Below are 209,183 nucleotides of genomic sequence, written 5' to 3'. Positions count from 1 at the left end.
TAGTCGTTATTCAGCTGCACGACTTTTCTTGTGATCAACGGGGTCTCACCCGACACATCCAGGGTGTAGAAGCAGGTGCCAAAGAAGCTGTCAGTTTTCTTGTAACGATGGCTAAGCGTATGCCAGTTAAACCGCAGCTCCATCGTGTCGCCGTTTTGCGACAAGATCTCCAGATTGGTCACCTGGTGGGTGGTGCGCGGTTCCGGCGTACTCGCCCCGCTGCGCTCGGTCTTGATCCGATAGACCCGATCTTCCAGCCCTTCCCGGTTGGGGTAGTAGATCAGTGAGATCTCGCTGTGCGGGTCCTGGGTGAGCTGGTCGTCGTCGTCCCAGGCAGGCATCCAGAACTCGGCGTCTTTGCGATACAGCGCGAGCCACTCATCCCACTGGCGGTCGTCCAATAAGCGGCCTTCGCGGTACAGGAAGGCTTGGATATCGTGATAGCTAATGCTCATGTCACTTCTCTCCTCTCTTCAGGCGCTTAGGCGGACGCAGTGGCGATAAACTGACTGCGCTCTTTGTCGATGGCGCGCAGCATTTCGTTGACCCAGTGCTTGTGGTGCAGCACGTAAAGGCCTTCGTCTTCCGGGGAGGCGCCACTGAGCAGGGGCTTCATGTCGATGGCTTGGGCCGTTTCATCGGCGCCTTCGATCCACTGTTGGGCCCCGCGAGAGAGGTCGTTCCATTCGGCCAGGGCGCCGTTGTAGCCTTCTTGGCAAGCGCGGAACTCTTCCAGGTCGTCGGGCGTGCCCATGCCGGAGACGTTGAAGAAGTCTTCGTACTGGCGGATACGGACACGTCGGTCCTCGGCGGACTCGCCTTTGGGCGCGAAGCAGTAAATCGTCACTTCGGTTTTGTCCACGGCGATCGGACGGATCACGCGGATTTGCGTGGAGAACTGATCCATCAGGTAGACGTTGGGATAAAGGCAGAGGTTACGCGTCTGGTTGACGATGGAATCGGCGCGGGCCTCACCCAGCTGTTCCTGGATCCAGTCCTTGTGCTGGTAGACCGGGCGAACATCGGGGTTAAGCAGCCGGGTCCATAGCATCATGTGGCCGTTTTCGTAGGAGTAGAAGCCACCTTTGCTCTTCGACCAGCCGTCGGCGTCCACCGCTTTGGTGCCGCCAGCATCGTAGTTACGGCGTTCCATCGTGGAGGCGTAGTTCCAGTGCACGGAGCTGACGTGGTAGCCGTCCGCGCCATTTTCGGCCTGTAACTTCCAGTTGCCGGTATAGGTGTACGACGAGGTACCGCGCAGAATTTCCAGGCCTTCGGGGGCTTGGTCGACGATGTTGTCGATGACCTTGGTGGTTTCGCCGAGGTGTTGTTCGAGCGGTTGAACGTCGTCACTCAAGCTGCCGAACAGGAAGCCTTTGTAGTTTTCAAAGCGCGGTAGGCGCTTGAGGTTGTGGGAGCCATCCTGTTTGAAGTTATCCGGATAGGCGCCGACCTTCTCGTTTTTGGCCTTGAGCAGTTGGCCGTCGTTTTTGAACGTCCAGCCGTGGAACGGGCAGGTAAAGGTACCCTTGTTGCCGCGCTTACGGCGGCATAGGGTGGCACCGCGGTGCGCACAGGCGTTGATCAGGCCGTGCAGCTCGCCTTGCTTGTCGCGGGTAATGAGTACGGGCTGACGACCCATAGTGACGGTCATGTAATCACCTGGTTCAGCGACTTGGCTCTCGTGGGCCAGGAACAGCCAGTTGCCTTCGAAGATGTGCTTCATCTCCAGTTCGAAGAAGGCAGGGTCGGTGAACATGCTGCGGTGGCAACGGAAGATGCCCTGGTCAGGGTCGTCTTGAACGGCATTGCGAACGCGGGCTTCGAGCTGATCAAGCTGCGTGGTCATGATCTCTCTCCTCGTAATTATTGGTCTCGCTAAGGCGGGCCAAGGGGAAGGCCCGCCTTGTTCAAGGTATGAGGGTTAAACCTTGGCGGTACCGGCAAGCTGGCTGGCCAGGTCTTGTTCGTCTTCTTTGGCCCGAGGACGGGCGTGACGAACCTGTAGCTCGGCAGCGTCGGTTTTAGCCAGTTCCACATCGAACACAACGTGAGAGAACGGGCCGTCCAAATCGCGCTTGGCGATCTCGGCCGGGTCTTCGATCCGCTCGGCGGGGACAACCAGCTCTTCGCGGGTGGCAAAGGCAAAGTCATCAAAGGTGTAGGGGTCGCCCGCGAGGTTAATCTGAGTGGTTAGGTGTTGGTGGCCCGGAGCGGAGACGAAGTAGTGGATATGTGCTGGACGTTCACCATGGCGACCCAGCGACTTAAGCACCACATCCGTCGGTGCACCTTCGGGCACGCCATAGCCGGAGGGGATAATACTGCGCGCGGTATAACGGCCGTCGCTATCCGCATAGATCGTGCGGCGCATGTTGTACTCGTCCTGGGAGGGATCAAAGAACGAGTAGCCGCCCTTGGAGTTGCAGTGCCAAATCTCAACCTTGGCCCCGGCGATCGGGTTGCCGTTCACATCGCGCACCTGACCGGTTAGCCACATCACCTCAGCATCAGGATCACTGCCATCGTCCATGCGTGCAAAGCCTTCGGCTTCCGGGGCACCGGCTACGTACAGCGGGCCTTCGATGGTGCGCGGGGTGCCGCCAACGCGCTTGGCTTCGGCATCGATGGCGTCTTGGCGCATGTCGAGGAAGTGGTCAAAACCCAGCCCCGGTGAGAGCAGGCCGAACTGGGTCTGACTGCCCAGGGCATTGAGCAGGTTCACCCCTGCCCAGTACTCTTCCTCGGTGACGTCGAAGTCGTCGATCAGCTTGAACAGATCGCCGACCAGGCGATGGACAATTTGCTTGGCGCGGTCATTGCCACCGGCCTGATCAAAGCCAGCCACGGTTTTGACAAACTCTTGGACTTCGGGAGTATCGAATATCTTCACAGTCATGGTAAAACCTATATTTTTTTATAGACTATTATTTTGTAAAAAGAACTAGCGTGTTCTGCAGGTTTAAGTATCGTCTTCACGAACAGAAGAGGGATGACGACACAGCGGTTTGACGTTGATTTCCATATAGGGAAATAGCGGCAGATTGCTGACTAGCTCTTGCAACTCGGCATTGTCCTCAACATCAAAAATACTGACATTTGAGTAGCTGCCTGCCACCCGCCACAAGTGGCGCCATTTGCCTTGATGTTGCAGATCTTGTGAATAAGCCTTTTCAGTCGCTTTGATTTTGGCCGCTTGCTCGGCTGGCATATCGGTCGGTAATTTAACGGTCATCTCTACTTGAAACAGCATACATCTCTCCTCTTTGATGGCGGGCAACGCAAATGTTAGCTTTATTTATGTAGCTTTTACTTACGTGAGTAGTGCGCCAATTTATCTTCATCTAAGGTAATGCCCAGCCCTGCCCCTTGCGGCACTTCAACACCAAACTCGGTGTAGTTAAGGGGGTCGATGACAATGTCGTCTTTCAGTAGCAATGGCCCGAACATCTCAGTGCCCCATGTCATTTCCGGCAGCGTCGCCCAAGCGTGCAGTGAGGCGGCCGTACCGATGGTGCCCTCTAGTAGCGTGCCTCCATATAAGCCAATGCCTGCTGCCTGAGCTACATGAGCAAGTTCCAGTACGCCATGAATACCACCGGATTTTGCAATCTTTAGCGCAAAGGCACCACTAAAACCACTGGACACCAGATCTAGCCCATCACGGGCATCCTGCACCGCCTCGTCAGCGAGCATTGGTACGTTAAAGCGATTAGCTAAACGTACTAAGCCTGCATGTTCACGGGCGGGAATGGGTTGCTCAATTAACTCAATACCGGCATCTTGCAGCACTTGAATACCGCGAACCGCTGTGGATTCATCCCACGCCTGGTTAACGTCAACGCGCACGCTAGCACGATCGCCCAGCGCCTCTTTTATCGCTGCCACATGGCGGACGTCTTGCTCGACCGGATTAGCGCCAATTTTCAGCTTAAAGTCGCAATGCCGGCGCTGATCTAAACGTAGCAGCGCCTCGTCGATATCTTTGGCAGTATCGCCACTAGCAAGGGTCCAAAGCACAGGTAAATGCGCTTGCCGCGCGCCACCCAGCAGCTCGGTAACGCTCAATCCCAAGCGCTTGCCCTGCGCATCTAACAATGCTGTTTCTAATGCTGACTTGGCGATCATGTTGCCGCGAGCGTGCCGGTTAAGTCGGGCGCGTAGTTGATGGACGTTATTAGAGGGCTGACCGATCAGCAGTGGTGCTAGGTAGGTATCAATATTGCGCTTAATGCTCTCCGGGCTTTCCGGGCCGTAGGCCAAACCACCAATGGTGGTGCCCTCGCCGAGCCCTTCGATACCGTCGGAGTGGCGCATGCGCACAATGACCATGGTTTGGCAGGCCATGGTAGCCATTGAAAGTTTGTGAGGACGAATGGTCGGTAAGTCGACCAGTAGCGTCTCAATATGTTGTATGGTGGTTGACATGGTGGCTCCGGCGTATGGCAATCATTTAACTTACTATCAGTTTGATTGGCGTTAGAGGTCGGAACCAATATTGTTTAGGTGCTTGGCTATACCGAGTAGGTATTACTACAGAGTGATGACTGCTTGATTTTTAGCGGGTAACTATCACTATTTAGCCGCCTCTTCTTCTATCCAGCTCTATCAGGCCTCGCAGCTTCCGTTTATTTCCTTTATTTATCAAAAAGTTGAACAAAATAGCCTTGCTTGAACGATGAGCTACTCACAAAAGAATTATAAATAACGGCAAACTATAGTGATGTATTCATCATACAAGCTCTACTACTAACTATTAAGGGAGCGGCACACCTTCCCCTTTTACCACAGCGCCCCTAGTGGGGCCTCTTTTGCGACAAAAAAGTGAGGCACTGTGGCAAAGTGATGTATTGCGGGGCTAAATTCGAAGTTAATGCTCAGTGGCTACCGCTACTATCTTCCGCGCCGCCATTACATCATCGTGCGGATCGTGGCTCCAGAGCCAATCGAAGCGGTTTTCCAGATTGTCGATCAGCTTGGTTTCATTGGCACCAATGTTTTCACCTGCATACTCGTAGACATCGCCCGCCTCATGGGACGTTCGCTGCACTTTGCAAGTACGACTATGGCGCACTTGTTCAAAGGCGGACAACACAGTGCTCACATTATGGCGATGGCAACTGGCATCCGCCAGCAGAGTGGCCAGCACATAGGCGTCTTCCAGTGCCTGACCGGCACCTGCCCCCTGGTGAGGCACTAACGCATGGGCGGCGTCGCCAACAATCAGTACGCGGTCGCGCTGGTAGCGGGCAAGCTCAGGTAACTCATGCAGCGCCCAGCGCGTTGGCTCAGGAATGCATTCGAGAATGGCTTGGCAAGCCGGGCTCCAGCCTTTAAATACTTCTAACATTCCCTCTTGGCTGACGGCTTGAACCCACTCTTCGTCTTCGGGCAGCTTAGGGTTCGGTGTCGACCGATCAGTAATGAAGGCCACAACATTAACCAGCTGTGACTGCTTAACCGGAAATGTTAGAATATGGCGGTCTTTGCCAAGATACATCTGAGGCACCAATGCCAGGCGCTTCTCGCTGCCTTTAGCCTCTAGAGCTGCCTCTAGCTCATCAGTGGGAATCATGCCGCGATAGGCGTAAGTGCCACTCCAGAACGGGGCAATCTCGCCGTACTGCTCCGGGGGGAGCACATGGCGCCGCACTGCCGACTTAATACCATCAAAGCCGATGATCACATCGCCAGTAAAGTGGGTGCCATCGTCGAAGCTGGCGGTGGCGCTGTCATCATCTTGATTAACATCTATACAGCGTTTGCCAAAGTGGGCGATGCCTTCAGGCAGATTGGCAACAATCGCATCGAGAAAATCGGCACGATGTACCGAGGATTGACCAACGCCTGGCGCCATGCTGGCGGTGAGGTAGGTATCATCACTGCCACGCCGCCACTCGAACCAGACATCCTCAAAGGGCGCTGGTGATGAATCGGCAATCTGTTGATATGATGCTTCCAGACCCAACAGCTGAATGGCCTTCACCGCATTGGGACCAAAGGAGACGCCCGCACCAATCTCGGAGAACTGGGGAGCCGCTTCGAACAGTTGCACGTCCAGATGCCGATGGCGTGATAGCGCAACGCCCAAGGCGACGCCGCCAATGCCACCGCCCACGATGCCAATCGAAAGTCGTTTCTGCTGAGTCTGTTTGGAAGGCATGTTTTTTCTCCACTCAGAAATTTATCGTTATCATGTTGATTTTATGCTCTGCCCTTAACGCTATTAGGATGCAGCAGCGGTCACCACACAGCCCTCTTTATAAAGGCTATAAACGGCGCTAATAACAATATGAATGAACGAGTTGAAAACATTAACCATGATTGTAATCGACTATTGTCGAACGCCTGGCATGGCGCATCCTGATGGTTAAACTTGCCAATATTGACCTGAACTTGCTGGTGGTATTTGACCTGCTATATCAAGAGCGAAATACTCAGCGGGTCGCGCTACGTCTAGGTATTACGCAGCCAGCGGTGAGTCATGCACTAAAGCGCTTGCGCCACTTACTGAATGACGAACTCTTCGAGCGCACCTCGCAAGGGCTCCAGCCAACGCCACGCGCTAGCCAGCTACACCCCGGCATTGCGGATGCGTTGGCACGCATGAGTAACACCTTAAACCTAGGCGACGTTTTTAACCCGGCGTTGAGTGAGCGCACCTTTAATCTCACCATGACAGATATTGGCGAAATTGTCTTTCTACCGCGCTTACTGCAACACCTATCACACGTAGCGCCGGGCGTCTCGCTTAGCACTGTGCGCAGCCACAGTCATGGTTTGAAGTATGAGATGGAAGAGGGGCAGATTGATCTAGCCGTGGGATTGATCCCCCAGCTGGGAGCCGGTTTCTATCAGCAGCGGCTGTTTGCACAACGCTATGTCTGCCTGATGCGCCATGACCATCCCCTCGCCACTGGCGACTTTAGCTTAGAGACGTTTCGCTCAGCCCACCACGCCGTGGTTGTTGCTCAGGGAACCGGCCACGGGGTGGTAGAAGAGCAGCTTGTTCGCGCGGGCGTCAATCGCCCCGTCAGGCTAACTCTGCCAAATTTCGCTGCTGTTCCCTATATTGTCAGCAGCAGCGATCTAGTAGTAACGGTGACCGACAAATTAGCCGAGGCGACGTGTGAACGCTTTGAACTCACCGTTCGCGAACACCCTTTCGCGTTTCCAGAGATTCCGATTAATCTTTTCTGGCACCGCCGTTTTCATCAAGATCCCGGCAACCGCTGGTTAAGAGGGCTCATGTTTTCTATGTTCTCTGAATAGGTGCCTTTACGCCTAGGAATGGGGCTTTGCCCACGCCGCGCGAGTGCTATGAGCAGCCGTTTTGTTGGTAATCTTCCAAGCGCCGTCGACTTTCACCAAAGCAATCACATCAACCCAAGAATCCTCAAGGTTGTCGCTATTATCAAAGCCTAGTATCACGTTGGCGACTTCCCCAGCCTGCGTCACTGCAATAAAGCGGCTCTTCACTGCACGTTGACTATCAGCCCAACGCTCGAAGCGATCGCTAATCAGGTCAGTCGCTAACGCACCATCAGCGTCTAAAGCAAAAATCAACGCATCCTTATGAAACGCCTCCTCCAGCTTCTCTCTTCTGCCTTGAAAACCATCAACATATAGCTGAACAACACGCTTAATCTCATCAATCTCAGGTGCATCACCCACGATAGTAATATCCGTCATAACTTAACTCCTATGGTTTAATTGTCGGTTTTACTTTTTTATAACCCAAGTATCTCACGTGCCTGTTGCCAGGTAGCCACCGGCCGCTGGTACTTTTCGCATAGGGCTACGGTGCGCTCAACCAACGCCGCGTTGGAAGGCGCCAGCGTTTCGCTGTCTAGGCGCACGTTATCTTCAAGCCCTGTACGGGTATGGCCGCCTGCAGCAATCGACCACTCATTGAGCAGATATTGATTGGCACCAATGCCCGCGCCGCACCACTGTGCATCCGGTGCCAGACGCTTGAGCGTTTCAATATAAAAATCAAACGTAGGTTTGTCCGCTGGCATAGAATTTTTAACGCCCATTACGAACTGCACGTAGAGCGGCGTCTTTAGCTTGCCTTGCTTTGAAAGATTCACCGCTTGGTGGATATGTGACAGATCAAACGCCTCGATCTCGGGTTTGATGCCGTACGTGAGCATCCCATCGGCAAGCCACTCCACCAGCTGCGGCGGGTTCTCGTAAACACGGTTGGGGAAGTTGTTGGAACCCACCGAGAGGCTGGCCATATCAGGCTTCAGCGGCAGCATCCCACCGCGTGCTTCACCAGCGCCAGATCGCCCGCCGGTAGAAAGCTGAATAATCATACCGGGGCAGTGTTTCTTGAGCCCTTCCATCAGGTGGCCAAACTTCTCCGGGTCGGATGAAGGCGTTTGATCATCGTTACGCACATGACAGTGAGCAATGGTGGCGCCCGCTTCAAACGCCGCCTGGGTGCTTTCAATCTGCTCTTCCACCGTAATCGGTACGGCGGGGTTATTCTCTTTGCGCGGCAGGCTGCCGGTAATGGCGACGCAAATTATGCAAGGCTGAGACATAAAAACTCCTTTGTTCTTATTGAGAACACTAATTTGTAATGCGAACAAATAGAACGGTTATTAACTACCATCAAACCTGAATCGCTGCCAATGATGTTGACAGCCACGTTTTAGAAAGAGACATCGAATACGAGGGGGACAATGGTGTAGAGCGCGATCATAATCACCAGCAAGCCGATAACGTTGAGCCAGATGCCTGCCCGGATCATGCTCTTGATTGGAAGATCCCCTGTAGCGAAAGCCACCGCATTGGAAGGCGTTGCCACCGGCAACATGAAGGCGCAGCTCACGGCAAAGGTAACCACGATAGTCATTAGGAAAGGCTCAATGCCCAACCCAACGGCAATAGAACCCATAATGGGGAAGAAGGCAGCCGCCGTTGCCGTGTTGCTGGTAAGTTCGGTCAATAGGATGATCACGATAGCGGTGATGGCCAAAATCAAAATTGGCGGCAGTCCCGACAATCCCGAGACGCTCTCACCAACCCAGGCACTCAAGCCAGTAGCGGTAAACTGAGCTGAGAGTGTTAAGCCACCGCCAAACAAAATCAGTACCCCCCAAGGCACATCACGCGTGGCCGACCACTCTAGCAATGCCCCTTTGCCATTAGAGGCAGGGATCACAAACATCAGAATCGCCGAGAGAATCGCTACACTGGTGTCGTTGATGTTACCCAACCAAGGCAGCGCACTCTGCACTACAGGAATTCTCGCGATTAACGGTACGAAGACCCAGCAGAAGACCGCCCCAGCAAAAACCATTAGGACTCGAGCCTCTTCAGGCGATAGTCGGCCCATGGTCTTAAGTTCTGACTCGATCATCGCTCGGCCCCCCTTGATACTCTCGGCTTCCGAGCGGAACACTAGCTTGCTGAGGATGAACCAGGCCAGTATTAGCATGGTGAACGAGAATGGCACACCCACTAGCATCCAATGACCAAAGCCGATACTCAGCCCGTGGGCATCTTCCATGTAGGCGCGCATTAGCGCCATCGGCGGCTGGCCAATTAGCGTGGCCATGGAGCCAATGGTGATGGCATAAGCAATGCCCAGCAGCACGGCGGCGGAAAACTTAGGCGTGTCATCACCATTACCCAGCGACTTCACTAACGCAATGATTGAGCCCCCGATCGGCACCATAATGACAGCGGTGGCAGTGTTGCTGACCCACATGGTGATAAACCAGCTAGCGAACATTAAACCGAAGACGATTTGAGCTGGCTTGGTACCCACGGTGAGCACCGTCAGTAACGCGAAGCGCCTATGTAAGTTCCAGCGCTGCGTTGCCAAGCCTAGCAGAACACCTCCTAACACCAAAAAGACAATGCTATGAGCATAGGGTGAAGCCGTTGCACCCACTGAAGCAATATCGAAGAAAGGAAAGAGTACCAACGGTAACAGCGATGTGGCCGGAATAGGAATCGCCTCAGTCATCCACCACGTGGCCATCAGCATCGCAATGCCCGCCACAAGACGAGCATTGAAGGCTAGCGTTTCGGGCAACAGGAAGAGTACACCCAGGCCAATAATGACACCCAGCACAAGAGAGATCGGCTTGAAAGCAGAGGTTTCCGCGTAGGATGTCTGTTCGACGGCCCTGGTGGATTGCGTCATGGTCGTTCCCCGCATAGAAATAACAATGCAGGTAAGTGTTACGACTTACGTGCCGAGCCGCCAATACCTCTAAGGTTGATGCACATACCTAATTGAGACAATCATCTTAATAACAAAGAACGCTTTACAGCTAAATAAATCAGCTGGACACGAGCTATATTAATATTTTTTCGTGATTCATATATTCATGGCTAAGGTATAGGGTCTAGGGTATTCCCCAAAGTTACGACCTATAGCTTACGACTAATGGATGCTCTCCATTATTAATCAGTAAAAAACAAAAAAAAGTATAACTATTCGCTATTCGAACATTATATTAATTTACTGGCAGACTATTCGTAGATTTGATGAGAAGATAAGAGTGAAAGACTTCCACCAGAAAAAGACGCTTAAGCCTGATGACCGTGACTTCGTAACAGCCTTGGCTAGTGGCTTGGAGGTCATCATTGCCTTTGATAATTCCCATCCACGAATGACGTTGGGCGAGGTCACTGAACGCACGGGAATGAATCGAGCGAAAACACGGCGACTCTTGCTAACGCTGCAGGCATTAGGCTATGTGCGTAAGCAACAGCTTTACTTTGAACTCGCTCCTAAAGTACTGCAGCTTGGGTATTCGCATCTTTCGGCAAATAATTATCACAGCGTTATACAACAGTGTTTGGAAGATATTACAACGGAAAGCGGCGAGTCATCCTCACTTGGAGTGCTGGATGGAGACGATGTTATTAATGTGGCGCGCTCATCGGCACCGCATCGTTTGATGGCGATTGCTCTATCAGCGGGCACGCGGTTACCGGCAGCGTATACATCGATTGGTCGTATATTATTAGCACAGTTGCCTGAAACAGCGCTAAACGCTTACCTAGAGCGCATCTCATTGAAACGATATACCGATAAAACTATCACTGATAAAGAGAGCCTTAAGGAGTGTATCGATAAGGTGCGTCAACAAGGTTATGCTATCTCAGATCAGGAGTTAGATCCGGGGTTGCGAGCAATTGCTGTCCCCGTATTTGACAATCACGATAAATTAATAGGTGCCATGAATATTAGCACCAACGCCGCCCGTGTAGATATGCAAACTCTACTGCACAATTACCACATGCTATTGGTGGAAAAAGCTCAGCTCATTCATCAATCAGTAAGCATTTAGATTCTCTAACCAGAAAAAGCATACGTAAGTCGCTCTTTGGTCATAAAGCATTCCTAAAGATGACACTTTAACCTTTTCTCAGAACTAATACTATGAACTTAATTAAAGTTATAACTAACCTTATTTAACGATAATCTCATTATGAACAGACATGCTATGCCGAAGATGGTCATTGGCGCTACTAAAGGGCACGAGCCAACTGTCAGTGCATATTGATTGATAGTTGATAGTTAACGTTGCACTACTGCTTGCCACGCCAACGTCTTCTCTGGATGGAATTTTTATCAGCGCATTACTACAACGCTAACGATAGAGAGCGAATCAATAGCTTGCGGAATGGATGGGTGTGCGCTGACAAGCCTGTGCCGCATCTTGTACCAGGTAAAAGCTAAAAGTCATTAGATTGATAACGGTATTAGCTCTAATGTTGGCGAGCTTGGCACACGCAAAATAAAAGGGCTTACGAGTTAACGTAAGCCCTTGAAATAATGGCGCGCCCGGTAGGAATTGAACCTACGACCTTCGGCTTCGGAGGCCGACACTCTATCCAACTGAGCTACGGGCGCATTGGGTGCGTATCGTACCTGTGTGGGCGCGCTGTGTCCAGCCATGCGGCGGCTTTACTGCGCGTTGGATTGACCGTTTTCCCCCGTGTGGTGCATGCTTTGCAGGCACTTTCTCTTTTTACGTATAGGGAACACATAAAAATGAAAACATTTACACTGAACACGCTGGCTCTAGGCATCTCTCTGGCGCTGGCAGGTACTGCCAACGCGGCTGATTTTGACGATATGGACCCGGTTACCCTGCGCCTGGCGCACGTGGTCAACGAACAGGACGGCTTTCATCTGGCAGCCACCAAGTTCGAAGAGCTGGTGGAGGAGCGCACCGATGGCAAGGTAAACATCGAGATTTACCCCAACGCTAGTTTGGGCGACGAGCGCACCTTGCTTGAAGGGATGCAGATCGGCACCGTAGATATGGGCGTGATCACCAACGGCCCGGTGGCCAACTTTGTGGAAGAGATGGCGGTGTTTGAACTGCCCTTCCTGTTCCCCTCGCCCGAGGCCGCCTACGGCGTGCTGGATGGCGAGATCGGCCAGGAGCTTCTGGACAAGCTTTCCGAGGTTAACCTGAAAGGCCTGGCTTACGCCGAGCGTGGTTTCCGTAACCTGACCAACAGCGAGCGCGCCGTTAACACGCCGGACGATATGGATGGCCTACGCATCCGCGTAATGGAAAACCCGGTTTACACCGATACCTTCCGCGCGCTGGGCGCCAACGCCATTCCCATGGCATGGAACGAAGCGCTGACCGCGATGCAGCAGGGCACCATTGATGGCCAGGAAAACCCGGTGAACGTGGTGCACTCGTTTAAACTGGATGAAACCCAGACCTACATGACACTCTCGCGCCATACCTACGCGCCGGCCATTTTTGTGATGGGCATGCCCGCCTGGAACAAGCTGCCTGAAAACGCCCAGGCCGTGATTGAAGAAGCCGCTCAGGAAGCCGCCGAGTACGAGCGCCAGATGAATGCTGAGATGGAAGCCGAGCAGCTGGCCTCACTGAAAGAAGCCGGCATGGAGATCAACGAAACGCCGGATATTGCAGCCTTCCAAGAGGCGGTAGCTCCCATCTATGAGCAGTACGGTCAGCAGTTTGGTGATTACCTGCCGCGTATCCGTGAAGCGCTGGCTGAGTAACGCTGGCATAGGAACGGAGACATAGTAATGGAGACATAGTAACGGTGACACAGTAACGCTGCGCTTCACCGCTTACGGGTAACAAAAAGGCCACCGCAAGGTGGCCTTTTGCTTTATCGGGCTGATGAGACCGCTTAACCCAGAATCTTGCCGGGGTTTAATAGCCCCTTGGGGTCCAGCGCCTGCTTCATACGCTTCATCAGGTCGATCTCTTCCGGTGAGCGGGAGAGCTTCAGGTACTCTTTTTTCTCTAACCCTACGCCGTGCTCGGCGGAAATCGAGCCGTTGTATTTCACCAGTGAGCCGTACACCAGCTCCTCCACCTGGCGGCGGCTTTGCAGGCTGTCGTCGCGTACCGTAATCATGATGTGCAGGTTGCCATCGCCCAGGTGGCCGAACACAAGGATCTCGGCGCTTTCTGCGAACTGCTCGTTAAGCGCCTTCTCCAGGTTATTAACGTACTCGTCCATATGCGGAATCGGCAGGCTGATATCGAAGGAGAACAGCGGCTTGAGCGATCTTACCAGCCATTCGATGTCTTCGCGCACCGCCCAGATGCCTTCACGCTGGGCGCTGGAATTCGCCAGCACCGCATCGGTGATCAGTTCTTTTTCCATGGCGGTTTCCAGCACCTGAGCGAAGGCTTCGGCGTCCTGCTCTTCATCCAGTCCCAGGGTTTCAATAATGGCGTAGAAGGGAGAGTCGGTGGAAAGCAAAGGTGCGTGCTTGCTGCCTTCCATGGTCATCAGCTTGTAGTGGCTGTTCCATAGTGCTTCAAAGGCACTCAAGCTGTTGGCAAGCTCCTTGGAAACCAGGTTAAGCAGCGCGGTCAAGGCGTCAAAGGAAGGTACCGCCACCAGGGCTGTTTGTTCGCTGGGCATATAGGGCTGCAGGCGCAGCACTGCGCGGGTCACAACGCCCAGGGTGCCTTCGCTGCCGATAAACAGCTGCTTCACGTCGTAACCGGCATTGTTTTTTAGCATCTTGTTAAGCGAGCTGACCACGGTGCCATCGCTTAGTACCGCTTCAAGACCCAGTACCTGCTGGCGCATCATGCCATAGCGAATAACCCGGATGCCGCCTGCATTGGTGGCAATATTGCCGCCAATGGTGCAAGAACCCCGAGCCCCTAGGTCGAGCGGGAACTGCATATCGATCTCTTGTGCCGCTTCCTGAACGCGCTGAAGCGTGACGCCTGCCTGCACCTGCATGGTGGAGCCTACCGCGTCGATCTCTTCGATCTGATTCATCAGCTCCAGCGAAACCACCAGCTCATCAGGGCTTGCGATGCCGCCATGCACCACACCGGTCAGGCCGCCGTGGGTCACGACCGGCTGGTCTGCCTGATAGCAAAGCGCCATGACCTTGCTGAGCTGCTCGGTGGTTTGCGGGCGTACGATCGCCTTGGCCTGGCATGGCGCGCCGGTAAACCAGTCAACGCTGCGCTGGGCCACGTCTTCACCCAGCAGTACACCGCTTTCGCCCACTATCGCTATCAGATCGCTAATCAAAGAGTTCATAAGGTTCCTGTATTCATTAATACGGCGGTTGCAGCAGGTTGGTGGGCCGTTTTTAACTACGTGTCTGCTCATTCTTTCGCAGGCATTGCCAACCCACTGTTAGCCTATGCTCGATTCAAACCTGGGTTTTATAAAGTATTTTTATTTTTCAGCTAAATAATTGGGTAAAATGAAGGCATTTGTGCGCCAAGGCCGATGTGGTATAGATGAAGCCTGACTGTCCCCCTCACCCCCATAATAACAACCGAACCCACCCAGGAGATATTGTGAATAGCCTCGCCAGCTTTTGCCTTTTTACCCCTGCATTATTGAGACGTCCTACCGGCTCTGCTGCCTGCTTGGGTCTGCTTAGTGCCTCACTCACCAGTCAGGCCGCTGAGATTACGCCCACCACGCTGCGCCTTGCCCACGTGGTGAATACCGAAGACACCTATCATATCGCCGCAGCGCGCTTTCAAGAGCTGGTGAGCGAGAAAACCGATGGCGTAGTCACGGTGGATATTTACCCCAATGCCAGCCTGGGCGATGAGCGCACACTTTTGGAAGGCATACAGATCGGCACCGTGGATATGGGCGTGATTACCAACGGCCCGGTGGCCAACTTTGTCGATGAGTTCTCTGTTTTTAAGCTGCCCTCAGACCTTGAAGCCTTCCAGGCCACCGTCGCTCCTGTGTATGAGAAGTACGGCCAGCAGTTTGGCGATCATCTACCGCGTATCCAAGAGGCGTTGCAGTAAGTGGCCACTTTTTCTCAAACGTTGTTAACACCGCTACGGTGGGTTGAGCGCGGGCTGGATGCCATCATCCAGCCTGTCGTGTTTATCGGCATGGCGGCTCTGATCGGGGTGATCACGCTCCAGATCGTCTCGCGGGTGCTGTTCACGGCGGTGGGCTGGACCGAAGAGGTCGCCCGTTTTCTGCTGATCTGGATTACCTTTCTGGCCGGCACGCTGGCCTTTCAGCGCGGTCACCATATCGCCGTCACCTTTGCCGTCGACGCGCTCCCCGCCCGGCTACGCCAGGTAGCGCGGATGCTGGCGGTGCTGGCGGTTATCGCCTTCATGATTACGCTGGTGGTGATTGGTTATCGCTATATGCAGGTGCAGAGTTTCCAGAAATCCGCCTCGCTGCGCCTTCCCATGTCCTATGTGTATGCCGTGATGCCGATCAGTGCGGCCATCATGGCCTGGTATGCCGTGGTCGACCTGCTTGAACTGCTATTTGAAGGTAAACCTAAACAGCCGATGGGAGAACAGACGCCATGACCATGCTGCTATTTGGCCTGTTCTTCCTGTTCATGCTGCTGGGCGTTCCGATTGCCTTTGCGATTGGCGCAAGCACGCTGTATGCCCTGTATCAGTCGGGCGTGCCGCTGATGGTGGTTACCCAGCAGATGTTTCAGGGCATCAACTCGTTTGCGCTGGTCGCGATTCCCATGTTCATCCTCGCGGGCGACTTAATGGCCCAAGGCAAGGTGAGCGAGCGACTGGTGAGTTTTGCTGACTCCCTGGTGGGCTTTATGCGCGGGGGGCTTTCGATCGTGTCCGTCATGGCGGGCATGTTCTTTGCGGCCATTTCAGGTTCCGGGGCGGCCACTACGGCGGCGGTCGGTTCAAGCTTGGTGCCGGAGCTTAAGCGCAAGGGGTATGACCCGGCCTCAGCGGCCAGTCTGATTGCCGCCAGCGGTACGATCGGCGTGGTGATTCCGCCCTCCGTGCCCATGATCATCTATGCGGTGATTGCCCAGCAATCGGTATCCAAGCTGTTCTTGAGTGGCTTTCTTCCCGGCTTGGCGATGGGCTTGGGCTTAATGGCAATTGCTATTACCCAAGCCTACAAACGTCAGTACCCCAAGGGCACGCCGCTTTCCTTGACGACCATCTGGCGTACGCTGAAAGCTGCCAGCTGGGGGTTGATGACGCCGGTGATTATCTTGGGCGGTATCTTCTCAGGTATTTTCACGCCGTCTGAGGCGGCGGTGGTCGCCGTCAACTATGCGCTGCTGGTGTCGTTGCTTGTCTACCGTGACTTAACTCTGTCCCAGGTGTACCGGCTACTGATTCGTTCGGCCATGACCACGGCTGTCATCATGCTGGTCATTGCCATGTCGGCGGTGCTGAGCTGGACGCTGTCTAGCTGGCAGGTGCCCGGCGCTATCGCCCAATCGGTGCTGTCGCTCTCCACCAACCCGCTGATTATCATGCTGCTGGTGGTCGCCGTCATTCTGCTGACCGGTGTGTTTATCGAAACGGCCAGCGCATTGATTATCCTCACGCCGGTACTGCTGCCGCTCGTTCTACAGCTGGGAATCGACCCGATCCACTTCGGCCTGATCATTGTGGTGGGGCTCTCCATTGGCATGATCACGCCGCCGGTGGCAATTAACCTGTATGTGGCATCGTCGGTGACCCAACTGCCGCTTGAGCGGATCACGCGCGCCATCGTGCCTTACCTGCTGGGGCTGGTTGGCGTACTGCTTCTGGTAGTGTACGTGCCGATATTAATGGGCTGGTCGGGTAATTAACGACGTATAAAGCGCTTTGCAGGGATTAACGCTATGGGGCGTGCCATTTGGCATGCCCCATAGCGTTTTAAGCCCCTTACTTCTATAGAAGGCTTGCCACTTCAATAATATTGCCACACTGGCTTGGGCTATAGCCCGGCAGGCGCTCGACTGCTTCCTGAAAGGGCTCACCTTGCAATATCTCCAGAAAGGCGCGAAACCGAGGCTCTTTTAGAGAGCGATGGTGGCAAGCCAGCAAGTAATCTTCGATAGCCAGCGGTATAAAGTCGAGCCCGAACTTCTGCGCAGCGGCCTCCACGCCAAAGCCGGTATCCGCCATGCCGGCGGCCACATAGGCCGCCACGGCGGAGTGGGTAAACTCCTCGATTTCAAATCCGCGAATCTTCTTGCTTGAAACCGCCGCCTCTTTTAACAGGCAGTCCAGTAGCGAGCGCGTACCCGAGGAGAGTTGGCGGTTAACGAAGCGCACGGAATTATCGACAAGCGATTCAACGCCCGTGATGCCTAGCGGGTTCCCCGGCGCCACCATCAGCCCTTGGGTTCTAGCGATAAAACCGATCACCCGATGCTGTCGGGGTTTTAGCAGGCCTTGGTAGGCGATGCGAACACGCTCACCAACCTTGCCACGCGGCAGGTGAAAACCCGCCAGATCGCAGCTTCCCCGGTTGAGCGCTGCCAGCGACTCCTGGGGGCTACAATACTGTAAATCCAGCGGTATTTCGTGTAGGTGCTTGGGGAGTAATTCCACGGCAAATCCATGGCTTGCGTGCAGGCGTAAAACCGATAGCGCCCCTTGCTGTTGTTGCTGAATGGCGAGATTAAGCTCGGAGCCCAGGCTTTCCAACTGCGGTCCTAAACGGGCGATGGCACGCTGCTCAGCCCATAGTAGTTTTTCGCCCAGCAGCGAAAGCCGTGCACCGCGCCCGCGTTGCAGCTCCACCAGCGGCACACCAAAAAACTCCCCACCCTGACGCAAAAGATTCCAGGCATGGCGATATGAAATGCCAACATCGCCAGCAGCAAGGGTTAGTTTTCCCCGCCGATAGACCGCCTCAAGCAGGCGAAGCAGATGTAAATCAAGCTGGTTGCCTGCCTCATCGCGAAAGCACCAAGAGGGGATGACACTGATTTTTTGCGTGGTTTTATTCATAGGCATTATTTTTCATATTTTGTCCTTATTGGGTTGATGCTAGCGTTGCAATAACCGTGGTGCACGCTCTTTTTAATAAGCAATTTTAAACAGGCAGAGTTGTGCATATTTATTAGATAATAATCAGCACCAGGAGAGACCTGATGAATGAGTCTCGAGAATGGTCGTCGCAGTCGATTCAGGCCGAGATCAACGCTCTTAAACACAAGCCAGGCGCGTTGTTGCCGATTCTTCATGCCCTCCAGGACCGCTTTGGCTTTATTCCCTCGGATGCCATCCCCCTTATCGCCGAGTCGCTGCAGCAGACCCGTGCCGAAGTGCATGGGGTTATCAGCTTCTATCACCACTTTCGAACCGCACCGCCAGGTCGCCACGTGGTGCAGATTTGCCGTGCAGAGGCCTGTCAGGCGGTAGGCGCCCGCCAACTAGAAGCCCACGCCAAGGCGCATCTTGGGATTGATTACCATCAGACGACCAGCGACCGTGAAATCACCCTTGAAGCGGTTTACTGCCTGGGAAACTGCGCCTGCGGGCCGTCCATCCGCGTGGACGACAGCGTGCGCGGGCGGGTTACCCCCGAGGCCTTCGATGCGCTGATGGATGAGCTGCAAACCCGGCCGTTGGAGGTAATGGGATGAGTATTCGCGTTTTTGTACCCCGTGATACCACGGCACTGTCACTGGGCGCCGATGCCGTCGCTAACCGTCTGGCAAGGGAAGCCGCCACTCGTGGCCATTCGATCACTCTAGTGCGCAACGGCTCCCGCGGGCTTGCCTGGCTTGAGCCACTGGTCGAGGTGGAAACTCCCATCGGCCGGTTCGCCTACGGTCCGGTTTCGCCTAACGACGTCACCGCTCTGCTCGATAGCGGCCTACTGGAAGGCAACATCAGCCACCCACTGGCACTAGGGCCAACAGAAGAGATCGCTTATCTCGCTCGCCAGCAGCGCCTGACCTTTGCCCGCATCGGCATCACCGACCCGTTATCAATTGAGGATTACCGCGCCCATACCGGTTTCTACGGCCTTGAGGCAGCGTTGCAACGCGAGCCGCAGGATATCGTTGAGGAGGTGAAAGCCTCCGGGCTACGCGGTCGCGGGGGAGCGGCATTCCCCACCGGCATCAAGTGGCAGACAGTGCTCGACACGCCCGCCGATCAGAAATATATCGTCTGCAACGCCGACGAGGGCGACTCTGGCACCTTCGCCGACCGTCTGGTGATGGAGTGCGACCCCTACATGCTGATCGAGGGCATGACCATTGCCGGACTCGCGGTGAAGGCGACTCAGGGCTACATCTACCTGCGCTCGGAATACCCGCTGGCCAAAGAAATTCTTGACGAGGCGATTGCCCGCGCCGAACAGGCCGGCTACCTAGGCGATAACCTATGCGGTAGCGGCCGCGCCTTTCACCTTGAAGTGCGCCTGGGTGCTGGGGCGTATATTTGTGGTGAGGAGACCTCTTTGCTTGAAAGCCTGGAAGGCAAACGTGGCCTGGTGCGTTTCAAGCCGCCACTACCCGCCATCGAGGGGCTGTTTGGCCGCCCTACAGTGGTTAACAACGTGCTCTCGCTGGCCGCTGTGCCGTTTATTCTTGCCGAAGGCGCCGAGGCCTACGCCACCCACGGTATGGGTCGTTCCCGGGGCACACTGGCGCTGCAACTGGCGGGCAACGTCAAGCGCGGTGGCCTAGTGGAGCTAGCCTTTGGTGCCACACTGCGCACCTTGATGGAGGAGTTCGGCGGCGGCACACTAAGTGGCAAACCGCTGCGCGCCGTACAGGTGGGCGGCCCGCTGGGCGCTTACCTGCCGGAATCCCAGTGGGACCTGCCGCTGGACTACGAAGCTTTTGCCGCGGAAAGCGCGGTGCTGGGCCACGGTGGCGTAGTGATGTTTGATGAGAGCGTGGACATGGCCGAACAGGCGCGCTTCTCAATGGAATTTTGCAAGGTGGAGTCCTGCGGTAAGTGTACGCCCTGTCGTATCGGCTCGACCCGTGGCGTGGAGGTGATTGATCGTATCCGCGCCAACCAAAACCGCGAGGCCAACCTCGCCCTGCTCCATGACCTCTGCGAAACGATGGTGGATGGCTCGCTCTGCGCCATGGGTGGCATGGCCCCCTTCCCGGTGCAAAGCGCCCTCGCCCACTTCCCCGATGATTTCCAGCGGGCAGCGAACGGAGACAGATCATGATCGGACACTTTGATCCCAAAAAGTACGCCAAGAACGCAGCGCACGGCAAAGACCTCGGCACCCCCCTCCCGTCTCAGACGCTCGGCACGGCCTTGGTGAATCTGGAAATTGACGGCGTCACCATCAGCGTGCCGGAAGGAACTTCAGTGCTACGTGCAGCGGCGCTGGCCGATATCAACATTCCAAAGCTGTGCGCCACCGATAGCCTGGAGCCTTTTGGCTCCTGTCGGCTGTGCGCCGTGCAGGTAGAGGGGCGGCGCGGTATGCCCGCCGCCTGCACCACGCCAGTAGTTGAAGGCATGAAGGTCACCACCCAGAATGAGCGGCTGGCCAAGCTACGCCGTAACGTGATGGAGCTGTACATCTCCGACCACCCGCTGGACTGTTTGACCTGCCCGGCCAACGGCGACTGCGAGCTGCAGGATATGGCGGGCAGCGTGGGCCTTCGCGAAGTACGCTACGGGTTCGAAGGCGAGAACCATCTTGCAGCCGTCAAAGACGAATCCAACCCCTACTTCAGCTTTGACCCCAGCAAGTGCATCGTCTGCTCGCGCTGTGTGCGCGCCTGCGAGGAAGTGCAGGGCACCTTTGCCCTGACCATCGATGGCCGCGGATTTGAGTCCAAGGTATCGGCGGGGCAGGACGAGGCGTTCATGGATTCGGACTGCGTCTCATGTGGTGCTTGCGTGCAGGCCTGCCCGACAGCCACGCTGATGGAAAACAGCGTGATCGATCAGGGCGTGCCCGACCGCAGCGTAGTGACCACCTGCGCCTACTGCGGCGTGGGCTGCTCGTTCGAGGCCCAGATGAAGGGCGATAAGCTAGTGCGCATGGTGCCTTACAAGGGCGGCGACGCCAACCACGGCCACTCTTGCGTGAAGGGGCGCTTCGCTTTTGGCTACGCTTCTCATCCAGACCGCCTGACAACACCAATGATTCGCGAGAGCATCGACCAGCCATGGCGCGAGGCTAGCTGGGAAGAGGCCATCGGTTTTGCCGCCAGCCGCCTGAAAGCGATTCAGGCTGAACATGGTCGCGAGAGCATCGGCGGTATCACTTCGTCTCGCTGCACTAACGAAGAGACTTATCTGGTCCAGAAGCTGATCCGCGCGGCATTTGGCAACAATAACACCGACACCTGCGCTCGGGTCTGCCACTCGCCCACCGGCTATGGCCTGAAGACCACGTTGGGCGAGTCAGCGGGCACCCAGACCTTTGACTCGGTGATGAAGGCCGACGCGATTATCGTGATTGGCGCCAATCCCACCGACGCTCACCCGGTATTCGGCTCGCTGATGCGTAAGCGTCTACGCCAAGGAGCGAAGCTGATTGTCGCCGACCCGCGCTATATCGACTTGCTCAAGACGCCTCACTTGAGCGAAGCCCAGCACCTGCCGCTGCGCCCCGGCACCAACGTGGCCCTCATCAACGCGCTTGGGCATGTGGTGGTTACCGAAGGCTTAGAAGACAAGGCATTCGTGACCAAGCGCTGTGATACTGAAGCGTATCAGAGCTGGCGCGGCTTTATCGCTGACCCGCGCCATTCCCCCGAGGCTAGCGAAATGATTACCGGTGTGCCCGCCGAGGCTGTGCGCCAAGCGGCACGCACCTATGCCACGGCTGGCAATGGCGCGATCTACTACGGCTTGGGCGTGACCGAGCACAGCCAAGGTTCGACCATGGTGATGGGGATCGCCAACCTGGCCATGGCCACCGGCAATATTGGCCGCGAAGGCGTGGGCGTCAACCCGCTACGCGGCCAGAACAATGTGCAGGGTTCCTGTGACATGGGTTCTTTCCCTCACGAGCTTCCGGGCTATCAGCACGTCGCAGACCCAATAGCCCGTGGCCGTTTTGAGGCCGCTTGGGGCGTGACCCTGGACAACGAGCCGGGGCTGCGCATTCCCAACATGTTCGATGCCGCGATCGAAGGCAGCTTCAAGGCGCTCTACGTGCAGGGCGAGGATATCGCGCAATCCGATCCTAACACCCAGCACGTTGAGGCGGCGTTGCGCTCGCTGGACTGCCTGATCGTTCAGGATATCTTCCTCAACGAGACGGCCAAGTTCGCCCATGTACTGCTGCCGGGTTCCAGCTTTCTGGAGAAGGACGGCACCTTCACCAACGCCGAGCGGCGCATCAACCGGGTGCGCAAGGTCATGCCACCGGTGGCCGGCAAGCAGGATTGGGAAATCACGCAGGACCTGGCCAATGCGCTGGGCTACCCGATGCACTACACGCATCCTTCTGAAATTATGGATGAGATCGCTCAGCTAACGCCAAGCTTTACCGGGGTGAGCTACGCGAAGCTGGAAGAGTATGGCAGTCTGCAATGGCCGTGTAACGACGATAATCCCCAAGGCATGCCGACCATGCACGAGATTAGCTTCCCAATCGGACTGGGCCGTTTTGCGATTACCGAGTACGTGGCCACCGAAGAGCGCACCAACCGGCGCTTCCCGCTGCTGCTCACCACTGGTCGGATTCTCAGCCAGTACAATGTGGGCGCCCAGACCCGGCGTACCGATAACCAGCAGTGGCACAACGAAGATGTACTGGAGCTGCACCCCAGTGATGCGGAGCTGCGCGGCGTTCGTGACGGCGACTGGCTAGGTATTACCAGCCGATCGGGCCAGACGGTACTGCGCGCCCGGCTAAGTGATCGCATGCAGCCGGGGGTGGTCTACACTACTTTCCACCATCCTGGCAGTGGCGCTAACGTTATCACTACCGATAACTCGGATTGGGCCACTAACTGCCCTGAATACAAGGTTACCGCCGTGCAGGTAGAAAAAGTCAGCCAGCCCTCCGCTTGGCAGCAGCGCTTCACCTCCTTTGACCAGGCCCAGCGCGGCTATCTGGCCAGAGCGCAACAGGAGGCGCCGTGAGCGCAGCGTGCGACAATGTCTCCACCCAATCGGCGGCCGCCCTGGCGCGCCAGCCGGTTGAGGTGCGCAAGAGCGCGACCGGCTGGGTTGCCGATAGACAAGAGGACGCACTGGCGCTGGAAGTGCCGGTAGCGCTGGTTTACAACGGCATTTCCCACGCGGTGATGATGGCAAGTCCCTCTGATCTTGAAGATCTGGCGCTGGGTTTCAGCCTAACAGAGGGTATTCTGGCCCATCCCCACGAATGCTACGACCTGGAGCTTCATGAAGAAGCCCAAGGCTTGGCCGTTCATCTGAGTATCGCCAGCCAGCGGCTGGCCGAACTCAAGCAGCGCCGCCGTAGCATGACCGGGCGCACCGGCTGCGGGCTGTGCGGCACCGAGGCGCTTGAACAGGCGATTCGGCCGATCCCTGCGGTAATCGCGCCCTCTCTTGATGACGCAGCCATTCAGCACGCGCTCGGTGAATTAAATGCCCATCAGCCACTAAAGGCAGCAACGGGAGCCGTACACGGCGCTGCCTGGTGCGATTTGCAGGGTCACATTCAGCGGCTGCGCGAGGATGTCGGCCGCCATAATGCGCTAGACAAGCTGATTGGCACACTGGCCCGCGATAGCGTACCGCTTGAAAAGGGCTTTGTGCTGGTTTCCAGTCGGGCCAGCTACGAAATGGTGCATAAGTGCGCCAGCGCTGGCATTGGCGCGCTGGCGGCCGTCTCGGCGGCAACAGCCTTGGCCGTCGAGCAGGCCCAAACGGCAGGCCTGCTGCTGGCGGGTTTTGTGCGTCCTGGCCGCCACTTGATCTACCACCGCCCCGCTACTGCTCAAGGTTGAGGAGAGATACCATGTTAACCAACAACGATGCCAACCTGATTCGCATGACCAATCAGATTGCCACCAACCTAGGTGGCGGCCGCGATGAGGAAACCGCCGCCGCAGCCGTCTGTCGCCATCTGGAAACCTTCTGGGCAAGGCCAATGAAGCAGCGCCTCGTTGCCAACCTAGCGCTTGAGGGTGTTGAGTTTTCACCATTGGCGCGGCGCGCTACCACGCTACTGGCGGCCAAGCTCTCAGAGCAACAAAGCATTACTCGTTAGAACGTAAAAAGGCTTGCCAGTCGGCAAGCCTTTTTATATCCACGTTTTGTTATATCCACATTAGCACTTTCCTCTTACCTTGTGTAAGGCACGTTAAGGGTGGCTTTATTGAGCAGCCAAATTGCCTATTTCGCCATTGCTTTCTGTCGCTAACTGGTAGCCCAGATCACTTTTATTAAGTTGATTTTTATTAATATTCTCCTTATTAACGCTGATTTTTCGGCTAATAATACGTGTAGAAAAATTATAAATTCATTTTTATAACCTAGGTTAAGGCTATAGATGACTACAACGTTCACTGTAAAGATGTGGTGGCCAGGGATGGCCCGTTTTTGGCTAGATGCCAATCACCCTTTTTGGCTGCCATGACCTTTTTCCGCCTGGTCATGGCAGCCTTTTTATTTGCGATCAATCCTCTGTACACACCGCCCGTTCATCTTTCCCTGTACCAAGAATCAAGCGATAACTTCCCGCCCTTCTCCATCGCCGTACAAATTGATGAGTGAAAAGGTTGTTTAATCGTGCATATTCTTCAAGCCACGGCAGGTCAACATCCGCTTCTTCTCACGTCATACGCTAACAAACCCACACAGTATCTAGTGGTTGCCGTACACAAAGTGGGTGTGGATAAGTTAAACCGTCAGATGCTGCTTGATCAGTTCGTTGGAGAGCTCTCCAATATCTCCCTTGGCCACCGGGCGGCCGCGATCCATGATCACAAAGCGGTCGGCGTATTTGCGCGCGAAAGGCAACTTCTGCTCGACCAGTAGGACCGTCAGGCCGTCTTCAGCAATCAGCTGGCGAATCACCTGGCCAATTTGCGCAACAATATTAGGCTGAATGCCCTCGCCCGGTTCATCCAAAATCAAGAGCTTGGGTTCAATCACCAAAGCCCGCCCAATGGCCAGCTGCTGCTGCTGTCCACCAGACAAATCACCGCCACGACGATGTTTCATTTCCTTGAGCACCGGGAAGAGTTCATAGATACGCTCAGGGATTTGTTTCAGCCCGTCGCTGCGCGCGGCCAGACCGGTGCGTAGGTTCTCTTCTACGGTAAGTAACGGGAATATCTGCCGCCCTTGGGGTACAAAGCCAATGCCCAGCCGCGAGCGCGCTTCCACCGCTTTTTGGGTTAGCTCAACCGCCTCATTGCTCGCCTGGTAGAATAACTGGCCACTTTTCACTGCCACTTCACCCATGATGGCTTTCATCAAGGTAGTTTTACCCACACCATTGCGGCCCATCACGCAGGTGCACTGACCGGCGGGTACGTCCAGGTCCAGATCCCACAGCGTGTGGCTTTCCCCGTAAAACTGGTTCAGCTTTTCAATTGCGAGCATCAGGCTGCCTCCTCGTCATCAGCACCCAGGTAGACTTCGACCACCTTGGGGTCACATGAGACCTGATCCATGCTGCCCTCCGCCAGCACGCTGCCTTGGTGCAATACGGTTACCTTGCGGGCAATCGAGCGCACAAAGCCCATATCGTGTTCCACGACGACCACTGACTGTTTACCGGCAAGGCCAGTTAGCAGTTCAGCAGTACGCTCCATTTCCTGCTCGGTCATACCCGCGACCGGCTCATCCACCAGCAGTAACCGTGGACGCTGCATTAACAGCATGCCAATTTCCAGCCACTGTTTCTGACCATGAGAGAGAATGCCGGCGGGCTGAAAGCGCAGCTGAGTCAAACCAATGGTTTCCAGCACTTCGTCGATGCGGTCTTTGATCTCACCGGTCATACGCGCAGTCAGCGTGGGAAAAATCCGTTTGTCGGCGGCCATGGCCAGCTCCAGGTTTTCGAACACGCTCAGTGCTTCAAACACCGTGGGTTTTTGAAACTTGCGCCCGATCCCGAGACTGGCAATTTCCGGCTCGTTCATATTGAGCAGGTTATGACGGCTGCCGAACCATACGCTGCCCTCAGTGGGCCGCGTCTTGCCGGTGATAATATCCATCATGGTAGTCTTTCCCGCCCCGTTGGGGCCGATAATGCAGCGCAGTTCGCCGTCGTCGATGGTCAAATTCAGCTTGTTGATCGCTTTAAAGCCATCAAAGCTCACCGTGACGTCTTCCATATACAGAATCGGGCCATGGCGTACATCCACCGGGGAGGCGGCTGGCGCCATAAACTCAAATACCCGGTCGCGGGTTTTGAATGACTGCAGCAAGCTCATGCAATAGCCTCCTTGGTACCTGCGTTATCGGATTCAACAGCGCGACGGCGCTTGCGCAACAGCCCCGCCACGCCCTTGGGCAGCAGTACCGTGACAAGTACAAACATCGCACCCAGCGCAAACAGCCACGCATCAGGCATGACACCGGTGAAAATGGTTTTGGCGTAGTTAACCAGTATCGCGCCAATCACCGCGCCATACAGCGTGGCCCGACCACCCAGCGCCACCCATAGCACGATCTCAATCGAGAACAGCGGCGAGAATTCGCTGGGGTTGATGATGCCCACCTGAGGCACGTAGAGTGCGCCTGCCAAGCCCGCGAGCATCGCGGACACCACAAACACGAAGAGTTGAAAGCGCTCTACCCGGTAGCCGATAAAGCGCGTGCGCGCCTCGGCGTCGCGAGTGGCCACGCACACCCGGCCCAGCTTGCTGGTCACGATCGCCCGGCAGAGGATATAACCCATCGCCAGCGCCACGCCGGTGGCCAGAAAAAGTCCCAGACGAGTATCGTTGCTGCGCAGGTTGAAGCCCAAAAGTTCGCGGAAGTCGGTCAGCCCGTTATTGCCGCCAAAGCCCATCTCATTGCGGAAAAATGCCAGCATCAGCGCAAAGGTCAACGCCTGGGTAATGATCGAGAGATACACCCCCGTCACCCGCGAGCGAAACGCCAAAAAGCCGAACACCAACGCCAGCATACCCGGCGCCAGAAGCACCATGGCAAAGGCGAACCAGGCCATATCAAAGCCCTGCCAGTACCAGGGCAGGCTTTCCCAGTTGAGGAACACCATGAAGTCCGGCAGCACCGGATGGCCGTAAGTGCCCCGGTCACCAATCTGGCGCATCAGGTACATGCCCATGGCGTAACCACCAATCGCAAAAAACGCCCCGTGGCCCAGGCTCAGAATGCCGAGATATCCCCACACCAGATCCACCGCCACGGCCAGCAGCGCGTAGCTTAGGTACTTGCCGAACAGGTTCACGGTGTAAGCGTTCACATGCAGCGGGCTGCCTTGAGGCACTGCCACGTGAAGTACCGTCACAACCAGCAGCGCGGTAAACAGTACGCCGAGAAAAACTTGCGTGGTGCGCTCGCCAAACGGGCGGGTTAGCCAGAATCGGCTTGAAGGTAATTGTGGCATCATGGGTTAGCCCTCCGCAGCCCGGCCCTTCTGCGGGAAGAGTCCACGCGGGCGTTTTTGAATGAACAGGATGATAAACACCAGCACGATAATCTTGGCGAGTACCGCGCCCGCCCAGGGTTCGAGTATTTGATTGATCACCCCAAGCGAAAGGCCGGCCACCAAGGTGCCCCAGAGATTGCCCACACCGCCGAATACCACCACCATGAACGAGTCGATGATGTAGTTCTGGCCAAGGTTCGGGCCGACATTGGTAAGCTGGGAAAGCGCCACGCCAGCAAGGCCGGCTACACCGGAGCCGAGTGCAAAGGTCAGGATATCCACACGGGTCGCTCGAATTCCCATGGAGCGTGCCATGGCGCGGTTCTGGGTCACGGCGCGTACTTCAAGACCCAGACGGGTGCGGCGCATGATCAGCACCAAACCGGCAAACACCACCAGCGCAAAACCCAGTACCACCATACGGTTTATGGTCAGCGACAGCGCGTCGTTGATCACGAGCGACCCGCTCATCCACTCCGGGGTAATTACTGTGCGGTTGAGCGGTGAGATCACTGTACGCACCAGCTGCTGCAGGATCAGACTGATACCGAAGGTGGCGAGTAGCGTCTCCAGCGGGCGGCCTTTCAAAAACTGAATCACGCTGCGCTCAATGGCAACCCCCACCAATGCGGCGACCAGAAAACCTGCCGGAATAGAGAGAATCAGCGCCAGCCCCGGCTGGCCGGGCAGCAGTTGCTGCATCATCCAAGTGGTATACGCCCCCAGCATCATCAGCTCGCCGTGGGCCATGTTGATCACGCCCATCACGCCAAAGGTAATCGCCAAACCAATTGCGGCCAGTACCAGAACCGAACCCAGGCTCAGGCCAAAGTAGAGCGTCTCGATCCCCCGGTTGATCTTGAGGTTCTGCTCGACGCTCGCGAGCGCGTTGCGGGCTGCGTCGGCCACCACCGGGTCGTCGCCATGGGCCGCGCGGCCCAAGGCCACCCGGGCGCGCGGGTGCAGGCTACCGGTCAGCGCCTCGACACCCTCCATTTCGCCCTGCTCGGCACGGTAAATCGCCACCGCCTGGGTTAGCCGGGTACGCACTTGGCTATCATCTTCTTCGGCAATCAGCTCGTTGATCGGCTCGACCAGCTCGCCATCCACCTCGCCCAGCAGGCGCTCGGCGGAAATGCGGCGGCGCTCAACGCTTGGCGAGTAGAGATCCACCACGGCGATCGCGCTGCGTAGTTGATTACGCAGGGCGTTATTGATGCCGATGCGGTCAAGCTCCCGGCGCGACATCTCGCCCAGCGGCTCATGGGTCAGGGCATCTTCTACCGGCCAGTTGCGGCCCGCGTTATCCAGCACCACCACAAAACGGCCACTTCCCGTGCGCTGCAAACGGCCATCCAACAGCGCCTGTAGCCAGTCGCGGGCGCGCTCGTCATCGCTTTGCAATATGGCGGTAATCGCCTCGCCTTTGTCGCGGTAGGAATCGACATCCAGCGCCTCAAGAAGCTCAAGCGCGGCGTCATTATCAGAAGTACCGGGGCCTGTCTGTGCCTGTACGTTGAGTGTTATGCCCAACAGCACGGCGCACAAAAACCCCCAGGAAAGGAAACGCCTCATGGGGTTGTTCCTTTGGTGGTCAAGGTGAAGAGGTAGCGTGCTCCCTTGCCGCCCGGTCAGGCGGGCGGCAAGGGGTGGTCGGTATTACTCGGCGAGCGCCGCTTCGGCTTCTTCAGCAGCGGTGCTGCCACCGCATGAGCCGTTCACGACGTTGAAGTTGCCGCACTCCATGGGCTTGCGCCAATCGGCAATCAAATCGCGCGAGCCGGGCAAGTAGTCGGACCAGGCATCGCCGGCAACGGTTGAGGGCGTTTGCCAGACAATGTCGAACTGGCCATTGTCCTGGACTTCGCCAATCAGTACCGGCTTGGTGATGTGGTGGTTGGGCATCATCGCCGCATAGCCACCCGAAAGATTGGGCACGGTCACGCCGATAATCGCATCTTTCACTGCGTCTACCTCGGTGGTACCCGCTTTACGCACTGCCTCGGCCCACATGTTGAAACCGATGTAATGCGCTTCCATTGGGTCGTTGGTGACCGCTTCCTCATCACCGGTATGCTCAATCCAGGCGTCGATGAAATCAAAATTCTCGTCGGTATCCACGCTCATGAAGTAGTTCCAGGCGGCCAGGTGGCCAACGAGCGGCGCAGTGTCGATACCGGAAAGCTCTTGCTCACCTACAGAGAAGGCAATCACTGGAATATCGGCAGCATCAATGCCCTGATTGGCGAGTTCGCGGTAGAAAGGCACGTTGGCGTCGCCGTTGATGGTCGAGATCACCGCGGTAGGCTTGCCCTCTTCACCGAAGCGACGAATCTCGGAGACGATGTTCTGCCAGTCGGAGTGGCCGAAGGGCGTGTAGTTGACCATGATGTCATCGTCTGCCACGCCGTGCTCATCTTTCAGAAACGCTTCCAGGATGCGGTTGGTGGTGCGCGGATAGACATAGTCGGTACCCACCAGAGCAAAGCGCTCAATGCCGACTTCGTTAATCAAATACTCGACAGCGGGAATCGCCTGCTGGTTGGGCGCGGCACCGGTGTAGAAGACGTTTGCAGACGACTCTTCTCCCTCGTACTGCACCGGGTAGAACAGCAGACCATTGAGTTCTTCAAACACCGGCAGTACCGCTTTACGTGATACCGATGTCCAGTTGCCGAACACTACGTCTACCTCATGCTGGGCCAGCAGCTCGCGGGCGCGTTCGGCAAACAGCGGCCAGTTGGAGGCCGGGTCCACTACCACGGCTTCTAGCTGACGACCCAGCAGACCACCGGCTTCGTTCTGCTGCTGGATCAGCATTTCAACGGTGTCTTTTAACGTCGACTCACTGATAGCCATGGTGCCGGAAAGGGAGTGAAGGATACCTACCTTGATAGGGTCATCATTGCCTGACGCATGAAACGATACCGAAAGGGCCAGTGCAGAAAGACCCAGCAGTGCCTGTTTTTTCAAGTTCATGTTTCGCATCCCCAAGCTGCAAGCGGGCAGCTAGATATTTGTCATTAATCAGGTGTACTTAATTGCCTGAAAGCGCCTGTAACTCCTCCTGCACATTGCACGATGCGTTCCATACTTTAAAAAAACATAAAAAATTCAATTAGATAAAAAGTATACAAGTTGTTTTACAGAAGTTTTCCATCTTTAATCCAAGGTTTTAAAGCGCTTCATTGGTGCTAAAGCGGTCTGATTCGCACGATAAAAGTGCATAAAAACTGTCCATTTTTATCCTTTTATCGCCAAGCTTCTGTTTTTAAAACATTTAGCGTTTTCTTGGCCTGTGGTTTGCAAAATGACTTGTATACAAGACCATGGATAACCAAGGGCCAAACATGATGACCACACGCGGCTGGACACTCGAACAATGGCGGCAGGCATATAACGAGGGCGCAACGCCGGGAGCCTTACTCAGTGAGTTGATCACGCAACTGGCCAAACCTGACAGTGCCGACAATGCCTGGATTTCACTTCTCGACCGAGAGGGGCTGGCTCATGCCCTGGCAGCACTTCAAACACGTCTGGACGAGGCGGACGGCAAGATAGACAAGTTGCCGCTTTACGGCATTCCGTTTGCGGCGAAAGACAACATTGATGCCACCGGGTTTGCCACCACGGCGGGCTGCCCGGCCTACGCCTATCAACCCACCCGTGACGCTGCTCTGATTGACAAGCTGCGCGCCGCGGGCGCAGTACTCATCGGCAAGACCAATCTGGATCAGTTTGCCACCGGCCTGGTGGGTACCCGCTCACCGTTTGGTGCCGTGGCCAATAGCTTCAATCCTGGGGTAGTGAGCGGCGGCTCGAGTTCTGGGTCGGCGTCCGTGGTGGCACGCGGGCTAGTGCCGTTCTCACTGGGTACCGATACGGCAGGCTCCGGTCGCGTGCCCGCTGGCTTGAATAACCTGGTTGGGCTTAAACCCACCAAAGGCCTGTTCAGCATTGATGGTGTAGTACCGGCGTGCCGCTCGCTGGACTGCGTCTCCATCTTCTCGTTGACTGTCAATGATGCCGGGCAGATCGCCGAGCTGATGGCCGGCTTCGAGCCTGCCGACGCTTTCTCACGCAAGGCCCCAAGCGCCCTTCTCTTGGATGCCCCGGCCATACGCCGTCCTGGCCCGCTAGCCAGGCTTGCCATTCCCCAGTCGCCCCAGTTCTTCGGCGACGTGGCGGCCGAAACCGCTTGGCAAACGGCAGTGGAGAAATGGCAAAAGCTTGAAGGGGTAACGCTCGTAGAACTTGATTTCGCCCCCATGCTTGAACTGGCAGCCCTGCTTTACGAAGGGCCGTGGGTGGCAGAGCGCCACGCCGCCGTGGAAACCTTCATGGCCGAACATGCCCAGGACATGAATGACGTGGTGCGCGGCATTATCAGCAATGCGGGTAAATTCAGCGCCACCGATACGTTCAAGGCGCAATACCGCAAGGAAGAGCTGGTTCGGGTGATCGATAGCCTTTTGAATGATATTGACGGCCTATTAGTCCCCACCGCCCCTACCGCGCCCACTATCGCAGCAGTTAATGCCGACCCGGTAACGCTCAATAGCCAGCTCGGCACCTATACCAATTTCGTTAACCTGGCCGATTTTTGCGCATTGGCGGTGCCCGCCGGGTTCCGAGACGATGGGCTGCCCTTTGGCGTCACCCTGGTGAGCGGCGCCTGGAAGGATCGGGAACTGCAGGCCCTGGCCAGCCGCTGGCTAAACGCCCACCCGACGCCGCTGGGTGCCACTGACCAGGCACGCCCACCGGAAACCGTTCATACCACTCTTGCCGTTCCCACCGTTCAGGTCGCTGTGGTAGGCGCTCATCTTTCCGGCATGCCGCTGAATACCCAACTGACCGAGCGCTATGCCTGGCGCGTGGCGTCCACGACAACGTCCGCCAATTACCGCCTGTTTGCCCTGCCCAACACCGTACCGCCCAAGCCCGGCCTGCAGCGCGTTCACGAAAATGGTGCCGCCATCATTGTTGAAGTATGGGAAATGGCCGCGTCGGAATTTGGCTCGTTTGTTGATCTGATTCCCGCCCCGCTGGGTATCGGGAGTGTCGAGCTTGCCGACGGCCGCTGGGTCAACGGCTTTATCTGCGAAGGGCATGGAATCACGGATGCCCAGGATGTCACCGAGTTTGGTGGCTGGCGTGCCTACATCAAGGCGCAAACCTCCCACGCATAACGAGGCTACGACCCATGTTCAATAAAGTATTAGTTGCTAACCGCGGTGAAATCGCCGTACGTACCAACCGCACCTTAAAGGCGCTCGGTGTCGGCAGTGTTGCCGTTTATTCTCATGAAGACCGTCACAGCCTGCATGTGGAAAGCGCCAGCGAATCCGTGGCCCTTATAGGCAACGGCGCCAGTGAAACCTACCTGGACAAGCGCCAAATTCTTGATGCCGCCCGAAAGACCGGCGCGCAGGCTATTATTCCCGGGTACGGCTTTCTGTCTGAAAACGCTGACTTTGCCGAAACCTGTGAGCGTGAAGGTATCGTTTTTATCGGCCCCACGCCTACGCAGATGCGCGAGTTCGGACTAAAGCACCGCGCCCGTGAGTTGGCCGAAGCGGCAGGCGTACCGCTAGCACCAGGCAGCGGCCTGCTCGACAGCGTAGAAGAGGCGCTAACTACCGCTGAACGCCTGGGCTACCCGGTAATGCTCAAAAGCACCGCGGGTGGCGGCGGGATTGGCCTGACGCGCTGCAATAGCGCCAAAGAGCTACAAGATGCTTTTGAAACCGTTCAACGCCAGGGCAAAAACTTCTTTAACGACAGCGGCGTCTTTCTTGAGCGCTTCATCGCCCGTGCCCGCCATGTGGAAGTCCAGATTATCGGCGATGGCCACGGCAACGTGGTAGCACTGGGCGAGCGTGACTGCTCACTGCAACGCCGCAACCAGAAAGTCGTGGAAGAGACGCCGGCCCCCAACCTGCCCGCGGCCACCCGCCAAAAGATGCTGGATGCGGCCGTGGCGCTGGGTGAATCGGTCAACTACCGTTCCGCGGGTACCGTTGAGTACATCTACGACGCCGAGCGTGATGAGTTCTATTTTCTGGAGGTCAACACCCGGCTGCAGGTAGAACACCCGATTTCTGAGGCCGTGACCGGCCTTGATCTGATCGAATGGATGCTCAAGATCGCCGCGGGCGACCACTTGGACCTGGCTAATTTTACGCTCAGCTTGAGCGGTGCGGCCATGGAAGTGCGCATCTATGCCGAAAACCCGCTAAAGGATTTTCAGCCCTCGCCCGGTGAATTAACCGACGTACACTGGCCCGGTGATGGCGTGCGTATCGACACCTGGGTCGAAAATGGCAGCCAAGTATCCGCTCACTACGACCCCATGATCGCCAAGCTGATCGTGCATGGTAACGACCGCGCGGATGCTCTGGCCAAGCTGCGTAAAGCGCTAGATGAAACCCGCCTGATGGGTATTGCCACCAACCTTGACTACCTGCGTCAGGTGATTGCCCAGGCGAGCTTTGCCGAAGGCAAGGTCTCGACTCGCGCGTTGGAAAGCTTTCACTTTCAGCCCTGCGTTGCCGAAGTGGTCTACCCAGGTACTTACACCACAGTGCAGGACTTCCCGGGACGGGTCGGCTACTGGAACATCGGTGTGCCGCCCAGCGGCCCGATGGATGACTTCGCCTTTCGCCTCGCCAACCGGATTGTCGGTAACCACCCGGAGGCTGCCGGGCTGGAAGCTACGCTGATAGGCCCAAGCCTTACGTTTCATCAGGCAACCGTCGTGGCGCTGACCGGCGCCGTTACCGACGCGACGCTCGACAATACCCCGGTGGATTTCTGGACGCCTATCCACGTCAACGCCGGCCAAACGCTCGTGGTGGGCAAAGCCAGCCAGGGATGCCGCACTTACCTTGCCGTGCGTGGCGGATTCGATGTACCAGTGTATCTTGGCAGCCGGGCAACCTTTGCCCTCGGCCAGTTTGGCGGCCACGGCGGGCGACCACTGCGCCCGGGCGATCTGCTCGGCATCAGCCAGCCGGGGTTACCTGCCTGCACCACGCCAGCGCCCACCCACGACCCCGCCCCCGTTGACCCGGCGCTCATCCCGAATTACCCGAGCCACTGGGAAATAGGCGTGCTCTACGGCCCGCACGGCGCGCCCGACTTCTTTACCGAAGACTCCGTCGAGCACTTCTTTCAACAGGACTGGGAAGTCCATTACAACTCCAACCGGCTAGGCATTCGCCTGAACGGCCCCAAACCTGAATTCAGCCGGGCAGATGGCGGTGAAGCGGGGCTACACCCTTCAAATATTCATGACTGCGAATATGCGATCGGCTCAATTAACTTCACGGGTGATATGCCGGTTATTCTGACCCGAGATGGTCCCAGCTTGGGTGGGTTTGTCTGCCCGGTTACCATCGCCAAGGCCGAGCTGTGGAAAGTGGGTCAGGTCAAACCCGGCGATACCATCCGCTTTGTCGCCATCGACAACGACACCGCCGTAAAGCTTGCCCAGCATCAGGAACTGGCTGTCAAATACCTGTCTGCGCCGCCCGCCGTCACCCTTAACAGCGCCGAGCTGGCACCGCTTAACGGGCTATCCGCCACTGTGCTGGCCCACCTTGAGGCGACGCAGGAACGCCCGGAAGTCACCTACCGTCAGGCAGGTGATCAGTACATTTTGCTGGAATACGGCCCTAATGTGCTGGATTTAGGCGCGCGTATGCGTATCCACGCACTGATGGAGGCGATTGCCGATATACAGCCACGCGGCCTGTTGGAGCTTTCCCCCGGTGTGCGTTCTCTTCAACTGCGCTACGACCCGCTGACGCTGACCCAGCAGGCGTTGATGACTTACCTGCTCGACCTGGAAGCCGCCCTGCCACCTACCGACGAGTTGAAGGTGCGCAGCCGGGTGATTCATCTTCCCATGGCGTTTGAAGATAGCGCGACGCTGGAAGCGGTGGAAAAGTATCGCCAGTCGGTGCGCGATACCGCTCCCTGGCTGCCCAATAACGTGGATTTCATGCAGCGCATCAACGGTCTGGCCAGCCGTGACGAGGTCAAGGATGTGCTCTATTCGGCGCGTTATTTAGTGCTGGGGCTAGGCGATGTGTATTTGGGAGCGCCCTGCGCCGTGCCCCTGGACCCTCGGCATCGGCTGCTGACCTCCAAATACAACCCGGCACGCACCTATACTGCCGAAGGCACGGTCGGCATCGGCGGCATTTATATGTGCATTTACGGCATGGACTCGCCCGGCGGCTATCAACTGGTGGGGCGCACTCTACCCATCTGGAACAAGCATCTAAAAAACAAACAGTTTTCAGAAGGCGCTCCTTGGCTACTGCGCTTTTTCGATCAGGTGTGCTACTACCCCGTCAGCGAGGATGAACTGGATAACCTGCGCGATCAGTTTAGGGCGGGTAAGCTAACCATCGAGATCGAGGAAGATACGTTTGACCTGGAATCACACCAGACATTTTTAGATGCCAACCAGCAGGCCATCGCCGAATTTCGCGCCCTTCAACAGGACGCCTACGCAAAAGAGGTTGCGCTATGGCGTGAAAGCGAAGAAAAGGCCCTGGACCGTTTGGCCAAAGCGCCGCCGCCCACGGAGGCGGATGACCTGGCTGGCTATGGCGAGCTGATCAGTGCCGAGATTGCGGGCAATATCTGGAAGTGTCTTGTGCAACCCGGCGATAGCGTCAACAAAGGCGATCCGTTGGTGATTGTTGAAGCCATGAAGATGGAATTTGAAGTCATGGCAACACACTCTGGCAAAATAAGCGCTCTGCACGTCACCCCGGGCCGAGCGGTAACACCAGGGGAGCCGCTGCTGAGTATTGAAGTTTAAGGCATTCACATTGCTGCTGGCGTGCCGCCGCATCATGCGGCGGCCTCTTTCAATAAGGCCTACTGCCATGGCGTTGCGTAAATCATCCATCGCTGACCGTGTCTACGATGCGTTGAAAGACGATATTTTCGAGTTTCGCCTTCTTCCCGGCGATAAATTTAGCGAAGGCGATATCGGTGACCGGCTGGAGGCAAGCCGAACCCCGGTTCGCCAAGCGCTGTTTCAGCTCCAGCGAGAGGGGTATGTCGATGTGCTCTTTCGCAGCGGCTGGCAGGTGAAGCCGCTGGACTTCCAGAAAATCGCTGAACTCTACGACCTACGCATTACTCTGGAACAGGCAGCCGTTCACAAGCTTTGTGCCCTGCCTGAAAAGCCGCTGGTGCTGCGCACTTTACGCGATATCTGGAATCCCGCCAGCCACGCTGAGCGGGCGGTGGGCAGTACGGTTCGTGCACTGGATGAAAGTTTCCATGGCGATTTAGTGGTGGCCGCGGGCAATCAGGAGATGAGCCGTATTCATCGTGAAATTACCGAGCGCCTGCGCGTCATTCGACGCCTGGACTTCACCCGCGATGATCGGGTTGATGCCACCTATCGCGAACACGCCGCCATTCTGGCAGCCCTTGACGAAAACGATGCCCAGCTCGCCGCCAAACGCTTGGGATCGCATATCCGAAGCAGCCATGGCGCCGTTCAGGAAATCACCATGGAGCGCCTTCGTGAAGCTGCCGAAGAGCAGCGTCAACGCAGCGCTAGCGCTTAAAAAAAGCGCCCTGGGTTAACCCAGGGCGCTTTTCGGTCACTCGTCCAATGTTGAGACGATACCGTCTACTCGGCAATAGCGCGCTTGCGACGCTTCTTCAGCAGCGGCAGACCCAGCGACAGCAGGGCAATCAGCAGCAGAGAGAGCGAGATCGGCTTATCAATGAACGTCATCCAGTCGCCACCTGAGATCTGCAGCGCACGACGCATGGACTCTTCCATGATATTGCCCAGAATCAACGCCAGAATCAGGGGTGCTGCGGGGAAGCCGAACAGACGCATACCCAGACCCAGCAGGCCGAAGCCCAGCAGAAGCAGCAGGTCAAATACGCTGAAGCTCATGCCGTACACGCCGATCATGCAGAAGATCAAAATCAGCGAGAGCAACAGTGGCTTGGGCAGATCCAGAATCTTGGCGATCAGCGGAATCAGCGGAAGGTTAAGTACCAGCAGGAAAATATTGCCGATATACATACTGGCTACCACGCCCCAGAACACATCCGGGCGCTGTTCCAGCATCATCGGGCCAGGCGTGACGCCCATTACCAGTAGCGCACCCAGCAGTACCGCCGTGGTGCCCGACCCCGGTACCCCCAGGGTTAAAAGAGGTACAAAGGAACCGGTACAGGCTGCATTGTTGGCGGCTTCCGGGGCAGCAACCCCTTTAATGTTGCCCTGGCCGAAGGTGTTGCCATCTTTGGCGATACGCTTCTCCATGCTGTAGCCCAAAAACGAGCCGATGGTGGCGCCAGCACCCGGCAAAACGCCGGTGAAGAAGCCCAGCACTGAGCTACGGCTAACGGGTCCGGCGATCTCTTTCACTTCAGAACGGGTTAGTTTCAACGAGCCAATGGCATTGCGTGGTGTCTCTTTACCGCCACCGCCACGCAGCAGCATGTAGAACACCTCGGCGAGCGCAAAAATACCCAGCGCGACCACCAGGAAGTCGATGCCATCAAGCAGCTGCGCCGAACCAAAGGTGAAGCGCTCGGTACCGGTTTGCATGTCGATGCCCACTATCGAGATCATTACTCCGACAACCGCGGCGATTAATCCTTTCACCAGCGATTTGTCAGACAGCGACACGACAGCGGTCAGGCCCAGTACCATCAGTGCAAAATATTCAGCCGGGCCAAAGCTGACCGCCACCTTGGAGAGCAGCGGGGCCACCAGCATCAGGAAAATGACCGACACTGTACCGCCCACGAATGACGAATAGGCGGCAATGGCCAGCGCTTTACCCGCCAGGCCTTTCTTGGCCATGGGATAGCCGTCAAACGAGGTAGCTACCGTACCCGCCACACCTGGCGCATTGAGCAGGATGGATGACGTAGAACCACCAAAAATAGCGCCGTAGTAAACCCCTGCCATGAGAATCAAGCCAGAAGACGGCTCCATGGCAAAGGTAATCGGAATCATCAAGGCAAGTGCACTGATGGGGCCTAACCCCGGCAGCATGCCGATAATCGTGCCGGCAAACACACCGGCAAAAACGTAAGCAATATTGATCGGCTCAAGCGCGATGCCAAAGCCGTACATGAGATTATTCAAGGCATCCATGGGAGTTACCCTCTTAAAGACCTGCTAAAACGGCTTGTTTAGAAAGGCAAAACGCCAGTCGGTAGATATACATCCATCACCCGCGTCATGGTGAGATAGAGGGCTAAAACCACCCCCAGCGACGTGGCAATGTTGACCGTTAGGCGGCGATAGCCGTAATAGGCTGTCAAACCAACGCATAACAGCGTGGAGGCCAGGACAAACCCTAACGGCACTAGCAGCAGCGCATACGCAGCAATCGCCAGTGACGTGACAACAACACGCGCCCAAGGGGTGAGCAGCAGTGGGCCTTGAGTGGCTTCTTTGTCAATCTCATCCGCGCCAGCTATCGCGCCAGGCTTTTCAAAGAACAGCAAGACCGCCAGCAGCAGAAGAGCGACGCCCAGCACCTTGGGGAAAAGGTCAGAGTCGACCGGGCGTGGCAACGGAAACGTAGGCACTTGCCACGCCATGGCCAAATAGGCAGCAGCGAAGAGCGCCAGTACCACCGCCAGCCACTGGTTGGTATTCAATTTAGTCATTGGAATTCTCCGGGAGCACACGCTTAGTCGTCACGGACAGAAGTCACGAACAGACGTACCCAGCGGCACATGGGCCGCTGGGATAGCACAGTATTGCTCTATAGGGTGTTTATTGACGCAGCAGGCCGAGGTCGCTCAGCACGCTGCTGAACTGCTCTTGCTGCTCATCAAGGAAGGCACCAAACTCTTCACTGTTCTGATAAGCATCGATCCAGCCCAACTGGTCGCTTGCCTGACGCCAGGCGTCGGTTTCCAGCATCTCAGCGAACAGGTCTTCGTAGTAGGTGACCGCTTCCTCAGGCATATCCGGGGCGCCCATCACGCCACGCCAGATATCGAAGGTGTAATCGATACCCTGTTCCTGGTAGGTAGGCACGTCAGCTAACGCACCACCCAGACGCTCTTCGGCAGATACGCCCAAGGCGCGCAACTGGCTGCCTTCACCGAGCTGGCCTACGGACTCACCAGCACCGGTGATGACCGCTTCAATATGCCCGCCCATCAGGTTGGTCATGGCGTCGCCACCGCCCGAGAACGGGATGTAGTTAACGCTTGAAGCATCAAGGCCCGCCGCCGAAGCAAGTCCAGCCACGGAAATGTGATCCATCGATCCCGGCGCGCTGCCACCACCCACGCTCAGGCGGGGGTTCTCTTTGAGTGCGGCAAACAGATCGTTAAGGTCCTGATACTCAGAGTCCGCAGCTACCAGAATGATCGAGTAGTCGGTATTGATGCGTGCCACCGGCGTGAAGTCGGTGTGATCGTAGCGCGATGCACCGGCAAGCGGCACCAGGATCATTGGCGGGCTGGTGGCAAACAGTTTGTGCGGGTTACCGCTATCACGGGCGATCTGCGCCCAGGCCACCGCACCACCGCCGCCGGGCACGTTAATGGCGGCAAAGTTCTTGTCAGCCAGTCCTTCTTGCTGAATAACACGCGACATGGTGCGTACCAGCGTATCCCAGCCGCCACCCGGATTGGCGGGTGCAACAAACTCGATCGATTTGCTCGGCGTCCACTCTTGTGCCTGGGCAGATGTCATCATGCCTGCCAGAGCAGCCATCGGTAGGGCGATCACGGCTAAGCGCTTAAGCGAAAGCGAAGTCATTGGCGTTCTCCACATTTAAATGTTGTTGTGTGGTCCACTGTTATTATGTCGTGGTTACGCCGCGAACGTTAGAAGACGCCTGCCCTCTACGACAAGCTTGTGAACATAAAAAACAAAATGTTCTTTGTGGGCATTTTGTTCATTTTGTTCACGGCACATCAATGAATACGAACTAATGTGCGAGCTAAAGCGATTCAAGCCAATCGTGAGCTGTCTCAAGCAGCCGATAGCGTCGCTCTGGGCGGCCTACATCGCCATAGCCAAGCTCTGCACTAACCCCACGCTCTGCAACAAGAAACTCCAGATACCGTCGAGCGGTAGAGCGGCTAGCCCCCATGACCCGGGCAACCTGCATGGCGGTTAGCGGCATCGCCTCGGCAGCCAGAGCTTCCACCACCCGGCGTAAGGTCAGCCGATCAATGCCCTTGGGCAGGGCATTTGAGGTCTGGCGCGGCGCGTCCCCCGGCTGCAGCCGGGTAAACACATGATCCAGCTCGTCCTGATTCATCTCGTTGCGCCCAGCAAGCGCTTCGCGCTCGCGGCGAAAACGGGTCAGCATCTGCTCCATACGGGCCGCTTCAATGGGCTTGATCAAGTAGTCAAACACGCCACCACGCAGCGCCTCACTGATGGTTTCCACCTCGCGGGCGGCGGTAACCATGACGATATCCACATGGATATAGTCGCGCCTGATCGCCCATAAAAGCTCCAGGCCTTCGACGTCAGGCAGGTAGGCATCCAAGAGTACCAGATGTATTTTGTTGGCATGCTCCGCCATCAGCGCTTTGGCTTCGCCGCCGTTGCGGGCAACGCCTGCAATATAAAAACCTTCGCTTTGTTCGATAAACGCTTTATGAATATCAGCAATGCGAAAATCGTCTTCAACGACCAAAATGCCGTATTGCGTTGCAGACATCACGTTTCCTCTTGCCGTCGTGGTCGTTTAAACGATCAGGGTGCGGCACATAGCGAGCGGTCCAGTACGGCGATAAAGCACGCGCCCCCCAGCTCACTCTCCTCAAGCGCCACCGCCCCCCCATGCTGGCGGCACAGGCGTGCCACCAGTGACAGTCCAATTCCGCAATGCTTGCCGGCCTTGGTGGAAAAACCTTCCTGAAATATTGATTCAGCATGGACCTCGGGCACCCCGGGGCCATTGTCTTCAACCTCCACCAGCAGCTGTTCGCCAAGGTCGGTAAGAAACAGCCGCACCTTGGGCACTTTTCCGTTAGGCCCATTCAGCGCCGCGTGGCAGGCGTTATCCAACAGGTTGCCCACCACACTCATCATAACTTCCTGACCGGTGGGCGTAAGCGGGCAGGAGAGCGAGCTTTGCTCATCAATCTCCATGGCCACGCCCAGCTCACGCGCTCGGGTCAGTTTACCCAGTAACGTACCGCTGAGCACGGTATCGGCCACGTGGCGCATCAAGAAACTCATCTGGGCCTGGGCGCGTTCAGTCTCCTGATGGATCAGCGCCAGCGCTTCATCTACACGTTTAAGCTGCAGCAACCCGGAAATGGTGTACAGCTTATTGGAAAACTCGTGCGCCTGAGCGCGCAGCATATCCACATCGCGGCTGGCCTGAGTAAGCGCCTGGGAGAGATCGATGATTTCCCGGCGGCTTCGAAACGTGGCCACTGCGCCTTCGATTTCCCCGTCATGCAGGATGGGCACCCGGTTGACTACCGCGGGGTGGTCCCCTAGCCACATCTGTTGATCAAACTCCTGCTCGCCGTGTTTGAGCACTTCCAATAAGCGGGTATTGGGGACCACCTCCTGGATCGGCTGGCCCAGCATGACATGCTCATCGGGCAGATTGAGAAAGCGCCTGGCCTGCTGGTTGACCAAGGTAATATGGCCATCGCGGTTGACCGCCAGAATTCCCTCATGGATGGATTGCAAAATGGCCTCTTTCTCCATGGCCAGCCGGGCGATTTCATAGGGCTCAAGGCCCAGAATCACCTTCTTAAGATGCTGGGATAGCCAGTACGCACCAGCAAAGCCCAAAGCAATCATCAGCGCGACGAGCACCCAGCCAAAGTTTGTGTATCGGGCAGCGTCCATCTCGACCCGATCCATCATAAAGCCGACAGACACCACGCCGATAATATTGCCCTCTTCATCCCAAATAGGGGTTTTACCGCGCATAGCGGTACCCAACGTACCGGTCGCCTTAGACACGTAGGATTGGCCGTAAATCAGCGCCTGGTCGTTATCGCCGCCGACCATGGGTTCACCAAGCCGCTCAGGCACAGGATGTGAATAGCGAATCGACTGCGCATTGCCGACCACTACGTAGCGGGCGCCGGTTTCCTGACGTACCCGTTCGGCGAGCGGCTGAATGATCATTGCCGGGTCAGGCGTGGCAAAAGCGTTGATGATTTGCGGCATTCCCGCCACCGTCTTGGCCACGGCCAGCGCCCGCTCGCCCATCTGATGGTTGATGATATCCGCCTTGCGATGATTGAGATATGTGCCCTGAGCCAGTAGCATGCCGGCCAGCAGCAGGCCCACCAGCAGCATTACCTGTAACCGAAAGCTACGTTTATACCAGCGCCGTTTAGCGCGGGTACGGCGCCAGCGCTGTAATTCAGCTAAGGTACGGGGGCGGGAATCAGTCATGGTGGAACTCAAGGTGCGCGACAACGTCATTATGACATGCGCAGTTAGGCGGCGTTAATCGCCATCTTTTATGTCATTAAGGGAGGCGTTGGGTGCCCAGCATATTTAAGCGTGTTGTTTCGTCGGTCTGTTTACTGTTCGTAGGTACCATCTTTTCCAGTACGTTATTGGTCAACTCGGCGGCCGCGACCCCATTTTACGCCCCGCCCCCACCCACTGAAGATGCGCCGATTTTTAGCGGCGATGCTGAACTGGGTTTTACTCACCTTTCAGGCAATACCAACAGCCAGACGCTGATCGGTAAAACCCGCCTAACCTGGCTGACCGGTGACCTTACCCACTCGCTGCGCGGTGAGGTGCGCAATGTAAGCAAGAATGGTGAAACCAGCGCCGAGCAGTACCTGCTCGCAGGCCGCGAACGCTACGACTTTAGCGGCCCGCACTATCTGTTTGGTTTTGCCCGCTGGGAAAAGGACCGCTTTGCCGGCTACGACCAGCAGCTTTCGGTGATTGGCGGTTACGGGCGCCAGTTGCTTGAAGGTTCACGGCACTCGTTATCGCTCGAGGCAGGGCCCGGCTATCGTAATGACCGCTTGCGCGATGATGATAATGAGCGCCTCGCCGTGGCCTACTCGGCGCTCGCCTATCGCTGGGGATTTTCAGATTACGCCGATATCGAGCAGGAAATGTCGGTAGAGTACACCCAACAAAACACCACGGCCAGGTCGCTTACCGCGCTAACCGCACGGCTTAACTCACGAATGTCGCTGCGCTTGTCCCATGAGATCAAACACAACTCTCAGCCGCCGGACGACACCAGCGTGCGTACCGACACCACCACCAGCGCCTCGTTGCTCTATCGCTGGTAAGTGCTCAGATAGCGCTTAGCGCTGTGAAGGTGAGCCAACACGCAGTCAGGCTTGCTTACCTTTAATTTTCCAACGGTTTGATTAAATAAAGCATTGCCTATCATATAGAGCGCCAATGTGGTGCAACGGCTCTTTTCAAGCACCAAAAACGATCACATTCGACTTTGGTCTATAGCCACGATATACTAGCCGCAGTTTCCTGTCCTCGCGCCATTCAATGAATGGCGCTTTTTTTTAGCTGTATGCCGCACACGCTGGCTGCATCACGTCTCTTAATGCCCGCTTGGGCACCGCTCTTCTTGCCACCCAAAAGGTATATTAATGACTCAATCGGCCTCTGATGCCGACCGCCAAACGCAATCTTCGCTTGGCGATCCTATCGTACTCACGCTAAGCATTGGATTCATCGTGCTTTTTCTAGCGCTTTCCTTTTACGATCTGGACCTTGTCGCCAACTCGATCAGCCAGGGTTTTGCCTGGAGCGCGTTGACCTTCGGTACCTACTTCCAGTTTCTGATGCTGTTGACGTTCTTTATCGCCATCGGGCTTGCACTGACCCCGGCCGGCAACGCCAAGATCGGCAACCTGGATGCACCGGAGTTGAGTACCTTCAAGTGGCTTTCGATCATCCTGTGTACGCTGCTGGGCGGCGGTGGCGTCTTTTTCGCCGCCGGTGAGCCAATCTATCACTTCGTGAACGTGCCGCCCGCCTTTGATACCGACCCGGGCGTGGCCGCCGCAGTGCCCGGGGCACTGGCGCAGTCGTTCACCCATTGGGGGTTCGTCGGCTGGGCAATTCTTGGGTCGCTCACCGCGATCGTGCTGGCCCACGCTCACTACGAAAAAGGCCAGCCGCTGCAACCGCGCACTCTGCTCTACCCGTTATTCGGCGAGCGCTTGATGCGTGGCCCGCTGGGTGGTGTCGTGGATACCTGCTGCGTACTGGCGGTGGTGGCGGGTACCGTCGGGCCGGTCGGTTTTCTGGCTACCCAGGTCAGCCATGGCCTCGAGGTGCTGTTTGGGCTGCCCAACACCTTCGTTACACGGCTTTTGGTTCTGGCGACCCTGGGCATGGTGTACGTACTTTCCGCGGTCAGTGGTGTGCACAAGGGCATGCAGCTTCTGAGCCGCTTCAACGTCATGCTGGCGCTGGGCATCGGCGCGGTCATCTTTTTGTTCGGACCGACGCTGTTTCTGTTCAATAGCTACTTTGCTGGCATGGGTACGTACCTGGACGACTTCTTCAAGATGGTCACCATGACAGCGGAAACCGCGCCGGCGGATTGGATGCAGTGGTGGATCGTGTTCTTCTACGCCTGGTTCATCGCCTTTGCGCCCTTGATGGCGATCTTCATGGCGCGCATCTCCCGCGGGCGCACCATTCGCGAGATGATTCTGGCCGTGGCGGTCATCGCCCCCATCGCCACCACGGTCTGGTTCACGCTGCTGGGCGGCTCGGGCATTTACTACCAGTTGACCGGCGTGATCGACCTGACCGATGCGCTGACGAACTTTCAGTTCGACATCGCCACGCTCGCCTTGGCCCAGGCGTTACCCGGCGGCACCTGGATGGCGCTGGCAATCCTGCTGCTGACGACCATCTTCGTGGCCACCACCGGCGACTCCATGAGCTACTCCATTGCCATGGTCGGTGCTGGCCACGACGAGCCCAGCCCATTTCTACGCGCCTTCTGGGGCGTGATCATGACGATCATGGCTGCGGTGCTGCTGGCCATGCGTGAAGGTCAGATCGCCGCGCTGCAGCAATTCATCGTGATCACCGCCGTGCCGGTATCGCTGATACTGCTGCCCTCACTCTGGGATGGCCCCAAGGCCGCGTTCGCCATGGCGCGTGAGCAGGGCCTGATTGATTGATAGCTAGCAAACACACACCTTCAAGTTCATTCAAAGATTTGCATGGCCTCAATGGAGGCTATGCATTCCCTCATCGAATACAATCATCCTTTCACAAGTCACTTTCCTTATAGGGCAATGCACGCCTAGCCCCCCTCTCACTATAGAGCGGTTAAAAAATTTAATTTTGCCAAGATGCGTATTTTTAATCCGCTGATGATCCGTTTTCACTCGAATCATGAGAAAATGGAATGCGTACGCAACTTAATTTCTTTTGTCTGTCGCGCTTTGTATGTGAACAATAGCCAGTCCATTTTCCGCTTGTGTTTAGCCGCTTATCCCCTTGAAGCTCAGGCTTTACACCGCAATGAGCAGCACTGAATCATTATAATTAATTTTATTAGCAGGAGTTAATATGAAGCCTTCCCTGTCCAAGACCTTCTGTGGCCTAAGCGCCGGTCTTCTACTCGCTGGATGCAGTAGCGAAAGCAAGCCCAATATTGCTATTGGGCCTCCGGCCAGTACGACGCAAAGCGTCTCCCAACTGCTGTTTGATGCTTACGGCATCAAGAGCGACAAGTACAATACGTACCAGGAAGGTTTTGGTGCCGCACTTGATGGGGTACAGGATGGCAATATCGATATTTCAATCGGCATCCTTGGGTTGCCCTCAGGCAGTATCGAAAACCTGCAAGCCTCTAGTGGCGATGTCCGCTTAATAGGCCTAAGCGATGACGCAATTGATTATATTGAAGCCAATAGTGCCTATAAGCGCTTTACGATTCCGGCCAATAGTTACGATTTCCAGGAAGAGGATGTCGAAACAATCACTGCCTATGCCATTTTGGTGGGTAACACGCAAACCATTGATGACGAGCTGGGTTATGAACTGGCGCGCCTGATGCACGAACATGCCGAAGAGAATACCCACGCTCAATCGGCATTCATGACGCTGGAAAATGCTTTGAATGGCTCAGAAGGCTTGCCTATCCACCCAGGCGCCAAGCGCTATTACGAAGAGCAGGGTCTGACCGTCAACAACCCGGTGGCCGAGCTTGGTAATGTCGAACCCAAGAGTGAGTTTATCCTGGGTACCGGTAGCCAGGGCGGTACGTACTACCCGCTGGGTGGCGAGATGGCCACCATTTGGAACCGTTATCTGGATGGTCAGAACTTTACCAACATCGAAACCGGCGCCTCTATCGAGAACCTGGTAAGTATCCGTGACAATAGTATGGACCTGGGTATGACTGTTCACGCGCCCGCTCAAGATGCAGTTGAAGGCCGTGGCGAGTTCGACGGTGGTGCTATCGGTAATGTCGCCTTTATCGGCCACATCTATCCCGAAGTCATCCAGGTGGTCACCCGCGAGCGTTCCAACATTGAAAGCTTAGGCGACCTTGCTGACTAATTTCCCTTACCGCCGCCAGCTTAAGCTGGCGGCGCCATCCGCATGAGGTTTAATCGTGGATAAAAAAAAACGCCTGACGAAGCATCTCTCTTAGAGAAATACGACCGTGAGTCCCAGATACGCTCGCCGTTACAGTTAGGTAAGTGGGCGTGGCTGGTTACGTTGATGGGCGTCTCGCTTACCTGCTTCCATCTTTATACAGCTTACTTCGGCACGCTTCCCTCACAGCAGCAAGGTGCAGTGCATCTCGGCATGGCGCTAGGAATGATCTTTATCCTCTTTCCTGCCACACGGGGTACTGGCCCTCGCCAAGGCGTTCCCTGGTACGACATCGTGCTAGCTTTTACTGCAACGTTCACCGCCTACTACAAGATTCTCTTTTATGAAGAGGTCCTGCGTGCACGCATCACGGGTTACTCGACAATTGATCTGGCCATTGCCGTGCTTGGGGTATTGTTTGTTCTCGAAGCCACCCGCCGTACAGTCGGCATGCCTATTGTCGTGATGGCCGCGCTGGCAATTTTGTATGCTCTGTTTGGCAACCTTATCCCCAGCCCCCTGCTCTCCCATCCGGGGTTCTCACTTGAGCAGGTTTCGCCCTACCTATGGTTCAGGGAAAGCGGCGTGTTTGGTACGCCTCTGCAAATATCCGCGCGCTTTATTTTCCTGTTCTTATTCTTCGGTGTTGTTTTAATGCACACCGGCGTTGGCCGCTTCTTTAATGATTTAGCTTTCGCAGTAACCGGACGCTTTACCGGTGGTGCCGGTAAAGCAGCGGTCATGGCAAGCTCGCTGCAGGGAATGATTTCGGGCAGCTCTATTGGTAATACCGTGGCCTCGGGCTCGTTCACTATCCCCATGATGAAAAATGCGCGTTTCAAGCCCGAAGTGGCCGGCGCAGTTGAAGCCTCAGCCTCAACTGGCGGACAGATCATGCCGCCGTTAATGGGCGCGGCTGCGTTTATCATGGTGGAATATGTGGGTGTCTCTTATCGGGAGATCATGTTCGCAGCGCTGATTCCTGCGATTCTCTATTTCACGGGCATTTTTATTGGCGTTCACTTTGAAGCCAAGCGCCACCGCATTTTGGGTCTTCCTAAAGACCAGCTACCCAGCAAACGTAAGCTGTTGCTGGAAAAAGGCTACATGCTGTTGCCACTGCTGGTCATCGTGACCACGATCAGCGTTGGGTTTACGGCACAACGCGCCGCTTTGCTGGGTATTGCCTGCGCTTTTGCCGTGAGCTTGGTGCGTAAAGAAACGCGCCCATCGTTAAGGGGCATACTGGAAATCTTTGAACAAGGCGCGCGAGTGGCCCTGCCCGTCATTGCCGCCGTGGCCTGTGCAGGCATAATTGCAGGTGTGGTGGGTATGACCGGTATGGGGGCAAAATTCGCCGCCGGTATCATCAGTCTGGCAGACGGTGTGTTGATACTCGCGCTTATCTTCACCATGGTGGCATGTATTGTACTGGGTATGGGACTGCCTACTACGGCCAACTATGTAGTCACTGCAACCATTGCAGCGCCAGCCCTGATCAATGAATTTGGCCTGCCGCCCATGGCGGTGCACCTGTTTGTGTTCTATTTCGGCATCATCGCGGATATCACGCCCCCCGTTTGCTTGGCCGCCTTTGCAGGCGCGGGCATTGCCCAGGCTAACCCAATGAAAACCGGCTTTACGGCCGTTAAGCTAGCCATTGGGGCCTTTATTATTCCCTATGCGTTTATCTATAACCCGATGCTGGTGATGGTCGACCCCACGCCGCTTGGCTTGATTAGCGCACTGGCCTTCTCACTGTTAGGGATCATGGGTGTAAGCAGTGCACTGCTGGGTTACTTTGTACGTGATTCCCGCTTCTGGGAGCGCCTGGTACTCTTGGCAGCGGGGCTTGCCATGGTTGTGCCCGAACTCCTTACCAGCGGGCTGGGCTTATTAGCCATGATAGCAGTGGGTTGGTGGCAGTCGCGCCGTGCGGATACTTTCCAAGACGCGAAGCCACTCGCTTCATGAGCTATGATCAACCCCTTACATCGTCCCGGTGCCTAGCCACCGGGACGGTTCACAGGTTATCAGGAGCTCACCGTTTGGCATCACGCAACCTTCCTTCAACCGCCGCCATGCAGTGTTTTGAAGCAGCAGCTCGCCATATGAGTTTTACCCGGGCTGCCGATGAGCTGAGCCTGACCCAGAGTGCGGTAAGCAAGCAAGTCGCCCATCTGGAGTCGATCCTCCACCACAAGCTATTTCGCCGAGTACGGCGCAGTTTATTATTAACACCTGAGGGCGCCATCTTTCTTAGCGACGTTCGTAAAGTGCTCGCTCAGATTGAGATGTCGACTCAGACCATAATGACCTATAGCGGCAATAGCGAAGTGCTTAAAGTGGCGACACTACCAAGCTTTGGTAGTCGCTGGCTGGCAGACAAGTTGCCGGCTTTTTTGGCGGCGAACCCAGGTATTAGCCTGGAGTTTCATGATCGAGTGGAAGATTTTGATCTTGAACAGCAGGATATCGACATCGCGCTGTTTTACGGTCACGGCAGTTGGCCCAACCTTGCCTGCCATAAGCTGGTGGACGAAGAGATGGTCGCGGTGACAGCTCCCTCACTACTAGACAATCACCCAGTTGAGACAGCAAGTGACTTGGCCCAGTTGCCGCTACTACATCTCTCAACACGCCCAGATGCTTGGCACCACTGGTTTGCAGGCCAAGGAATCACTACCGACCGTAGCTATCACGGCACCCGGTTTGAAACCTTCCCTATGCTGGTACGCACTGCCATGGCAGGAGGGGGCGTGGCGCTGGTGCCTCATTTCACGGTAGACGAAGAACTGGCTGCCGAACGACTTACGCTAGCTTGGCCCCATCGGCTACACAGCGAGAGTGCGTACTATCTTGTCTACCCTGAACACTTGGGTGAGCTTGGCAAAGTGCGCCGGTTTGTGGAGCATATAATAGCAAGTGCTACTGCTGCCTCAGGTACTGTAGGCCATCTATAAACAATTCAGGCTGCCCTGGCGGGCAGCCTGAATATGCAACTAACCGTGTTGAAAAAAGATCGGTTAACCTGCCAGCGCTGCCAACACACGCTGTTTAGAAGCCTGTTCGCGCTCGGCATACAAGGCAAGCTCGTCGGTTACCGGAGCACCTAACGCCTCTTCAAATGCTTCACGGTTGGCGTTGCCGGCATAGGCTTCGTTCTCGCCCCCACCCAGGTTTGACTGGAAGATACCCGCCGCACTGACCGGTAAAAAGTCTTCGTAGGTAATCGGCTGCGCTTCAACCAGCCCTTTTTCAATCAGGGCGTCCATATCGGCACTGCTACTGCTCGCCGCATTTTTCCCAGCATCCGTGAGGTGATAGTGGAAGTAGGCTAGCCCCTCGCGACGCATAGCGTCATCACTATCGGGCAGTGCGGCAAATACCTTATCCATAACCGTCTGGTGAGCGTCGTTATCCAGGCCTGCCGTTTGTTTACGGCCTTCATTTAGCAACTGATCGTAAAGTGCTCGCCCCTTCGGCGTGAGCGCCATGCCCCGCTGCTCAATTTCACCAAAACGGGCGGTATGCGTACCTTGAGCGTCCCCAGCAAAGCGAATCGATTCTTCCAGAGCCTTGAAACTGGTTTGGCGCAGCAAAATGGGACATTTACGGCGTGGCGGGCCTTCTATGACCGCTTTGGGATTCATGCCTACGCTTGGCATACGGCGCTGAACTTCGTCGATATCCAGCGTACGCGGCGTTAAGTGGTTGATATGAGGGCCACGGAAGCACACAACATCTGCGATCAGACGGTGTTCATCATGGAGCGCCTGATAAGTCTCCAGATCGACGGTAGCATCCTGGTGCCAGCGGAAAGTTTCCAAGGCCTCTTTAACAAACTGGTCGGCCTCTTCTGGGGTTAACCCGCCTTGAATTTCAAAGCGCTCAATAAGCTTTCGCGCCTTGGGCGTGAAAATATCCCGCTTCGCCAGAATTTCTTCGGCACGCTGACGCAGCGTCTCACTTTCAATCAGCTCCAGGCGCAGCAAAGAAGTAAATACGCGGAAAGGGTTGCACGCCAGTGCATCATCTTCGATAGGGCGAAACGCCGTGGAGTGTACCGGAACGCCCGCTTCTGAAAGATCGTAATAGCCCACAGGATACATTCCCATGACAGCAAATAGCCGCCTCAACATGGATAGTTCACCCGCCGACCCAACCCGGATTGCCCCATGGCGCTCTACGCTTAAACGTGCCAGCTCGCCCTGGGCTTCCAGACGGCGGTGCAGTTCAGGCTGCTGATTGAGTGTTTCCTGATTAACCTGTTCGACCAGTTCCAGCAGCGTGCCGTACTGGGGCACTTCTGCCTGGTACATGGCCGACATGGCCTTGGAAAAACGATCACGTACATCATTGGTGGCTAGAAACGTGGTATGGGTCATTTCAAGGCTCTCTATGTGTATTGTTAAGATGAAAAGGAGAGGTTGACTTCAGTTGTACCAATAGCGCCTGAAGGGGGTGCTGCAAAATCTGATTTGAAAACCGCTTCACCTGGCTGCGGCACGAATATCCGGTAGCCAGCAGCGTGCTCGCGTTCTTCTCGGCCTCAACCTGGGCCTGCCAGGATTGAGCGTAAATGACACGCGATGTCTCGACATTACGGGTTTCGTGACCATACGTGCCAGACATCCCGCAACAACCAGCATTCACCAGTTCAAGCGTTAGACCAAAGGCCTCAAACACCTGCTGCCACGCCTTGGCGCTACTTGGTACGTTGGTTTTTTCCGTGCAGTGAGAAAGCAGTTTGAAGATTGGGTCGGCTAGTCTGAGCGAGCCAAGCGGCAGAGTGGTGAGGCGCGTGGCCAGCCACTCCTGCAGCATTAGCACCTCGGGCACTTGGCCTGCGCCCAGCGTTTTAACGTACTCCTGGCGATAGGTCAGCGTCATGGCTGGGTCGATCCCTACCATAGGCACGTCAAACTCCTGAAGCGCCCGCAGCCGCCGAGCTTGTTTAACTGCCGTGCGCGCAAATGCTCCCAAAAAGCCCTGCACGTGAAGCGGTTTGCCGTTGGCGCTATAGGGCATCACGAAGACGTGCAGATTGAGCCGTGTGAGCAACTCCACCACGTCCATGACCAGTTTGGCTTCAAAGTGGGTGGTGAAGGCATCCTGTACAAGAATCACGCTATGGGCGCGCTGTTGTTCGGTCAGCAGGGCAAGTGAGGTCGGCGTGGCCTCGGCCACGCCCCAGGCGCGCAGCTGCTTTTTCACGCTGGCACGCGAGAGTTTGGGGGAGTCGCTCATGCCCAGGCCATTGCGCATCAGCGTTTCCACCCAGCGCTGGCCGATCAGTGCGTTATACAATGGGGCGATTCGAGCAAGCGTGGGTAGCACCCGTTCGGTATTGCCAATCAGGTAGTCGCGCAGCGGGCGCAGGTAACGGCCGTGGTAGACCTCCAGAAACTGGGAACGAAACTGCGGCACATTGACCTTGATGGGGCACTGCCCGGCGCAGGATTTGCACGCCAAACAGCCCGCCATAGCATCATATACCTCGTGGGAGTAGTCATGGTGGCGCTGGCGGCTGAGTGTGTTGGCCAGGCGCTTGGGAAAGTGCAGTAGTGCCGCGCCGCTACCCTCGTGCTTTCTCTGGCGTGACTCTTCCACTACGTCGATCCCTGCTTGGGACTGCAGGCGCAGCCACTCACGGATCAGGCTGGCGCGCCCCTTGGGCGAGTGGCGCCGGTCTCGGGTGGCTTTCCAAGACGGACACATGGGGTCATCAAGATCATAGTTGTAGCAGGCGCCGTTGCCGTTACAGTAGACCGCCGCGTCGTAGGCCTGCCAAGCGCGCTCGTCGATGGTGCGGTCCAGCTGGCCGCGGGTGGTGACGCTGTCCACGGTGAGCAGGGCGGGGTCGCTGGTCCGGGCGATGAGCGCCGGGTCCTCAGAAGGCGAGGCGATCTTGCCAGGGTTGAGCTGGTTATACGGGTCGAAAGCGGCCTTGACCCGTTGCAGGCTGGGGTAGAGTTCACCAAAGAACCGGGGCGCGTACTCAGAGCGTACGCCCTTGCCGTGTTCGCCCCACAACAGGCCGCCGTATTTCTGGGTAAGCGCGGCTACCTCATCGGATATTTCCCGAACCTGCGCCTCCTGGGCGGGGTCTTTCATGTCCAGCGCCGGGCGTACGTGAAGCACGCCGGCATCCACATGACCGAACATGCCGTAGGCGAGCCCGCGGGCATCCAGCGCGGCGCGAAATTCGGCGATATAGTCGGCCAGATGTTCCGGCGGTACGGCAGTATCTTCCACGAACGGCAACGGTCGCTTTTCGCCCTGTACGTTACCGAGCAACCCCACTGAGCGTTTGCGCATGGCGTAGACGGCATTGATCTGCTCACGGCCTTCAGCCAGGGTGTAACCCAGGCGTTCGACGGTAGCGTCCTGGCGCAGGTGCGTGGTAAACGCGTCGACCTGCGCGGCCAGCGTTTCGGGGTCGTCGCCGTTGAATTCAATCAGGTTGATACCGCGAATAGGGGTATCGCTTTCCGGGAAAAACTCAGCCACGCCGTCCCAGACTAAATCCGCCATGGCAAGCGCCAGTACCGTATCGTCGATGGTCTCGATTGACGTAGGGCGGGCGCTGCCCATGAGCGCCTTGGCATCGTGCAGCGCGTCCATAAAGCTTGTGTAGCGCACGTTCACCAGCGTGGCGTGCTTGGGGATCGGCAACACGTTGAGCACGGCTTCGCTTAAAAAGCCCAGCGAGCCTTCCGAGCCGCACAATAGGCTATTGAGGTTAAGCTGGCCCGCCTCGTCACGCAGGTGAGCCAGATCAAAGCCGGTCAAGCAGCGGTTTAACGGTGGGAACGTCGCCTCGATCAAGTCCCTCTGCTGATCAATGATCGCCGCCGCGGTGCGATGCACCTTGCCAAGCGCGCCCTTTTGCTGCTGCGCCTGCTGCTCATCCTCTACGCTCAGCGCCCGGCTATGCAAATGCTGCCCCCCCAGCAGCACGGTATCAAGCTCAAGAACGTGATCGCGGGTTTTGCCATACGTGCAACTGCCCTGACCACTGGCATCGGTGGAGATCATGCCGCCGATGGTAGCCCGATTGGAGGTCGAGAGCTCCGGAGCAAAGAACAGCCCATAAGGCTTCAGCGCGGCGTTTAACTGATCCTTGACCACGCCCGCTTGAACACGCACCCGGCGGTTTTCCACATCGATGTCCAGGATCTGGTTCATGTGGCGTGAAACATCCACCACGATGCCGTCGGTCAGCGACTGGCCGTTAGTACCAGTACCGCCGCCGCGGGGTGTCAGCACCACTTCGCGGTAGGGCATTTCAGCAGCCAGCTTGGTCAGGCGTTCCAAGTCTTCAGCGTGGCGGGGAAACACAGCTGCCTGGGGCAGTCGCTGGTAAATCGAGTTATCGGTAGCCAGCACCGTGCGCTGTGCGTAACCGGAGGCAATTTCGCCATCGAAGCCGCATGTTTTAAGGGCTGTTAGAAACCGCGTATATAAAGCGCTAACTTGCTCTCCGGCCTCTCTTGCGATCATGCGCTTAACGTCTCCAGCGCTTGCTCAATAAGGCTTAAACCTTCTTTCAATATCTCTGGTTCAGCGGTCAACGGTGGCAGTAGACGCAGAATATTGCGCTTACGTCCGCTGGGCATTAGTAGAATACCGGCCTTACGTCCGGCATTTAAAAGCGCTGTCAAATGCTCAGCCCCTGTAGCGTTTTGCGTATCGTTAAAGACGATACCCCGCATAGAGCCAACACCGGTTATCGCCCCCAGCATAGGAAAGCGACCGCTCGATTGCCATGCCTCATAAGCTTCAACAATCAGCGATTCCTGACGTGAGCCCCAGTTTTCAAGGGTGTCTTTCTGCATCACATTCATTACGGCAAGTGCCGCCGCGCAGGCCACTGCATTACCGGAGTATGTTCCTCCAAGCGCACCTTTAGGTAACGCGTCCATCAGTTCTGCCCGCCCCGCTAACGCAGCAAGTGGTAGTCCCGAAGCAATACTTTTACCCATCAATAAAAGGTCGGGCTCCACGCCCAAATGCGTAAAGCCAAATCGCTTGCCGCTACGTCCAAACCCAGACTGGATTTCGTCGTAAATCAATACAATGTTGTGTTGGTTACAAATATCGCGCATTGCCTTGGCAAACTGTGGGCACAATAAACGAAAGCCACCCTCGCCCTGAATGGGCTCAACAATCATGCACGCTACTTCATCGGCAGGTATTTCAACTTCAAACAAACGCTCCAGAGCGGCCAGCGACTGCTCGGCTGTTACACCGCTGTCGCGGCTTGGGAAAGGCAGGTGGTAAACCGGGCCAGGTAAGGCGCCAAGACCCGATTTATACGGTTTGACCTTGCCGTTTAAGTTCAAGGCCGCCAGCGTACGACCATGAAAAGCATCATCAAACGCAATCACCGCCTGACGTCCTGTAACACCGCGGGCAACTTTCAGTGCATTTTCGGTAGCTTCTGCGCCGCTATTGGTCAGCATGCAAGAAAGCGGATAAGAAACCGGTACAAACTGATTTAACGCTTCCACTACCGCTAAATAGCCGCGATGAGGCACTGCGTTAAACGCAGAGTGCATTAAGGTTTCTACCTGAGTTTTAACGGCTTCAACTACTACCGGATGGCTATGTCCAAGGTTAAGTACACCAATACCACCAATAAAATCGATATAGCGCTGGCCTGTTTCATCCCAAACCTCGGCATTACGCCCGCGGGCAACACAAATCGGGTGTATAACGCCCAATGCAGCACTTACATGGGGAAGATCCATCGCCGTTGCTTCTCCTGTCATTCAGGGTTGAATGGCATTATCAAAGCAAACTCTCAGCATAGATCACAAACGAAAAAAAACGCCTAATACATGCCATATTGGAATGAATAGCGTATCAGGTACTTAATGATCGAACAGGAGTGGATAAAATCGGCAAAAAAGGAATAGATGCACTTACTGCGGGACTACAGACCTTCGAGCAGACGCAAGATCATCTGCGGCTGCTGGTTGGCCTGGGCAAGTATTGACATACCCGCCTGCTGGAGAATTTGCGCTCGGATCAGATTGGAGACCTCTTTTGCGTAATCGGTATCCTGAATGCGCGACTGGGCAGCGGAAAGGTTGACGATACTGTTATTGAGCCCGTCGATCACACTTTCGAAACGGTTTTGTACCGCGCCGAAATAGCTGCGCTGCTGATCTAGCTGCCTGATGGAATTATCCAGCCTCTCCATAGGGTTTTCCGTAGCGCTGTCTTTCAGCACGTTAAAGCCGTCAAGGCCCAGCGCCACACGGTCCATGGCGACCATGCGGACACTGATGGTATCGCCTGCATCGGCGCCTACTTGAATATTGAGGCTACGTGCCTCGCCGAGTAGATTAATGCCATTGAAGTTGCTCTGCCCGGCGATGCGGTCAATCTCGTCCAGCCGCTCGTCGACCTCATTTTGGATCGACTCTAGATCTTTTGCCGAATAAGTCCCGTTGGATGCCTGAACGCTCAGTTCACGAATTCGCTGCAGGTTGTCGTTAATCTGGTTTAGCGAGCCTTCGGCGGTCTGCACCAGCGAAATCCCGTCATTGGTATTTCGGATAGCCTGATTCATCCCTCGAATCTGGGCGCCCATGCGATTGGCGATCGCCTGCCCGGCCGGGTCGTCCTTGGCGCTATTGATACGCAAGCCAGACGATAGGCGCTGCATGGAGGTCTGTATGGCCTGCTGGCTGGTACGCAGATTGTTCTGCACCAGTAGCGAGGTAACATTGGTGTTTAGGCTAAACAATCCATACCCTCATGTCGGGCAACCTGCTGGCAGGGTTAAGTGAAATGACCGTACGGGTATTATCGGCCCAGCAGGAAAAAACTTAATTCTTTCGCTCAACCAAAGAGCGTCCGGTCACGGCCAACACTTCATCGACGGGAAGACGAACATAGTCGTGCTCAAAGTAGCTTTGATCCATCAGTTCGCCATTCCATGCCACGATATCCAGATCCATGGTGCGGGGACCTGACTTGTTCGGTCCACGTACCCGGCCCAGGCGATTTTCCACTGCTTTCAGGTAGGCACGAAACGCGTCATGGGCAAGCGGTGTTCGTACCAGAAGTGCCGCATTTAAAAAATCAGGCTGATTTAGAAACCCCACAGGCGGCGTATAGATCGCTTTGGAGTAAGCCACCAACTCACATTCATAGCCTAGAAGGGAGAACGCCTGAGCAAAGTGAAGCTCTGGCTCAATATTCGAGCCTATCGAGATCAGACATTCATGTAGCGCCGTATTCTGTCCTGCCCTTAACGCCGTTGTTGGCATAGTGATAACCCCATCCGAGATGGCCGAAACATTCTTAAGGTCTACTAGTGACCAACTCTCAGACTAGCGCTACGCTCTTAGTGTGCAAGCAATAAATCGGCTAATAATAAACGCAAGATGTACGAAGCCGCTGCATAACTTTAAATACAGGGACATCTAATGAGTAACAAAGCAGCCTTAGTGACAGGGGGCGCCACCCGCTTGGGACGCCACTTTTCTGAAGCGTTAGCGGATGCAGGGTATGACATTGCCTTACACGTTAATAGCTCGCGAGAAGAAGCCGAAGAAGTGGCAGATGGTATTCGCGAAAAAGGACGCGAGTGTGAAATATTACCTTGTAACTTCATACGTGACCCCCTTGATACGCTGATTCATACTGCAAAAGAACGATTTCCTAACTTAAACGTATTGCTTAACAGCGCCTCAACTTATCAGGCAGCGCCTATCGCAGACACTAATCTAGCCATGCTGGAAACGCAGTTTAGGGTCAACCTGTTCACCCCACTGCTATTAACCCAGCATTTTGCGAAGATAGTCGATAAAGGCTGCGTCATTAATATCATCGACAATAAAGTGGCCTATCATCAGTACCCTTATGCAGCCTATTTGCTGTCTAAAAAAGGGCTGGCGGACATGACGCGAATGGCGGCACTCGAGTTTGCCCCACATATCCGGGTCAACGGCATCGCGCCTGGCGTGATACTACCTGCATCTATACGCTCCCATGAGTATCTCACCTGGCGCTTGGAGGGCATTCCACTTAACCGGCAAGGAGCGCCCGACCATTTGGTCCACGCATTGCATTACCTGCTAGGTAACGACTTTGTTACTGGTCAGGTATTATTTGTGGATGGCGGTGAATCCACCTATTTGGAAGGCCGACACTCGGAGAATTACTCTCCTCAAAGTATCGAATAGAAACAACACGGGCCGCCCGAAGGCGGCCCGTGTTGGCTTATAGCACGATAGCATTGCCCTGCTGACTAGACCTCCTCATCATCAGGTTTATGGTGCTCTGGGTTTTCAAGCGTAGAATTGCTTTTGTGCGGATCATGGTAGTCATCAGACACCAGCTCACCCGATTTAGGCTGCCCTGCCGGGCTACCGTCAATGGTGAAGGCCTGCTGCATGACACGAAGGTTAGCAGGCGGCGCAGAACCTGACTTATCCTGACCAAAGTAAAGCGTGGTATGCGGGAATGGAATCTCGATACCGGCTTCATCAAAGCGCATTTTCACCAAGCGGTTGTAGGCACGCCCAACGCCCCACTGGTCGCCAGGGGTCGTCTTGATCACGACACGGATATTCACCGAGCTGTCCGCCAGGGCCGTCACACCAGCAACGGTCAAGTCAGCAAGGATTTTGAAGCCATGCTCTTCGCTGGACCGTAGATCTTCAAAGGCCAGCTTGAGCTGCTCAATCGCGTCATCGATGCTTTCACGGTAGGCAATACCGTATTCGCCCACATGGTTGCCATATTCACGCATATAGTTGGATACGGTATCCACGCTTGAGAACGGCACGATATGGTAGGTGCCCGAGAGATCGCGAATCCCTACAGAGCGAATGCTCAATCGCTCAGCTGTACCGGTAACACCACCAACGGTAACTACATCGCCGGTATTCATGGCATTTTCGACCTGAATGAATACCCCAGTGATTACGTCCTGCACTAGCTTCTGGGCACCAAAACCAATCGCCAGACCCAGCACACCGGCACCGGCAATCAGCGGCCCGATGTTGATGCCGATCTCCGAGAGAACGATCATACCCGTAATGGTCACCATGGCAATTGCCAGGGCATTACGGAACAGGCTAAGCAGCGTCTTGGCGCGCGCAGATGGCTCGCCAGTACCCGTTTCCGGGTTGAGCTTATGCTCAATCAAGCTTGCCAGCGCCAGCCATATACCCAGCGAGACAATTAGAATGACCGCCACGCTAATCAGGTTGCCGACTAGGTGCGCGCCACGCTCAGAGGCATACCAGCCCGCTAGGTTAAAGGCTCCCCAGGCATCCAGAATCACCATGACCACGGCTACCAGAATCACTGTTCTCAGCACGCGTAGCGCATTAGGCACATAGCTATTCAGGCGATGTTCAAGCATTGGCAGCTTGCGGCGTAAATCATCGGATAACTGAATGCGCCGGCCAATAGTCTGGGTTAAGAACGTTGAAGCCAAAAGGCCGACCACCACAGCAGCGAGCGTTTTAAGGGTCGCAAACAACACAAAGGGTAGCGCATCGCCTGGGCGAATTAGCGTAAGTACAAAGACCATCAGGAAGTACAAAAGCGCAAACAGATGCCATGTACGTGCAAACAGCTGCAGCGATACACGGCTTGCGGTCATGGTGGCATTAGCCGCGATAGCATTTATGTTGCCACGCAAGCGCACGCGGTTTTTAAGCACTACGCTAACCGCATAGACAAAGGCGATTATCATGATCAGCGTACCGAGCGCTTGCCCAAGCGACGCCCCCAGATAGAAATTGACCAGCGGTACGGCTACCATCAGCCCATACCCCACCATACCGATCAGCCGGGCCAGCCAGCGATTCCAATACGAGGCTTCATGGGCAGAAATAGGCAGCAGGCGCAGCCCCTCGTAATGAGAGGAAAAGAGCATCCGCATAACCGCCTTGAACAGTTCGATAATCAGGAAAGCATTAAGAAACAGCGATGCGCGTGTGGAAAGCTCGCCCGTTTGGCCCACGGCAAAGGTGGCGATCAGATTGCCACCTACGTACGCCAGGCCCACGATCAGAAAGTCGATGACCGCCGCAATGGCAACACTCAGAATAAGGCGTAGTACCGGCGTTAAACCGGAGCCGTTTAACGACCAGCTACTTACCTTGGCAAAGGCGGGTTTACCCAATCGCCGTAGGACAAAGAAGAGTGCAAACGTGGCACCAATCACGATGCCCAGATTAATCGCTGCCTGGATAAATGCCGCCGAGTCGAACGTGCTTGAGCTTTCGCCACTACCGGTAAACAGGTCGCCAACCACAGTGGCCGCCTGCTCAATCTGGCCGCCAATATCGGTAACCACACGGCTGGTAAGCTCGGCAAGCTGGCGAGGTAGGGACACATCCTCAGGCGATACATTGCCGCCAGCAGCAGCGGCTTCAGGCGATAATTCCGTTTCCAGACCAGCCGGCAGTGATGACGCCTGATTGCGTAGCAGGTCAATCAACGCTTGTCGTGATTGCTCGTCTTCCAGCAGCTCAGCAAGCGCCTCGTAAGAAGGCGCTCCCTCTTCTGCTGGAGGAGGAGCGCCTTCGTTGTCAGCGCTTAACGTTGTCTGGGCCAATGCTGGTGTTGCAAGCAATGCAAACAGTGCCATTAACCAGACGCCTAACCAAGGTAGTAATCGTAGTGGCGTCACACCTCAACCTCCATTTGGGTAAATGCTCTCTTAAATCTAACGGTTGGCCTACTTTATGCAAACAGAAATGCAAGAGTAGGCCTGCTGGCAGCCTATAAAGCGCACAGGGTAACATGAGGGTATGAACAAGGCCTGGCAGATGACTTTATGCAGAAAGCATACAACGTGTGCCGCTCAGACCTGGCAAAGCGGTAGCAAAAACTGGTGGGCCAAGCCAAGTACCACGGCATAACGTGCGCCCTTAGCCACCACGATCCATAGCAACGCACGCCACCAAGGCAGGCGAAACAGGCCAGCAAGCACCGTTAACGGGTCGCCGATGATCGGCACCCAGGAGAGCAGCAGACTCGCCTCACCCAGCTTGTGGTACCAGCGCTCTGCCCGGGCAAGGCTTTTAGCTGATGCCGGAAACCAGCGCCGATTCTGGAACTGACGCGCGTAGCGGCCCATGGCGACATTGATGAGGCTACCCAGCGTATTGCCGATAGTAGCCACACACCATAAAACCAGCGCGGGCTCGCCCAGACACCAGAGCCTGGCAAGCCATACCTCAGAACCGCCGGGCAGTAGCGTGGCACTTGCTAATGCCACCAGGAAAAGACTCAGCATGGAACTCAGCGCCCGTAATTAACGCGGCACCTGGCCACCCAGTTGAGCGGTAATTTCATCGGCCACCTGACGTACCAGTGTTCCCAGCGCGAGCAAACGCGACTCGGGAATTCGCGCCATGGGGCCCGAAACGGAAATCGCGGCCAGCGGTGAGACGTGTTCATCGTAGACGCAGGCGGCCACACAGTGCAGGCCAATGGCATGTTCTTCACGATCACAGGCAAACCCTTGCCGACCAATTTGTTGTATTTCCGACAACAGCGCATCGGGACTACACAATGTATTTTCGGTAACGCGGGCAAGCTCTCGGTTATCCAGAAAGCGGGCGCGCTCGTCGGCAGGCATCCAGGCCAGTAGCGCCTTCCCCACGCCAGAAGCGTGCAGCGGCGCCCGCGAACCCAGGCGGGTAATCATGCGCATCATTTGGGGCGATTCGTGCTGGGCCAGAAAGACCGCCGTATCACCATCGCGAATTCCCAGGTTGGCGGTTTCGCCTGTTTCAGCGGTCAGGCGACGCAAAAAGGGGCGGCTGGTCGCCACCACGTCGCGGGCCTCCAGGAAGCTGTTGCCAATACGGAAGGTTTTGACATCGATACGCCATAACCCTTGCTCGTCATCCTGGGTAACAAACCCCTGACTTTGCAGGGCCTGGAGCAGACGGTGGGTGGTGGAAGGGGCCAGTTCGGCTTTTTCAGCCACATCTGACAGGGCGAGCCCCAAAGGGCTTGCCGCCAAATACTCCAGTAGCGTTAGGCCACGTACCAGCGATTGGCTATGCCCGCCGCCCGCTTTGGCGGCGTTTGCCGGACGCCCAACCGTTCTACGCTTGGCTTCACTCACCCTGCTCTCTCCTGAAGGCGCAAAACCCACAGGATAACGCGCCGTCATGACGCTGTCGCGTTTACGGAAACGAATTCCACTAATAGCGGGTATGCGCTAGCGGTGTTGCCAACGCGGCGGGCGCTTGCCGATAAACGCATCAATACCTTCTGCGGCGTCAAGTGTTTGCATATTGCAGGCCATGGTTTCCCCGGCAAATGCGTAGGCCTCATCCAGCGGCATGGCCAGCTGGCGTGCAAACATGGCCTTTCCCGTTCTCACCGCCACGGCACTTTTGGCGCAGATACTATCCGTCAGCGCCTGAACGGCGTCGTCGAGTGCCGCATCTTCGACAACCCGATTGATTAAGCCCCATTCAGCCGCTTGGGTGGCACTTATGAACTCGCCGGTCAGGAGCATTTCCATCGCCCGCTTGCGGGGCACATTACGCGACAGCGCCACGGCCGGTGTCGAGCAGAAAAGGCCTACATTAATGCCCGACACCGCAAACCGGGCACTCTGCGCGGCAACGGCTAAATCACAGCTGGCAACCAACTGGCAGCCAGCGGCGGTGGCAATACCCTGCACCTTGGCAATCACCGGGACCGGGAAATGAACGATAGCTTGCATCACCTCGCTACAGCGGGCAAAAAGCGCCTGGTGGTAAGCTTTATCAGGGTTGGCGCGCATCTGCTTTAAATCGTGCCCGGCACAGAAGGCTTTACCATTGGCTGCCAGCACCACACAGCGCACCTGCTCATCGTTTGCAAGATCCGCCAACGCCGTTTGAAGCGCCCCAAGCATCTGCTCGGAAAGTGTGTTAAACCGCTCTGGGGTATTGAGAGTGAGCGTGGTCACGCCCTGCTGATCATCGCGGAGCAGTAGCTCGGCTGCCAATGAAGTATCAGAAGAAACAGGCATAAAAGGCCCCTAGCGAAGCTGAATAATCTTCAGTCTAGTGCCTCACACGACCAAAACGGGATGCTTACGACCAAAGGCGACCACGGGCGTGGCCGCCTACTTAACATTAAGCCTTACGTTAGGCGTCAGGCTTTTTCGCGATGGTTGTAACCTAGCGGATGGGGCTGGCCGCGTGCCTTGGCAAGTTCGATCTGGCGCTGGCGCTCTCGGGCGGCAGCACGGGTTTTCTCAGGCAAAGAGTCGATGCAGTGCGGGCAGCTGATTCCGGGCTCATAGGCTGACGACTGCATGTCGTCGGCGGAAATCGGCATGCGGCAGGCGTGGCACTGGTCATAGGCACCTTTGCTCAGGTCGTGCCGCACCGCTACCCGGTTATCAAACACAAAGCACTCGCCGCGCCACAAAGACTTCTCTTCAGGGACTTTTTCCAGGTAGTTCAGCACGCCGCCCTTGAGGTGGTAAACCTCTTCAAAACCCTCTTTCAGCATAAAGCTGGAGGCTTTTTCACAGCGAATGCCGCCGGTGCAGAACATGGCGACTTTCTTGTGCTTCTCCGGATCATAGTGCTCGCGCACATACTCAGGAAACTCGCGGAACGTAGTGGTTTTAGGGTCAACCGCGCCTTCGAAGCTGCCAATCGCCACTTCGTAATCATTGCGGGTATCGATCACCAGCACTTCCGGGTCAGCAATCACGTCGTTCCAGTTTTCCGGCTCAACGTAAGTGCCCACGGTATCGTTGGGGTCGATGCCCGGTACGCCGAGCGTCACGATCTCTTTTTTAAGCTTGACCTTGGTGCGATAAAACGGCGTTTCGTCACAAAACGATTCTTTATGATCGATATCGGTCAGGCGCGGGTCGGCAGTCAGCCAGGCAAGCAGGGCATCAATGCCTTCGCGGGTGCCCGCCACAGTGCCGTTAATGCCTTCTTTGGCCAGCAGCAAGGTGCCTTTGACATCATTATCCAACATGGTCTGGCGCAGCGGCTCACGCAGCGCCTCAAAGTCATTCAAGGTGACAAACTTATACAGCGCCGCGACGACAATACGCGGCGTATCGGTAGGTGCAGACATGACAAGCTCCAGGTAGTCGCCCTCGCAAAGGGCGGACCGGGTTAATAAACGCGCATAGTCTAGCGCAAACCGCGTAATGCTTGAATCCTGCCAGATTGACGCAGGTCATTGGTGGCTTACAAATTCGTTAATTTTATCGATGTCATCATGCAGAAACCTTCACCCCACGCGATGTTATTCCAGGCGTATATTAAGCTCATTCTTTCAACAGCTATTCCTTCAACACACCTGGGAGCACAACATGAAAATTCGTCGCGCGGGTGAGCGGGGCTATGCAGACCACGGCTGGCTGCGTTCTTACCATACGTTCTCGTTTGCCAACTACCATGATCCTAAGCATATGGGCTTTCGCGCCCTGCGGGTGATCAACGAAGACCGTGTGGCCGGCGGTCATGGGTTTGGTGCCCACCCGCACCGGAATATGGAAATTATCTCCTATGTGCTGGAAGGCGAAATGGAACATAAGGACAACATGGGCAACGGCGAGGTCATGCGCCCAGGTGACGTACAGCGCATGTCGGCGGGCACTGGCGTGCTGCACAGCGAGTTCAACCACTCCAAAGAGAACGAGCTACACTTTTTGCAGATCTGGATTGAGCCCAAAGAGCTTGGCATTGCGCCCAGCTACGAGCAGAAGGCGTTTCCAGCAATTGACAGGCAGGGCCAGTGGCGCCTGGTGGCCTCGGCAGAGGGCCGGGAAGGTTCGATCAGCCTCAACCAGGACGTTAACCTTTACGCCGGCTTGTTTGATGCAGACGAAAGTGTCGTGACCCCAGCCACACGCTATGCCTGGCTGCACGTAGTAAAAGGCGCGGTGGAGGTTAATGGCGAACAGCTCAGCACCGGTGATGCCGCTGCGTTCCAGCCTGGCGATGCCATTAGCATGACCGGCAAGGATGCAAGTGAAGTGCTGCTGTTCGATCTGGCCTAACCTTCAGCCTTGCTAACCAAAACGGCTCCCTTTGAGGAGCCGTTTTTTTAGCCATTAGCCAAGCATTTTGCTTTAGCTATTGTGCGCTGAGTAAAGCGCGCGGATTTTCAGCGTATGCTCTACCTGCTTTAACGCTTCCAGCGCCTGCGGGCCGTAAGCCTTGTCGACATCAATGACCACATAGCCGACCTTGTCGTTGGTCTGCAGGTACTGACCAGAGATGTTGATGTCGTTTTCGGACAGCACGCGGTTAATTTCCGACAGCACGCCCGGCACGTTGTCATGAATATGCAGCAAGCGGTGCTTGTCGGGGTGCGCAGGCAGCGCCACTTCGGGGAAATTGACCGAGGTGATCGTGGTGCCGTTATCCGAGTAGGTAATCAACTTCTCGGCAACTTCGATGCCGATGTTTTCCTGGGCTTCAAGCGTAGAGCCACCGATATGCGGCGTCAGAATCACGTTTTCCAGGCCGCGAAGCGGGCTTTCAAACTCTTCGTTGTTGCCTTTCGGCTCAACCGGGAACACGTCAATAGCGGCGCCGTTCAGATGGCCTGACTTGATGGCATCGGCCAGCGGTTCGATTTCCACCACGCTACCGCGCGAGGCATTGATGAGGATGGCGCCCGGCTTCATGGCGGCGATCTCCTTGCCACCAATCATCCAGCGGGTAGAGGGCAAATCCGGCACATGCAGGCTGACCACATCCGAGCGGCTTAACAGCTCATCAAGGGTGGCTACCTGGCTTGCGTTACCCATGCCAAGCTTGGTGATAATGTCGAAATAGATAACGTTGAAGCCCAGGGATTCGGCGAGCACGGAAAGCTGTGCGCCGATGCTGCCGTAACCCACGATACCCAGGGTCTTGCCCCGCGCTTCATGAGAGTTATTGGCAGATTTCAGCCATCCGCCCTGGTGGGCACGCGCATTCTTCTCGGGAATACCGCGCAGCAGCATGATGGCTTCGGCCAACACCAGCTCCGCTACCGAACGCGTGTTGGAGTAAGGCGCGTTGAACACGGCAATCCCGCGTTTTAGTGCCGCATCCAGATCCACCTGATTGGTTCCGATACAGAAACAGCCAACGCCAACCAGCTTCTCCGCTGCGGCAAACACCCGCTCATTGAGCTGGGTACGTGAACGAATACCGATGAAATGCACATCACGGATCTTTTCGATCAGCGACGCTTCATCTAGCGATGTCGGCAAATGCTCGATATTTTCATATCCGGCATTGTGAAAATTGTCCACCGCGCTTTGGTGGACGCCCTCGAGTAGCAGGATCTTGATCTTGCTCTTTTCCAGGGACGTTTTAGCCATGGCTGAATCAACCTCTATGGTCGGCGGCGTGCGCCGTGTATCGGTTCACGGAAAGGCCGTATAGTAGCACAACGCACATGCATCAGGCCTTTGCGGCCGGATGAAATGTCTGCGTTTGCAAGATGAAAACAGTGCAAGTACCTGCAAAAATAGGCGGGGGCAGACGCCACCCCCTAGCCTCGGTGTATACTGTGCGTTTACGTTGCAGATACGCGCGCTGCCTTTTGATTGGGGCGCCAGACAACAGTAGGCATTGACCAATGAGCGATACCGCACCTTCACCGCAGGATTTTGCGGCCACGGTTGAACAACTGGAAACCATCGTAGAACGCTTGGAATCAGGCGAGCTCTCATTGGAAGATGCGCTCGGCGCCTTCGAGCAGGGCGTGCGGTTAACCCGCGATGCGCAGCAGCGTCTGGACACTGCGGAGCTGAAAGTACGCGCACTGAGCGAAGACAGCGAAGGTCGTTTAAATGTTACCCCCTTCGCCAGTGACGAGACGCCCAGGGATGACGCCAATGAGGGTAAGGAGACACCGCCATGGTAGCCACTCAAACGGCTTCGCTTACGGCCCTGCGCAAGGCCAGCACCACTCGGGTAGACGCCACACTTAACGCCCTGTTTGATGAGCGTACCGTGGTTCCCCGGCTTGATGATGCCATGCGCCACGGGCTTCTGGTGGGCGGCAAGCGCCTACGTCCATTGCTTGTCTATCTTGCCGGGCAGGCACTCGGCGCACGCGATGAAGACCTTGACGCCCCGGCAGCGGCCATTGAGCTGATTCATGCCTACTCGCTTGTTCATGACGACCTACCCGCCATGGATGACGACGAGCTGCGCCGAGGCCAGCCTACTGTGCATATCGCCTATGATGAAGCCACCGCGATTCTGGCCGGTGATGCGCTGCAAACTCTGGCCTTTGAAGTACTAGCACGCACCGCGCACCCGCGACTGGGCAACCTGGTCATGACCCTGGCTACAGCCTCGGGCCGCACCGGCATGGTGGCTGGCCAGGCGCTGGACCTGGCCGCCGTGGGCGGCCACCCAGACGTTGACGCGCTTGCGCACATGCACATCCACAAGACCGGCGCGCTGATTGTTGCGGCAGTTCGGCTGGGCGGGCTGATCGCCGTGGATGAAGCTGATCCGCGTTTAGAAGCCCTGACTCGCTACGCGCGCGCCATTGGTCTAGCCTTCCAGATTCATGACGATGTGCTTGACGTGACCGGTGATACTGCCACGCTCGGCAAGACATCCGGCGCCGATTCCGCCCGCGCCAAGCCGACGTACCCCAGCCTGTTGGGGCTTGACGGCGCGCAGCAAAAAGCGCGCATCCTGATTGACGAGGCCATTGCCGCCCTCGCCCCGTTAGGCGAGCAAGCCGCACCCCTGGCCGAATTAGCCCACTATATGATCGAGCGCGACCACTAGATGCCCATGAAGCTGTTCGACGAGATTCCCCGCGAGCGCCCGGCAACGCCGCTGCTCGACTCCTTTGATCATCCCGCTGCGCTGCGGGCCATGAATACCCAGCAGCTTGCCCAACTGGCTGACGAGCTGCGTGCCTACCTGCTTTACAGCGTGGGCGTTTCCGGCGGCCACTTTGGCGCAGGCCTTGGCGTGGTAGAGCTAAGCGTGGCCCTGCACCACGCGTTTCATACGCCCAAGGACCGCTTGGTATGGGATGTCGGCCATCAGGCCTACCCGCACAAAATCCTCACCGGCCGCCGCGAAGCGATGCTGAGTATTCGCCAGCACGGCGGCTTGGCTGCGTTTCCTCGCCGTGCTGAATCCGAGTACGACACCTTTGGCGTGGGCCACTCCAGCACCTCAATTTCTGCCGCACTCGGCATGGCGCTGGCAGCCCAGGCCAAAGGCGACAACCGCCGCGTCTGTGCGATCATTGGCGATGGCGCGCTCACGGCAGGCATGGCCTTTGAAGCGCTGGCTCACGCGGGCCACGTCAATGCCAATATGCTGGTCGTGCTCAACGACAACGAGATGTCGATTTCAGAAAACGTTGGCGGCTTGGCTACTTACCTTGCCCGGATGATGGCAAGCAAGCCCTACCTGAAGATGCGCGAAGAGGGTAAAAGAGTACTCTCTCATCTGCCTGGCGCACTCGAATTGGCCAAACGCACCGAAGAGCACATGAAGGGCATGGTCAGCCCCGCCACGCTGTTCGAGGAGATGGGCTTTCATTACATTGGCCCGATTGATGGGCATGACCTTGAAGCGCTCACCGAGGCGCTTACCAACCTGCGCGAACTGGATGGTCCGCAGTTTCTGCATATCAAGACCTGCAAGGGCAAAGGCTTTTTACCCGCCGAGGCGGACCAGATTGGCTACCACGCCATCACCAAGCTGGAAAAGACCAGCGTGGCGCCCGCAGCTCCTCCCAAGACGCCAGCGGCTCCCAAAAAAAAGTACTGCAATGTGTTTGGCGATTGGCTGTGCGACATGGCCGCAAGCGATTCACGCCTGATGGGGATCACCCCCGCCATGCGCGAAGGCTCCGACCTGATTCGTTTCTCCAAGGAGTATCCGGCGCGCTACTTTGACGTGGCCATTGCCGAACAGCACGCCGTCACGCTGGCGGCTGGCATGGCCTGTGAAGGCATGAAGCCGGTGGTGGCGATCTATTCCACGTTTTTGCAGCGCGGCTATGACCAGCTGATTCACGACGTGGCGGTACAGGACTTGGACGTTACCTTTGCCATTGACCGGGCGGGTCTGGTGGGCGAAGACGGCCCCACCCACCACGGCAACATGGATCTCTCTTTCCTGCGCTGTGTGCCGGGCATGGTGATCATGGCTCCTGCCGATGAAGCCGAGTGCCGCGCCATGTTGAGTGCGGCCTACCACCACCCAGGCCCCGCGGCGGTTCGTTACCCGCGTGGCACCGGCCCTGGTGTGGAGATTCCCGAACATCTGGACTCGCTCCCCATTGGCAAGGCAGAAGTGCGTCGCCAGTCCAAAAGCGACGGCGTGCGCATTGCGTTGCTCGCCTTTGGCAGTTTAAACACCGCAGCTGCCGAGGTTGCTGAAAAGCTCAATGCCACGCATATCAATATGCGTTCCATCAAGCCGCTGGATCGCGACGCGGTACTCCACGCCGCCGATGAACATGAGCTTTTGATTACGCTTGAAGAGAACGTGGTAGCCGGCGGCGCGGGCAGCGCCATCAACGAGTTGCTTCACGCCGAAGGCGTACAGATCGAAGTACTCAATCTTGGTTTGCCCGACGCCTTTGTCGAGCACGGCACCCCGGAAGAATTGCTCCGCGATTGCGGCCTGGATGCCGAAGGCATCGAAGCCGCCATTCGTCAACGGCTGCCTTAACGCTCAACCGAGCGGCGGTTTTATCAACGCCACCCGCAGCGCCGGGCTGGCGCCGCCTGCGGGCTGGGCACTAACCCAGCCCGCCTATCCAAGCTCCACGCAGGCGCGCCGAATCAGGTCGCACTTAATGTCTAGGTGTCTGACCAGCAGCGCGCTTGAAACGCCTTTTTCAGAGGGCGGTGATGTATCAAGCGCCAGCAGCGCCGGGGCGGCTAGCCCGCCGCGTTGCCGTCAACGTCCGTGCACCCCAGGCAGGGCAAAATAAGCACACCTTTGCCGGTGACGAGATGGCTGCAGTAGAGTTTCGCATTGGAGAAGTGCCGCACCAAATTTCCCCAGATTACCGCACAGCAGCAGGTTAACGATTTCACGCACCGCTGGCACTGAGTGCATGTACTGAGAGGTGCCCATGGCCCAACAGGTAATCGTGGCCTTGGAGCAGCTATGTAGCAAATGCTCTTGCTTACTGCCTTGAGCGCACCCCACGCCTGCCGGGTTGTGATACTCAAAAACCTTGGGATCGTGTACCGTAGAGCTTTTTGGGGCGCCCGGGCTGGGTGAGGACATTGTGCTTCTCCAAGCAAAAGGGCAGAAAGCTTAGCGATAAATTTTAGCAAGCTTTCTTTTATTGCTTTACGTTCGGTGAAAGCGCCGCTTGGTCAAACGGTAAAGCCTAAATGCGATCGCCGTCCGGCTGCCCTCCCCTGACTTCTAACGCTAGAGAGAGCCATGCTACTTCTGATTGTGTTTTTTGCCCTCATTGGTCTTGCCACGGGCGGCCCCGTTGGTTTGCTCATTGGCGGCGCCTTGGGCTGGTGGCTGGGGCGGCGCCTTGGCAAGCGCTTGAGGGAGGCGCGCATGCGCCTTCAGGAAGGTTTTCTGGAGTCGATTTTCTCGGTGATGGGCTGCCTATGCCAGGCCGACGGTAAAGTCACTGACGGCGAGCTGAGCATTGCCGAAAAGCTATTTGACCAGATGCACCTGCAGGGCGAGCAGCGAGCCAAGGCGCGCGCTGCTTTTGAGCGGGGCCGAGCGGATGACTTTGATCTTGATGCCGAGCTTGCAAGCGTTGGCCGCCTGACCCAGCACCAGCCGGTCATGCGTCAGGTATTTTTACAGGTCCAGCTCTCAGCCATCGCAGCTGACGGTGTACTGCATCCTGAAGAGCATAAAATGATCCTGCGGGTAGCGCGTGGCATCGGCTGTAGCGAGGCGGAAGTCCAGCAAATCGAGGCTATGCTGCATGGCGCGGCCGCCAATTCCCAAGGGGCGAGCGAAGAGGCCCTTAAAGACGCCTACCGCGTGCTGGGCGTTTCTGAGGATGCCAGCGACGCCGATATCAAAAAAGCCTATCGCAAGCTGATGAGCCAAAACCACCCGGACAAGTTGGCGGGCAAAGGCCTTCCCGAAAGCATGCGTGAGGTGGCCCAGGCGCGCACCAGTGAAATCGGAAACGCCTACGAGCGCATTCGCAAGGCGCGTGGCAACTAGCAAGACGCGCTCTTCTGTGGCGAACTTATCAAACGTTGAAGCTCGTCAAGATAGCTTTCCAACACCCGGTTGGGCGGCGCTCCCTTGCGGGTGATCGCGCTGTATTGGGTATCGTAATGCCAGCGTTTGGGGTCTATGGCGCGCATCTTGCCATCGCGCACCCAGCGCTCGGCATAGTGCGTGGGTAGATAGCCGATATACCGACCTGACAGAATCAGAAAGGCCGTTCCTTCCCGGTCCGTGGCGGACGCTGTGGCGTTTAACGGTTCATGCAGCGCCTTGATGGCGGGCGTTTGAGCGTATGCGGGGATAACCGCATCGCAGTCAGCCAGCTGGCTTGCCGTGAGTGGCCCGGCATCGAATAATGGATGATTGGCCGCGCAATAAAGCTGTGAGGCTTCGGCATAAAGCGGCAGATACGTGAGTCCGGGAAGCGACTTTAGCGCCGGGATCACCCCAGTGTGCAAACGCCCATCCAATACCCCCGTTTCAATATCGTTGGGCGAAATCATGCGTATGTTGATATGTACATCTGGCCCACGCGTTTTAAGCGCGCTCAAGGCGTTGGTGATGTGCATGTCGGGCATCGTTACCAGATTATCGGTAATACCAATATTCAGCTCACCCTTTAACCAGGCATGCAGGCTGTTTACCCGCGTTCGAAACCCTTCCGTTGCGGCCAGAAGCTGAAGCGTCGCTTCATAGACCTCGGCCCCTTCTTCGGTAACGGCAAAGCCGCCTCGCCCGCGCTGACACAGGCGTAACCCCAAGCGCGTTTCAAGATCGCTCATCGCCATGCTGATGGCCGCCCGGCTGATTTGCAGTTCAATTTCTGCCGCGGAAAAGCCGCCGCACTCCACAACCTTGCGATAGATTCTCAGCAGACGCAGCTCAGCGTCACTTAGCTTGCCGCTCAACGCTTCCCGGCGACGCGACATTGGCGTTTCCTCATGCTTGGTTATCCAGCAACCACGCTAGCACCGCCCCCAGCAAAAGTTAACTAACGGCTTATAGGTAATTAACCATTTATGGATTTAACTTATCCTTCTGGGCCGCTAGCCTCATTCAATAACACCCATAAGACACTATAACGAGGTGCGGCCATGCAAGACTTGCAGGCTTCTCAAACCGCCGGTTTAAGCCCCGAACAGCTGGATGCCTACTGGATGCCGTATACCGGCAACCGCCAGTTCAAGCGCGATCCGCGTATTATCGTGAGCGCCCAGGGAAGCTACCTGAAAGATGCTCAGGGTCGGCGCATTTTTGACGGCCTTTCCGGCTTATGGACCTGCGGCGCGGGCCACTGTCGTCCTGAAATCACCCAGGCCGTCAGCCAGCAGTTAAACCAGCTGGACTACTCCCCCGCTTTCCAGTTTGGCCACCCCAAAGCTTTTGAACTCGCCCACCGCCTTCGCGAACTCACGCCCAAGGGGCTTAATTACGTCTTTTTCACCGGTTCCGGTTCAGAAAGCGCCGACACCTCGCTCAAAATTGCCCGCGCTTACTGGCGCAAGAAAGGCAAACCGACCAAAACCAAGCTGTTGGGCCGCTCGAAGGGCTACCACGGTGTCAACTTTGGCGGGATAAGCGTCGGTGGTATTGGTGCCAACCGGGCACTGTTTGGCCAGGGCATTGATGCCGACCACCTGCCGCATACGCTGATAACAGAGAACGCGTTCAGCAAAGGCATGCCTGAGCACGGCGCCGAGCGCGCCGAGGATCTGCTTGAGCTGATTGCCCTGCACGATGCCTCCAATATCGCTGCGGTGATTGTTGAACCCATGGCAGGCTCGGCCGGGGTGATTCCACCGCCCAAGGGTTATTTGAAGCGGCTGCGTGAAATCTGCAATCAACACGATATTTTGCTGATTTTCGATGAGGTCATCACCGGCTTTGGGCGTACGGGGTCGATGACTGGCGCTGAGGAGTTTGGCGTCGTGCCGGATATCATGAACGTTGCCAAACAGCTCACCAATGGCGCCGTTCCCATGGGTGCGGTGATTGTTCAAAACGATATCTATCAAACTTTTATGGAGCAGGGCGGGCCGGATTATATGCTGGAGCTACCCCACGGTTATACCTACTCCGGCCATCCGGTCGCCTGCGCGGCGGGCCTGGCCGCGCTCGACGTGCTGGAAAACGACCGCCTGATCGAGCGAGTGCGTCACATGAGCCCGGTTTTTGAAGAGGCGCTGCATAGCCTCAAGGGCAGCCGTTACGTCAGCGATATCCGTAATTACGGCCTGGCGGGCGCCCTGCAAATTGAACCCTACCCAGGAGAACCCGCGCGCAGACCCTATGAAATCGCCATGAAGTGCTGGGAAAAGGGCTTTTACGTGCGCTATGGCGGCGACACCATTCAGCTTGGCCTGCCGTTTATCGTTGAGCCTGATGAGATCGACCGGCTGATCAACGTGCTTGGCGATACGCTCAACGAACTCGACTAATGATTTCAATACTTCACGATGATATGAGGCAGCACCATGACCATGCTTAATCACTTAATCAATGGCGCACGCGTCAATAGCCAAGGCCGTACCCAGGATATCTATAACCCTTCTACCGGGGAGGTATCCGGGCAAGTGAGCCTGGCCAGCAAGGCTACGGTTGAAGAGGCCATTGCCGCCGCTCATAAAGCGTACCCTGAGTGGCGCAATACGCCCCCTGCCAAACGAGCACGGGTTATGTTCCGCTTCAAGCAGCTGCTGGAGCAGAACGCTGATGAAATCGCCCACCTGATTGGCCAGGAGCACGGCAAGATCAGCCATGATGCGGCCGGTGAGTTACAGCGCGGCATCGAGAACGTCGAGTATGCCTGTGGCGTTCCTGAGCTTTTAAAAGGCGAGTACAGCAAGAATACCGGACCGGGCATCGACTCGTGGAGCGAGTTCCAGCCATTGGGCGTAGTGGCAGGCATTACCCCATTCAACTTCCCGGCCATGGTGCCGCTCTGGATGTACCCCATGGCGATTGCCTGCGGTAACACCTTCGTGCTGAAACCTTCCGAGCGCGATCCTACTTCAGCGCTGTATATCGCCGAACTGGCCCTGGAGGCGGGTCTACCTGCGGGCGTCTTGAACGTGGTTAACGGCGACAAGGAAGCGGTGGACACGCTGCTTGATGACCCACGCGTACAGGCAGTCAGCTTTGTGGGCTCAACGCCGATTGCCGAGTACATCTACAGCCGCGCCAGCGCCAACGGCAAGCGCTGCCAGGCGCTCGGTGGGGCTAAGAATCATGCGATTGTAATGCCTGATGCGGATATGGATTATGTGGTCAGCTCACTCACCGGCGCAGCCTTTGGCTCTTCCGGCGAGCGCTGCATGGCGCTGTCAGTTGCCGTAGCAGTGGGAGATAAAGCCGCCGATACCTTGATTGAAAAAATGAAAAGCCGGATGGAGTCACTCAAGGTGGGCGCCTTTTCGGATGCCAATAACGACTTTGGCCCGGTGATCACCCAGGCGCATCGGGAAAAAGTGCTTGGCTATATCAACAGCGCCGAGCAGCAGGGTGCCAGCGTCGTAGTGGATGGCCGCAACATCATGGTGCCAGGTTACGAGAACGGCTTTTTCGTGGGCGGCACGCTGATTGACCGCGTAACGCCTGAGATGACCTGTTATCAGGAAGAAATCTTTGGTCCGGTACTGCTGGTAGTACGCGCGGGCTCCATGGAGCAGGCCATGCAATTAATCGATGATCATGAGTACGGCAACGGTACGTGCATTTACACCCGCGATGGCGAGGCCGCCCGCTACTTCAGCGATAATATTCAGGTTGGCATGGTGGGGATTAATGTACCGCTCCCAGTGCCGGTTTCCTACCACAGCTTCGGGGGCTGGAAGCGCTCGCTGTTCGGCGATTTATCCGCCTACGGCCCTGATGCGGTGCGCTTTTATACCAAGCGTAAGACCATTACCCAGCGTTGGCCTTCTGCGGGTATTCGAGAAGGTGCCCAGTTCGCGTTCCCTGCCTAATGGCGGCTCGCCCCCGATGAACGCGGCCTCCGAAGGGGCCGCTTTGTGGCCATGCCAGTATCGACAGCCTGATACGTAGCCGTTAAATTAAAGTTGTCTTCTTTTCGCCAGTTACGGTTGGCACCCTGTTAGGAGCACGCCATGATTACGTTGTACAGCTTTCCCCACTCTCGCTCGCTGCGCGCCGCCTGGACGCTTGAAGAGCTAGGCCTGGACTATGATTGCCGCCATGTCGCGCTAGATAAAGGTGAAGGCCAAACTCCGGAACACTTGGCGCGCCATCCAGATGGTAAAGTGCCGGTGCTTGAAGACGGCGAGCTCACACTATTTGAGTCTTCCGCCATTTGCCGTTACTTGGCCGAGCAGTATGGTGAGGGCAAGCTACTACCTACTAACGCCGCTGAGCGTGTCCAGGTCGACCAGTGGCTTAGCTTTATCGTCACCGAAATCGAACAACCACTCTGGACCCACGCCAAGCACAAATTTGCGCTGCCTGAAGACAAGCGCGTGCCCGCTATCGTACAGACGGCTATGTGGGAATTTCAGCGTGCGCTGTGCGCACTGGAGCGGCGCTTTCAAGGCCAGGAAACTCTGGTGGGCAGAACTTTCACGCTGGCCGACTTGTTTCTTACCCATACACTTTCCTGGGCCATCAGTATGAAACACCGCCTGCCTGAGCCGCTAGTGGCTTATCAAAAACGCCATGCCCAGCGCCCGGCCTTGGCAAAAGCGGTGGCGCGTGAGAAGCAAGCGGCTGAGTCAGGTATTTAGCGCTTTAAGTCGAATACGGCAGTACGGCTGCCACTACCGCAAAGTAGTGGCATACGCTGCCCGCCACCACAAACAGATGCCAAATAGCGTGGTTGTAGGGGATCGCCCGTACGGCGTAGAAAATCACGCCCAATGTGTAGAAAATACCTCCCGCCGCTAACAGGGTAATCCCGGTTACTGAGAGGCTGGAGGTCATTTCTTCGGTCGCCAACACAATCATCCAGCCCATTAGCAGATAAATCACTACTCTTAAGACCGCGAAGCGCTGCGGCCACAGCAGTTTGCAGATAATCCCTATCAGCGCAAGTGACCACACGGCGGCAAACAGTGTCCAGCCGGTAGGGCCTCGCATATTCACAAGCAAAAACGGCGTGTAAGTACCCGCAATAAGAAGATAGATCGCGCAGTGATCCAGCAGCTGAAAGCGCTGCTTCCAGAGTCGATGCGGGATACCGTGATAAAGGGTAGAGGCGGTATACAGCAACACCAGCGTTATGCCGTACAAGCCAAGGCTCACGAGTTTCCACGGGTCGACCTGAGCGGTAATACTCGCCATCACCAGTAGCACCACGACCCCAACGATGCTCAGTAACGCGCCCACCCCATGGCTAATACTGTGCAGGCGTTCTTCTAAAGCGCTGAATTCTTCGGGTTCAACATCGTATGCGTTGCTCATACTCCTGATCCATTTTTAATAGCTACCGTTATCGAGCGATTAGTGCCAATCACCAGATCTCACTCTACCTTTCGAATATGACAAAACCCAGGCGTCGTTGGTTTGGCGTCTGGGTTTTGTGAGGCTATAAAACAGTAGCCGTTGTGATTAAAACACTGGACATAAAACACTGTGTTTAAAACAACGAAGAACCTGCTATATCAAATCGGCGGGTTGGGCAGCGCGTCCTGCATATCACGTGGCACTTCAAAACCACGCGCCGCGCCGCGGGCACTTTCAAGCCCTTGAGGGAAACCGCTGCGGTGGCTGTAATCTGGCGTGACGCCGGATTGGTAAGCATGGCGCTTAGCCAACTTCTGGGCACAGCAAATGTCTACCGCCGTGATAACGCCTACCGCCGTCAACGCGAGATATAGGTTCTTGCGTTTTGGGTTGTGCCTGTCCTGTAACGCGTAAGTCAACGCGGCAAGATCAATGACGTCGCCGCCCACCCGACTCCAGATTGCTGGAGTGGGGTTATCGGTAAGCGCGCCAATACCGCTGATCATTTCCCGGGCGCCGCAGGCGCGCATCTTATTCTCATGGCCTGGCATCCCCAACTGTTCGCCTAACTTGCGGGGCGCTAAAAGCTTATAAAGACCCAGGCCCAGACTTAACCATCCGAGCCCACGAGCCACTCTATCGGCGGTGCTGAGTGAGCGGGTCATGTTTGTTGATGGGGTGTTGTGGTGGTGATGCATACCTACCTCCATGTGTGAGTCGTTCAAGGTTTGAGAATGACCTTGACGCAACCATCCTGCTTCTCGCGGAAGGTCTTATACATTTCAGGCCCTTGATCCAGGCCTACGGAGTGGGTAATGACAAAGGAGGGGTCAATCTGACCTTCATCGATACGTCGCAGCAGGTCATCGGTCCAACGGTTAACATGGGTTTGGCCGGTGCGCACGGTCAGACCCTTATTCATCAGGGCACCCATGGGGATCTTGTCGACTAAGCCTCCGTAGACGCCGGGAATAGACAGGACACCGGCAGGACGACATACGTAAATCATCTCACGCAAAACATGGGCGCGATCGCTTTCAAGCATCATCGCCTGTTTGACCCGGTCATAGGCAGAGTCCAGTGAGCGCGTAGCATGGGCTTCAAGGCCCACAGCATCAATACACTTTTCTGGGCCTTTGCCGTTGGTCAGCTCCTGAAGCCGACCAAGCACGCTCTCATGATCGAAATTGATCGTTATTGCCCCGCCTGCCTGGGCCATGGAAAGGCGTTCAGGGACGTTGTCAATCACGATCACCTGCTGGGCACCTAGCATCACCGCGCTGCGGATACAGAACTGGCCCACAGGCCCTGCCCCCCAGATCGCCACCGTATCGGTGGGCTGGATATCGCATTGCACGGCGGCCTGCCAGCCGGTGGGGAAGATATCCCCCAGAAACAGCACCTGCTCGTCGGTGAGTGTGTCGGGGACTTTGATATGCGTGGTATCGGCAAAGGGGACGCGAACAAATTCTGCTTGGCCGCCTGCATAGCCGCCGGTCAGATGGGAATAGCCAAACAGCCCCGCCCCACCGTGACCAAAGGCTTTATCCGCCAGAGATTTGTTGCGGTTGGAGCGTTCACAAACCGAGTAATTGCCACGCTGACACTGCTCACATTCACCGCAGAAAATGGTGAATGGTACGACCACCCGATCGCCAACTTTAAGCTTCTTGTTAGCGCTACCCACCTCCATGACTTCGCCCATGAACTCGTGGCCAAGCACATCACCACACTCCATACCGGGTATAAAGTGATCGTAAAGGTGCATATCGGAGCCGCAGATAGCGCAGCTGCTTACATTAATGATTGCATCGCGGGGGTGTTCGATTTCGGGGTCGGGAACTGTGTCGTAGCGAACGTCATTTTTTCCGTGCCAGCAAAGTGCCTTCATCGTCGCTTCTCCTTACCTTTTGCCCATGATTAGCGTCCTGCCATGTATCACCATAGCTCAGACGCTGGGTAAAAAAGTTTAAGAAAAAGCAATTTTTGGCAGCTTTAGCCGCATTAAGGCGTTATGTTCAGCCTTTTCGCTCAATATCCACATCGCTTGCTTGGGTAAAGTCACCCAGCGCCATCATATGGCCAAGCTTGCCCGCCTTGGTCGCAAGGTACTGTTCGTTATGTGGATTAAGGCCGGTAGTAATAGGCAGCCGTTCAACCACATTGACGCCATCCCGGGTAAGCGCATCCACTTTACGCGGATTATTGGTCATCAGTTTGAGCGCAGTGATATTCAGGTGATTGAGCATGGGCACGCACAGGTCATAGCGGCGCATATCGGCACCAAACCCAAGCTGCTCGTTGGCTTCAACGGTGTCCGCGCCCTGGTCTTGCAGGTGGTAGGCCCGGATCTTGTTTAAAAGGCCGATACCCCGTCCTTCCTGACGCAGATAAAGCAGTACGCCACGCCCCTCTTCGGCAATACGCTTAAGCGCTTCCTGCAGTTGATAGCCACAGTCGCAGCGCATGGAAAACAGCGCATCGCCGGTCAAGCACTCTGAATGAACGCGCCCCAGCACCGGCTCTCCGCCGCTGACATCACCCAGGGTCAAGGCGATATGGTCCTTGCCCGTGGCTTCATCTTCGAAACCATGCATGGTAAAAGTGGCCCAAGGAGTGGGCAGCCGGGAAGCAGCAATGAAGCGAATGGTCACAGGTTACCTCGCTGATTAACCAAACCAGTTAACCACAACAGTATTGGCAAATGGACAGACAGTTTATCAGGAAGTGGCCATTAGCTCACGGCGGCCATGCATCTTGATCAATGAGAAAAATAGTGAGGTTGGATCGATTTATACAATGATGACGATTTCCTGACGCGCTATTTTCATGTATCGGTTTCGAGTGCTTCCATAAGGGGCATACCCACGCACAATTTCAAGTACAATTGCCCGCATACGACTCCCCCATTTCGATGCGGGCAAATTTCTTAAGAGCACGTGTTTATGACCTCCACACCTTTGCAAAACGATCGTTTTCTCCGCGCGCTGGCGCGTCAGCCCGTAGATCGCACGCCGGTATGGATGATGCGCCAGGCAGGCCGCTATCTGCCTGAGTATCGCGCCAGCCGCGCCGATGCGGGCAGTTTCATGGACCTGTGCCGAAACCACGACTTGGCTTGTGAAGTGACTCTGCAGCCGCTTGAGCGCTATCCGCTAGATGCCGCCATTCTATTTTCGGATATCCTGACGATCCCTGACGCCATGGGACTTGGTCTCTATTTCGAAACCGGCGAAGGGCCCAAATTTCGCAAGACCGTGCGCACTGCCGAGGAAGTGGCAGCACTGAGCGTGCCGAACGCCGAGCGCGACCTGGATTACGTGATGCGCGCGGTATCCACCATTCGTCGTGAGCTGAACGGCCGCATGCCGCTGATCGGCTTCTCGGGCAGCCCTTGGACGCTTGCGACCTATATGGTGGAAGGCGGTTCGAGCAAGGACTTCCGCCATTTAAAAACCATGCTTTACGACACGCCAGATACCATGCACCAATTGCTGGATACCCTGGCCCAGTCGGTGACCGATTACCTGAACGCCCAGATTCGCGCGGGCGCTCAGGCGGTGCAGATTTTCGATACCTGGGGCGGTGCGCTCTCCACTCCCGCGTACCTGGAATTCTCGCTGCGCTACATGGAGCAGATCGTCTCCGGCTTGATTCGCGAGCACGACGGGCGTCGTGTACCGGTGATTCTGTTCACCAAAAATGGCGGCCAGTGGCTTGAGCACATTGCCTGCGCCGGTGCTGATGCGCTAGGTATCGACTGGTCGACCGAGCTCTCCAGTGCCCGCGCTCGTGTGGGCCACAAGGTCGCGCTGCAGGGCAATCTTGACCCTAACGTGCTGTTTGCCCGTCCCTCAGCCATTCGCGCTGAAGTGGCCCGCGTGCTGGAAAGCTACGGTCACGGCCCGGGACACGTTTTCAACCTCGGCCACGGCATTAGCCAGTTCACCAACCCGGATAACGTCACCGCCTTCATGGAGGCGCTGCACGAGCTAAGCCCCCAATATCACCGGGATATTCCAACCCAACCCAACCCATCACACCCAGGAGCCAATTGATGAGCGAATTACGCGACGACCAGTGGTTTACCGAAGTCTTTGATAGCCATGGCAGCGCCTTCTCGCTGAAGATCTCTGAAAAGCTGCTGGATGTGCAGAGTGAGTACCAGCACCTGGAAGTTTACGCCACCGAAACCTACGGCAACCTGATGGTGCTGGACGGCTGCGTGATGCTCACCGACCGCGACAACTTTCTCTACCATGAAATGATTGCCCACCCGGCGCTGTTTACTCACCCGGCTCCCAAGCGCGTAGTGATTATTGGCGGTGGTGACTGCGGCACGCTAAAAGAAGTCCTGCGTCACCCAGGCGTTGAGAAAGTCACCCAGATCGATATCGATGAGGAAGTCACCAAGGCCGCGGAGCGTTTCTTCCCTGCGTTGGTGGAAGCCAACGACGACCCTCGCGCCGAGCTTTTGTTCGCCGATGGCGTCAAATGGGTCGATGACGCCGCCGATGAAAGCATTGATGTGTTGATTATCGATTCCACCGACCCGGTAGGCCCGGCTGAAGGGCTGTTTAAAACCGATTTCTTGAAGCGCTGCCATCGCATCTTGAAAGCCGACGGCGTAATGGTCCAGCAGAGCGAATCCCCTCTTTATCACAGCGGCTCGATCATTCGCGAGCTGCGCCATGACATGCGTGAAGCCGGTTTTGACAGCGTCGCCACACTGCCCTTCCCGCAGCCGGTTTATCCCTCTGGCTGGTGGAGCGTGACGCTTGCCGGTAAAGGCACCAATGTGGAAACCTTCCGCGAAGAGGCTGCCGCCAGCCACGAAATGCCGCTACAGTACTACACAGTGGATGCCCACCGGGGCGCCCTGGCACTCCCGCCGTTCATGCGTAAAGCGTTTGCCTGAATAGCGCGCCAGTAAGCGATAAAGGCCGGGCACTGCTCGGCCTTTTTTGTGTCACCACGTTAAGGAACCAACAATGAAAACCCTTAAATGGATAAGCGTTGGCGCATGCGCCCTGGCCCCGGCCTTTGCCATGGGCACCACACTGGAAACCGTTCAATCCCGCGACAGCGTGCGCTGTGGGGTAAATGCCGCGCAGCCGGGCTTCTCCTCATTGGATGATAGCGACCAGTATCGCGGCCTGGATACCGACATCTGCCGCGCCGTGGCCGCAGCGGCCCTGGGGGATGCCAGCAAGGTCGATTTTGTGCCGCTTGATTCGGTGGAGCGCTTTACCGCGCTGCAATCCGGCGAAGTGGATTTACTCTCACGTACCACCACCTGGACCTCCAGCCGCGATACTACTCTGGGTATGCACTTTACCGGGGTAAGCTATTTTGATGGCCAGGCGTTTATGGTGGCAAGCGACCTTGGCGTGCAAAGTGCCGAGGAGCTGGATGGAGCGGCGGTATGCACCCAGTCGGGCACTACCAGTGAGCTGAATCTCTCCGACTATTTTCGTATGAATGATATGAGTTACGACGCGGTAGTGTTTGACTCGCCCGAGCAATCCATTGCTGGCTTCGAGGCAGGCAGATGCGATGTTTTAAGCTCAGATGCTTCCCAGCTTTATGCTCAGCGCATGCAGCTGGCCGACCCTGACATGGCGGTGGTGCTGCCGGAGATCATCTCCAAAGAGCCGCTAGGGCCTGCCGTTCGCCAGGGCGATGATCAGTGGTTTAACATCGTCAAGTGGTCACTGTTTGCCATGCTCAATGCTGAAGAGCTGGACGTTTCGAGCAGCAATATTGATGAGCACGCGGATTCCGCCAACCCGGACATTGCCCGCCTGCTCGGCCAGGACGGTAACTTCGGCGAAGGCATGGGTTTAAACGCCGACTGGGCGTATCAGATCATCAAGCAGGTGGGTAACTACGCAGAGATATACGATCGAAACGTGGGCGCTGGCTCGAACTTTAACATTGCCCGTGGATTGAATGCCCTGTGGCGCGATGGCGGCATTCAGTACGCCCCGCCAATCCGCTAGGCCCATTGGAGAACCAATCTGCCATCACCCTGCGGTTGCTGCACCAAAACAAGGCGTTCGGTAACCGCTTCTATTTTTTTGCACCTGAACTTTCGTAGAAACCGGACTATTTTGCGTTGAAAAGCGCTGAATTTGGCGTTGTCCCATGTTGGCACCTTCCTTGCTAGCTTTATATGTCATGCCTTTGCATGCATAACAATATTAATCGAGGAAGGGAATTACCATGTCGAATAAGAAACATTGGGTACTACTGGCCTCAGCAGGCATCATCACATTGACCGGCGCAACTACCGCTAACGCCGCCACCCTTGAAGACACCATTGAACGTGGCGCCGTGCAATGCGGCGTCAGCGACGGACTGCCGGGATTTTCGGCCCCTGATGGTGATGGCAACTGGCAAGGGTTGGATGTCGATATTTGCCGTGCGGTCGCTGCCGCCGTGCTGGGTGATGCCGACGCGGTCAATTACATTTCTCTCAATGCCGTCGAGCGCTTCACTGCCTTACAGTCTGGCGAAGTAGACCTGCTTTCTCGTAACACCACCTGGACCACGACCCGGGACACCACGCTGGGCCTGAACTTTGCAGGTGTCACCTTCTACGACGGTATCGGCTTCATGGTCAGCCGCGACCTGGGTATCAGCGGTGCTGATGAGCTGGATGGCGCAGCGATCTGTATCCAGACAGGTACCACTACCGAGCTCAACGTGGCCGATTACTTCCGCGCCAACGACATGGAATTCGACCCTATCGTGTTTGATACTTCAGAACAAACGGTGGGTGGTTTCCAGGCCGGCCGCTGTGATGTTCTGACCTCGGACACCTCTCAGCTCGCGGCGCTGCGCATCCAGCTGGATGACCCTGACGGCGCCGTCATTCTACCCGATATCATTTCCAAGGAGCCGCTGGGGCCGGTGGTCCGTCAGGGGGATGACACTTGGTTTAATATCGTGAAATGGTCACTGTTCGCCATGCTTAACGCTGAAGAGTATGGCATTACCAGTGAAAACGTGGACGAAATGGTGAACTCTGAAAACCCTGATATCGCCCGTCTGCTTGGCCAGGACGGCAACTACGGCGAAGGCATGGGTTTGGAGGCTGACTGGGCATACAACATCATTAGCCAAGTGGGTAACTACGGCGAAAGCTTTGAGCGCAACGTCGGCATGGGCTCACCACTTGAAATTGAACGCGGTGCCAACGCACTGTGGAACCAGGGCGGTTTCCAGTACGCGCCGCCGATTCGCTAAGCGTCTCGCTTGACCCGGCCCGTCGTGCTTATCAGGTAAATGCAGGCGGGCCATCTGATTGACCTTCCGTATAGCGGAGACGCCACCCATGTCAGTAAGACCCAACACTCGCCCCGCTGGCCATAAGCCACTGTTCTGGCGAGATCGCGCTAAACGCGCGATTGTTTTTCAGCTTCTTTTAACGGCGGCTGTCGCCGTCTTCCTGTTCTATATCATTGGCAACGTTCAGGACAACCTGTCTGCCCGGGGGATAACCACCGGCTTCGGCTTTTTAAATAACACCGCAGGCTTTGGTATCGTACAAAGTCTGATCGATTACTCCTCTCAAGACACCTACGGGCGCACCTTTCTGGTGGGCTTGCTCAATACTCTCTTGGTAGGTGGCTTAGGCGTCATTGCGGCTACGCTGATTGGCTTTATTGTCGGCATTGCCCGCCTGTCGCCCAATTGGCTATTGGCACGTCTGGCAACGGCCTATATCGAAACCTTCCGCAACATCCCGTTACTGCTGCAGATCTTCTTCTGGTACTTTGCCGTGTTGCGCACCCTGCCCAGCGCACGAGACAGCTTGGCTTTTGGCGAAGTGATTTTTCTTAACGTGCGCGGTTTGTACCTGCCCGAGCCACTCTTTGAATCCGGTTTCGGGCTGATTCCTGCCACGTTTATCGTCGCAATCATCGCAAGCATTGCGCTACTGTTGTGGAACAAGCGCCGCCAGGAGGCAACCGGTAAGCGTATCCCCGCCGTCTGGATATCGCTGGTGCTCATTTTTGGATTGCCGTTACTGATTACGGTAGCCACCGGCGTGCCGATCACTTGGGATATTCCCGAGCTTCGCGGGTTCAACTTCCGCGGCGGCTTTACCGTGATTCCGGAGTTTCTGGCCCTGTGGATGGCGCTTTCCATCTATACCGCCGCGTTTATTGCCGAAATTGTCCGCTCCGGCATCCAGGCCATTTCCCACGGGCAAACCGAAGCCGCCCAGGCGTTGAGCCTGCCGCGTAATCTTGTGCTGCGCCTGGTGGTGATTCCTCAAGCGCTACGGGTGATTATTCCACCGCTGACCAGCCAGTACCTCAACCTGATCAAGAACTCATCACTTGCCACGGCCATCGGCTACCCCGATCTGGTATCCGTGTTTGCGGGCACCACGCTGAATCAAACGGGGCAGGCCATCGAAGTCATTGCCATGACCATGGCGGTGTACCTGACCATCAGCCTGCTGGTTTCCATGTTCATGAACTGGTTCAACGCCCGCGTGGCACTGGTCGAGCGCTAGGCGCCGGTGAGGATAGCTTTATGATTCATAACCAAACGATGATCGACCAGCGCCCGGCGCCTAGCAATACCCTAGGCCCAGTGGCCTGGCTACGCGCCAACCTGTTCAGCGGCCCGATCAATACCCTGCTTACCTTAGTGGGACTATACATTCTTTATCTGCTGCTGGTACCTACCATTCAGTGGGCGTTTATCAACGCCGACTGGGTAGGCACCACTCGGGCCGACTGCTCACGAGAAGGCGCCTGCTGGGTATTCGTCAACGCGCGCTTTACCCAGTTCATTTACGGACTCTACCCGCGCTCGGAAATCTGGCGAGCCAATATCGTGTTTGGCGGCTTTTTCACGCTGATCGCCTGGCTTGCCATCCCGCGTCTGCCGTTCAAGCGCTGGGTGGCCGTGTTTGCCCTGGTGGGCTTTCCCATCGCGGCCTATGTGCTGCTTCACGGCGGCTACTTTGATCTACCGCGCGTACCCACCCACCGCTGGGGCGGCCTGATGCTGACCCTGCTGCTCGCCTCGGTAGGTATGATCGGGGCGCTACCCATTGGTATCGTGCTAGCCCTGGGGCGGCGATCCAACATGCCTATCGTAAAGAGCTTCTGTGTGATTTTCATCGAGTTCTGGCGCGGCGTACCGCTGATTACCGTGCTGTTCATGGCTTCGGTGATGCTGCCGCTGTTTTTACCCTCGGGTATCAGCGTGGACCGCCTGGTGCGCGCGCTTATTGGCCTGACGCTGTTCCAGAGCGCGTATATGGCCGAGGTGATTCGTGGTGGCCTGCAGGCTATTCCCAGGGGGCAGGAAGAGGCCGCCGCCGCATTGGGCATGACCTACTGGAAGCGCATGGGCCTGATCGTTTTGCCCCAGGCGCTGAAGATGATGATTCCAGGTATCGTCAATACGTTTATCTCGCTGTTTAAAGACACCACTCTGGTCATGATCATCGGGCTGTTCGATCTACTGGGGATTGTGCAGGCGGCGCTTTCCGACTCGAACTGGTTGGGATTTTCGCTGGAAGGCTATGTGTTTGCCGCGTTTGTGTTCTGGATTTTCTGTTTCAGCATGTCGCGCTATAGCCAGTATCTGGAGCGCAAGCTGAACACCGGCCACAAGCGCTAACGCCGCTTTTTCAAGAATTTGAGCAGGATTTAACCATGACACAAGCAGCCACCAACACCTCTGATCCCCATGCGCCTGGCCTGATGGTCGAAATGCGCGGCGTTAACAAGTGGTACGGTGACTTTCACGTACTGCGGGATATTCATCTTGAAGTAAAACGCGGCGAACGGATCGTCATCTGCGGCCCGTCAGGCTCCGGTAAGTCGACGCTTATCCGCTGCATCAATCACCTGGAAGAGCACCAGCAGGGTGACATCGTGGTGGGCGGCGTGCCGCTGACCCAGGATGTAAAACGTATCGAGCAGATACGGCGCAGCGTGGGCATGGTATTTCAGCACTTCAACCTTTTCCCGCACCTGACGGTGCTGGAAAACTGCTGTATCGCGCCCATGTGGGTGCAGAAGAAGCCGCGCCGTGAAGCCGAAGATCAGGCCATGCGTTACCTTGAGCGTGTGCGCATCGCCGAGCAGGCAAAAAAATACCCTGGGCAGCTTTCGGGCGGCCAGCAGCAGCGCGTGGCGATTGCCCGCTCGCTGTGCATGCATCCGGATGTGATGCTGTTTGATGAGCCTACCTCAGCGCTTGATCCGGAAATGATCAAGGAGGTGCTGGATGTCATGGTCGAGCTTGCCGAGGAAGGCATGACCATGCTTTGCGTGACCCACGAAATGGGCTTTGCCAAAACCGTCGCCGACCGGGTGATCTTCATGGACCAGGGGCAGATCATCGAAGAGAATGCGCCAGAACCGTTCTTCAATAACCCGCAATCCGAGCGCACCCAGCTATTCCTGAGCCAGATTCTGGGTCACTAAAACACACGGTATAAGTCAGGATACGCCCACTCGGGTAATACTGGCAGGCAACAGGGCGGGCTGCTCACGATGTTGGGTGAGCGGCCTACCTTGTAGCGCGGTCAGCAGTATCTGCAGCGGGTCACCGTGACTCACGATCAGGATGGTTTCGCCCTTACTCTGCTGTTCCAAATCCTCAAGCACCGCCAGCATACGCGCAGCCACCGTACTTACCGGCTCCACCTGATAATGGTTATGTTCGGCACTCTGGGCATCCAGCGCCCACACATCCGGATAATGCTTGTCGGTCAGCCCCTCCAGTTCGCCAAAAAAGCGTTCCCTCAGGCGCTTGTCGGGTGTCATTGCCAGTTGAAAGGCATTGGCCACGCGGGCCGCGGTTTGCGTGGTGCGTAAAAAATCCGAATGCACCACTCGGGTTGGCATAGGCCATGCCCAGTCATCCACGGTGTTAACAAGCTGCTGCTCACCGATGGAGGAAAGCCCAAACGCTTCAACGCCCCGTTCAGGGCTGCTGATGATCAACCGCTGCTGATTCGCTTGGCTATGGCCATGACGCATTAACAGGTAGCGATTGCGCCAATGGTCGGAGGAGGTAAGGAAAGTGTTTGACATAACTTTGTAACAAACCCTAGATTAAGAGTGTCAATTTTCGAAAAATAAATATTTTGACGGCTCAATGTGCACTTTCGAACCTTTAACGTCTTTTTATCATGACAGAAGGTATACAAAAGAACACCTTTAGCCTGCTGATTAATCCCAAGACTCCAAAAATAATTTATAAATGAGGCTTCCCAATGACTTCCATGACGTTTCGCAAGCGTCCGCTTGCCCTGCTGTCGGCCGCCGCGCTTCTACCCCTTGTACTGCTTTCCACTCAGGCCTACGCCGAATGCAAACGCGGCGATCTGGATACGCTTTACTGTGACGAAGATGGCGATATGGTCGCGGACCGCCCGGCCGATGAGGCGCAGTGGTTAAATCCCGATACGCTAATCTTTGCCTATACCCCGGTGGAAGACCCGGCGATCTATTCCGATATCTGGCAACCCTTCATCGACCACTTGGCAGAGGTGACCGGCCGCAACGTGCGCTTCTTCGCTGTTCAGTCTAATGCGGCCCAGGTTGAAGCCATGCGCAGCGGCCGCCTGCATATCGCCGGCTTTTCTACCGGCCCCACGCCGTTTGCTGTGAATCTGGCGGGTGCCGTGCCGTTTGCACTGATGGGGTCAGATAGCGGCCAGTTTGGCTATACCCTACAGCTTTTTACCCATGCTGACTCCGATATCCAAGAACTGGCTGACCTTAAAGGCAAGCGGGTTGCCCATACGTCCCCCACCTCCAACTCGGGCAACTTGGCCCCCCGCGCCCTGCTACCGGAGCTGGGTATCACACCTGACGAAGATTACGAAGTGGTGTATTCCGGCAGCCACGACCAATCCATGCTGGGCGTGGTAGCGCGTGACTACGATGCCGCACCGGTGGCTTCAGAAGTGGTTGACCGAATGGCCGCACGCGGGCTTTACGATACCGATGACGTTCGCCTGATCTATGAGTCCGACCGCTTCCCCACTACCTCCTACAACTACGCCTACAACCTGCATCCTGACCTGGTCGAGAAAATCGAAGAAGCTTTTTTCAGCTTCGATTTTAAAGGCACCGAACTTGGCGAAGAGTTTGAGGGCGTCGAGAAGTTTATCCCCATTAACTATAAAGATAACTGGCAGGTGATTCGCACCATCCAGGCCGCCAATGGCGTGAGCTATACGCCTGAAAATCTGGAAGAGTAAAACGCACCGCGCCACGCGCGCGTGGTGCGGTTATTGGCTGCTGATGGAAGCGAAAACATGCTGGAAATCAAGAATCTGGTCAAACGTTATGGTCGCGACAAGGCCGTTCTGGAAGGGCTTGACCTAAAGGTTGAGGGCAACAGCGTCGTGTCGATTGTCGGCGCCTCCGGTGCGGGAAAAAGCACCATGCTGCGATGTATCAATCGCCTGGTGGAACCTACCTCTGGCTCAATTACCTTGAACGGCACCGAACTTGTGCATCTCAAAGGTGCCGATTTACGCCGTGCCCGCCGCAAAATTGGCATGGTGTTTCAGGGGTTCAACTTGCTGGACCGCCTGACCGTTATGGAAAACGTGCTGGCCGGTCGCTTGGGCTACGTGAACCTCTATCAGGCGATTACCCGCCGCTACCCCCAGGCTGATATTGAACGCGCCTTCCACCTGATGGAGCGCGTGGGTATCGCCCAGTATGCCAACAAGCGCGCCGATGAGCTTTCCGGTGGCGAGCGCCAGCGGGTGGGTGTGGTGCGTGCGCTGATGCAGGAACCTGAAGTGCTGCTAGCCGATGAACCTACCGCATCACTTGACCCGCGCACTTCTGAACAAATCATGATGCTGCTGCAAAGCCTGGCCAGCGAGCTGTCGCTGCCAGTGCTAATTAATATCCATAACGTCTCCCAAGCCAAAACCTACACCGAGCGCATTGTGGGTCTGCGGCATGGCAAGATGATCTTTGATGGCGTACCTGCCGATTTCAATAAAAATGCATTAGACGCTATTTATGGCGGTATCGAAGCACCCGACGATGCCATCAGTGACGTCCCTGTAGAGGAACGCGCTCATGACCCGGTCTGATGCTCAAGCCACGGCGCCGCGTACCTGGAAAAAACCGCCGTTTATTACCAACCCCCTCCTTCGCTATGGCATTCTGATCTTGGCGGCGGCGTACTTGGCCTGGGCGTTCGGCTCGCTGCCGTTTAACTGGGCACGCATCTCAGAAGGCCTGCCGCGGGCTGCGCGTATTTTCAGCGGTGGGTTTCCGCCCAACCTTGAACGCTACGAGCTGCTGATCACAGGCTTTAAGGAGAGCTTCCAAATTGCCATCCTGGCGACCCTGCTGGGCGTATTCCTGTCGATCCCGTTTGCCGTAATGGCGGCGCGCAATATCGCGCCCATGCCGATCTATCTGATTGGCCGCGCGGTGATTATTATCTCGCGAAGCTTTCACCCGGTAATCGTGGCTATTCTGTTTGTCGCCGCCGTCGGGTTTGGCCCGCTGGCAGGCATTCTCACACTCACCCTCTACTCGATCGGCTTTGTGGGCAAGCTCTTGGCCGAAGAGATCGAGGAAATCGACTGGGGTCAGGTGGAAGCCATGCGCGCCGCAGGAGCCGGTTATCTGGCGACGCTCTTCTACGCGGTATTCCCGCAAATTCTGCCGCGTCAGGTAGGGCTTTCCATGTATCAGCTGGACAGCAACCTGCGCGCTTCTGCCGTAGTAGGCATTGTCGGCGCGGGCGGCATTGGCGGCACCCTGATGAACGCCTTTGGGCGCTACGATTACGATTTCGCCTTTGCGATCCTGCTGGTCATTATCGCCGTCATCTTGCTCAGCGAAGGGGTAAGCGGCTGGGTGAGGAAAAAAATATGGTAGATCACGCACAAAAGCTCGCCGACCACGTTTGGCAACGCTACGACGCCAAGGAACGCCTTATCCGTTACGCCGTGCTGCTCGTAACCCTTACGGTAGTGGTATGGGCGGTTCGCGATATCGATATCTTCTGGCCCTGGGTGTGGGATGCCCCCAACCAGATCTCGGGTTTGGGTGCTCGCATGTGGCCTCCCAGCACAACGGGGCTTGGCAATATTATTAACGCACTGATTGAAACGGTGCACATTGCCACTCTGGCGACCTTCCTGACCATTTTTCTGGCGCTACCGGTGGCCTATATTGCCGCGCAAAACACCACGCCCAATCGCGCCTGTCTGTGGCTTGGCCGGTTTATTCTGGTCTCCAGCCGCTCGGTGAATACGATTATCTGGGCGCTTTTGTTTGTGGCTATTTTCGGACCTGGGGTACTCGCCGGTATTCTAGCCATCGTGTTTCGTTCGATCGGGTTTATCGGCAAGCTGATGGGCGAAGCGATTGAGGAGATCGATAAGCGGCCGGTCGAGGCCATGGAAGCTACCGGCGCCTCCAAGGCAAAGGTCATCGTCTATGCGATCGTGCCTCAGGTCATGCCCGCCTTTTTTGCCATCGTGATTTTACGTTGGGATATCAATATTCGTGAATCCACTGTGCTGGGACTAGTGGGCGCGGGCGGCATCGGGGTGATTTTGCAGGGCGCGATTGACACCTTTGCCTGGCCGACGGTCGCGACCATCCTGATTGCGATCATCGTGCTGGTACTGATTGGCGAAGCGATTACCAGTCTATTACGCCGTAAAGTGCTCTAGGTTGACCGAACGCCAAACGCTTGCCATGGTTAATACATCCCTAACGACATGGAGGACGTTTACTGATGACAACCTATATTGTGGTAGCGGATGCCGCTCGAGCACGTATCTTCACACGTGATGCACAAAACCTGGAAGAAAAAGAGAGCTTGGTTCATGCCGAAGGGCGAATGCATGAAGGTGATTTAATTGCCGATAGCTCTGGTGCCGATGTCCATGATTCACCGTCGTCACCAGTGCGTTCTTCATCGGAAAGGGGCGCAGCGTTACGGCATGAAAACGAGCTGTTTGCCAAAGAGGTTGCGCAACATCTCTACAACGCGCGTGTCGGAAATAATATGGAGAAGTTGATCATGGTCGCCCCCCCCAAATTCTTGGGATTGTTGCGTGATAAGTTGGATGGCCCTACTCAAAAGCTAGTTACTCATACGCTTTCTAAAGACCTCAGTAAAGCATCAATGGCGGACATACAGGCTGCCGTCAACGATTTACGTTAATCACGTCAACTTATTAACTAGCCTCAAGTAGTGGTCGTTCTCGCCGATAATAAGGAGTTCCACAACAGTATCTCCCCCCTGGATACTGACAATCACTTCGACGTCGAGAGCGACCATGTTTTCTACCCTCCGAGCACGCATCCTGCTAGCTGCGCTAGTAGCGATTACTCTTGCCTTGGTGATTAACGGCATTGCCAGTTACACCACGGTAAAACATCATAATAACCAGCAAATAACCCGTAATCTTAACGCAGTAGTTAGCGGCAACATCAGCGCGCTCCATGAATGGATGGAGTCACGTAGTATTATGCTAACCGGCATGGAAGAAGCTGCAGCTAGCCGCAACCCCCGTGCTGCGCTGCGCCAGCTAACGACCTCTGGCGATTTTATGGCGTCCTATATAGGTTATGCGGAAAGTGGCGAAACGATTTTTTTTAATGGCTGGGAACCGCCCACTGGCTTTGATCCTCGCACTCGCCCCTGGTATCAGGCAGCTGTAGATGCCAGAGACACCATTATTACTGCCCCCTATGTCGATGCCCAGAGTGGTGACCTTGTCGTTACCTTTGCCCGGCCGTTTTACCAAGACGATCAACTACATGCGGTAGTAGGCGCCGATGTTAACATTAGCAACATGGTGGCGATCGTTGATGGAATATCTCCTACCCCTTTAAGTTTCGGCTTCCTGGTAACGGGCGATGGCACCCTAGTTGCTCATCCCAATAGGGAGCTTACTCTTGAGCCATCTACCGCTTTGAGTAATGAATTAAACGCCTCTTACCTATACCAACTCGCTTCTGCGACTAGTCCACAACAAATGACACTGGAAGGAAGTAGTAAGTTGCTACTTGGACGTTCAGTAGGTGGCAATAGCGATTGGCAACTGGTTGTCGCGCTGGATGAAGCCGAAGCAACCACAGGCCTGCGCGCCATCGCCACCACATCGATAATCACGCTGCTGATAGTAGCTGTAATCACTGCTGTGGTATTTGGGCTACTTCTTTCACTGCTGCTGCGTCGCTTGGTGGCTGCGCGTGATGCAATGGATAACATTGCCTCGGGTGAAGGCGACTTGACCCAGCGCTTGCCCGAAGTGGGTAAGGATGAGGTTACACAAATTGCCAGTGCTTTTAACCGTTTTGTAGGCAAGATGGAAGAGGTATTGATCGATGTGCGCGCGAGCAGTGAATCCGTGCATCACGCGGCTAACGAGATCGCCATGGGTGGGCAGGATCTCTCCCGACGCACTGATAACGCAGCCGCCAGCCTGCAGCAAACGTCCGCCTCGATTGAAGAGATCACCAGCACCGTCCAGCACACCGCCGCTTCTGCCCAGGAGGCCAACACGCTCTCGCAAACCGCATCTGAGGTGGCCAACGAAGGTGGCAAGGTGGTGGCGAACGTGGTGACCACCATGGAAGATATCACTCGCGCTTCCGATAAAATTGGCGAAATCGTCACCCTGATGAACAGTATCTCCTTCCAGACCAATCTGCTGGCGCTGAACGCCTCGGTGGAAGCTGCCCGCGCTGGTGAACATGGCCGTGGTTTTGCAGTGGTAGCCGATGAAGTGCGCAAACTGGCAGGACGCAGCAGCGAAGCGGCCGACGATATCCAGAAGCTGATTGAAGACTCGCAAAGCAAGGTCAATAACGGTACTTCCCTGGTGCGTAATGCTGGCGCGACCATGAAGGATATCGTGGCGCATATCACACGCGTGACAGATGTGCTGGCAGAGATCACGGCTGCTACCAGCGAGCAAAGTGATGGTATCAATCAGGTGAATATTGCGGTTGCCGAACTGGATCGTATGACGCAAGAAAACGCCGCCATGGTAGAGGAATCAACGACCGCTGCTGAACATTTAAAAGAGCAATCCCTGCGTCTATCCGATGTAGTTGGCAGTTTTACCCTATCAAGCAGTAAAACTTCCTCCGTCGGGCGACTTATGCCGCCCGCGCCCCTGCCGCGTTAAGCGGCAGCCAAATTGAGAGTACTTAAATGAACTTCAAGTCCATCCGTACCTTAATTGCCACCCTGGTGGGTGGCTGTATTCTGTTGGTTATTGCTGCGCTAGTGATTTACTCGGTTATCGCTAACGCACGCTCCCAGTCGTTGGTAAAAAGCGAAACGCAGGCGCTGCTTGAACGTAATATTGAAGCGCACCTCACTGCAATGGCCTCAGGTCAGGCCGAAGAGATAAAGGGCCAGCTTGAGCATGCGCTAACGCTTGCGACTAACCTGGCGCACACCAATGCCATGCTGGGCCAACAGGATGCACACGGACGGCCATTGATGTCCCTGAGCCGCCGTGAAGTATCAATGCTGGTACGTCAAACGGTGATTAATAATCCCGATCTGCTGGATGCCTTCATTGGTTGGGAGCCAGATGCATTCAACAGCGATGCTCTCTTTACTGGCCGTGAGGATCAGGGCTACAGCCCCGATGGCCGCTTCATGCCATGGTGGTACCGCACTAGCAGTGGCAGCATTGAGGTTCTCGCGCTGGGCGATGATATAGAGAACCAGGAGCGCGATGCAGACGGCATTCGTCGTGGGGAATACTACCTGTGCACCAAGGAAACCCAACATAGCTGTATTGTCGATCCGCGCTTATACGACTATAACGGCGAAACCTTGCTGGTGACCTCGTTTAACGCACCGATTATCGTGGACGGCGAGTTTCGCGGCAGTGCTGGCGTCGACCTTTCTGTTGAATTCATTCAGGGGCTGCTCGAAGAAGCTAACGAAACACTTTACAACGGTGCTGGCGAAATGGCTCTGGTAGCCGCTCAAGGCACTCTGGCTGCCTATACCAGCGCCCCGGAACTGCTGGGTAAGCATGTTGAAAATGCTCTCAACCCTGCGCTTCAGGCCAGTATTGCTCAAGCTCAGCAGGGGGAAAGTGTACGTAAGCTAGACACCGAGCAAGACATGACAGAGCTGTACTGGCCTTTCTCTATCGACGATAGCGGTCAGCCTTGGGTATTGATGATTCGGCTACCTGAAAGCGCCGTCATGGCTGGCCTTTATGACCTGCAGGATCAGCTTAGCGGCCAGAGTAAAGCCTCCATGTGGGGCATGATCTTGATGGGCCTGCTCATTGCTGGCATCGGCCTGTTGGCCAGCTGGCTATTGGGCACCAGCATCTCCCGCCCGCTGAGAAACCTGGCTGAGCGCATGCGCGACATCGCCTCGGGTGACGGTGACCTGACCCAGCGACTGCCGGTGCGCGGGCGTAATGAAAGCGCCGAACTGGCGATCCAGTTCAATGCCTTTGCGGTCAAGATTCACGATGTGCTGGTTGATGTGCGCGCCAGCAGCGAATCGGTACGTCACGCTGCCAATGAGATCACGCTGGGCGGCCAGGACCTTTCACGGCGCACCGAGCAGGCCGCTGCCAGCCTACAGCAAACGTCCTCAGCCATGGAGCAAATCAGCAGCACAGTGGGCCATACCACCAGTGCGTCCCAAGAGGCCAGCGGCCTTTCACAGACCGCCTCGCAACTGGCCTCGCGGACCAACACCGCATTCGAGCAGGTAGTAGTCACCATGGATGATATCCGCGCCACATCGTCCGAGATCCAGTCTATTGTCACCGTGATTGACGGTATCGCCTTCCAGACCAACCTGCTGGCCCTGAATGCCTCAGTAGAAGCCGCTCGGGCAGGCGAACATGGGCGCGGTTTTGCTGTGGTGGCAGATGAAGTGCGCAAACTGGCCTCACGCAGCAGTGAAGCGGCGGCGGATATTCGCCAGCGCATCAACGTCTCGTCGGGTAAGGTAGAAAGCGGCACCCAGCTAGTGCACGACGCCGAAACTGCGATGCATGAGCTTTCCGAAAGCGTCACGCGGGTCACCCAAATGCTGGGCGATATCAGCACAGCGGCCAATGAGCAGAGCGACGGCATCGGCCAGGTCAGCATCGCAGTCACCGACCTTGACCAGATGACTCAGCAAAATGCCGCCCTGGTCGAGGAGTCCACCACTGCCGCCGAGCAACTCAAGGAACAGTCCGAGCGCCTCGCGACGCTGGTAGGTGGTTTTACCCTTGAAGGCGACAGTGTGTCATCCCGTCATCAACTGCCCTTTAAAACGCCCGCAGACTACTGATCGACCCAGGAGCTGGCAGGAGCAGTACATCAATCCTGCTGGACTTCAGCCATTATATTGAATCCTTACAGGGCCTCATAACGAGGCCCTTTTCACGTTGCGATAAGTCTTAACGACTCATTTTTCGAAGCGCTACTACAGTCGCACCCTCCAAGACCGGTAGCGTGACGGCAGCTGTTAATGACAAGGCGGCCTACCCTCTGCCATTCCTTCCTTCACGAGGAAATTCCCTTTCAGCCCCTTCAAAGCAGAAAAACGCCCCGCCTACCATCCAAAAGCGGCATCACTAGCCAGGGTGCAAAAAAGCTGATCGCAACAGCCGACGGGACCAGAATTACTTTGTTAAGCAGCGAACCCTTGGCCACTGCCCAGACAACGGGCAACTCACGCGCAGGATTGACGCCGGTTACCTGTTGCGCGTTCAGCGCAAGATCATCCCCAGAACACCGGCGGTTTTCTTGGTAGCGATTTCTGTCATCAGTGAGACATCGTCGAGAAGTGACGCAATGTCATCGATAAGCGCAGGCAGACTGGTTCCTGCCATCGGGGCCGGCCTTTTTGTGGGGAAGTATTTTGATAATAGGCCCCCATTACTTCTACTGCGATATGACTTTTACCAAGACCCGACCATTCAGCCAGCAGATCGGATCGGCTGCGCCAACCTTGACGGTAATCTTTAAGGCACCGGCGGCAGTTCAATATCATCACTGCGTTTGGCACCAGCCGTCATTTCGCGGCACAGACGCAGAAACTCGCGCACGCCAGTGGTAAGGTACTTGTGGCGGTGCCAGATAAAGGTGAACTGACGCTTCAGGTCCAGCTCTGGCGTGGGTAGTGGTACTAGGCTGCCTCGCCGAAAGGCATCGCGTAGTGCTAGGCGTGACACGCAGCCGATACCTAAGCCGGACTCAACGGCGCGTTTAATCCCTTCGGTATGCTCAAGCTCCAGCAGCGTATTAAAGCGGCTGCGCCGATGGCGCGCGGCGTGCTCCAGAGTCATTCGAGTGCCCGAGCCCTCTTCACGCATGATCCAGTCTTCACGCAGCAGTTGTTCAAGCTCCAGGTGTTTCTGCCCGGCCAGCGGGTGGCGGGGCGAACAGAAAACGCACAGCTCATCCTCTACCCAAGGCTGGCTGATGATCATTTCGTCATCACATTGGCCTTCAATCAGGCCCAAATCAAGCGAGTGCTGGCGTACGCTTTCGATAATATGGCGCGTATTGCGCACCGAAAGACGCACGCGACTGCCCGGATAGCGCTGCATGAAATCGCTGATCAGGAGTGTCGCCAGGTAGTTGCCAATCGTCAGGGTCGCCCCCACATCCAGCGCACCAACGCCTTTCTGGCCGCGTAAAAGCTCTTCTATCTCCTCACCACGGTCAAGCAACGCCACCGCCTTGGGAAGCAGCTGAAAGCCTAATGCGTTGAGCTTCAACCGTTTGCCCAGGCGGTCAAGCAGCTGACAATCGAACTGGCGTTCAAGCTCGGCAAGTGCCGTGCTGGTGGCCGATTGCGACATGGCTAGCGCCCGCGCAGCCTGGGATACGCTCTCGTGCTGGGCGACCGCTACAAAAACTTCTAGTTGTCGCAGGGTATAGTGCATAGATGGCCTATATCTATTTTAGAGATAAGTGTTATCCATATAATTTGCTTAACAGATATAACACCTTTGCTTAGACTTACTCACAAGATATTTATTAATTTTTATTCTTTTTAAGAATATAAAAGATGCGATTTCGTGTTGGCATCGTTTAATGGAGAGAGTGCATGAGTAAGTTTGCTTTGGAAGAAGTGCTTAGCGTTCATCATTGGAACGACACCCTGTTCAGCTTCCGTACCACACGTGAGCGGAGCCTGCGCTTCAAAAACGGCCAATTTGTGATGATCGGCCTGGAAGTGGAAGGTAAGCCGCTGATGCGCGCTTACTCGATCGCTAGCCCCAATTACGAAGATCATCTTGAGTTTTACAGCATTAAAGTGCCCGACGGCCCACTGACCTCACGTCTGCAGCACCTCAAAGTGGGCGATCAGATCATGGTCAGCCGCAAGCCGACCGGCACGCTGGTATGCGATGACCTGCTGCCTGGCCGTAATCTGTACATGCTCTCCACCGGCACGGGCCTGGCGCCGTTCATGAGCTTGATCCAGGACCCTGAAGTGTACGAGCGCTACGAAAAGATCGTGCTGATCCACGGGGTGCGTGAAGTCTCTGAGCTGGCCTATTCCGACTTCATCACCAAGGAGCTGCCAGCGCATGAATATCTAGGTGAAGAGATCGCCGAAAAGCTGGTCTACTACCCCACCGTTACCCGTGAAGAGTTCCACACCATGGGCCGCCTGACCGACCATATCCGTTCGGGCAAGCTGTATGAAGATACCGGCTTGCCGCCGATCGACCCGCGCCAGGATCGGGCGATGATTTGCGGAAGTCCGGCCATGCTGGATGACACAAGCGCCTTGCTGGATGAGCTGGGCATGAATATCTCCCCGCGCATGGGCGAGCCCGGCGACTACGTGATCGAGCGTGCATTTGTCGAGAAATAAGCACTCATAGAAAACGTTTTCAGCGTTTTACCAAAAGAACCCCGCTACCGATCTCCGGTAGCGGGGTTCTTTATGATACGGGGAAGCGAATTAAACCGCATCTTTACCCGTTTCGCCGGTACGAATACGAATGACCTGCTCAAGCGGCATCACAAAGATCTTGCCATCGCCGATTTTACCCGTGTTGGCGACCTGGGTAATCGCGTCAATCACCTGCTCAACCATATCGTCATCGACGGCAACTTCCAGTTTCACTTTGGGCAGAAAATCCACTACGTACTCAGCACCACGATAAAGCTCAGTGTGGCCTTTCTGGCGACCGAACCCTTTTACTTCTGTGACGGTAATGCCCTGCACGCCGATATCGGAGAGCGATTCGCGTACGTCATCAAGCTTGAACGGCTTGATAATGGCTGAGATCAATTTCATTGCGACATCCTCTAGCTTGGTGGCCATTGTCTTGTCTATTGGGTGCGGCGAAAGCCAGCCACCTCTAACGCTAAGCATACACCGCTACAGGCAGAGAATAAAAAGGCCTTCCTCGAAAGGAAGGCCATAAGAGCACGCCAGCTCACTTGCTTAGCATTATGATTATTTCTTAACGCTAAACTCGGGGTAGGCCTCGAGACCGCATTCCGCGATATCCACACCTTCATACTCTTCTTCTTCACTAACTCGGATGCCCATGATGGCTTTTAGCACTAACCAGACCACCACGCTTGCCAGAAACACCCAGGCGAAGATGCCTACAATGCCAATCAGCTGAGCGCCGAAGGAGGCCTCCTCATTGGTGATAGGTACGGCCAGCACGCCCCAGATACCCACCACACCATGTACTGAAATCGCACCGACCGGGTCATCCAGCTTGAGCTTATCAAGCGTGACAATTGCGATCACAACGATCAAACCACCCACTGCACCAATAATCGCAGCACCCAGGCCCGTCGGAGAAAGCGGATCGGCGGTAATCGCCACAAGGCCAGCCAGTGCCCCGTTGAGTGCCATGGTAAGATCCGCTTTGCGGAACCACAACTTGGCTAAAACGAGGGCCGCAATCACACCACCCGCTGCGGCGGCATTGGTATTCACAAAGACCTGCGCCACGTTATTAGCTGAGCCGATATCCGACATTTTCAGCTCAGAGCCGCCGTTGAAACCGAACCAGCCCATCCACAGAATGAACGTACCCAGCGTTGCCAGCGGCATGTTGGCGCCTGGAATCGCATGGATAGAGCCATCCTTACCGTATTTACCCTTACGCGGGCCAAGGATTAGCACACCTGCCAGCGCTGCTGAGGCACCCGCCATATGGACAATGCCCGAACCTGCGTAGTCGGAGTAACCGACGGCATCCAGCCAGCCGCCGCCCCAGGTCCAGTAACCCGAAACCGGGTAGATAAATGCTGTCATGACCACGGCGAAGGCTAGGAAGGCCCAGAGCTTCATACGCTCGGCAACCGCACCGGAGACAATCGACATGGCGGTGGCCACAAACACTACCTGGAAGAAGTAGTCAGCACGCATAGAGTAGTACGGCGCATCTTCACCACCAGCAGTTACCGCGTCCAGGCTGTTTTCAGCGCCGATCAAAAAACCCAGGCTCGGCAAAAAGCCGCCTTCGCTGCTTGAGTACATGATGTAATAGCCCACCAGCAGATACATAGTGCAGGCGATGGCAAACAGCGCGATATTTTTAGTTAGAATTTCCGCAGTGTTTTTAGACCGCACAAGGCCTGCTTCAAGCATGGCAAAGCCCGCGGCCATCCACATGACCAGCACGCCGCAAATCAGGAAGTAAAACGTATCGAGCGCATAGCTCAGGTCAGCCAGTTCGTTCATGGTTAGTTCCCCGTTGAACTACGAAGTATCCCAGTAAGCCCCTATTTAAACGGCATCAGCGCCGCGTTCACCGGTACGAATACGGATGACATCCTCAAGCGGTGTGACGAACACCTTGCCGTCACCGATTTTCCCGCTGTTGGCGGCATTGCAGATGGCATCGATCACGCTCTCCAGGCGCGTATCATCAACCGCCACCTCTACTTTCACCTTGGGCAGGAAATCGACCACGTACTCGGCGCCCCGATAGAGCTCGGTATGGCCTTTCTGACGACCAAAGCCTTTCACTTCAGTCACAGTAATACCCTGTACGCCGTTGTCGGCTAATGCCTCACGAACGTCGTCAAGCTTGAATGGCTTAATGATGGCGGTAATGAGTTTCATCCCGATCTCCCCTGCTGGATAAGTACTGCCGAAAAAGTACTGTTGAATAAGTCCTGCTGGATGGTTAGCGACACTGCCGCTGCAAATAACAATGCCCTACTAATGCGCATACCGTGCCATTCAAATTTTATTTATTATTTTTCAGTAAGTTAAAACAAACACCCAAGCCTCCAAGCACCGTTTAAGGTCATCCCAGGGCGAGCATCTTCGCCTTTGCACCAAAAGAAACCGCTCCATACCCACCAACGCACCATTAGCGGGCAGCAGCCCTTGCAATAAATGTCCCAAGAGCGCAGCCAATGCATGCGCACTTGCGCAGGGTTGCGTATCCTTGAGGTAGCGCCCATTTTTAAAGCATCACCATTGAGGAGAGAATCATGACGCCCCAAGACCGTATCAGCCGTTTGGCTCAACAGATTGGCGACCGCTTACAGAATGCGTCACAAGCCCCTGAAGATATCCAGAAAGGTGTTCAGCAAGTGGTTCGTGGTGCCTTTGATCGTTTGGAACTTGTCTCGCGAGAAGATTTCGACATCCTGATGGATGTGCTGCAGCGCACGCGCACACGGGTCGAGGCGCTGGAGCGTCAGGTGGCAAGCCTTGAAGCTGCGATTGAGAACCAGAAGTCCGCCCCGCAGGCGCCCACGCCTACGTCCTCGGTTGAAGCGACGGAAGACCCCTCAAAAGACACTGCCAAAACAGCGGCGAAAAAGCCCAAGGCTGCCAGCACTTCCACTCCCAACAAGCCAGCGGCTAGCGACAACCTAAAAGACGATAAGTAATACGCTTAACAGCTGTCTAATGGTTATAAAGCTCAATGAGGCCAGAAGAACTAACAACCCAATACATATGATAATGAGAACACATATCATTGATTCTTGCGTTATCAATGGTAGGATTACAATTAACAATAACCTGTTCTCTGGATAGCCTATGAACCGCACTATCGTTTTAAGCGCCGGTCTTTTGAGCGGCGCTTTTCCTATGCTCGCCTTTGCTCAGTCTCAGCCTCAGTCACAGCCCGAAAGTGCCCACCAGGAAACCGTGGTAGTGGTTGGCTCGCGGACGCCCACACAAATCAGTCAAATTCCCGGCGCGGTGCATGTGGTAGAGAGTGCCGATCTGCAGCAACAGATCAGTGCAGGTAGCGACCTGAAAACGGCGCTGGGCCGGTTGGTACCAGGGCTTGATTTTGGGCCACAAGGACGCACCAACGCAGGGCAGAATATGCGCGGGCGCAGCGTACAGGTACTGATTGATGGCGTTTCTCTGAATAATTCACGCAGCCTGTCACGTCAGTTCGATTCCATCGACCCGTTCAATATCGAGCGCGTTGAAGTGCTTTCCGGCACCAGCAGTCTGTATGGCGGGGGCGCCACGGGCGGGCTGATCAATATCATCACCAAACAGGGAGAAAGCGGCCGCCCTCATTTCGAGACCCAGGCCAGCGTGGCCAGCGGGTTCAATACACGTCATGATTTCGACCGCCGTCTCTCCCAATCGGCTAGCGGCGGCAACGACACGGTGCAGGGGCGCATCGGCGTATCCTTGGTTGAAAATGGCCGCCAGTACGACGCTGGGGGCAACGAAATCTTTCCCGATATCGCACAGAGCGACCTTCAGGACAACCGCAGTCTGGATATTCTTGGCAACGTGCGAATTGAGCTAAGCGACGAACAGACGCTGATGCTCAGCGGCCAGCTTTATGAATCAGGGAAGAAAGGCGACCGTGGGGTTTACTACCCCAACCTAGCGGCCGCATCGCCCAACCTTAATGATGCAGATATCCGTGACGGCTTTACCGCCGACCGCGCCCCGCACACCGACCGCAAGATGTTCAGTGTTAACTACCATCATGCCAATCTTCTGAATCAGGATTTCTATCTTCAGGCTTTTCATCGTGAGGAGGAATCCAGTTTCCATCCCTTCCCTTACCCCGCCCAAGACGACGGCTATTACTTTGCGGCTTCCCAGCAGAACACGACGTTAAGCGGCTTGAAGGGACTCTTCTCAGCTGACCTGACTGAGAGTCTCAACCTGACCTATGGCGCAGATCTGGATAAAGAGTCGTTTGATGCCACACAAATGCGCTTTGATCGCGCCGCAAGCGATGCCTCCGGCGGCCTTGTACAACGCGCCGATCATATTACGCCACGCTACCCAGGCTTCGATATCAATACGCTGGCCCTGTTTGCGCAAAGCGACTGGTGGCTGACAGATCAGCTCCAGCTTAGCGGCGGCATTCGCCACCAACGCATGGCTGTGGATATTGACGATTACAACAACGTACCCGGCGGCTCAAGCGACTATAACGTCACGCTGTACAACATCAGCACCCTTTACGATTTCGACAACGGCCACCAGAGTTGGCTTGGCTATTCCGAGGGCTTTGACCTGCCGGACCCGTCCAAATACTACGGGCGCCCAGGTCAGACCGTGGCCGACAACCCGCTGGACGGCATCAAGACCCAGCAAGTAGAGCTGGGCTGGCGCTATCAGGGCGGCGACTGGCTGACCCAGGCAGCGGTTTACTACGCATGGTCGGATACCGCCATGGAACTGGACAGTGACCTTAACATCACCCAAGTGGACGATGATCGCCGTGATTATGGTTTGGAAGCCTCCGTTACCCGCTTTATCGGCGATCATTGGGAGGTAGGGGGCACGCTGCATACGCTCACCTCCGAGCGTAAGGTGGACGGCACTTGGCAGGACCGCGGGATTACCGTAGCCCCCTATCCGTCACAGGATAGCCTGACTGCCCACGTTGCCTGGGCCGACAATGATCGCTCGCTGCGCCTGCAAGGCAGCCATGCGCGGGATTATACAGACAGTGACGATGGCCGCATCGACGGCTTTACCACGCTTGACCTGATCGGTAGCCAGAACACCGGGTTTGGCACTGTTAGCCTGGGGATCAGCAACCTGACTGACAAACAGTACTCGACCCCCTGGGGTCAGCGCGCCGTGGGTTTCTATTCACCCAACTACGGGCCGGAATACCTCTACGATTACCAGGGCCGCGGGCGTACCTTTACGCTGGGCTGGGCACTGGAATACTAGGCGCCAAGGGTACATATCGATGCCGACCATCACGTCGTTAACGCCGTCCACGCTCAGCCAACTGGGGCACACGTTCGGCATCGATTATCTGCATACAGGGAAAGGGTTTGACTATCCAATTGCGCAGGGGAAGGTTAGTGATCTAGCGCTCTCCTCTGCGCTCCATCTCACCCTGTCGGACCTTGAGGTGCATCAACGCTATGTCTCTCGCTCCACGCATACAGTGCCATGGTTTCTGAGTGTCGTCGTGGATGGCCGCATTGATATCACCCAAGGCCAGAAGCATCTGACCATCGGAGCTGGCCAGGGGCTATGCGCGCACTTTACTCCTCAGGCACCGCTGATTGTCGACCAGCCGGTACAGCCGCGGCTGCGTACACTCAACATTGCCGTGCTGGCCACCGCTCCCCATACATTGCCCAGCGCTCACGAGCCTCAACTGCACGCCTGGACGCTGCCTTCCGCACTTATTGAACAACTACGTGCCACAAGCGAGGAGCCGCTGGATGATTGGCGCCAGTCGATCATCTGGCAAGGGCTTACCCTGCAGCTGCTGGGTCACGGCTTACCCACAACACTGCCTGCGAATAGTAAACCCACCTTGGGCATCAAGGCCCGCGAACGCGAACGGCTCGCCCGATTACATGCTGAGCTGCGTAATAATCCAATGATCGATTACCGCCTGAGCGATCTGGCTCACCGCGCGGCAATGAGTCCCAGCAGCCTGCGGCAAAAATTCAGCGCGCTTTACGGCTGCTCAATTTTTGACCACTTACGCCACTGCCGGCTTCAACAGGCGTATTGCGCTTTGGAAAAAGGCTATAGTGTTCAGCAGGCTGCCCATACCTGCGGCTATCGGCACGCAACAAACTTTACCACTGCCTTCAAGCGCCACTTTGGTATCGCCCCCACAGAGGTAGCCAGCAGAGCGAAAACATCATCAAAACAGCGTCAACGCTGGCATTGCGCATAGCTGATTTGGCATATGGCATAGCTCAGCAGGCCACTAAAGATAAATAATTCTCATTATTATAAACGGTAGAGACTTATTGTCATGCTTATGCGCCAGCACCGCTTTCCTTATCGCCATCTTGCCCTGTCCATCGCTCTAGCCGGCAGCTCTTTATCCCTGGCTCATGCCCAAACGACACCAAATACCTCTCAGCTAGCCACCGTCACGGTGACCGCTCAGCAGGCCGCTACCAAGCTGGAAACGCCCTCTCTTGAGACGCCACAAAGTGTCTCTACGATTACGCGTGAACAGATGGAAAGCCGTGGGGTAAGCACCGTTCAGCGGGCAACGGATTACACCCCCGGCGTTTATTCGAATCAGGTAGGGGCATCCAACCGCTTTGACTACTTGGTGCTGCGCGGGTTTTCAGATGGCAGCTTGAGCAACACTTTTCTGGACGGCCTGAAGGTAATGGGCGATGCCAATTCGCACAGTTCCATGCGCATCGACCCATGGTTTCTGGAAAGCATCGAAGTGGTGCGCGGCCCAGCGTCCGTGCTTTACGGTCGCGCATCGCCTGGTGGTGTTGTAGCGCTCAACAGTAAGCGTCCTGAATTTGAGCAGGGCGGCGAGCTGCGCTTTCGAGTGGGCAATAACAATCAGCGCAGCGCAGCGTTTGACCTCACCGGGCCGATTGGCGAGCAGCAGCGGGTGGCGTTCCGTCTGACCGGTATCGCCAGCACCGCCGATACCCAGTTCGGCCCAACGGAGGAGCAGCGCTACGCCATCGCGCCGCGCCTGACGTGGGACATGACCGACGACACCAGCCTGACTATTGAAGCCTATCTGCAGGACGAACCCGAAGGCGGTTATCACTCTGGCGTGCCTTATGAAGGCGCCGTAATACCCCGCAACGGGCGTAAAATCAGCAACAACTTCTTTGACGGCGAGGAAGATTACGACGCCTATGAGCGCACTCAGCGCATGTTCGGCTATACGCTTGAGCACCGCTTTAATGATCAGGTGGCTGGCCGTCAGATGCTGCGTTATCTCAATTCGGATGTGGTGCTCAACCAGCCTTACGGCTTTGGCTGGACCTCGCCCACCTCGAATGAATTGAACCGCTACTATTCGGGCAGCGACGAGTCCCTGGAAGCCTGGACCATCGACAACCAGCTGGAGGCCCGGCTTAGCGACGGCTTCATGGAGCATACGCTGCTCTTCGGGGTGGATTACCAGCAGCGCGAAAACGACGTTGCCTGGCCTTCCGGCGCCTTTGAGCCGATCAACGCGTTCGACCCGGTCTATGGCACTGGCCCGGTGGCGTTTTACGACCCCATACGCGAGCGTCATGAAATCGAACAGACCGGCGTCTATCTACAGGATCAAATCGCGCTCAATAACTGGCGCTTCACCCTGGGCGGGCGCTACGACTGGGTCAGCATCGACAACACGGATCTGGATACCGATGCATCCAGCTCACTCAGCGATACCCAATTCAGCGGCCGTGCCGGTGTGGTTTATCTGTTCGATAACGGCGTGGCGCCTTACCTGAGCTACTCCACCGCGTTTACCCCCACAAGCTTTGTGGATGCAAGCGGCGATTTGCTTGCCCCCATGGAGGGCGAGCAGTGGGAAACCGGGGTGAAGTATCAACCCAGCGGTAGCGCCAGCCAGTACAGCGCGGCCCTTTTCCATATCAGCCAGAAGAACGTGGCAACCAAAGAGCAACCCTCTGACCCGTACCGCGCGGTGGGTGAAATCGAATCCCAAGGCCTTGAGCTGGAAGCCCAGACCCAGCTGACCGAAACACTCTCGCTACAAGCAGGCTACAGCTTTACCGATATTACCTATGCTAAAAGCGATGACGGTAATCAGGGCAACAACGCGATTTACTCACCCCGGCATCAGGTGCAGGTATGGGGCCATTACGACGCGAACAGTGGCTGGTTGAACGGCGTGGATGTGGGCGTTGGGGTACGCCATTACGCTGATATTGCCGCGGATCGCGCGAACACCGAAACCGTGCCCGATTACACTCTGGTGGATGCCACCATTGGCTATGACTGGAGCCATGCAGGCGTTGCAGACGTGGAAACCCGCCTGAACGTCAACAACGTGCTGGATAAAGAGTACGTAGCCTCATGCAACTCGTTGGACTACTGCTACTTTGGCGCTGAGCGCGGAATTACGGCAAGCGTTCATTACCGCTTTTAAACCTGCTGTTTCAGTCGACCCGCCCAGGCCATACGCCTGGGCACTTCTATTTGCAATTGATAAAAAGACTCGTTTAAATAAAGCGCTTACTGTCAGGTTCTCACTCCATGCGCGGCTACTCCCTACTTCGCACGCTAATCCAAAGCAGCGTTCTCGCTACGGGTCTACTCGTGTCTTGTATTACTCACGCCCAGTTTGCCACGGTGGACTGGACCATTGCGGAAACGCTGGTCGCGATTGACGCACCGATTAGCGGCGTGGCCCAGCAACAGGACTACTACGATTGGGTGGGCGAGCCGCACATTCCGGAAAATGCCACCGACCTTGGGCTACGCACCCAACCCAATTTTGAGCTATTGGCCCAGCTGGCCCCCGAGCAGATATTGATCTCTCCGATGTTTGCCGCGTTAACGCCACGCCTGGAGCGCATCGCTCCAGTCACCTCGCTTGCGCTCTACTCGCCCGGTGCCAATACCTGGCAGGAGATACAAATGCTGACGCGCCAGCTGGGGGAAATAACTAACCGGTCAGCTCAGGCAGAGCAGCTCATCGATGATACCCAGGCGCTGATGGATTCGCTACGCGAGGCACAGCCGGATACCGCACCGCTGTTGATGGTGCAGTTTATGGATGCGCGACACGTGCGGGTCTTTGGTGAAAACAGCTTATATAATGCAGTGCTTGAACAGCTTGGTCTGGCTAACGCCTGGGATCAGCCTACCAACGCCTGGGGGTTTGCTTTAACGGGCATTGAAGTACTCGCCCGCTATCCCGAGGCCAGGCTTGTGATCATTGACCCACTGCCCATGGGCGTGGAAGAACAGCTGGAGAAAAGCGGCCTGTGGCAAAAGCTGGCCATTGTGCAAAGCGGTAACCTGCTGCGCTTGCCGCCGGTATGGAGCTTTGGAGCGCTGCCCTCCGCCCAGCGCTTCGCGCGCGTGCTGACCGCCGGGCTGAAGGAAGCTTCGCCCAGCGGCCAACCTGACGATTAACGTACGGCTTACCAGCGGTAGCTAACGCTGCCAATCACGCTGCGTGATTCACCGAAGTAGCACCAGTAGTCACAGCTTGCCACGTATTCTTTGTCGGTCAGGTTATTGACGTTGAGCTGGGCCTGCCAGCCTTCGGCAAACTCATAACCGATCATGGCATCTGCCAGGGTAAAGCTGCTCACCTGGGTGTCGCCATCCACACTTTCGCCCACATAGCGCACGCCGCCGCCCAGGGTAACGCCATCCAGTGCACCACCGGTAAAGGCATAATCCAGCCAGGTAGACGCCTGGTGACGCGGAATCAAACTGGCGCGCTGGTCATCTTCCAGGCGCGAGTCGGTATAGGTGTAGGCCGCAGTGACTTTCAAGTCATCGGTAACGTAGCCCACCCCTTCCAGCTCAAAGCCCTGGGAGGAGCGCTTGCCTTCCTGAACCTGGAAACCGGCCGGTGAGGTGACCAACGTGTTGCTCTCTTCCAGATCAAACACGGCGGCCGTCACGTAGCCATCCCAGCCGATGGGCGCATACTTCACACCGGCTTCCCACTGTCGTCCTTCCCGAGGGTCGTAAAGGCTGCCCGCGTTGTCGGATTGGGCAATCGGCTCGAACGACTCGGTGTAGCTGACGTAAGGATTAACCCCGTTCTCACCCAGATACATGACCCCGCCCGACCAGGAAAGCTGGTCATCATTAGAGCGCTCGGTTGCACCAGTGGTGATGTTGGTATTTTCGGTTTCCGCCTGGTCATAACGCACGCCGCCCAGCACGACCCAGCGGTCATCCAGGCGCAGCTGGTTTTGCAGGTAAACACCGATCTGCTCTTTATCGATATGCCGCTCGACCAAGTCTTCATCGGCAAACGGCGTGTAGTTGCCGTAAGTGGGAGTAAAGATATCGATCGGCGCACCAAAGGCGTAATCGTCGCCTTCTTGGCCCTTGAGACCTAGATTCTGGTAATCGACGCCTAACAGCAGTGTATTTTCGGTGCGCTCGGTGTACCAGTTGCCCACAAAGCGGTTATCCACCGTCCAGCTATCGGCCTTGCCGTCGCGCAGCGTCAATCCGCGGGACGCACGGCGGTCATCCACCATGGAAAGCGCATAAGTGCTGCGTAGCTCCAGGTCGAGCTCGCTGTAGCGCAAATCCTGTTCAAACGCCCAAGTATCGTTGACCTGGTGGCGTAGCTCGTAGCCTAGCCCCCATTGGGTGCGCTTGTTGCGGTCGTAGTCGGGTTCGCTGACGTTGGTTTGCGGGTTCACTCGGCCAAATGACGTGTCTTGGATACTGCCGTACGGGAGCTTGAAGCCATTGACGGGCACGCCATCATCTTTCTGCACGCTAGCCAGGAAGGTAACACTGGTGTCTTCACTGATATCCACCGCCAGGCTCGGGGCAAAGTAGTAGCGCTCGTTATCGGTGTTATCCAGGTCACCATCGCGCTCTTTATACATGCCCACCACACGGTAGCGAACATCGTCTGATTCCCCCACCGGGCCGCTGGTATCCACGCCTATCTGGCGATGGTTGCGGTTACCCAGCTGAAAATTCACATTGCCTTGGGGCGTATCGGTCGGCCGTTTGCTCACCGCGTTAATCAAGCCACCGGGAGGCGCTTCACCGTAAAGAATTGAAGACGGCCCCTTGAACACATCCACCCGCTCGAGCCCGTAAGGCTCCGGCAGCCATTGATAGAAGCCTTCACGGTAGATTCGCAGGCCATCCTGATAGGTGGATTGGTCAAACCCGCGCACCTTGATCCAGTCGGTATCGTTATCGCTGCCATAGTGGCCAGCAAGCACCCCCGCGCGGTAGCGGAAGGTTTCATCCAGCTGCTGCACGTTGCGGGTTTCAAGCTCCTCACGGTCAACACTGGATACCGGGCGCGGTGTTTCCACCAGCGGTGCATCAACTTTCAACGCCGTTCCCACGACCACCACGGCATCGTTGTTGACCGTTTCCTGGGCACTGGCGGTGGCGCAGACGAGAATGGCGGTGACGGGAATCAACGCGGCAATGGAACGCGCCAGGGGGCGGCGTATAAACGGCAAAGACGGCATGTTGAACACTCAGTTTGGTTAGAAGCGGAGAGGCCAAAAATTATTTAGTGATAATCATTGTTATTTACATTCACTATACAGCGGTCTTACCTACTCTATCAACGCCTGTGTAAATAATTTAAATTAGGCTAAGTAAAACTAGCGAGGAAGCACAATGACATTGGCCATTGTTGCCACGCGCGCAGGCGTGGGGTTAGACGCACCGGCGGTACATGTAGAAGTCCACTTGGCTAATGGCCTGCCGGGGTTAACCCTGGTGGGTCTGCCCGAAACCGCAGTAAAAGAGAGCCGCGAGCGTGTGCGCAGCGCCTTGGTCAATGCAGGATTCGATTTTCCTAATACCCGGCGGATTACGCTGAACCTCGCACCCGCGGACCTACCCAAGGAAGGCGGTCGATTTGATTTGCCCATCGCGCTGGGGATTCTTGCTGCCTCCGGCCAGATCCCGGTAGAGGCATTAGAGGGCATGGAGTGTGCAGGCGAATTAGCGCTGGATGGCAAGCTGCGCGCCGTACCCGGCATTCTTCCCTTTGCCCTGGCAACGCGCCGAGCTGGAAAAGCCTTGATTATCCCTCGTGAATGCGCCGATGAAGCCGCGCTGGCGGGCGACTTGCCGGTGTTGCCTGCTGATACGCTTTGGCAGGTTGTCGCCCACCTGCTCGGGCAAGAGAAAATCCCTTCCCACCGCCTGCCCGCCTCAGTTAAAACCACTACGCCTACGGCAGATTTAGCTGATGTACGTGGCCAGCAGCAGGCACGCCGGGCGCTGGAAGTGGCTGCTGCCGGTGGGCACAACCTGCTGTTCGCAGGCCCGCCCGGCACCGGCAAGACCATGCTTGCAAGCCGCCTGCCGGGCATTCTGCCGCCGCTTTCCGAAGAGGATGCCTTAGCGGTCGCCGCCGTGCGCTCGGTATGCGGGCTGCCCCTGGATGCCGACTGGGGCAAGCGCCCATTTCGCCAACCGCACCATAGCGCCAGTGCCGCAGCGCTAGTGGGCGGCGGCTCCAAACCCAAGCCTGGGGAGATTTCGCTTGCCCACCACGGTGTGCTGTTTTTGGACGAACTGCCGGAGTTTTCCCGCAACGTGTTAGAAGTTCTGCGCCAGCCGCTGGAAACCGGCGAAATCCATCTGGCCCGGGCCAGCCATGAACGCCGTTACCCGGCGCAATTTCAATTGGTAGCTGCCATGAATCCTTGCCCTTGCGGGCACCTAGGCGACCCACGCCAGCGCTGCCAATGCACCGCCAGTCAGATTCAACGCTATCAAGCGCGACTTTCCGGCCCGCTGTTGGATAGGATTGATCTACAAGTGGAAGTCCCCGCACTACCGCCAGAGCAACTGACCGCCCAAACCCAGGGGGAGTCCTCTGAAGCGGTGCGTGAGCGGGTCATGGCCGCTCGCGAACGCCAGATGGCCCGCGGCGCGCTGAATAGCCAGCTAGGCGGCAAGGCGCTGGAAGCCGCCTGCGACTTGAACGATGAGGAACGCACCTGGCTTGCCAGCGTGCTGGAAAAGCTCAAGCTTTCCGCCCGCGCCTACCACCGGGTGCTGCGCGTGGCGCTAACGCTGGCCGATTTACAGGGCGAGCCCAAGCCCTCCCAGGCTCACCTGATCGAGGCCATCGGCTATCGGCAGCTGGACCGTATATTAGGGAAAGGCTGAAGGTGCAACGAAGAAAGGCTTGCCGTCAGCCCGCGTGGCGGCCGCTCATCACCCACGCCGTCCATGAACCATCGAACAGCGAAAGGTGTTCGTACCCGGCCAGCTCCGCGGCCACCCACACAATGCAGGCCGTAATGCCAGAGCCACAGCTGAAGGTCAGATGATCCGAAGGATAAAGCTGTTTGCTGCGCATGAGCCTTGAAATCTCTTCCCTGCTCTTGAAATGCCCGTTTTCCAACACCTCGGTGAACGGCAGATTGTAGGAGGAAGGGATATGGCCACTGGGAAATTCCGGACGGGGCTCGGGGCCTGCCCCTGAAAAGCGCTCGGCACTTCGAGCATCCACCAGCTTGAAGCGCTGGCGCGCGATATTGTCGTAGACCTCGTCCACACCGACCACGCTCTCGTTGGCCTGGAGCGCAGGGCGGGAAGATAGCGGCGCTGGAGCGGAATAACCTTGCTGGACCGGGAGCGACAGGGAGAGCCAGTGGGGCAAGCCGCCATCTAGCAATTTTACGTTTTTGAAGCCCGCTTGCGTGAGCAACCAATAGGCCCGCGGGGAGGAGTAAACGCCCCGATTATCGTAAATTACGATCTCATCGTCAGGGGCCAAACCGAGACGTTGGCACGCCTCTTCCAAGGCCTCTGTTGCGGGCAGCGTATGCGGAAACGCCGCTTCCCGGTCGGAAAAGACCTGTTCGATATCGAACTCGAGCGAGCCGGGTATTTTTCGATCATCTTCCGGTACATGAGACGCAATGGGGCTGTTGGGCAGTGACGCATCCAGCACCTTGAGCGGTGCGTCACTCGCCAAGCGATCCAACAGGTCATGGGCACTAATCAGAATATCTGGCATAAGAGGAAGCTCCCTTGAGTTGGAGGCGGTCGCCCTACACCGCGAAGGCGGCGTTTATATTGGCTCAGATCATTATGATTGTGTTCGGGGCCGATGCCCTGAGCACGCCCATATAGCTACGCTAAACCCTAAAAAGCCACTAAACCCTCTTAAGTCTCTGAACATTGATTGTGTAAGTCCAAAATCAAAAAAAGCAACAATGACCATCATACCGCTAACCGCTAATAGGCGGCTATGTAACTGATAATTTTCCTGTAGCATCTTTTTTATAAATACCAAGGCAAACGCAGCATATAGAAGCACTAAGCTGATAACGCCTAATAAACCTCTGCGGGCGAGCGTATCGATAATATCGCTATGTAACTGTGGGAAAACGACTCCCCTTTCATAAGCTATTTCTTCGGAGATCAGTAATGGCAATAGCTTTTGTATGGATTTTTCTCCAACACCAAAAACGGGATTTTCAATGAACATAACCCAGCCTGCGCGCCACATTTCCAGGCGTGTCCCCAATGAATTATTGGCGTCGTTATTCACAAAATATCGGTAGGCATCATCAAATATAGACACTAGACGTAGCCATACGCCTGAAGGAGGATAGGCAATAGCGACAATAATAGTTAAAACTATAAAAACAATTGTTAGATTCCGCGCTTTCGGCGTTATCAAATTTTTGGTTGCTGGCGCCAGTAGGGCAATGATAAACGGAATAGAGACCCAGCCACCACGCGTCCCAGACAACAAAGACGCCAAAAACCCCAGAAACGCAGCGCTAATGGCTAATAATACCAACCAATAGTAAGGCTGACGCCGTTTCTGAATATAGTAAATAGCTGCTATTAAAGAGATCGCACTCAAAAGCAGTGATAAATTACCAAAGGGAATCGCATTAATACCATTATCTGCTCTCGATTGACCAATAACGACCCTTTCATAAATTGCGATCATCCCCGCACCTAGCGCCCCACAGCATACCCCTATCCAAAGCCAGTGAGGTGAGGGAGTAAAGACACGTGCTGATAGTAAAAAAAAAGCCGCTATAAAAGGCCAAAGGTAAAGGTGGTGAAACCCTTCGTCAGCTACCCAAGGTAAGCTGCCACTGTCTAGTACGTTCCACCACCAAACACTTCCAAAGAGTACCAGTGCACCCACTAGCTTATAGTCGTCACCTGTCAATACAAAAGGATATTTCTTATAGCCAGCCAGAACGCTTCCTGCCAAAAATGCAGACACAAGGGCGGCTAACCCAAACCACCAGTGCGCTTGAGGAATTAATACAAGCGAAGCAGAGAAGCCAAAAATAATGACGCCATTAAGGAAAGTGAGGATTCTGCCAGTTTTCCCTTGCTGTACTGACTGCATACACTTCATTTACGAAAGGTCGTGTTGATAGTACTTAGCTTGGCGACTAAATAAGTCATGATAAATGCCTTTTTTCTCAAATAATGACTCATGGGTGCCAGATTCCTTAATTTCTCCATCATCCATTACATAGATATAATCTGCTAAACGGATAGTTGAAAGCCGATGACTAATAACCAAGGCAGAACGATGATTGATGCGTTCGCGGAAATTCTCAAATAACTCTGATTCTGCAACAGGGTCCATAGCGCTGGTGGGCTCGTCCAGTATGACAATGTTCGACTTCAGCATAAAAGCGCGTGCGAGTGCAATTTTCTGCCACTGTCCGACACTAAGTTCTTTACCATTATCAAATAAACGCGTTAACAGCGTATCATATTTATCATCCATTTTTTCAATAAACCCAGCCGCACCAGCCATTTCTGCGGCGTGGGGTACTGTATGTTCGGCATCGGTACCGTTTATATGACCAAAACGGATATTGTCATGCACTGACTCTGCATAATGCGAGTAATCTTGAAAAATGACACTAAAAAGCTCCCTGTACTCGTCTACATCGCAGTCCCTTGCGTTAATACCATTAATCTGGACACTTCCTTCCGTGGGGTCATAAAGACGCGTCATTAGTTTAATAAGCGAGGTCTTACCTGAGCCATTAGCACCTACCAATGCTACAACTTGCCCAGGTTTTATCTCCATATTTACATTTTTGATAACGTCTTTGTAAGTGCCAGGATAGGCGAAGCAAACATTTTCGAGCTTTAATGTAGTGTGTTCAGGATGAGCAATTTTAATGGGCTGAGATGACCGTGGGACGGTATGTCGCATATCCATAAACTCAAACAGCATACCCATATACAAATGGTCTTCGTATAGCTTGGAAAGCTGTTGAACAAGCTCTTGACCCATTGATTGGGCACGTTGAAAGATCAATAGAAATAGTACCAAATCGCCTACGCTATTTTCCCCTTGGGCAGTATTCCACGCCAAGTAACCCAGAGAACTAAAGAATATTATCGAAGCTATAGCCGCAACGATTGACTCAACGGTTGTACGCTTGCGACTGATGGCAAGCTTCTCCACGCGAATATCGTCGCGAATACGCTTATACTTGCCTCTTAAATAATCACCTAATTGATTGAGTCGGAGCTCTTTGGCGTGCGTATCTGAGGTCATTAACCAATCTAAATAAGCAGCACGCCGTTCCATTTGAGTTCTTCTACGCTGCCATTCGTAAAGAATACGCGTGAAGTAGATTCTGGCAATTAGCGCAGGAACAATGGCAATTAAAATAATAGGCAGTAAATGCCAATTAATTGACGCCAGCAATACGACAATGGCAGCAAGCATCAAAGCATTCTTGCCCAATAACATTAAATTGCTTGCTACTTGGGCAGGCCGCTGGCTACCGGATTGCCGAGCCCGTTCCAATGTATCATGGTATAAAGGGCTTTCATAAAAAGCTAGATCAACACTAATAGCGGTTTTTTGAACAATGTTATCAACATAATCAGCTACCATAATCCCCTGCGTTTCACGCGAAAATCCGGCGAGTGCTCTTGAAATTACGTAAGCCAATGTGCCCAAGCCTGTAAGCACAACATAATATAAGACTGCCCCAACATTTTCAGCCGCCTCAGGTTCGGCAAGCACATTAGTGACTACATCAACCATTTGCTTTAAAAGATAAAGCACTCCAAGCCCCGAGATAATCTCAAGCGCCATAAAAAAAGTGCTTAAAAGCGTCCATTTTCGACTGCTTTTCCAAGATATCGAAAGGATACGCATCAACGAAAAAAAGGATTTAAAAAACTTATTAATAATAGACATGAAATTAAAACCACCCCATTAATTTACTATTTTTTTATGGCCTAATCGATTATAAGCTTCATGAAAAGGGCGAATACAACGATAAACCCACTGCCAGTTACGAGTTAGGGGCCAAGCTGCATAACTATCGTAGGTAGGCCGGAACATCCGCTTCCAGCCCCATAAACGCCATTGCCATATTTGAGCATTGGTCGTTTGCCAGCCAAAAGAAAAATCAGGCGTGGGCTTTTTGCGGCTAAGCGAGTGCTCAAACTCGACATCTCCATGCATCGCTAATATTGAAGTACGCACCAGTTCACGAGTATTCGGAGTTAATTCTTCTATTGTGCGTAAAGTAGGTGCACTGAAATATTCTATCATTTCCAGACATGAACTAACTGTACTTTCTAGCGAATAGCGATTTGCACAGGCTAATACCTCGTTTAGATTAAAATCCTTGTGACTTTGCATGGCAGTAATATCGACTAGCCAATGAAGCCGGGACCAATAATGCTTGGTATGATGCCAGCACAAGTAAACAAAAAGCTCATTAATGGGCATAACCCAAGTGTCAATATGATTAACAGCAATAGGCTGGCGTTTTTCAAGCATCCGCGATGCATTAAATACGCTTCCGGTATTGTCTATCTTGGTATGGAATTCTACAGCGACGTTACGAGGTGAGAGCAAGGTAACTACTTTTTGGTGTTTAGCCACGAACGCTACGCTTTCGTCATCAGGTGTTAATGCTTTCGGATCATAAGGCTGGTAGCCACTGTTTAAGGCGTGCTGCAGGATTTTCGGTAAATCCTTCTGTGAGACAAGTATGTCAACGTCTCTACAAAGGCGTTGGGCAGGCTCAGGATAATATTGAAAAGCCAAGGACGGGCCTTTGAAGCAGAGATGCGGAACCTGGAGTGGCAATAGCACATCCCTAATAATATGCTTGAATTCTGCCGTCATATTCAAATTGTGTTTTAACGCCCCAAACGAGTAGCGCTTCATCACATCAATGTAAGGTTCAGGAACTTGATGCTTCCACCGCTTGCTAAGGTGGCTGTGAACAATGGGTAATACGAAACGCTCTGATGCCTGGCGAGTAAACCCCTCCCAATCCTGAATACGTGGGATGAGCTCTTCGACTGCTTGAACGTGTTCTTGGCTTAACTGTAACCGTGATAATTGCAACAGTAACTGAAAGCTTGGATCCGCCATGTAGTGATCAGGGGAGACAGGCGTCGTTCGCTCATTCATATGCTTCATTATTCCAGCCCTGGGAAGCGGTAATGGGTACTTTCATTCGTACTACACATTTGTACTACACATCAATTATGGCGTTAGTAACCCCGTTTTATGGAACGCTCTACCAAGCACGCTACCGGTCTTGCCTATTCGGAGACTAACAGCAGGAGCCTCGGCTCCCTGCTTCAACCTGATGACAGTCATCGCATTCAAAACAGTGAGACCACACTGCGCAATAATCTCAATTAGACGGTGCATCAATCTCACCTAATTTGACTATTATCTTTACATTTAATGTTACCTTATGTAAACAGAATTTATATTTTAGCGATGCAGCGCTCTGTCTCCATCACAGCTGTCTATCTCCAGGCTCTACCGAGCTTACTGACTGCCTTACTCTAGGTGACATACCTACCTAAAGGACGATGAATCGATACCATGACGACTTATACGCTTCACCCAGATACAAAATGTAACCCTGAAGAAGCTTTCCAAGCATCCATGCCTTGGGAAATTCCCGCTTTTTCGCAGCCTGAAGAGCATGTACCTGAGAAGGACCCACACTTTCATTTTGTTGAAAGCACAACGCGCGCCATACTGATGGGGTTTGCCAAAAATCGCCGCGTCTACCTTTATGGGCCACATGGAAGCGGTAAGTCTTCGCATATTGAGCAGGTCGCTGCCCATCTGAACTGGCCATGTATACGTATTAACCTAGATGGCCACATCACCCGAGCCGATCTGATAGGCCGCGATATGGTCGTTATCCGTGATGGTAAGCAAGTAACTGAATTTGTGCCCGGCATGCTGGTATGGGCCATGCAGAGACCCATTGCACTCATTCTTGATGAGTATGATGCCGGCCGCCCCGATGTCATGTTTGTGATTCAGCGCGTGCTTGAAACCCAAGGCAAACTCACCCTGCTTGACCAGAATCAAGTCATCACTCCCCACCCTTGCTTCCGCCTCTTTGCTACTGCCAACACGGCTGGTCAAGGGGACGCTTCTGGACTCTATGTTGGAACCCAGGCGCTTAACCAAGCACAGCTTGACCGCTGGCATGTCATTACCGAGCTTGGCTATATGACGGCGGAAGCGGAAACTCAATTGCTGGAAAGAAAGCTAACAGAGTTACCATCAGAGCAAATTCAACGTATGGTCACTTGCGCCGGCCTTCTCCGCCAAGCATTCAATCAAGGCGATCTGACCACGCTTATCTCGCTACGTACGCTGATTGCCTGGGGAGAAAATACATTACTGTTAGGCGATCCACATGAAGCGATGCGGTTGAGCTTCTTTAATCGCTGTGACGAAGTGGAACGTGTTCTGGTTTCTGAAATCTATCAACGCTGTTTTGATGTTGAGCTGTCATGAGGGCTATGTGATGTCATCAGCCCCTAGTAAAGAGCAAGCACTGATAGAAGCGTGGACACGTACTTATTCCTCGGGGCGTATCACCCCCTCGCTTTCAGTTAGCGTCCAGCCAGCTACCTTGAAAGATCGCGGGGTTGCCGACGCACTCGCTGCCTGGCGTCGTTGGCATGACCCACGCCAGCAGACTAGGTTTACCAGCAATGAGCAGCATTGGTATAGCCTACTGGAGCGCGCACGGGTTGAAACATTGGCTAGCCAGGAATTGCCTGGCATTGCGCACAACCTTGCAAACCCTACAGCAACGGCTCCAGCCAACAGGGAAATGGCAGCGTTTTATCACGCTGCCCGCCTCGCCTTTCAGGGTTTGCCACTGTCAGACAAAATTTTATCTTCGCCACTCGCCCGGCCCTCGAAAGGGCTATTAAAGCGGGCATTGGGTCAGTTATTAGGCCAACGAGCGCCTATTCCTCAGCCAGCAGCAACGCTTAATGACGAGCAATTACAAGAAGCACTACAAAAGGCTGCCTGTCATCTGGAAGATAGCAACACATTTGCTGCGGTCGTTGCACCGTTGGTCGAACAACTCGCTCGCTTTTATGAATCCGACCAGACACCACGTCAGCAAACAGAAAATAGCGTAGAGCCGGAAGAGAACGGCGAGGTAGAAGAAGATGAGTCTGCCCGTGAGGATCCAACCCTGCCTGGGTTAGCCGAGGAGCTCGCTGAACGTGACGATCAAAAACAGCAGTATGCTGTATTCGCACGCACCTGGGACGAAACTCAGCCTGCCAGCTACTGGTTACAACACACTGATACTGAAGCGCTTAAGCAACTCCATCAGCTTGACCAACGGCGCGTTAAGCAACTTGCCCACCGCCTTCAAAGACGTCTTTTAGCGGCCAGCCAACGCCAATGGTTATTCGATCAAGAAGACGGCAGATTGGATAACCGCCGTCTGGCAAGGTTACTGGACGATAAGCCCACCCAGCGTGTTTTTCGTATTGAGAAAGAAGCCCTCATGCCGGAGGCTTGTGTAACACTTCTGGTAGACCAATCGGGCTCCATGAATTTGAAACGCCGACAGATCGCCGCTATGGCGATTGAACTCGCTGTTCATACCTTGGAAAACTGCAAGATTCGCTGCGAAGTGCTGGGTTTTACTACACGCTATACCGCCGATAACCCAGTATTTAGAAGCTGGCTGCAGCGGGGGAAACCCGAACACCCCGGACGGCTTAATGCGCTACAGCATATTATTTATAAAACGCCTGAGCAGCCATGGCGACGAACCAAGCGTCACCTCGGCCTACTGCTACGCAGCATGCCGGGCCATGAGAATATTGATGGAGAAGCGCTGCACTGGGCGGCTAGTCGACTCAGCCGACAGCCGCAGCCTCGAAAAATAATGATCGTCATCTCGGATGGCGCGCCCTATGACAAAGCAACCGCCCAAGCCAACGGACGCGACTTTCTGGAACGCCACTTACGCCGCATTATTAGCGATATAGAGAAAAGCCCCATCAGCTTAGCGGCGATTGGCACGGGCCAGGATGTAGCACGGTTCTATAACAACGCCATAACCGTGCGTACCCCAGAAGCGGTGGCAGAGACGTTATTTGAACAGCTAGGCGACCTACTTGTGCCAGCTCAAACCAGTGAGGGTTCATCATGAGCGCTATTGCAGGACTCATTCATTTCGATGCAAGCGCCGTTGACCGCGATACATTACACCGTATGCAGACGCTATTAACGCCTTATGGTCGCGATGCTCAACACAGTTGGCACCGTCAAAATGTAGGGCTAATACGTACGCTGCTACGCACTACGGCAGAAGACAGGCTTGATCAGCAGCCCCTATGGCGAGGGCATGAAAAGCTGGCATTAGTGTTTGATGGCCGAATAGACAATCGAGACGAGCTTAGCGAAAAGTTGGAAATCGCCCCAGAGAAAGCGGCGTTAATGGCAGATAGCGAACTGGTTTACCACGCTTGTCTTCGGTGGGAGACGGAAACGCCTAAACACCTACTTGGAGACTTCGCGCTCGCATGCTGGCAACCTGAGCGACAGCACCTATGGCTCGCCCGCGACCCCCTTGGTATGCGCCCCCTTTACTGGTATCAACGCGATGACTTAGTGGCATTTGCTACCATGCCTAAAGCGCTTTTCGCGATACCCGGCCTTACCAAAGCCATTAGTGAAGAGCAGCTTCACGATTATGTCTGTTTAATACCTATGTCAGGTCCAGAGACGCTTTATAAAGATGTCTATCGCGTTGAACCTGGGCAAGTGGTTAGTCTTGAAAATGGCGAAATGAACGCTCATTTTTATCATCGGTTTGACCCCGAAAGAGAGCTTCAGCTTGAAAGTGACGAGGCATATGTTGATGCGTTTCGTGAGCAGTTCGAACAGGCCGTCAATCGGCGCCTACGTTCAAACGGCCCCATCGGGGCTGAATTAAGTTCAGGCTTAGACAGCTCTTCGGTCACCGCAACCGCGGCTAAACTACTGGCCGAACACAACCAATCATTAGCGGCCTACACGGCAATGCCACGCGAAGGATTTGACGGCCCAGTGCCACAAGGCCGACATGCCGATGAATCCCTTGGTGCCAAGGCGCTAGTGCGGCGTTTCGACAACATTGAACACATCATAATTCGGACCGGAGACGAAACGCCTCTTGACCAGTTACAGGAAGCCGTTGAGCTGCTTGACCGAGCGCCTCTCAATGCGTGCAATATGGCCTGGTGGATCGCCATTCGCAAAGATGCTGCCCAACGCGGCATCAAAGTACTGTTAACCGGATCAATGGGAAACTTCAGCATCTCCTATGATGGTTACCCCTATTTAGCATGGCTAGTACGCAAAGGGCGCTGGTTAACGCTATATAAAGTATATAAAGAGCTTAAGCAGCATCAGCCGACCCTACGATGGCGCAAACTGGTTAGGCCCTGCCTTTCACCGCTCTTGCCAAACTTTTTATGGAGGCTGCGGGAAAGCGTTCAAGGTAGGGCTTTTGGGTTGAAAAAATATTCGGCTATCAATCCAGACTGGTCTAAAAAGATGGGTTCACAACAACGAGCTAAGCAAGCGGATTTCGACACTAGTTTTCAGCCTGCCTGGCAAGGCCGCCTACAGCGCATCCAAGCGATCCATAAGACAGAAAATGGCGACTATAACGCGTTAGCAAACGCCTATGGCCTGGAAATGCGTGACCCTACTGCTGACGTGCGTTTAATTGAATTCTGCTTAGCCGTACCCGAGTCTCAATATTTAGGGGGTGGGCAATTTAAATGGCTACTTAGACGCTTGATGAAGGACGTGCTTCCGCCAGAAATCCTTGATGTTAAAACACGCGGGTTACAGTCGGCCGATTGGCCTGAACAAATTGATCGGGCTATACCGCAAATACGTGAAGAGCTTGAAAAGCTCAAAGCACACGGTAGCGCGAGTGATTACCTGGATATTAAAGGTCTAGAAAAAGCATTGGATGACTGGCCCTCAAATAATGCCTTAAATAGCCAGGAAGCTGAACTTCGTTATCGAATACGTATGTTGCGGGGGTTATCAGTAGGGCGCTTCATACGCTATGCTGATGAGCAAAATGAGTAACAAATTGAAACAATTCATATAGACGCGTCACAAACAAGTTACTATAGTGGGAATGTTGCCGCACTTGAGGTAACGTTTTTAACCAAAGGAGATCGAAATGCTACATACAGATCGTAAAACTTATAATGCTCCTAAGCTACAAGAGCTGGGTGCGATGAAAGACATCACTGAACAAGGTCAGCAGATGTTCTCTGACACGGTTCAGGGCCAGGACGGTACTGCTTTCGACATCGCTTCCTAATTCATTTAGGGGTAAAGTCGTACGTAGTATGCCGCACGCTGCTTAACGTGGCGTGCGGTCACCTTTCGGCTGAAAATTTCTTACTCCTCCCTGGCCCTCATTTGTTTTAATACTACCCGCCCAACGTTGTTTTCTACTAATGCCAATTTCTGAATATAATTCAATAGCTAGCAACTGGTTAGCAAGCTGTAAAAACGATAGTCAATGATAAATAGAGCTAAATCTCGTACGCCTGGATGCAGGTAATATCAGTTAAGTAGACAATATTAAGTGCTTTTATTCTAACTGGCGGGCTAGCTAGCTAGCTAGCGGGGTGATACCATTGCAGGTTTTCCGCCACCATAGCAAATAAAATATCGTCATCAGCCATACTCAAAGTCCCCCCCTCTTGGCGCATCAAACGAGCTGCTCGTAGGCTCCGCCTACCTCACGCAAATCCTGATAGATATTGCAATAATCGTATACACCGTCACCTAGAAGCCTAGCATGCTTGATCAATCCCAGTAGGCGTTAAGCTTCTTGATCTTGATTGGACAGGCATTTCGGCATCAAACGTAGTAGCCACAGGAATGCAAAACCATCATGTAGCACAAATGCGTACATTGGCCCGCATGGCCCTGAAAGCATGTCTCTCAGCCGTTCTCTGGCGAAATTCTGCAGGTTTGGCGTAGTGCCTGTTCAAGTGGTACAAGCGATGGTCTGACACGTTTAATCAAGCAGCGATCCCAGCGACACGATGACCGCGTTCTGTCGCCCCTTTGATGGGTTCGGTCTTGAATTCATCAGTGTAACGAGAATGATTCATGGATCCTTTTGGATACCTTTACGATAAGGCTTGGAAATATCTACGAAACCCAGAGCAATTCAAAATGCCTTAAGAGTGAGTTCGAGCCCGCTACACATGATCAGGTATGGTTTTTCTTCCTCTTCAGACACTTTGTAAACTGGGCAAATATCTCTTGATTGCTTCCAACCGTTGTAAAAGAGTCTCCACACCCTTACGGTTTGGAAGCGTCAGCTATGGTGATATTAACCGTACTTGGCTGATCAGAAAGGTTGATTCTTTTATTGCCTTATAATGAGACGTATCACACTCTAGAATGAATTTTTAAATTAGTAATAAAATGTAACGAATAAGCGTAGACGTGTAACAAACAAGTTACTATAGTGGACTTGTTGCCTAGGCTGGCAACTAACAATTAAAGGAGATCAACATGCTACAGACAGATCGCAAATCCTACGAAGCCCCGACGCTTCAAGAGCTGGGTGCAATGAAAGACATTACCGAACAGGGTAATGTACCAAACGCTGACCAAGTAAATGGCAAAGATGGTACCGCTTTCCCTCCTGGCTCCTGATGCAGGTTATTTATTTAACCATTAGCATTCCGCATGCCACGTTTTGTGGCATGCGGCTTTATCACATAAATTAAATAATCATCGATTTTCATAAATTCATGCAAAAAGTGCATCTGTTATAGTAAGTATCAAGACTCTTTCTTTTTTGCGAACAATGAGCAATTACGATGACATCGACGACACTTTCCTCAGCTACACTGCTACAACGTAATCCAGACATGGTCGCTGCCAACCTTGATGGTGATCTTGTTATGATGAATGAGAAATTGGGCCGCTATTATGGCATTTCCGGCGTAGGTGCCCGTGCCTGGGAGTTACTTGAAACACCAGCAAGTGTTGATGATCTGGTGAGCACTATTTGCCAAGAATACGACATTGATAACAATACTTGTCACCAAGATATTAGCCGCTTTGCACAAGACCTCATAAAGGTAAACCTGATTGAGCCAGTCAGTAAATAAGGCCTAATACAGTGTATTCTTTAAAAGCACCTAATGGCAGGGCGAGGAACTTTCTTCACAAACCGGCCTTTACACAACGGTGGTTTATACCAGTTTGGCTAATACTAGGTATTAGCCGGCTGCTGATTCTTACTATTACCTTCCGCCGTTTGGCTCCCTATCTTGGCAAACCTGTAGGCTTATGTGCCTACTCGCATATCCTGACGAGTGACCAAGAGGAACAAGCGTTACGCATTGCTCGGGTAATCCGTTTAACTGCTCGCTACTGCCCTTGGGTTGCCAATTGCTTTCCTCAAGCGATCACAGCACGTCTGCTACTGGGCTTCTATCGCATCCCCTATTCGCTCTACTTCGGGCTTTGCCGAGATCCCGATACAAAAGAGTTTAAAGCACACGCTTGGGTGACTGCAGGCCGTATACCTGTTTCAGGCGGGCATAGTTTCCAACTATTTACTATTGTAGGTTGCTACATTAAAACTTGATAAACATGTTATTAATATGAGTAAACATGGATCAATAAAAAAACAGGCGTAAACACGCCTGTTTTTTTAATTCGGAAGAACTATTCATCCTAGTCTTTCCTAATTTAATTCTGATACAACCGCTTGGGCTTGAATTTCATCAAGTAATGGCTTTAGGTTTTGATCCATATCCTCTAATGACCATGGACGCCGAAAGCGATAAACACGTATCTGCTGCGCCAAACGAATGCACTCACGCATAAGTTGCTCATTAGTATTAAATTCATTGCCTAGTTCAGGCCGATAAATAGCGCCCATAACGGTCTTAAAAGCCTCAACCCCTGATAACTTGACCAAGCTTGCCGCTTCTCCTTCATCAGCACGTTCTAATTGCACTAACGCACTTAAGCGGTGGGCATCGTAACGGACATCCTTGTTTACCATTAAGTGAAATTTCTCATTACGCATCAGATCGCGTACGAGTCCTTCTGTCTCTATTCCCAGAGCAGTTAGTGCATCGCGCCAAAGTTTGACGCGGGCCGGGCCAGGGTGAAGCAGCGGTTCGGCTTCAGCAGGTTTGATAACTGCCACATCATCGGTAATTAATGGCCACTGCTGAGTATGGTGTAACCATGCACTCATCGTGGACTTTCCTGCGCCTGAATGACCGGTAAACGCCCAGGCACCAGCGGGAGTCTTTAGCGCACTTACATGAAGCGGTAGCCAATGACGTTGATGTAACAATGCTCCCAGCGCACTGCCCAGCAGAAACAGGCGTACATCACCAGGATCTGCAGCTGAGTCAGCTCTCTGAGGCATACGGCGGTCTAATAAAATACGCTGGCCCTTCTCAACCCGGTAGCGGGCAATACCTTCAATATTAATCTGACAACAGTCATCGCCAATTTCTAACCAGTGGTTAAGATTGGTGCCATCTTCTAACCGATCAGCGACACCTGGGGTCGTTACCCACACATCTGGATGCTCGCATGGGGCAATTTCAGGAAGTTCAGGCAACTCAAGCGTAGAACAAATTTTGAGCCCATAAGTAAGGTAATAGTAACGTTTGTTAGTAGCGGGCAGGTTGCCTCGTTTTTCCATTTGCCCCGACAGATCATCGTCCGCTGTACAGGTAGCATGTCTCTCAGCCATCATGATTCCCTTTATGTCCTGACAAGTACATTGTCATTGGCCCGTTACACCAACCGAATGTGTTTATTAGCGCTTAGAGAAGGCACGTTAAAAATATTTGAGTCTTCAAACAAACGCCTTTCAACGGCTTGCTTTAGTTTGACGAAATGCATAATAAAAAACCTGCAGCTCCAGAACGCTGCAGGCCTTAATAAGCTTTACTACGAAACCTCTTGGCAACAGGAGGACGGCCCTACCCCCCATAGCCTGGGCCTTATAAACTTAAGAATCAGGATAGTGTGAAGAGCCTTTGTGATGGCCAAGGCCAAGGCCGCGGCCGTGACTGTCATGACCACGCCCAAAGTTGCGGCCAGGGTTGTTATGACGATCACCTGGACCAAACTCAGTAAGCTCTGCCAGTGAACCAATTTCTACTACCGCAGGACGCTCATATACCTTACGTGCTTCGTTCTTTGCCATGTTTACGTTCCTTTTTTTTGCTTTTTATTACCTGACCTTCTCTAGGCACCTTGTCAAAAGTTTGAGGAGATCAGACCCTACACAACAATATTACACTATGAAACAAGTCAATTACATTACCTTACATAACAATACTACAAGAGATGCGAAAGTTACTAGCCAATTATGATTTCATTTAGCTCAATTTAGTGGCGTTGCCACGTCTTAAGCCCGACCATTCAAACCCCACGGGCGGCAGAAACGATAGATATGTATCCTGAACGCCAGCTTTTCGAATTTTTATAATATTTTCTCTGGCAGGAATCCCTTCAATAGGAACTGGCCACTGTGGCCTTATCTCTACTCTTGAAGCCTTCTAAAAATGAAAGGATCGCCTTACAAAGGTCAATCGAAACTCCTCAGGATGACTTTGCGCGCCTTGACATTGGCCATCCTGAAGGAGATGTATTGCAGCCCCCATTGGCATGGTATTAAGTGAATGACTAGGGCAACTGCTCATACAATCACTTATCTTATAAGGGGGGTGGTAAGAAAGTGTACCTTAAAGCCTTAGATCAGCCTGGCCTTTGGGCAACACGTATTTCAGGTCGTAAAGTACATGCAAAGGCTTACCCCAACCACGAATCGCATCTATCGATAGTTCTTTAAACTCATTATGCGCAACTGCCAGTATGATAGCGTCGTAGGCAGAAGACTCAGGCAAATCGATAGGTGAAATACCATAGGCCTGCTCAGCTTCTTGCTTATCCACATGCGGATCATAAACATCCGTTTGAATATTATACTCAGCCAATTCGGCAAGAATATCCACTACTCGCGTATTACGAAGATCGGGACAATTTTCTTTAAATGTTAGCCCCATTACCAAGACCCGTGCATTCTCTACATGAATGCGCGTTTTAATCATTTGCTTAATGAGCTGACTGGCAACATATGCTCCCATACCATCATTGATACGCCGCCCTGAAAGAATCACTTCTGGATGATAGCCAACTTGCTGGGCTTTATGCGTCAGGTAATAAGGGTCGACCCCAATGCAGTGCCCACCTACCAAGCCAGGCCGGAATGGCAAAAAGTTCCATTTGGTACCGGCTGCTGCCAAAACCTCTTCAGTATCGATATCCAAACGATTGAAGATAACGGCTAGCTCATTGATCAGAGCGATATTTACATCACGCTGAGTATTTTCAATTACCTTGGCAGCTTCAGCAACGCGAATGCTACTGGCTAGATGGGTACCCGCAGTAATGACACGGCGATAGAGTGCATCTACAAATTCAGCGGCTTCTTTGGTCGAGCCCGAGGTAACTTTCTTAATCGTGGTTACTCGGTGCTCTTTATCACCTGGGTTGATACGCTCTGGGCTGTAACCTGCAAAGAAGTCTTGGTTGTAAACCAACCCTGAAATACGTTCAATAACAGGGATACAATCTTCTTCCGTGGCCCCTGGGTAAACGGTAGATTCGTATATGACGACATCGCCCTTGCTCACCACTTGGCCTAGCGTTTCGCTAGCCTTGATCAACGGCGTCAAATCAGGACATCGGCTCTCATCAATTGGAGTTGGCACAGTAACAATATAAACAGTGCACTCACGAAGCGCTTCTAAGTCACTGGCAAAACTAAGCTGAGTAGATTCAGCCAGTAATGCTGGCTCCACTTCCAAGGTACGATCAATACCGTCGTTCAGTTCTGCAATACGTTTAGCATTGATATCAAAACCTATCGTCGGTATTACCTTACCAAACTCCACCGCTAGCGGAAGCCCCACATACCCCAGGCCAATGATTCCCAAACGTACGTTGTCTATGCTCAGCATTACGATGTCTCTTCTGATGTAGTGTTAATATTAGTGCGATACCCGTTGGGGTTTTGGCGTTGCCAGCGCCAAGTATCGGCTATCATGTCGTCTAATCCTCGCCGAGCCTGCCAGCCAAGCTCAGTTGCAGCCTTGCTCGAATCCGCCCAGAAAGCGGCTAGGTCACCTTCTCGGCGCGGGGCAAATTGGTAAGGGATGGGACGTTCGCTAATACGCTCGAAAGCCTCCACCATTTGAAGTACTGAAAGTCCCTGCCCGGTGCCCAGGTTATAAATGTGGGTACCCAGCAAGGTCAGACGTCCCAGCGCACTGACGTGCCCCTCCGCAAGGTCCATTACATGGAGATAATCCCTCACACAAGTACCGTCTTGCGTAGCATAATCGCTACCAAACACGGTCAATAATGGCCTGCGCCCTACTGCCACCTGAGCGATATAGGGCATTAAATTATTCGGGATACCCTGTGGGTCTTCACCCAATCTTCCTGATGGATGTGCCCCAATCGGGTTGAAGTAACGTAGCAGTGCTACAGACCAACGTTTATCACTCTGAACTAAATCCTCGAGGATTTGCTCCACGATTGATTTAGAAGTTCCATAAGGATTAGCGGTACGGCCGCGCGGCATGCTCTCTTGATAAGGTACCGGGGCATCAGGCCCGTATACTGTTGCTGATGAGCTGAACACTAAGCGAAAGATACCAGCCTGCTGCATGGCTTGGCATAGCGTAACCGTACCTGCCACATTGGTGGCGTAATAAGCCAATGGCTGCTCGACACTTTCACCGACGGCTTTCAGACCCGCGAAATGAATCACCGCATAAATATCGTGCTCATTGAATAACCGGTCCAGGCAGGCACGGTCACGAATATCGCCTTCGATGAAGGATAGGTTCCGGCCAGCAATTTCTTCTACACGCCGTATAGCCTCTTGCGAGGCATTAATGAGGCTGTCTAGTACTACAACCTCATAACCTGCTTCGAGAAGTGCCAGCGAGGTGTGCGAACCAATATATCCCGCCCCCCCCGTCACTAAGATTTTACGTTGCTGCATATCAGTAGCCGGCATTTATGTTCACCACCGTCGTAAAGGATTTACCCTGCTGAAAGGCGTGCAGATTATCGACGAATACTGCCAGCGCCCGCTCTAGATAGTGCGGTGTGGTTCCCGATACGTGGGGTGTGATCAAAATATCCTCGCGCTTCCACAAAGGGGATTCTGGTGGCAACGGCTGTTGCTCGAACACATCCAAGGCTGCCCCTTTAAGAAGGCCAGTATTTAGCGACTTGAGCACTGCATCTCCCTTTACTACCCCGCCTCGAGAAATATCGATCAGTACCGCACCAGGCTTGAGCTGGTTCAAGAACTCATCGTCGACCAAGCCTCTAGTCGCTTCGGTGAGTGGTAGGCAGCACACCAGAAAATCCGTGCGAGCCAATTCTGGCCCTATATTCTTGAGGGCCACGACTCGATTGACGTTTGCTATCGCACGAGGCGTGCGCTGAGTGCCTACCACCTGCATATCGAAGGCTTTGGCGCGTTGAGCTAGGCTTTGACCAATGTGCCCCAAACCGAGCACCGTTAGTTGCTTGCCAGTGAGTTCATCAAGCCAGCTACGTTGCCATAGCGCCTGCTTGGCTTGGTTATGAAAGTGACCAAACTGTTTAGTGAAATAGAGCATGGCTCCGATAGCGTATTCGCTCATCGGGGCGCCGTGCACGCCACTGCTCTTAGTCATCACTGCCCGCGTCTTGTCGAAGTCCATTTCCCAGATCTTCTCGACGCCAGCAGACAAGAAGTGTATCCAGCGGTAGTCGTATAATTGTGCCAGGGCAGCAGGCAACCAAGGCAACGTCGGGGTAATCACCACATCGACCTTCTCATGCCTTGGCACTGCCTCTACGCTGTCGGCAAACAGGATCTCCACTTCTGGTAACACTGATTGCAAGGCTTCGATAACCAGCGCTTTCTGCTGTACAAGCACCTCCGATTTCTGAAGATAGAGCACACGCCGAATAGGTGCAGATGACATCATGCCCCACCCCGGCTGCCCAGACGGTAGGCACATTCAGCAAGCTCTTGCTGGTTGGCCAGTAACGATGCTTTATCAACACTGCGCCAATGTGCTTCAGCTTGGCGCAGTTTGTCGATCTCGGTCGGGAAGTCGAGAGTTTCGAGCAGGTCAGCCGATGTCGCAGCGCCAGAGTGAAAGGCTCGCGATAAAATAATCCACTGAGATCCTAAGCGAACGTGCTCGCCAAGCACCGTTTCGGCAGGCAGTTCTCCTTGGCCAACACGGGCAATACCGCCTACGCCCCAAGTCACACCAGACTGGTTAAGTAGCGCTGCAAAGGGATCCAATAATCGCGCCGCCATGGGTTCGAAAAGGAAATCCAAATCCATGCTCAAAGCAAGATCGTTCAGTCCGATGTGCACTTCGTCGCTTCCCGGCGTAAGCAAATCCAGCCAATCGGGCAGCCGCACCAACGCGGCGGCTGTCTCCGCGAGAAAAGTAACCGGGACACGACTATTAACCATGTCCAAAAATTGTCCTACTTCGGCACGCGAGGAAAACATCGGCAGCATCAAGCGTTGAGCACCATGTGCAATTGCTGCATCCACCTCCTGCTGGGTCGACGTATGGAGGGGGTTAAGCCGCACCATCAACTCGGCGTGCTTTAGTACGCTGGCGACGGAAGCTATCTCCTTCAGTGAGTGCGCCGCTTTATGAGTATCCAGGTGTCCTTGACGTTCAGCCTTACCCAGCACCTCTTGATCCATAAATATCCGGCCCACACCATGCCGTTCAATGAACGATGCTACATCAGGGCTAGCGGTAATCATCATAAAGTTGAGCGGGCTCATCGCATTGCCTCCTCGACATCACTATCACGTGGAGACTGGCCATTCAGGCGGTCGCGGTAGGTACGCCAGTTCAAACCCGCTTCCCCGTAAATTCCGCTGCCTGTTAACACGACCTTTACCGTCAACAGCAAAATTTTGAAATCAAATACCAGACTTTGCTTATCAACATATTCAGCGTCGTAGGCTAATTGCTGCAGCCAGCCAAGGCTACGCCGCCCTCTTACCTGGGCAAGCCCAGTTAACCCAGGACGAACACTGAAACGTTTCTTGTAACCTGGCGGTATCACTTCTGTCTGCTCCATAAGCACAGGGCGGGGACCCACTACGCTCATATCTCCTTTGAAAATATTGATCAATTGAGGTAGCTCATCGAGGCTTGTGGCGCGTATGAATCGTCCGGCACGTGTAATACGTGGATCATGCCCGGCGCTTACCACCTGTTCTTGATGCTGATCGATAGTGCTAGGCGCACGGTGCCGCATAGTACGGAACTTGAAAATTTGAAAAGGTTGTTCTTCTCGCCCAGCACGCTGTTGCATAAAAAAAACCGGCCCCTTGCTATCCAGTTTTATCCATACTGCTACTAATAACAGCAAGGGCGACAATACGATCAAGCCGACACCGCTAGTGACCATATCGAAAAGTCGTTTAATACCGTTCTTCATGTCAACTCCATAGCCTCAAGAATGACTTTGTTCACCTTATGGACATCGTAATGACGCTCGACCAGGGTTCTGGATGCTTCAGCCATCTGCGGCACCAAATCCGGTTGATCGACAAATTTACGCATCGCTTCAAGTAACGGCGCGCTAGAGCGCGGTGTAACTAAAAACCCATTAACGCCCTCTTCCACTGTTTCCCGGCAGCCAGGCGCATCGCTAGTAATAATAGGCCGTCGCATGCTCATCGCTTCGAGCACCGAGCGTGGCGTACCTTCACGATACGACGGCAACACAAACACCGAACACTGAGCAATCCATGGACGAACATCTGATACGCCACCAATGAACTCTACACAGCCTTCCTCCTTCCAACGCTGAAGATCCTTGGCTGCACATGAGTGGGGTAAATTCGGATCATGCGGACCTACTACGATAAAACGCACCGTGGGGTGTTCGGCATGCAGCTGGGCTGCCGCCTCGCAGAATTCTGCCACTCCTTTCTCGGTCAACAGCCTCCCAATGAAAAGGAAGGTCATTTCATCCTCAGGCAACGGCGTAGCAGCGAAGCGCTGCATATCCACACCCGACCCATACGTTCGCACGGCCTTGCCTGCATCGCTCAGGATCCCCCGCCCTGTAAACTCTTGGAGGTCATCCGGGTTTTGAAAAAAAACTTTATTATTACAGGCAAGCCCGGCGCGATAGAGCAATGTTACAATCTTCATTAACCGCCGGTTTTTGGAGCTATCAGTAGTAAACACATGGCCAAGCCCAGTAATCATTGAGTAGATACGAGGCACGCCGGCGGCCTTTGCGGCGAGGCTGCCATACACCACGGGCTTGATGGTATAACCGAATGTGGCTTTAGGCTTTAGCCTCCGGATCAAACGGTAAAGTGACCATAACGTCTTGAGATCGTGTACCGGGTTGATACCGGTACGTCCCATCTCGATTGGGAATATCTCAATGCCAAGCTCTTCAACCTCAGGGAGATAGTCTGCAGTAGGTACCGCCGCTGCCACGACCAACCCCCTCGCCTGCATATCCTTTACCAGGTCTCCTCGATTGGCTATCAGAGATCGTGCATTCCCTGCGATGATTAATAGATCCACGAATCAATGCCTTTTCAGTCGGACTGTCAATTGATTGAAAGATGAAGCGGCAAGCAGCGTACAGATTGCCAAGAATTTCGTTCGATGCCTGATTGCTGTGCCAAAATTAGTTACCCCAATGGCGAAAACGAAGATCAAAGCACCTGCCATAAACATCAACGCAAGGCACTCCTCTTTGCGCCTAATTTGATGCCAGCCTTTATAGATCCGCCAAGCTAGAAAGAGATACATAGCAGATGCTAGTATCCCAAGAATTTGTCGAGGACTGCGCAAATCCCAAGGAAATGGCGAAAAGGTAAAGTACACGACTCGCATGGGAATTAACCACGGTTGTGTATAAGGGTTGCCCTTTGCAACGAATCCCGGATAAGCCGAACCGCCCCGACCCTCACTCTCAAAACGGGATTCAATTAGCTCTTCTACCCCTTCCTCCTTATTATCACCACCAATAGTAATCCCTTTGGCGAGGCTTATACCGCCACTACCAACAACAATAAGAATGGATACAGAAAAAAGCGCAATAGCTGATAAAAACTTACTTGCCACTTGGCGTGTCGTTGCCCCGCCCTTGATAGAAGAAACCAGCGTCTTCCAAGAAAAATAGCCCAGGTATAAGGCGATTCCAACCATTGCACCAATCCAGCCCGGGTGAATCATAAGTGCTACAGCAAACATGGAAAACGCAGCAAAAATCCAGATGGTCCCCCTGCCGGATACCCAGTTTAAGAAGAAATAAACACCAAGCAGAAAAACAACGATTGAAAATTCTTCGCGTAGCGCAATTACAGAGTTAAACGCGGCAAAAGGAAAAAGAGCCATTATGTAAGCGCTGATGACAGCAGGCCTTCTCCCCCATAAACGGTAAGCCATTATACCAGTGAGAAAGATACCAATCAGGCCTGCTAAAAAATTCAATACGGGTAAAACGAAATGGTTATAACCAAACGCCTTGAAAAAAACAGCGCCAATAGTGCTGTATACATAAGAAGCGCTATAATTAAAGGTATCGAATAATCTGTCCCATTCAAGTAGCGACCACTCATAGGCTCTTCTTGTAAATACGATGGCATCGCCCGTAGCACCTGGTGGGGCGAATATTCCGTAATAATCCAGAAACATCAACAGTAATCGAAAAGCGAAGCCAAACATGATCGGCCATAATAGCCAACGGTGCTTCATGGATACTATCAAACAAAAAACGAATGATAGTACAAACATTACAATAACAAACAGTGCCGATATCATAGAGATCTCATTTAAAAAGCCAATAATTAGGCCATCAGAGCTTCTTCGTATAAAGCAATATGCTTATCAGCAGAAGTCTTTATCAAATAGTCATTTGAGTAGGCAAGTGCATTTTGAGAAAACAGATGGTGCAAGCTATTGTTCGTTAGCATTTTCTCTAACGCTTGGACATAAGACGCTTCATCCAGCTCATCGACAACGATGCCATTACATGCTTTGTGCACAATTTCAGCGCAACCACCAACATTGGTTACTATCACAGGAAGCCCACTCAGGGTGGCCTCGATCTGCGCAATGGGCAACCCCTCCCAGGCGGACGACATGACAAAAACATCGGCTTCATAAAGTAGCTCGTCGACATTGCTAACGTTACCCAGGAACTCAATATGGGCTGATACGCCTTTATCGTGTGCAAGCTGCTCTAAACGCTCACGCAAGGGGCCTTCACCCGCTATTTTCAATTGAAAACGGACGTCATCCAGCTTGGCAAGCGACGATATAAGCAGCTCGAGATTCTTTTGGGCAGATAATCGTCCGACGCTTATTAACTTCACTACGTCCCCACTTTTTTCGTTGCTGCCTCTTAGCCTTTTTTGTATGCGTGTTGGAGTCACACCATTGTCAATTCTTACTACCTTTTTCCGAGAAACGCTTTCAAGGAGTTCTTTACAAGCTAGACAAATACCTATGTATCTGGACACTTTCATGTCCATAAGTTTATAAATTACTGCTTTGGCGCCAAGACGAATGTTGTGGTGCGTATAAACGACTTTCGTATTTTTCACAAAAAGAGAGAAGATAGCTGCATAATATAAATGGCAGTGTACGATATCTGGTGCAAAATCAGACACTACTTCATTTATTCTTCTGATGCCCTGCCATGGCTTTTTGCGAGCAGCAGCGCCTATAAATCCATACTCAATACCTTGCGATTCGATTTCTCTTAAAAATTTTGCTTCAAACCCGCCGTCTCGTCCTGCCTCTTCTGCTCTATCCAGAAACAGAATGAACACTTTATGCCCTGCCTTGACCATCTCCGCTGATAAGTCTCTGACATATATTTCAGCACCACCGGCTGCCGCAGAGGAGATAACATGAAGAATTTTCATAGATCAGCTCTTATCAAAATCATAATTAAAGCGTTCTATATCATCTCTATAAAGAGACCTCACTAACTCAACCATGTCTTTGTTAACATAGTCATTACGATAATCAGAACGATCTGAGGTGGTATTTTCGCGACCAACGTTAATTGGCTTATTCAACATGGTCTCGACATACTTTATGTCCGTATCCAGGCTTTCCACCTTACCAATATAATCTGTCAAGAGATGACCTTGCTCACCAACTATAAACCTACTTTGTGGCTGAAAGACAAAGTCCAGCTTATTTATATTTTGTTTATAAAGCCACTCAAAAAGAAATCTTTCGAAGCTTTCAAACTGTGGTATCTGATATTGATCTGGGCGATACATACCCATGCTATTAGTTTTACCAACTTTTGCAAAACGGTAAGCTGATAAAACACGATCCCAAGGGTTTCTAACAAAAGAAAATACAAAAGCTTTTCCAAAGAGTTTTGGAAAGAGCGACTGAATCTCTTTAGCGGTATAATGCCCTAATGTACGACCATAAATAGCTTTATTCAAACTAGTACCCGCCGCTTTAGGAACGTGTATATAAATACAATTATTGCTTTTCCAGTGTGGGTACCGTCTAAAGAGATTTATCTTATGTTTGACGTCTTTACTAGTCATTTATCTTCCTAGAAACTAAATGGATATATTGTGACGTCACAAATGAAATAGTAAATTGCTCAAGGTGTTTCTTGAGGTCATCACTCATTTTTCCAGCATTTGTGTTATTGAATATCACCTGACTATCGTTGGGGTAGAAACGCGCAATAGCCTCTGCCATTTGTTGGTAGTTTCCAATTTCAACGAGGCTACCAAAACGACCATCATCAAGTATTTCTCTAGGGCCACTAGGGCAATTTGTCGAGATCACCTTCACACCGCTTCCTAACGCTTCGATCAATGCGTTAGGCAGCCCCTCCCAGCGAGACGCAAAAAGAAAAAGATCATAGTGTTTTATCTTCTTCTCTATATCCGGATCGAAGGACTTAAGATAGATACGATCCGTAAGACCTCGACAAACGATCTCTTTTTGTAGCTCATCGTACAGATCGCCTTCACCGTATATATCCAGCTCAATATCGATCCCTAGCTTATTAACCGCATGATCAATAGCACAAATGAGCATCTTCTGGTCTTTAGCTTTTGTCAGTCGTCCTATATTAACTGCCTTTATTCGCTTTTCCTCTCCATAGCCTGTGCTCTGTACGCAGGGAAAAGAATGAGGGAGTACGTCAAAGACAGGGTTATAAATACAGTGCACCTTATCTTCACTGAGATTATAATAATCGCACAACGATGCACCAGAATCTTTCGAATTCACCAGTACCATAGGTGCACTTTTACACGATAAGCCATGTAAGTAGGAAAGTAATCTTATCTGAGGCGTCTTATCCAAGTTACGATACTTTTCTCTTACATCTATTCTAACATTAGGTACGCGTAAGCATTTATAAGGCCGAGCTAACAAACATGCAAAATATGTAATTATATTAGGAATATCAGTAAATGACAGAACAACGTCAGGGCGCTCCGACTTAATTAATTTGCTAATAGCCCATGCGCGCGCCAGAGGATTAGCAGTCGAAATCTTCTTAAGCTTGACGTTAGCATCTAACTTATACTCCTGCCCTTCCTTTGTTTTCCAATAAATATAACTAACATCATGTCCTATATCAGCAAGAGCACTCGACAGCTTGACAGCAACTTTTTCAGCACCGCCTCCACCAAATGATGAGCAAACAAAAACAATCTTCATGGGGCGATTTTCCTTAAAGAAGTACTAATTTTTTCAAAATGAAAAGGAGTAATTAGTTTTATTATTTTTTTGACTCCCTCCTTATCAAGACACCCAAAATAAATAACTTTTAAATCAGAGAGAGTAAAGATACCACTGCGTTTTCTTGCTACCAGCCACGAAATATTCTTTCTATTTGAAAGTTTTTTCAAAGCAATATTCATGCTTCCCTTTGGATGTTTTTTCATGTACTGCATAGATGTTTTATACACAGGATGCTGGTTTTCTACGCTTGCCTTACCATAAATAACACCGCTGTTATCTAATGCATAACATGATGTTACGATAGGCGATACCACAATTGAATCGCAGTTGAGTAACAGCCTGAGCCAAAGGTCACTATCTCCTCCTCGCTTGCACTGCCCTGCTGGGAATCCGCCAGCAGTAATAAAAAGTTCTCTTTTGATAACAACGGCGTTTGTATGAAATATATCTTTATATGAAAATCTTTCTAATGCTATATGGTGATCAAGCAACTCTTCCTTTGAATGGAAAAAACCGCTTTTCTTACCTTTAAAAACTTTATCTCTAGACAAACTAAAAAAATTAACCTGCTGATATCTATTGATTAACTCATACGCTGCCTGAAGATGATTGGGATACCAAATATCATCTGCATCCAGAAAAGTTATCCACTGATAATTAGCTTTCTCGACCCCTAGGTTTCTTGCTGCGTAGCCTCCTGGACCAGGAGTATTCCTGCTAAATATTTTCACCTTTTCTGACTCGTAAGGCTCGATTAACTCAGTACTACCATCAGTAGAGCAATCGTCTATCAGAATCAGCTCGAATTCATCGAACGTTTGAGCTAGTACTGAATCAATAGCAGCTTTTACGTATTCTTTTTTATTATGTACAGGTATGATTACTGTAAACATGTTTCTTCCTGCTAAATTATGGCGCTAAATTAATAAAACATATGTCTGGCAATTTTAGGAATTAACGATTGCTCACTATCTTCTATTAAATTAAGCACAAGCTCTGATAGAAAAACAGCCATAGTAGCTATCAACTCCTATAAAGCCATTTTTCTTCGTACCTCCTAGTTGAGGCATTTGGAGCCCTCTTGGCTACCGCGTAGATAAATAAATTTTACAGTTTTAGAGAAGCTTACGGTACATGTTTATAAGATGAGTATTTTGATGATCTTTATTATAATCCTGCTCAACCCTAGCTCGGCCTGCTCGCCCTAGTGCTGACCATGATTCCGGACGCTGTGCGAGATGGACGATTTTTTTGGCTAATTCAGTAACATCCCGCTCGGGAACAAGATAACCTGACACTCCATGATCCACTAACTCAGGGATGCCGCTATGTAAAGTCGACAAGACGGGCATTCCAGACGCCATGGCTTCCATAAGCGAGACAGGTATACCTTCCTGATCACCATTCTTGGCTTTTATGCTAGGTAATATAAAAACATCTGCATCAGCCAGTAATTTTTGTACTTCGCCATGCGGTAATGCGCCATGAAGCTTTATACAATCAGTAACTTCCAGCGAGGTGACCAAGTTTTCAATTTCTTCTAATAAAGGGCCTTCGCCAATTATATCGTAATGAAACTTAATTCCTGGATGATTCTTCTTGACTTGGGCCACTGCCTGAATAGCATAAGAAAGCCCTTTTTTTTCTACAAGCCTTGCAGTGGTAATTATTCTTAATGGCCTGGGGCTTGCAACACGTTCTCGATAATTGAAGCGATTGACATCGATACCAACTCGATGTACGAACACACGGGATTCAGGGGCGCCCATATCAAGTAACTTATTCTTCCAAAACTCGCTAACAGGCAAAATTAAATCGGCTTCTTCAAAAACAGGCTTGTAAATATTTTTAGATGTATTTGCCTGCAAAGCGGCAGAAACATCATGCCCATGAAAAGTCACTACTAGTTTTTTTGCAAAGCCAAGCTTTTTTAAATAAGCGCCAAACACACCGTTATGCCCAAAGTGGCAGTGCAGCACATCGACGGGTTGAATATCTAAAGCTGTATTATAGATATAAGGTAGATTCAAGTTTAATGAACTTTTTCCAAAACGGAAAATGTTCCAGCTTCTCAGATAACTAGGATTTTTTTGAGCCAAGTGATGCATAGACCTGCTCAATGCTCCTTTGAAGCGACCTATTTTCTTTGAAGGAACCTGATAGTACCATACTCGTGATTTTAGCGCTTTCTGGTAAGAACCAAGACTTTCCCAAGCAGCATCCATTCCCCGATGTGCAAGAACACTTACATCAATATCGCTATCCAGTAGACCTGTCACATGCTGCATGACAAAGGTTTGAGAAGTCATTGGAAACATACTAGGCATTACGCATACACGCATTTTAATCACTTTTAATTATATAAGTTAGTAACAATTTAATTTCTTATTTGCTTCACTCTTCAAGCTATTGATAAGAATAAAGATATAAGAAATTATCAGATAATTATACCCATTTAACTAACGACTAGTTTATATCAATGTGTATAACGACTTTTCATGTACCAATACTCTCTTTTTTGGCTCTACTATTTCCGTAAATTACCGTTTTAACCTTATTTACGAATTTAAGAGAAAATAACGTTGCCGCTAACGCAACAATAGTACTTTTCGAAGTGGGAGCATAGAAAAAGGCCTTTAACGCGAGTCGGCGTGCTGACTTCATGTCATTCCAATGAGGAGCCATGTGGCGGTTAGCGCTTTGAACGAGAAACAAGTGAGCTACGCCTTCTTTTTTCATCTGCGCTTGGTGTTTCACATAAAACTGATCTCGTGCGTCAAGGTTAGCCTGAAAATTTCGTGATCGCCGAACATCGGTATTTGTTGAGATAGCTCTAATATCGTGATATCGCACAAGAGGTTCTTCAATAAAATCGAAGTAATAGTATCTGGAAATACGCAACCAGTACTCGTAGTCTTCAATCGCCACTAAATTCTCATCAAAAAAACCAACGTTGGTGATAATGTTACGACGCATCATCGTAGACGAACCACCATGAATACAGTTTTTAATGAGCAATTTTCGATAGACGTCTCCTCTTTCAGTAGGGAGCTGAACCTCGCTATGCCCTTCATCCATTACTGTTTCAACACCGGTATAAACTAGTCCCACTTCTGGCGGAGATTGTAGGAATAACTCAACTTGCCTTGATAATTTCTCGGGAAACCATTCATCATCATCATCCAAAAAAGCAACAAACTCTCCTTTAGCCTCGCGTAAGCCCCGGTTACGTGCCGCTGCGACCCCTTGGTTTTCCTTCTGCCTAATATATTTAATTCGAGAATCGTTGTATTCTTTAGTTACTGAATATGGGTCATCTCGAGAGCAATCATCTATAATGAGTATTTCAATATTTTTGAAAGTTTGTGATACAACACTATCTAATGAACGATGTAGCAAATGTGCTCTGTTATAAACAGGAATAATCACACTTACCATGGGTAACTTAACATCTTTTACTTTAGACATTGCTGGCAAACTTGCACTTTCTTTAATTACCATATCATTTAGCCAATCAACTTTTTCTTGAAATTCTTCAGGTGTCGGCTTAGACCCTCTTATACCTGTTGAATAACGCGACAACCATCTAGTGCCTTTAACAAAAATTGACGCAAGGAAAATAGGCTGGTATTTCTTTTGCTTTAACTTAGTATCGCGGTAAATATTTTTATCAACCATTTTTGCATCTTCGGCTATTCCGCGATACGCTCGGCTTAATGAGTCTTTATAATTTTTTTGAATATCTTGCTCTTTAAGGATGCGAGCAATTTTATCAAGGACGTGTATTCGCCCTTTTAATCCTTTTAACGTCTTACCTTTTCCACTCACAGACTCTTGGCCAGATGGAAGTTTTCGATAATACGCTACACCTTTACTAGCTTCTATAAAAGGAATACCTTGGGCGATAGCACGCATCATAAGATCGCCATCTTGATTTATTGTGGCTTCTTCATCCCATCCCCCTGTCTTATTGAAAGCCTCTCTGGTCCAAAGAATAGAACTCGTCGGATAATACCATCCAGTTAACCAGGCACTAAGCGCATCTTGACCTGGCCGACGCTGCGCACACGATGCAGGCCTTGCAAGCCAATTCTCACCAACCTTTTCGAGCCGAAGCCAAGGACAAGCAGCGACACCTGCCTGTTTTGTATTAAGGGCTTCTGATAATGCTTCCAGTGTGTTCGGTCCAAGGACATCATCGGCATCCACGAACATCAGGGCTTCACCCGTGCTAATAGCTGCACCTAAATTACGTGATTTAGGTGCACTCTTGAATTTCCTCGAATACACACTTATTAGAGCTGGATATTCACCTGATAACTGGCAGGCTATGGCTAAGCTGCCGTCATTAGAATTATCATCAATAATAATAATTTCGAGAGGAGGTAGGCTCTGGTTTAACAGCGAGTTAACAGTTTCCGCTAGATATTCTTCCGCGTTGTGGGTGGGAATAATTATCGAAATAGCGCTCATAGTATTCATCCTTGATTATTAAAACTTTCATCTCTTGCTTATTCAAATCAAAGAGGTGAGCATTTCTTTTATAGCTACCGGATTGACAGACATATCTTTTTCCAATGGATGCTCATTCCCTTCTGATTGGGCATTTATGATCCAATATTGATGTTTCATCGCAGATGCCAAAGCATAAAAATTAGGATTTGGAAAACTAAGATCTGCTATCTCTACTATCTGGGCTCCTGGAGGACAAAACATCATGTTTGTCAACCCGGCCCCATGCGGAGCCATTAAAACAGATGTTTCTTGCATCAATTTAACCTGTTCCTGAAATGTTAACTCTTCCATAAAAACCCGTTCAAAGCCATGCGGTTCCAACAAAGACCAAATTTCTTCTTCATTGACCAATTTACGTCTGGATGCTTTAGCGCGGCTAATAAATATTCGTCTATTGGGAGCATCTGCTTCGTATACACCATAAGCGGAAGGCACTAACCTTAGAAGTTCAGGGCGGAACCTATCGGTATCCATGACGGTGAGCTGCTTTACGAATAGCGGTTTATTTTCATCATATGTTAGAAAATCATCTGGATCTAAGCCAAGCATGCGAAGCGAGTCGTTCATGGTCGCAGTGCGATTCGGTGGTAAAATTACCTTATGAAGCAAGTTCTGGTTATGTAGCCATAGCAATTTTGGTAAATGAGCTGTTAGCCAATGAGAGTGGTTATGGTAGACTCGTTCAGTGACCCAAATTGCCTCTTCAAGTTGTAAAGGTTCTGGCGCCTTTCTTAATACTTGTGCATGTTGTTGCTTATAGGCTACTTCGCGCATTATTAAGGCGCGTCGATCACCCGTTAAGATGGCGGGGTAGTAGTCGTTCCCTTTATCAGGATTGTTAAACCAAGTTACCAAACAATTTGGTAATGTGGCTATCTTGGTTTCGCCACTATAGCGGTGAGGTACGTCATAAAAGGAGTAGCCCCACCACCCTTTTTCTGCAGGTAAATCTTCTCTTGATTCAATATTACAGGGCAGAGGATTGTAGGCTTTTTCCTTTTCATGAACTATCTGACAACTACCAACATTTTTCTCATTTTTATTTCTATCAAAGTAATCCTTTATGGTTTCTTTTTGCATTCCACGATATGCAAACCAATTTGGAAGTAGCCCTAAAGAAACTGCTTTCCCAAAAACAACTCCAGCATTTACTAGCAGTTTGGTTTTTACAGAAGCCTCTCTTGGGCTCTTCTCATTTTTAACAACCATTCTTTCGCTTTGCTGGAAGCTCGTTTTCATAAAAAAATCCTTTTATATAATTTTAGATATAGCGCCCAATGATGCTAATACACCAATGTAGGTGGTAATATCGGCACCATAAAAAGATATCTATGATAAAACAGTTTTTTTGATACAAACTGAAGCAGAACACTATCCGTTCAGTTTTGGACCAACGATGCAGTTACTCTCAAGCCTGCATTTATCTGAAGCAGGCGAAAGCAAACTTCACTATGGTTTTAGTTAGAGAGGTGGCGCGAATGGACGCTAGAAGCTCATTGTAAACATCTTTGAACGAGAAAATACCTAATGAGGCTATCTAGAATCCGCTCGGCATTAACTATTCTAGCTACTATGGTACGATTATTGTCGAAACTACGTAAATTCTTATAACGCATATTCCAGCACTGGCTATTTTTTGAAATATTTTCTTTTAGCTCTACCTACCCAACTCCGTGTATGCGAAAGCATTAAACTAGGTAATTTTCTTTTAAAACTTTCTGGAACATTCGAAAAGTACGTTTCCAGGAAATAATTTAAACTCAATTTGTCTGCTTTGTACTTATAACAGTGGCTTTTCAATAAAAGGTTCTCTTCATTTGAAAAGTAATTTTTTTTACTTATTATTTCCCAAGCCACTAGCGCCTCGCTGAATAGTTTGTCGCTAATGCGCTCATGCTCATGTGAATTATCAAACACATATGACGCTTCATGCACGCATCGCATAGAGCCGCCGTGGCGCAAGATGCTTAGCCAACAGTCAAGGTCTTGCCACATCGGCAATTGTTCATCGAATAAGCTTTTTTGTAGTATTTCTTTGGTTGTAAAAATTTGATTTCCTACATAATTATAAAGAAGTAAATCTTGGTAACTAACGTTATCTTTTCTAACGACCTTTCTTTCTCCTTTTTTCAGCTTAAGGATAACATCGGAGAATAATGCAACATCGTTTTCCTGCCATTCCGATACAAAGGTAGAAATTCTGTTTTCTAGAAAATAGTCATCATCATCTAGCCCAGTAATAAAATGCCCTTTAGCATATCTAATTGCTTGATTACGGCTTGCAGGGGCTCCTCTCTTGGCTTTTTTTTCCACTAACCTTACGCGATTGTCCTCTCGCGACAACTGATGTATGTAATCTAAAGTGCCATCTTTCGAACCGTCATCTACCACAATAACTTCAATATTTTTATAATCTTGTTTTAAAGCACTATTGACCGCTCTTTCGAGAAGGGAAAGCCTATTGTAAGTTGGTATATAGATTGAAACTAAAGGTGCTACTTCCATATTGTTCTCAATTATCGAAAAATTTCGATTACAAAAAATAAAAGCAAATATCACAAGCTAACTATGTTGCTTTATCTATATATTATAGATATTTTAGACTACATTTATCTAATAATCCCAACCTTTAACTGCTGTGCTATTGCAGCCAACATGCATTACGCTTGGCCCAGCTACAACTATCAAAGTTAAATAAATATTTTATATAAGCTATTGCTTCATCGCTTTGCCATAATCCTGATTTTACCTGGGGCCAATGATTAACATATTTAGTATCTATAAAATAATCCTGAACTATAAATGTTGCTGGAATTGTCGTATATCCTAGAGCCGCCAATGCGGCTGTCCGATGTACTCCGCCTCCTCTAAGCATGAATATATAATCGCTATTGTCCTTAATCATCATGACGCCGACATCGCCATGATCCCTCTGATAACCTTCTCTTTTTATTTTCTCATAAATATTTACCAATCGGTTATATTCGAATTCACCTAGCCTTCTTGACACTGGGCCGTAATTTTTATATCCATCGTCTTTCATATTGAGCTGCTGATGCTCATGCTCCTGATAATCTCTTGCACTCCATTGATCAACATCTTTTCGCATACGTTCTAATGATGAATCCACTCTCCAAGGCATTAAATAATGGCCATAGGTAGGAAAATTCCCGAACGATTCTGGCGCTTGGTTAAATCCTGCCAGTACTTCAGCAGCACTTTGAGGATTCCAGTTTTGATAAAACTTCTGAAGTATAGAGCCTTCGTATTTATTCACGCCACTTTTGGCATATTCTTTTAACGCAGCAACAAAAGGATGCCATTGATTAGTACCAAAGCCAAAACCTGTTTCTTGGCGGCACAGCTCAATCGGGCATTTGAAAGATGACTTTAATCCCAGCTGACGTAATACCAAGGAATCCAAGGGATCGGTATAAACTTTATTTTCTGCTGTTTTACTCTCTTTTAGACGGGTTAGTTTATAGCCTAACCTAGCAAGAATTTTTTTTTGATAAGCATTACCAACACGAAGTATCTTTTCCATTGTTACTTTCCCTTACATTTTAATACAAATGTAATGTGAAAAGCTTCAAAGTGTCAAGCTAACCACCTGGTCTATTAATTTTTTTGTAATATAATGGTTAATGGTGCGAAAGAAGCCACGTATGTCTTACTGTTTTAAGCCATGTCGATAAATTAATAATTAAGCGGGATATAGTAACACTATTCACGGCCTGTTTTATTATTGAAATGACTTAAGATTATTAATGATTTAAGCGGGGCTCAATTTATTAAGAGCCCGCACTCAGTGCTGAAAGTTAGATATTTTATGTGGTTAATACCATAATTTTTCTCGCTTCATGCATGCTCAGCCATTCGCCTGAACATGTCGTTACGTTCCGCTAACTCGTCATGGCTGCCCTGGTCTATCACTTTGCCATCGGCCATCAGATAAATACTATCACACTGTTTTACCGTTGCCAGACGATGCGCAATCATGATGATGGTCTTCTTTCCGGCGAAATTATGAATGGCATCCATTACTAGTTTTTCGGTAATACCGTCCAACGAACTCGTCGCTTCATCGAGCACCAGCACATCTGCATCATCATACAACGCTCGGGCTATGCCTATGCGCTGACGCTGACCGCCCGAGAGCTGAATACCGCGCTCGCCCACGCCTGTTTCCAATCCATCCGGCAACCTCTCCAGAAATTCATCCAAAAGGGCCATCTTGGCGGCTTTTTTCACGCGTTCATCGTCGATCTCTTCCGGTGGCAAGCCGAAAGCAATATTTTCCCGGATGCTCGCATCTGACAGAAAGATACTCTGCGATACAAAGCCAACGTTATTCTGCCACGCCCGCAGCGCCTGACCACTGAGCGGCTCGCCATCTACCTTCAACGCACCGCTTTGTGGCGTAATTAAACCCAGTAGGATATCAATGGTAGTGGATTTCCCTGAACCGCTGGACCCCACTAATCCGATTACATGATTTACTGGTATTTCTAGCGTCAAGCCGCTCAGTGCTTTCTTCTCTGTGCCGGGGTAGCAGAAATGGATGCCATCCAATGTGATGTTCTGCTGTGGCGTGAGCTTGCCTGCCTTGTGGGCATGCTGGATCTCTGTATTGTGCTTACTAGCCGCCAGATCCGCCTCTAACATATCGAAGGATGCGATGTTGCCTTTAATAGTTGCCAGGCCGGCGTAGATCTGCTGGAAGGCTGGCAGTAATTTAAAACCTGCCAGAGCGTACATGGATAAAATCGGCAGAATATCGCCTAAGTTGCCCTCGTAGGCTGCTAACAGATACAGTACCAGAAAGATCACTGCCCCAAAGGCCAGAAGCTCCATTCCGTAACGCGGCACTTGAGATAGTGCGATTGTAACGCCTTTCGCTCTAGCAAATTTTCGGCTGGTCGCTTCAAAGCGCTGATTGAAATCAGCCTGACGGCCAAGTAATAGCGTGTCCTTGATGCCGCCAAAACCTTCATTCATCAACTTGAAGCGAACTCTGCTAGTGGTGGAAATAGTCTTGCCGTTACGTGCCAGCCGCTTGCGTACCGTATGGAAAAGCCCCCAATACGCTATACCGAAAAGTATCACACCGGCTATCGCCACCACTGGGTTGAATATAAAGATCGCTGCCGTCATCACCAGCGCTAGAGTTCCCTTTGCATTCATCCTCATTAATGGTTGGATGACACTGCCGGTAACCCGCGAAGCTTCTTGAGAAACTTTATTGATCAGCTGGCTGCTGCTGCCACTAGCATGGAAAAGCCAAGGCTGCTGCATATAGTGCTGGAAAAGGCGGATGGATAGCTCCGCGCCGATTTGCTGTGCATAGAGTGACAGCCGCCAAGTAACGAAAACAGAGACTGCAGCGGCACCCGTCAAGGCTATAATTACCGCAACCCCCAACCAAAAAATAAACTGACGAGGAGTTTCCATGCCACTGGCCTGATAGAGCTGCCCGAGCGTGCCATCACCCTCCAGGCGGCTGATATCGCCCACCACCGCCATGAAGGGGCCAATCGCGGCTACGCCCGCTACTTCAGCAAAGGCCATTAGCACCACAAGTACTTGCAGCCTGAGAAGTTTTTTACGCTGCTCCTTGGTGAGTAGTTTCCAAAGCCGTTGAACACGTTTAAACATATAACAACCTACCATCAATAGTTAAAAGAATAAGATATGTGCGCCCAACAGTTGATGGGGAAACTAGCAATTATACTGTCTTATAATCTTAATGCTGGTGATCACACCACCCTACCATTGCGCCCAACCGAGTAGTAGGTAAAGCCTTTCTTACGCATACGTGCTGGCTGGAACATATTGCGCCCATCGAAGAGCGTGGGCTGACTGAGCTGAGACTTGATGAGGTCAAAATTAGGGGCTCGGAAACTCTGCCATTCAGTAACAATCACTAGTGCATCCGCCCCCTTCAGGACGGCTTCTTTGGTACCACAAAGCGCCAGATCATCACGCGTACCATAAATACGCTGCGCCTCTTCCATGGCTTCTGGATCGTATGCCTGTACTTTAGCGCCAGCCTGCCACAAAGCTTCCATTAGCACCCGGCTTGGTGCCTCACGCATATCGTCGGTATTAGGCTTGAAAGAGAGCCCCCATAAAGCAAAGGTCTTGCCTTCAAGCTGACCTTCGAAGTGACGGTGTATTTTCTTGAACAGCGTGGTTTTCTGCTCCTGGTTACGAGCTTCAACGGCCTTTAGTAACTTGGCGTCAAAATCGATGTCACCAGCAGTGCGAATCAGCGCCTGAACGTCCTTTGGGAAACATGAGCCCCCGTAACCTACTCCAGGGTAGATAAAGTGGTAGCCGATACGCGGGTCGGAACCGATCCCTTGGCGAACCATCTCGATGTCGGCACCTAGAAGCTCAGAGAGATTAGCTATCTCGTTCATGAAGCTGATCTTGGTCGCCAACATACAGTTAGCTGCATATTTGGTGAGTTCTGCGCTTCTTACATCCATGACGATGACTTTGTCATGGTTGCGGTTGAATGGCGCATACAGCTCGCGCATCACCTCAACACTGGCCTCGTTCTCAGTGCCAATGATAATTCGGTCGGGTTTCTGACAATCGGCAACGGCACTGCCCTCTTTCAAAAACTCCGGATTGGATACTACATCGAAGTTCAGATCCTCTCGATTACGCTTGGCGAGGACCTCTGCTACTTTGGCCCTCACCTTGTCGGCAGTGCCCACCGGCACGGTCGATTTATCGATGATGATCTGTTCGCATTGCATGTATTCAGCGATGGTTTGGGCTACTGACAGGACATATTTAAGATCAGCCGAGCCATCCTCGTCAGGTGGTGTTCCGACAGCAATAAACTGCACTTGTCCATGCTTAACGCCTGCCTCTGCGTCGGTAGTGAATTCCAACCGACCCGCTGCATAGTTCTCTCGCACCAGTGATTCAAGGCCAGGCTCATAAATGGGGATGTGCCCTTGGCTGAGTTGCTGAATCTTCTCAGCGTCCACATCAACGCATACAACGTGGTGCCCTACATCAGCCAAAATAGCGCCTTGCACCAAGCCTACATATCCTGTTCCAAATACCGTGACGTTCATGCCATTCCTTTCCTATTCTTTGTATGTTTAACCATTGCGCAGATACAGGGCCCAACTGCAGTCGCGATCACACTTGATAATAATCACGGTACCAAGCAACAAAGTTAGCAACCCCTTCTTTTACTGGTGTTGCAGGCTGGTAATTAACGGCATTTTTGAGTTCACTGCTATCAGCATAAGTATCTGGAACATCACCTGCCTGAAGCGGCAAGAGATCCTGCTTCGCGGTTTTATTTAACGCATGCTCAAGCGCCTCGATGTAAGCACTTAGCTTCACCGGGTTATTATTGCCAATATTGAACAGTCGGTAAGGGGCATTACTAGTAGCTGGGTCTGGATCATCGCTGTTCCAATCCGCATTAGGTTCGGCGATTTGGTCACTGGCTCGGATCACACCTTCCACAATATCAGCTACGTAAGTGAAATCACGGGTATGGTTGCCATGGTTGAACACGGTAATCGGCTCATCCGCCAACATGCTTTTAGTAAACTTGAATAGCGCCATGTCCGGCCGCCCCCAAGGGCCATACACCGTAAAGAAGCGGAGTCCTGTGGTCGGTAAGCTAAAGAGATGGCTATAACTATGTGCCATCATTTCATTGGCTTTTTTGGTGGCTGCATAAAACTGAAGGGGATGATTAGCACCATCATGCTCAGAGAATGGCATATTGGTATTAGCACCATAAACGGAACTAGTACTGGCGTACGTTAAATGGGGTGTTTTAGCGTAGCGGCAGGCTTCCAGCACGTTGGTAAACGCGATGATGTTACTTTCCACATAGCTATGCGGGTTCTCGATGGAGTAGCGAACACCCGCTTGTGCCGCTAAATGGATAACACGATCAAATTTATGCTCTTCAAAACAGCTTGTTACCGCTTTTTGATCCGCTAGATTTTTGCGGATGAAATGAAACGGGGTTCCTGTTTTTTCAGATAAGGAATGCAGTTCCTCAAGACGGCGCTCTTTAATATCAACATCGTAATAATCGTTGACGCTATCAAACCCGACGACTTCGTCGCCTCTTTCTAATAGACGACTGGCGGTATGAAAACCAATAAAACCTGCTACGCCGGTTACAAGAATCTTCATCTTTATCTTCCTTTAAATGCTTTGCATTACCTACTGGTATTTGTAGGTACCGTATCCGTAGTAACCCGACGCGCCTCTAGAGGAGATTTTAACGCCGTTCAAAATTGCACCTTGTATTTCAAGCCCACTACCTTCAAGACGCTTTTTCGCCATTCGTATTTCACTTAATGAGTTTTTATCGAATCTTGTTACCAGCAGGGTAGTTCCACAATGTTTGCCTGCGACACAGGCATCAGTTACGGCGAGGACAGGTGGGGTATCTACAATTACCATGTCGTACATTTCGCTTAAGTCTTCCAGCGCTTGTTCAAACCCAGGCCGCATCAATAATTCAGAAGGATTGCTAGCCCCTACCCCCCGAGTAATAACATCATAATGAGCGATCCCTGTGGGCTTAATGATATCTTCAAGCGTTAGTTCGCCACTGAGAAACTCAACCAGACCGCCTGCGCTCGCTTGGCCAAAGGCATGATGCAAATTGCCTTTACGAAGGTCTGCATCAATGATGAGAACTTTCTTGCCCGCCATCGCCGAGATAGCACCCAAGTTAATACTGACAAAGCTTTTACCTATACCAGGACTTGGCCCAGTCAGCATGACGCGATTATTGCGTCCATCCATCATGGTAAAGTGCAGACTGGTACGTAACCCCCGAAGTGACTCAAGGGATAGATCCATTGGATCTCGTTGAGCCAGCACGCCCCCCACCACACTTTTCGACGTTTTTTGTCCACGCCGTTTCAGTTCTCGGTTGAGTTTATGCTGTGCTGAGGACAGCGGTACGGTAGCGTAAACCGGTAAGCCGACACTTTCTAACTGCTCGGAGGATTCGACACCCCGTTTCAACAGCTCTTTCAATAATATATATCCGACAATAAGCAAGAAGCCTAGAACGGTGTAAAGAGCGAAAATACGCGCTACATTAGGGGCAACTTGACCATTGAGTACAGCGCTATCAATGATACGGATATTGCCGATAGTACCTGCACGGGCCACTTCTAATTCTTGTACTTTGTTTAAAATATTTACATATATAGCTTGAGTAACTTCTACATCCCGAGTGCGTCTCAGCACCTCTTGCTGGGCAGCGGGTAGTTCGTTCACCCTGGCATTAAGTTGTTGCAAGTCACGTTCAATCTGTCGGCGTTGACGAAGTAATGCTTGATAATTGGGGTGGCTGGGCGTGAATCGTTGTGCAAGCTCGGCTTCTTGAAATTCCAGCTCATCAAGTCGTGTATCGAGTTCAATATAACGCTGTATAGCTGCCTGTGCCTCACTGCTGAGATCCACGCTGTCTAGATTGGCACGATAATCATTAAGATTTTGCTCCGCTAAATCAAGCTGCTCACGCAGCTCTGGTGCTTGCTGCTGGAGAAATTCTAAACTTTGCTGTGCCTGCTCGGATTGACGCTCGATATTTTGGGTTAAGAAGGTTTGTGCTACGGCATCTAAGCTACGGATGATCTCGCTCGGCTTCTCCCCAGTCATCATTAAGCGAATCATGCCCGTTGTGGTGCCGCCTCCAGCAACTTCAGCTACTTGCAATCGACTTGCAATGCCACGAATGGCCGATGGCTTGTGCTGGCGAGTCAATACATACTGCGCTCCCTCGGCAGCCTCAAAGCTTTCAATAGTGAGTTCAAGGCCACCCTCATAAAATACCTCAGGGCGTCCTAGCGTACCCGTTCCTACACGATTATCCCCTAGCATCACATAATAGGTGTCTCTGGGGCCTCGCTCTACGGTAAATCTCTGCCCTCGGAGACTATCATCAATAGTAAAGCGGGCTACATTGATACTTTCATTCCCCCATACATGCGGGTAACCCTTCATAAAGTCAGGCCGGGGTATGCCTCTACGTAATACCAAGCCACCGATAAAAGGTAGTTCCACTGGTGAAATATTGAAGTCGCTACCTACTCGGTCTACTACCTGACCCAGCACCATCCGCGACTGCAGAATCTGCAGTTCTGCCGAGGTATTGAACTCCCCTGACGCTGGGCCGGTAACACTCTCAACCGCACCAAGTGGACTAACGGTATTACGTCTTTCAACTTGTACTAACGCATCGGCTTGATAAATGGGCGTTACCAGCATGCCGTGCAAAATGCCGATAAAAGCGAACAATACGGTAAAGCCAATGATCAGCCACTTTTTTCTAAAAAGTGCACCAAACATTCGGCTTAGGTCTATTGTCTCTTCCGGAGTACTCTTTTGTGATGTGTCTGACATTGGTTCTATCGCTAACTCTCAGTCACACACCGTTTAGGCGCATGAAAATGGATAATGAAAAAGCTTTAAATTGTTTACCACACGCTTTTATTGCCGGTGTTTTTAAGCTTTTCTCGCCAGGCGAAACTTGCTGTTTTGATTGTGTCATAAACCAGCCGACAGACTTCATCGCTACGCTGATAAGGATCAGGAATATCTCGGTCGTCAATCGGCTTATCTTTTCGCCACATACCAAACATTAACGTTTTCCCTAACATCTCAGGCCATTTTTGGGCAATTACCTGCCGTTGCTTAGCGCTCATTACGAGCACAAGGTCAGCATTGATCAGTAGATTGCGATCTAGCTGCCGCGCTTGATGTTGGCTGAGGTCGTACCCATCTGCTTGAGCAAGCGCAGCGATACGTTGGTCTGCGCCCCCTTGCCCGGCTGCCAGACCCGCCGACGTTACTTCGATATCGGCAAGCCCCTGCTGCAACATGGCTGCTGCAACCGGGCTTCTACAGATATTACCGGTACAAACTACCAGGATACGTTTTGTCATATTAAAGCAGGTCGTTCAGCCCCTCACTGCTATTACCCAGATCACTAGGCAAGTTGAGTGAGGGTAGGAGGAGGCTAATAACGCGGTTCCAACGAGCTAGCGGTGCGGTTGTTACGTAAACCACATCTTTGGGCTCTAATTGGAAATTGCTTGCCATCGCAAAGGAGATCGCATTGCTAATATCTAACTGGTAAACAGTGGCAAGTTTTTCAGCGCCAGGCTCATTACGACGTAGCACAAAGATACCGGACGGCTTAGCGGTCTGTTCATTGACCCCTCCTGCACGCGCCAAGGCATCGGTAAGAGATAAACGCTCGCGGTTCATACGCAGGTTACCAGGCGACCGTACCTGTCCCAACATGGCCACACCTTGGTTATCAGCGCTGGGGATATGCAATAAATCACCGTCTCTAAGCAACCGATTTTGACGTTGATCCCCTTCACTTATCAGAGAAAAAAGCGATAACTCCTCTTCTTTGCCATTGCGGAACAAGAACATTTCATGCCAAAAAGCGTTCTCAGTTGGCCCACCAACTTCGTTAACAGCATCAAGTATGGTCATCGGCACGTTAGTGACGGGCACTGACCCAGGCGATGAGACTGCGCCAGTTACGTGAAACCGCTTGGAGTTATACGCAGCGATAAAGACGTCTATTTGGGGCTCTGTAAGAAAGCTGGCCAGACCCCGAGTCAGTTGAAGACGGATCTCTTCGGTAGTTTTGCCCTCAACATGCACACGTCCTATGAACGGGTAGAAGATAGTGCCATCGGAACGCACTATATTCCCTGCTTCCACAGCGCTACGCTCACCACCTGTCGGAATAGTTAATTCAGGATGGTCATAAACGACAATACTTAGAACGTCGCCTGCACCCACCCTATACTCATAGTTACTTATTTCTTCGCGTAGCTCTTGAGTGACTGGATGTACACGACGCTCCTGAGCTTCCTGACTCCACACTAGTTCTGGTGTAATGGGCTTGATATCGACCAGTTGCGAGAAATCCGGTGGCTCCGGTGCGTCGTAATCGATATCACCTCCTGGCGCCATAGCGCAACCAGCCACCAGCAAGGCAACTGAGACCACAATTAGCAAGCGAAGAATAGTTTGTTTTCTCATGAGAATGTTTACCTGAATGCAGAGTGAGCGAAAGGTTTTGCCAGCTCCATTACCGCCAGAGCCCAGTTTCCAGAATTTTTACCTGTATTTAGCGCTTTTCATCCTACTGAAGCTTTTTTACACGCTACCGCCCCGAGGTTTTATTGGCGCATCCTCGAGGCCGGCAAATTAACTAGTACGATTTTTTTCATGGGATAAACCCATGGTTAAAAGATATTTACTAAATGCCCTACCTGGGCAAAAAACCAACCATAAAACCTTACTCTACCGGCTGGCTCAGCTCAGTCTAATTACTTAACTGCCTTAATACTTGTATTAAGTTTAATGCCTGTAGATGTTAATTTTGTTTACTATGCAAGCTATCTATAACCAAACTCACGTCAGGCATTATCCCTACAGTTTCCACCGGTTTGCTTGCCATCAATTGGCTTTCACTATTTTTTGCATAACGTTCACTTACGTCTTTTGAGACAACCGTGGTATCCATCGGCGCCTTGCTGATGGCATGTTGGGTAGCTGTAGATAACCAAAAATGATCTACAATATCTGACTGCGGTTGGTAGGCAGTAGGCGCAGCTATCAATAACTCGCGTATTTTTTCAGCATCTTGAGCCTTACACGCCGCCTCTAGCTCGGACAACATTGGCTCAAGTACTGCCCAAGGTAAAAAGTCTTCTGATGCTGTCATTATTCGGGGATGTTGTGTCTTCTCAGCACTATCTGTTGCTAGAAGCTCTTCATACAGCTTTTCACCTGGGCGCAGACCAGTAAACCGAATGGGTATTTCACCTTTCTTATCTGCTACCTTGTCAGGCTCTGAAGCGGACACTGTCTTTGCATCGGAAGGGACAGAAATAAAGCGAAAGTTTAAACCCGAAAGTTTCACCATCCGGGTAGCAAGCTCTACGATCTTAACTGGCTTACCCATATCCAGAACAAATACGTCCCCTCCTGTTGCCATCCCGCTGGCTTGAATAACGAGTTGGGCAGCTTCAGGAATGGTCATGAAGTAACGGGTAATATCAGGGTGGGTAACAGTGATGGGCCCCCCCTTCTCGATCTGCTTTCGAAAGAGAGGAACGACAGAGCCCGATGAACCTAGCACGTTGCCAAAACGCACCATCGAAAAACGTGTGCTCGTTTGTTCATCAGCGCATGCCTGGCAAATCAATTCTGCCATTCGTTTACTAGCGCCCATCACGTTGGTTGGACGTACAGCCTTATCCGTAGAGACCAAGACAAAGGATTCGACGCCCTCATTAATGGCTGCCTTGGCAACTTCCATTGTTCCAAAGACGTTATTCAGCACCCCTTCCGCTGGATTAAATTCAACAAGCGGTACATGTTTATAAGCGGCAGCATGGTAAATAGTATCGGTTTCAAAGGTACGCATCAGGCGTGAAATAACATCGCCATTGCGAACAGAGGCTAAGGCGGGCTTCACCTCAACATTAAGGTTTTCTTTATTGATTATCTGAGCAAGGTCCTGATCAATTTGATAAAGCGAATATTCAGATGAATCGACGATGATTAAGCGCTTAGGATGCAGACGAACAATTTGACGGCATAGCTCGCTACCAATAGAGCCACCAGCGCCCGTCACCATAACCGACTTATGAGTAATATTCGCTCCCATTAGCTTAGGATCAGGTGGCACGGGATCCCTACCTAATAGATCTTCTACGCGAACGTCACGAAGCTCATTAAATTTTGCCTTACCTGAGATAATATCTGCCATGTCAGGTATGGTTTGCACTGGAATCGACAATGGCTCGATAGACTCAATGATTTCCTGCCGTCTCGCTCGCGTTGCCTCTGGAATAGCCAATAAGAATTTTTCGACACCAAAACTTTCAATTAATTTTGGCGTGGATTCTGGACTATAAACTCTCAGTCCTTGTACATGTGTGCCTTGGAGAAGGGGCGCATAGTCAACAAAGCCTACAGGTTCGTAATCCCGACCGTGACGCAAAGATACCACCAGCTGACGACCGGCTGCGCCGGCGCCATATATAAGTACTCTGGTTTTTTGAAGCTGCTGTCCGCGCTGATACATTAACCTCAAGGCTAGCCGTATACCGCCTATCGTTATAAAAGCCAACATCGTATAAATGAAAGGCACAGATCGGGGAATAGGCAAATTAAGGGCCATACTGACAACGTATAGCGTCACTGCAGATCCAAAAGCACCTGCTAAAAGCGCCTGCAATGCCTTCATGCCCATAAAGCGTACAATTGAGCGATAAAAACCCAGCCGTATAAAAATAAAAAGGCTGACAGGTATCATGACAGGCAAGGCGAGCCACACTGACTCATTAGTTAGAAACTCAAATGAATCTAACCGCAAGAGCATTGCCAACAAAAAGCTGGCAATAATCAATAAGGTGTCAACAATGAGTTGAATTAACTGTTTCCGTCGCCTTGTCAGGCCAAATAACGCTTCGATAACAAACATCATAGTGATGTTCCTATATTGAATTCACCTGCAACCTGTTAGTACGCCATTAATAACAACCATGTCGTGCAGCCCTACCGCACATCTTGATTGTTACAAACCTCAATCGCATCAATTGCCTAGAATGCGGATAGACTGATTAAGCACCAAATGATAGCTGAATACCGTAAAATTACAATTTTAAACATTTGCTTACGCTTAATTTTTCACAGAAAAATCATAAAACTTCTAAAAATCAATCTGTTAATGAATTTTCTAGCATTTTTTTCATCATCATCAGCTCAAATTTCCAGGCTAATGTTTTTACCTTACTATCTTTTGAATTACCTTTCTACACGCTTCGTTTACATTTGGCAACAATTTCGTTTTTTGACGCTTAGGTGGAAAACATAAAGGCATTGTTTTTTAGGAAATTCTAATATAAGTCCTTTTATTTTCTATAACCGCAAGCTCATCAACCAACCCTAAGCCTTTGTATATGCTGCAATATTAGTAATGTGCTGATTACGTTTCTTTCACATTTACTTTATGAATTTTGCTAATTAACTTCCTAACATAAGGCAATAGGTTCGCCCCTTCGCAGCTGAGAGAAGCTTGAATAACCTTCATGAGTAAATTAATAAATTCGAACTCAAGCAAAAAAAAGTTCTACTTACATGACATTAGGCGAATTACCGAAATCCTCTACGAACCTATCTAGAATATTAAATAAAGTGCGTCTGATCGGTTCTGCTTCGTTCACCAGATGATGGCGGGCTTCTGGATGGCGATGAATCTCGGCAGCGGTAAACTTCTCTGCCAGAACGGTCAGGTTCCACTGCCAGTCCACCGTCAGGTCCTGTTCGCCCTGTAAAATTAACGTTGGCACATCGATAGGTTCCAGTGCCAGCAGGCGCGGCATCCAGCGACGCATGGCGCTCACCCACGCAACACTTAGCCGTTCAGGCTGAAGCGGGTCGCGGTCGCGCAGAAACTCGGCAAACGCTTCGTCGGTAGAGTTGGGCCGGTATTTACGCGGCAAATCTTTTAAAAACGGGCTGGCGATAAGATGAATCCAACTGGCCTGGCTCCACCGCCAGGGGCGCACCAACGGCGCCAACAGCACTAGGCCATCCCAGCCGGCCTGCTCGCGACGCGTTAGGGCATCAGTGGCTAAAATAGCTGCCCCGGTGCTCTGGCCTACCCCCAGCCAAGGCTTGGGGGCCATCTCTAGCGTTTGCAGGTTATTCTGCATATACGTCAGACAGTGCTGATAGTCGTCGAAATCTTCGATTTGCGCACGCGGGCCACTTGAAAGCCCGTGGCCCGGCAGATCCCACAGCACCACTCGCCAGCCTTTGGTCAGCAGGTGAGCCAGCAGGTGCCGATACAGTCCCAAATGATCAAAGTAGCCGTGTACTACAAACGCTGTTCCGGCCGGATTGGGAGGGCTCCATACCTGGCACCATAGACTAAACCGTCCAGTATCGATAAACCCTGCGTGCACCTCATCGGTGTCTTCTAGCAGTGTTTCCAGACCATAGTGCAGAAAATAGTCCTGTACGACGTTCCAAAGCGCCCCATCCGGTATCAGTCGGGAAAACGCTGATTCACCTGCCACTTGCCGAAACAAGCCTTCCAACTGTTGGAAATCCTGCATCCCTATCTCTCCGTGAACGCCCTACTTCCATTGTTTCAAGAAGGCCAGCCTGGGTGCCCTTCTCATCATTTGGTCGAGCATTATGCTGCTTTCGGGTCTACGCTGTTTACATGCCCGTACAGTTATGGAAGTATTTTCCATAAATATTATTTTTACTCTGGCCGTGGCCATTTTAAAGTCCACGGGCATCTTCACAGGAGAACCCCCATGAGCGAGCGTATCACGCGTCACCGTTTGCAGGTGGCCGCCGAGCTGGACCGCTTTATTAACGAGCAGGCCCTACCAGGAACGGGCGTCAATGAAAGCGCCTTCTGGTCCGGCGTCGATGCCCTGTTTCATGATCTGACCCCAAAAAATAAACAATTGCTAGCAGAGCGTGATGCGCTACAGGAAAAACTCGATGCCTGGCACCGCGAAAACCCAGGACCGGTTAGCGACATGCCCGCCTATCGCGGGTTTCTGAAAGAAATTGGTTACCTGATAGATGCACCTGCCAACGTGAAAGCCACTACTGCCAATGTTGATCGTGAAGTTGCTGTCCAAGCCGGGCCGCAGCTGGTCGTACCGGTGAGTAACGCACGCTACGCGCTGAACGCAGCCAATGCGCGCTGGGGTAGCCTTTACGATGCGCTCTACGGCACCGACGCCATCTCAGAAGAGGATGGTGCGGAAAAAGGCACAAGCTTTAACCCCAAGCGTGGCGCAAAAGTTATTGCCTACGCGCGCGACGTTTTGGATCGTGCCGCACCTTTGGCCACCGGCTCCCACCGCGACGCCGTTAACTACGCGATTCGCGATGGCCACTTGGTAGTTACCCTGGAAGGCAGTCAGGAAACCGGACTAAAAGATCCAGCCAGGCTGATTGGTTTTAACGGCGAAGCGACTGCGCCTGAGGCGATCCTGCTTGCCAATAATGGCCTGCACCTGGAAATCCAGATCGACGCCAGCCATGCCATTGGCAAGACCGACCCGGCGGGCGTAAAAGACGTGGTGGTAGAAGCCGCACTGACCACCATTATGGATTGCGAAGACTCCGTCGCTGCTGTGGATGCCGAAGATAAGGTAGGCGTTTACAGCAACTGGCTCGGCCTGATGAAAGGCGACCTGGAAGAGAACATCGATAAGGGCGGTAAAACCTTCGCCCGCAAGCTGCACGCTGACCGAACCTGGCAAACCACTGAAGGCGGCAAGGTAACCCTACCCGGCCGTTCGCTGATGTTCGTGCGCAATGTGGGCCATTTAATGACCACCCCAGCGATTCTGGACGAAAAAGGCAACGAGTTACCGGAAGGTATTCTGGATGCCGTGGTGACTTCTTTGATCGCGCTGCACGATCTGAAAAAGGACGCTGATCAGCCGCGCAACTCGCGCACCGGCTCAGTTTATATCGTGAAACCGAAGATGCATGGTCCTGCCGAGGTCGCTTTTGCCAACGAACTGTTTGGCCGCGTGGAAGATATTCTCGGCATGAGCCGCGATACCCTGAAGATGGGCATCATGGACGAAGAACGTCGCACCACGGTCAACCTCAAGGCGTGCATTGCCGAGGCTGCGTCACGCGTTGCGTTCATCAATACCGGCTTCCTTGATCGTACCGGCGATGAAATGCATACCGCCATGGAAGCGGGCCCCATGGTCCGCAAGGGCGATATGAAGAGCGCCAAATGGATCTCGGCCTACGAGAAGAGCAACGTACAGGTAGGTCTTGCCTGCGGCCTGCGCAGTCGCGCTCAGATAGGTAAAGGCATGTGGGCCATGCCCGATTTAATGCACAGCATGCTGGAACAGAAAATCGGCCACCCCAAAGCCGGTGCCAATACGGCCTGGGTACCGTCACCTACGGCGGCCACTCTACACGCGTTGCATTACCATCAGGTAAACGTCATCGGCGTTCAACGCGAGCTTGAAAGCCAGGGTGAACCTGACTTCCTGGACGATCTGCTCAGCGTGCCAGTGGCTGAAAACGCCAACTGGTCGGATGACGAGATTCAGCAGGAGCTGGATAACAACTGCCAGGGCATTCTTGGCTACGTGGTGCGCTGGGTTGAGCACGGAGTGGGTTGCTCGAAAGTGCCGGATATTCATAACGTGGGTTTGATGGAAGACCGCGCCACGCTGCGTATCTCCAGCCAGCACATTGCCAATTGGCTACACCACGGCGTTGTGGATGAAGCCCGCGTGCGGGAAACCCTCAAGCGCATGGCCAAAGTGGTCGATGAGCAAAACGCCGGAGACCCCACTTACACCGCAATGAGCAGTCACTTTGAGGACTCCACTGCGTTCAAGGCGGCATCAGACTTGATCTTCAAAGGTCGCGTGCAGCCTTCAGGCTACACCGAGCCGCTGCTTCACGAGTGGCGCCAGGTGCATAAAGCCAAGTAAATTCGTTTCATGGTACCACTAGCCCTAAGGTGTATGCCTTGGGGCTTTTTTATGAAGGATAACAACAATGACCGTAATGACTGTCGAACAGATCGAGCACTTTCTAGATGAGGTATTTCCCCAACGAATGGGCAGGATTGTGAGCGTAGGCGATAAGTGTGCCACCATGCGCCTAGCGATAGCTCACGAACACCTGCGCCCCGGCCCGCGAGTTTCCGGCCCCACGATGATGGGCTTTGCCGATGTGGCGCTGTATGTCGCTATCCTCGCTCAAATAGGCCCTGAACCCATGGCGGTCACCAGCGATTTCAATTGTCACTTTCTACGCGCAGCATCAGGCGAGCATGACATTATCGCCCACGCTAAACTTATCAAGCTTGGCCGCCGCTTGGGGGTTGGTGAAGTGCAGGTATTCTCTGCCGCCGACGAAACCCTCCCGGTCGTACATGTAACTGCAAGCTACGCCCTGCCCGCCACGTAGCAGCCGACTAATGAGAGTAAACAGCTAGCGTAGCGATCGGCCTGCCAGACAAAACACCCCGCATGTGGCTATTAAATAGCCACGTGCGGGGTGTTTGACAGACAGGTAACTTAGTAAGCTGCTTCTGGCTCGTAGAACTCTTCAACATTATCAGCGGTAATCAGGTCGGCCGCGAGGATGATCCGCGAAGGCACACCATGGTACATGTCGCCCAGATGCTCGCCCTTCACGCCATGCACCGCTAGCGCCATGGCAGAGGCAATCATGTTCGGCGGATAGGTAACGGTGCCTTTAACCATCGGATGCTCTTCACGAATCATTTCGATAACCCGCTGAGAGCCACCGCCGCCCACGATCAATTGAATATCGTCACGGTTATTTTCATCAATGGCCTGAAGGGCCGCGACCAGCACGTCATCGTCACCCGCCCAAATGGCGTCTACTTCCGGGTTACTGCCCAGTAAGTCTTCCGTTACGCTAAGCGCCTGCTGCGGGTTCCAGTCGGTGGTTTGAGAAGCCAGAATATTGATGCCGGGATAGTTTTCCATTACCCGGTTGAAGGCATCAACGCGCTGGCTGTTGATGGGGATGGGCGGGCCTTCCAGCACCAGAATGTTGCCTTCGCCACCCAGCTCATCAGCGATATAACGCGCTGCCTGTTCGCCAAGGCCCGGATTATCACCCGCAATGAACACATCCTGCGCAGGCGTTTCAAGCTCCCGGTCCACCACGACGGTATAGATCCCCTCATCGTAGGCTTCGGAAATGACCGCCTGAAGCGTTGCCGGGTTATGTGGCAGGATGACCAGCGCATCCAGGTTACGAATCATCAGATCCTCTACGTTGGAGACCTGGGCTGTGCCAGAGTTGGCGGAAAGCACGGTAAAGCTCACATCCGGGTGCTTTTCACTGAGCTCGTCGGCTGCGTGCTGTGCCCACCATAAAAGGCCTGCGGTCCAGCCGTGATCGGCCGACGGCACCGTTACCCCGATATGGTAGTCGTCGGCCAGGGCTAGGCTGGGCGTACCTGCCAGAGCTGTCGCCAGCGCGGCGGTCTTGAAAAGGCGTGATAGCGTCATTGTTGTTGCTCCCTTTCTAACTTACGTCGTGGATGGACGAGCCAGCCCCGCCCAGAATGATCGGCGGCCCGGTTTGGGCATAGCGACCGAAAAGACCGTTTTTAAAGACCGTTTTTAAAGACAGTGTTAGCGAATCAGGCACGCTTGTACTGCAGCAGCACCGCCAGCAAAATAACGCCGCCCTTGACCAGCCCCTGCAAGTAGGGGGAAACGCCGGTTAGGTTAAGCATATTGTTGATAATGCCCAGGATCAGTGCGCCGATAACCGTGCCCCATACCGTGCCGCGCCCGCCGGAAAGCGCCGTGCCCCCAATCACCACGGCGGCAATGGCATCCAGTTCATAAAAGTAGCCTGCATCGCTTGGGCTTACCGAGTTAAGTCGCGAGGTCAGCATGATGGCGGAAAGCCCCACACAAATACCCGCAATTACAAAAGTGGAGAGCACAATGCGCTCAACCCGAATGCCCGAATAGCGCGCTACCTGAGCATTGGCGCCTACCGCACACACATGGCGACCGTAAGGCGTGTAGAACAACAAAAGATGAGCAAGGATGGCCAGGCCAAAGAACACCAGTACGGGAATCGGAATACCCAGAAAAAAGCCGCCGCCCACGTTTGAGAATAGCGGGTTGCGGGTTGAAACTTCCGCCGCATCGGTAAAATAGAGCGCCAGCGAGCGAAAGATCGACATGCTGGCAAGCGTGACCACAAAGGCGGCTATGCGTCCTCGAGTGACTAATAGACCATTGAATAGCCCTAACAGCCCGCCCGCCGCGATTGCGGCCAGCATGCCGAGAAGCACCGCCTGAATGGGGTCGCTGATGGTATTGATGATGTACAGGATAATCACGCCAACCAGCGCCACCATCGACCCCACGGAAAGGTCGATCCCTCCGGCAATAATCACGAAAGTCATGCCGATCGCGATGATGCCGGTATAGGAAACCTGACGCATCACGTTAGAAATATTGCGCGTATTGAGAAAGTATTCACTGGCGATGGATGACACAACGAACAGCAAGATCAGTGCCACTAGCGGGGCCAGAATCGTTGCATTGAGCGGCAGTCTACGCAAGCCTTGGCGCGCAACGCCCCCCATCGACTTGGTATTAAGAGGTTGTGCCATCGTAATCCCCTACTCGTTTACAGTTGACGTGCTGTCGCGCGCCAGCGGCATACAGCATTATTTGTTCTTCGTTGATATCGTCACCGTTAAGCTCGACGGCGATCCTCCCTTCGCGAATCACCAGAACGCGATCAGCCATACCGATTACCTCCTCAAGCTCGGAGGAGATAACGATAACGGCTTTATTCTGCTCGGTAAGGTCGCGAATCAGCCGATAAATCTGCTGCTTGGCGCTGATATCGATGCCCCTCGTTGGCTCATCGAGAATCAGGATATCGGGCTCGATATCAAGTAGCTTCGAGAAGTAAACCTTCTGCTGATTGCCGCCACTCAACAGACTTACGGGTGCTGCCAGATTGGAGGCCTTGATCGCCAGGCGCTGCTGGTAGTGCTCGGCGCGGCGGCGCTCCGCGCGATGCTGAATAAAACCGCGCACATAACGCTTCAGGCTAAGGGCCGTAATGTTCTGCATGACATTAAACGAGAGAATCAGTCCTTTGCCCTGCCGGTCTTCTGAAAGGTATGCCAACCCATGGGCATGGGCTTCGTTGGGTGAGCGAATATCCACCGCTTGGCCATCAATCAATACCTCGCCACTCGCTTTGCGGCGTAACCCCATGATGGTTTCTGCAATTTCCGTGCGTCCGGCGCCTACCAGTCCGGCAAGCCCGAGCACTTCGCCACGGCGTACCTCAAGGTTGATATCGGTAAGCTTGCCTTTAAGGCTCAGACCGCGCACTTGTAGGGCGGGTGGTGCGCTGGTCACGTCCAAGGGGAGCTTGTCAGGATAGATCTGCGATAGCTCACGCCCGACCATCTTACGTGCCATATCCTCTTCGTTAAGCGCCTTGGTCTCACAAAGTTCTACCTGCTTGCCGTCCCGTAAAATCAATAGCCGGTCACAGAGGTCTTTGACCTCCTTGAGCTTGTGAGAGATGAACAGAATCGTGACGCCATTGGCCACCAGCGCGCGTACTACCCTAAACAGTACAGCGACTTCGCGGTCGGTCAGCACCGTGGTTGGCTCATCCAAAATCAGAAGTCGCGCGTCATTGACCAGAACCCTGGCGACTTCGACCATTTGTTTCTGGGCCACGCTTAACTGCGCAATGGGAAGCCTGGGATCCAGGTTCACTTCAAGCGAACTGAGCAGTTCCTGAGTCCGCTTACGCATGTCGGCATGATCAAGAAACCCGTTACGGCGTACCTCCTGACCGAGGAAGACATTTTCATAGACGCGCAGCGTGGGGATTAAGTTGAACTCCTGAGGGATCATTGCCACGCCATGAAAGCGGGCAGTAATCGGGTCCAGCGCACTAAATATCTGGCCATTCAGGTAGATCGTGCCCACCGTGGGGGTGTAGATACCGCTGATGATTTTTAACAGAGTGGATTTCCCGGCGCCGTTTTCCCCTAGAATGCCGATCACCTCACCCGGCATCACGGAAAAGGAAATATCGTCCAGCACCTGAACGGGCCCGAACGCTTTTCCTATCCCCTCAAGCCTTAAAATAGGCTCACTCATAGAGCGTCCCCTGCAATGTGTTCAGTTTCACTGAGATGCAGCGGCGTCCAGGCGCTAGCCGCTTGGCTTGAGGCAATGGCTGCCGCAATAAAGCGCATGCCATCAACGCCATCGTCAATGCCTGGCAACCAAACTGGATACTCGCCTGACCTGTGACCGTCGGCCAGCGCCTGATACAGATTGGCAAAGGCTTCAATGTAGCCTTCCGGGTGCCCGCCCGGCAGGCGAATGCCTTGACCAATACCCTCGCTTAACCAATCGTTACGCCGCGTTAAACGTTGGCTTGGCCCGTTAAGTGGTTTGAACCACAGTTCGTTGGGCTGTTCCTGGGCCCACTGCAGGCTGGCCTTTTCACCGATAACGCGAATACTCAGCGCATTCTCGTAACCGGCTGCCGTTTGGCTTGCCCACAGCATGCCCCGCGCACCGCCATCGAAACGCAACAACGCCTGAACGTTATCGTCCAGCGCCCGGCCTGGAACGGCAGCCACTAGCTCAGCGCTTACCTCACTGACCCGCTGACCGCTTATAAACTGAGCAAGCTGAAAGGCGTGCACACCAATATCGCCCAGGCAGCCCGCCGCCCCCGCCTGCGCAGGATCTAACCGCCAGACGGCCTGCCGGTTATCAGCTTCTGGGGGTTCGCTTAACCATTCCTGAATATACTCGACCTGCACGTGGCGAAGCTGCCCCAGCGCGCCCTCGGCAATTAACTCACGGGCATGCTGCACCAGTGGGTAACCCGCGTAGTTGTGCATCAGCACAAAATGGCGCGCGCTTTGTTCAGCCGCCTGGGCCAGCTGTTCGGCTTCCTCAACGCTGAGCGTCATGGGTTTTTCGCATACCACGTGAAAGCCCGCTTCAAGGCTTGCCAGCGCCGCCGGGTAATGCAGGTGGTTGGGGGTGACAATTGCGATGACTTCGGCGCCATCTTCGCGCGCGGCTTCACCTGCCAAAAGTGCTGCGTAGTCGGCATAGCAGCGCTGCTCACTAACGCCCAATTCGCCAGCGGAGGCCAGGTTGCGTTCTGTCTGGGAGGAAAAAGCCCCTGCCACCAGTTCAAAACGGTCATCCAGGCGCGCCGCCATACGGTGCACCCCGCCGATAAAGGCGCCTTGACCACCGCCTACCATGGCAAGTCGAAGTTTGCGCGGCGTGTTGCTGTTTGTCGTCATTAAGTCACCCCTGAGCATTAATTTAACCGAGACCCAGCAGCGCGCGGTTGGCCTCACGATCCGTTCCGGCATCGGCAAAATCATCAAATGCCCGGTCGGTCACCTGGATAATGTGTTCATTCACGAATTTAACGCCTTCTGCCGCGCCCCGCTCAGGGTGCTTGAGCGCACACTCCCATTCGATGACCGCCCAGCCGTCAAAATCGTACTGCGCCAGTTTCGAGAACACCGCTTTAAAGTCGACCTGCCCGTCGCCCAGGGAGCGAAAGCGGCCTGCCCGCTCGACCCAGGAAGTGTAGCCACCGTAAACGCCCTGCTGGGCCGTGGGATGAAACTCGGCGTCCTTGACGTGAAACATGCGAATGTACGGGTGGTAACGATCAAGAAAGGCAAGGTGATCGAGCTGTTGAAGCACAAGGTGAGAAGGGTCATACAGCATGCAGCAGCGCGGATGATGATCGACCGCAGCTAAGAAGCGCTCGAAAGTCGCGCCATCGTGCAGGTCTTCGCCAGGATGGATCTCAAAGCATAAATCCACACCTGCAGCATCGAAGGCATCCAGAATGGGCCGCCAACGCTTGGCAAGTTCAGCAAACCCATCTTCCACCAGCCCAGCGGGGCGTTGCGGCCAGGGGTAAAGAAAGGGCCAGAGCAGCGAACCTGAGAAGGTGGCATGCGCTTTTAAACCCAAATTGGCGCTGGCCCGTGCGGCAAGCTTCAACTGTTCGACGGCCCATGCCTGACGCGCTGCCGGGTCGCCATGCAATTCAGGTGGGGCGAAACCATCAAACAGGCTATCGTACACCGGATGTACGGCCACCAATTGGCCCTGCAAGTGCGTTGAGAGCTCACAAATCTCCAGGTCATACCCCGCTAAAAGTGTCTGGATTTCCTGACAATACACCTGGCTTTTTGCCGCCTGCTCAAGATCGAAAAACCGCTTATCCAGCGTAGGGACTTGGATCGCTTTAAAGCCCAGCTTTGATGCCCAGCGGGCAATATGCTCCAGGTTATCGAAAGGCGGTTGATCACCAATGTACTGGGCGAGAAAGAGCGCTGGCCCTTTAAGGGTTTTCATCATCTACCTCTTTTGTTTTGTTGTTTTAGCTTTGACAACGAGCGTGAACAATGTGATGTAATGGATTACATTGCAGCAGAGCGAAGAAAGGCGGTCAAGCAGTGCCTGAAGCGCAAATAAAATTTACTAAGATTATGATTTACATGAATTTTATAACTAAAAATGTATATTAAAGTTTGACTTATAGACTAAAGAATCAATAAAAATCACGTAATAAAGCAGCGCATACTTATCAAACTAATCAAAATGTTAAAACTAATATCGCGGTTAAAATGGTCAGAGCGCTATGTAATCATTTACATTTTTAGCGTTAGCGCGCCAGAATCGCATTTAGCCGCCCGCCTATTCCGGCGCGTTTTACCAGGACTATCGTTCAATGCTTAACACCCAGGTAACGAGCAAGCAGTCGCCTAGCGTGCCCACTATCAAGGATGTGGCTAAAGCGGCAGGCTGTTCGACAGCGACCGTATCACGTGCCCTGGCGACGCCTGAAAAGGTCAGCGATGCCACCCGGGAACGGGTTAATCAAGCAATCGCCCAAGTGGGTTACGCACCCAATATTGCCGCGCGCAACTTGCGCCGCGCCGAGTCCAAAACCATCGTGGCGCTCTTGCCGGATATTTCTAACCCGTTTTTCTCCGAAATTATTAGCGGCATGGAAGATGTTGCCCATCAGGCTGGCTACCAAATACTGATTGGTGACTGCGAACACGACCCGGCGCGCGCAGAGGCCTATTTTCGGCTACTGTCGACCAATCAGGCCGACGGCATCGTGCTGCTGACCTCGGAAATTCCCAAGACGCTGATTAAACAGGCGGACGGTCAGGCGGACGGTCAGGCGGACTTTCCGCTCGTCATGGCCTGCGAGTTTTTTAGCGATATCGATCTGCCTTTAATTGCCATCGACAACCATCAGGCGAGCTGCCAGGCCATTGATTACCTGGTGTCGCTTGGCCATCAACGTATTGCCACCCTTACCGGCCCGGCGGGCAACCCTATCTGCCTTGAGCGCCTGCGCGGCTATCGCGACACGCTCTCCGTTCACGGCCTTATCGATCAGGTCTGCGTTGCTGAGGGTGATTTTAGTTTTCGATCCGGATTTCAGCAGGGGCTGGCGCTTTTGGATAACGCGCAGCGCCCCACCGCGATTTTCTGCCATAGCGATGAGATGGCGGTTGGCGTACTCAAGGCGGCTCGCCAGTTGGATATTACAGTGCCCGGCCAACTGTCGGTGGTCGGCTTTGATAACATCGGGCTGAGCGAATACTGCGACCCTGAACTGACCACCATCAGCCAGCCGCGTAACGAAATAGGCCAACAGGCCATGCAGTCGCTACTCCATCTACTACGCGGCGAGCGCGTTATCCGGCGCCAGACGCTAAGCAGCCATTTGATCGTGCGTAAAAGCACCGGGCGGGTTAGCGGTTAGTCAGACCGTTGTTTGTCTACATAAAGGCGCGGGGGCAGTTGCCTGCTCCCGCACCTTTATAGGTTGCCACGCAAACAGCGCCCGGCTTACGCGCCAGGCAGCCGATCAAGCATACGATCCAGTGTCATCGGGTAATCGCGCAGGCGGATACCGGTTGCGTTGTACATGGCGTTGGCCACCGCCGCCGCACCACCGCAGATACCCAGTTCACCGACTCCTTTGGCTTTCAAGGGCGTAGAGGCGCCGTCTTGGGTGTCTAGGAAGATCACCTCCTGCTCGGGAATATCGGCGTGCACGGCTATTTCGTAACCGGCCAGGTCGTGGTTGGTAAAATACCCACGCTGTGAGTCGATGTTCAGACCCTCGGTCAATGCCGCGCCTGTGGCCATGGTCATGCCGCCGATCACCTGGCTACGCGCGGTGACAGGGTTCAAGATACGCCCGGCATCCACTACCGAGAGCGTACGCCTGAGGCGGGTTTCGCCAGTATAGGCATGCACTGCCACCTCAACGAAGTGCGCCGCGAAGGTGCCGATCTCAAGCTCATCCTTGAAATCGCCAAAGTGCAGCGTATCTTCGCCTACCAGCTCTTCATTCTGGGCCACGTCGCGTAGCGCCACGCGCTTGCCACCGGCTACCACCTGGCCACTTTCAAACCGTGCCGACTCGACACCCAGCCGCTTGGTGATCTCGCCTTGCAGTGCCACACACGCCGCATAAACTCCTGCAGTGGAGCTGGCCGCGCCCATCTGCCCACCGGAGCCCGAGGCCGCTGGGTAGGCGCTGTTGCCCAGGCGCACTTCCACATCGTCCATTTCCAGACCCATGGTTTCGGCAGCGGTCTGAGCGATAATGGTGTAGGAACCGGTGCCGATGTCGGTCATGTCGGTCTCGACGATCAGCCGACCTTCGCTCAACCGCACCCGCGCGCCGGAGTCCAGCGTGGGCGCACCGCGGTAGGCGCCGGCCATACCTTGGCCAATCAGCCACTGTCCTTCGCGCTTGCTACCCGGCGTGGTGTTACGCGCGCTCCAGTTGAATCCCTCGGCGCCCTTGCGCAAACACTCGACGAAGTGGCGGTCGCTGTAGCGCTTGGAGGGCTCTTCGGGGTTGACCTGGGTGTCGTTGAGAATCCTGAACTCCACCGGGTCCATCCCCAGCTTCTCGGCCATTTCGTCCATGGCGATTTCCAGCGCGGCCAGGCCTGAAGCTTCGCCGGGGGCGCGCATGTCAGCGGACTCGGGCAAATTCATGTCGATGGCGTGGTGCGCCACGCGGCGGTTTTCGCCAGCGTAGAAGCAGCGCGTCTGGTTGACCGCATCTTCACCGCTGCCGCCGGGCAGCGTGTGGGAGATCGCCGCGTGATCGAAGGCAGTGATACGCCCGTCCCTGTTAGCTGCGATGCGCAACCGCTGCACGGTGCCGGAGCGATGGGTGGCGTTATTGAAGATAAACGAGCGTGGCAGCGCCACTTTTACCGGGCGACCGGTTTCTCTTGAGCCAAGTGCGGCGAGCACGGCGTCGGCGCGCAGCCACAGCTTGCCCCCAAAACCGCCACCTATGTAGGGGCTTTCCAGGCGGATGGTGTCCGCGTCGATTTCGAAAGTGGTAGCCAGCGCTTGGCGGGTCCACTCGATCATCTGATTCGAGGTCCAGAGTGTCATGTTCTTGCCGTCGCACCAGTCCGCGATCGTCGCGTGGGGCTCCATCATGGCGTGGCTTTGCGAGGCGGTGTAGTAAGTCTCGTCAAGCGTGATCTCGGCGCTTTCAAAGGCTGCATCCACATCGCCCACGTGCGAAACCACGTCTCTATCCTGCAGCCGCTTCCAGGCATCATCCAGATCGAACTCGCCCGGGATCTCTTCGTACTCTACCTCAATAAGCGACGTGGCCGCCCGGGCCTGCTCCAGCGTGTCAGCCACCACCACGGCAATCGCCTGGTGGTAGTGTTCGATCATATCGCCGCCAAACAGCTTGGCCACGTTGCTTTCGGCCCGGGGCAGCTCGTCGATATCCAGCGTCGTGATCACCGCCGCCACGCCTTCAGCGTTACGCGCCGCCGTTGCATCCATGCGTGTAATGTGTCCTTTGGCGATACTCGACCCCAGCGGGTAGCCCACCAGAGGATTCTCTACTACATCATGACGCTCGTAGGCGTAGGGTGCCGTGCCGGTCACTTTCAGTGCGCCATCGACCCGGGTATGGGGCTTGCCGATGATTCGGGCGTGGTCAAAGAGGTTCTCGTCGGCTGATTGATTAAAATCCATACATCACTCCTTTGCCAGCAGGGCGGCCAGCGTACGCTCGGCAAGTGTCAGCTTATAAGCGTTCTCATCGGTGGGGCGCGCGCCGTCCAAAAGCTTTGCCATTACTGCCTTGGCGCCGTTGCCAAGCTCAGCATCAGCTTCATCACGCCGCCAGGGTTTGTGCGCCACGCCACCCAGCGCCACGCGGCCCTTGCCGTCGTCGGTTTCGATCAGCGCCACCGATACCAGCGCAAAGGCGTAAGAAGCGCGATCACGCACTTTATAGTATTGCTGGCGTCCGCCGACCGGCGCAGGAAGCACCACGCCGGTGATGATTTCCCCGGGTTCGAGTACGTTCTCCACGTCCGGGGTGTCGCCAGGAAGCCGGTAGAACTCATCAAGTGTGAGCCTGCGCGTCTGCCCCTGAGGGGTGATGGTTTCCACCTCGGCATCCAACACGCGAAGGGCCACTGCCATATCCGATGGGTGTGTCGCGATGCAGTGTTCTGAAGTACCGATGACACCCAACTGACGGGTATCGGCACCCTCGTCGAGTGCGGCACAGCCCGCACCGGGCGCGCGTTTGTTACAGGGCATCGCCGTATCGTAGAAGTAAGGGCAACGGGTACGCTGGAGTAGGTTGCCGCCGGTGGAGGCCTTATTGCGGAGCTGGCCCGAGGCACCGGAGAAGAGCGCTCGGCTGAGTACCGGGTAATCGCACCGAATGCGCTCATTGGCGGCCAAGGCAGTGTTGCTCACCAGCGCCCCGATACGTACACCGCCCTCACCGGTTTCGGTAATATCGTCAAGGCCGGTTCGGGTGATATCGATCAGATGCGGCGGCACTTCGATTTCGTGCTTCATTAGATCGAGCAAATTGGTGCCGCCAGCAATGAATTTGGAGCCTGGCACTTCAAAGGCGCGCGCCGCCGCCTGAGCGGCATCATCAATGCGCTCATAGGAAAAGGCTTTCATGAGCGCTCCTTGGCAACTTGGTCTTTGACAATCTGGTCTTTGGCAACCTGGTTGATGGCTTTCAAGATGTTGGCGTAGGCACCACAACGGCAGAGATTGCCGGACATGCGCTCGCGGATCTCCTCATCGCTGATCTCGATGGGTCCAGTGAGCTCTTTGGTCACGTGGCTCGGAATGCCGGCGCGAATCTCATCAAGCGTCGCCTTGGCCGAGCAGATCTGGCCCGGCGTGCAGTAGCCGCACTGAAAGGCGTCGTTATCAATAAACGCCTGCTGCATCGGGTCCATATGCTCGACATCGCCCACGCCTTCAATGGTGGTGATCTCGTCGTCCTGGTGCATTACCGCCAGGGTCAAGCAGGCGTTCACCCGCTTGCCGTTGATATAAACCGTACATGCTCCACACTGGCCAAGATCGCAGCCTTTTTTGGAGCCGGTGAGTTTTAGATGTTCGCGCAGGGTATCCAGCAGCGTGGTGCGATTATCAAGCTCCAGCTCGTGGCGCTGGCCGTTGATCGACAGGGCAACCGCGGAGCGGGTCGTGGCGCTTTCACGATGCTTCTCGAACGTTGTCGTTGAGGTCATTTGAATTGCCTTTGATTTTTCGTTGCTATCGCCTAGTCACGGTCATGACGGATTAAGCATAGTCACAATTAAAGCCACCAGCCCAACTCTTCTGATACTCCCGCCTAAGCACGCAATTGGTCTACGCTACACTGCACATAGACACCCGGCCCGGCTTGCAGGTCGCTGAACAAGGAACGCGTTACTCAATGCAACACCTAGACCTCAAGGTCATCGAACAAGCGCTGACATGGTGTGAAAAGGGCGAGACGATCTGGCTTTGTACCGTGCTTGAAACCTTTGGCTCCTCGCCTCGGGCGCCGGGGTCATGGCTGGTAGCAACCTCGCGCGGTGAGCATATCGGTTCGCTCTCCGGCGGCTGTGTGGAGGATGATTTTCTCGAAAGGCTCAAAAACGGTGCCTTCGAGAAACCCATCACCACAACCCGCTACGGCGACACGTCAGACAGCGATGCTCCAGGCGTGGCGCTGCCTTGTGGCGGCGTGCTGGATGTCTTGGTTGAGCGGCTGGCGCCCACCGCCGAGACCCGCGAACACCTGGGTGTGGTTTTAAACGCGCTCAAGGGCCACGAGCCGCTGATACGCAGGGTCGACATATCAAGCGGCGAGCGCGTTTTTCTCCCGGGCCCACCCACCGGGCCGCGTGTAGAAAGACAAAGTAATACTATCAATATGCGCGTCTCCCCGGCTCACCGACTGATCATCGCTGGTATTTCGCCGATTACCACGCCGTGTGCGGCTTTTGCCGTGACGCTTGGGTATGAAGTGATTGTCTGTGACCCGAACGAGGCCGCCTGTGCTGGCTTTAACGTGCCCGGCGCCCGGGTGGAAACCTTGCTGCCCTCGTCGTATATTTCGCCGAGCACCTGCCATGGTGCCACTGCTGTAGTGGCGCTCACCCATGACCCGCGTATTGATGACCTGGCGATGATGGAGGCCGTGCGCACGAGCGCCTTTTATATCGGCGTCATGGGGTCTCTGTGCACCTCGACGGCGCGGGCGGCGCGGCTGGCACGCTCCGGCGGGCTGAGCGAGGCAGAAATCGCGCGCATCCATATGCCGATTGGCTTGGCGTTGGGCAGCAAAACTCCGGCCGAAATCGCTCTCGCGGTAATGGCTGATATTGTGCGCGTTCAGCATGGAAAAACGCTTGATGAGCTCTAATCGCGTCGTGGCCCTGCTGATGGCCGCAGGCTACTCGCGCCGCTTCGGCCTTGACGATAAACGCTGTGCGCTTCTGCCGGGTGGCCAAACGCTGTTGTCAACCTCGGTTGCCAATGCCCAAAGAGCATTTACTTACCTGCGCGTGGTCGTGCGCGAAGAGGACAAATCAGCTTTATTGGGTCTTTCCAACGACTTAACGCTGGTGCGCGTTCGCCAGGCGCATCTTGGCTTGGGAGCTAGCCTGTCTGAAGCGGTGGGCACACTGAGCCGTGACCCCAGCCTTGATGATATTGACGCATTAGCGATCCTGCTCGGCGATATGCCCTACCTTGAGTCAGAGACGCTGCGGGCCCTGCAACGTCTGGCCTCCCGCGATGCGATCGTGCGGCCTTGCTTTGAAGGCCGGCAGGGGCATCCGGTTATTTTCGGGCGGGCAATGTGGCCCGCGCTTGAGAGGCTCAGCGGCGGTGACGGTGCCAAGGGCGTGATCAAGCAGTACGCCTCACGTTTGCGGGAATGCCCGGTAGCGGATGCGGGCATCTTGCGTGATATCGACGCGCCAGCGGATCTACCTGGGGCTATTTAGTTAGGGGCTTAAGTAATGGGCTTCTTAGCACCGCCACGGCCAGCATCAACCACCCGGCAATCAGCAGAGCGCCGCCAATTGGTGTGACGATGCCCACATTCCAACCGGCCATCGCCATGGCATAAAGCGAGCCGGAGAAGCCCACCATTCCCAATCCCCACAGCGCAACCGGCCACTGCCAGCCTTTGAAGCCAAACACACGCTGACCGATCAGCACCGCCATAATCGCCAGCGTGTGCCAGGCCTGGTAGCGCACGCCGGTTTCAACAGCATGTACCAGCTCAGCCGTTACTCGCGCTGCCAGCCCATGGGTGGCATACGCGCCCACCATAACCGTGATAGCGCCGGAGAGCGCCATCAGGCACCAGATCAACCGTTCATTACGTTGCATTGCTGCTCCTTTCAAGGTGTTACCGCGTCTTTATAAGCGAGCGTGCGGCTCGGCATACCTTGCGCCGCGGGAAACCGCTACAATAGAGGCACTTTATGGTATTTCGCTAGGGTCACCCCTGTGTCTATATAGACGCTATATCTTTTTAGACTCTATGCCTCGATAGACGAGACGGTTTTATGCACATTCAGCTTAATGGCGAGCCTTACACTCTGGACGCTGACTTGACGGCCGCTGATCTGATTGCCCAGCTGGGCCTCACCGGTCGGCGCGTCGCGGTCGAAATCAACGAAGAGATCGTACCGCGCAGCCAGCTAGCCACTACCCTTCTGGCCGAAGATGACCAGGTGGAAGTGGTGCATGCCATTGGCGGTGGCTAGCCCGTCGCTCATGACTCTTTTACTGGCTATGCCCTCTTTCTCGCGCTTTATCCAGGATTCGCTATGACATTTCACACCGATACGCCGTTTACCATTGCCGGACGCGACTTCAGCTCTCGCCTGCTGGTGGGTACCGGCAAGTATAAAGACTTCGACGAGACCGGGGCTGCCATTGCCGAAAGCGGCGCCGAGATTGTCACCTTTGCCGTACGCCGCACCAACCTGGGTCAGGAAGCCGGGCCTAACCTGCTTGACGTTATTTCACCGTCGCGCTATACCCTGCTGCCCAACACGGCAGGCTGCTACACTGCCAAAGACGCCGTGCGTACCTGCCGTCTGGCCCGCGAACTGCTGGATGGTCACAACCTGGTCAAGCTGGAAGTGCTGGGTGATGACACCACGCTCTACCCCAACGTGGTGGAAACACTGAAAGCCGCCGAGACGCTATTGGCCGATGGCTTTGATGTCATGGTGTACACCAGCGATGACCCGATTATAGCCCGCGCGCTTGAAGCCATGGGCTGCTGCGCCATCATGCCGCTGGGCTCGCTGATTGGCTCGGGCCACGGCATTCAGAACCCGCACAACGTGCGCCTGATTGTAGAGCAGAGCAACGTGCCGGTACTTGTCGATGCCGGTATCGGCACGGCGTCCGACGCGGCCATGGCCATGGAGCTGGGTTGCGATGGCGTTCTGCTCAATACGGCCATTGCTCACGCACGCGAGCCGCTACGCATGGCCCGTGCCATGAAAAATGCGGTAGAAGCCGGACGCGATGCCTTCCTGGCCGGGCGCATGCCGCGTCGGCAGACTGCAGACCCATCATCACCTTTTGCTGGCCGCATTAACGGTTAAGAGATTTTATGACTGATATTAAAAGTAGCGATGAGTCCTCAACCGGGCCAGAAAGCGCTGAAGCGCCGCTGCATCGTCGCGGTATTAAAAGCTATGTAATCCGTGCCGGGCGCATGACCCAGGCACAAACCCGGGGCCTTGAAGATGTGTGGCCGCGCTTTGGCCTGACGATTGACGACGGTCTGCAGGACCTGACCACACTGTTTGGCCGGGAAGCGCCCCGTGTGGTCGAAATCGGTTTTGGTATGGGGAATTCGCTGATCGAGCAGGCAGAAACCCATCCGGACACCGATTTCATCGGCATTGAAGTACATTCACCGGGCGTCGGAAAACTGCTTGATGAAGTGGACAAACGCGGCCTGACCAATCTGCGCATCTACAAGGAAGACGCGCTGGCCGTACTGGAAAAGTGCCTGCCGGAAGGCTCACTGACCACCGTGCAGTTGTTCTTCCCTGACCCCTGGCCAAAGAAAAAGCACCATAAGCGGCGCATTGTGCAGCCCGCGTTTGTGGAGCTGATTCGTACACGTCTCAAGCCCGGCGGCACTTTCCATATGGCGACCGACTGGGAAGCCTATGCGGAGTGGATGGCCGAGGTAATGGAAGCCGCCCCCGGCTACGCCAACACAGCCGATGCCGACACCGCGCCTTACGTGCCCCGCCCGGCGTTCCGCCCGCTGACCAAGTTTGAAGCCCGAGGTGAGAAGCTGGGTCACGGTGTGTGGGATCTGATTTATCAGCGTAAGGCGTAAGTACACCCCCTCAGGCAAAGGCCGTCAGCGTAAAGCTCTCGCTGGCGGTCACTTGGGCATGCCAGGCGCTCAGCGCGGAGCAGCGGTTTTCCCAATCGAATTCAGGCAAGCGAAAGCTTAAATAGCTCAGCGCCACGGCTACTGCAATCACGCCCAAGGTGCGTTCGGTATCACCATTTATTATCCTGGTGTGCGCCTCAAGCGCTGTTAACGATCGCTCAATCGCCGCTAAGCGGCGCCTTCCCAGCAGCGTCTCATCGACATCGCGCCCGCCGTGCTTTCGGCTAATCACCACGTTAAACGCCGCGTCCATCAGCCCCTGGCCTAAACCTGCCAGTGCCAGCGTTTTAGCCAGTGCATTAGCGGGCACCAAAGCTGCCCTCTCTTCCAGCGAATCCAGATAAAGCGCAATCAGCAGTGATTCGGTAATCACTTCACCTTCATCAGTCACCAGTGCTGGAATGCGGCTTAGCGGCGCAATCTGCAAAAGCTCGCTATCTTCCACCCAGGGGTCGCACCAGCAAAGCTCAACTTGCTCTACTAGGCGCTTCTCATAAAGGCAGACACGAACAATACGGGCATAGGGGGAAGTAGCATTGAGATAAAGCTGCACAGTAACCTCCTTGATAACGTCATAATGACTAGCAGCTTGCTAGGCAAACGTTATTAGCGCAATGCGCTCAAGGTCGGTTGAGGGGCCCCAGAAAAAAGAAAGCCACTCCAAGGGAGTGGCAAAAGACCGTGACTAGCAATGAGAGGGAGAAACCATGACAGCAAACTGGCGGTTTTCTGTCGTGGTCTGTAGCGGCTCATTAAACGCTACAACCACAATATAATAATTCGCATTTACCTCGTCAACACAAATGCGAATACTTTTTATTTATTTTTACATCTTATCCGGAAAGCTGTAGCCATAGCGGTAGCGTAAGCATGGCAAGCAGGGTCTGGCCGGTGATAATCGCGGCCATCAGCTCGGCATCGCCGCCCAGCTGGCGAGCCAGGATATAAGCCGAGGTTGCCGTGGGAAGCGCGGCAAACAGCAGGGCTACATCTCGGCTTATGGTATCCAGACCTAACACCCAGGCCAGCGCTAGCACCAATGCGGGCATTAAAAACAGCTTAATGCTGTTGGTCGCCAACAGGCCGCGGTCGATGCGTAACAGTGCGGCCGGGCGCAGTGCCACGCCCACAGCAATCAGCCCCAAGGGTAATGCGGCCTGCCCCAGTAGCTTCACGGTATCCTCGCTCCATCCAGGTAAGCCAATGCCGCTCAGGTTTAACCCTATCCCTGCCAGACAGGCGAGTATCAGCGGGTTTTTCACCAACGCCATCACGCTTTTACCCATGCTGGCGTGGCCCAATGTCCCCGCCGCCACAAAACTTGCCACGCACATCACGTTAACCACGGGCACCATAAGCGCTACGGCCACCGCCGCAGTCGTAGCCCCCGGCCCGCCATGCAACGCGGCGGCGCCGGCAACACCAACATAGGTATTAAAGCGTATAGCGCCTTGAAAGACCGACGTAAAGGCCGCAGGTGTCAGCTGTAGCCAGCCCCGAAATCTCCAGATCAGTACACCAAACAGCGCCATGGCACCCAGCAACACCAGCGCCAGGCGACCTACCGGCACTTGGTTGACATCAGCGGTCGCCAGCGTCCCCACCAGCATGGCCGGGAATAGTACAAAGTAGATTAGCCGTTCCATCTGCGACCAGAAATCCGTGCTCGGCCAGCGCCAGTAACCCAGGCCTGTTCCCAGAAGAATCAATAGAAACAGGGGGCCGAGGGCCGCGGTAATACTCTCCATGACGTTTCCTTATTGACTGCGACATCACAGCACAACGACATCGACACATTTACTGTTACCATGAAACGACACCCCGCCTCACGGCCTGCGTAGCGGTATTCTGCCATGAAGATACTACCTAAGCCTGCTTACTTTGCAGGTTTGCAGGGACTCAAGGTACTGATTCTAGTCACCGGCCTAGGGCTGGCCGTATGCATGTGGTACGTCTTTTTTCATCGCTTGCATGATGACAGCCACGTTACCTGGTTTCCGGCAGCGGCCCAGTGTGATTTAAATACCCAGGCCTGCTCCGCCACGCTGGGCGAGGCAGGACGGATGACTTTTCATATAAATGCCCGCGGGCCGATCAGAGCACTAACGCCACTACCGTTGGAAATCAATATTGAGGGAATGACCCCGAGCCATGTCAGCGTGGATTTCGTAAGCCCACAGGAGGACGTTAGCGTTTACCGCTTTGTGCTCTACATGATTGCCCCTGGCCGCTTTCGCGGTCATGGCCAGTTGGGTGAGGAGAAAGACATCACAGCACCCGCCATTGTGCCCTGGCGAGCGCGGGTGGTTCTGGAAACGCCCAAGGGGAAACTGGGCAGTTGGTTCGATATCAGCGTGCTCAGCAGCTAATTGGGCTGAGTAGCCTCTTCCAGACGATCGAGCATGTTCATTAACGCGCTCACCTGAGCACCTTCACGAGTATCGTGCAGCGGGTTCTGCTGCCAGAGACTTTCAGCATACCCCCACCAATCCCAGCAGCCTTGAGGATTCGACAAGCTGCTGTCGATCTGCGGGTAAAGCACGATCTGACGATGCCTTGTAGCCCAGTGATTCAAACCGCTATGGCTAATGAAAGTATCATCAATGGCGCTGGTGCTCATCTGGCAGCCGTGCAGAGCAATTGTGACCGGGCAGGCTTCATCCTCACAGGAAGCGGGGATAAATAGATAGCCGGTATCGGCCAGCCCCTTGGCCACAAACTCTGACTGATCAAACGCGACCAGCTCACCTGGTTCAGGGCTGACCGTTTCACGCTCTGGGTATAGCCAGTTAAGCATCTTGCGGGCGACATCTTCATCGCAGGCAAGCACATGGCTGCCCCCACCCTGACGGCAGTTTCCCAGCTCATAGGGGCCAACCGTTTCCTCTTCGTGCAAGCGCACCGGCCAGCCGTGGCCCGCCGCCTGATTGTGCACGACCTTTAGCTGGTCAGACGCTGCCAACCACTGCCGCCATTGCCCGGCCAAAAGCGTCACCAGCTCGGGGTCAACCACGTTATCCGCCCCGCCATGCCAGATAAAGGCTCTTAGCTTACCAAGAGCTTCTTGATCGCCCACCTGTCCGTTTTCCAAGTAACGAGCCCGGCGGTCTTCAAGATCCTCCAGATCAGGCAGGCCACCACGCGTCATCATGCAGCGGTTCAGTGCCATGCTGAGCGTGCCTTGGGAACACCCCCAAGGCCCCGCCGCCAATACGCCAACGCCGCTAAAGCGCTCAGGCCAGGCAAGCGCCAGCTGGACGGCCATATATCCGCCCGATGAGACGCCCACCACGCTTGCCTGCTGCGTTATTGCATTGAGTGCGGGTAAGCGCTCAGGTGCTTGCACGGCGGCATTGGCAGCCAGCGGCCCACCTACCAGCAGCAGTACACCGGCATAGCGGGTAGCCGCTGGAATCAGAGCCACTGGTTATTCGACGCCCAACAGTTCAACGCGGAAGGTGAGCATTTCATTGGGGCCGATCGGGCCTTGACCGTGTTCACCGTAGGCAAGCTCAGCCGGGATATACAGCATCCAGCTGTCGCCGACACTCATTAGTTGCAGCGCTTCCTGCCAACCTTCAATTACCTGATTAACTTGGAAGCTCACCGGTTCGCCGCGCTCAAACGAGCTATCAAATACGGTGCCGTCGAGCAGCATACCTTCGTAGTTCACCTCAACGGTATCTTCAGGCCCAGGCGTTGCGCCATCGCCGGATTCAAGCACTTCATACTGCAGGCCCGATTCGGTCACTTCAATACCTTCGCGCTCGGCGTTTTCAGTCAGGAAGTCTTCACCTTCTTCCTTATTCATCTGCGCAATTTCGGCAGCCTCTTCTTCGCGTGCCTGCTGGGCACTCGCCTGGAAGGCCATGATCGACTCGACCATCTGCTCTTCGCTAAGCGCTAATTCATTTTCCTCGAACACATCGCGCATACCGTCATTAAACGCATCCAGGTCCAGATCCCCGATATCGGCCTTCATGCTTTCGCCTAGAGTCACCCCTAAGCTATAGGCCAGACGCTGTTCATCAGTATCCGGCGCGGCCGCCACAAAAGGGGCCACAAGCAGTAGACTGGTCAGCGCCGTTGAAGAGAGTAGTGTTTTCATAGAAAAAGTAACCTTATTCGACGGCGAAATACGCCATATGTTAGATGCCCCAAAGACTAACACCCGCCGCCTCGTGGTGCATCTCTCCAAGGCGGCGGGTGTTGCTACGACCTCAATTCGACGCAGAGGTTTAGGCCAATAACCGAATACTGGCTACACCACCAGCGTTGGGCAGTGCGCAGCGCCGGCTACCCGCTGGGCAACACTGCCCAACAGCGTGCCCTTTTCGCCGTTGGTGCCCTGAGCGCCAATCACGATCAAATCGCACTCCCGTTTCCAGGCAAAGCGCACGATGGTTCTTGAAGGGCGCCCGCCCTTTACAAAGGCGCGTACGTAGGCACTGTCAGCCCCCTTCTCGATGGCGTGAGATTTTGCGTGTACGGCAATTTCGGTAGCGTACTCTTTCAGCGCATCATCAGGAATATCCAGCTGGATTGGACGTACCATGGAAAGTGAGGCCTCAAGCAGGCTGTGATGCTTAAACACGCACAGGAAATACAGCTCGGCGCCCGTCAGAAGATGCAGCCCGACTGCCTTATCAAGCGCCTTGATAGCCCCCTTGGAACCATCCACCGGGACCAGAATGCGGTTAAACATGCAATTCTCCTCGTGAAGGTTAGCGGAAGGCCACATCGCGCAGGAACAGCGCAATCTGCGGGAACATGATCAGCAGTACGGCCGCCAGAATCAGAATAAAAATGAACGGCGGCGTTCCCTTGATGACGTCCCAGTAAGGGCGCTTGAAGATCGCGATGGCGGTGAAGATATCGCACCCAAACGGCGGCGTGGCCGAGCCGATCGCCGTCTGCAGGGTGATCAGAATACCCACCAGCACCGGGTCGAGCCCGGTAGCGGCAATAGCCGGGGCGAAAATGGGCGTGAGCACCAGAATCACCACGATCGGGTCAACGAACATACAGGCAATAAAAAAGGAGACACAGATCGCGATCAGAACGCCGGTTGGCCCGGCATCGTTGACCCCTACGGTTTCCAGAATCGCCTGAGGAATCTGGGCAAAAGAGATGATCCAAGAGAAGCTGGTGCCCACCGCGACCAAGATAAACACCACCGCAGTAATCAGGCCAGTCGACTTCGCGATAGCGTAGATATCACTTATCTTGAGTGAACGGAACACTACAAACTCGAGCAGTACTGCGTAAAGCACGCAAGCGGCGGCCGCCTCGGTAGGGCTGAAAATCCCCCCGTAAATCCCACCTACAATAATTACAGGGAAACCCAATGGCCAAAGTGCTTTTTGAACGGCAACGCCTCGCTCTTTCCAGCTGGCACGCGCTTCAGTCGGCACGTCTTTTACTATCGCGTAAACGATACAGTATGCCGAAAACATCAGTAGAATAAGCAAGCCTGGGCCGATACCAGCAATAAACAGCTCGCCAATCGAGGTTCCCGAAATAACCCCGTAAATAATCATGCCGATACTGGGCGGGATCAAAAATGCAATATCGCTAGCATTAATAATCAGAGCCAGGGTAAACGAGTCCGAATACCCAGCTTTGAGCATTTTAGGGCGTAGCGGCGAGCCGACCGCCACCACGGTTGCCTGGGTAGAGCCGGACACGGCCCCAAACAGCGTACACGACGCCGCCGTGCTGACAGCAAGCCCGCCCTTGATATGGCCAATAAACGCCATCACCATATCGATCAGCCGATTGGCCGACTGGCCCCGGGTCATGATATCGGCTGCAAGAATAAACATGGGCACGGCAATCAGCGATGCCGGACGAATGCCCGCCATCATTTGCTGAATCAGCGTATCCATCTGGCCGAAGCCGTTAAACATCATGTAGAAGCCGATGATTGCCGCCGTAATCAGCGGCACCATCATTGGAAAGCCCAGCAGCAGCAGGGCAATCATGGTGACTACCATTATCGTTGTCATAACGTTCCCCTAGAGTGCAATGCCTGCATCAGACTTCGGTTTCCGTATCTTTATAACCGTCCACCACCCCGGTTGAGAGATACACATCATGAGACGTGAAGTTCTTGATAGCGGTCAGCAGGTATTGAATACCCGTGATTAAAAAGCCCATCGGCACCCATAGGTAAATAATCCACACCGGTAGGCTCAAGGACGGCAGTACGCGCCCCTTGCCGTAAAGGTCCTGGATATAAACGATCGAGTAGTAAAGTAGAAAGAACATGATTAGTGAGGTGAACAGCGAAATGCTGATCATCAACACCCGGCGCCCGCCCACTGGCAACGCATCATAAATGGCCGACATGCGAATATGGCGGCCATGGCGTGCCGCATAGCCGATACCGGCAAACGTAATCATGATGATTAAAATTCGGTTTAGCTCGCCGGAAAACATGATGCTATTGCCAAACACGAAGCGGGCGATAACGTTGATGACCGTATTCAGCGCCATTAGCAAAACCCCTAGCGCCAGTATGACTGACTCGATTTTGCTAATTGCAGTGTCGATCACTCCCAACACCCCGGGTAAACCTGAGTGATAATTCTTCTCGGATTCTTCATCGGTCATGGCCGAACTCCTGTTTTTCGGCATGACTATGGCGAGTGAACGCCAATAGCACGCGAGATATCATGATGGTTCTACATGCACGATAGGATAGATATATAACGCCTTGACGCCTTCTTAGCGTAATGGGTGCCCGGCGTTTCCGCCTTAGCGCTGGATAAATAATCTCCAACGCTTTATTCACCCTTCAGCCATCTTTCATCTACGTAACAGCAATAGAAAAGGGGCAGCGTTGACTGCCCCTTTGATGAACACCACTCTTGTTCAAGCGGTCATTCAGCGGTTACTCGTTGGTAACGGATTCAAGATCGGTCTTGAACTGCTCAAGTAACTCGGCGCCGCGCTCACCGGTCATCTCAAGGAAGGCCTCTTCAACCTGCGGGGCACGATCACGGAATGCCTGGATCTGCTCTTCATCTAGACGTGTGACAGTTACTTCATCAGATGCTGCCTGGATTTTTTCCAGCGCTTCGTCGGCCAGGCCCTTGATATGCTCAATGGTGTGGTCGTAAGCCGCGTTAGAGGCTTCCCGAACCAGCGCCTGGTCTTCTTCAGATAATCCATTAAAGAAGTCCTGATTCGCCATCATGGCAGTGGTGAACCAGCCATGGCCGGTAAACGTCAGGTGCGGCGACACTTCGTACAAGCCGCCTGATTCGATCCAGAAAATCGGGTTTTCCTGACCGTCCAGAATGCCGGTTTGCAGGCCCCCGTACACTTCGCCCCACGGTAGCGGCGTTGGCGTTGCGCCAAAGGCATCGTAGGTTTCGGAAAGTAGCGGGTTGGTCATGGTGCGGATTTTCTTATTGCGCATGTCCTCCGGCGAGCTGATCGGCTCGTTGGTGGTGATCACCATTTCACCTTCAGGGTACATTTTTAAAAGTTCAAGCCCCTGTTCGGCGTAAAGCTCAGGGAACATCTCGTTGATCGCCTTGCTCTCGTCGAAGAACGTCAGCACGGTCTCTTCATCAGTAGGCAGCAGATAGGGGATGAAGAAGATCTGCGCTTCTGGAATCAGTGCGCCGGTAAAGCCCGGTGACTGATTCACAAACTGAAGGATGCCGTTTTGGGTCTGCTCCATGATGTCATCAGACTCACCTAGCTCGCCAAAGCGGTAAACCTGAACAGTATGGTCAGAATTCTCTTCAATGTACTCTTTGAACGCGATGGCGAACACATCCTGTACATCGCCTTCGTACTCTTCATGCGCGTAGCGCCAGTTATCCGCCTGTGCGGCCGCTGTCATGCCAAGCAGCAATGCGCCTACGCTCGCCGTCGTTACTAACTTGCTTGCCTTCATGCGATGTTCCCCTTGCAGTGGTAAGCGCGCTATACGAGTGCGCAAAAATCTGCTCTTGTTTTTTTACATTCGCTGACACGCAAAAACGTTATCCATTGCTGCGGGTCAGCGGACGTATAACGAATACTATTCAAAAGCAGCTTAATTTCAGGCTAGCGCGGTGATTCGAAGCGGTCAAGCCGGCTTGCCAGGGTCTGCCAGGCGCTTGAGATGTCTTCGCGCGCGCCTGACGCATGGAGACAACTTTTGTCAAGTTCAGCAAAAAAAAGGCGATCTTGCAGCCATCTTTCAACATCGTTCGAAATTAGCGCACAATTTGTTAGGCGCACTTCATCATCTGGATTTTCAATCGCCCAGGTTTGCCAGCGTTGAAGATTTTCACGCTCGGCCTGCAACTCAGCCTGTTGGATCGTTTTACGCAGCGTGTCAATCGAGGCGCTTTGCTGTGCCTCAGGTTTCAGGTGGCGCCGCAAATGGCGTAACACCTGGGTAACCTCGCGCTGCCATATCTCGCGTTCTTTGCGCTGCTTGGCAAGAGGGACGGACAGCGCTTCAAGCCCGTGCACAAACAGCCAGCCATGAAACAGCAGCTCACAGACATCGATACCCAACGTGTCTTGCAACGTCAGACAGGCGCCTTCAACGTCGGGGGCTGAGTAAAACGATAGAGCAAAATCCCATAACGGCATCTGCTCCAGACGGCGCAATCGGTTAGAATCGAGCATTGGTTTACCCACTTTTTTTGGGAGAGAGCATGATCGCACTGCGCCAAGTCGCGCTGCAACGCGGCACGCAAACGCTACTTGAGAACGCCGACCTGACCCTGCACGACGGTATCAAGGCGGGCATTATCGGGGCAAACGGCGCTGGCAAATCGAGCCTTTTCAAGCTCCTGCTGGGTGAATTAGGCCCCGACCAAGGTGATGTCGAGATGAGCGGCGGCCAGCGCATTGCGCATATGGCTCAGGAAGTTGAAGCGCTTGATCGGCCGATCATCGAGTATGTACTGGATGGCGATAAGGCCTTGCGCCAGGCCGAAGCCGAGCTTTATGCCGCCCAAGAGGCGGGCGAAGCCCATCGCGAAGCCGAACTTCACGGGTTGATCGAAACCCTGGATGGCTACCGCGCTGAGTCTCGCGCTGCGCAGCTGCTGGTGGGGCTTGGTTTTTTCCAGGCAGACCTTACCCGCCCGCTTTCGGATTTCTCAGGCGGCTGGCGTATGCGCGTCAACTTGGCGCGCACGCTGTTCATGCCTTCTGATCTACTGCTTCTGGATGAGCCGACCAACCACCTGGATCTGGATGCGCTTTTATGGCTTGAGCAGTGGCTGGCCCGCTACCCCGGCACCCTGCTACTGATTTCCCACGATCGGGATTTCTTGGATGCCGTGTGTGACCACATCGTGCATATGCACCACCAGACCCTTGAGCTCTATCGGGGCAACTATTCACGCTTTGAGCGCACCCGCGCTGAAAAGCTTGCACTGCAGCAAGCCGAAGCGGCTAAACAGCAGGCCCGGCGTGAAGAAATTGAGCGCTTTATTGCGCGCTTTAAAGCCAAGGCCACCAAGGCCCGCCAAGCACAGAGCCGGGTAAAGATGTTAGAGCGCATGGAAGATATTGCCATGGCCCACGTCGACTCGCCCTTTCACTTCACCCTGCCCGCCGCGGACAAGACTTCGCATCCGCTTCTGGTGCTTGATCAGGCCCAGCTGGGCTACCGAGGCAAGGAGCACGATAATGTCCAGTTGGACAAGGTCAACATCACCCTGCTGCCGGGCAGCCGCATTGGTCTGCTGGGCCCCAACGGGGCGGGTAAATCGACCCTGATCAAGTCGCTTACCGGCGAGCTTGAGCTGCTCAGCGGCAAACGTGTTCCGGGCGAGCACCTGGCGATTGGCTACTTCGCCCAGCACCAGCTGGAAGGCCTGGACGTCACCTCAACGCCATTCATGCACGTTCAGCGCCTGTCGCCCAAGGCAAGCGAGCAGGAGATTCGCAACTTCCTGGGCGGTTTTGGCTTCAAGGGCGATGACGCCTTTGGCGAAGTCGCCACTTTCTCAGGCGGTGAGAAGGCCCGCTTGGCGCTTTCCCTGGTGGCCTGGCAAAAGCCGAACCTGCTGCTGCTAGATGAGCCGACCAACCACCTTGACCTGGAGATGCGCGAAGCGCTGACCGAAGCGCTGGCAGGTTTTGAGGGCACAGTAATTCTGGTTTCCCACGACCGCCACCTGCTGCGCGCCACGGTCGATGAGTTCTGGCGCGTGGCGGATCATCGGGTGGAGCCGTTTGACGGCGATCTTGAGGATTATCGCGCTTGGCTAAAAGCTCGCCTTGAAGAGAGCCGCCGCGATTCGCGCAGCGAAAAGGCCGAACGCCAGAGCCAGCAGCCTAGTGGTGATAGCCGTGAGGCGCGCAAGGCCGCCCGTAAGGCAGCGGCCGAACTACGTGAGAAGCTTCGCCCGTTGAAAAAAGAGCGCGATAAGGCTGAACAGGCCATGGAAAAGGCCCAGATCTCGCTGGAAGAAGTTGAATCCGTGCTGGCCGACCCTGAGCTTTATACCGACAGTGCCCGCAAAGCCGAGCTCACCAATGCCTTGGCCCAACAGGCCACCATTAAAGCCCGCCTGGACAGCGCCGAACAGCAGTGGTTAGCTGCCGAGGAAGCGCTAGAGGCCATGGAGGCGGAGCTTGTCGCCAGTGAAAACGCCGAGCTTTAGCGCTAGCTCTCCAGCAAAAACGTAACCGGGCCGTCATTGACCAGCGCTACCTGCATATCGGCACCAAACTGGCCGGTCGCCACCTTCGGCCAGGCTGATTGGGCCCGAGCGACCAGGGCGCTGAACAGCCGCTCGCCCTCGGCAGGCGGGGCGGCGCTGGAAAAGCCAGGACGCAGGCCCTTATGGGTCTCGGCGGCGAGGGTAAACTGGGAAACCAGCAGCAGGCCGCCGTCTATTTGTTGAAGGTTGAGGTTCATCTTGCCCTCGGCATCACTAAATACACGGTAGTGCAACAGCTTGTGGAGCATTTTCTCAACGGCGGCGTCACTGTCGCCTTTCTCAACGCCGACCAGCGCCAGAAGCCCCTGATCAATGGCGCCAACCGTCTGCCCCTCAACCGTCACGCTTGCCTTTCTGACCCGCTGTATCAGCACTTTCACGGCGCTTCTCCTGTATAGATAAAAGGTAAAGCGCCCAGTGTACCTGCCTTGGCCGTTACCAGGCGCGGCAGAGTATCAAATCGCAGTGAGGCTCACTGAGCAGCGTCTGCGTCAGCTGGCTTGAGTGATAAGGTTGGCCGCGGCTGCCTATCATCACCACATCGGGCGTGTGCTGCTTTATATAGCCCTGAACCACCTCGCTGGGCGTGCCTGACTCAAGCACCAGTTCAATATCCAGCGCCCCATCCTTGTCCTGCACTATGCGCTCGACTTCACTGCTTAACAACGCCTGCAAGCGGGCTACCTCCTGCTCGCGCCAGCGGGCGTAATAAACCTCAGAACCAAGTTCAACCTCGCCGGGTAGCGTCCAGGCGTGGAGCAGCGTGATCTTAGCTTCCGGGAAGCGGCGTAAGGCCTCGCTTAGCGTCTGGCGAACGGTCAGAAAAGAGTCGACAGGAACCAGGATATGCTGCCATGGCTGGGTAGGCACGCGCTGGACAATGACCACCGGACACGGCGCGCAGCGCAGGATGCGCATAAAGGTGGTGCCTGCCAGCAGCTCTTTTTGCCCCCGCTTGCGATGCATGCCCAGCACAATCAGCTCAGCCTTCTGCTCGTGAGCCTTGCGTACAACCTCCACATGTGGCTCGCCCATCACGGTCTGAATGACTGTTTTGGGCGCCTCCAGGGCGTAATCTTCGCGAATATCCGTCAGCGTCGTAGCGATGTCCTCATTGACCGCCTGCTCCAGCTCACGGAGCAGGCGCCGCGGCAGGTAGGGATCAAGCACGTGCAGGATATCCAGCTGAGCATGCTGGGCATAGGCAAGGCGTAGCGCTCGGGCGAAGCCGGCGCGATTATCGGCAGAAAGGTCAGTGGCAAACACAAACGTGGGGGTCATGGCATAACGCTCCTAGAACAAGCCAGGCCTTGGGGGAGTCATACAGACATTCCTCAGCATGGTGGGCGAAGCTCTATCCCGCAAGCTAGCCACGCATTCTAACGAGCCATTTCAATTGCTCGCCTGGCCATTGCCCCTGGCGTTCCTGAACCGCTTACCACCACGCATGAAAATGATGCACAGGCCCGCGCCCTTTGCCTACGCTCAGGAGAGCGCTGGCTTCCAGCGCGGCGTGCAGCCATCGTTTGGCATCACCAATGGCGGAAACGGGCGCTTGGCTGGACGCTTCAGCAGGTAGCTTGGCCAAACAGGCAGCAATCGCCGACGAGAGCGCACAACCGGTACCGTGCAGATTTTCGGTCTGAATACGTGAGGCGGGTAGCCACTCATGGCTGCTCGGGGTGGCCAGCAGATCGGGACAGGTCTCGCCGCGCAGATGGCCGCCCTTGAGCACGACATAGGGCGCGCCCAGCCGGGTCAGACCCGGCAGCATGGCCTCCATGGCGTCCAGGCTCGAAGGCGACGAGGTATCCAGCAGTACCGCCGCTTCCGGCAGGTTGGGAGTGATCACGTCGGCAAGCGGCACCAGAATATCGCGTACCGCACGAATCCCCGCGTCATCGACCAGGATATCGCCGCTCTTGGCGACCATCACCGGGTCCAGCACGATCCAGCGCGGACGGCGCTTGCTCAACACCTCGGCGATCACCTCGGCGACATCACGGCTGGCCACCATACCGATCTTGACTGCATCTAGCTCAACGTCATCCAGCAGGTTTTCCAGCTGCTCTCGAATTGCCTTAGGAGAGACCGGATACACCGAGGCAACACCACAGGTGTTTTGCGCAATCACGGCCGTAATCACATTGGTGCCATAGACACCGAGCGCCGAAAACGTCTTGAGATCACCTTGTAGCCCCGCGCCGCCAGAAGGGTCGGAGCCGGCAATGGTAAGTACATTTACATTACGCGTCATGACGCCTCCTAAATGACCGACGGTAGCCAGGTGGCAAGACCCGGGAACAGCGCCAGCGCCAGCAGCATCGCCAGCTGCATGAGAATAAACGGAATGACCCCACGATAGATCGCCGAGGTGGGCACGTTTTGCGGGGTAACGCCGCGCAGATAAAAGAGCGCAAAACCGAACGGCGGGGTCAGGAACGACGTCTGCAGGTTGACGGCGATCATGATGCCCAACCAGATGGGATCAAGCCCCATGGCGAGAAGCACCGGACCGACGATCGGCACCACCACAAAGGTGATCTCGATAAAGTCGAGAATAAATCCGAGCAAAAAAATCACCAGCATGACCACCAGCGTGGCCCCGACAACGCCACCTGGCATTGCCTCAAACATATGGGTAACCAGCTCTTCGCCGCCAAACGCTCGGAATACCAGCGAAAACAGCGCTGCGCCAATCAGGATCAAGAACACCATGCTGGTCACCTGGGCGGTGGAGCGCACCACATCGCGCAGCATTGAAAAGCTTAATCGCCGATTGGTCGCGGCCAGCAACAGCGCACCGAAGGCGCCCACCGCCGAGGCTTCCGTGGGCGTGGCAAAGCCGCCCAGTATCGAGCCCAGCACAGCTACAATCAGCAGTACAGGCGGTAAAAGCCCCTTCAACAGCAGCGGCCAGACGCTGCCGGTGTGGCCAAGCTCCTGCATCAGCGCTTCACGGTCCGCCGCCGGGGCCGCGCTGGGTTTCAACCACGCCACCATGAGCAGATAAATGATATAGGCCATTACCAGCAGCAAGCCCGGCACCAGCGCGCCGATAAACAGATCGCCCACGGAGAGCGTCTTGGGGCTCCAGGAACCCATGGCGAGCTGAGCCTGCTGGTAGGCATTGTTAAGTACGTCACCCAGCAGCACCAGAGCAATCGAGGGTGGAATTATCTGCCCAAGCGTACCCGTGGCACAAATGGTGCCGGTCGCCAGCGCCGGCGAGTAGCCGCGCTTGAGCATGGTGGGTAGCGAAAGCAGGCCCATGGTAACCACCGTTGCCCCTACAATACCGGTAGACGCGGCCAGCAGCATACCCACCAATACCACCGCGATCCCTAAACCGCCGCGCAGGGCGCCAAACGCCATGGTCATCGCATCCAGCAGGGTTTCCGCTACCCGTGACTTCTCAAGCAGTACACCCATCAGCACAAAAAGAGGTACCGCCAGCAGGGTATTGTTCGTCATGATGCCGTAAATACGGTTAGGCATGGAGCTCATCCAGCGCGCCTCAAACGGCACCGGGACGCCCATCGACTGCAGCAGAAAGCCTAACCCGGCAAAGGCCAGCGCCGTTCCGGCCAGCGAAAGCGCCACCGGATAACCCAGCATCAAGACACCGCATACCGTGGCAAACAATACTAGCGGCATACCTTCCAATAGAGTCGCCAGCACTAGACCATCTCCTCATGCACAGGGGTGGAACCGGATAGCTTGCCACGGATAATCAGCATTTGACGGATCAGCTGGGCCACCGCCTGTAGCAGCAGCAGGGCGACCATCGCCAGTATCAGGGACTTGAGCAGAAATACCGCCGGAATGCCGCCATCGCCCGAGCGCTCCATGATGGCCCAGCTGGTCATGACATAGCGAAAGCTTGAGATGGCAATGAACGAGGCCACCGGAATCAGCAGAAACAGCGTACCCAGCAGATCGATCCAGGCACGGCCTTTATTCGACATCTTGCGATAAAAGATATCCACACGCACATGGCCATCGTGGCGTAGCGTCCACCCGGCACCGAGCATGAACACGGCAGCGTGCATATACATCACCGACTCCTGCATCACGATGCTATTGATACCGAAGATATAGCGCAGTACAACGATGGCAAACTGAACGACCATCATGATCACAACCAGCCAGGCAATGGCCCGGCCCACTCCCTCAGTTACGCAGTCGAGCCAGCGGAGCAAGCGCGGCTCATGGGCATTGGCGAGCATGTTAATGTCCTGGAGAAAGAAAACGGCCCAGAATCATCGCTGATTCTGGGCCGAACGTCACCCCCAAGCACGCTTGTGCGACCTTTTATTGCCGCTAAGCGACTCAGGAAACCGAAGGTGTTGCCTTTTCAATGGCTAACAGGCAAGCCGCCGGAAGCGGCAAATCCACCGCAATCGGCAGGTGATCGGAAAACAGATGATCCATTACCCGGACCTCGGCGGCTTCCAGGGTCTGCGACAGCAGAATATGATCAAGCGCACGCCGCGGCTGCCAGGAGGGGTAGCTGAGCAGCGGCTTAACGGGGTGCAGCGGCAGCGACGTACTGAATCGCTCATGGGCATGCAGCTGGTCCGGGGTGCAGTTAAGGTCTCCCATTACTACTACATGGCGCAGCGGCTCGATAATATCGCTTAAATAGTTGAGCTGACGTACCCGCCCCCGGTGGCTAAGCGCCAGGTGTGCCACAAAGATATGCAGGGCATCCGGCCCGTTGCCAAACCGCACATGGATGGCACCACGTCCCGGCAGCGTACCGGGCAGACGGTGCTCTTCAATCTTGGTGGGCACCAGGCGCGAAAGCAGCCCGTTGCTGTGCTGTGCAACACGTCCAAGGTTACGGTTTAGCTGCTTGAAATAGTGCGGAAACCCGGCTTTGGCCGCCAGGTATTCGATCTGGTTGATACGGCCGGTTCGAAAGCTGCCGCCGTCAGCTTCCTGCAGACCCACCACGTCAAACTGACCCAGCACGTCACACATGATATCCAGGCGCTTGACGCGCTGCGAGTCGGGCAGAAAGTGCTGCCAGCTACGGGTAACATAGTGGTGATAACCAGACGTTTGTATCCCTACCTGCAAATTAAAAGTGAGCAAGCGAAGATGCCCCCTTTCGCGCAGAGGCAATGGTCTGGCTCCCTGGTTCATCGCTGTCATATCGACCATCTGCTTATCACCTGATTCCTTGGTTACTTACTCTTCCTGGGCGCGTTCCTCACGTACACGCTCAATTAGCGCTTCGGCTACTTGAGGCATGTTTTCAAGGCTGCCCGCAGTGCTGGGCGTGATGACATAACGGCCGTCTACCACTAATGCAGGCACGCCCATCAGGCGCATTTCACGCATGCGGCTGTTGGCCTTGTTGGCTTGGCTACGTACGTTAAAGGAGGTCAGCGCCTTTTTAGCGTCCTCTTCACTTACCCCATAATTGGCAAAGAATTCAGCAATCTCGTCGGAGTCCGTCAGCTCGCGTCCGTCCTGATGGATCGCGTCAAAGAAATCGGCGTGCAGATCCTCTTCAATGCCCAGTGATTGTGCGGCATAAAAGGCGTTCGCGTGAATATTCCAGTTACCGCCCATAGTGGCGGGCATATGCACAACGCTTACGTCATCATCCAGCGTTTCATACCATTCGCTGACCGGCGTTTGAAGACGGTAGCAGTGCGGGCAGCCAAACCAGAATACCTCGGTTACTTCAATCTGATCATCATCTACCTGAGTCGCTACCGGCGGATCCAGCAGCGTATAGTCCTGGCCTTCAACCAATTCCTGAGCACTGACAGCCGCAGAAAGGCCTAGACCGGCCATTGCAACCATTAACGTTTTGAACATAGCGACAATTCTCCAAAGGGTAAGCGGAAGCTGAGACTGTTAATAACGCTATCAGGTTCCCCCGCCAATAGAAAAGGGAATTCACTGACGCCGCCTATTAATACAAGCCAAAGAGGTAGTTAGCTAAAGCCTGTCGGTCATCTTCGCTCAATTTGGCGGCAATATCGCTCATGCTGCCGCTGGGGTCGTTAGCTCGCTCTCCCGAGGCAAACGCACGCAGGGCTGCCTGGGTATAGGCCGGATGCTGACCCGCGAGTGCGGGATACACGGCGCTACCAATACCCACCCCGGTGGGCGTATGGCAGGCACTGCATGCAGGTATGCCAAGCGTCCTGTCGCCCGCCCGGTAAAGCGCTTCGCCCCGTGCGAGCTGCTCTGCGTCCTCATCGCTGGCCTGGCCCAAATTAGCCTCCTGTCCGGCGTAATAGGCGGCGACGTCCCAGGCGTCCTGATCGGAAAAACCGTCCACCATGCCCATCATTTGCGGAACAACACGCGTTTCATCGCGGATATCCATGATCTGCTTGGCCAAATAGGACATCTGCTGGCCCGCCAAATGGGGAAAAACTTCAGCAGGGCTGATGCCAGCCTGACCATGGCAGGCCGCGCAGGTCTGGGCTTTCTGCTGGCCCGCCGTCGCGTCCGCTTCCTGCTGCTCATGGGGCTGGGCCTGCGCAATGCCGACAGTACTCAAAATAATCGTTAAACCTGCCCGCAATACGTTCATGACAACTCACTAGTCGGTTAAATGATGAAGAGCACCTACCTCATCCGGGCGGGCGGGCGGGCTTCTGTTTACCTATGCATAGATAAGCCGCACAACAGCATGCTGATTAGTCGCTGTTGGCTTGGGCGCAGTGGTACACTACCGCTCCAGGTCGCAGGTATTACCGCTTTTTACGCAACGTTTGACCTGACTGACGGGGTAATTCGTCGCAGCGCGGCTTGCCATGTCATTATACGCGTGGTTAACGCAGACTGTTTATTGGTTCGATTTCAGGATTTTCTTCATGTCCACCCCCCAAGATAGCCCCGTCGCCCGGCTAAACTACCCAACCGCCAGCTTTATGATCAGCGCCCCCACCTTGGCTACCTGCCCGGATGACACGGGTGCTGAAGTGGCGTTTGCCGGCCGCTCGAACGCAGGTAAATCAAGCGCGATCAACGCGTTAACCCAGCAAAAAGCGTTGGCCCGCACTTCGCGAACGCCCGGCCGCACTCAGTTGATCAACTTCTTCAGCGTGATGAACGATGAATCGCGCCGTCTGGTTGACCTGCCCGGCTACGGCTACGCCAAGGTGCCCGAGGCCGTCAAGCTTGAGTGGCAGCAGCACCTCTCTGATTATCTGCGCGGCCGTTTCAGCCTGCGCGGCTTGGTGCTGTTGATGGATGTTCGCCACCCCTTGACCGAATTTGACCAGATGATGCTCAGCTATGCCGACAAGCGCAATATGCCGGTGCATATCCTGCTGACCAAATCCGACAAGCTTAAAAAAGGCCCGGCGAGCGCTGCCTTGCAAAAAGTACGTTCACGGCTGAAAGAGTGGGAAGATTTGGTATCGGTTCAGCTGTTCTCATCGCTCAAGCGTGACGGGGTCGACACGCTCTCACAGAAGCTTGACCAGTGGCTGCACACGCCTGAGTCCGAATAAGGCGATCAGCTATTCAGCCGCTCAAGTATCGCAGGCAAGTCCTTGATATGCGCAATGCGATGCACCCGGGGCGGCAGTAACTGGTCATCATCACTTGAGACCCACACCGCGTGCATGCCGAGCTGCTGGGCGGGCAGTATGTCCTCTGCCCAGGAGTCACCTACGTGCATGGCGTGCTCAGGTGCCACATCAAGCTTAGCAAGGGCCGTTAGAAAGGGCGTGTGATCCGGCTTGGGAGCAAGAAGCTCGCCCGCAGCAATAGCCACTGGAAAATACGCCGCCAAGGGCTGGCGCTTCAAGTGGATATTGCCATTGGTGATTGCGGCAAGCTGATAACGTTCGCTGAGCGCTGCCAGCAAACCGGCAGCCTCCGGGTGTGGTGTTACCTGAATACGCAGGCGATGAAACTCGTTCATGGCCGCCGCCGCCCACAAAATAGCTGCGCTGCGTGGAAGACCTTCAGCTTCCAGCTGGGCTTCTAGAGCACGCAGGCGCAGCCAGGTAAAGTCGCCACGACGCTCGGGCACGTCTTTGGCAAACTGCTGGCGGCGCTCCAGGTAATCCTGTAACCCCGCCTCATAGCCAAGCGAAAGCGGCGCCTCCTGGCGCGTGGCACGCCACATGCCAAGGGCTTCCAGCAGCCACGCGTAGTGGCCCTCTTCTGTGCGTAGCATTACACCGTGGTTATCCCAAAGCGTATCGTCTAGATCAAAGGTAATGGCTTGCAGTGCTGTCATGGCTTGCTTCCAGATGGCCCGCGTTTGGCACGTGGATGAGCGGAATCGTAGCTGGCGGCCAGGTGCTGCCAGTCCAGCCGCGTATACACCTGCGTGGTGGAAAGATTGGCGTGGCCTAAAAGCTCCTGCACCGCGCGCAAGTCTTGACTGGATTCGAGCAGGTGGCTGGCAAAGGAATGGCGCAACCGGTGTGGGTGCAGATGCTCCGGCAGCCCGCGGGTGATCGAGAGCTGAGCAAGGCGTTTCTGGATGGCCCGATGCCCCAGACGCACGCCCTGCTGTCCGACAAACAGCGCGGTTTCAGTGTCCTTCGCCATGCCAGACCGGCAGGTTAGCCAGTCGGCCAACGCCTGTTGGGCACGCCGCCCCACAGGCACCTGGCGCGGCTTGCTGCCCTTGCCGATAACGCGCACCCGGCTCGCCTGCAGGTCGTGGAGATCAAGCGCGGCAAGCTCCGCCAGGCGTAGCCCGCTGGAGTAAAAAAGCTCGAGCATGGCCTGATCACGCACCGCCAGGGGCGAACCGTCGTGAGGACTATCCAGAAACTGAGCCAGAGCATCGACATCCACCGGGCGTGGCAGGTGGCTGGGCTGCCTGGGCGTGCGCAGAAGCCCCACCGGATTATCGGCCAGAATGCCCTGCCTGACGAGGTAGTCGGCAAAGCGGGAAAGCGCGGCCCGGCGGCGGGCCAAGCTACGCGCGCCCAGCCCACGGCTGCGCTCGGCACCCAGAAAGGTGCGCAGCAGCGCAGTATCCAGCCCCACCGGGTCGTGCACCTCTCGCTGCTCGGCAAACCGGCACAAGGCGTTCAAATCCTGTTGGTAGGCCGCGACGGTAGCCGGGCTTGCGTGACGGGAAAGCGCATCGATATAGCCCGCCACCGCGACAACAAGTGCCGAATCAGCCATGCTGTTCCAAACGAATCAGCAGCCGCGCCACGATATCGCCCAGATACTCGGTAAACAATGTATCCATGCTGGCGCGATAGCTCTCAGGATTGGGACTGGCAAGTAGCAGATAACCCAGCGACTCCCCTGCCGAAAGGCGCGAAATGGCGCAAGAGCCCGCCTTGCGCGGCGCCTTGGTATGCGGCAGCAGGCATTTCCAGTCACTAACGCTCAGCTTGGCACAGCGGCTGGTCTTACCATCCAGCAAAGCGGCAAGGCGTGCGCTGGCGTGCTGGTCCAGCACATGGCGCGGCGGCTGAGGCGGTTCCGGTTCGCTGTCGCTTAGCGTGGCCGGGCACCACAGCGCCATGGCTGGCGTATCAAAGCGCTCGTTTAACTGAGTGGCCAGGGCCTGAGCCAGAGCATCACGGTTATCGGCTTCCACCAGCGCCAGCAGGGTTTCGCGCAGGCGCCGGTACTGAGCTTCGTTGTGCCGGGCGGTTTCCAGCAAATGCTCCAGGCGGTCTTCCGCCGTTTCCGCCCGCTGGCGCAGATCCAGCACCAGCCGCTCAAGCAGCGAGACCGCGCCATCAATATGCGGATGAGGGACTTTAAGCTGCTGCAGCAATCCTTCGCGACCAACAAAAAAATCGGGATGACGGGCAAGCCAAAATGCTACCTGGTCTGGATCGAGCGTCTTGCGCGGTTCAGGGGCTTGAGACATCGCCGTACTCCTTGAATCAGTTAAACGCGGCCATCAATCAATTTAGTGCGACACGGCCGTCAAAGACTCGTGTGGCAGGGCCAACCATGATCAATGATGCCTCCGGGTCCGGCCATTCGATGGTCAGCTCGCCGCCGGGCAGGTGAACGCTCACCGGGCTTTTTAATAACCCCTGGCGAATACCGCTGGCGACAGCCGCACAGGCGCCGGTACCGCAGGCAAGGGTTTCGCCACTGCCTCGTTCAAATACCCGTAGACGAATCTGGCTGGGCGACAGCACCTGCATAAAGCCCACGTTGACGCGTTTGGGGAAACGCGGATGCGCTTCAACCAGCGGACCAAGGCGCTCTACGGGTGCTTGCTCAACGCTCTCCACTTGCAACACGGCATGGGGATTACCCATGGATACCACGCCCACCTTGAGTGTTTCGCCGTCCACTTCAAGAGCGTGCAGCGGCTGATCACCCTCAGCCTCAAAGGGCAGCGCCGCCGGGCTAAAGCGCGGCCGGCCCATATCTACCCGCACCAGGCCATCGTGCTGCACATTCAACACCAACGGGCCTCCGGCGGTTTCTACATGAATTTCGTGCTTATGGGTCAGGCGCTGGTCGCGAACAAAGCGCGCAAAGCAGCGCGCACCATTACCGCAATTTTCCACTTCACTGCCGTCGGCGTTAAAAATGCGGTAGCGAAAATCCATTTCGGGGTCTCGGGGCGGCTCGACAATCAACAGCTGATCAAAGCCGATCCCGAAGCGACGGTCAGCTAGCTGGCGAATCTGCTCTTCACGCAGCCGGGCACGCTGGGTCACAAGGTCCACGACCATAAAGTCGTTGCCTAGACCATGCATCTTGGTGAAGTGCAAAAGCATCAGCGCGCTCCTTCGGGCAGCAACGCTTCGCCCGCCCAAAGGCTTTGCACGGTTTCCCGGGCGCGTACCACATGACAAGCATCGCCATCGACCATCAACTCGGCAGGACGCGGGCGGCTGTTGTAGTTCGAGGCCATCACAAAGCCGTAAGCGCCGGCCGAGCGCACGGCCAGAAGGTCGCCCTCGCCAATTGCCAGTTCGCGCTCCTTACCCAGGAAGTCGCCGGTTTCGCAGACCGGACCGACCACGTCGTAAGTGGCGCTTTGCCGTGCGTTGCGTGTATCCACCGGCACGATGGCCTGCCACGCTTGGTACAGTGCTGGGCGAATCAAGTCGTTCATGGCCGCATCGACAATCGCGAAGTTCTTGGTCTCACCAGGCTTCAAAAACTCGACTCGGGTCAGCATGACCCCTGCGTTGGCAGCAATGGAGCGGCCCGGTTCGAACAGTAGCGTCAGCTTCTCGCCGCCTTCCCAGCGCGACAGGCGCGTCAAGAGCTTGCTGGCATAGTCAAAGGGCTGCGGGGGCGTCTCATCCCGGTAGGTAACTCCCAGGCCGCCGCCCAGGTCCAGGTGATCGATCTCGATGCCACGTTCGCGCAGGCGCTCCATGAGCACCAGCAGGCGCTCCAGGGCATCCAGAAACGGCGCAGTTTCGGTCAACTGGGAGCCGATATGGCAATCAAGCCCCTTCACCTTAAGATTTGGCAGGCTGGCGGCCAGCTCGTAGACCTCCAGCGCATCATCCACCGCAATGCCGAATTTGTTGTCCTTGAGCCCGGTGGAGATATACGGGTGAGTGCCGGCGTCTACATCCGGATTTACCCGCAACGACACCGGAGCAATCTTGCCCAGTTCACCCGCCACAGCGTTCAAGCGCTCAAGCTCAGGGCGGGATTCCACGTTGAAGCACTTGATACCCACTTCCAGCGCGCGAGCCATCTCAAAGGGCTGCTTGGCGACGCCTGAGAACACCACCTTGGCCGGGTCGCCACCGGCGGTCAGCACACGCTCAAGCTCGCCTACCGAGACAATATCAAACCCGGCACCCAAGCGGGCCAACAACCCCAGCACGGCGAGATTCGAGTTGGCTTTTACCGCGTAACAGATCAAGTGCGGGTGGCTTCCCAACGCCTCGGTATAGGCACGGAAGTGGCGTTCAAGCGTTGCCTTGGAGTAAACATAACAGGGCGTACCATGCTCTGCGGCAATCTGCGAGAGCGGCACGTCTTCGGCGTACAGAACGCCGTCGCGATAGTTAAAGTGATCCATGAACCTGTCTCCTGCAGCTGCTTACCCAGCCTGTTCAGCAGCGCCGCTTACGGGCGAATTATCGTCGGGTAGGTAAAGCGGCCCTTTCTGACCGCAACCGGCCACTAATAAGGCGATAAGCGCGATACATGCCAGTGTTTTCATGCCTGCCCCTGCAGCGCCGAGAGCGCCTCGCGAGCCCGCTGGGCGGCAGCACGTACCTGATCCGGCGCGGTACCGCCAATATGGTTACGCGCCGCCACCGAGCCTTCAAGCGTCAGTACGTCGAATACATCCTGCTCAATGATGGTGGAGAACTGCTGAAGTTCGTCCAGGCTCATTTCGGAGAGGTCTTTCTGCGTTTTCAAACCGTAAGCCACGGATTGCCCGACAATTTCATGGGCGTCGCGGAAGGCCACGCCGCGCCGGACCAGGTAGTCAGCGAGGTCGGTGGCGGTAGAGAAACCGCGCCGCGCCGCTTCATACATGCTGTCCTTTTTCGGCTCAATAGCCGGCACCATGTCGGCAAAGGCTTTCAGGCAGTCGCGCACCGTATCCACGGCATCAAATAGGGGCTCTTTATCTTCCTGGTTATCCTTGTTGTAGGCCAGCGGCTGCGATTTCATCAGCGTCAGAAGGCCCATCAGATGACCATAAACCCGGCCAGTTTTACCGCGAACCAGTTCCGGCACATCGGGGTTTTTCTTCTGCGGCATGATCGAGGAGCCGGTGCAGAAGCGGTCGGGCAGATCGATAAAGTCGAACTGGGCGCTGGTCCACAGCACAAGCTCTTCGCTCATGCGCGACAGGTGCATCATCAGGATGCTGGCGAAGCTGGTAAATTCAATCGCGAAATCGCGATCCGACACGGCATCCAGCGAGTTTTCCGCCGGGCGGTCAAAGCCCAGAAGCTCGGCGGTCACGTGGCGGTCGATCGGGTAGGTAGTGCCCGCCAGCGCCGCCGCACCCAGAGGCAGCACGTTAACGCGCTTGCGGCAGTCCAACAGACGCTCGTGGTCGCGGGCGAGCATTTCCTGCCAGGCCAGCAGATGATGGCCAAAGGTGACCGGCTGGGCCGTTTGCAAGTGGGTAAAGCCCGGCATGATGGTATCGGCTTCGCGGTCGGCAAGCTCGATCATGCCTTCGCGCAGACGCTTTAACTCCACCTCTATGACGTCAATCTCGTCGCGCATGAACAGGCGGATGTCGGTGGCCACCTGGTCATTGCGCGAACGCCCGGTGTGGAGTTTCTTGCCGGTAATGCCGATCTTGTCGGTCAGGCGCGCTTCGATGTTCATGTGCACATCTTCAAGGGGCACCGACCAGTTGAATTCGCCGCGCTCGATCTCGCCCTGAATCTCGGTCAGACCGTTAATAATCGCGTCGCGCTCTTCATCGGTAAGCACGCCCACCCGGGCAAGCATGGTGGCATGGGCAATCGAGCCCTGAATATCCTGACGCGCGAGGCGCTGGTCAAAGGTGACAGACGCGGTAAAACGCGCCACAAAGGCATCGGTAGGTTCGCTGAAGCGACCGCCCCAGGACTGATTCGTAGCTTGGCTCATCGGAGGCATATCCTGCTGACAAAACAAAAGAGTCGATAGCGGAAAGTGTAACAGAGTCCTTGCCTGGATTGCTTGAGTTCAAAAGGCACAGCGTTTTATCTCAATGACATTTAAACTGCTTGGTACTTATCTTAAATAAAGTCACTGATTTTTACTGTGTGCCCAGGTGCTTTATGATGAGAACATCATAGCTTGACGCGCCGCGTCAGCGGCAAAGGGAGAATAACGTGTCATCCATCACCAAACTGCGTATCGCCACGCGAAAAAGCCAGCTGGCCATGTGGCAGGCCGAACACGTTCGCGACCGCTTGATGGCGGCACACGAAGGTTTGGAAGTCGAGCTGGTTGCGCTCTCCACCAAGGGCGACAAGATTCTCGATACTCCGCTTTCCAAGATTGGCGGCAAGGGTTTGTTTGTTAAGGAGCTGGAAGACGCCATGCTGGATGGCCGCGCGGATATCGCCGTGCACTCCATGAAAGATGTGCCGATGCTTTTCCCGGAAGGTCTGGGCCTTTCGGTGATTCTAGAAGGCGCCGATCCCACCGATGCGTTTGTCTCCAACCACTATACAAGTGTTGATGAGCTGCCTGAAGGCGCCAAGATCGGTACCGCCAGCCTGCGCCGTGGTCTACAGCTTCGCGAAATCCGTCCTGATCTGGAAATTCTTAACCTGCGCGGCAACGTGCAGACCCGACTGGCCAAGCTCGACGAGGGCGAGTTCGATGCTATCATTCTGGCCACGTCCGGCTTGAAACGTCTGGGCCTGGATGCACGCATTGCCCAGGCGCTTCCGCCGGAAGTCTGCCTGCCTGCCTGCGGTCAAGGGGCGCTGGGTATTGAGTGCCGCCTTCACGACCCCGAACTGATCAACCTGCTGGCACCGCTGGATGATCCGGACACTGCTACCCGGGTACGCGCTGAGCGCGCCATGAACACGCGCCTCGAAGGTGGTTGCCAAGTGCCTATCGCAGGCTTTGCGGTGCTCGACAAGGCCAATGAGACTATCTGGCTGCGCGGGCTGGTGGGTAACCCGGAAGGCACCGAAGTACTGCGCGCCGAAGGCAGCGGTTCGATCCATGAGCCCGAGGCGCTGGGTATCCGCATTGCCGAAGATCTGCTTGATCAGGGCGCGGGCGATATTCTGGCCGAGGTGTACGGCAACAACGTATGACGTCGCCGGTTCTGATCTGCCGACCCGGCGAGCGTGGCGAGGCGCTGGCCAATGCCCTGCGCGCCACGGGCACACCAGTTGAGTCTCTGGAGGTCATGGCCCTTGAAGCCCTGCCCGAAAGCCCTGCCATGCGCATCGCCTGGCTGGATATAGACCAATACGACAAGGTGATCGTGGTCAGCCCGTTTGCAGCCCAATGCTTGAGTAACGCACTGGACCGCTACTGGCCGCAGCTGCCGGTCGGCATTGATTATTACAGCGTGGGGAGCGCCACGGCAGAGATTCTTTTTGACCAGCTAGGTGTTCGGGTGCGCATCCCCCCCGCTGCCTCTGGACAAAAGGGCGCTGTAAATGAGCACGGCGAAAACACCAGCGAGGCGCTTTTATCGCTCGCCTCGCTCAGAGATGTGGCGCACCAGCGAATATTGCTGGTCGCTGGCGAAGGTGGGCGTACGCTCTTGGCCGACACGCTGATTGAGCGTGGCGCCCAGGTAAGGCGTGTTGCTGTGTATCGGCGCGTTTTCCAACCGCCTTCTGCCGCCATGCAGGCACGTCTTACAACAGGAGATTACCAGGCGTTAATCGTCACCAGCGGCGAACTGCTTGAACATCTGGCAAAATGGTGTGATCAGGCAGCATTGAACCAACCGCTAATCGTTTCCAGTCACCGTTTAGCTACACTGGCCGGTACACTGGGTTTTTGTGACCTCAAGGTGGCGTCGGGAGCAACGCCGGCTGCCCTGGCAGCTACGTTGGAAAGGTCCTGTAACCCTAAGGGTGCCGATGTCGATCAAGGAACTTAATAAGGGCTAGCGACAGATGAGCAAACAACCAAACGATCAGGAAGACGTACAAAAAACGTCCGCCGATGCGTCTCACAACAGCATCAAGCCGGATGATACTGCCGCGTCAGCCTCAACCCCTCCAATCTCCGGCAAGGAAGAAAGCAGCACGTCAGCCAGTCCGGCCACTTCACAGCCGTCCAGTTCACAGCAGACCAATGGCTCGGCCAAGAACGGGCGTTCGCGGCGGCGCGGTAAAGGCGGCAGCCAAGGCCAGACGTCTTCCACTTCGGCAGCCTCCCGTTCAACGGCGCCAGCAGATACCGTGTCTTCCAGCACCGTATCTTCCAGCACAGAGTCCTCCCGTGCCGAGCCTTCTACTGTCAGCTCTGGCAATACCGCTGGTTCCAGTTCAGCTACGCCCAGTGCGAGCAAACCGGCAGCCGCCAGTGCCACGCCCACAGCAACACCAGACAACACTTCAACGGCAAAAAACGCAGCTTCCGGCAGTGGTAACGGCTTCCCCCCCAACCCGCCCAACGGTGGCGACAAGCGCAGTGGCGGTAAAGGCGGCCTATTAGCGCTCGTATTGGTTCTGGTGCTGGCCGTTGCGTTGATTATTGTAGCCTGGCAGGGCTGGCAGCGCCTGGACAGCCAACAGCAGCGCATCACTGAGCTGAGCCAGCAGGCCGAAGGTAGCGCCAGCCAGCAAGCAGTAAACGATCTTGAGTCACGCTTTGAAAGCAGCGAAAGCGAGCGCACGCAAGCGCTTGAAAGTACGCTGGAAGAGCTGCGCGGAGAGCTGGATAGCTACCGCAGTGACGTCAATGACACGCTGGATGACGTGCTCAACCAGCTCTCCCAGGCTCAGGACACCGACGACCGCGACTGGCTGCATGCCGAAGCCGCTTACCTGCTGCGCCTGGCCAACCAGCGCCTGCAGCTTGAGGGCGATGTGGATGGCGCCGCGGCGCTTTTACGCACCGCCGATGCCCGTCTGGCTGATGCCGACAATCCGGCATTGACGCCCGTGCGTCGTGAAATTGCCAACGAGCTGGCAGCCCTAGATGGCGTGCCACGGGTAGACCGCACTGGCCTGTACTTGGCGCTTAATGCTCAGCAGGAACGTGTGGCGGGTCTGCGCCTTTCCCAAGAAGTGGAAGAGCGGGCCGTTACCTCCGGCATTGAGCAGCCACCTACCGGCACCTTCCAGCGCCAACTGGCGCGCTTTGGCGAAGAGCTGAAAGACCTTGTGACGATTCGTCATCATGACGAAGCGATGGAAACCCTGGTCACTCCGGAGCAGGAGTCTTACCTGCGCCAGAGCCTGCGTCTGATTATCGAACAGGCACAGCTGGCGCTGCTCAAAGAGGAGCAGCCGCTGTATGAAGCCAGCATCGACAAGGCACTGGAACTGCTCAACGGCTACTACGATGTTGAAAGCGATGCGACTCAAAGCGTGATTTCTCGTCTACAGGAGCTCAAGCAAGCCGAGATTGAGCCCGAGCTTCCGGATATCAGCGCCTCCCAGCAGGCCATGACCAGCTTTATCGAGAACCGCTTCAGATCGCGCCAGCAAAATGGCGAAGAGGGAGGTGATGCATGAGAAAACTCATCCTCCTGCTGGTAGCGGGCCTTGCCGTGGGTGCCCTGTTTGGGCACCTGATGATGTCGTTGCCTGGCTACTGGTTAATCCGGGTAGGCGATACCTCGGTTCAGACCTCCTTCTGGTTCGGCCTGATTCTGCTACTAGCGGCGTTTATCGTGCTGCACTTTGCTCTGCGCCTGCTTAGCGGCATTATTCGTCCTGTGGGGCGTTTTCGTACCTGGAATAGCCGTGCCCGTAACCGTCGCGCCATGAAGCGTACCGTGCGCGGCCTGGTCGCGCTGACCGAAGGCCGCTGGAAAAAGGCTGAAAAGACCCTGGTGCACGCCGCCGGCGACTCAAGTACGCCGCTGGTCAACTACCTGTCGGCCGCGCTGGCCGCGCATTACCAAGGCAACCACACCAAGTCCCAAGAGCATCTTAATCAGGCCCAGCTCAGCACTGAAGGCGCTGACACCGCTATCGGCTTGATGCAGGCGCAACTGATGATTGACCGCCAGCAGCCTGAAGAGGCGCTGGCGATCCTCAACCGCCTGGATAAAAAGCTCAACGATCACCCACAGGTGTTGAAACTGCTCAAGCAGGTGCACTTGAGCCTTAGCGACTGGGAAGGTTTGCGCTGGCTGCTGCCGCGCCTGGCCGCACAGAAGCTGATTGCCCAGCAGGAGCGCGAACAGCTTGAGTTCAAGGCGTACCGTGAGCTGATTCTGTTTGAAGCTAAGAACCCCAGCAATATCGAGCGGGTTCGCAGCCTTTGGGCGGATATGCCCGAGTATCTGCGCGGCAATACCGAACTGATTGTGCTGTATACCGATGCGCTACTCCAGGCCAATGAAGAAGCCATTGCCGAGCGTCTGCTCAACCACTCGCTGGACCATCACTGGGATGCCCGGCTGATCAAACGCTACGGTCTGTTGAACGTGCACGCGGCACGTCAGCTTGCCAAGGCCGAGAAATGGCTGCAGGAGCGTCCCAATGACCCTGAGCTGTTGCTGACTTGCGGTCGTCTCTCGCTGCGCACCGGCAAGTGGGAGAAAGCACTGGAGTACTTCGAAGCCAGCCAACGCCAGCGCCCCAGTGGCGAAGTGTGTGCCGAGCTTGCCCGCCTTTATGCAAGCCTGGGTGAGCACAACAAGAGCCAGCTTTACTATCGCCATAGTGTGGAAATGCTCGCCAAGTCGTTGCCTTCGCTACCCCAGCCCAGCGATGCCAGTGACAGCCAGACTCCCGATACAAAAGCGGCTAAAAAACGCGCTTAATGCTTAACGAAAGTCAAAAAAAGGGCGCCCCTCGGGGCCCCTTTTTTTATGAATAACCGTTACTAGGATGGCGACGATGCCGCCTTGAGAGACTGCTGCTCAGCTTCTGTGGGCAAGGGTAATTCTGATGTACAGTGCCCGCAGCGGGTGGCTTTTATAGGCACGGTCATAAAGCAGTACGGGCAGGGCTTCTCGACTGGGCTTTTAGGTGCTTCCACTTCTTCACGCTTTAAGCGATTGATCGTTCTGACCAGCATAAAGACGACAAACGCCACGATCGTAAAACTCACCACAGCGTTCAAGAACAATCCGAGATTCAGCGTGACCGCGCCGGCAGCCTGGGCAGCGGCAAGCGTTGGATAAGGGCCAGCCGTGGTCCCTTCACGCAGCACAACAAACAGGTTGGAGAAATCAATACCGCCCACCAGCAGGCCGATCACCGGGTTCATGACATCCTTGACCAGGCTTTGCACAATCAACGTAAAAGCGCCGCCAATGATAATCCCCACCGCCATGTCGATGACATTGCCTTTAACGGCGAACTCTCTAAATTCCTTGAGAAACTTGGCCATTGATATCTCCTTTCATCATTTAGCTTATTAGCTTATAGCATTTAGTGAATGCAAGACCTTTGGGTTCAATGACTTATTAAAACGTCGCCTAATCTTGAAACGAACGTTTCATTTATCACCGATGCTCGCCTTACAACCCCATTAATCGCTCCGATGGCGACTTACAATATTCTGTTTGCGACATAAGTTGAGTTGCTTTTCAGATTGCTTTGTCAGTATAAGTGTCATTCGTGCCAATATGCAGATAAGCAGCACGTATCTAGCGCAAGGACTCAAAATAAGACGCCAGCGACGTAGGACGATAATAAGAAGAAAGCCAATGACGTTTAGGTGATAGAGGTAAAGACCATGACCACCGATCAAGTAAAAAACCCAACCGCAGTAGGTCACTCGAACATACCCCAAACCCTCGGTTTTCTGCTGTTGGACAACTTCACCCTCATCTCGCTGGCGTCAGCGATTGAGCCTTTACGCATGGCCAACCAGCTGGCCGGCCGCGAGCTTTACCGCTGGTATACTCTCACCCAGGATGGCGCCCCGGTTCGTGCCAGCGACGGCCTCAATGTGACGCCAGATGCCTCGATGCATGCGCCGCTCTCGCTTGACTGGGTTGTCGTGTGTGGCGGAGTCGCGCCGCAGCACAGCGTTAGCCGTGAGCACATCCAGTGGCTACAGGCCCAGTCGCGTCAACTGCGACGCCTGGGTGCCATCTGTACCGGTAGCTGGGCGCTGGGTCAGGCGGGTTTGTTGGACCATTATGAAACCAGCATTCATTGGGAGTGCCTAGCCTCCATTCAGGAAGCTTTCCCGAAAATCGTGCTGACGACGCGGCTGTTCTCCATCGACCGTGACCGCTTCACGGCCTCGGGCGGCACGGCACCGTTGGATATGATGCTCAACCTGATCGCTCACGATCATGGCAAGGAGCTTTCAGCGGGTATTTCCGAAATGTTCGTCTACGAGCGCATGCGCAACGAACAGGATCAGCAGCGCGTGCCGTTGAAACATGTGCTGGGCACGACGCAACCCAAGCTGCTGGAAATCGTCGCGCTGATGGAATCCAATCTTGAAGAGCCGCTTGAGCTCGATGAGCTGGCAAGCTACGTCGATGTTTCCCGCCGCCAGCTAGAGCGGCTGTTCCAGCGTTATCTGCATTGCTCGCCGTCCCGGTACTATCTCAAGCTGCGCCTGGTCAGGGCGCGCCAGCTGCTCAAGCAGACGCCCCTCTCAATCATCGAAATCGCCTCGGTATGCGGTTTTGTTTCCACACCGCACTTTTCCAAATGCTATCGCGAATGCTTTGGCATCCCGCCGCGCGATGAGCGTCTGGGCATCCATACACGTCAGAAATATCAGGAAAAAGTGCCGCCATTGCTCAAGCGCTGGGGTGCAGAACCGACAAGCAACGAACCGGCGTCAAGCGCCTTGCTGGCCCTTGCCTACGCCCAGGGCGAACCCACCTTTGCCAGCGTCCCGCTCGCCTGACAGGTTTAGCCACCGTTGCTGACCCAGAGCCGCCCTAAGAAGGCGGCTCTTTTTTTGTACCGCCTTTCTTATCTCTTCGCCAGGCTTCCCGTGCAGGCATTTCCCGCGATGACGCTTTTGGAATTTCCGTCGTCGTTTCCAAGAGCAGATCGACACCACCTCAACGCTATGCTCCCTACATAAACAATTCTGGAGCCATACTATGAACCCTGCCGAATTACACCAAGACGCCATTGTTATTGACGGTCTGATTATCGCCAAATGGAACCGCGAGCTTTTGGAAGATATGCGTCGCGGTGGCCTGACTGCGGCCAACTGCACTGTCTCAGTCTGGGAGGGGTTCAAGGCAACGGTGGACAACATTGTTGCCTCCAACAAGCTTATGGAAGAGTGCAGCGACCTGGTACGCCCGGTACGCACCACGGCCGATATCAGGCGCGCCAAGGAAGAAGGCAAGACCGGAATTATCTACGGCTTCCAGAATGCCCATGCATTTGAAGACCAGATCGGTTATGTGGAGATTTTCAAGCAGCTGGGCGTGGGCATCGTTCAGATGTGCTACAACACCCAGAATCTGGTGGGTACCGGCTGCTACGAGCGTGACGGCGGGCTGTCCGGGTTCGGCCGTGAGATCGTCGCGGAAATGAACCGAGTGGGCATGCTGTGCGATCTCTCCCACGTGGGCGCCAAAACCTCTGAAGAGGTCATCCTCGAATCCAAAAAACCGGTGTGCTACTCGCACTGCCTGCCGTCCGGTCTCAAGGAACACCCGCGCAACAAGTCCGATGAAGAGCTCAAGTTCATCGCCGATCACGGCGGTTTTGTCGGCGTCACCATGTTCACCCCGTTTCTCAAGAAGGGCGTCGACTCCACCATCGATGATTACTGTGAAGCGATCGAATACATCATGAACATCGTGGGCGAGGACGCCATCGGCATCGGCACTGACTTCACTCAGGGCCATGACCAGAACTTCTTCGAGTGGCTTACCCATGATAAGGGCTACGCCCGCCGCCTGACCAACTTCGGCAAGATCATCAATCCCGAAGGTATCCGAACTATCGGCGAATTCCCCAACCTGACAGAGGCGCTTCTAAAGCGTGGCCTGAGCGAGTCCCAGGTCAGAAAAATCATGGGCGAGAACTGGGTCAGAACCCTGAAGGATGTGTGGGGAGAATAAGCGCTTGTTATGCCGGCTCGGGCGATGGCCTGAGCCGCTCGATGCAAAGTCTCAAAGCCTGCAAACAACTGAACATCTTTTGAACAAGTATAAGTTTAAGGAATACAACCGTGATCACGACAGCTCCCGAACTCCCGATTGAAGTCGACAGCGAAACCGGTATCTGGACGACCGATGCCCTGCCGATGCTGTATGTACCGCGCCACTTCTTCATCAACAACCACGTGGCCATTGAAGAGGCGCTGGGTGCTGAGAAATATGCCGAGATTCTCTATAAGGCGGGCTACAAGAGCGCCTGGCATTGGTGCGAGAAAGAAGCCGAACTCCACGGGCTCGAAGGCGTGGATGTGTTTGAACACTACATGAAGCGCCTCTCCCAGCGCGGCTGGGGCATCTTCATTACCGAAGAGATCGACCTGGATAAAGGAACCGCCCGCGTACGCCTTGAGCACAGCGCCTTCGTCTATCAAATGGGCAAGGTGAACCGCAAGATCGAGTACATGTTTACCGGCTGGTTTGCTGGCGCCATGGACCAGATTCTAAGTGCGCGAGGCAGCTCGCTACGCACGGTTGCCGAGCAGACGCAAAGCGGCGCCGAGGAAGGCTGTGAACACGGCCTGTTTGTTGTTACGCCTGAGAACTGAGGATCGTCGCCATGGCATTTGAGGCATTATTCAAGCCGATACAGATCGGCAGCCAGACTATCCGTAACCGCGTGGTCAGCACGGCTCATGCCGAGGTGTATGCCACCGACGGCGGCATGACCACCGATCGTTACGTCAAATACTACGAAGAGAAGGCCAAGGGCGGCTGTGGCCTGTGCATCTGTGGCGGCTCGTCGATTGTTTCCATCGATAGCCCACAAGGCTGGTGGAGCTCGGTCAATCTGTCGACCGACCGCATTATCCCGCACTTCCAGAATCTAGCCGACGCTGTGCACAAGCACGGCG

Annotated in this window: 185 protein-coding genes, 1 tRNA gene and 1 pseudogene (1 of these 187 running past the window's edge); 76 read left to right on the top strand and 111 right to left on the bottom strand. The window is 54.3% G+C overall.

The window, feature by feature from the left end; genetic code table 11:
• The 6 genes from benB to salA form a co-directional block, all read right to left on the bottom strand.
• Positions 1 to 455, bottom strand: a 455-nt coding sequence (gene benB, locus ELY38_RS12270) for a benzoate 1,2-dioxygenase small subunit (protein WP_127059553.1), incomplete at its 3' end; no start/stop codon positions are given.
• 26 nt (positions 456 to 481) lie between these two features.
• Positions 482 to 1,849 (bottom strand): Rieske 2Fe-2S domain-containing protein, encoded by a 1,368-nt coding sequence (locus ELY38_RS12265; protein ID WP_127062562.1) that lies wholly within the window; start codon positions 1,847 to 1,849, stop codon positions 482 to 484.
• A 75-nt stretch (positions 1,850 to 1,924) separates the two neighbouring features.
• Positions 1,925 to 2,899: a catechol 1,2-dioxygenase gene (catA, locus tag ELY38_RS12260; RefSeq protein WP_127062561.1), complete on the bottom strand. Its 975-nt coding sequence runs from the start codon at positions 2,897 to 2,899 to the stop codon at positions 1,925 to 1,927.
• A 63-nt stretch (positions 2,900 to 2,962) separates the two neighbouring features.
• Positions 2,963 to 3,253 carry a muconolactone Delta-isomerase gene (catC, locus tag ELY38_RS12255; RefSeq protein WP_127062560.1) on the bottom strand — a complete coding sequence of 97 codons (291 nt, stop codon included), beginning with the start codon at positions 3,251 to 3,253 and terminating at the stop codon, positions 2,963 to 2,965.
• Positions 3,254 to 3,309: 56 nt separating this feature from the next.
• Positions 3,310 to 4,428, bottom strand: a complete 1,119-nt coding sequence (locus tag ELY38_RS12250) for a muconate/chloromuconate family cycloisomerase (RefSeq protein WP_127062559.1) — start codon at positions 4,426 to 4,428, stop codon at positions 3,310 to 3,312.
• Between the two features lie 442 nt (positions 4,429 to 4,870).
• A complete protein-coding gene (gene salA / locus ELY38_RS12245; RefSeq protein ID WP_127062558.1) occupies positions 4,871 to 6,163 on the bottom strand; it encodes a salicylate 1-monooxygenase in 1,293 nt (430 codons plus the stop codon).
• 203 nt (positions 6,164 to 6,366) lie between these two features.
• Between salA and ELY38_RS12240 the strand changes: the two genes are divergently transcribed.
• Positions 6,367 to 7,272 (top strand): LysR family transcriptional regulator, encoded by a 906-nt coding sequence (locus tag ELY38_RS12240; protein ID WP_127062557.1) that lies wholly within the window; start codon positions 6,367 to 6,369, stop codon positions 7,270 to 7,272.
• A gap of 12 nt (positions 7,273 to 7,284) precedes the next feature.
• Here the strand turns inward: ELY38_RS12240 and ELY38_RS12235 are convergent, their stop codons facing one another.
• The 3 genes from ELY38_RS12235 to ELY38_RS12225 form a co-directional block, all read right to left on the bottom strand.
• The gene (locus tag ELY38_RS12235; protein WP_127062556.1) at positions 7,285 to 7,692 is read right to left on the bottom strand and encodes a nuclear transport factor 2 family protein; all 408 of its coding nucleotides are present in this window, start codon (positions 7,690 to 7,692) and stop codon (positions 7,285 to 7,287) included.
• Positions 7,693 to 7,730: 38 nt separating this feature from the next.
• On the bottom strand, positions 7,731 to 8,552 hold the full coding sequence (locus ELY38_RS12230) for a 3-oxoadipate:acetyl-CoA acetyltransferase (RefSeq protein ID WP_127062555.1): 822 nt from the start codon (positions 8,550 to 8,552) through the stop codon (positions 7,731 to 7,733).
• Between the two features lie 110 nt (positions 8,553 to 8,662).
• Positions 8,663 to 10,165, bottom strand: a complete 1,503-nt coding sequence (locus ELY38_RS12225) for an SLC13 family permease (protein ID WP_127062554.1) — start codon at positions 10,163 to 10,165, stop codon at positions 8,663 to 8,665.
• A 361-nt stretch (positions 10,166 to 10,526) separates the two neighbouring features.
• On the opposite strand from ELY38_RS12225, the gene ELY38_RS12220 reads away from it, so the two are divergent.
• Positions 10,527 to 11,321, top strand: a complete 795-nt coding sequence (locus ELY38_RS12220) for an IclR family transcriptional regulator domain-containing protein (protein ID WP_127062553.1) — start codon at positions 10,527 to 10,529, stop codon at positions 11,319 to 11,321.
• 489 nt (positions 11,322 to 11,810) lie between these two features.
• Here the strand turns inward: ELY38_RS12220 and ELY38_RS12215 are convergent.
• Positions 11,811 to 11,887: transfer RNA gene (locus ELY38_RS12215), tRNA-Arg, on the bottom strand.
• A gap of 141 nt (positions 11,888 to 12,028) precedes the next feature.
• On the opposite strand from ELY38_RS12215, the gene ELY38_RS12210 reads away from it, so the two are divergent.
• Positions 12,029 to 13,027: a TRAP transporter substrate-binding protein gene (locus ELY38_RS12210; protein ID WP_127062552.1), complete on the top strand. Its 999-nt coding sequence runs from the start codon at positions 12,029 to 12,031 to the stop codon at positions 13,025 to 13,027.
• 134 nt (positions 13,028 to 13,161) lie between these two features.
• On the opposite strand, the gene ELY38_RS12205 is transcribed toward ELY38_RS12210, so the two are convergent.
• A complete protein-coding gene (locus ELY38_RS12205) occupies positions 13,162 to 14,547 on the bottom strand; it encodes an FAD-binding oxidoreductase (protein ID WP_127062551.1) in 1,386 nt (461 codons plus the stop codon).
• A gap of 266 nt (positions 14,548 to 14,813) precedes the next feature.
• Between ELY38_RS12205 and dctP the strand changes: the two genes are divergently transcribed.
• Genes dctP through ELY38_RS12190 form a run of 3 tightly spaced genes read left to right on the top strand, consistent with a single transcriptional unit; the run spans position 14,814 to position 17,071 of the window.
• Positions 14,814 to 15,284 carry a TRAP transporter substrate-binding protein DctP gene (gene dctP / locus ELY38_RS12200; protein ID WP_422822332.1) on the top strand — a complete coding sequence of 157 codons (471 nt, stop codon included), beginning with the start codon at positions 14,814 to 14,816 and terminating at the stop codon, positions 15,282 to 15,284.
• Complete coding sequence (locus tag ELY38_RS12195; protein ID WP_127062550.1) at positions 15,285 to 15,812, top strand: TRAP transporter small permease; 528 nt, start codon at positions 15,285 to 15,287, stop codon at positions 15,810 to 15,812.
• Positions 15,809 to 17,071, top strand: a complete 1,263-nt coding sequence (locus ELY38_RS12190) for a TRAP transporter large permease (protein WP_127062549.1) — start codon at positions 15,809 to 15,811, stop codon at positions 17,069 to 17,071. Before ELY38_RS12195 ends, ELY38_RS12190 begins: the two co-directional genes overlap by 4 nt.
• Positions 17,072 to 17,153: 82 nt before the next feature.
• On the opposite strand, the gene ELY38_RS12185 is transcribed toward ELY38_RS12190, so the two are convergent.
• On the bottom strand, positions 17,154 to 18,227 hold the full coding sequence (locus tag ELY38_RS12185) for a substrate-binding domain-containing protein (RefSeq protein WP_127062548.1): 1,074 nt from the start codon (positions 18,225 to 18,227) through the stop codon (positions 17,154 to 17,156).
• A gap of 137 nt (positions 18,228 to 18,364) precedes the next feature.
• Between ELY38_RS12185 and ELY38_RS12180 the strand changes: the two genes are divergently transcribed.
• The 6 genes from ELY38_RS12180 to ELY38_RS19105 all read left to right on the top strand — a co-directional run bounded on the left by ELY38_RS12180 (position 18,365) and on the right by ELY38_RS19105 (position 24,902).
• Positions 18,365 to 18,859: a formate dehydrogenase subunit gamma gene (locus ELY38_RS12180; RefSeq protein WP_127062547.1), complete on the top strand. Its 495-nt coding sequence runs from the start codon at positions 18,365 to 18,367 to the stop codon at positions 18,857 to 18,859.
• A complete protein-coding gene (locus ELY38_RS12175) occupies positions 18,856 to 20,412 on the top strand; it encodes a formate dehydrogenase beta subunit (RefSeq protein ID WP_127062546.1) in 1,557 nt (518 codons plus the stop codon). Before ELY38_RS12180 ends, ELY38_RS12175 begins: the two co-directional genes overlap by 4 nt.
• Positions 20,409 to 23,300 (top strand): formate dehydrogenase subunit alpha, encoded by a 2,892-nt coding sequence (gene fdhF, locus ELY38_RS12170; protein WP_127062545.1) that lies wholly within the window; start codon positions 20,409 to 20,411, stop codon positions 23,298 to 23,300. Before ELY38_RS12175 ends, fdhF begins: the two co-directional genes overlap by 4 nt.
• Entirely contained in the window at positions 23,297 to 24,133 is an 837-nt protein-coding gene (gene fdhD / locus ELY38_RS12165; RefSeq protein ID WP_127062544.1) for a formate dehydrogenase accessory sulfurtransferase FdhD, read from the top strand. The genes fdhF and fdhD overlap by 4 nt, the downstream gene beginning before the upstream one ends.
• An 11-nt stretch (positions 24,134 to 24,144) precedes the next feature.
• Positions 24,145 to 24,396 carry a formate dehydrogenase subunit delta gene (locus ELY38_RS12160; protein WP_127062543.1) on the top strand — a complete coding sequence of 84 codons (252 nt, stop codon included), beginning with the start codon at positions 24,145 to 24,147 and terminating at the stop codon, positions 24,394 to 24,396.
• 365 nt (positions 24,397 to 24,761) lie between these two features.
• Complete coding sequence (locus ELY38_RS19105; RefSeq protein WP_185858976.1) at positions 24,762 to 24,902, top strand: hypothetical protein; 141 nt, start codon at positions 24,762 to 24,764, stop codon at positions 24,900 to 24,902.
• A gap of 126 nt (positions 24,903 to 25,028) precedes the next feature.
• On the opposite strand, the gene urtE is transcribed toward ELY38_RS19105, so the two are convergent.
• The 5 genes from urtE to urtA all read right to left on the bottom strand — a co-directional run bounded on the left by urtE (position 25,029) and on the right by urtA (position 30,735).
• Complete coding sequence (gene urtE / locus ELY38_RS12155; protein WP_127062542.1) at positions 25,029 to 25,736, bottom strand: urea ABC transporter ATP-binding subunit UrtE; 708 nt, start codon at positions 25,734 to 25,736, stop codon at positions 25,029 to 25,031.
• The gene (gene urtD / locus ELY38_RS12150) at positions 25,736 to 26,572 is read right to left on the bottom strand and encodes an urea ABC transporter ATP-binding protein UrtD (RefSeq protein WP_127062541.1); all 837 of its coding nucleotides are present in this window, start codon (positions 26,570 to 26,572) and stop codon (positions 25,736 to 25,738) included. Before urtD ends, urtE begins: the two co-directional genes overlap by 1 nt.
• Positions 26,569 to 27,717, bottom strand: a complete 1,149-nt coding sequence (gene urtC / locus ELY38_RS12145; RefSeq protein WP_246009133.1) for an urea ABC transporter permease subunit UrtC — start codon at positions 27,715 to 27,717, stop codon at positions 26,569 to 26,571. Before urtC ends, urtD begins: the two co-directional genes overlap by 4 nt.
• A 3-nt stretch (positions 27,718 to 27,720) precedes the next feature.
• Positions 27,721 to 29,331, bottom strand: coding sequence for an urea ABC transporter permease subunit UrtB (gene urtB, locus ELY38_RS12140; protein WP_127062540.1), 1,611 nt, complete (start codon positions 29,329 to 29,331; stop codon positions 27,721 to 27,723).
• Positions 29,332 to 29,415: 84 nt separating this feature from the next.
• Positions 29,416 to 30,735: an urea ABC transporter substrate-binding protein gene (urtA, locus tag ELY38_RS12135; protein ID WP_127062539.1), complete on the bottom strand. Its 1,320-nt coding sequence runs from the start codon at positions 30,733 to 30,735 to the stop codon at positions 29,416 to 29,418.
• A gap of 371 nt (positions 30,736 to 31,106) precedes the next feature.
• Between urtA and atzF the strand changes: the two genes are divergently transcribed.
• From atzF to ELY38_RS12120, 3 genes are all read left to right on the top strand, one after another.
• Positions 31,107 to 32,948: an allophanate hydrolase gene (atzF, locus tag ELY38_RS12130; RefSeq protein ID WP_127062538.1), complete on the top strand. Its 1,842-nt coding sequence runs from the start codon at positions 31,107 to 31,109 to the stop codon at positions 32,946 to 32,948.
• 14 nt (positions 32,949 to 32,962) lie between these two features.
• The gene (gene uca, locus ELY38_RS12125; protein ID WP_127062537.1) at positions 32,963 to 36,595 is read left to right on the top strand and encodes an urea carboxylase; all 3,633 of its coding nucleotides are present in this window, start codon (positions 32,963 to 32,965) and stop codon (positions 36,593 to 36,595) included.
• A 67-nt stretch (positions 36,596 to 36,662) separates the two neighbouring features.
• The gene (locus ELY38_RS12120; protein WP_127062536.1) at positions 36,663 to 37,358 is read left to right on the top strand and encodes a GntR family transcriptional regulator; all 696 of its coding nucleotides are present in this window, start codon (positions 36,663 to 36,665) and stop codon (positions 37,356 to 37,358) included.
• A 65-nt stretch (positions 37,359 to 37,423) separates the two neighbouring features.
• Here ELY38_RS12120 and ELY38_RS12115 read toward each other — a convergent pair whose 3' ends face one another.
• From ELY38_RS12115 to ELY38_RS12095, 5 genes are all read right to left on the bottom strand, one after another.
• On the bottom strand, positions 37,424 to 38,917 hold the full coding sequence (locus tag ELY38_RS12115) for a tripartite tricarboxylate transporter permease (RefSeq protein ID WP_127062535.1): 1,494 nt from the start codon (positions 38,915 to 38,917) through the stop codon (positions 37,424 to 37,426).
• A gap of 38 nt (positions 38,918 to 38,955) precedes the next feature.
• Positions 38,956 to 39,438: a tripartite tricarboxylate transporter TctB family protein gene (locus tag ELY38_RS12110; RefSeq protein ID WP_127062534.1), complete on the bottom strand. Its 483-nt coding sequence runs from the start codon at positions 39,436 to 39,438 to the stop codon at positions 38,956 to 38,958.
• 109 nt (positions 39,439 to 39,547) lie between these two features.
• The gene (locus tag ELY38_RS12105) at positions 39,548 to 40,546 is read right to left on the bottom strand and encodes a Bug family tripartite tricarboxylate transporter substrate binding protein (protein WP_127062533.1); all 999 of its coding nucleotides are present in this window, start codon (positions 40,544 to 40,546) and stop codon (positions 39,548 to 39,550) included.
• Positions 40,547 to 40,730: 184 nt separating this feature from the next.
• Positions 40,731 to 41,462 (bottom strand): response regulator, encoded by a 732-nt coding sequence (locus ELY38_RS12100; RefSeq protein ID WP_127062532.1) that lies wholly within the window; start codon positions 41,460 to 41,462, stop codon positions 40,731 to 40,733.
• A 35-nt stretch (positions 41,463 to 41,497) separates the two neighbouring features.
• Positions 41,498 to 43,171 carry an ATP-binding protein gene (locus tag ELY38_RS12095; RefSeq protein ID WP_127062531.1) on the bottom strand — a complete coding sequence of 558 codons (1,674 nt, stop codon included), beginning with the start codon at positions 43,169 to 43,171 and terminating at the stop codon, positions 41,498 to 41,500.
• Between the two features lie 134 nt (positions 43,172 to 43,305).
• On the opposite strand from ELY38_RS12095, the gene ELY38_RS12090 reads away from it, so the two are divergent.
• From ELY38_RS12090 to ELY38_RS12070, 5 genes are all read left to right on the top strand, one after another.
• Entirely contained in the window at positions 43,306 to 44,040 is a 735-nt protein-coding gene (locus tag ELY38_RS12090; RefSeq protein ID WP_246009135.1) for a DUF481 domain-containing protein, read from the top strand.
• Positions 44,041 to 44,361: 321 nt separating this feature from the next.
• Positions 44,362 to 45,915: a BCCT family transporter gene (locus tag ELY38_RS12085; RefSeq protein WP_127062529.1), complete on the top strand. Its 1,554-nt coding sequence runs from the start codon at positions 44,362 to 44,364 to the stop codon at positions 45,913 to 45,915.
• Between the two features lie 394 nt (positions 45,916 to 46,309).
• Positions 46,310 to 47,305 carry a TAXI family TRAP transporter solute-binding subunit gene (locus tag ELY38_RS12080; RefSeq protein WP_127062528.1) on the top strand — a complete coding sequence of 332 codons (996 nt, stop codon included), beginning with the start codon at positions 46,310 to 46,312 and terminating at the stop codon, positions 47,303 to 47,305.
• 117 nt (positions 47,306 to 47,422) lie between these two features.
• Positions 47,423 to 49,318, top strand: coding sequence for a TRAP transporter permease (locus ELY38_RS12075; RefSeq protein ID WP_127062527.1), 1,896 nt, complete (start codon positions 47,423 to 47,425; stop codon positions 49,316 to 49,318).
• A 74-nt stretch (positions 49,319 to 49,392) separates the two neighbouring features.
• Positions 49,393 to 50,307: a LysR substrate-binding domain-containing protein gene (locus tag ELY38_RS12070; protein ID WP_127062526.1), complete on the top strand. Its 915-nt coding sequence runs from the start codon at positions 49,393 to 49,395 to the stop codon at positions 50,305 to 50,307.
• Between the two features lie 63 nt (positions 50,308 to 50,370).
• Here the strand turns inward: ELY38_RS12070 and hglS are convergent, their stop codons facing one another.
• From hglS to folK, 5 genes are all read right to left on the bottom strand, one after another.
• Positions 50,371 to 51,732, bottom strand: coding sequence for a 2-oxoadipate dioxygenase/decarboxylase HglS (gene hglS / locus ELY38_RS12065; protein ID WP_127062525.1), 1,362 nt, complete (start codon positions 51,730 to 51,732; stop codon positions 50,371 to 50,373).
• A gap of 1 nt (position 51,733) precedes the next feature.
• Positions 51,734 to 54,850 (bottom strand): D-2-hydroxyglutarate dehydrogenase YdiJ, encoded by a 3,117-nt coding sequence (gene ydiJ / locus ELY38_RS12060; RefSeq protein ID WP_127062524.1) that lies wholly within the window; start codon positions 54,848 to 54,850, stop codon positions 51,734 to 51,736.
• Positions 54,847 to 56,100, bottom strand: a complete 1,254-nt coding sequence (locus ELY38_RS12055) for a 2-aminoadipate transaminase (RefSeq protein WP_127062523.1) — start codon at positions 56,098 to 56,100, stop codon at positions 54,847 to 54,849. Before ELY38_RS12055 ends, ydiJ begins: the two co-directional genes overlap by 4 nt.
• 185 nt (positions 56,101 to 56,285) lie before the next feature.
• On the bottom strand, positions 56,286 to 57,104 hold the full coding sequence (locus ELY38_RS12050; protein ID WP_127062522.1) for a flagellin N-terminal helical domain-containing protein: 819 nt from the start codon (positions 57,102 to 57,104) through the stop codon (positions 56,286 to 56,288).
• 82 nt (positions 57,105 to 57,186) lie between these two features.
• Positions 57,187 to 57,630, bottom strand: coding sequence for a 2-amino-4-hydroxy-6-hydroxymethyldihydropteridine diphosphokinase (gene folK / locus ELY38_RS12045; RefSeq protein WP_127062521.1), 444 nt, complete (start codon positions 57,628 to 57,630; stop codon positions 57,187 to 57,189).
• 159 nt (positions 57,631 to 57,789) lie between these two features.
• Between folK and ELY38_RS12040 the strand changes: the two genes are divergently transcribed.
• Positions 57,790 to 58,548, top strand: coding sequence for an SDR family oxidoreductase (locus ELY38_RS12040; RefSeq protein WP_127062520.1), 759 nt, complete (start codon positions 57,790 to 57,792; stop codon positions 58,546 to 58,548).
• A gap of 65 nt (positions 58,549 to 58,613) precedes the next feature.
• On the opposite strand, the gene ybiO is transcribed toward ELY38_RS12040, so the two are convergent.
• The 5 genes from ybiO to trhO form a co-directional block, all read right to left on the bottom strand.
• Complete coding sequence (gene ybiO / locus ELY38_RS12035) at positions 58,614 to 61,013, bottom strand: mechanosensitive channel protein (RefSeq protein ID WP_127062519.1); 2,400 nt, start codon at positions 61,011 to 61,013, stop codon at positions 58,614 to 58,616.
• A gap of 174 nt (positions 61,014 to 61,187) precedes the next feature.
• Positions 61,188 to 61,622, bottom strand: a complete 435-nt coding sequence (locus ELY38_RS12030) for a YqaA family protein (RefSeq protein WP_127062518.1) — start codon at positions 61,620 to 61,622, stop codon at positions 61,188 to 61,190.
• Positions 61,623 to 61,640: 18 nt separating this feature from the next.
• Complete coding sequence (locus tag ELY38_RS12025; RefSeq protein WP_126952272.1) at positions 61,641 to 62,462, bottom strand: IclR family transcriptional regulator; 822 nt, start codon at positions 62,460 to 62,462, stop codon at positions 61,641 to 61,643.
• A 96-nt stretch (positions 62,463 to 62,558) separates the two neighbouring features.
• Positions 62,559 to 63,362 (bottom strand): enoyl-CoA hydratase, encoded by an 804-nt coding sequence (locus ELY38_RS12020; protein ID WP_127062517.1) that lies wholly within the window; start codon positions 63,360 to 63,362, stop codon positions 62,559 to 62,561.
• 125 nt (positions 63,363 to 63,487) lie between these two features.
• Positions 63,488 to 64,435: an oxygen-dependent tRNA uridine(34) hydroxylase TrhO gene (trhO, locus tag ELY38_RS12015; RefSeq protein ID WP_127062516.1), complete on the bottom strand. Its 948-nt coding sequence runs from the start codon at positions 64,433 to 64,435 to the stop codon at positions 63,488 to 63,490.
• Positions 64,436 to 64,676: 241 nt separating this feature from the next.
• On the opposite strand from trhO, the gene ELY38_RS12010 reads away from it, so the two are divergent.
• Positions 64,677 to 65,366: a pirin family protein gene (locus tag ELY38_RS12010; protein ID WP_127062515.1), complete on the top strand. Its 690-nt coding sequence runs from the start codon at positions 64,677 to 64,679 to the stop codon at positions 65,364 to 65,366.
• 72 nt (positions 65,367 to 65,438) lie between these two features.
• On the opposite strand, the gene serA is transcribed toward ELY38_RS12010, so the two are convergent.
• The gene (serA, locus tag ELY38_RS12005) at positions 65,439 to 66,683 is read right to left on the bottom strand and encodes a phosphoglycerate dehydrogenase (RefSeq protein ID WP_127062514.1); all 1,245 of its coding nucleotides are present in this window, start codon (positions 66,681 to 66,683) and stop codon (positions 65,439 to 65,441) included.
• Positions 66,684 to 66,943: 260 nt separating this feature from the next.
• Between serA and ELY38_RS12000 the strand changes: the two genes are divergently transcribed.
• Genes ELY38_RS12000 through dxs form a run of 3 tightly spaced genes read left to right on the top strand, consistent with a single transcriptional unit; the run spans position 66,944 to position 70,026 of the window.
• Entirely contained in the window at positions 66,944 to 67,231 is a 288-nt protein-coding gene (locus ELY38_RS12000; protein WP_127062513.1) for an exodeoxyribonuclease VII small subunit, read from the top strand.
• Positions 67,225 to 68,115: a (2E,6E)-farnesyl diphosphate synthase gene (gene ispA, locus ELY38_RS11995; RefSeq protein WP_127062512.1), complete on the top strand. Its 891-nt coding sequence runs from the start codon at positions 67,225 to 67,227 to the stop codon at positions 68,113 to 68,115. The genes ELY38_RS12000 and ispA overlap by 7 nt, the downstream gene beginning before the upstream one ends.
• Positions 68,116 to 70,026, top strand: coding sequence for a 1-deoxy-D-xylulose-5-phosphate synthase (dxs, locus tag ELY38_RS11990; protein ID WP_127062511.1), 1,911 nt, complete (start codon positions 68,116 to 68,118; stop codon positions 70,024 to 70,026).
• Between the two features lie 231 nt (positions 70,027 to 70,257).
• Here dxs and ELY38_RS19225 read toward each other — a convergent pair whose 3' ends face one another.
• Positions 70,258 to 70,593, bottom strand: a complete 336-nt coding sequence (locus ELY38_RS19225) for a hypothetical protein (protein WP_127062510.1) — start codon at positions 70,591 to 70,593, stop codon at positions 70,258 to 70,260.
• Positions 70,594 to 70,755: 162 nt separating this feature from the next.
• Between ELY38_RS19225 and djlA the strand changes: the two genes are divergently transcribed.
• Positions 70,756 to 71,517, top strand: a complete 762-nt coding sequence (djlA, locus tag ELY38_RS11980) for a co-chaperone DjlA (RefSeq protein ID WP_127062509.1) — start codon at positions 70,756 to 70,758, stop codon at positions 71,515 to 71,517.
• Here djlA and ELY38_RS11975 read toward each other — a convergent pair.
• Positions 71,514 to 72,455 carry a LysR family transcriptional regulator gene (locus ELY38_RS11975; RefSeq protein WP_127062508.1) on the bottom strand — a complete coding sequence of 314 codons (942 nt, stop codon included), beginning with the start codon at positions 72,453 to 72,455 and terminating at the stop codon, positions 71,514 to 71,516. The genes djlA and ELY38_RS11975 overlap by 4 nt on opposite strands.
• A 165-nt stretch (positions 72,456 to 72,620) precedes the next feature.
• On the opposite strand from ELY38_RS11975, the gene aptA reads away from it, so the two are divergent.
• The 3 genes from aptA (at position 72,621) to ELY38_RS11960 (ending at position 76,262) form a co-directional block, all read left to right on the top strand.
• Entirely contained in the window at positions 72,621 to 73,964 is a 1,344-nt protein-coding gene (gene aptA / locus ELY38_RS11970; protein ID WP_127062507.1) for an omega-aminotransferase AptA, read from the top strand.
• Positions 73,965 to 74,000: 36 nt separating this feature from the next.
• A complete protein-coding gene (locus ELY38_RS11965; protein ID WP_127062506.1) occupies positions 74,001 to 75,491 on the top strand; it encodes a CoA-acylating methylmalonate-semialdehyde dehydrogenase in 1,491 nt (496 codons plus the stop codon).
• 141 nt (positions 75,492 to 75,632) lie between these two features.
• Positions 75,633 to 76,262 carry a glutathione S-transferase family protein gene (locus ELY38_RS11960; protein WP_127062505.1) on the top strand — a complete coding sequence of 210 codons (630 nt, stop codon included), beginning with the start codon at positions 75,633 to 75,635 and terminating at the stop codon, positions 76,260 to 76,262.
• A gap of 4 nt (positions 76,263 to 76,266) precedes the next feature.
• Here ELY38_RS11960 and trhA read toward each other — a convergent pair whose 3' ends face one another.
• The 4 genes from trhA to ribA form a co-directional block, all read right to left on the bottom strand.
• Positions 76,267 to 76,938 carry a PAQR family membrane homeostasis protein TrhA gene (gene trhA, locus ELY38_RS11955; protein WP_127062504.1) on the bottom strand — a complete coding sequence of 224 codons (672 nt, stop codon included), beginning with the start codon at positions 76,936 to 76,938 and terminating at the stop codon, positions 76,267 to 76,269.
• 200 nt (positions 76,939 to 77,138) lie between these two features.
• Positions 77,139 to 77,678 (bottom strand): hypothetical protein, encoded by a 540-nt coding sequence (locus ELY38_RS11950; protein ID WP_127062503.1) that lies wholly within the window; start codon positions 77,676 to 77,678, stop codon positions 77,139 to 77,141.
• A 23-nt stretch (positions 77,679 to 77,701) separates the two neighbouring features.
• On the bottom strand, positions 77,702 to 78,871 hold the full coding sequence (locus ELY38_RS11945; RefSeq protein WP_127062502.1) for a zinc-dependent alcohol dehydrogenase: 1,170 nt from the start codon (positions 78,869 to 78,871) through the stop codon (positions 77,702 to 77,704).
• A 127-nt stretch (positions 78,872 to 78,998) separates the two neighbouring features.
• Positions 78,999 to 79,634 (bottom strand): GTP cyclohydrolase II, encoded by a 636-nt coding sequence (ribA, locus tag ELY38_RS11940; RefSeq protein ID WP_127062501.1) that lies wholly within the window; start codon positions 79,632 to 79,634, stop codon positions 78,999 to 79,001.
• Positions 79,635 to 79,925: 291 nt separating this feature from the next.
• Between ribA and hemE the strand changes: the two genes are divergently transcribed.
• From hemE to ELY38_RS11905, 7 genes are all read left to right on the top strand, one after another.
• Positions 79,926 to 81,038 (top strand): uroporphyrinogen decarboxylase, encoded by a 1,113-nt coding sequence (hemE, locus tag ELY38_RS11935; protein WP_127062500.1) that lies wholly within the window; start codon positions 79,926 to 79,928, stop codon positions 81,036 to 81,038.
• Positions 81,038 to 81,898, top strand: coding sequence for a polyamine aminopropyltransferase (gene speE, locus ELY38_RS11930; RefSeq protein WP_127062499.1), 861 nt, complete (start codon positions 81,038 to 81,040; stop codon positions 81,896 to 81,898). Before hemE ends, speE begins: the two co-directional genes overlap by 1 nt.
• A gap of 73 nt (positions 81,899 to 81,971) precedes the next feature.
• On the top strand, positions 81,972 to 82,982 hold the full coding sequence (locus ELY38_RS11925; RefSeq protein ID WP_127062498.1) for an amino acid ABC transporter substrate-binding protein: 1,011 nt from the start codon (positions 81,972 to 81,974) through the stop codon (positions 82,980 to 82,982).
• A gap of 223 nt (positions 82,983 to 83,205) precedes the next feature.
• Positions 83,206 to 84,231 carry an amino acid ABC transporter substrate-binding protein gene (locus ELY38_RS11920; protein WP_127062497.1) on the top strand — a complete coding sequence of 342 codons (1,026 nt, stop codon included), beginning with the start codon at positions 83,206 to 83,208 and terminating at the stop codon, positions 84,229 to 84,231.
• An 88-nt stretch (positions 84,232 to 84,319) separates the two neighbouring features.
• Positions 84,320 to 85,510: an amino acid ABC transporter permease gene (locus tag ELY38_RS11915; protein WP_127062496.1), complete on the top strand. Its 1,191-nt coding sequence runs from the start codon at positions 84,320 to 84,322 to the stop codon at positions 85,508 to 85,510.
• A gap of 20 nt (positions 85,511 to 85,530) precedes the next feature.
• A complete protein-coding gene (locus ELY38_RS11910; RefSeq protein ID WP_127062495.1) occupies positions 85,531 to 86,631 on the top strand; it encodes an amino acid ABC transporter permease in 1,101 nt (366 codons plus the stop codon).
• An 83-nt stretch (positions 86,632 to 86,714) separates the two neighbouring features.
• The gene (locus ELY38_RS11905) at positions 86,715 to 87,443 is read left to right on the top strand and encodes an amino acid ABC transporter ATP-binding protein (protein WP_127062577.1); all 729 of its coding nucleotides are present in this window, start codon (positions 86,715 to 86,717) and stop codon (positions 87,441 to 87,443) included.
• A gap of 15 nt (positions 87,444 to 87,458) precedes the next feature.
• On the opposite strand, the gene ELY38_RS11900 is transcribed toward ELY38_RS11905, so the two are convergent.
• On the bottom strand, positions 87,459 to 88,055 hold the full coding sequence (locus ELY38_RS11900) for a histidine phosphatase family protein (protein ID WP_127062494.1): 597 nt from the start codon (positions 88,053 to 88,055) through the stop codon (positions 87,459 to 87,461).
• Between the two features lie 182 nt (positions 88,056 to 88,237).
• On the opposite strand from ELY38_RS11900, the gene phnD reads away from it, so the two are divergent.
• The 7 genes from phnD (at position 88,238) to ELY38_RS11865 (ending at position 96,297) form a co-directional block, all read left to right on the top strand.
• Positions 88,238 to 89,230 carry a phosphate/phosphite/phosphonate ABC transporter substrate-binding protein gene (phnD, locus tag ELY38_RS11895; RefSeq protein ID WP_127062493.1) on the top strand — a complete coding sequence of 331 codons (993 nt, stop codon included), beginning with the start codon at positions 88,238 to 88,240 and terminating at the stop codon, positions 89,228 to 89,230.
• Between the two features lie 57 nt (positions 89,231 to 89,287).
• The gene (gene phnC / locus ELY38_RS11890) at positions 89,288 to 90,085 is read left to right on the top strand and encodes a phosphonate ABC transporter ATP-binding protein (RefSeq protein ID WP_127062492.1); all 798 of its coding nucleotides are present in this window, start codon (positions 89,288 to 89,290) and stop codon (positions 90,083 to 90,085) included.
• The gene (gene phnE / locus ELY38_RS11885; protein ID WP_127062491.1) at positions 90,072 to 90,884 is read left to right on the top strand and encodes a phosphonate ABC transporter, permease protein PhnE; all 813 of its coding nucleotides are present in this window, start codon (positions 90,072 to 90,074) and stop codon (positions 90,882 to 90,884) included. The genes phnC and phnE (ELY38_RS11885) overlap by 14 nt, the downstream gene beginning before the upstream one ends.
• A complete protein-coding gene (gene phnE / locus ELY38_RS11880; RefSeq protein ID WP_127062489.1) occupies positions 90,878 to 91,687 on the top strand; it encodes a phosphonate ABC transporter, permease protein PhnE in 810 nt (269 codons plus the stop codon). Before phnE (ELY38_RS11885) ends, phnE (ELY38_RS11880) begins: the two co-directional genes overlap by 7 nt.
• A gap of 65 nt (positions 91,688 to 91,752) precedes the next feature.
• The gene (locus tag ELY38_RS11875) at positions 91,753 to 92,184 is read left to right on the top strand and encodes a host attachment protein (RefSeq protein WP_127062487.1); all 432 of its coding nucleotides are present in this window, start codon (positions 91,753 to 91,755) and stop codon (positions 92,182 to 92,184) included.
• A 115-nt stretch (positions 92,185 to 92,299) separates the two neighbouring features.
• Positions 92,300 to 94,159: a methyl-accepting chemotaxis protein gene (locus ELY38_RS11870; protein WP_127062485.1), complete on the top strand. Its 1,860-nt coding sequence runs from the start codon at positions 92,300 to 92,302 to the stop codon at positions 94,157 to 94,159.
• 26 nt (positions 94,160 to 94,185) lie between these two features.
• On the top strand, positions 94,186 to 96,297 hold the full coding sequence (locus ELY38_RS11865) for a methyl-accepting chemotaxis protein (RefSeq protein WP_127062483.1): 2,112 nt from the start codon (positions 94,186 to 94,188) through the stop codon (positions 96,295 to 96,297).
• A gap of 229 nt (positions 96,298 to 96,526) precedes the next feature.
• Here ELY38_RS11865 and ELY38_RS11860 read toward each other — a convergent pair.
• Positions 96,527 to 96,841: pseudogene (locus ELY38_RS11860) on the bottom strand (DUF808 family protein); the annotation flags it as partial.
• Positions 96,842 to 96,973: 132 nt separating this feature from the next.
• Positions 96,974 to 97,900, bottom strand: a complete 927-nt coding sequence (locus ELY38_RS11855; protein ID WP_127062481.1) for a LysR family transcriptional regulator — start codon at positions 97,898 to 97,900, stop codon at positions 96,974 to 96,976.
• Between the two features lie 164 nt (positions 97,901 to 98,064).
• On the opposite strand from ELY38_RS11855, the gene ELY38_RS11850 reads away from it, so the two are divergent.
• Positions 98,065 to 98,841 (top strand): ferredoxin--NADP reductase, encoded by a 777-nt coding sequence (locus ELY38_RS11850; RefSeq protein ID WP_127062479.1) that lies wholly within the window; start codon positions 98,065 to 98,067, stop codon positions 98,839 to 98,841.
• Positions 98,842 to 98,931: 90 nt separating this feature from the next.
• On the opposite strand, the gene glnK is transcribed toward ELY38_RS11850, so the two are convergent.
• From glnK to ELY38_RS11835, 3 genes are all read right to left on the bottom strand, one after another.
• The gene (gene glnK / locus ELY38_RS11845; RefSeq protein ID WP_027337179.1) at positions 98,932 to 99,270 is read right to left on the bottom strand and encodes a P-II family nitrogen regulator; all 339 of its coding nucleotides are present in this window, start codon (positions 99,268 to 99,270) and stop codon (positions 98,932 to 98,934) included.
• 162 nt (positions 99,271 to 99,432) lie between these two features.
• Positions 99,433 to 100,680: an ammonium transporter gene (locus ELY38_RS11840; protein ID WP_127062478.1), complete on the bottom strand. Its 1,248-nt coding sequence runs from the start codon at positions 100,678 to 100,680 to the stop codon at positions 99,433 to 99,435.
• Between the two features lie 45 nt (positions 100,681 to 100,725).
• Entirely contained in the window at positions 100,726 to 101,064 is a 339-nt protein-coding gene (locus tag ELY38_RS11835) for a P-II family nitrogen regulator (protein ID WP_127062476.1), read from the bottom strand.
• A 377-nt stretch (positions 101,065 to 101,441) separates the two neighbouring features.
• Between ELY38_RS11835 and ELY38_RS11830 the strand changes: the two genes are divergently transcribed.
• The 5 genes from ELY38_RS11830 to ELY38_RS11810 all read left to right on the top strand — a co-directional run bounded on the left by ELY38_RS11830 (position 101,442) and on the right by ELY38_RS11810 (position 108,288).
• Complete coding sequence (locus ELY38_RS11830) at positions 101,442 to 101,846, top strand: accessory factor UbiK family protein (protein WP_127062474.1); 405 nt, start codon at positions 101,442 to 101,444, stop codon at positions 101,844 to 101,846.
• Between the two features lie 151 nt (positions 101,847 to 101,997).
• The gene (locus ELY38_RS11825) at positions 101,998 to 104,127 is read left to right on the top strand and encodes a TonB-dependent receptor (protein WP_127062472.1); all 2,130 of its coding nucleotides are present in this window, start codon (positions 101,998 to 102,000) and stop codon (positions 104,125 to 104,127) included.
• Positions 104,128 to 104,146: 19 nt separating this feature from the next.
• On the top strand, positions 104,147 to 105,100 hold the full coding sequence (locus ELY38_RS11820) for a helix-turn-helix transcriptional regulator (RefSeq protein WP_127062471.1): 954 nt from the start codon (positions 104,147 to 104,149) through the stop codon (positions 105,098 to 105,100).
• A gap of 81 nt (positions 105,101 to 105,181) precedes the next feature.
• On the top strand, positions 105,182 to 107,296 hold the full coding sequence (locus ELY38_RS11815) for a TonB-dependent siderophore receptor (RefSeq protein ID WP_185858974.1): 2,115 nt from the start codon (positions 105,182 to 105,184) through the stop codon (positions 107,294 to 107,296).
• Between the two features lie 107 nt (positions 107,297 to 107,403).
• Positions 107,404 to 108,288, top strand: coding sequence for an ABC transporter substrate-binding protein (locus ELY38_RS11810; RefSeq protein WP_127062469.1), 885 nt, complete (start codon positions 107,404 to 107,406; stop codon positions 108,286 to 108,288).
• Positions 108,289 to 108,296: 8 nt separating this feature from the next.
• Here the strand turns inward: ELY38_RS11810 and ELY38_RS11805 are convergent, their stop codons facing one another.
• On the bottom strand, positions 108,297 to 110,345 hold the full coding sequence (locus ELY38_RS11805; RefSeq protein ID WP_127062467.1) for a TonB-dependent siderophore receptor: 2,049 nt from the start codon (positions 110,343 to 110,345) through the stop codon (positions 108,297 to 108,299).
• A gap of 154 nt (positions 110,346 to 110,499) precedes the next feature.
• Here ELY38_RS11805 and ELY38_RS11800 point away from each other — a divergent pair, with 154 nt between their 5' ends.
• Positions 110,500 to 112,008, top strand: coding sequence for a YifB family Mg chelatase-like AAA ATPase (locus tag ELY38_RS11800; RefSeq protein ID WP_127062465.1), 1,509 nt, complete (start codon positions 110,500 to 110,502; stop codon positions 112,006 to 112,008).
• 25 nt (positions 112,009 to 112,033) lie between these two features.
• On the opposite strand, the gene ELY38_RS11795 is transcribed toward ELY38_RS11800, so the two are convergent.
• The 4 genes from ELY38_RS11795 to ELY38_RS11780 all read right to left on the bottom strand — a co-directional run bounded on the left by ELY38_RS11795 (position 112,034) and on the right by ELY38_RS11780 (position 117,289).
• Entirely contained in the window at positions 112,034 to 112,864 is an 831-nt protein-coding gene (locus ELY38_RS11795; protein ID WP_127062463.1) for a sulfurtransferase, read from the bottom strand.
• A 72-nt stretch (positions 112,865 to 112,936) separates the two neighbouring features.
• On the bottom strand, positions 112,937 to 114,226 hold the full coding sequence (locus tag ELY38_RS11790; RefSeq protein WP_185858973.1) for an O-antigen ligase family protein: 1,290 nt from the start codon (positions 114,224 to 114,226) through the stop codon (positions 112,937 to 112,939).
• A gap of 9 nt (positions 114,227 to 114,235) precedes the next feature.
• The gene (locus ELY38_RS11785) at positions 114,236 to 116,056 is read right to left on the bottom strand and encodes an ABC transporter ATP-binding protein (protein WP_127062460.1); all 1,821 of its coding nucleotides are present in this window, start codon (positions 116,054 to 116,056) and stop codon (positions 114,236 to 114,238) included.
• A gap of 18 nt (positions 116,057 to 116,074) precedes the next feature.
• The gene (locus ELY38_RS11780; protein ID WP_185858972.1) at positions 116,075 to 117,289 is read right to left on the bottom strand and encodes a nucleotidyltransferase domain-containing protein; all 1,215 of its coding nucleotides are present in this window, start codon (positions 117,287 to 117,289) and stop codon (positions 116,075 to 116,077) included.
• A 426-nt stretch (positions 117,290 to 117,715) separates the two neighbouring features.
• Here ELY38_RS11780 and ELY38_RS11775 point away from each other — a divergent pair, with 426 nt between their 5' ends.
• The 7 genes from ELY38_RS11775 to ELY38_RS19700 all read left to right on the top strand — a co-directional run bounded on the left by ELY38_RS11775 (position 117,716) and on the right by ELY38_RS19700 (position 124,802).
• On the top strand, positions 117,716 to 118,651 hold the full coding sequence (locus ELY38_RS11775) for an AAA family ATPase (protein ID WP_127062457.1): 936 nt from the start codon (positions 117,716 to 117,718) through the stop codon (positions 118,649 to 118,651).
• A gap of 10 nt (positions 118,652 to 118,661) precedes the next feature.
• Positions 118,662 to 120,323: a cobaltochelatase CobT-related protein gene (locus ELY38_RS11770; protein WP_185858971.1), complete on the top strand. Its 1,662-nt coding sequence runs from the start codon at positions 118,662 to 118,664 to the stop codon at positions 120,321 to 120,323.
• On the top strand, positions 120,320 to 122,260 hold the full coding sequence (locus ELY38_RS11765) for an asparagine synthetase B family protein (RefSeq protein ID WP_127062453.1): 1,941 nt from the start codon (positions 120,320 to 120,322) through the stop codon (positions 122,258 to 122,260). Before ELY38_RS11770 ends, ELY38_RS11765 begins: the two co-directional genes overlap by 4 nt.
• A gap of 97 nt (positions 122,261 to 122,357) precedes the next feature.
• On the top strand, positions 122,358 to 122,501 hold the full coding sequence (locus ELY38_RS19095) for a hypothetical protein (RefSeq protein ID WP_185858970.1): 144 nt from the start codon (positions 122,358 to 122,360) through the stop codon (positions 122,499 to 122,501).
• A 1,214-nt stretch (positions 122,502 to 123,715) separates the two neighbouring features.
• Positions 123,716 to 123,859 (top strand): hypothetical protein, encoded by a 144-nt coding sequence (locus ELY38_RS19090; protein ID WP_185858969.1) that lies wholly within the window; start codon positions 123,716 to 123,718, stop codon positions 123,857 to 123,859.
• 167 nt (positions 123,860 to 124,026) lie between these two features.
• Positions 124,027 to 124,320 carry a PqqD family peptide modification chaperone gene (locus ELY38_RS11760; protein WP_127062452.1) on the top strand — a complete coding sequence of 98 codons (294 nt, stop codon included), beginning with the start codon at positions 124,027 to 124,029 and terminating at the stop codon, positions 124,318 to 124,320.
• A gap of 11 nt (positions 124,321 to 124,331) precedes the next feature.
• Entirely contained in the window at positions 124,332 to 124,802 is a 471-nt protein-coding gene (locus tag ELY38_RS19700) for a lasso peptide biosynthesis B2 protein (protein ID WP_127062450.1), read from the top strand.
• Between the two features lie 99 nt (positions 124,803 to 124,901).
• Here ELY38_RS19700 and ELY38_RS11750 read toward each other — a convergent pair whose 3' ends face one another.
• The 26 genes from ELY38_RS11750 to ELY38_RS11625 form a co-directional block, all read right to left on the bottom strand.
• A complete protein-coding gene (locus ELY38_RS11750) occupies positions 124,902 to 125,882 on the bottom strand; it encodes a hypothetical protein (RefSeq protein ID WP_127062448.1) in 981 nt (326 codons plus the stop codon).
• Between the two features lie 312 nt (positions 125,883 to 126,194).
• Positions 126,195 to 126,392, bottom strand: coding sequence for a lasso RiPP family leader peptide-containing protein (locus tag ELY38_RS11745; protein WP_127062446.1), 198 nt, complete (start codon positions 126,390 to 126,392; stop codon positions 126,195 to 126,197).
• Positions 126,393 to 126,933: 541 nt separating this feature from the next.
• Entirely contained in the window at positions 126,934 to 128,211 is a 1,278-nt protein-coding gene (gene tviB / locus ELY38_RS11740) for a Vi polysaccharide biosynthesis UDP-N-acetylglucosamine C-6 dehydrogenase TviB (RefSeq protein WP_127062445.1), read from the bottom strand.
• Complete coding sequence (gene galE, locus ELY38_RS11735; protein WP_127062443.1) at positions 128,211 to 129,263, bottom strand: UDP-glucose 4-epimerase GalE; 1,053 nt, start codon at positions 129,261 to 129,263, stop codon at positions 128,211 to 128,213. Before galE ends, tviB begins: the two co-directional genes overlap by 1 nt.
• Before the next feature lies 1 nt (position 129,264).
• Positions 129,265 to 130,242, bottom strand: coding sequence for a D-2-hydroxyacid dehydrogenase (locus ELY38_RS11730; RefSeq protein WP_127062575.1), 978 nt, complete (start codon positions 130,240 to 130,242; stop codon positions 129,265 to 129,267).
• On the bottom strand, positions 130,242 to 131,075 hold the full coding sequence (locus tag ELY38_RS11725; RefSeq protein ID WP_127062441.1) for an aldolase/citrate lyase/malate synthase family protein: 834 nt from the start codon (positions 131,073 to 131,075) through the stop codon (positions 130,242 to 130,244). The genes ELY38_RS11730 and ELY38_RS11725 overlap by 1 nt, the downstream gene beginning before the upstream one ends.
• Entirely contained in the window at positions 131,072 to 131,740 is a 669-nt protein-coding gene (locus ELY38_RS11720) for a sugar transferase (protein ID WP_127062439.1), read from the bottom strand. Before ELY38_RS11720 ends, ELY38_RS11725 begins: the two co-directional genes overlap by 4 nt.
• On the bottom strand, positions 131,737 to 132,849 hold the full coding sequence (locus ELY38_RS11715) for a glycosyltransferase family 4 protein (RefSeq protein ID WP_222845153.1): 1,113 nt from the start codon (positions 132,847 to 132,849) through the stop codon (positions 131,737 to 131,739). Before ELY38_RS11715 ends, ELY38_RS11720 begins: the two co-directional genes overlap by 4 nt.
• Positions 132,850 to 132,852: 3 nt before the next feature.
• Positions 132,853 to 134,094, bottom strand: coding sequence for an ArnT family glycosyltransferase (locus tag ELY38_RS11710; RefSeq protein ID WP_127062437.1), 1,242 nt, complete (start codon positions 134,092 to 134,094; stop codon positions 132,853 to 132,855).
• Positions 134,095 to 134,120: 26 nt separating this feature from the next.
• Entirely contained in the window at positions 134,121 to 135,203 is a 1,083-nt protein-coding gene (locus tag ELY38_RS11705) for a glycosyltransferase family 4 protein (RefSeq protein ID WP_127062436.1), read from the bottom strand.
• A gap of 3 nt (positions 135,204 to 135,206) precedes the next feature.
• Positions 135,207 to 135,851 (bottom strand): sulfotransferase family 2 domain-containing protein, encoded by a 645-nt coding sequence (locus tag ELY38_RS11700; protein WP_127062434.1) that lies wholly within the window; start codon positions 135,849 to 135,851, stop codon positions 135,207 to 135,209.
• Complete coding sequence (locus ELY38_RS11695) at positions 135,844 to 136,986, bottom strand: glycosyltransferase (RefSeq protein ID WP_127062432.1); 1,143 nt, start codon at positions 136,984 to 136,986, stop codon at positions 135,844 to 135,846. The genes ELY38_RS11700 and ELY38_RS11695 overlap by 8 nt, the downstream gene beginning before the upstream one ends.
• Positions 136,983 to 137,903, bottom strand: coding sequence for a glycosyltransferase family 2 protein (locus tag ELY38_RS11690; protein WP_127062430.1), 921 nt, complete (start codon positions 137,901 to 137,903; stop codon positions 136,983 to 136,985). Before ELY38_RS11690 ends, ELY38_RS11695 begins: the two co-directional genes overlap by 4 nt.
• A gap of 222 nt (positions 137,904 to 138,125) precedes the next feature.
• Complete coding sequence (locus tag ELY38_RS11685) at positions 138,126 to 139,319, bottom strand: glycosyltransferase (RefSeq protein WP_185858968.1); 1,194 nt, start codon at positions 139,317 to 139,319, stop codon at positions 138,126 to 138,128.
• 187 nt (positions 139,320 to 139,506) lie between these two features.
• On the bottom strand, positions 139,507 to 141,483 hold the full coding sequence (locus ELY38_RS11680) for a glycosyltransferase family 2 protein (protein ID WP_185858967.1): 1,977 nt from the start codon (positions 141,481 to 141,483) through the stop codon (positions 139,507 to 139,509).
• 42 nt (positions 141,484 to 141,525) lie between these two features.
• On the bottom strand, positions 141,526 to 142,764 hold the full coding sequence (locus ELY38_RS11675; protein WP_127062426.1) for a glycosyltransferase family 61 protein: 1,239 nt from the start codon (positions 142,762 to 142,764) through the stop codon (positions 141,526 to 141,528).
• Positions 142,765 to 143,154: 390 nt separating this feature from the next.
• Positions 143,155 to 144,030 carry a glycosyltransferase family 2 protein gene (locus ELY38_RS11670; RefSeq protein WP_127062424.1) on the bottom strand — a complete coding sequence of 292 codons (876 nt, stop codon included), beginning with the start codon at positions 144,028 to 144,030 and terminating at the stop codon, positions 143,155 to 143,157.
• A 136-nt stretch (positions 144,031 to 144,166) separates the two neighbouring features.
• A complete protein-coding gene (locus ELY38_RS11665) occupies positions 144,167 to 145,069 on the bottom strand; it encodes a ParB N-terminal domain-containing protein (protein ID WP_127062422.1) in 903 nt (300 codons plus the stop codon).
• Positions 145,070 to 145,383: 314 nt separating this feature from the next.
• Positions 145,384 to 147,048 carry an ABC transporter ATP-binding protein gene (locus tag ELY38_RS11660; protein WP_246009131.1) on the bottom strand — a complete coding sequence of 555 codons (1,665 nt, stop codon included), beginning with the start codon at positions 147,046 to 147,048 and terminating at the stop codon, positions 145,384 to 145,386.
• A 233-nt stretch (positions 147,049 to 147,281) separates the two neighbouring features.
• On the bottom strand, positions 147,282 to 148,619 hold the full coding sequence (locus ELY38_RS11655; protein WP_127062419.1) for a UDP-glucose dehydrogenase family protein: 1,338 nt from the start codon (positions 148,617 to 148,619) through the stop codon (positions 147,282 to 147,284).
• A gap of 67 nt (positions 148,620 to 148,686) precedes the next feature.
• Positions 148,687 to 149,709, bottom strand: coding sequence for an NAD-dependent epimerase (locus ELY38_RS11650; protein WP_127062417.1), 1,023 nt, complete (start codon positions 149,707 to 149,709; stop codon positions 148,687 to 148,689).
• A 30-nt stretch (positions 149,710 to 149,739) separates the two neighbouring features.
• Complete coding sequence (locus ELY38_RS11645) at positions 149,740 to 151,941, bottom strand: polysaccharide biosynthesis tyrosine autokinase (RefSeq protein ID WP_127062416.1); 2,202 nt, start codon at positions 151,939 to 151,941, stop codon at positions 149,740 to 149,742.
• 74 nt (positions 151,942 to 152,015) lie between these two features.
• Positions 152,016 to 152,483, bottom strand: coding sequence for an arsenate reductase/protein-tyrosine-phosphatase family protein (locus ELY38_RS11640; protein WP_127062414.1), 468 nt, complete (start codon positions 152,481 to 152,483; stop codon positions 152,016 to 152,018).
• Position 152,484: 1 nt separating this feature from the next.
• Entirely contained in the window at positions 152,485 to 153,603 is a 1,119-nt protein-coding gene (locus tag ELY38_RS11635) for a polysaccharide export protein (protein ID WP_127062412.1), read from the bottom strand.
• A gap of 337 nt (positions 153,604 to 153,940) precedes the next feature.
• Positions 153,941 to 156,061 (bottom strand): nucleoside-diphosphate sugar epimerase/dehydratase, encoded by a 2,121-nt coding sequence (locus ELY38_RS11630; protein WP_127062410.1) that lies wholly within the window; start codon positions 156,059 to 156,061, stop codon positions 153,941 to 153,943.
• A 649-nt stretch (positions 156,062 to 156,710) separates the two neighbouring features.
• The gene (locus tag ELY38_RS11625) at positions 156,711 to 157,697 is read right to left on the bottom strand and encodes an alpha/beta hydrolase (protein WP_127062409.1); all 987 of its coding nucleotides are present in this window, start codon (positions 157,695 to 157,697) and stop codon (positions 156,711 to 156,713) included.
• Between the two features lie 207 nt (positions 157,698 to 157,904).
• Between ELY38_RS11625 and ELY38_RS11620 the strand changes: the two genes are divergently transcribed.
• Positions 157,905 to 160,079, top strand: coding sequence for a malate synthase G (locus ELY38_RS11620; RefSeq protein WP_127062407.1), 2,175 nt, complete (start codon positions 157,905 to 157,907; stop codon positions 160,077 to 160,079).
• A gap of 67 nt (positions 160,080 to 160,146) precedes the next feature.
• Complete coding sequence (locus ELY38_RS11615) at positions 160,147 to 160,560, top strand: PaaI family thioesterase (RefSeq protein WP_127062406.1); 414 nt, start codon at positions 160,147 to 160,149, stop codon at positions 160,558 to 160,560.
• Between the two features lie 110 nt (positions 160,561 to 160,670).
• On the opposite strand, the gene ELY38_RS11610 is transcribed toward ELY38_RS11615, so the two are convergent.
• The 5 genes from ELY38_RS11610 to ELY38_RS11590 all read right to left on the bottom strand — a co-directional run bounded on the left by ELY38_RS11610 (position 160,671) and on the right by ELY38_RS11590 (position 166,544).
• Positions 160,671 to 161,639 (bottom strand): substrate-binding domain-containing protein, encoded by a 969-nt coding sequence (locus ELY38_RS11610; RefSeq protein ID WP_127062404.1) that lies wholly within the window; start codon positions 161,637 to 161,639, stop codon positions 160,671 to 160,673.
• Positions 161,640 to 161,773: 134 nt separating this feature from the next.
• The gene (locus tag ELY38_RS11605; RefSeq protein ID WP_127062402.1) at positions 161,774 to 162,766 is read right to left on the bottom strand and encodes an ABC transporter permease; all 993 of its coding nucleotides are present in this window, start codon (positions 162,764 to 162,766) and stop codon (positions 161,774 to 161,776) included.
• Positions 162,750 to 164,291, bottom strand: coding sequence for a sugar ABC transporter ATP-binding protein (locus ELY38_RS11600; RefSeq protein ID WP_127062401.1), 1,542 nt, complete (start codon positions 164,289 to 164,291; stop codon positions 162,750 to 162,752). The genes ELY38_RS11605 and ELY38_RS11600 overlap by 17 nt, the downstream gene beginning before the upstream one ends.
• Complete coding sequence (locus ELY38_RS11595; protein WP_127062399.1) at positions 164,288 to 165,466, bottom strand: Gfo/Idh/MocA family protein; 1,179 nt, start codon at positions 165,464 to 165,466, stop codon at positions 164,288 to 164,290. The genes ELY38_RS11600 and ELY38_RS11595 overlap by 4 nt, the downstream gene beginning before the upstream one ends.
• Before the next feature lie 22 nt (positions 165,467 to 165,488).
• Positions 165,489 to 166,544 carry a sugar phosphate isomerase/epimerase family protein gene (locus ELY38_RS11590; protein WP_127062397.1) on the bottom strand — a complete coding sequence of 352 codons (1,056 nt, stop codon included), beginning with the start codon at positions 166,542 to 166,544 and terminating at the stop codon, positions 165,489 to 165,491.
• Between the two features lie 376 nt (positions 166,545 to 166,920).
• Between ELY38_RS11590 and ELY38_RS11585 the strand changes: the two genes are divergently transcribed.
• On the top strand, positions 166,921 to 167,973 hold the full coding sequence (locus tag ELY38_RS11585; RefSeq protein WP_127062395.1) for a LacI family DNA-binding transcriptional regulator: 1,053 nt from the start codon (positions 166,921 to 166,923) through the stop codon (positions 167,971 to 167,973).
• 86 nt (positions 167,974 to 168,059) lie between these two features.
• Here the strand turns inward: ELY38_RS11585 and paoC are convergent, their stop codons facing one another.
• From paoC to ELY38_RS11570, 3 genes are read right to left on the bottom strand one after another with little or no spacing between them, the layout of a single operon-like run.
• Entirely contained in the window at positions 168,060 to 170,240 is a 2,181-nt protein-coding gene (gene paoC / locus ELY38_RS11580; RefSeq protein ID WP_127062393.1) for an aldehyde oxidoreductase molybdenum-binding subunit PaoC, read from the bottom strand.
• Positions 170,241 to 170,243: 3 nt separating this feature from the next.
• A complete protein-coding gene (locus ELY38_RS11575; RefSeq protein WP_127062391.1) occupies positions 170,244 to 171,194 on the bottom strand; it encodes an FAD binding domain-containing protein in 951 nt (316 codons plus the stop codon).
• Positions 171,191 to 171,778, bottom strand: a complete 588-nt coding sequence (locus ELY38_RS11570) for a 2Fe-2S iron-sulfur cluster-binding protein (RefSeq protein ID WP_127062390.1) — start codon at positions 171,776 to 171,778, stop codon at positions 171,191 to 171,193. The genes ELY38_RS11575 and ELY38_RS11570 overlap by 4 nt, the downstream gene beginning before the upstream one ends.
• A gap of 188 nt (positions 171,779 to 171,966) precedes the next feature.
• On the opposite strand from ELY38_RS11570, the gene ELY38_RS11565 reads away from it, so the two are divergent.
• Together ELY38_RS11565 and ELY38_RS11560 are read left to right on the top strand one after the other, a co-directional pair.
• The gene (locus ELY38_RS11565; RefSeq protein WP_127062388.1) at positions 171,967 to 172,941 is read left to right on the top strand and encodes an XdhC family protein; all 975 of its coding nucleotides are present in this window, start codon (positions 171,967 to 171,969) and stop codon (positions 172,939 to 172,941) included.
• Positions 172,931 to 173,527, top strand: a complete 597-nt coding sequence (locus ELY38_RS11560) for a nucleotidyltransferase family protein (protein WP_127062386.1) — start codon at positions 172,931 to 172,933, stop codon at positions 173,525 to 173,527. Before ELY38_RS11565 ends, ELY38_RS11560 begins: the two co-directional genes overlap by 11 nt.
• Here ELY38_RS11560 and ELY38_RS11555 read toward each other — a convergent pair.
• Entirely contained in the window at positions 173,520 to 173,918 is a 399-nt protein-coding gene (locus ELY38_RS11555) for a DUF423 domain-containing protein (protein ID WP_127062385.1), read from the bottom strand. The genes ELY38_RS11560 and ELY38_RS11555 overlap by 8 nt on opposite strands.
• Positions 173,919 to 174,097: 179 nt before the next feature.
• Between ELY38_RS11555 and thiS the strand changes: the two genes are divergently transcribed.
• From thiS to trmB, 3 genes are all read left to right on the top strand, one after another.
• Complete coding sequence (gene thiS / locus ELY38_RS11550) at positions 174,098 to 174,298, top strand: sulfur carrier protein ThiS (protein WP_127062383.1); 201 nt, start codon at positions 174,098 to 174,100, stop codon at positions 174,296 to 174,298.
• A gap of 63 nt (positions 174,299 to 174,361) precedes the next feature.
• Positions 174,362 to 175,153, top strand: coding sequence for a thiazole synthase (locus ELY38_RS11545; RefSeq protein WP_127062381.1), 792 nt, complete (start codon positions 174,362 to 174,364; stop codon positions 175,151 to 175,153).
• 8 nt (positions 175,154 to 175,161) lie between these two features.
• On the top strand, positions 175,162 to 175,905 hold the full coding sequence (gene trmB / locus ELY38_RS11540) for a tRNA (guanosine(46)-N7)-methyltransferase TrmB (protein WP_127062380.1): 744 nt from the start codon (positions 175,162 to 175,164) through the stop codon (positions 175,903 to 175,905).
• Positions 175,906 to 175,915: 10 nt separating this feature from the next.
• On the opposite strand, the gene ELY38_RS11535 is transcribed toward trmB, so the two are convergent.
• Together ELY38_RS11535 and ELY38_RS11530 are read right to left on the bottom strand one after the other, a co-directional pair.
• Positions 175,916 to 176,518: a glutathione S-transferase N-terminal domain-containing protein gene (locus tag ELY38_RS11535; protein WP_127062378.1), complete on the bottom strand. Its 603-nt coding sequence runs from the start codon at positions 176,516 to 176,518 to the stop codon at positions 175,916 to 175,918.
• Positions 176,519 to 176,798: 280 nt separating this feature from the next.
• Positions 176,799 to 177,713 carry an AEC family transporter gene (locus ELY38_RS11530; protein WP_127062377.1) on the bottom strand — a complete coding sequence of 305 codons (915 nt, stop codon included), beginning with the start codon at positions 177,711 to 177,713 and terminating at the stop codon, positions 176,799 to 176,801.
• Positions 177,714 to 177,818: 105 nt separating this feature from the next.
• On the opposite strand from ELY38_RS11530, the gene ELY38_RS11525 reads away from it, so the two are divergent.
• Complete coding sequence (locus ELY38_RS11525; protein ID WP_127062375.1) at positions 177,819 to 178,334, top strand: hypothetical protein; 516 nt, start codon at positions 177,819 to 177,821, stop codon at positions 178,332 to 178,334.
• Here the strand turns inward: ELY38_RS11525 and ELY38_RS11520 are convergent.
• From ELY38_RS11520 to ELY38_RS11490, 7 genes are all read right to left on the bottom strand, one after another.
• Complete coding sequence (locus tag ELY38_RS11520) at positions 178,331 to 179,380, bottom strand: alpha/beta hydrolase-fold protein (protein WP_127062573.1); 1,050 nt, start codon at positions 179,378 to 179,380, stop codon at positions 178,331 to 178,333. The genes ELY38_RS11525 and ELY38_RS11520 overlap by 4 nt on opposite strands.
• Before the next feature lie 12 nt (positions 179,381 to 179,392).
• Positions 179,393 to 180,073, bottom strand: coding sequence for a BamJ family beta-barrel-assembly machinery protein (locus tag ELY38_RS11515; protein WP_127062374.1), 681 nt, complete (start codon positions 180,071 to 180,073; stop codon positions 179,393 to 179,395).
• Between the two features lie 153 nt (positions 180,074 to 180,226).
• Complete coding sequence (locus tag ELY38_RS11510; protein ID WP_127062372.1) at positions 180,227 to 180,670, bottom strand: universal stress protein; 444 nt, start codon at positions 180,668 to 180,670, stop codon at positions 180,227 to 180,229.
• Between the two features lie 19 nt (positions 180,671 to 180,689).
• Entirely contained in the window at positions 180,690 to 181,973 is a 1,284-nt protein-coding gene (locus tag ELY38_RS11505) for a TRAP transporter large permease (RefSeq protein ID WP_127062370.1), read from the bottom strand.
• A gap of 28 nt (positions 181,974 to 182,001) precedes the next feature.
• Positions 182,002 to 182,580 carry a TRAP transporter small permease gene (locus tag ELY38_RS11500; RefSeq protein ID WP_127062368.1) on the bottom strand — a complete coding sequence of 193 codons (579 nt, stop codon included), beginning with the start codon at positions 182,578 to 182,580 and terminating at the stop codon, positions 182,002 to 182,004.
• A gap of 280 nt (positions 182,581 to 182,860) precedes the next feature.
• Positions 182,861 to 183,877: a TRAP transporter substrate-binding protein gene (locus tag ELY38_RS11495; protein WP_127062366.1), complete on the bottom strand. Its 1,017-nt coding sequence runs from the start codon at positions 183,875 to 183,877 to the stop codon at positions 182,861 to 182,863.
• Between the two features lie 152 nt (positions 183,878 to 184,029).
• Positions 184,030 to 184,602, bottom strand: coding sequence for a TIGR02444 family protein (locus ELY38_RS11490; protein WP_127062364.1), 573 nt, complete (start codon positions 184,600 to 184,602; stop codon positions 184,030 to 184,032).
• Between the two features lie 29 nt (positions 184,603 to 184,631).
• Here ELY38_RS11490 and ELY38_RS11485 point away from each other — a divergent pair, with 29 nt between their 5' ends.
• Positions 184,632 to 186,596, top strand: a complete 1,965-nt coding sequence (locus tag ELY38_RS11485) for an ABC-F family ATP-binding cassette domain-containing protein (protein ID WP_127062362.1) — start codon at positions 184,632 to 184,634, stop codon at positions 186,594 to 186,596.
• 2 nt (positions 186,597 to 186,598) lie between these two features.
• On the opposite strand, the gene dtd is transcribed toward ELY38_RS11485, so the two are convergent.
• The 8 genes from dtd to ELY38_RS11445 all read right to left on the bottom strand — a co-directional run bounded on the left by dtd (position 186,599) and on the right by ELY38_RS11445 (position 193,218).
• Positions 186,599 to 187,036, bottom strand: a complete 438-nt coding sequence (dtd, locus tag ELY38_RS11480; RefSeq protein WP_127062360.1) for a D-aminoacyl-tRNA deacylase — start codon at positions 187,034 to 187,036, stop codon at positions 186,599 to 186,601.
• 55 nt (positions 187,037 to 187,091) lie between these two features.
• Complete coding sequence (locus ELY38_RS11475; protein ID WP_127062358.1) at positions 187,092 to 187,937, bottom strand: universal stress protein; 846 nt, start codon at positions 187,935 to 187,937, stop codon at positions 187,092 to 187,094.
• 154 nt (positions 187,938 to 188,091) lie between these two features.
• Positions 188,092 to 188,913: a bifunctional hydroxymethylpyrimidine kinase/phosphomethylpyrimidine kinase gene (thiD, locus tag ELY38_RS11470; protein WP_127062357.1), complete on the bottom strand. Its 822-nt coding sequence runs from the start codon at positions 188,911 to 188,913 to the stop codon at positions 188,092 to 188,094.
• 8 nt (positions 188,914 to 188,921) lie between these two features.
• A complete protein-coding gene (locus ELY38_RS11465; RefSeq protein ID WP_127062355.1) occupies positions 188,922 to 190,337 on the bottom strand; it encodes a TRAP transporter large permease in 1,416 nt (471 codons plus the stop codon).
• A complete protein-coding gene (locus tag ELY38_RS11460; protein ID WP_127062353.1) occupies positions 190,337 to 190,885 on the bottom strand; it encodes a TRAP transporter small permease subunit in 549 nt (182 codons plus the stop codon). The genes ELY38_RS11465 and ELY38_RS11460 overlap by 1 nt, the downstream gene beginning before the upstream one ends.
• 103 nt (positions 190,886 to 190,988) lie before the next feature.
• On the bottom strand, positions 190,989 to 191,825 hold the full coding sequence (locus tag ELY38_RS11455; RefSeq protein WP_127062351.1) for an endonuclease/exonuclease/phosphatase family protein: 837 nt from the start codon (positions 191,823 to 191,825) through the stop codon (positions 190,989 to 190,991).
• A gap of 27 nt (positions 191,826 to 191,852) precedes the next feature.
• Positions 191,853 to 192,491, bottom strand: a complete 639-nt coding sequence (locus ELY38_RS11450; protein WP_127062349.1) for a thiol:disulfide interchange protein DsbA/DsbL — start codon at positions 192,489 to 192,491, stop codon at positions 191,853 to 191,855.
• Between the two features lie 97 nt (positions 192,492 to 192,588).
• Positions 192,589 to 193,218 carry a c-type cytochrome gene (locus ELY38_RS11445; RefSeq protein ID WP_127062347.1) on the bottom strand — a complete coding sequence of 210 codons (630 nt, stop codon included), beginning with the start codon at positions 193,216 to 193,218 and terminating at the stop codon, positions 192,589 to 192,591.
• A gap of 283 nt (positions 193,219 to 193,501) precedes the next feature.
• Between ELY38_RS11445 and yihA the strand changes: the two genes are divergently transcribed.
• Positions 193,502 to 194,143 (top strand): ribosome biogenesis GTP-binding protein YihA/YsxC, encoded by a 642-nt coding sequence (gene yihA / locus ELY38_RS11440; RefSeq protein ID WP_127062346.1) that lies wholly within the window; start codon positions 193,502 to 193,504, stop codon positions 194,141 to 194,143.
• A 5-nt stretch (positions 194,144 to 194,148) separates the two neighbouring features.
• Here the strand turns inward: yihA and ELY38_RS11435 are convergent, their stop codons facing one another.
• From ELY38_RS11435 to argH, 7 genes are read right to left on the bottom strand one after another with little or no spacing between them, the layout of a single operon-like run.
• Entirely contained in the window at positions 194,149 to 194,880 is a 732-nt protein-coding gene (locus ELY38_RS11435) for an HAD family hydrolase (protein WP_127062344.1), read from the bottom strand.
• Positions 194,877 to 195,788, bottom strand: a complete 912-nt coding sequence (locus tag ELY38_RS11430) for a tyrosine recombinase XerC (protein WP_127062343.1) — start codon at positions 195,786 to 195,788, stop codon at positions 194,877 to 194,879. Before ELY38_RS11430 ends, ELY38_RS11435 begins: the two co-directional genes overlap by 4 nt.
• Positions 195,781 to 196,491 carry a DUF484 family protein gene (locus ELY38_RS11425; RefSeq protein WP_127062341.1) on the bottom strand — a complete coding sequence of 237 codons (711 nt, stop codon included), beginning with the start codon at positions 196,489 to 196,491 and terminating at the stop codon, positions 195,781 to 195,783. Before ELY38_RS11425 ends, ELY38_RS11430 begins: the two co-directional genes overlap by 8 nt.
• Positions 196,492 to 196,528: 37 nt before the next feature.
• Positions 196,529 to 197,362, bottom strand: coding sequence for a diaminopimelate epimerase (gene dapF / locus ELY38_RS11420; RefSeq protein ID WP_127062339.1), 834 nt, complete (start codon positions 197,360 to 197,362; stop codon positions 196,529 to 196,531).
• On the bottom strand, positions 197,362 to 198,633 hold the full coding sequence (gene lysA, locus ELY38_RS11415; protein WP_127062337.1) for a diaminopimelate decarboxylase: 1,272 nt from the start codon (positions 198,631 to 198,633) through the stop codon (positions 197,362 to 197,364). Before lysA ends, dapF begins: the two co-directional genes overlap by 1 nt.
• Positions 198,634 to 198,654: 21 nt before the next feature.
• Entirely contained in the window at positions 198,655 to 198,777 is a 123-nt protein-coding gene (gene lptM, locus ELY38_RS11410; RefSeq protein ID WP_127062336.1) for an LPS translocon maturation chaperone LptM, read from the bottom strand.
• Positions 198,774 to 200,177 (bottom strand): argininosuccinate lyase, encoded by a 1,404-nt coding sequence (gene argH, locus ELY38_RS11405; RefSeq protein ID WP_127062334.1) that lies wholly within the window; start codon positions 200,175 to 200,177, stop codon positions 198,774 to 198,776. The genes lptM and argH overlap by 4 nt, the downstream gene beginning before the upstream one ends.
• 227 nt (positions 200,178 to 200,404) lie before the next feature.
• Between argH and hemC the strand changes: the two genes are divergently transcribed.
• Together hemC and ELY38_RS11395 are read left to right on the top strand one after the other, a co-directional pair.
• Positions 200,405 to 201,349, top strand: coding sequence for a hydroxymethylbilane synthase (hemC, locus tag ELY38_RS11400; RefSeq protein ID WP_127062333.1), 945 nt, complete (start codon positions 200,405 to 200,407; stop codon positions 201,347 to 201,349).
• Positions 201,346 to 202,152 carry a uroporphyrinogen-III synthase gene (locus ELY38_RS11395; protein WP_127062331.1) on the top strand — a complete coding sequence of 269 codons (807 nt, stop codon included), beginning with the start codon at positions 201,346 to 201,348 and terminating at the stop codon, positions 202,150 to 202,152. Before hemC ends, ELY38_RS11395 begins: the two co-directional genes overlap by 4 nt.
• Positions 202,153 to 202,224: 72 nt before the next feature.
• Here ELY38_RS11395 and ELY38_RS19220 read toward each other — a convergent pair whose 3' ends face one another.
• Positions 202,225 to 202,485 carry a hypothetical protein gene (locus ELY38_RS19220; RefSeq protein WP_222845152.1) on the bottom strand — a complete coding sequence of 87 codons (261 nt, stop codon included), beginning with the start codon at positions 202,483 to 202,485 and terminating at the stop codon, positions 202,225 to 202,227.
• Here ELY38_RS19220 and ELY38_RS19215 point away from each other — a divergent pair.
• Positions 202,457 to 203,737, top strand: a complete 1,281-nt coding sequence (locus tag ELY38_RS19215) for a uroporphyrinogen-III C-methyltransferase (RefSeq protein WP_246009130.1) — start codon at positions 202,457 to 202,459, stop codon at positions 203,735 to 203,737. The genes ELY38_RS19220 and ELY38_RS19215 overlap by 29 nt on opposite strands.
• Positions 203,734 to 204,996, top strand: a complete 1,263-nt coding sequence (locus tag ELY38_RS11385) for a heme biosynthesis HemY N-terminal domain-containing protein (protein ID WP_127062327.1) — start codon at positions 203,734 to 203,736, stop codon at positions 204,994 to 204,996. The genes ELY38_RS19215 and ELY38_RS11385 overlap by 4 nt, the downstream gene beginning before the upstream one ends.
• Before the next feature lie 62 nt (positions 204,997 to 205,058).
• On the opposite strand, the gene mscL is transcribed toward ELY38_RS11385, so the two are convergent.
• Entirely contained in the window at positions 205,059 to 205,568 is a 510-nt protein-coding gene (gene mscL / locus ELY38_RS11380; protein ID WP_127062326.1) for a large conductance mechanosensitive channel protein MscL, read from the bottom strand.
• A 348-nt stretch (positions 205,569 to 205,916) separates the two neighbouring features.
• On the opposite strand from mscL, the gene gbdR reads away from it, so the two are divergent.
• The 4 genes from gbdR to dgcA form a co-directional block, all read left to right on the top strand.
• Entirely contained in the window at positions 205,917 to 207,053 is a 1,137-nt protein-coding gene (gene gbdR / locus ELY38_RS11375) for a choline metabolism transcriptional regulator GbdR (protein WP_127062324.1), read from the top strand.
• Positions 207,054 to 207,255: 202 nt separating this feature from the next.
• On the top strand, positions 207,256 to 208,233 hold the full coding sequence (locus ELY38_RS11370) for a dipeptidase (protein ID WP_127062323.1): 978 nt from the start codon (positions 207,256 to 207,258) through the stop codon (positions 208,231 to 208,233).
• Positions 208,234 to 208,343: 110 nt separating this feature from the next.
• Positions 208,344 to 208,877, top strand: a complete 534-nt coding sequence (locus ELY38_RS11365; protein WP_127062321.1) for a 4-vinyl reductase — start codon at positions 208,344 to 208,346, stop codon at positions 208,875 to 208,877.
• 11 nt (positions 208,878 to 208,888) lie between these two features.
• Positions 208,889 to 209,183: the 5' end (the start) of a dimethylglycine demethylation protein DgcA gene (dgcA, locus tag ELY38_RS11360; protein ID WP_127062319.1), read on the top strand. It continues 1,778 nt past the right edge of the window; 295 of the gene's 2,073 nt are visible here — the first part of the coding sequence; its start codon is at positions 208,889 to 208,891; the stop codon falls past the right edge of the window.

It is taken from the genome of Vreelandella nanhaiensis, assembly GCF_003990185.1.
GTDB lineage: Bacteria > Pseudomonadota > Gammaproteobacteria > Pseudomonadales > Halomonadaceae > Vreelandella > Vreelandella nanhaiensis.
This window is presented reverse-complemented; position numbering and strand designations above follow the sequence as displayed.

Excerpts from the sequence above, each read along its gene's own strand:
- ELY38_RS12265 (WP_127062562.1), bottom strand. The coding sequence starts at position 1,849 with ATGACCACGCAGCTTGATCAGCTCGAAGCCCGCGTTCGCAATGCCGTT.
- catA (WP_127062561.1), bottom strand. The coding sequence starts at position 2,899 with ATGACTGTGAAGATATTCGATACTCCCGAAGTCCAAGAGTTTGTCAAA.
- catC (WP_127062560.1), bottom strand. The coding sequence starts at position 3,253 with ATGCTGTTTCAAGTAGAGATGACCGTTAAATTACCGACCGATATGCCA.
- ELY38_RS12250 (WP_127062559.1), bottom strand. The coding sequence starts at position 4,428 with ATGTCAACCACCATACAACATATTGAGACGCTACTGGTCGACTTACCG.
- salA (WP_127062558.1), bottom strand. The coding sequence starts at position 6,163 with ATGCCTTCCAAACAGACTCAGCAGAAACGACTTTCGATTGGCATCGTG.
- ELY38_RS12240 (WP_127062557.1), top strand. The coding sequence starts at position 6,367 with ATGGTTAAACTTGCCAATATTGACCTGAACTTGCTGGTGGTATTTGAC.
- ELY38_RS12235 (WP_127062556.1), bottom strand. The coding sequence starts at position 7,692 with ATGACGGATATTACTATCGTGGGTGATGCACCTGAGATTGATGAGATT.
- ELY38_RS12230 (WP_127062555.1), bottom strand. The coding sequence starts at position 8,552 with ATGTCTCAGCCTTGCATAATTTGCGTCGCCATTACCGGCAGCCTGCCG.
- ELY38_RS12225 (WP_127062554.1), bottom strand. The coding sequence starts at position 10,165 with ATGACGCAATCCACCAGGGCCGTCGAACAGACATCCTACGCGGAAACC.
- ELY38_RS12210 (WP_127062552.1), top strand. The coding sequence starts at position 12,029 with ATGAAAACATTTACACTGAACACGCTGGCTCTAGGCATCTCTCTGGCG.
- ELY38_RS12205 (WP_127062551.1), bottom strand. The coding sequence starts at position 14,547 with ATGAACTCTTTGATTAGCGATCTGATAGCGATAGTGGGCGAAAGCGGT.
- ELY38_RS12190 (WP_127062549.1), top strand. The coding sequence starts at position 15,809 with ATGACCATGCTGCTATTTGGCCTGTTCTTCCTGTTCATGCTGCTGGGC.
- ELY38_RS12185 (WP_127062548.1), bottom strand. The coding sequence starts at position 18,227 with ATGCCTATGAATAAAACCACGCAAAAAATCAGTGTCATCCCCTCTTGG.
- ELY38_RS12180 (WP_127062547.1), top strand. The coding sequence starts at position 18,365 with ATGAATGAGTCTCGAGAATGGTCGTCGCAGTCGATTCAGGCCGAGATC.
- ELY38_RS12175 (WP_127062546.1), top strand. The coding sequence starts at position 18,856 with ATGAGTATTCGCGTTTTTGTACCCCGTGATACCACGGCACTGTCACTG.
- fdhF (WP_127062545.1), top strand. The coding sequence starts at position 20,409 with ATGATCGGACACTTTGATCCCAAAAAGTACGCCAAGAACGCAGCGCAC.
- ELY38_RS12160 (WP_127062543.1), top strand. The coding sequence starts at position 24,145 with ATGTTAACCAACAACGATGCCAACCTGATTCGCATGACCAATCAGATT.
- ELY38_RS19105 (WP_185858976.1), top strand. The coding sequence starts at position 24,762 with ATGACCTTTTTCCGCCTGGTCATGGCAGCCTTTTTATTTGCGATCAAT.
- urtE (WP_127062542.1), bottom strand. The coding sequence starts at position 25,736 with ATGCTCGCAATTGAAAAGCTGAACCAGTTTTACGGGGAAAGCCACACG.
- urtD (WP_127062541.1), bottom strand. The coding sequence starts at position 26,572 with ATGAGCTTGCTGCAGTCATTCAAAACCCGCGACCGGGTATTTGAGTTT.
- urtC (WP_246009133.1), bottom strand. The coding sequence starts at position 27,717 with ATGATGCCACAATTACCTTCAAGCCGATTCTGGCTAACCCGCCCGTTT.
- urtB (WP_127062540.1), bottom strand. The coding sequence starts at position 29,331 with ATGAGGCGTTTCCTTTCCTGGGGGTTTTTGTGCGCCGTGCTGTTGGGC.
- urtA (WP_127062539.1), bottom strand. The coding sequence starts at position 30,735 with ATGAACTTGAAAAAACAGGCACTGCTGGGTCTTTCTGCACTGGCCCTT.
- atzF (WP_127062538.1), top strand. The coding sequence starts at position 31,107 with ATGATGACCACACGCGGCTGGACACTCGAACAATGGCGGCAGGCATAT.
- uca (WP_127062537.1), top strand. The coding sequence starts at position 32,963 with ATGTTCAATAAAGTATTAGTTGCTAACCGCGGTGAAATCGCCGTACGT.
- ELY38_RS12120 (WP_127062536.1), top strand. The coding sequence starts at position 36,663 with ATGGCGTTGCGTAAATCATCCATCGCTGACCGTGTCTACGATGCGTTG.
- ELY38_RS12115 (WP_127062535.1), bottom strand. The coding sequence starts at position 38,917 with ATGGATGCCTTGAATAATCTCATGTACGGCTTTGGCATCGCGCTTGAG.
- ELY38_RS12110 (WP_127062534.1), bottom strand. The coding sequence starts at position 39,438 with ATGACTAAATTGAATACCAACCAGTGGCTGGCGGTGGTACTGGCGCTC.
- ELY38_RS12105 (WP_127062533.1), bottom strand. The coding sequence starts at position 40,546 with ATGACTTCGCTTTCGCTTAAGCGCTTAGCCGTGATCGCCCTACCGATG.
- ELY38_RS12100 (WP_127062532.1), bottom strand. The coding sequence starts at position 41,462 with ATGTCTGCAACGCAATACGGCATTTTGGTCGTTGAAGACGATTTTCGC.
- ELY38_RS12095 (WP_127062531.1), bottom strand. The coding sequence starts at position 43,171 with ATGACTGATTCCCGCCCCCGTACCTTAGCTGAATTACAGCGCTGGCGC.
- ELY38_RS12085 (WP_127062529.1), top strand. The coding sequence starts at position 44,362 with ATGACTCAATCGGCCTCTGATGCCGACCGCCAAACGCAATCTTCGCTT.
- ELY38_RS12080 (WP_127062528.1), top strand. The coding sequence starts at position 46,310 with ATGAAGCCTTCCCTGTCCAAGACCTTCTGTGGCCTAAGCGCCGGTCTT.
- hglS (WP_127062525.1), bottom strand. The coding sequence starts at position 51,732 with ATGACCCATACCACGTTTCTAGCCACCAATGATGTACGTGATCGTTTT.
- ydiJ (WP_127062524.1), bottom strand. The coding sequence starts at position 54,850 with ATGATCGCAAGAGAGGCCGGAGAGCAAGTTAGCGCTTTATATACGCGG.
- ELY38_RS12055 (WP_127062523.1), bottom strand. The coding sequence starts at position 56,100 with ATGGATCTTCCCCATGTAAGTGCTGCATTGGGCGTTATACACCCGATT.
- folK (WP_127062521.1), bottom strand. The coding sequence starts at position 57,630 with ATGCCAACAACGGCGTTAAGGGCAGGACAGAATACGGCGCTACATGAA.
- ELY38_RS12040 (WP_127062520.1), top strand. The coding sequence starts at position 57,790 with ATGAGTAACAAAGCAGCCTTAGTGACAGGGGGCGCCACCCGCTTGGGA.
- ELY38_RS12030 (WP_127062518.1), bottom strand. The coding sequence starts at position 61,622 with ATGCTGAGTCTTTTCCTGGTGGCATTAGCAAGTGCCACGCTACTGCCC.
- ELY38_RS12020 (WP_127062517.1), bottom strand. The coding sequence starts at position 63,362 with ATGCCTGTTTCTTCTGATACTTCATTGGCAGCCGAGCTACTGCTCCGC.
- trhO (WP_127062516.1), bottom strand. The coding sequence starts at position 64,435 with ATGTCTGCACCTACCGATACGCCGCGTATTGTCGTCGCGGCGCTGTAT.
- ELY38_RS12010 (WP_127062515.1), top strand. The coding sequence starts at position 64,677 with ATGAAAATTCGTCGCGCGGGTGAGCGGGGCTATGCAGACCACGGCTGG.
- serA (WP_127062514.1), bottom strand. The coding sequence starts at position 66,683 with ATGGCTAAAACGTCCCTGGAAAAGAGCAAGATCAAGATCCTGCTACTC.
- ELY38_RS12000 (WP_127062513.1), top strand. The coding sequence starts at position 66,944 with ATGAGCGATACCGCACCTTCACCGCAGGATTTTGCGGCCACGGTTGAA.
- ispA (WP_127062512.1), top strand. The coding sequence starts at position 67,225 with ATGGTAGCCACTCAAACGGCTTCGCTTACGGCCCTGCGCAAGGCCAGC.
- dxs (WP_127062511.1), top strand. The coding sequence starts at position 68,116 with ATGCCCATGAAGCTGTTCGACGAGATTCCCCGCGAGCGCCCGGCAACG.
- ELY38_RS19225 (WP_127062510.1), bottom strand. The coding sequence starts at position 70,593 with ATGTCCTCACCCAGCCCGGGCGCCCCAAAAAGCTCTACGGTACACGAT.
- djlA (WP_127062509.1), top strand. The coding sequence starts at position 70,756 with ATGCTACTTCTGATTGTGTTTTTTGCCCTCATTGGTCTTGCCACGGGC.
- ELY38_RS11975 (WP_127062508.1), bottom strand. The coding sequence starts at position 72,455 with ATGTCGCGTCGCCGGGAAGCGTTGAGCGGCAAGCTAAGTGACGCTGAG.
- aptA (WP_127062507.1), top strand. The coding sequence starts at position 72,621 with ATGCAAGACTTGCAGGCTTCTCAAACCGCCGGTTTAAGCCCCGAACAG.
- ELY38_RS11965 (WP_127062506.1), top strand. The coding sequence starts at position 74,001 with ATGACCATGCTTAATCACTTAATCAATGGCGCACGCGTCAATAGCCAA.
- ELY38_RS11960 (WP_127062505.1), top strand. The coding sequence starts at position 75,633 with ATGATTACGTTGTACAGCTTTCCCCACTCTCGCTCGCTGCGCGCCGCC.
- trhA (WP_127062504.1), bottom strand. The coding sequence starts at position 76,938 with ATGAGCAACGCATACGATGTTGAACCCGAAGAATTCAGCGCTTTAGAA.
- ELY38_RS11950 (WP_127062503.1), bottom strand. The coding sequence starts at position 77,678 with ATGCATCACCACCACAACACCCCATCAACAAACATGACCCGCTCACTC.
- ELY38_RS11945 (WP_127062502.1), bottom strand. The coding sequence starts at position 78,871 with ATGAAGGCACTTTGCTGGCACGGAAAAAATGACGTTCGCTACGACACA.
- hemE (WP_127062500.1), top strand. The coding sequence starts at position 79,926 with ATGACCTCCACACCTTTGCAAAACGATCGTTTTCTCCGCGCGCTGGCG.
- speE (WP_127062499.1), top strand. The coding sequence starts at position 81,038 with ATGAGCGAATTACGCGACGACCAGTGGTTTACCGAAGTCTTTGATAGC.
- ELY38_RS11925 (WP_127062498.1), top strand. The coding sequence starts at position 81,972 with ATGAAAACCCTTAAATGGATAAGCGTTGGCGCATGCGCCCTGGCCCCG.
- ELY38_RS11920 (WP_127062497.1), top strand. The coding sequence starts at position 83,206 with ATGTCGAATAAGAAACATTGGGTACTACTGGCCTCAGCAGGCATCATC.
- ELY38_RS11915 (WP_127062496.1), top strand. The coding sequence starts at position 84,320 with ATGTCAGTAAGACCCAACACTCGCCCCGCTGGCCATAAGCCACTGTTC.
- ELY38_RS11910 (WP_127062495.1), top strand. The coding sequence starts at position 85,531 with ATGATTCATAACCAAACGATGATCGACCAGCGCCCGGCGCCTAGCAAT.
- ELY38_RS11905 (WP_127062577.1), top strand. The coding sequence starts at position 86,715 with ATGGTCGAAATGCGCGGCGTTAACAAGTGGTACGGTGACTTTCACGTA.
- ELY38_RS11900 (WP_127062494.1), bottom strand. The coding sequence starts at position 88,055 with ATGTCAAACACTTTCCTTACCTCCTCCGACCATTGGCGCAATCGCTAC.
- phnD (WP_127062493.1), top strand. The coding sequence starts at position 88,238 with ATGACTTCCATGACGTTTCGCAAGCGTCCGCTTGCCCTGCTGTCGGCC.
- phnC (WP_127062492.1), top strand. The coding sequence starts at position 89,288 with ATGCTGGAAATCAAGAATCTGGTCAAACGTTATGGTCGCGACAAGGCC.
- phnE (WP_127062491.1), top strand. The coding sequence starts at position 90,072 with ATGACCCGGTCTGATGCTCAAGCCACGGCGCCGCGTACCTGGAAAAAA.
- phnE (WP_127062489.1), top strand. The coding sequence starts at position 90,878 with ATGGTAGATCACGCACAAAAGCTCGCCGACCACGTTTGGCAACGCTAC.
- ELY38_RS11875 (WP_127062487.1), top strand. The coding sequence starts at position 91,753 with ATGACAACCTATATTGTGGTAGCGGATGCCGCTCGAGCACGTATCTTC.
- ELY38_RS11870 (WP_127062485.1), top strand. The coding sequence starts at position 92,300 with ATGTTTTCTACCCTCCGAGCACGCATCCTGCTAGCTGCGCTAGTAGCG.
- ELY38_RS11865 (WP_127062483.1), top strand. The coding sequence starts at position 94,186 with ATGAACTTCAAGTCCATCCGTACCTTAATTGCCACCCTGGTGGGTGGC.
- ELY38_RS11855 (WP_127062481.1), bottom strand. The coding sequence starts at position 97,900 with ATGCACTATACCCTGCGACAACTAGAAGTTTTTGTAGCGGTCGCCCAG.
- ELY38_RS11850 (WP_127062479.1), top strand. The coding sequence starts at position 98,065 with ATGAGTAAGTTTGCTTTGGAAGAAGTGCTTAGCGTTCATCATTGGAAC.
- glnK (WP_027337179.1), bottom strand. The coding sequence starts at position 99,270 with ATGAAATTGATCTCAGCCATTATCAAGCCGTTCAAGCTTGATGACGTA.
- ELY38_RS11840 (WP_127062478.1), bottom strand. The coding sequence starts at position 100,680 with ATGAACGAACTGGCTGACCTGAGCTATGCGCTCGATACGTTTTACTTC.
- ELY38_RS11835 (WP_127062476.1), bottom strand. The coding sequence starts at position 101,064 with ATGAAACTCATTACCGCCATCATTAAGCCATTCAAGCTTGACGACGTT.
- ELY38_RS11830 (WP_127062474.1), top strand. The coding sequence starts at position 101,442 with ATGACGCCCCAAGACCGTATCAGCCGTTTGGCTCAACAGATTGGCGAC.
- ELY38_RS11825 (WP_127062472.1), top strand. The coding sequence starts at position 101,998 with ATGAACCGCACTATCGTTTTAAGCGCCGGTCTTTTGAGCGGCGCTTTT.
- ELY38_RS11820 (WP_127062471.1), top strand. The coding sequence starts at position 104,147 with ATGCCGACCATCACGTCGTTAACGCCGTCCACGCTCAGCCAACTGGGG.
- ELY38_RS11815 (WP_185858974.1), top strand. The coding sequence starts at position 105,182 with ATGCTTATGCGCCAGCACCGCTTTCCTTATCGCCATCTTGCCCTGTCC.
- ELY38_RS11810 (WP_127062469.1), top strand. The coding sequence starts at position 107,404 with ATGCGCGGCTACTCCCTACTTCGCACGCTAATCCAAAGCAGCGTTCTC.
- ELY38_RS11805 (WP_127062467.1), bottom strand. The coding sequence starts at position 110,345 with ATGCCGTCTTTGCCGTTTATACGCCGCCCCCTGGCGCGTTCCATTGCC.
- ELY38_RS11800 (WP_127062465.1), top strand. The coding sequence starts at position 110,500 with ATGACATTGGCCATTGTTGCCACGCGCGCAGGCGTGGGGTTAGACGCA.
- ELY38_RS11795 (WP_127062463.1), bottom strand. The coding sequence starts at position 112,864 with ATGCCAGATATTCTGATTAGTGCCCATGACCTGTTGGATCGCTTGGCG.
- ELY38_RS11790 (WP_185858973.1), bottom strand. The coding sequence starts at position 114,226 with ATGCAGTCAGTACAGCAAGGGAAAACTGGCAGAATCCTCACTTTCCTT.
- ELY38_RS11785 (WP_127062460.1), bottom strand. The coding sequence starts at position 116,056 with ATGTCTATTATTAATAAGTTTTTTAAATCCTTTTTTTCGTTGATGCGT.
- ELY38_RS11780 (WP_185858972.1), bottom strand. The coding sequence starts at position 117,289 with ATGAATGAGCGAACGACGCCTGTCTCCCCTGATCACTACATGGCGGAT.
- ELY38_RS11775 (WP_127062457.1), top strand. The coding sequence starts at position 117,716 with ATGACGACTTATACGCTTCACCCAGATACAAAATGTAACCCTGAAGAA.
- ELY38_RS11770 (WP_185858971.1), top strand. The coding sequence starts at position 118,662 with ATGTCATCAGCCCCTAGTAAAGAGCAAGCACTGATAGAAGCGTGGACA.
- ELY38_RS11765 (WP_127062453.1), top strand. The coding sequence starts at position 120,320 with ATGAGCGCTATTGCAGGACTCATTCATTTCGATGCAAGCGCCGTTGAC.
- ELY38_RS19095 (WP_185858970.1), top strand. The coding sequence starts at position 122,358 with ATGCTACATACAGATCGTAAAACTTATAATGCTCCTAAGCTACAAGAG.
- ELY38_RS19090 (WP_185858969.1), top strand. The coding sequence starts at position 123,716 with ATGCTACAGACAGATCGCAAATCCTACGAAGCCCCGACGCTTCAAGAG.
- ELY38_RS11760 (WP_127062452.1), top strand. The coding sequence starts at position 124,027 with ATGACATCGACGACACTTTCCTCAGCTACACTGCTACAACGTAATCCA.
- ELY38_RS11750 (WP_127062448.1), bottom strand. The coding sequence starts at position 125,882 with ATGGAAAAACGAGGCAACCTGCCCGCTACTAACAAACGTTACTATTAC.
- ELY38_RS11745 (WP_127062446.1), bottom strand. The coding sequence starts at position 126,392 with ATGGCAAAGAACGAAGCACGTAAGGTATATGAGCGTCCTGCGGTAGTA.
- tviB (WP_127062445.1), bottom strand. The coding sequence starts at position 128,211 with ATGCTGAGCATAGACAACGTACGTTTGGGAATCATTGGCCTGGGGTAT.
- galE (WP_127062443.1), bottom strand. The coding sequence starts at position 129,263 with ATGCAGCAACGTAAAATCTTAGTGACGGGGGGGGCGGGATATATTGGT.
- ELY38_RS11730 (WP_127062575.1), bottom strand. The coding sequence starts at position 130,242 with ATGTCATCTGCACCTATTCGGCGTGTGCTCTATCTTCAGAAATCGGAG.
- ELY38_RS11725 (WP_127062441.1), bottom strand. The coding sequence starts at position 131,075 with ATGAGCCCGCTCAACTTTATGATGATTACCGCTAGCCCTGATGTAGCA.
- ELY38_RS11720 (WP_127062439.1), bottom strand. The coding sequence starts at position 131,740 with ATGAAGAACGGTATTAAACGACTTTTCGATATGGTCACTAGCGGTGTC.
- ELY38_RS11710 (WP_127062437.1), bottom strand. The coding sequence starts at position 134,094 with ATGATATCGGCACTGTTTGTTATTGTAATGTTTGTACTATCATTCGTT.
- ELY38_RS11705 (WP_127062436.1), bottom strand. The coding sequence starts at position 135,203 with ATGAAAATTCTTCATGTTATCTCCTCTGCGGCAGCCGGTGGTGCTGAA.
- ELY38_RS11700 (WP_127062434.1), bottom strand. The coding sequence starts at position 135,851 with ATGACTAGTAAAGACGTCAAACATAAGATAAATCTCTTTAGACGGTAC.
- ELY38_RS11695 (WP_127062432.1), bottom strand. The coding sequence starts at position 136,986 with ATGAAGATTGTTTTTGTTTGCTCATCATTTGGTGGAGGCGGTGCTGAA.
- ELY38_RS11690 (WP_127062430.1), bottom strand. The coding sequence starts at position 137,903 with ATGTTTACAGTAATCATACCTGTACATAATAAAAAAGAATACGTAAAA.
- ELY38_RS11685 (WP_185858968.1), bottom strand. The coding sequence starts at position 139,319 with ATGACTTCTCAAACCTTTGTCATGCAGCATGTGACAGGTCTACTGGAT.
- ELY38_RS11680 (WP_185858967.1), bottom strand. The coding sequence starts at position 141,483 with ATGAGCGCTATTTCGATAATTATTCCCACCCACAACGCGGAAGAATAT.
- ELY38_RS11675 (WP_127062426.1), bottom strand. The coding sequence starts at position 142,764 with ATGAAAACGAGCTTCCAGCAAAGCGAAAGAATGGTTGTTAAAAATGAG.
- ELY38_RS11670 (WP_127062424.1), bottom strand. The coding sequence starts at position 144,030 with ATGGAAGTAGCACCTTTAGTTTCAATCTATATACCAACTTACAATAGG.
- ELY38_RS11665 (WP_127062422.1), bottom strand. The coding sequence starts at position 145,069 with ATGGAAAAGATACTTCGTGTTGGTAATGCTTATCAAAAAAAAATTCTT.
- ELY38_RS11660 (WP_246009131.1), bottom strand. The coding sequence starts at position 147,048 with ATGGCGGTGGTGGGCGATATCAGCCGCCTGGAGGGTGATGGCACGCTC.
- ELY38_RS11655 (WP_127062419.1), bottom strand. The coding sequence starts at position 148,619 with ATGAACGTCACGGTATTTGGAACAGGATATGTAGGCTTGGTGCAAGGC.
- ELY38_RS11650 (WP_127062417.1), bottom strand. The coding sequence starts at position 149,709 with ATGAAGATTCTTGTAACCGGCGTAGCAGGTTTTATTGGTTTTCATACC.
- ELY38_RS11645 (WP_127062416.1), bottom strand. The coding sequence starts at position 151,941 with ATGTCAGACACATCACAAAAGAGTACTCCGGAAGAGACAATAGACCTA.
- ELY38_RS11640 (WP_127062414.1), bottom strand. The coding sequence starts at position 152,483 with ATGACAAAACGTATCCTGGTAGTTTGTACCGGTAATATCTGTAGAAGC.
- ELY38_RS11635 (WP_127062412.1), bottom strand. The coding sequence starts at position 153,603 with ATGAGAAAACAAACTATTCTTCGCTTGCTAATTGTGGTCTCAGTTGCC.
- ELY38_RS11630 (WP_127062410.1), bottom strand. The coding sequence starts at position 156,061 with ATGATGTTTGTTATCGAAGCGTTATTTGGCCTGACAAGGCGACGGAAA.
- ELY38_RS11625 (WP_127062409.1), bottom strand. The coding sequence starts at position 157,697 with ATGCAGGATTTCCAACAGTTGGAAGGCTTGTTTCGGCAAGTGGCAGGT.
- ELY38_RS11620 (WP_127062407.1), top strand. The coding sequence starts at position 157,905 with ATGAGCGAGCGTATCACGCGTCACCGTTTGCAGGTGGCCGCCGAGCTG.
- ELY38_RS11615 (WP_127062406.1), top strand. The coding sequence starts at position 160,147 with ATGACCGTAATGACTGTCGAACAGATCGAGCACTTTCTAGATGAGGTA.
- ELY38_RS11610 (WP_127062404.1), bottom strand. The coding sequence starts at position 161,639 with ATGACGCTATCACGCCTTTTCAAGACCGCCGCGCTGGCGACAGCTCTG.
- ELY38_RS11605 (WP_127062402.1), bottom strand. The coding sequence starts at position 162,766 with ATGGCACAACCTCTTAATACCAAGTCGATGGGGGGCGTTGCGCGCCAA.
- ELY38_RS11600 (WP_127062401.1), bottom strand. The coding sequence starts at position 164,291 with ATGAGTGAGCCTATTTTAAGGCTTGAGGGGATAGGAAAAGCGTTCGGG.
- ELY38_RS11595 (WP_127062399.1), bottom strand. The coding sequence starts at position 165,466 with ATGACGACAAACAGCAACACGCCGCGCAAACTTCGACTTGCCATGGTA.
- ELY38_RS11590 (WP_127062397.1), bottom strand. The coding sequence starts at position 166,544 with ATGAAAACCCTTAAAGGGCCAGCGCTCTTTCTCGCCCAGTACATTGGT.
- ELY38_RS11585 (WP_127062395.1), top strand. The coding sequence starts at position 166,921 with ATGCTTAACACCCAGGTAACGAGCAAGCAGTCGCCTAGCGTGCCCACT.
- paoC (WP_127062393.1), bottom strand. The coding sequence starts at position 170,240 with ATGGATTTTAATCAATCAGCCGACGAGAACCTCTTTGACCACGCCCGA.
- ELY38_RS11575 (WP_127062391.1), bottom strand. The coding sequence starts at position 171,194 with ATGAAAGCCTTTTCCTATGAGCGCATTGATGATGCCGCTCAGGCGGCG.
- ELY38_RS11570 (WP_127062390.1), bottom strand. The coding sequence starts at position 171,778 with ATGACCTCAACGACAACGTTCGAGAAGCATCGTGAAAGCGCCACGACC.
- ELY38_RS11565 (WP_127062388.1), top strand. The coding sequence starts at position 171,967 with ATGCAACACCTAGACCTCAAGGTCATCGAACAAGCGCTGACATGGTGT.
- ELY38_RS11560 (WP_127062386.1), top strand. The coding sequence starts at position 172,931 with ATGAGCTCTAATCGCGTCGTGGCCCTGCTGATGGCCGCAGGCTACTCG.
- ELY38_RS11555 (WP_127062385.1), bottom strand. The coding sequence starts at position 173,918 with ATGCAACGTAATGAACGGTTGATCTGGTGCCTGATGGCGCTCTCCGGC.
- thiS (WP_127062383.1), top strand. The coding sequence starts at position 174,098 with ATGCACATTCAGCTTAATGGCGAGCCTTACACTCTGGACGCTGACTTG.
- ELY38_RS11545 (WP_127062381.1), top strand. The coding sequence starts at position 174,362 with ATGACATTTCACACCGATACGCCGTTTACCATTGCCGGACGCGACTTC.
- trmB (WP_127062380.1), top strand. The coding sequence starts at position 175,162 with ATGACTGATATTAAAAGTAGCGATGAGTCCTCAACCGGGCCAGAAAGC.
- ELY38_RS11530 (WP_127062377.1), bottom strand. The coding sequence starts at position 177,713 with ATGGAGAGTATTACCGCGGCCCTCGGCCCCCTGTTTCTATTGATTCTT.
- ELY38_RS11525 (WP_127062375.1), top strand. The coding sequence starts at position 177,819 with ATGAAGATACTACCTAAGCCTGCTTACTTTGCAGGTTTGCAGGGACTC.
- ELY38_RS11515 (WP_127062374.1), bottom strand. The coding sequence starts at position 180,073 with ATGAAAACACTACTCTCTTCAACGGCGCTGACCAGTCTACTGCTTGTG.
- ELY38_RS11510 (WP_127062372.1), bottom strand. The coding sequence starts at position 180,670 with ATGTTTAACCGCATTCTGGTCCCGGTGGATGGTTCCAAGGGGGCTATC.
- ELY38_RS11505 (WP_127062370.1), bottom strand. The coding sequence starts at position 181,973 with ATGACAACGATAATGGTAGTCACCATGATTGCCCTGCTGCTGCTGGGC.
- ELY38_RS11500 (WP_127062368.1), bottom strand. The coding sequence starts at position 182,580 with ATGACCGATGAAGAATCCGAGAAGAATTATCACTCAGGTTTACCCGGG.
- ELY38_RS11495 (WP_127062366.1), bottom strand. The coding sequence starts at position 183,877 with ATGAAGGCAAGCAAGTTAGTAACGACGGCGAGCGTAGGCGCATTGCTG.
- ELY38_RS11490 (WP_127062364.1), bottom strand. The coding sequence starts at position 184,602 with ATGCTCGATTCTAACCGATTGCGCCGTCTGGAGCAGATGCCGTTATGG.
- ELY38_RS11485 (WP_127062362.1), top strand. The coding sequence starts at position 184,632 with ATGATCGCACTGCGCCAAGTCGCGCTGCAACGCGGCACGCAAACGCTA.
- ELY38_RS11475 (WP_127062358.1), bottom strand. The coding sequence starts at position 187,937 with ATGACCCCCACGTTTGTGTTTGCCACTGACCTTTCTGCCGATAATCGC.
- thiD (WP_127062357.1), bottom strand. The coding sequence starts at position 188,913 with ATGACGCGTAATGTAAATGTACTTACCATTGCCGGCTCCGACCCTTCT.
- ELY38_RS11460 (WP_127062353.1), bottom strand. The coding sequence starts at position 190,885 with ATGCTCGCCAATGCCCATGAGCCGCGCTTGCTCCGCTGGCTCGACTGC.
- ELY38_RS11455 (WP_127062351.1), bottom strand. The coding sequence starts at position 191,825 with ATGGTCGATATGACAGCGATGAACCAGGGAGCCAGACCATTGCCTCTG.
- ELY38_RS11450 (WP_127062349.1), bottom strand. The coding sequence starts at position 192,491 with ATGTTCAAAACGTTAATGGTTGCAATGGCCGGTCTAGGCCTTTCTGCG.
- ELY38_RS11445 (WP_127062347.1), bottom strand. The coding sequence starts at position 193,218 with ATGAACGTATTGCGGGCAGGTTTAACGATTATTTTGAGTACTGTCGGC.
- yihA (WP_127062346.1), top strand. The coding sequence starts at position 193,502 with ATGTCCACCCCCCAAGATAGCCCCGTCGCCCGGCTAAACTACCCAACC.
- ELY38_RS11435 (WP_127062344.1), bottom strand. The coding sequence starts at position 194,880 with ATGACAGCACTGCAAGCCATTACCTTTGATCTAGACGATACGCTTTGG.
- ELY38_RS11430 (WP_127062343.1), bottom strand. The coding sequence starts at position 195,788 with ATGGCTGATTCGGCACTTGTTGTCGCGGTGGCGGGCTATATCGATGCG.
- ELY38_RS11425 (WP_127062341.1), bottom strand. The coding sequence starts at position 196,491 with ATGTCTCAAGCCCCTGAACCGCGCAAGACGCTCGATCCAGACCAGGTA.
- dapF (WP_127062339.1), bottom strand. The coding sequence starts at position 197,362 with ATGCTTTTGCACTTCACCAAGATGCATGGTCTAGGCAACGACTTTATG.
- lysA (WP_127062337.1), bottom strand. The coding sequence starts at position 198,633 with ATGGATCACTTTAACTATCGCGACGGCGTTCTGTACGCCGAAGACGTG.
- lptM (WP_127062336.1), bottom strand. The coding sequence starts at position 198,777 with ATGAAAACACTGGCATGTATCGCGCTTATCGCCTTATTAGTGGCCGGT.
- argH (WP_127062334.1), bottom strand. The coding sequence starts at position 200,177 with ATGAGCCAAGCTACGAATCAGTCCTGGGGCGGTCGCTTCAGCGAACCT.
- ELY38_RS11395 (WP_127062331.1), top strand. The coding sequence starts at position 201,346 with ATGACGTCGCCGGTTCTGATCTGCCGACCCGGCGAGCGTGGCGAGGCG.
- ELY38_RS11385 (WP_127062327.1), top strand. The coding sequence starts at position 203,734 with ATGAGAAAACTCATCCTCCTGCTGGTAGCGGGCCTTGCCGTGGGTGCC.
- mscL (WP_127062326.1), bottom strand. The coding sequence starts at position 205,568 with ATGGCCAAGTTTCTCAAGGAATTTAGAGAGTTCGCCGTTAAAGGCAAT.
- gbdR (WP_127062324.1), top strand. The coding sequence starts at position 205,917 with ATGACCACCGATCAAGTAAAAAACCCAACCGCAGTAGGTCACTCGAAC.
- ELY38_RS11370 (WP_127062323.1), top strand. The coding sequence starts at position 207,256 with ATGAACCCTGCCGAATTACACCAAGACGCCATTGTTATTGACGGTCTG.